At 60.9% G+C, this 194,595-nt stretch carries 145 protein-coding genes, 4 tRNA genes, 2 pseudogenes and 1 riboswitch (1 of these 152 cut by a window edge); of the genes and pseudogenes, 45 read left to right on the forward strand and 106 right to left on the reverse strand.

Annotated features, from left to right (window positions below; all coding sequences use genetic code 11):
* The 3 genes from G1C98_RS06110 to G1C98_RS06120 form a co-directional block, all read right to left on the reverse strand.
* Positions 1 to 95, reverse strand: the start of a protein-coding gene (locus G1C98_RS06110) for an HAD family hydrolase (RefSeq protein WP_169080493.1). 571 nt of this gene lie to the left of the window's left edge; only the first 95 of its 666 coding nucleotides appear in the window; its start codon is at positions 93 to 95; its stop codon lies off the left edge, out of view.
* 185 nt (positions 96 to 280) lie between these two features.
* Positions 281 to 2,059 carry a DNA repair protein RecN gene (gene recN / locus G1C98_RS06115; RefSeq protein WP_169080259.1) on the reverse strand — a complete coding sequence of 593 codons (1,779 nt, stop codon included), beginning with the start codon at positions 2,057 to 2,059 and terminating at the stop codon, positions 281 to 283.
* Entirely contained in the window at positions 2,059 to 3,012 is a 954-nt protein-coding gene (locus tag G1C98_RS06120; RefSeq protein ID WP_169080261.1) for an NAD kinase, read from the reverse strand. The genes recN and G1C98_RS06120 overlap by 1 nt, the downstream gene beginning before the upstream one ends.
* A 252-nt stretch (positions 3,013 to 3,264) precedes the next feature.
* On the opposite strand from G1C98_RS06120, the gene G1C98_RS06125 reads away from it, so the two are divergent.
* Complete coding sequence (locus G1C98_RS06125) at positions 3,265 to 4,668, forward strand: TrkH family potassium uptake protein (RefSeq protein WP_205831927.1); 1,404 nt, start codon at positions 3,265 to 3,267, stop codon at positions 4,666 to 4,668.
* Between the two features lie 112 nt (positions 4,669 to 4,780).
* Positions 4,781 to 5,440 carry a potassium channel family protein gene (locus G1C98_RS06130; protein WP_169080266.1) on the forward strand — a complete coding sequence of 220 codons (660 nt, stop codon included), beginning with the start codon at positions 4,781 to 4,783 and terminating at the stop codon, positions 5,438 to 5,440.
* A gap of 163 nt (positions 5,441 to 5,603) precedes the next feature.
* Here the strand turns inward: G1C98_RS06130 and G1C98_RS06135 are convergent, their stop codons facing one another.
* From G1C98_RS06135 to tyrS, 4 genes are all read right to left on the reverse strand, one after another.
* The gene (locus G1C98_RS06135; RefSeq protein WP_169080494.1) at positions 5,604 to 6,356 is read right to left on the reverse strand and encodes a TlyA family RNA methyltransferase; all 753 of its coding nucleotides are present in this window, start codon (positions 6,354 to 6,356) and stop codon (positions 5,604 to 5,606) included.
* A gap of 193 nt (positions 6,357 to 6,549) precedes the next feature.
* Positions 6,550 to 7,596, reverse strand: a complete 1,047-nt coding sequence (locus G1C98_RS06140) for an HAD-IIA family hydrolase (protein WP_169080268.1) — start codon at positions 7,594 to 7,596, stop codon at positions 6,550 to 6,552.
* Positions 7,593 to 9,434 (reverse strand): hypothetical protein, encoded by a 1,842-nt coding sequence (locus G1C98_RS06145; protein WP_169080270.1) that lies wholly within the window; start codon positions 9,432 to 9,434, stop codon positions 7,593 to 7,595. The genes G1C98_RS06140 and G1C98_RS06145 overlap by 4 nt, the downstream gene beginning before the upstream one ends.
* Positions 9,435 to 9,529: 95 nt before the next feature.
* Positions 9,530 to 10,852 carry a tyrosine--tRNA ligase gene (tyrS, locus tag G1C98_RS06150; RefSeq protein ID WP_169080272.1) on the reverse strand — a complete coding sequence of 441 codons (1,323 nt, stop codon included), beginning with the start codon at positions 10,850 to 10,852 and terminating at the stop codon, positions 9,530 to 9,532.
* Between the two features lie 211 nt (positions 10,853 to 11,063).
* Here tyrS and G1C98_RS06155 point away from each other — a divergent pair, with 211 nt between their 5' ends.
* Positions 11,064 to 12,917 carry a DUF975 family protein gene (locus G1C98_RS06155; RefSeq protein ID WP_205831917.1) on the forward strand — a complete coding sequence of 618 codons (1,854 nt, stop codon included), beginning with the start codon at positions 11,064 to 11,066 and terminating at the stop codon, positions 12,915 to 12,917.
* Between the two features lie 102 nt (positions 12,918 to 13,019).
* Here G1C98_RS06155 and G1C98_RS06160 read toward each other — a convergent pair whose 3' ends face one another.
* From G1C98_RS06160 to G1C98_RS06275, 24 genes and pseudogenes are all read right to left on the reverse strand, one after another.
* On the reverse strand, positions 13,020 to 13,802 hold the full coding sequence (locus tag G1C98_RS06160) for a putative ABC transporter permease (RefSeq protein ID WP_169080274.1): 783 nt from the start codon (positions 13,800 to 13,802) through the stop codon (positions 13,020 to 13,022).
* Positions 13,803 to 13,820: 18 nt separating this feature from the next.
* A complete protein-coding gene (locus tag G1C98_RS06165) occupies positions 13,821 to 14,312 on the reverse strand; it encodes an HD domain-containing protein (protein WP_169080276.1) in 492 nt (163 codons plus the stop codon).
* A gap of 237 nt (positions 14,313 to 14,549) precedes the next feature.
* A complete protein-coding gene (gene argH, locus G1C98_RS06170) occupies positions 14,550 to 16,028 on the reverse strand; it encodes an argininosuccinate lyase (protein WP_169080278.1) in 1,479 nt (492 codons plus the stop codon).
* A 170-nt stretch (positions 16,029 to 16,198) separates the two neighbouring features.
* Positions 16,199 to 17,437: an argininosuccinate synthase gene (locus G1C98_RS06175; RefSeq protein ID WP_169080280.1), complete on the reverse strand. Its 1,239-nt coding sequence runs from the start codon at positions 17,435 to 17,437 to the stop codon at positions 16,199 to 16,201.
* 212 nt (positions 17,438 to 17,649) lie between these two features.
* On the reverse strand, positions 17,650 to 18,153 hold the full coding sequence (gene argR, locus G1C98_RS06180) for an arginine repressor (RefSeq protein WP_169080282.1): 504 nt from the start codon (positions 18,151 to 18,153) through the stop codon (positions 17,650 to 17,652).
* Positions 18,150 to 19,118, reverse strand: coding sequence for an ornithine carbamoyltransferase (argF, locus tag G1C98_RS06185; RefSeq protein WP_169080284.1), 969 nt, complete (start codon positions 19,116 to 19,118; stop codon positions 18,150 to 18,152). The genes argR and argF overlap by 4 nt, the downstream gene beginning before the upstream one ends.
* A 100-nt stretch (positions 19,119 to 19,218) precedes the next feature.
* Positions 19,219 to 20,499, reverse strand: a complete 1,281-nt coding sequence (locus tag G1C98_RS06190) for an acetylornithine transaminase (protein WP_169080286.1) — start codon at positions 20,497 to 20,499, stop codon at positions 19,219 to 19,221.
* The gene (argB, locus tag G1C98_RS06195) at positions 20,489 to 21,442 is read right to left on the reverse strand and encodes an acetylglutamate kinase (RefSeq protein WP_169080288.1); all 954 of its coding nucleotides are present in this window, start codon (positions 21,440 to 21,442) and stop codon (positions 20,489 to 20,491) included. The genes G1C98_RS06190 and argB overlap by 11 nt, the downstream gene beginning before the upstream one ends.
* Positions 21,443 to 21,624: 182 nt before the next feature.
* Entirely contained in the window at positions 21,625 to 22,797 is a 1,173-nt protein-coding gene (gene argJ / locus G1C98_RS06200; RefSeq protein WP_169080290.1) for a bifunctional glutamate N-acetyltransferase/amino-acid acetyltransferase ArgJ, read from the reverse strand.
* Positions 22,794 to 23,888 (reverse strand): N-acetyl-gamma-glutamyl-phosphate reductase, encoded by a 1,095-nt coding sequence (gene argC / locus G1C98_RS06205; protein WP_169080292.1) that lies wholly within the window; start codon positions 23,886 to 23,888, stop codon positions 22,794 to 22,796. Before argC ends, argJ begins: the two co-directional genes overlap by 4 nt.
* Before the next feature lie 238 nt (positions 23,889 to 24,126).
* On the reverse strand, positions 24,127 to 24,804 hold the full coding sequence (locus G1C98_RS06210; RefSeq protein ID WP_169080294.1) for a DUF4190 domain-containing protein: 678 nt from the start codon (positions 24,802 to 24,804) through the stop codon (positions 24,127 to 24,129).
* Between the two features lie 95 nt (positions 24,805 to 24,899).
* Entirely contained in the window at positions 24,900 to 27,509 is a 2,610-nt protein-coding gene (gene pheT / locus G1C98_RS06215) for a phenylalanine--tRNA ligase subunit beta (protein WP_169080296.1), read from the reverse strand.
* Between the two features lie 6 nt (positions 27,510 to 27,515).
* The gene (gene pheS / locus G1C98_RS06220) at positions 27,516 to 28,571 is read right to left on the reverse strand and encodes a phenylalanine--tRNA ligase subunit alpha (protein ID WP_205831929.1); all 1,056 of its coding nucleotides are present in this window, start codon (positions 28,569 to 28,571) and stop codon (positions 27,516 to 27,518) included.
* A gap of 231 nt (positions 28,572 to 28,802) precedes the next feature.
* Entirely contained in the window at positions 28,803 to 29,675 is an 873-nt protein-coding gene (locus G1C98_RS06225; protein ID WP_169080300.1) for a TrmH family RNA methyltransferase, read from the reverse strand.
* Positions 29,676 to 29,778: 103 nt separating this feature from the next.
* On the reverse strand, positions 29,779 to 32,391 hold the full coding sequence (locus tag G1C98_RS06230) for an ATP-binding cassette domain-containing protein (protein ID WP_417852299.1): 2,613 nt from the start codon (positions 32,389 to 32,391) through the stop codon (positions 29,779 to 29,781).
* Between the two features lie 84 nt (positions 32,392 to 32,475).
* The gene (locus G1C98_RS06235) at positions 32,476 to 33,090 is read right to left on the reverse strand and encodes an ECF transporter S component (RefSeq protein ID WP_169080304.1); all 615 of its coding nucleotides are present in this window, start codon (positions 33,088 to 33,090) and stop codon (positions 32,476 to 32,478) included.
* 252 nt (positions 33,091 to 33,342) lie between these two features.
* Positions 33,343 to 34,479 (reverse strand): hypothetical protein, encoded by a 1,137-nt coding sequence (locus tag G1C98_RS06240; RefSeq protein ID WP_169080306.1) that lies wholly within the window; start codon positions 34,477 to 34,479, stop codon positions 33,343 to 33,345.
* 2 nt (positions 34,480 to 34,481) lie between these two features.
* A pseudogene (locus G1C98_RS06245) lies at positions 34,482 to 35,201 on the reverse strand (ABC transporter ATP-binding protein); the annotation flags it as partial.
* Positions 35,192 to 36,193: a hypothetical protein gene (locus tag G1C98_RS06250; protein WP_240944936.1), complete on the reverse strand. Its 1,002-nt coding sequence runs from the start codon at positions 36,191 to 36,193 to the stop codon at positions 35,192 to 35,194. The pseudogene G1C98_RS06245 and the gene G1C98_RS06250, both read right to left, overlap by 10 nt.
* A 158-nt stretch (positions 36,194 to 36,351) precedes the next feature.
* On the reverse strand, positions 36,352 to 37,119 hold the full coding sequence (locus G1C98_RS06255; protein ID WP_169080312.1) for a hypothetical protein: 768 nt from the start codon (positions 37,117 to 37,119) through the stop codon (positions 36,352 to 36,354).
* A 617-nt stretch (positions 37,120 to 37,736) separates the two neighbouring features.
* Positions 37,737 to 38,108, reverse strand: a complete 372-nt coding sequence (locus G1C98_RS06260; RefSeq protein WP_169080314.1) for a hypothetical protein — start codon at positions 38,106 to 38,108, stop codon at positions 37,737 to 37,739.
* A 617-nt stretch (positions 38,109 to 38,725) separates the two neighbouring features.
* Positions 38,726 to 39,067, reverse strand: a complete 342-nt coding sequence (locus tag G1C98_RS06265) for a hypothetical protein (protein ID WP_169080316.1) — start codon at positions 39,065 to 39,067, stop codon at positions 38,726 to 38,728.
* A 51-nt stretch (positions 39,068 to 39,118) separates the two neighbouring features.
* Positions 39,119 to 40,486 (reverse strand): dipeptidase, encoded by a 1,368-nt coding sequence (locus G1C98_RS06270; protein WP_169080495.1) that lies wholly within the window; start codon positions 40,484 to 40,486, stop codon positions 39,119 to 39,121.
* A complete protein-coding gene (locus G1C98_RS06275) occupies positions 40,473 to 40,700 on the reverse strand; it encodes a hypothetical protein (protein WP_169080318.1) in 228 nt (75 codons plus the stop codon). The genes G1C98_RS06270 and G1C98_RS06275 overlap by 14 nt, the downstream gene beginning before the upstream one ends.
* Between G1C98_RS06275 and G1C98_RS06280 the strand changes: the two genes are divergently transcribed.
* From G1C98_RS06280 to glnA, 4 genes are all read left to right on the forward strand, one after another.
* Positions 40,699 to 41,331 carry a DUF3043 domain-containing protein gene (locus G1C98_RS06280; protein ID WP_169080320.1) on the forward strand — a complete coding sequence of 211 codons (633 nt, stop codon included), beginning with the start codon at positions 40,699 to 40,701 and terminating at the stop codon, positions 41,329 to 41,331. The two genes, G1C98_RS06275 and G1C98_RS06280, sit on opposite strands and share 2 nt — an antisense overlap.
* A 253-nt stretch (positions 41,332 to 41,584) precedes the next feature.
* Positions 41,585 to 43,093 carry an FAD-dependent oxidoreductase gene (locus tag G1C98_RS06285; protein WP_169080322.1) on the forward strand — a complete coding sequence of 503 codons (1,509 nt, stop codon included), beginning with the start codon at positions 41,585 to 41,587 and terminating at the stop codon, positions 43,091 to 43,093.
* A 175-nt stretch (positions 43,094 to 43,268) separates the two neighbouring features.
* Complete coding sequence (locus G1C98_RS06290) at positions 43,269 to 44,057, forward strand: DUF4191 domain-containing protein (protein WP_169080324.1); 789 nt, start codon at positions 43,269 to 43,271, stop codon at positions 44,055 to 44,057.
* 320 nt (positions 44,058 to 44,377) lie between these two features.
* Positions 44,378 to 45,817, forward strand: a complete 1,440-nt coding sequence (gene glnA, locus G1C98_RS06295) for a type I glutamate--ammonia ligase (protein ID WP_169080326.1) — start codon at positions 44,378 to 44,380, stop codon at positions 45,815 to 45,817.
* 355 nt (positions 45,818 to 46,172) lie between these two features.
* Here the strand turns inward: glnA and G1C98_RS06300 are convergent, their stop codons facing one another.
* The 3 genes from G1C98_RS06300 to G1C98_RS06310 form a co-directional block, all read right to left on the reverse strand.
* Positions 46,173 to 47,009 carry an energy-coupling factor transporter transmembrane component T family protein gene (locus G1C98_RS06300; RefSeq protein WP_169080328.1) on the reverse strand — a complete coding sequence of 279 codons (837 nt, stop codon included), beginning with the start codon at positions 47,007 to 47,009 and terminating at the stop codon, positions 46,173 to 46,175.
* On the reverse strand, positions 47,002 to 48,468 hold the full coding sequence (locus G1C98_RS06305) for an ABC transporter ATP-binding protein (protein WP_169080496.1): 1,467 nt from the start codon (positions 48,466 to 48,468) through the stop codon (positions 47,002 to 47,004). The genes G1C98_RS06300 and G1C98_RS06305 overlap by 8 nt, the downstream gene beginning before the upstream one ends.
* A gap of 248 nt (positions 48,469 to 48,716) precedes the next feature.
* Positions 48,717 to 49,349 carry an ECF transporter S component gene (locus G1C98_RS06310; RefSeq protein WP_169080330.1) on the reverse strand — a complete coding sequence of 211 codons (633 nt, stop codon included), beginning with the start codon at positions 49,347 to 49,349 and terminating at the stop codon, positions 48,717 to 48,719.
* Between the two features lie 306 nt (positions 49,350 to 49,655).
* Between G1C98_RS06310 and G1C98_RS06315 the strand changes: the two genes are divergently transcribed.
* From G1C98_RS06315 to G1C98_RS06325, 3 genes are all read left to right on the forward strand, one after another.
* On the forward strand, positions 49,656 to 50,726 hold the full coding sequence (locus G1C98_RS06315) for a cation diffusion facilitator family transporter (protein ID WP_169080332.1): 1,071 nt from the start codon (positions 49,656 to 49,658) through the stop codon (positions 50,724 to 50,726).
* Positions 50,727 to 50,959: 233 nt separating this feature from the next.
* The gene (locus tag G1C98_RS06320; RefSeq protein ID WP_169080334.1) at positions 50,960 to 52,105 is read left to right on the forward strand and encodes an Mrp/NBP35 family ATP-binding protein; all 1,146 of its coding nucleotides are present in this window, start codon (positions 50,960 to 50,962) and stop codon (positions 52,103 to 52,105) included.
* Positions 52,106 to 52,397: 292 nt separating this feature from the next.
* On the forward strand, positions 52,398 to 53,207 hold the full coding sequence (locus G1C98_RS06325) for a carbon-nitrogen hydrolase family protein (protein WP_417852300.1): 810 nt from the start codon (positions 52,398 to 52,400) through the stop codon (positions 53,205 to 53,207).
* Between the two features lie 140 nt (positions 53,208 to 53,347).
* On the opposite strand, the gene ligA is transcribed toward G1C98_RS06325, so the two are convergent.
* The 3 genes from ligA to G1C98_RS06340 all read right to left on the reverse strand — a co-directional run bounded on the left by ligA (position 53,348) and on the right by G1C98_RS06340 (position 61,804).
* Positions 53,348 to 56,164 (reverse strand): NAD-dependent DNA ligase LigA, encoded by a 2,817-nt coding sequence (ligA, locus tag G1C98_RS06330; protein ID WP_169080338.1) that lies wholly within the window; start codon positions 56,162 to 56,164, stop codon positions 53,348 to 53,350.
* Between the two features lie 39 nt (positions 56,165 to 56,203).
* A complete protein-coding gene (locus G1C98_RS06335) occupies positions 56,204 to 59,398 on the reverse strand; it encodes a tetratricopeptide repeat protein (RefSeq protein ID WP_417852301.1) in 3,195 nt (1,064 codons plus the stop codon).
* A 228-nt stretch (positions 59,399 to 59,626) separates the two neighbouring features.
* On the reverse strand, positions 59,627 to 61,804 hold the full coding sequence (locus tag G1C98_RS06340) for a glycosyltransferase (RefSeq protein ID WP_169080342.1): 2,178 nt from the start codon (positions 61,802 to 61,804) through the stop codon (positions 59,627 to 59,629).
* Between the two features lie 131 nt (positions 61,805 to 61,935).
* Here G1C98_RS06340 and G1C98_RS06345 point away from each other — a divergent pair, with 131 nt between their 5' ends.
* Positions 61,936 to 62,715 carry an ATP-binding cassette domain-containing protein gene (locus G1C98_RS06345; RefSeq protein ID WP_240944937.1) on the forward strand — a complete coding sequence of 260 codons (780 nt, stop codon included), beginning with the start codon at positions 61,936 to 61,938 and terminating at the stop codon, positions 62,713 to 62,715.
* A 74-nt stretch (positions 62,716 to 62,789) separates the two neighbouring features.
* Here the strand turns inward: G1C98_RS06345 and G1C98_RS06350 are convergent, their stop codons facing one another.
* Complete coding sequence (locus G1C98_RS06350) at positions 62,790 to 63,962, reverse strand: pyridoxal phosphate-dependent aminotransferase (RefSeq protein ID WP_169080346.1); 1,173 nt, start codon at positions 63,960 to 63,962, stop codon at positions 62,790 to 62,792.
* A 172-nt stretch (positions 63,963 to 64,134) separates the two neighbouring features.
* A complete protein-coding gene (gene ppgK, locus G1C98_RS06355; RefSeq protein WP_169080348.1) occupies positions 64,135 to 64,905 on the reverse strand; it encodes a polyphosphate--glucose phosphotransferase in 771 nt (256 codons plus the stop codon).
* A 222-nt stretch (positions 64,906 to 65,127) separates the two neighbouring features.
* Positions 65,128 to 65,280: riboswitch (FMN riboswitch) on the forward strand.
* A gap of 6 nt (positions 65,281 to 65,286) precedes the next feature.
* Here ppgK and G1C98_RS06360 point away from each other — a divergent pair.
* From G1C98_RS06360 to G1C98_RS06370, 3 genes are all read left to right on the forward strand, one after another.
* A complete protein-coding gene (locus tag G1C98_RS06360) occupies positions 65,287 to 65,916 on the forward strand; it encodes an ECF transporter S component (protein WP_169080350.1) in 630 nt (209 codons plus the stop codon).
* 67 nt (positions 65,917 to 65,983) lie between these two features.
* The gene (locus G1C98_RS06365) at positions 65,984 to 68,296 is read left to right on the forward strand and encodes an energy-coupling factor transporter ATPase (RefSeq protein WP_169080352.1); all 2,313 of its coding nucleotides are present in this window, start codon (positions 65,984 to 65,986) and stop codon (positions 68,294 to 68,296) included.
* 148 nt (positions 68,297 to 68,444) lie between these two features.
* Positions 68,445 to 68,750, forward strand: coding sequence for a YhbY family RNA-binding protein (locus tag G1C98_RS06370; RefSeq protein WP_169080354.1), 306 nt, complete (start codon positions 68,445 to 68,447; stop codon positions 68,748 to 68,750).
* A gap of 185 nt (positions 68,751 to 68,935) precedes the next feature.
* Here the strand turns inward: G1C98_RS06370 and G1C98_RS06375 are convergent, their stop codons facing one another.
* Positions 68,936 to 70,528, reverse strand: coding sequence for an MFS transporter (locus G1C98_RS06375; protein ID WP_240944938.1), 1,593 nt, complete (start codon positions 70,526 to 70,528; stop codon positions 68,936 to 68,938).
* Between the two features lie 294 nt (positions 70,529 to 70,822).
* Complete coding sequence (locus G1C98_RS06380) at positions 70,823 to 72,202, reverse strand: replication-associated recombination protein A (protein WP_169080356.1); 1,380 nt, start codon at positions 72,200 to 72,202, stop codon at positions 70,823 to 70,825.
* 238 nt (positions 72,203 to 72,440) lie between these two features.
* Here G1C98_RS06380 and G1C98_RS06385 point away from each other — a divergent pair, with 238 nt between their 5' ends.
* A complete protein-coding gene (locus tag G1C98_RS06385) occupies positions 72,441 to 73,436 on the forward strand; it encodes a PPK2 family polyphosphate kinase (protein WP_169080358.1) in 996 nt (331 codons plus the stop codon).
* Between the two features lie 174 nt (positions 73,437 to 73,610).
* On the opposite strand, the gene G1C98_RS06390 is transcribed toward G1C98_RS06385, so the two are convergent.
* The 3 genes from G1C98_RS06390 to G1C98_RS06400 all read right to left on the reverse strand — a co-directional run bounded on the left by G1C98_RS06390 (position 73,611) and on the right by G1C98_RS06400 (position 77,223).
* Positions 73,611 to 76,187 (reverse strand): DEAD/DEAH box helicase, encoded by a 2,577-nt coding sequence (locus G1C98_RS06390; protein ID WP_169080360.1) that lies wholly within the window; start codon positions 76,185 to 76,187, stop codon positions 73,611 to 73,613.
* 92 nt (positions 76,188 to 76,279) lie between these two features.
* Entirely contained in the window at positions 76,280 to 76,732 is a 453-nt protein-coding gene (gene nrdR, locus G1C98_RS06395) for a transcriptional regulator NrdR (protein ID WP_169080362.1), read from the reverse strand.
* A gap of 65 nt (positions 76,733 to 76,797) precedes the next feature.
* Positions 76,798 to 77,223, reverse strand: a complete 426-nt coding sequence (locus tag G1C98_RS06400) for a LysM peptidoglycan-binding domain-containing protein (RefSeq protein ID WP_240944939.1) — start codon at positions 77,221 to 77,223, stop codon at positions 76,798 to 76,800.
* Positions 77,224 to 77,351: 128 nt separating this feature from the next.
* Here G1C98_RS06400 and lexA point away from each other — a divergent pair, with 128 nt between their 5' ends.
* Together lexA and G1C98_RS06410 are read left to right on the forward strand one after the other, a co-directional pair.
* Positions 77,352 to 78,083, forward strand: a complete 732-nt coding sequence (gene lexA / locus G1C98_RS06405) for a transcriptional repressor LexA (RefSeq protein WP_169080364.1) — start codon at positions 77,352 to 77,354, stop codon at positions 78,081 to 78,083.
* Positions 78,084 to 78,200: 117 nt separating this feature from the next.
* Positions 78,201 to 79,124, forward strand: coding sequence for a cation diffusion facilitator family transporter (locus tag G1C98_RS06410; protein WP_169080366.1), 924 nt, complete (start codon positions 78,201 to 78,203; stop codon positions 79,122 to 79,124).
* Positions 79,125 to 79,329: 205 nt separating this feature from the next.
* Here G1C98_RS06410 and G1C98_RS06415 read toward each other — a convergent pair whose 3' ends face one another.
* Both G1C98_RS06415 and hflX read right to left on the reverse strand, forming a co-directional pair.
* Positions 79,330 to 80,292, reverse strand: a complete 963-nt coding sequence (locus tag G1C98_RS06415; RefSeq protein ID WP_169080368.1) for an L-lactate dehydrogenase — start codon at positions 80,290 to 80,292, stop codon at positions 79,330 to 79,332.
* Positions 80,293 to 80,447: 155 nt separating this feature from the next.
* The gene (gene hflX, locus G1C98_RS06420; RefSeq protein WP_205831931.1) at positions 80,448 to 82,022 is read right to left on the reverse strand and encodes a GTPase HflX; all 1,575 of its coding nucleotides are present in this window, start codon (positions 82,020 to 82,022) and stop codon (positions 80,448 to 80,450) included.
* 261 nt (positions 82,023 to 82,283) lie between these two features.
* Here hflX and G1C98_RS06425 point away from each other — a divergent pair, with 261 nt between their 5' ends.
* From G1C98_RS06425 to G1C98_RS06445, 5 genes are all read left to right on the forward strand, one after another.
* A complete protein-coding gene (locus G1C98_RS06425) occupies positions 82,284 to 82,919 on the forward strand; it encodes a class I SAM-dependent methyltransferase (RefSeq protein WP_169080370.1) in 636 nt (211 codons plus the stop codon).
* Positions 82,920 to 83,111: 192 nt separating this feature from the next.
* Entirely contained in the window at positions 83,112 to 87,146 is a 4,035-nt protein-coding gene (gene hrpA / locus G1C98_RS06430; RefSeq protein ID WP_169080372.1) for an ATP-dependent RNA helicase HrpA, read from the forward strand.
* 206 nt (positions 87,147 to 87,352) lie between these two features.
* Complete coding sequence (gene purT, locus G1C98_RS06435; RefSeq protein ID WP_169080374.1) at positions 87,353 to 88,642, forward strand: formate-dependent phosphoribosylglycinamide formyltransferase; 1,290 nt, start codon at positions 87,353 to 87,355, stop codon at positions 88,640 to 88,642.
* Between the two features lie 136 nt (positions 88,643 to 88,778).
* Positions 88,779 to 89,531 carry a phosphoribosylaminoimidazolesuccinocarboxamide synthase gene (purC, locus tag G1C98_RS06440; protein WP_169080376.1) on the forward strand — a complete coding sequence of 251 codons (753 nt, stop codon included), beginning with the start codon at positions 88,779 to 88,781 and terminating at the stop codon, positions 89,529 to 89,531.
* Positions 89,532 to 89,667: 136 nt separating this feature from the next.
* Positions 89,668 to 93,402 carry a phosphoribosylformylglycinamidine synthase gene (locus tag G1C98_RS06445; protein ID WP_169080378.1) on the forward strand — a complete coding sequence of 1,245 codons (3,735 nt, stop codon included), beginning with the start codon at positions 89,668 to 89,670 and terminating at the stop codon, positions 93,400 to 93,402.
* 139 nt (positions 93,403 to 93,541) lie between these two features.
* On the opposite strand, the gene G1C98_RS06450 is transcribed toward G1C98_RS06445, so the two are convergent.
* Positions 93,542 to 94,690, reverse strand: a complete 1,149-nt coding sequence (locus G1C98_RS06450; RefSeq protein WP_169080380.1) for a sensor histidine kinase — start codon at positions 94,688 to 94,690, stop codon at positions 93,542 to 93,544.
* Positions 94,691 to 94,791: 101 nt separating this feature from the next.
* On the reverse strand, positions 94,792 to 95,448 hold the full coding sequence (locus G1C98_RS06455) for a response regulator transcription factor (RefSeq protein ID WP_169080382.1): 657 nt from the start codon (positions 95,446 to 95,448) through the stop codon (positions 94,792 to 94,794).
* A gap of 155 nt (positions 95,449 to 95,603) precedes the next feature.
* Here G1C98_RS06455 and G1C98_RS06460 point away from each other — a divergent pair, with 155 nt between their 5' ends.
* From G1C98_RS06460 to G1C98_RS06480, 5 genes are all read left to right on the forward strand, one after another.
* The gene (locus tag G1C98_RS06460; RefSeq protein ID WP_240944940.1) at positions 95,604 to 96,257 is read left to right on the forward strand and encodes a hypothetical protein; all 654 of its coding nucleotides are present in this window, start codon (positions 95,604 to 95,606) and stop codon (positions 96,255 to 96,257) included.
* Between the two features lie 329 nt (positions 96,258 to 96,586).
* Positions 96,587 to 97,336 carry a peptidoglycan-binding domain-containing protein gene (locus tag G1C98_RS06465; RefSeq protein WP_240944941.1) on the forward strand — a complete coding sequence of 250 codons (750 nt, stop codon included), beginning with the start codon at positions 96,587 to 96,589 and terminating at the stop codon, positions 97,334 to 97,336.
* Positions 97,326 to 97,928 carry an ABC transporter ATP-binding protein gene (locus G1C98_RS06470; RefSeq protein ID WP_169080384.1) on the forward strand — a complete coding sequence of 201 codons (603 nt, stop codon included), beginning with the start codon at positions 97,326 to 97,328 and terminating at the stop codon, positions 97,926 to 97,928. Before G1C98_RS06465 ends, G1C98_RS06470 begins: the two co-directional genes overlap by 11 nt.
* Positions 97,925 to 99,007: a hypothetical protein gene (locus tag G1C98_RS06475; RefSeq protein WP_169080386.1), complete on the forward strand. Its 1,083-nt coding sequence runs from the start codon at positions 97,925 to 97,927 to the stop codon at positions 99,005 to 99,007. Before G1C98_RS06470 ends, G1C98_RS06475 begins: the two co-directional genes overlap by 4 nt.
* Positions 99,008 to 99,135: 128 nt before the next feature.
* Positions 99,136 to 100,557 (forward strand): ATP-binding protein, encoded by a 1,422-nt coding sequence (locus G1C98_RS06480; protein ID WP_169080388.1) that lies wholly within the window; start codon positions 99,136 to 99,138, stop codon positions 100,555 to 100,557.
* Between the two features lie 471 nt (positions 100,558 to 101,028).
* Here the strand turns inward: G1C98_RS06480 and G1C98_RS06485 are convergent, their stop codons facing one another.
* From G1C98_RS06485 to G1C98_RS06510, 6 genes are all read right to left on the reverse strand, one after another.
* Positions 101,029 to 101,643 carry a DUF4230 domain-containing protein gene (locus tag G1C98_RS06485; RefSeq protein ID WP_240944942.1) on the reverse strand — a complete coding sequence of 205 codons (615 nt, stop codon included), beginning with the start codon at positions 101,641 to 101,643 and terminating at the stop codon, positions 101,029 to 101,031.
* Between the two features lie 159 nt (positions 101,644 to 101,802).
* Positions 101,803 to 102,597, reverse strand: coding sequence for an FxLYD domain-containing protein (locus G1C98_RS06490; protein WP_169080392.1), 795 nt, complete (start codon positions 102,595 to 102,597; stop codon positions 101,803 to 101,805).
* Positions 102,598 to 102,606: 9 nt separating this feature from the next.
* Positions 102,607 to 103,776, reverse strand: a complete 1,170-nt coding sequence (locus G1C98_RS06495) for an SPFH domain-containing protein (RefSeq protein WP_169080394.1) — start codon at positions 103,774 to 103,776, stop codon at positions 102,607 to 102,609.
* 49 nt (positions 103,777 to 103,825) lie between these two features.
* Positions 103,826 to 104,434, reverse strand: coding sequence for a hypothetical protein (locus G1C98_RS06500; protein WP_169080396.1), 609 nt, complete (start codon positions 104,432 to 104,434; stop codon positions 103,826 to 103,828).
* Positions 104,435 to 104,442: 8 nt separating this feature from the next.
* Positions 104,443 to 105,720 (reverse strand): DUF4839 domain-containing protein, encoded by a 1,278-nt coding sequence (locus G1C98_RS06505; protein WP_169080398.1) that lies wholly within the window; start codon positions 105,718 to 105,720, stop codon positions 104,443 to 104,445.
* Between the two features lie 166 nt (positions 105,721 to 105,886).
* Positions 105,887 to 106,060, reverse strand: coding sequence for a hypothetical protein (locus tag G1C98_RS06510; protein ID WP_169080400.1), 174 nt, complete (start codon positions 106,058 to 106,060; stop codon positions 105,887 to 105,889).
* A 274-nt stretch (positions 106,061 to 106,334) separates the two neighbouring features.
* On the opposite strand from G1C98_RS06510, the gene G1C98_RS06515 reads away from it, so the two are divergent.
* Complete coding sequence (locus G1C98_RS06515) at positions 106,335 to 107,114, forward strand: helix-turn-helix domain-containing protein (protein ID WP_240944943.1); 780 nt, start codon at positions 106,335 to 106,337, stop codon at positions 107,112 to 107,114.
* A gap of 52 nt (positions 107,115 to 107,166) precedes the next feature.
* On the opposite strand, the gene G1C98_RS06520 is transcribed toward G1C98_RS06515, so the two are convergent.
* Positions 107,167 to 107,394: a hypothetical protein gene (locus tag G1C98_RS06520; protein ID WP_169080402.1), complete on the reverse strand. Its 228-nt coding sequence runs from the start codon at positions 107,392 to 107,394 to the stop codon at positions 107,167 to 107,169.
* 62 nt (positions 107,395 to 107,456) lie between these two features.
* Complete coding sequence (locus G1C98_RS06525) at positions 107,457 to 109,106, reverse strand: Y-family DNA polymerase (protein WP_169080404.1); 1,650 nt, start codon at positions 109,104 to 109,106, stop codon at positions 107,457 to 107,459.
* Between the two features lie 210 nt (positions 109,107 to 109,316).
* Here G1C98_RS06525 and purF point away from each other — a divergent pair, with 210 nt between their 5' ends.
* The 3 genes from purF (at position 109,317) to purD (ending at position 113,363) form a co-directional block, all read left to right on the forward strand.
* Positions 109,317 to 110,822, forward strand: coding sequence for an amidophosphoribosyltransferase (purF, locus tag G1C98_RS06530; protein WP_169080406.1), 1,506 nt, complete (start codon positions 109,317 to 109,319; stop codon positions 110,820 to 110,822).
* 77 nt (positions 110,823 to 110,899) lie between these two features.
* On the forward strand, positions 110,900 to 111,934 hold the full coding sequence (gene purM, locus G1C98_RS06535) for a phosphoribosylformylglycinamidine cyclo-ligase (RefSeq protein WP_169080408.1): 1,035 nt from the start codon (positions 110,900 to 110,902) through the stop codon (positions 111,932 to 111,934).
* A gap of 160 nt (positions 111,935 to 112,094) precedes the next feature.
* A complete protein-coding gene (purD, locus tag G1C98_RS06540; protein WP_169080410.1) occupies positions 112,095 to 113,363 on the forward strand; it encodes a phosphoribosylamine--glycine ligase in 1,269 nt (422 codons plus the stop codon).
* 259 nt (positions 113,364 to 113,622) lie between these two features.
* Here the strand turns inward: purD and uriT are convergent, their stop codons facing one another.
* The 14 genes from uriT to purE form a co-directional block, all read right to left on the reverse strand.
* A complete protein-coding gene (gene uriT / locus G1C98_RS06545; RefSeq protein ID WP_169080413.1) occupies positions 113,623 to 115,038 on the reverse strand; it encodes a uridine transporter UriT in 1,416 nt (471 codons plus the stop codon).
* A 28-nt stretch (positions 115,039 to 115,066) separates the two neighbouring features.
* Entirely contained in the window at positions 115,067 to 116,008 is a 942-nt protein-coding gene (uriH, locus tag G1C98_RS06550) for a uridine-preferring nucleoside hydrolase UriH (protein ID WP_169080415.1), read from the reverse strand.
* 25 nt (positions 116,009 to 116,033) lie between these two features.
* Positions 116,034 to 117,194, reverse strand: a complete 1,161-nt coding sequence (locus tag G1C98_RS06555; RefSeq protein WP_205831920.1) for an iron-containing alcohol dehydrogenase — start codon at positions 117,192 to 117,194, stop codon at positions 116,034 to 116,036.
* A 1-nt stretch (position 117,195) separates the two neighbouring features.
* On the reverse strand, positions 117,196 to 117,891 hold the full coding sequence (locus tag G1C98_RS06560) for a phosphoribosylanthranilate isomerase (RefSeq protein WP_169080417.1): 696 nt from the start codon (positions 117,889 to 117,891) through the stop codon (positions 117,196 to 117,198).
* 48 nt (positions 117,892 to 117,939) lie between these two features.
* A complete protein-coding gene (locus G1C98_RS06565; protein WP_240944944.1) occupies positions 117,940 to 118,911 on the reverse strand; it encodes a carbohydrate kinase family protein in 972 nt (323 codons plus the stop codon).
* Between the two features lie 209 nt (positions 118,912 to 119,120).
* Positions 119,121 to 120,221 carry a PfkB family carbohydrate kinase gene (locus tag G1C98_RS06570; protein ID WP_169080419.1) on the reverse strand — a complete coding sequence of 367 codons (1,101 nt, stop codon included), beginning with the start codon at positions 120,219 to 120,221 and terminating at the stop codon, positions 119,121 to 119,123.
* A 125-nt stretch (positions 120,222 to 120,346) separates the two neighbouring features.
* Positions 120,347 to 121,327, reverse strand: a complete 981-nt coding sequence (locus tag G1C98_RS06575; RefSeq protein ID WP_169080421.1) for a ribokinase — start codon at positions 121,325 to 121,327, stop codon at positions 120,347 to 120,349.
* Positions 121,328 to 121,463: 136 nt separating this feature from the next.
* Entirely contained in the window at positions 121,464 to 122,909 is a 1,446-nt protein-coding gene (locus G1C98_RS06580) for an MFS transporter (RefSeq protein WP_169080423.1), read from the reverse strand.
* A gap of 48 nt (positions 122,910 to 122,957) precedes the next feature.
* The gene (locus G1C98_RS06585; RefSeq protein ID WP_169080425.1) at positions 122,958 to 123,914 is read right to left on the reverse strand and encodes a nucleoside hydrolase; all 957 of its coding nucleotides are present in this window, start codon (positions 123,912 to 123,914) and stop codon (positions 122,958 to 122,960) included.
* Between the two features lie 199 nt (positions 123,915 to 124,113).
* Positions 124,114 to 125,151 (reverse strand): LacI family DNA-binding transcriptional regulator, encoded by a 1,038-nt coding sequence (locus G1C98_RS06590; RefSeq protein WP_169080427.1) that lies wholly within the window; start codon positions 125,149 to 125,151, stop codon positions 124,114 to 124,116.
* A 281-nt stretch (positions 125,152 to 125,432) separates the two neighbouring features.
* The gene (locus tag G1C98_RS06595; RefSeq protein WP_169080429.1) at positions 125,433 to 127,469 is read right to left on the reverse strand and encodes an LTA synthase family protein; all 2,037 of its coding nucleotides are present in this window, start codon (positions 127,467 to 127,469) and stop codon (positions 125,433 to 125,435) included.
* Between the two features lie 183 nt (positions 127,470 to 127,652).
* A complete protein-coding gene (locus G1C98_RS06600; protein WP_169080431.1) occupies positions 127,653 to 128,060 on the reverse strand; it encodes a Fur family transcriptional regulator in 408 nt (135 codons plus the stop codon).
* An 8-nt stretch (positions 128,061 to 128,068) separates the two neighbouring features.
* A complete protein-coding gene (purK, locus tag G1C98_RS06605) occupies positions 128,069 to 129,256 on the reverse strand; it encodes a 5-(carboxyamino)imidazole ribonucleotide synthase (RefSeq protein ID WP_169080433.1) in 1,188 nt (395 codons plus the stop codon).
* Positions 129,240 to 129,737 (reverse strand): 5-(carboxyamino)imidazole ribonucleotide mutase, encoded by a 498-nt coding sequence (purE, locus tag G1C98_RS06610; protein WP_169080435.1) that lies wholly within the window; start codon positions 129,735 to 129,737, stop codon positions 129,240 to 129,242. Before purE ends, purK begins: the two co-directional genes overlap by 17 nt.
* 270 nt (positions 129,738 to 130,007) lie before the next feature.
* On the opposite strand from purE, the gene G1C98_RS06615 reads away from it, so the two are divergent.
* Together G1C98_RS06615 and G1C98_RS06620 are read left to right on the forward strand one after the other, a co-directional pair.
* Complete coding sequence (locus tag G1C98_RS06615; RefSeq protein WP_169080436.1) at positions 130,008 to 131,909, forward strand: 1-deoxy-D-xylulose-5-phosphate synthase; 1,902 nt, start codon at positions 130,008 to 130,010, stop codon at positions 131,907 to 131,909.
* 94 nt (positions 131,910 to 132,003) lie between these two features.
* Positions 132,004 to 132,369, forward strand: a complete 366-nt coding sequence (locus G1C98_RS06620) for a phage holin family protein (protein WP_169080505.1) — start codon at positions 132,004 to 132,006, stop codon at positions 132,367 to 132,369.
* Between the two features lie 150 nt (positions 132,370 to 132,519).
* Here G1C98_RS06620 and G1C98_RS09480 read toward each other — a convergent pair.
* The 11 genes and pseudogenes from G1C98_RS09480 to alr all read right to left on the reverse strand — a co-directional run.
* A pseudogene (locus G1C98_RS09480) lies at positions 132,520 to 133,125 on the reverse strand (DUF805 domain-containing protein); the annotation flags it as partial.
* A 53-nt stretch (positions 133,126 to 133,178) separates the two neighbouring features.
* A tRNA-Arg gene (locus tag G1C98_RS06625) sits at positions 133,179 to 133,252 on the reverse strand.
* 101 nt (positions 133,253 to 133,353) lie between these two features.
* The gene (locus tag G1C98_RS06630; protein WP_169080438.1) at positions 133,354 to 134,532 is read right to left on the reverse strand and encodes an anion transporter; all 1,179 of its coding nucleotides are present in this window, start codon (positions 134,530 to 134,532) and stop codon (positions 133,354 to 133,356) included.
* A gap of 552 nt (positions 134,533 to 135,084) precedes the next feature.
* The gene (gene dnaG, locus G1C98_RS06635; protein WP_169080440.1) at positions 135,085 to 137,148 is read right to left on the reverse strand and encodes a DNA primase; all 2,064 of its coding nucleotides are present in this window, start codon (positions 137,146 to 137,148) and stop codon (positions 135,085 to 135,087) included.
* A gap of 140 nt (positions 137,149 to 137,288) precedes the next feature.
* Positions 137,289 to 137,918, reverse strand: a complete 630-nt coding sequence (locus G1C98_RS06640) for an ABC transporter ATP-binding protein (protein WP_169080442.1) — start codon at positions 137,916 to 137,918, stop codon at positions 137,289 to 137,291.
* A 21-nt stretch (positions 137,919 to 137,939) separates the two neighbouring features.
* Positions 137,940 to 138,398: a hypothetical protein gene (locus tag G1C98_RS06645; RefSeq protein WP_169080444.1), complete on the reverse strand. Its 459-nt coding sequence runs from the start codon at positions 138,396 to 138,398 to the stop codon at positions 137,940 to 137,942.
* Between the two features lie 185 nt (positions 138,399 to 138,583).
* Positions 138,584 to 139,309 carry a hypothetical protein gene (locus tag G1C98_RS06650; RefSeq protein WP_169080446.1) on the reverse strand — a complete coding sequence of 242 codons (726 nt, stop codon included), beginning with the start codon at positions 139,307 to 139,309 and terminating at the stop codon, positions 138,584 to 138,586.
* Positions 139,278 to 140,126, reverse strand: coding sequence for an ABC-2 transporter permease (locus G1C98_RS06655; RefSeq protein ID WP_169080448.1), 849 nt, complete (start codon positions 140,124 to 140,126; stop codon positions 139,278 to 139,280). Before G1C98_RS06655 ends, G1C98_RS06650 begins: the two co-directional genes overlap by 32 nt.
* 56 nt (positions 140,127 to 140,182) lie before the next feature.
* Positions 140,183 to 141,271, reverse strand: a complete 1,089-nt coding sequence (locus G1C98_RS06660) for a sensor histidine kinase (protein WP_169080450.1) — start codon at positions 141,269 to 141,271, stop codon at positions 140,183 to 140,185.
* A 118-nt stretch (positions 141,272 to 141,389) separates the two neighbouring features.
* The gene (locus tag G1C98_RS06665; RefSeq protein ID WP_169080452.1) at positions 141,390 to 141,992 is read right to left on the reverse strand and encodes a response regulator transcription factor; all 603 of its coding nucleotides are present in this window, start codon (positions 141,990 to 141,992) and stop codon (positions 141,390 to 141,392) included.
* Between the two features lie 20 nt (positions 141,993 to 142,012).
* Positions 142,013 to 143,371: an alanine racemase gene (alr, locus tag G1C98_RS06670; RefSeq protein ID WP_169080454.1), complete on the reverse strand. Its 1,359-nt coding sequence runs from the start codon at positions 143,369 to 143,371 to the stop codon at positions 142,013 to 142,015.
* A 331-nt stretch (positions 143,372 to 143,702) separates the two neighbouring features.
* On the opposite strand from alr, the gene G1C98_RS06675 reads away from it, so the two are divergent.
* The gene (locus G1C98_RS06675; RefSeq protein WP_169080456.1) at positions 143,703 to 145,130 is read left to right on the forward strand and encodes an amino acid permease; all 1,428 of its coding nucleotides are present in this window, start codon (positions 143,703 to 143,705) and stop codon (positions 145,128 to 145,130) included.
* A gap of 651 nt (positions 145,131 to 145,781) precedes the next feature.
* Here the strand turns inward: G1C98_RS06675 and G1C98_RS06680 are convergent.
* From G1C98_RS06680 to G1C98_RS06700, 5 genes are all read right to left on the reverse strand, one after another.
* Complete coding sequence (locus tag G1C98_RS06680; RefSeq protein WP_169080458.1) at positions 145,782 to 146,309, reverse strand: GNAT family N-acetyltransferase; 528 nt, start codon at positions 146,307 to 146,309, stop codon at positions 145,782 to 145,784.
* A 258-nt stretch (positions 146,310 to 146,567) separates the two neighbouring features.
* On the reverse strand, positions 146,568 to 147,053 hold the full coding sequence (locus G1C98_RS06685) for an S-ribosylhomocysteine lyase (protein WP_169080506.1): 486 nt from the start codon (positions 147,051 to 147,053) through the stop codon (positions 146,568 to 146,570).
* Positions 147,054 to 147,234: 181 nt separating this feature from the next.
* Complete coding sequence (locus G1C98_RS06690) at positions 147,235 to 149,214, reverse strand: RecQ family ATP-dependent DNA helicase (RefSeq protein WP_169080459.1); 1,980 nt, start codon at positions 149,212 to 149,214, stop codon at positions 147,235 to 147,237.
* Between the two features lie 198 nt (positions 149,215 to 149,412).
* Positions 149,413 to 149,874 carry a hypothetical protein gene (locus tag G1C98_RS06695; protein ID WP_169080460.1) on the reverse strand — a complete coding sequence of 154 codons (462 nt, stop codon included), beginning with the start codon at positions 149,872 to 149,874 and terminating at the stop codon, positions 149,413 to 149,415.
* Between the two features lie 716 nt (positions 149,875 to 150,590).
* Positions 150,591 to 150,917: a hypothetical protein gene (locus G1C98_RS06700; protein ID WP_240944946.1), complete on the reverse strand. Its 327-nt coding sequence runs from the start codon at positions 150,915 to 150,917 to the stop codon at positions 150,591 to 150,593.
* Between the two features lie 212 nt (positions 150,918 to 151,129).
* Here G1C98_RS06700 and G1C98_RS06705 point away from each other — a divergent pair, with 212 nt between their 5' ends.
* Complete coding sequence (locus G1C98_RS06705; RefSeq protein WP_169080461.1) at positions 151,130 to 151,855, forward strand: restriction endonuclease subunit S domain-containing protein; 726 nt, start codon at positions 151,130 to 151,132, stop codon at positions 151,853 to 151,855.
* Here G1C98_RS06705 and G1C98_RS06710 read toward each other — a convergent pair.
* The 4 genes from G1C98_RS06710 to G1C98_RS06725 form a co-directional block, all read right to left on the reverse strand.
* A complete protein-coding gene (locus G1C98_RS06710; protein ID WP_169080462.1) occupies positions 151,815 to 152,378 on the reverse strand; it encodes a restriction endonuclease subunit S in 564 nt (187 codons plus the stop codon). The two genes, G1C98_RS06705 and G1C98_RS06710, sit on opposite strands and share 41 nt — an antisense overlap.
* On the reverse strand, positions 152,368 to 153,882 hold the full coding sequence (locus G1C98_RS06715) for a type I restriction-modification system subunit M (RefSeq protein WP_169080463.1): 1,515 nt from the start codon (positions 153,880 to 153,882) through the stop codon (positions 152,368 to 152,370). Before G1C98_RS06715 ends, G1C98_RS06710 begins: the two co-directional genes overlap by 11 nt.
* A 9-nt stretch (positions 153,883 to 153,891) precedes the next feature.
* The gene (locus G1C98_RS06720; RefSeq protein ID WP_169080464.1) at positions 153,892 to 156,990 is read right to left on the reverse strand and encodes a type I restriction endonuclease subunit R; all 3,099 of its coding nucleotides are present in this window, start codon (positions 156,988 to 156,990) and stop codon (positions 153,892 to 153,894) included.
* 143 nt (positions 156,991 to 157,133) lie between these two features.
* Positions 157,134 to 158,045, reverse strand: a complete 912-nt coding sequence (locus tag G1C98_RS06725) for a GIY-YIG nuclease family protein (RefSeq protein ID WP_169080465.1) — start codon at positions 158,043 to 158,045, stop codon at positions 157,134 to 157,136.
* A 133-nt stretch (positions 158,046 to 158,178) separates the two neighbouring features.
* Here G1C98_RS06725 and G1C98_RS06730 point away from each other — a divergent pair, with 133 nt between their 5' ends.
* On the forward strand, positions 158,179 to 158,919 hold the full coding sequence (locus tag G1C98_RS06730) for an alpha/beta hydrolase (protein WP_169080466.1): 741 nt from the start codon (positions 158,179 to 158,181) through the stop codon (positions 158,917 to 158,919).
* Between the two features lie 27 nt (positions 158,920 to 158,946).
* Here the strand turns inward: G1C98_RS06730 and G1C98_RS06735 are convergent, their stop codons facing one another.
* The gene (locus tag G1C98_RS06735; protein ID WP_169080467.1) at positions 158,947 to 160,116 is read right to left on the reverse strand and encodes an ATP-binding protein; all 1,170 of its coding nucleotides are present in this window, start codon (positions 160,114 to 160,116) and stop codon (positions 158,947 to 158,949) included.
* Positions 160,117 to 160,645: 529 nt separating this feature from the next.
* Positions 160,646 to 163,960 carry a mupirocin-resistant isoleucine--tRNA ligase gene (ileS, locus tag G1C98_RS06740; RefSeq protein WP_169080468.1) on the reverse strand — a complete coding sequence of 1,105 codons (3,315 nt, stop codon included), beginning with the start codon at positions 163,958 to 163,960 and terminating at the stop codon, positions 160,646 to 160,648.
* Between the two features lie 456 nt (positions 163,961 to 164,416).
* On the opposite strand from ileS, the gene G1C98_RS06745 reads away from it, so the two are divergent.
* The 4 genes from G1C98_RS06745 (at position 164,417) to G1C98_RS06760 (ending at position 165,970) form a co-directional block, all read left to right on the forward strand.
* A tRNA-Val gene (locus G1C98_RS06745) sits at positions 164,417 to 164,488 on the forward strand.
* 45 nt (positions 164,489 to 164,533) lie between these two features.
* A tRNA-Val gene (locus G1C98_RS06750) sits at positions 164,534 to 164,606 on the forward strand.
* A gap of 33 nt (positions 164,607 to 164,639) precedes the next feature.
* Positions 164,640 to 164,715, forward strand: a tRNA-Gly gene (locus G1C98_RS06755).
* A gap of 217 nt (positions 164,716 to 164,932) precedes the next feature.
* Positions 164,933 to 165,970, forward strand: coding sequence for an alpha/beta hydrolase (locus G1C98_RS06760; protein WP_169080469.1), 1,038 nt, complete (start codon positions 164,933 to 164,935; stop codon positions 165,968 to 165,970).
* A 336-nt stretch (positions 165,971 to 166,306) separates the two neighbouring features.
* Here G1C98_RS06760 and G1C98_RS06765 read toward each other — a convergent pair whose 3' ends face one another.
* The 4 genes from G1C98_RS06765 to G1C98_RS06780 form a co-directional block, all read right to left on the reverse strand.
* Entirely contained in the window at positions 166,307 to 168,337 is a 2,031-nt protein-coding gene (locus G1C98_RS06765; protein WP_205831932.1) for an ABC transporter ATP-binding protein, read from the reverse strand.
* A 41-nt stretch (positions 168,338 to 168,378) separates the two neighbouring features.
* Entirely contained in the window at positions 168,379 to 170,136 is a 1,758-nt protein-coding gene (locus tag G1C98_RS06770) for an ABC transporter ATP-binding protein (protein WP_417852303.1), read from the reverse strand.
* A 65-nt stretch (positions 170,137 to 170,201) separates the two neighbouring features.
* Positions 170,202 to 170,819, reverse strand: a complete 618-nt coding sequence (locus G1C98_RS06775) for a MarR family winged helix-turn-helix transcriptional regulator (protein WP_335341295.1) — start codon at positions 170,817 to 170,819, stop codon at positions 170,202 to 170,204.
* Positions 170,820 to 171,051: 232 nt separating this feature from the next.
* Positions 171,052 to 173,298 (reverse strand): exo-alpha-(1->6)-L-arabinopyranosidase, encoded by a 2,247-nt coding sequence (locus G1C98_RS06780; protein ID WP_169080472.1) that lies wholly within the window; start codon positions 173,296 to 173,298, stop codon positions 171,052 to 171,054.
* Positions 173,299 to 173,483: 185 nt separating this feature from the next.
* On the opposite strand from G1C98_RS06780, the gene G1C98_RS06785 reads away from it, so the two are divergent.
* Positions 173,484 to 174,062, forward strand: coding sequence for a TetR/AcrR family transcriptional regulator (locus G1C98_RS06785; protein WP_169080473.1), 579 nt, complete (start codon positions 173,484 to 173,486; stop codon positions 174,060 to 174,062).
* 901 nt (positions 174,063 to 174,963) lie between these two features.
* Here the strand turns inward: G1C98_RS06785 and hdhA are convergent.
* Complete coding sequence (gene hdhA / locus G1C98_RS06790) at positions 174,964 to 175,785, reverse strand: 7alpha-hydroxysteroid dehydrogenase (protein WP_169080474.1); 822 nt, start codon at positions 175,783 to 175,785, stop codon at positions 174,964 to 174,966.
* Positions 175,786 to 175,943: 158 nt separating this feature from the next.
* On the opposite strand from hdhA, the gene G1C98_RS06795 reads away from it, so the two are divergent.
* Positions 175,944 to 177,170: a glycerate kinase family protein gene (locus tag G1C98_RS06795; protein WP_169080475.1), complete on the forward strand. Its 1,227-nt coding sequence runs from the start codon at positions 175,944 to 175,946 to the stop codon at positions 177,168 to 177,170.
* A 114-nt stretch (positions 177,171 to 177,284) separates the two neighbouring features.
* On the opposite strand, the gene G1C98_RS06800 is transcribed toward G1C98_RS06795, so the two are convergent.
* The 4 genes from G1C98_RS06800 to G1C98_RS06815 all read right to left on the reverse strand — a co-directional run bounded on the left by G1C98_RS06800 (position 177,285) and on the right by G1C98_RS06815 (position 181,333).
* Positions 177,285 to 178,403: an ATP-binding protein gene (locus G1C98_RS06800; protein ID WP_169080476.1), complete on the reverse strand. Its 1,119-nt coding sequence runs from the start codon at positions 178,401 to 178,403 to the stop codon at positions 177,285 to 177,287.
* Between the two features lie 191 nt (positions 178,404 to 178,594).
* Complete coding sequence (locus tag G1C98_RS06805) at positions 178,595 to 179,062, reverse strand: PH domain-containing protein (RefSeq protein ID WP_169080477.1); 468 nt, start codon at positions 179,060 to 179,062, stop codon at positions 178,595 to 178,597.
* A 129-nt stretch (positions 179,063 to 179,191) separates the two neighbouring features.
* The gene (locus tag G1C98_RS06810; protein ID WP_240944947.1) at positions 179,192 to 180,661 is read right to left on the reverse strand and encodes a DHA2 family efflux MFS transporter permease subunit; all 1,470 of its coding nucleotides are present in this window, start codon (positions 180,659 to 180,661) and stop codon (positions 179,192 to 179,194) included.
* A 93-nt stretch (positions 180,662 to 180,754) separates the two neighbouring features.
* Complete coding sequence (locus G1C98_RS06815; protein ID WP_169080478.1) at positions 180,755 to 181,333, reverse strand: MarR family winged helix-turn-helix transcriptional regulator; 579 nt, start codon at positions 181,331 to 181,333, stop codon at positions 180,755 to 180,757.
* 206 nt (positions 181,334 to 181,539) lie between these two features.
* On the opposite strand from G1C98_RS06815, the gene G1C98_RS06820 reads away from it, so the two are divergent.
* Together G1C98_RS06820 and G1C98_RS06825 are read left to right on the forward strand one after the other, a co-directional pair.
* Positions 181,540 to 183,147, forward strand: a complete 1,608-nt coding sequence (locus G1C98_RS06820) for a phosphatase PAP2 family protein (protein ID WP_169080479.1) — start codon at positions 181,540 to 181,542, stop codon at positions 183,145 to 183,147.
* A 156-nt stretch (positions 183,148 to 183,303) separates the two neighbouring features.
* On the forward strand, positions 183,304 to 185,634 hold the full coding sequence (locus tag G1C98_RS06825; RefSeq protein WP_169080480.1) for a glycoside hydrolase family 3 N-terminal domain-containing protein: 2,331 nt from the start codon (positions 183,304 to 183,306) through the stop codon (positions 185,632 to 185,634).
* Positions 185,635 to 185,725: 91 nt separating this feature from the next.
* On the opposite strand, the gene G1C98_RS06830 is transcribed toward G1C98_RS06825, so the two are convergent.
* The 5 genes from G1C98_RS06830 to G1C98_RS06850 all read right to left on the reverse strand — a co-directional run bounded on the left by G1C98_RS06830 (position 185,726) and on the right by G1C98_RS06850 (position 192,762).
* Positions 185,726 to 186,355, reverse strand: coding sequence for a TetR/AcrR family transcriptional regulator (locus G1C98_RS06830; protein ID WP_205831923.1), 630 nt, complete (start codon positions 186,353 to 186,355; stop codon positions 185,726 to 185,728).
* A 153-nt stretch (positions 186,356 to 186,508) separates the two neighbouring features.
* A complete protein-coding gene (locus G1C98_RS06835) occupies positions 186,509 to 188,155 on the reverse strand; it encodes a glycoside hydrolase family 43 protein (RefSeq protein ID WP_039775569.1) in 1,647 nt (548 codons plus the stop codon).
* Positions 188,156 to 188,217: 62 nt separating this feature from the next.
* A complete protein-coding gene (locus tag G1C98_RS06840; protein WP_169080481.1) occupies positions 188,218 to 189,426 on the reverse strand; it encodes a glycoside hydrolase family 5 protein in 1,209 nt (402 codons plus the stop codon).
* 396 nt (positions 189,427 to 189,822) lie between these two features.
* Positions 189,823 to 191,373: an alpha-N-arabinofuranosidase gene (locus G1C98_RS06845; protein WP_169080482.1), complete on the reverse strand. Its 1,551-nt coding sequence runs from the start codon at positions 191,371 to 191,373 to the stop codon at positions 189,823 to 189,825.
* A gap of 132 nt (positions 191,374 to 191,505) precedes the next feature.
* Positions 191,506 to 192,762, reverse strand: coding sequence for an MFS transporter (locus tag G1C98_RS06850; protein WP_169080483.1), 1,257 nt, complete (start codon positions 192,760 to 192,762; stop codon positions 191,506 to 191,508).
* Between the two features lie 286 nt (positions 192,763 to 193,048).
* On the opposite strand from G1C98_RS06850, the gene G1C98_RS06855 reads away from it, so the two are divergent.
* Positions 193,049 to 193,798: a TetR/AcrR family transcriptional regulator gene (locus G1C98_RS06855; RefSeq protein ID WP_169080484.1), complete on the forward strand. Its 750-nt coding sequence runs from the start codon at positions 193,049 to 193,051 to the stop codon at positions 193,796 to 193,798.
* Positions 193,799 to 194,595 lie beyond the last annotated feature (797 nt).

A 194,595-nucleotide genomic window follows, 5' to 3' on the forward strand; every position in this document is an offset into this window, starting at 1 on the left:
CCGCGTTTGGCGAGGAAATCCATGTCGATCTGGTCCCATACGCCCATGGAGTCGAGCAGCGTGCCGTCGAGGTCGAAGATCGCGGCTTTCGGCATGGGGCCGCAATCGTCGGCAGGGGCGGGATCTGCCGCAGGGGCGTTGGCTCGGGTGATGCTGTTCATGTGGCTCGATTTCCGTGTGATGTGGTGGTATTTGGTTTGGGGAATCAACAGGCCGATGATTCCGGCGGTCAGCGGCGGGCTTTGGCGGCCATGGCGCGGTCAGCGCGCGCCTGGCGGGTTCATAGTGTGGATTCGTCCAGCAGTTCCCGCGCGTGGTCGAGGGATGTTTCGGTGGCGTTGCCGGAGAGCATGCGGGCGATCTCGCCGGTTCTGGCCTCGCCGGTCACTTCGGTGACGGTGGTTTCGGTCAGACCGCTATCCGGCTGTGCGGCTTTGGCGACCACGAACTGCTTGTCGGCCCAGGAGGCGACCTGGGCCAGATGGGTCACGACGATCACCTGCGAGTCCTTGGCGAGGCGCGCCAGTCGGCGTCCGAGCTCCACAGCGGCCTTGCCGCCCACACCGGCGTCGACCTCGTCGAAGATGAACGTCATGCCTTCGGCGCCGCCGCGCTGTTCGGCGGCGACCAGTTCAAGGGCGAGCATCAGTCGGCTCAGCTCGCCGCCGGACGCGCTTTTGCCCATCGGCAGTTCGGGGGAACCGGGGAACGGGGTGAACAGGAATTCGATGTCGTCGCCGCCATGCGGTCCAAGCGACCCCGTGGGACTGTCGCCGCCGTCATGCTCCGTCACGCGGATGCGCAGCGATGCGCCGCTCATCGCCAGCGAATCCAGTTCCTCGCTGACGTGTTCGCCCAATTGGCCGGCGGCCTGCACGCGGATATTATGCAATGCCTCGGCGGCCTGAAGCGCCTTTTGATACAGCTGTTCGCGTTCCTCTTCCAGCTGCGCCACTTTCTCGGGCGAGGCGTCCAGGTCCTCCACCTCGAACACGGCCTTGTCGCGCCATGCGATCACGTCGGAAAGCTCGGGCCCCCATCTGCGCATCAGCTCGTTCAGCTCGTGGATGCGCCCGTTGATCCGGTCCAGATCCTCCACACTGCCTTCGCCGTCCAGCTCCTGGACAAGCGCGAACACCACGTCCGAAAGGTCGGCGGCTATGGATTCCAGCCGCGCGGCCTGTTCGGCGAACACGCCTCCCACGCGGATGCCCTGCAACGCCTGCACCGCCCGGTTCACCAGGTCGACTGCCGAGGCGGCGTCCGACGACCCCTCGCCCATCTGCGAGGCGTCCAGCACCGACAATGCGGACGACACGCCCTGTGCGATCGCCGCGGCGTTCTCGATGCGATCCCTGCGCTCCTTGAGTTCGGCGTCCTCGCCGGCCTGCGGGTCGACCTGGTTGATGCGTGCGATGGATTCGCGCAGATAATCGGCCTGCTGGCGTGCGGCCGCTTCCTGGGAGCGCAGCTTCGCCAGGCGCTCGTCCATGGCGGCGAGCGCCTCCCATACGCGATGGTATGCGTCGAGCTGCGTGTCGTCGCCGGCGGCCATGTCGAGGAATTCGCGCTGCCTGGCGGCGGACGCGATGCGCAGCTGGTCGGTCTGCCCGTGCACGGTAATCAGTTCGCCGGCTACCGATTCGAGTACGGAACGCGGCACGGTCTTGCCGCCGAGTATGGCGCGGGAGCGGCCGGATGCCGGTACGACACGGGAGAGGAACAGTTCGCCGTCCTCGGGTTCGATGCCCGCGTCCTCGGCGTATTGCACGGCCTTGCCTGCGGCGATGCCGTTTGCGCCGCCTGCATCGTCTTTGCCGTCGGCAGAAGAATCGGCGGAGGAATCGGCAACGCAGAACACGCCCTGTGCCCAAGCCTCGCCGGCCCCGGAGGATACGCGCGAGCCGGAGGCGGCGGCACCGGAGATCAGCCGTATGGCGGACAACAGCATGGACTTGCCCGCGCCGGTTTCGCCGGTGATGGCCGTGAGCCCTGCCGCCGGGGCGATCCGTGCTTCATGGATGGGCCCCAGATTACGAACGGAGAGTTCTTCCAGCATCAGCGGGCGTTCCTCCCCTCGTCGGTTCCGCCATGGCTATCGGGCGCATGCGGGCTTTCGTGCGCCGATTTGCTGCGGTTGGCGTGCTCGCGCCAGCCGACCACAGGAAGGTCGAATTTGCTGACCAGACGGCTGGTGAAGGGGACGCCGGAAAGTCGGGCCAGCCGCAACGTGCTGCGGGAGACCCTGACCTCGATGCGGGTGCCCTTGGGCAGCGAGCGCTGCCGGCGGCCGTCGCAGCAGATCCAGCCGTCGGAGACGGAACTGTCGAGAATATCAAGGGTGAAGGTGGAGTCCGCGCCGATGATTAGCGGACGGGCGAACAGCGCGTGGGCGGCCAGCGGCGTCAGTTGCAGAGCCTGCACGTTGGGCCAGATGATCGGCCCGCCCGCCGAGAACGCGTATGCGGTGGAACCCGTCGGCGTGGATACGATCACGCCGTCCGCGCCGAAGGAGCTCATCTCCACGTCATCCACGCGGATGGACAGTTCCACCATCTTGCCGCGTGTCTCGCGTTCCAGAGTGATGTCGTTGAGCGCCCAGTCCTCGATGGGTTTCGTGGCGCCCGGCAGCCATACGTCCACGTGGGCGATCATGCGCTCGTCGATCGAATAGTCATGATCCGCGACCCGTCGGATCGCCTCGCTCATCTGGAAGCTTTCGAATTCCGCCAGGAATCCCACGTGACCGAGGTTCACGCCGAGAATCGGCACTTCGGTGCAGTGCACGAGCTCGGCCGCACGCAGGATCGTGCCGTCGCCGCCGAGCACGACCACGATCTCGGTGTCGTCGCGTACGCGCGGGGACGGGGTGCCGAATGCGGGAGGATCCACGTTGTCGATGATCGTGACCTCGAAGCCCGCCGACCGCAGCTGCTCCACGGCCTCGCTGATCACCGTGCCGCTTTGGCGCAGCCGACTATGCGTCACGACCACAGCATTGCGTCTCGTCATACGATGCTCCCCATCCGTCCGGTATCCTTCGCTGTCCTTTTCGACCATTCGTCGCATTCGGTCACACTATGCACTATCCTAATCGTTTGTTCAAACCGCCACGGCCTGCCTACTCACCGGGTGAACGACCGAACGTCGCCACGGGACTAGAATGGCATACGGCGGAAGATCATGCATGCGAAACGTTAGGAGGGTTCTGTGGCACGTGACCTTGATGAACCCGTTGAGGCAGAGCATCGTTTCAAGATCACCATGTCCAGGCTCCGCAAGGGCGGCTCCAGGAACAGCACGCCGGTCAAGCGCATTCGCCGCGTCAGCCTTACCGACCGCCTGTTCAGCCACCCCGGTCGTCTATCCATCATGTACTTCATGGCGCTCATCGCCATCGTCACCATACTGCTGCTGATGCCGTTCTCCACGCAGACCGGCGAGATCACCAGCTTCCCCGTGGCGTTCTTCACCGCGGTCTCGGCGCTGTCGACCTGCGGCATCCAGGTGGTGAACACCAATTCCTACTGGTCGTTCTTCGGGCAGATCGTCATCCTGTTCTCCATCCAGCTGGGCGGTCTCGGCGTCATGACCTTCGCCTCGATCGTAGCGCTCGGCATCAGCCGACGTCTGAGGGTGTCGCAGCGCATGCTCACCGCGAACGAGCTGGGTACGAACAAGCTGTCCGAAGTCAAAAGCGTGATCACCGTGGTGCTCACCATCACGGCCATCACCGAGGCGATCACCTTCACCCTGCTGCTGCCGGAGCTGTTGCGCGTCAACAAGAACGACGCCGGGAAAACCCTGTGGCAGGCGATCTTCTACGCGGTGTCCGCCTACAACAACACCGGCTTCACCCCGGACACCTCGGGCCTGCACGTGACCAATTGGGGCGTGGGCCTGCCGATTCTGCTCAGCGCATTCATCGGCACGCTGGGCTTCCCGGTGGTGCTGAACGTGGTGCAGTGCGCGCGCAAACGCCAGAGCCCCAAGCACTGGTCGCTGCATACCAAGCTCACGCTGGTCACCACGGCGATTCTGGTGGCCACCTCGCTGGTCTGGTTCCTCGTCGTCGAATGGCATAACACCGACCTGTTCCCCGACGACGACCTGTCGATGAAGTTCCGCAGGGCCATGGTGGCGGCCGTGATGCCCCGGTCCGCGGGCTTCGACATCTCCTGGGTGCCGGGCGTCGGCTCCGAAAGCAAGTTCTTCATGAGCATCATCATGTTCATCGGCGCCGGCTCCTCGTCGACCGGCGGCGGCATCCGCGTGACCACGTTCGCGGTGATCATGCTGATCTGCGGCGCGGCGTTCACCGGGCATCGCGACGTCACCGCGTTCCGCAGGCGCATTCCCCGCAGGATCCAGATGACCGCCATCTCCGTGACCACGTCCTGTCTGTCGCTGGTCGCCGTCGCGTCGATGGCGCTCATGTTCGTCACCGACTGCTCGCTGGGCGACGCGGTGTTCGAAACCTGCTCGGCCTTCAGCCTCGGCGGCTACTCCGTGGGCGTGGTCAGCGCCGGCAATCCCGCCTCGCAGTTCATTCTTGCCGCCACGATGATCATCGGCAGGCTCGGCCCCATGACCATCGCCTATTCCATCAGCCGTCCGCTGGCGCCGGAACCGATTCGCTACCCGCAGGAGAACGTGATCGTCGGCTGATCGCATCATCATCCATCCGGCAAGCGCCGATGCGGGGCGGCAGACCACTGACCGCCGACCGCCCGCACCGCTTCGGCGTACACTTGGGCATGAACATATTCAAGGAGCACATATGGCACGTAAGAAGGGCACCAAAAGCGTACTGGTCGTGGGACTGGGCCGATTCGGCAGTTCCGTGGCGGCCACGCTCAACGAGATGGAACAGGATGTGCTCGCCGTGGACAAGGACCCGGAGATCGTGGCCCGCTGGTCCTCGCAGATCCCGGTGGTGCAGGCGGACATGACCGATGTGATGGCGATCGAACGCATCGATGCCTCGCAGTTCGACACCGCCGTGGTGGCGATCGGCGACAGCATCGAGGCCTCCGTGATCGCGGCAGGTAACCTGCTGGACGCCGGCATCACGGATCTATGGGCGAAGTCCGTGTCCATCCAGCACGCGCGTATTCTGCGCCGTATCGGCGCACGCCATGTGATCAACGCCGAGAGCGACGCCGGCAAGCGCATCGGGCATCTGGTGTCCGGCAACTACCTGGATTACATCGAGATCGAGGGCATGCACACCGTGGTGAAGGTGCATACGCCGCAGCACCTGGCCGGCAAGACGATCGCGGAGGCGGAGATCCACGACAAGTACGGCATCGTCGTGGTCGGCGTGAAATCGCCCGGACGCGAGTTCCAGTACGGCGAGAACGACACCGTGATGCGCCGCAACGACGAGCTCATCATCGCCGGCAGGCAAAGCCAGATCGACAAGTTCCTGGCTTCCTGACGGCCCGGGTTCCCACCGTATTCGGCGTTGTGTTGGATATGACCGACTGATATGACGAAGGCCGGTCCCGTGCGAACGACCATTCGCACGGGACCGGCCTTTGCCGTTGTTCGGCACGTCGGGCTCTATGTTGTCCTGTTTCGCCGCCAGGCGGATACCGGCATCATGCGCGCGGCATGCGGGCGTACAGCAGCCATTCGGCGTTGCCGTGGGTGCCTTCGATCGGCGAGGGCGCGGTGGCCATCACGGCAAGCCCTTCGCGTTCGGCGCACGCCACCACGTCATCCAACGCCTTGCGCCGCAATTCCTCGCTTGCCACGATGCCGTTCCTGCCAAGCCCTTCGCGCCCGACCTCGAACTGGGGCTTGACCAGCAGCACCACGGCCGCGCCCGGAGCCGCGATGCGGGCGATGACGGGAATCACGTAGGTCAGGGAGATGAACGACACGTCCGAAACGACCATCTGCGGCCTGTACGGCAGGTCGCTCGCCGTCACGTCGCGGATGTTCACGCCGCTCATCTCGATGATGCGCGGGTCGGCTGCGATGCGCGGGTCGAGCTGTCCGTGGCCCACGTCCAGGGCGATGACGTTCCTCGCTCCCCTGCGCAGCAGCACGTCGCAGAATCCGCCGGTGGACGCGCCGATATCGAGGCATTGCAGACCGTTCGGCTCGGCAAGTCCATGCTCGCGGAACACGTCGAACGCGCCGACCAGCTTGTATGCGCCACGCGACACGTAGTCCTCGCCCTTGTCCACGCGAATGCGCGCATGGCCCAGCGCGCCGACCGCGTATGCGGGTTTGGTCACCGTCTGGCCGTTCACCGTGACCTTGCCCGCCTTGATGAGCTTCTGCGCCCTGGTGCGCGTGCCCACCACGCCGGTCTCCACCAGCAGGAGATCCAGTCGATCGGGCATCTCGACGATATCGTCTTCCGTGATGTCGATGCCGTTGCCATCGATACGTTCGCTCATAGTCCTTCCCGCCTCGTACATCAGTCTCATGCATAACAGGACGCCGTCGCGCGAACCATGGAAACCGGTTCGCACGACGGCGTTTCATTGTGCCGTAGGCGGATCCGCCCGCCCACGGCCGCCGCGGCTCATAGGCTCACAGCGTGAACTCCGGCAGGGACACCGTATCCATGTCGGTGCCGTTGTCCTGCAGTTGCCAGGCAAGGCAGATCGCCGCGCGCAACGCGTCGATGGATGTGGGATCGCCCACGCGGATCGCATTGTCCACCTTGTCGTAGGCGGCGCGGGCGTTGCCGCACACCCAGCATCCGTTGCCGATGCTGGTCGGCAGCGGCATGGCCTCGTTCAGTCCGCGCAGATCCTTCGCCACATAGGTCGGGCGCAGGTGCGCCGGGGCGAGCATCAGCTCGTGCGGGTTCGTCACACCGGTCAGCACGGCCAGCGAATCGTAGCCGCCACGGTTGCCGGCCTCGATATCGGTATCGAGCCGGTCGCCCACGGCGATGGACTCGTCCTTGGACACCATGCTGTTGCCTTCCGAGGCGTTGAGTTCGCGCGCCTCGTCGTACATGTACGATTCCGGCTTGCCCGCCGAGGCAACCGGCTCCACGCCGGTGGCGGTGATCACGGCCTGGATCATGGAACCGCAGCCCGGCGCGATGCCCAGCTCGCGCGGAATCGTCAGATCACGGTTGGTCACGAAATACGTGGCACCGGCTTCGACCGCGAACGCGATGTTCGCCATCATCTGCCAGGTCATCTGCGGGTACCAGCCCTGGATGACGGCCACGGGCTTGTCGGCCGGGTCATCGGTGATGACGAGACCGGCGCGTTCTACCTCCTCGCGCAGATGCTCGGCACCCAGCACCAGCACGCGCGAACCGGCCGGAACGGCCTTGGCGACCATGCGGGCGGCCACCACGGACGAGGTGATGACCTGCCAGGGCTCGACCTTCAGACCGAAGCCGACCAGCTGATCGGCCACGATGCGCTGGAACCTGGACGAGTTGTTCGTTGTGTATTCGATCATCATGCCCGACTGTTCGGCCTGACGGATGGAGTCGGCGGCATGGTCCACGGCGTTCTTACCGCGGTAGACGACGCCGTCGAGGTCGAGCAGCGCCAGATGGTACCGCTCGGCCAGGGTGCGTTCTGTTCCCTTGAGAAAACGGGTCTTGCTCACTCTTCGGTCGGCTCCTCGTCGGATTCAGCCTCAGCGTCGGCATCGGCCTTGTCGGATTCGGATTCCTCGGCCTTGGTATCGTCTGCGTCTGCATCCTTGGCCTCGGCCTTGCCGGTGTCCTCGGACTTGTCGCCTTCCGCCTCGGCCGCCTGTGCGGGCTCCTCGTCGGATTCCGCGCCGTCCTTGGCCTCTTCGGCGGGCAGCTCGGTCTCGTCCTCCTCGGGTTCCGGCTCGGGTGCGAACTGCGCTTCGGACGGATCGATGCCGAGCTTGTCGAGCACCTCCTCGTCGTCGCCATTGGTGATGTAGGCCAGATCGTGGTCGATCACCACATCGTCGGAATCCTCGTCGATGTCGAAATCGGCGTACTGATCCTCAAGCTTCTCGATCGTGCCTTCAAGGGCATCGGCCTTGTCCTTCTGGCCGGTCTCCTCAAGGAAGAGCTGTTCGGCCTGCAGCGCGCGCATGCGGTACGCGCCGGACAGACCCTTGGAACGCGCCAGCGTATGCACGACGGCAATGGCCTTGTCCCACTGCTCCAGGTCGCCCAGGGCACCCGCGTACACCAGGAACATCTCGGCCTTGGCCTCGCCGCGCAGCAGCTTGGCGTCATCGCTCAGCGCCAGCTCGATGGCCTTCTTCGGATTGCCCAAGCCACGCTCGCAGTCGGCCATGAACGGCAGGTAGTCGGCGTAGCCGTTCATACGGTAGGCGGTGCGGAACTCGCGCAGGGCGAGCTTGTAGTCACCGGTACGATAGGCGGCGAAGGCCAGGGTCTCACGCGCGAAATCGATGCGGGACGCCTGACGGGCGACCCACTTGGCGTGCTCCATGGCCGCCTTGGGGTCATCGTCGATCAGCGCGTAGGCCGCGAGAATGTGCAGGCCGGTGTTCTCCGCGTGTTCCTTCGACAGGCCACGCAGACGTTCCTTCTCATCGGAGGACAGCATGGACCATTCGAGACCCTTCGGCATCACCGGCTCGTCGGGGCGACGGGCGGTGTACGGGTTCTGGGAGGGGAAGCTCATCGTGCCGTCGGAGTTGCGGCGCGGACGGCTCATGTATTCGGTGCGCTTGTGCTCGCGATATTCGCGCTTCTCCGCATCGGAGAGCTGACGGCGTTCGCCGTGCTGGTCGTTGCGACGATTATCGCGACGATCGTCATCGCGGCGGTAGCGAGGATTGCCGCCATGCTCACCATCGCGGCGCGGTCCCTTGCCATAGCCGCCCTTGCCGCCACGGTTGCCGCGGTAGCCGTCGCGACGCTCGCCGTCCTTGTGGAAGTCACGGTCCTTGCGGAAGCCGTCGTCATGACGGGATTCGCGGTTCTCACCCTCGCCGTCACGACGATTGTCGCGATCCTTGCGGAAATCACGATCCTTATGGAAATCGCGATCCTTGCGGTAACCGCCCTTGTGGAAGTCGTTGCGGTCCTTGCGATAGCCGCCACGGCGATCGCCGTCACGACGGTTGTCGCCGTCCTTATGGAAGTCCTTGCGATAACCGCGGTTCTCGCCGTCGCCATCGCGACGGAAGTCACGGTCCTTGCGGAAATCACGATCCTTATGGAAATCGCGATCCTTGCGGTAACCGTCGCGACGCTCGCCGTCACGCTGGAAATCGCGATCCTTGCGGTAGCCGCCGTGCCCATAGGACTTACGGCCGCCGAAACCGCCCTTGCCGCCTTCCCTGTCACCATCGCGACGGCCGTAGCCGCCCTTGTTGCCGCGCGGCTTGAATCCCTTGCCGCCGCGATTGCCCGGACGTCCGGATCCGCCGTGTCCGTAGGACTTACGGCCACCGAAAGACTTGCCGGAATGTTCGTTACCTTCTGCCATATGCTGTTCCTTGCTTCAATCAGATATCTTGCGACTATTCGAAAACCATTCGCGTGGCGGCCCGGCTGTTCCGGTCCGCCACGACCGTATGCGGGTCAGTGGCGCTCGACCACGCCGAGAGCCTTCTTGCCGCGGCGAATCAGCGCGAAGCGACCGGCAAGGAAGTCCTTGTCGTCCAGCACCGCCTCGTCGCTCTCCACGCGCACGTTGTTGAGATACACGCCGCCGGACTTGATCGCACGGCGCGCCTCGGAACCGGACTTGAACAGACCTGCTGCCTGCGCCGCGTCGATCACGCGCGCACCGGCCTCGGACTGCGGGAACACATGCTCGCCGTTCTCGTCGGCGACCTTGAATCCCTCAAGCACGGATTCCAGCGTCTCCTCGTCGATGGCGGCAAGATCGCCGCCACGGCCGAACAGCGCGGCGGAGGCGTCGATGGCGGCCTGGGTCGCCTTCTCGCCATGCACGAAGCTGGTGACCTCCCACGCCAGGGCCTTCTGCGCCTCGCGAGCGCCGGGGTTCGTCCTGCTCTCCTCGATCAGATGCTCGATCTCGCTCTTCGGCAGGAAGGTGAACGCCTTGAGCAGGCTCTCCATCTCCGCGTCCGGGCGGTTGATCCAGAACTGGTAGAACTTGTAGGGGCTCAGCATCGTGGGGTCGAGCCACACCGCATTGCCTTCGGACTTGCCGAACTTCTTGCCCTGCGCATCGGTGATGATCGGGCTGGTGAACACGTTCACGTCCACGCCGCGCACCTTGTGGATCAGGTCCAGACCGGAGGTGAGGTTGCCCCACTGGTCGGAGCCGCCGAGCTCAAGCGTGCAGTGGTATTCATCAAACAGGTGCAGGAAGTCGTTGCCCTGCAGCACCTGGTAGCTGAACTCGGTGAAGGAGATGCCCTCCTCGGACTTCAGGCGTCGAGCCACGGTGTCCTTGGCGAGCATGGTGCCCAGACGGAAGTTCTTGCCGACATCGCGCAGGAAGTCGATGACGCTCATCTGCGCGGTCCAATCGTAGTTGGAGACGAAACGCACCGGATTGCTGCCCTCGGTGTCGAGGATGCCGCCGATCTGCCTCTTCAGGCGCTCGGCCCATCCGGCCACGACGTCCTTGGGGTTCAGGGTGCGTTCGCCCGACTGGCGCGGGTCGCCAATCAGACCGGTCGCACCGCCGACCAGGGCGATGGGGTGATGGCCCGCAAGCTGCAGGTGACGCATGTTGATGAGCTGAACGAGGTTGCCGATGTGCAGGGAGGCCGCGGTGGGATCGAAGCCGCAATAATAGGTGATCGGCTCGCCGTCAAGTGCCTGGGCAAGGCGTTCACGATCGGTGGACTGGGATACCAGACCACGCCACTGAAGTTCCTCGAGCAGAGATGAAAAACCTGCTTCCCTGAAGTCAGTGATACGAGCCATATCTTGTTAATCTCCCTATCAAATTCTTGGGTTCCGAATGCGCATAGCGCACCATTCAGTCTCGCAGAACATCACGACAGCATCACGTCGGCGCAACAGGTCGCCCGGACGGCACCGCCGAGCGTTGGAAACGATTGCAAAAACTATACTGGGGGAACACTTGGGCATGTGTGTGTCCAAGTGACGCATATCCAAGGAAGACAGGGGAACAATGAATCGAAAAGCCTTGAAATCACAGGCTAAAGTCACATTGAAGCGCCATTACTGGCTCATTCTTGTGCTGTGCCTGTTCGCGGCGTTCCTCGGCGTCGAATACGGTTCGACGCTGTGGGCCACCGACTATCAGAATCCAACCGCCGTCAGCTCGGCAGCCGGCGAGGCCACGGCCACCAGCAGCGCTGCGAGCGACCAGCTGTCGTCAGACGGCATCTCCGAACTGCTGGGAAAGATCGTCTCCGGCGATGACGCCGGCGCGAAACAGCAGGTGGAACAGTCCCAGAAGAATATCCAGGCCAACGACACCAACGCGACGCTCGGCCGTTCGCGCGGCGTGTTCGCCATGGTGCTGAACTCCTTCTCCACCGGCAGCGTCATGCTTTCCATCACCGACGCGGCAAGCTCCATCCTGCATTCGCGCGGAGGGGCGACCATCCTGCTGGTGCTGATCAGCCTGGCGGTGTATCTGTTCGTATGGCTGTTCATCCGTGAGACCTACCTGGTGGTATCCCGCCGCATGGTGCTCGAATCGCGTGTCTACGAGCAGGTGCCGATCCACCATATGCTCTTCCCGCTGCGCACCCGCAAGTGGCCGCGCATCGCATGGACGATGTTCGTGAAAAGCGTGTTCCTGGGGCTCTGGTGGCTGACCATCATCGGCGGCATCATCAAGAGCTTCTCCTACCTGCTGGTACCGTTCATCGTCGCCGAGAACCCCTCCATCAAGGCATGCGACGCGATCACACTGTCCCGCCGCATGATGAAAGGCCACAAGTGGGAGTGCTTCGTGGCCGTACTGACGTTCCTCGGCTGGGACATCCTGTCCATCTGCACGCTCGGCCTGACCGGCATCTTCTACTCCAACGGATACAAGGCGTCGTTCTGGGCCGAGTACTACACCTACCTGCGCGGTCTCGCCAAGCAGGCGAACATCCAAGGTGCCGATCAGCTCAACGACACGTTCCTGTTCGAGAAGGCACCGGCCGACCTGCTGGAACGCACCTACGCCGACGCGCGCACCGCCATCAACGAGGTGGACGCGCAGGGCGAGACCGTCAGCAAGCCGAAGGGCCTCGCCGGCTGGCTGGCCGACTGGTTCGGCATCCGCATCATGCAGTCCAGGAAGGTCGCGGCATGGGAGGACTACCAGGCGAAGACGCATGCGCTGAAGACCGGCAGGGCCCTGCTGGGCGCGCAGATGTACCCGGTGCGCCTCTCCCCCATCCCCATGAAGGACAAGAACGTCAACGTGGGCGGCATGAGTGCCACGCGCAGCTACTCGCTGCTGAACCTGGTGATGATGTTCTTCATCTTCTGCATCATCGGCTGGGTGTGGGAAGTCGCGCTGTGCTTCATCGACGAGGGCGTGTTCGTCAACCGCGGCACCCTGCACGGCCCCTGGCTGCCGATCTACGGCACCGGTGGCATCTTCATCCTGATCGTGCTCAAGAAGCTGCGCGAGCACCCGGTTGCGGAATTCGTCTCCGCTGTCGTGCTCTGCGGCACGTTGGAGTACATCTCGTCGTGGCACCTGGAAATGACCAAGGGGCAGCGCTGGTGGGATTACACCGGCTACTTCCTGAACATCAACGGCCGCGTCTGCGCCGAGGGACTGCTGGTGTTCGGCCTGGGAGGCCTGGCGATCGTGTATCTGGTGGCGCCGACGCTCAACCAGCTGCTCGATCGCATCAACCGCAAGGCGCTGCTGTGCGTGGCGCTGGTGCTGCTGGTCTCCTACATCGGCGACCAGATCTATTCGTCACAGCACCCGAACTCCGGCCACGGCATCACCGATACCGGCGCATCGGCGGTGCAGGTGGTGGAACCGTCTGCCCTGGGCTCGCGGTGAACGCCGCATACGGTAAGTGACGTCTAGCGGAAGGGCCGCCGACGATTCCACGAGAATCGCCGACGGCCCTTCCGTACGCCCTACTGGTTGTGCTGTTGTCTGCTATTTTCTGCGCAACAGTTCGCGTACGGTTTCCATGATCTTGCTGTCATTGGCCGATTCGGTCGACTTCAGATGCGGGAACGACTGGATCATGCGGCGCTGCTGACGGTTCAGCGTCGCCACCGCGCTGCCACGCATATTGGAGACGATTTCCTGCGACGACGATGACCATTCGTGGATCTTCTGCAGCAGCACATCCTTGCCCCACTGGTACGATTCGCCCGCATGCTCGGCGGCGGACTGGATAATCTCGCTGAAATCCCTCAGGCTCTTGCTCAGATTCACCATGCCCCTGACCGTGACAACCGTATCCGCCACAATCGCCACCGCGAAGACCGCACATATCGCATGCACCGCGTTCATCGGGATCAGCATGATCCACTGCGCCACCCACGGCTGGGCGAATTCGATGAGACCGACGCCAGCAGCCCCGAACACCAATGCGCCCAGCAGACTCACACGCCCCTGGATGTTGAACCGGTAGTCGCTGTAATCCCACCAGCGGGCGTGGAACATCTTCTCCATCGCCCACGAGGTGACGTATTCGAGTACGCTAGCGCCGAGCGCGCTGATGAGGAACACGAGCACGGGATGAGCGCGCAGACCGCTCAGCAGCACGATGGCCAGCACCGCGCCGGCACCGTAGATCGGGCATATCGGCCCGTTGAGGAATCCACGGTTCACCCAGCGCCGTTCCACAGCGGACACCAGAATCGACTCATAGACCCAGCCGGCGCAGCTGTACAGCAGAAACCACAGAAACAGATATTCGATATTCGTCATAAGTGCTCCCCTGCGTTCTCATTTGTGCAGCATCGGCTTATGGAAACGGCTGCGGGAGAAGGTCTCCCTGGTGGCGCTGATCTTGTCCGCCATGGTGACCAAGTAGCCTTCGATGTACTTCGGCGGCACCGGCGTCATCGGGAACATGTGCTTGGCGATGGCGTCGCGCTCGATATGGTTGAGGTCGAAATCGCGCGCCGCATTGCGCAACGCGGTATGGCCATGGGTGAAGCCGTGCAGGCGATGCGTGCCGTTGTCCCAATCGTGCCAGTCATACAGGAAGTAGTCGTGCAGCAGCGCGGACCTGATCAGGGCGTGCAGGTCGACGCGGTACCACAGATGCAGACGGTCGGCCAGCCAGACCGCCAGGCAGGCGACGCGAATCGAATGCGCGAACGTGGTCACCGCACCATGCTGGTAGCAGCGTTTCTCGACCTCCATATGGTCGTGTTCGAACACCTCACGACCATGCTTATAGACCAATCGTTGAATCTGAACCCTTGTCAGCACCGTGTATTCCTTTTTGCATCCGTTGATCGCCGCGCGTTTGCCCGCGGCTCCCGCCGCATCCGAGTGTATTGCGAATCGACCCCGGGCACCCTCATTCGATGGGATGAACCATACGGGAGCAAACATACGCAGACCCACCGAACGATCGCTCGAACGGCGGGTCTGTCAGTCATCATCCGATAGCCGCTCCCCCATACGGGGCTTCAACGGCTTGACCGCCCGGAAAGCGGGCACGGTTCAGCGCAGCGTTTCCGGAGCCTTGTAGGCCGGGCCGTCGCTGGTGGAGTCGGCGAACACCTTGAGCTCCTCGGTCTCACGCTTGGCGTCGGCGATCTGCTCGCGCACACGATTGTACGAAGTGCCGCCCTTGCCGTTACGGGAGGCGACGGAACCGTCGCTGGAGAGCACCTCGCGCACCTTCGGCGCGGTTTCGGCCGGCAGGAACGCGGCGAACGTATCGATGAAGTCCTCATCGGTCAAATCCCACAGCTCCACGCCACGGCCTTCGGCGATCTTGACGCATGCGCCGGAAAGCTCATGCGCATGGCGGAACGGCACGCTGTTCTTGACCAGCCATTCGGCGATATCGGTGGCCAGGGCAAAGCCGGTGGGAGCCTCGGCGGCCAGACGCTCGGTGTCGAAGCGCATGGTGGCGACCATGCCGGTGAAGGCGGGCAGCAGCACTTCGAGGGTGTCCACCTGGTCGAACACGGCCTCCTTGTCTTCCTGCAGATCACGCGCATAGGCGGTGGGCAGGCCCTTCAGCGTGGCCATGAGACCGGTGAGATCGCCGATGAGACGGCCGGACTTGCCGCGTGCGAGCTCGGCGATATCGGGGTTCTTCTTCTGCGGCATGATCGAGGAACCGGTGGAGTAGGCGTCGTCGAGCTTGACGAAGGCGAATTCCTGCGTGTTCCAGATGATGATCTCCTCGGACAGGCGGGAGATGTCGACGCCGGTCATGGCGGCGATGAACGCGAATTCGGCGACGAGGTCGCGGGCTGCGGTGCCGTCGATGGAGTTGCTGGTCACCTTACCGAAGCCGAGCTCGCGGGCGACGGCTTCCGGATCCAAGCCGAGGGTGTTGCCGGCGAGCGCGCCGGAACCGTACGGGGAGGCGTTGATGCGCTTATCCCAATCGATCAGGCGCTGGATGTCGCGGATCAGCGGCCATACGTGGGCCATGAGCTGATGCGCGAGCAGCACCGGCTGGGCGTGCTGCATGTGGGTGCGACCCGGCATGACGGCCTTGCCGGCCTTCACGCTCTGGTCGATCAGCGCGTTGATGAGGTCGATGAGCTGGCCGGCGATCACGCGGGAATGGCGGCGCAGCCACATGCGGATGAGGCAGGCGATCTGATCGTTGCGGGAACGCCCGGCGCGCAGTTTGCCGCCGAGTTCGTCGCCGGCGATATCGATGAGGCCGCGTTCGAGCGCGGTCGCCTCGTCCTCGTCGTCCTCGATGGGGGCGAACGTGCCGTCGTCGACGTTGCGCTGCAGCTCGTCGAGCGCGGCTTCCATGCGGTTGAGCTCGTCATCGGTGAGCAGGCCGGCGCGGCCGAGTGCGCGGGCGTGGGCGCGGGAGCCGGCGATGTCGTCGTCGGCAAGACGCCAGTCGAACTGGGTGGACTTGGAGAGCCTGGCCAGGGCGGCGGAGGGGCCCGAAGTGAAGCGGCCGCCCCACAGGGCCAGATGTTCGTTGTTGCTTTCAGTCATGGTTCTTACCTTAGCTTGGGAAGGGGAAATTCTAGCGGATGCGTCCCGCCGCACGATGCCGGCGGGTTTTATTGCGGGCCGCTTCGAGAAAACCCCGCGACCCGACCCGTATGGGGTGGGCGGCGGGGCTTTCCTTCAGTGTTGCGATGCCGTCAATGAACGGCGCAGGCTCACTCGACGGTGTTGCTCGGCACCTCGATGCCATTGCCGAACTTGACGTCGCGGGCCGCGGCCACACGGCTCGGCAGACCGTAGATGTCGATGAAGCCGTTGGAGGACTTCTGATCGAAGCTGTCGCCGGAATCGTAGGTGGCCAGGTTGTAGTCGTACAGGGAGCTGTCGGAGCGACGGCCGGTGACCACTGCGCGGCCGCCGTGCAGCGTCATGCGGATCTCGCCGTTGACGTACTTCTGGGTGTCTTCGATGAAGGCGTTCAGGGACTGGGTCGCCGGGCTGAACCACTGCGCATCGTAGACCAGTTCGGCCCAACGCTTGTCGATGTCGCGCTTGATGCGGTGCTGTTCGCGTTCGAGGCAGCAGTTCTCGAGCTCCTGGTGGGCGGTGATGAGCGCCACGGCACCCGGGGCTTCGTACAGCTCGCGGGACTTGATGCCGACCAGACGATCCTCGATGAGGTCGATACGGCCGATACCCTGTGCGCCGGCGCGGCGGTTCATCTCTTCGATGGCCTGCAGCGGGGTGACGTCGCGGCCGTCGATCTTGACCGGCACGCCCTGCTTGAACTCGATGACAACCTCGTCCTCGACCGGCGGGAACGCCGGATCGTCGGTGTAGGAGTAGCAGTCCTTGGTCGGGGCGTTCCACGGATCCTCCAGGAAGCCGGTCTCGATGGCGCGGCCCCACACGTTCTGGTCGATGGAGAACGGGCTCTTCTCGGTCTGCACGATCGGCAGCTCGTGTTCCTTGGCGAACGCGATTTCCACGTCACGGGTCAGGGACAGATCGCGGATCGGGCTGATGGCCTTCAGCGTGGGGTCAATGGAGGCGATGGAGACCTCGAAGCGGACCTGATCGTTGCCCTTGCCGGTGCAGCCGTGGGAGATGGTGTCCGCACCGAACTGGTGGGCGGCGCGCACCAGATGCTTGGAGATGAGCGGGCGGGAGATGGCGGAGACCAGCGGGTACACGCCTTCGTACATGGCGTTGGCCTTCAGGGCCTTCATGCAGTATTCGTTGGCGAATTCGTCGCGGGCGTCGACGACGTATGCCTCGACGGCGCCGCATGCCAGTGCGCGTTCCTTGATGGTCTCAAGGCTTTCGCCGCCCTGACCGACATCAAGGGAGACCGCCACGACATCCTTGCCGGTACGTTCCTTCAGATACGAGATGGCGACGGAGGTATCCAGACCACCGGAGTACGCCAGAACAAGACGATTCTTATCTGCCATGAGCTGCCTTTCTTCAAACAAAGCTTATGCAAGTATATACAGAGCTACGTATATTTATGCACGGCGTGTCATATTCCATGCGATATTACGCATAACACCCGGAAAACCGCGCAGCCAGCATACGGCATATACGGCAAAACCCGGCGCGGCAGGTGAACAATCACTCGCCACACCGGGCCAAATACATGCAGGAGCACCGGGAATGCAACGGCCTACTTGGAGGCCAAGGTCAGCAGCCAATCGGCACGCTGCCCCGCGCTTTCGTCGTCGGAGCAGATCATCATCACCGTATCGTCGCCGGCGATGGTGCCCAGCACGCCCTCAATGCTCTGTCTGTCCAGCACGGAGGCCACATACTGTGCAGCGCCCGAAGGGGTGTGCACCACGATGAGGTTCTTCGCCGTGGCCACCGATGTGACCAGTCCGTTGAGGGCGCGCGACATCTGCTGTTCCGCCTTGCCGTCCAACGGGCGGTCGTCCTCGTCCGCATGCCCCACGGCATACGCCATGGTGCCGTCCGGCATGCGCCGCTTGAACGCGTTCATCTCATCGAGGTCACGGCTCAGCGTCGCCTGCGTGACCTCGATGCCTTCGCTGGCCAGCACCGAGGAGAGCTGCGCCTGCGAGGTGATGATATGGGTCAGCAACGCCTGCTCGATGGCGCTCAATCGAGCGGCACGACTGGCTGGACGCTGCATCGGTGTGGGCTCGCTCATGCCAGCAGGCTTTCGTCGCCACGGGCCTTGCCGGCGAGCCAGGTAAGCAATGCCTTCTGCGCGTGCAGACGGTTGCCGGCCTCGTCCCAGACCACGGACTGCGGCCCGTCGATGACCTCGGCGGTGACCTCCTTGCCGCGGTATGCCGGCAGGCAGTGCTGGAAGATGGCGTCGTCCTTGGCCTGGGCCATGAGCTCGGCGTTCACCTGGTAATCCCAGAACGGCTTCGAACGGATGGCGTATTCCGCCTCCTCGCCCATGGAGACCCACGTGTCGGTGAACACGCAGTCGGCACCGGCCACGGCCTCCTTCGGATCGGTGGTGACCAGAATGGAGCCACCGTTCTCGGCTGCGATGGCCTCGGCATCGGCCACAATCTGCGGATCCGGCAGGTAGCCATTGGGACCGGCCACACGCACGTTCATGCCGGCGACGGCACCGCCCAGCAGGTACGAGTTCGCCATGTTGTTGGCTGCATCGCCCAGATAGGCGATGGTCTGGTTCTTCAGATTGTCCACGCCGCCGCGATGCTCGGCGATGGTCTGGAAGTCGGCGAGGATCTGGCAGGGATGGAACTCGTCGGTCAGCGCGTTGACCACGGGGTGCGAGCTGTACTTGGCCATCTCCTCCACACGGTCCTGGCCGAAGGTGCGCCACACCACGCCGTACGCCATACGGTCGAGCACGCGGGCGGTGTCCGCCACCGGCTCGCCACGGCCCAGCTGGGAGCCGGACTTGTCGATCACCAGCGGGTAGCCGCCGAGTTCGGCCACGCCGATGGAGAAGCTGGAGCGGGTGCGGGTGCTCGGCTTGTCGAAGATCACCGCGATGCCCTGCGGCCCCTCGAAGGGACGATGGTAGAAGCGGTCCTTGTGGAATTTGATGGCCAGCTCCAGAACCTGCTTCTGTTCCTCATGGTTCAGGTCATCATCGCGCAGCATGTGGCGCAGTTCGGGTGTTGCCATGTTGTCTCCTTACGTTGTGTTGTGTCGTATGGCGCACGATTCAACGGTGATTCGTGCGACTGCCGCCCCGCTCGACCGGAACGGGGCGGCGGTATGCCCGTCAGTCGTCGGGCAGGTCGGCGGGAACGGCCTTGAGGATGGCCAGCGCCTCCTCGACATCGGATTCGCTGACGATCAGCGGCGGGGCGAAACGCAACGCGTCGGCACGCACCGCATTGACGATGAGCCCATGCTCCAGGCACCAGTTCATCACGGCGTGGGCGCACGGATGACTCAGCTGCACGGCGTCGAGCAGACCGCAGCCACGCACGGATTCGTACAGCGGGTTGCCGCTCGCCATGATGCCGTCGCGCAGCTGGGCGCCGCGGGCCTCGACGTTGGCGAACAGGTGCTCCTGCTCGATCGTGGACAGCGTGGCAAGACCTGCTGCGGCACCCAGCGGATTGCCGGCGAAGGTGGAGCCGTGCGAACCCGGGGTGAACAGATCGGCGACCTTGGAGCCGAACGCGATCATGCCGCCCATCGGGAAGCCGCCGGCCACGCCCTTGGCGAACGTGACCACATCCGGCTTGACACCACCGGACAGTTCCTTGCGCTGGAAGGCGAACCAGGAACCAGTACGGCCGATGCCGGTCTGCACCTCGTCGATGATCAGCAGGGCGTTGTTCTCGGTGCACAGCTCACGTGCATATGCGACGAAATCGGCACCGACCGGACGCACGCCGGCCTCGCCCTGGATCAGCTCCATCATGACGGCAGCGACCGGGCCCTTGCCGTCCTTGCCGGTAGCGGCGAAGGCGTTCTTCAGCGCCTCGGTATCCCTCGCCTCCACGAACTCGATGTTCGGCACCAGCGGCTGGAACGGTTCGCGGATCGCGGGCTTCCACGTTGCGGACAGCGCGCCCAGGGTACGGCCGTGGAACCCGTTCACCAGCGCGATGATGCGGGAGGAGCCGTCATCGGCCAGAGTGCGACCGTGCAGCTTGGCGATCTTGATGGCCGCCTCGTTGCCTTCGGCACCGGAGTTGCCGAAATACACGCGGGAGCCTTCCGGGGCGCCGGCCAGCTCGATCAGCTTGGCCGCCAGCTCGATCTGCGGTTCGGAGGCGAAGTAGTTGCTCACATGGGCGACCTTCGCGGCCTGCTCGCTGACCGCCTTGACCCATGCGGGGTGCGCGTAGCCGAGCGAGTTGACGGCGATGCCCGCCAGGAAGTCGAGGTAGCGGTTGCCATCCACATCCCACACATGGGTGCCTTCGCCGTGGTCCATCACGCGCAGCGGCGTGCCGAACACGTTCATATGCACCTGGGAGTACTCCCCCAGCCACTTGTCGTCGTTGGGACCCAGCACATCCAAGTTCTTGGTGTTGTCAGCGTTCATAGGAACTCCTCATTTCGATGCCGTCATCGGGCACGACCATGGTGCCGATGCCGGCGGAGGTGAATATCTCGTTCAGGATGGAATGCGGCTTGCGTCCATCGATGATATGGGCCTTGGGCACGCCGCCGTCGATGGCGCGCACGCAGGCCTCCATCTTCGGCCTCATGCCGCTTTCCAAGTCGGGAAGCATGTCGCGCAGCGTCTCCACGCCGATCCGGCCGATCAGGGAGCCGCGATCTGGCCAGTCGGCATACAGGCCGTCGACGTCGGTAAGGATGACCAGCTTGCTTGCGCCGACCGCAGCGGCCAGTGCGGCGGCAGCGGAATCGGCGTTCACATTAAGCACTTCGGTGGCGTCGTCCTCGTTCGGCGCGACGGAGGACACGACCGGGATACGCCCGGCGTTCACCAGATCCTCCACGGCGGACGCGTCCACGCTCACCACATCGCCGACCAGGCCGATGTCGGTGGGCTTGCCGTCGATGACGGGATGACGCTGCATGGCGGAGAACAGGCCGCCGTCCTCGCCGGACAGGCCGACTGCGAACGGGCCGTGCGCGTTGATCAGACCCACCAGTTCGCGCGACACCTTGCCGGTAAGCACCATACGCACCACGTCCATGGCGTCCGGCGTGGTCACGCGCAGGCCGCCCTTGAACTCCGACTTGATGCCCAAGGCCTTGAGCATCTGGGAGATCTGCGGGCCACCGCCATGCACCACGATCGGATGCAGGCCCACCTGGCGCAGGAACACCATGTCTTCGGCGAAGCACGCCTTGAGATGCTCGTCGATCATGGCATTGCCGCCATACTTGACGACAATGCGCTGGCCCGCGAACTCCTCAAGCCACGGCAGCGCCTCGATGAGCACCTCCGCCTTCTGATCGGCGCGCAGATCGGTGTGCACGTCGAAGTGGAATCCGGGTCCCTTTAGTTCACTCATATTCTTCCTAGTTTCGATTCTTCGCTTCATCATGCCGGTGGGGCGGTCCGATGGGCGTTATTCGACATCCTTCAGGCCGATAGGCCAAGCTTCATGTCTCATAACACCCATCGGACCGCCTGTCGCCCACAAGGCGAACGCCTCCCGGTATCCCGTCCCATCCAGAGATCAGGAGTTGCGGTTCAGCTCTCGTAGTCGGCGTTGATGTGCACGTAGTCGTTGGTCAGATCGTCGGTCCAGACGGTCGCCTCGGCGTCGCCCGCATGCAGGTCGATGTCGATATGGACCTCGCGCGGGGTCATGTCGACCTCGCTGCGGTCACGGCCGGCTCCGCCGTTCTCGCAGATACGCACGCCGTTGACGTCGACGGTCACTGCGGTCGAATTGTACGGGGCGACTTCGGCGGGAACAGTGCCCAGGGAGGACACGATACGACCCCAGTTCGGGTCGTTGCCGCTGATGGCGCACTTGAGCAGGTTCGACGCGGCGACGGCACGGCCGCAGGCAAGCGCCGCGTCCTCGCTGGTGGCACCGGTGACGGTGATGCGGATGTCGTGGCTTGCGCCTTCGCCGTCGCCCACGATCTGACGTGCGAGGGATGCGCAGGCCTCCTGCACGAGCTTGTTGAACTCGTCCGGGTCGGGCTCCACGCCGGAGGCACCGGAGGCGAGCAGCAGCACGGTGTCGTTGGTGGACATGCAGCCATCCACGTCGATGCGATTGAAGGAGTGGTCGGTGGCCACGGCGAGCGCGGCCTGCATCTGGCCTGCGGACACCACGGCGTCGGTGGTGATGACGCACAGCATGGTGGCCAGCTGCGGGGCGATCATGCCGGATCCCTTGACCATGCCGCCGATCTTCCAGCCGGTGGAACCGGTCAGCTCGACGGTCTTCGGCTTGGTGTCGGTGGTCATGATGGCGTGCGCCGCATCCGACCCCGCCTCGGCGGTATCCGCAAGAGCGGCGTAGGCGTTCTTCGCGCCGTCCAGCACGTTGTCGAGCGGCAGCAGTTCGCCGATCAGGCCCGTGGAGCACACCGCCACGTCGTGGCTGTCGCAGCCGACCAGTTCGGCCACGGTTTCGGCGGTCTTCTTGGACTGGGCGAAGCCGGGTTCGCCGGTGCAGGCGTTCGCGCCGCCGGAGTTCAGGATGACGGCCTTGAGCTTGCCGTCCGCCACGATGCCTCGCGACCACTGCACCGGTGCGGCGCAGAAGCGGTTCGAGGTGAACACGCCTGCGGCAGCATTAAGCGGACCGTTGTTGACGACGAGGGCGAGATCCTTCTTGCCCTTAACGGAGGAAATACCGGCTTCCACGCCTGCGGCGGAAAAGCCCTGTGCAAAAGTAACGCTCACGGTGCCACTCCAATCTTGGTAAGGCCTTGATCCTCAGGAAGACCCAAGGCGATGTTCAGGGACTGCACCGCCTGGCCGGCGGTGCCTCTGTTCAGGTTGTCGATCGCGGCGAACGCGATGATGCGCCCTGCGTTGCGGTCGGTGACGACCTGCAGGTGCGCGGCGTTCGAGCCGATGATGTTGCCGGTGGACGGCAGTGCGCCCTCGGGCAGCACGACCATGAAGTCCTGGCCTTCATAGGCCTTCGTCCACACCTCGCGGATCTCCGCGTCGGTCATGGACTTGGCCTTGTCGCTCATGGTCGCGCTCACCGTGGCGAGGATGCCACGGGACATCGGTGCGAGCACGGGTGTGAAGCTCAGTGTGAAGTCCTTCGCGTCCGCGGCGCTTTTGCCTGCGGCATGCGCGAAGTTCTGCAGGATCTCGGGAATATGACGATGCGTGCCGCCCACGCCATAGGGCAAGGCCGCCTGCAGCGCCTCGGCGGCGAGCAGGTTGGTGCGCTTGAGGTTCTTGCCCGCACCGGAGTAGCCGACCACCAGATCGGCCACGACGCTCTTGGGCTCGATGAGCCCCTGGGCGATGCCCGGCTGCATGGCCAGCGTGGTGGCGGTGACGTTGCACCCCGGACCGGCGATGCGCTTGGCTCCCGGAAGCGCGCTGCGCTGGCGCAGGTATGCGCCGGATTCGTCGGTGCCGACGATCAGCTCGGGCATGCCATAGGTCCAATGCTCGTAGAAGTCGCCACCGTAGAAGGCGTCCCACGCGCTGCGTTCCTCAAGGCGGTGATCCGCGCCGAGATCCACGACGACGGATTCGGGATCGAGCTGTGCGGCGAGCTTGCCGGATGCGCCGTGCGGCAGGGCGAGGATGATGACATCATGCCCGTTGAGCACTTCCGCGGTGGTGTCTTCCACCACCAGATCCGCCAGCTGGGGAATGTGCGGCATATGCTTCGCCATGGACTCGCCCACGGACGAGTGCCCAGCCACACAGGTCACCTCAAAATCCGGATGGGCCGCGAGAATGCGTAGCGCCTCGCCACCCGCATAGCCCGTGGCACCCGCCACGGCAACCGTGTATTTCGCCATATTCATATCCTTTTGACTTGGTAACTTCCCCGAGCATACAGCGATATACAGACTAATGCATAATTATGCATTTCAGCGTTTCGCGCCGCCAACACTGTTCTTCGCGCGACCCCGACCGCGCCAAAAGGCCTCGGCATATAGGCGAAACGCATAGAAAAGGGCCGCATGACGGTACACCGCCATACGACCCGAGAAGGAAAACGAAGCGTGTCAGCACATGCAGCAGAGCACGCGCACGCTACGCGGAGATGGACCCGTCGCCGGCACCGCCGCCGTTGCCGCCGCCCGAATACATATTGAACATCTGCGCATACAGATCGTTGACGCTGATGCCTCTGATCAGCAGATATGCCTGCAGCAGCGTGGTCAGCACGTTGATGACGATGGCCGCGATGGCCAGCCCGCGCCCCTTCATATGCAGTCTTTTGGTGCGTACCAGCGACAATCCGCCGATGACCGCGGGAAGCACCGGAACGGAGAAGACCAACGAGCAGACGAACGCCACGATCGCATACGAATCCCAATGCCCGTAGAACGGGTTCTGCGCAGGATCGTCGGGGTTCAGGTACTGAATACGCGGCATGTTCGGCTGCGGCGGCTGACCGCCATACGGATTGTATTGGTTCTGCTGCTGCGCGTACGGGTTCGGCTGCGCATACGGATTATACGGCTGGCCTTGCTGGCCGGCATATTGCTGGCCGTTCTGCGTATTCTGACCGTTCTGACCAAAGTAGGGCTGGGCTCCGGGCTGCTGGCCGTTCGCCGGATTCTGCTGCGCCGCGTTGGCGCCGTCCGCCGGCTGCGCCGGTTCCGGCTTGCCGTACAGGTACGGGTCGTAGCCCGGATACTGCCCGGACATGGCCCCGTATTGCGGTTGCTTGGTCTGCCCGTATTCAGGCTGCTTATGGTCGTCCATACCGATTACCTACTTCTTCGATCGTGCCGGCATTGCGCCGAACGGCAATGGGGTGCACGCCGTAGCCGACGCACACCCCATAATCATATCCGCGCTTAGGCGCGCAGTTGCGCTCCGAGCTGAGCGGCGGCCTCGACGATGCGGGCGCGAATGGCCTCGCTGTCCTCGGCGCTCAGCGTCTTGTTCGGCGAGCGGAACACCACGGCGAAGGCGAGCGACTTCTTGCCTTCGCCCACCTGGTCGCCGGTGAACACGTCGAACAGCTCGATGGATTCCAGATCCTCGCCGGCGGCCTCGCGCACCACCTGCTCAAGCTGGGCGGCGGTCACGGAACCGTCCACGGTGAACGCAAGATCCTGCTTGACCGGCGGGAACGTGGAGATCGGCTTGGCCTGCACCGGCTTGCCGTCGAGCGTGGCGAACAGGTCGGTCATATTCAGCTCGAACGCGCTGGAATGCGCCGGGAAGCCCAAGGCCTCGTTCACATGCGGGTGCAGCTCGCCGACCAGGCCGATGTGCTTGCCATCGGCATCCACGTAGGCGAAACGGCCCGGATGCCACTGCGCGGGAACATCCTCGGCGGCCGGCTGGTTCAGTTCGATCGTGGCGCCAAGACGGCTGGCGATGCGGCGCACCGCCTCAACGGCGTCGGACCAATCGACCGGTCGCTTGCCGCCCATCCAGCCGGTGTTCTCCGCAAGGCCGGTGAAGATGCCGGCAACATGGTCGGGCTGGTCCGGCAGGCCGGCGTCGAGGGCCTTGAGCTGCTCCTCGGTGGGCTTGACACCGCCAGGCAGGGCCGGAATGGCCGGCGCGTCCGGATTCCACAGGTAGACATGCCCGAGTTCATACAGGCTTACGTTCTCGATGCCACGGCGAATATTGCGCTGCACGGTGGCGGCAAGCGTAGGCAGCACATGACGACGCAGGTAGGGGCGGTCACCGTACAGCGGGTTGGCGATTTCGACGCTGACCTTCTTGGTGGCCTCCGGATCATAGCCGAACGCCTTGTAGTCCTCATCGCCGACGAACGGGTAGCTCAGCGCCTCGACCATGCCGTATTCGGCCAGCTCGTCCGCCACACGACGGCGACGCAGCTGATCGGCGGTCAGTCCGACCTCGCCCTTGACCGGGGCCGCGGGCACACGTACCGGAATCTCGTCGTATCCGACCAGTCGAGCCACTTCCTCGACCAGATCGCACGGCTCATTGAGGTCCGGGCGCCAGGTCGGCGCGGTGACGGAGAACTCGCCGTTGCCGCCGCCGGCGACGGTGCAGCCGATATCGGTCAGAATCTTGGAGATGGTGTTCACATCGGTGTCGAGTCCGGCCACGCGAGCGACCTCGGAAGTCGGGAACTGGATGGATCTGCGATGCTTGGTGTTGTTCACGTCGTTCGGGGTGTCGCTGGGGGTGCCACCGCCGTATTCGGCCAGCAGATCGGCGCACATCTGCGCCGCAGCGGGCTGCAGGGCGTAATCGACGCCGCGTTCGAAGCGACGGGACGCCTCGGAAGGAATCTTGTGGCGGCGAGCGGAACGGGCGATCGACACCTGGTCGAAGTGCGCTGCTTCCAGCAGCACGTTCTTGGTTTCGGCGGTCACCTCGCCGTACAGGCCACCCATCACGCCGGCAATGCCGAGAATGCGGGACGAACGGTTGCCGTTCGGCGAATCGGTGATCAGCAGGTCCTCGGTGCTCAGCTCATGTTCCTTGCCGTCGAGCGTGACGAGCTTCTCGCCTTCGTTCGCACGACGAACCACGATCGGGCCTTCGATCTTGTCCAGATCGTAAGCGTGCATCGGCTGGCCCAGGTCCATCATCACATAGTTCGTCACATCCACGGCCAGCGAAATGGAACGCATGCCGCAACGGGTCAGACGGCGGCGCATCCAGTTCGGAGTGCGTGCGGCGGGGTCGAAGCCGCGCACGATGCGTGCGTAGTAGCGATCGCAGCCGGGCACGCCGTGAATCGGATTGTTGTCGTCGATCTGCACTTCGATGTCGGGCTTGACGTCGGGCAGGGCGGATGCCGGGGTAGGCACCTTCTTGTTCAGCGCGATCACCGGGTCGGTGAACTTGGCGCCCGTGGAATGATGGTATTCACGCGCCACGCCACGGTACGACAGCGTATAGCCGCGGTCCGGGGTGATGTTGATCTCCAGCAGCGGCTGATCGAGATGCAGCAGATGCATGGCGTCGTCGCCCGGCTTCAAAGCCTCGTATTCCTCTTCGGTGAAGCCGTAGTTGCGCAGCAGGATGATGCCGTCGTGGTTGTCGCCCAAGCCGAGTTCACGCTCGGAGGCACACATGCCGTTGGAGATGTGGCCATAGGTCTTGCGCGGCTCAATCTTGAAATCACCGGGCAGCACGGCACCCGGCAGAGTCACTACGACCTTCTCGCCGGCGGCCATGTTCGGCGCGCCGCAGATGATGCCGCGCGGCACCTTGTTGCCGTTCTCGTCGACCTCGTTGTACTTGTCGCCGACGTCCACATGGCACCAGTTGATGATCTTGCCGTTCTTCTGCGGTTCGGGCGTGGCATCCACCACGTAGCCGACCACGATCGGGCCGGTGACCTGGCTGGAGTGGATCTCCTCCTCTTCCAGACCGACCTTCACCAGATCCTTGGCGAGCTGCTCGTATGTCAGATCGTCCGGGACTTCGACATGGCTCTTGAGCCAATCAATATCAACCATAGGCATGGGCAATCACTCCCCCATCACAAACTGTTCGGCGAAACGCACGTCACCCTCCACGAGGTCGTGCATATCGTTGATGTCGCTGCGCAGCAGCAGCGTTCGTTCCATTCCGACACCGAACGCGAAGCCGGTGTACTCGTTCGGGTCAAGGCCCGCGGACTTCAGCACGTTCGGGTTCACCATGCCGCAGCCGCCCCATTCGAGCCAGCCCGGGCCGCCCTTCTTATCGGGGAACCACAGGTCGAGCTCGGCGCTCGGCTCGGTGAACGGGAAGTAGCTCGGGCGCAGACGGGTCTTGGCTTCCGGGCCGAACATGGCCACGGCGAGCTTGTCGAGCACGCCCTTGAGATCGGCCATGGTCAGGCCCTTGTCCACGGCGAGCGCCTCGCACTGGTGGAACACCGGGGTATGGGTGGCGTCGAGCTCGTCGGTGCGGAACACGCGGCCCGGGCTGGCGATGTACAGCGGCACGCCGCGGTCGATCAATGCACGGACCTGATCGGAGGAGGTCTGGGTGCGCACGACCATGTTGCTGCCCACGAAGCCGGCGGCATCCTTGGCCTGGTTGCCCTTCACGTAGAAGGTGTCCTGCATCTGGCGTGCAGGATGGTCGGGGCCGAAGTTCAGCGCGTCGAAGTTGTACCACTCGCTTTCCACTTCGGGGCCGGAGGAGATCTGCCAGCCCATGGAGATGAAGAAGTCCTCGACGTCTTCCATCAGCTTGGCGAGCGGATGACGCGCGCCGAGCGGCTTGCGATTGACCGGCAGTGTCATGTCGACGGTTTCGGCCGCGAGCGCCGCGGCTTCCTCTGCGGCCTTCAGTTCCTTTTCGCGCGGCCCGTATGCGCGTCCGAAGTCGGCGCGGAGCTTGCCCATGAGCTGGCCGGCTTCCTTCTTCTGGTCCTTGGGCAGCGAACCGATGGCCTTGCTGGCCTTGGTCATCGCCGATTCCGCACCGGCGTACTGCGTTTTGATGGCTTTCAGTTCCTCCAGACTGGAGGCGTTCTGGATTTTGGCGATGCCTTCAGCGACCGCATCGCTTACCGCTTGGGCGTCAAACACCATACCCTCTGCCACGGTCTCCCTTTCTAATATTCCTTGGAACGATAGTGTTTCCAAGCACTTTACCGACACACATTCTTTCACGCCTACTCGACCGCTTAAGCTCCCGGCTTCACTTCTTGGACACCGGCGGCGCATGCTTGCCGACGTGCCTGCGGGACCGCCTGCGAAGACTCGGCGGCCGGGCATGTGTATCGTTCTACCGATGCCCGGCGCGAATAGGCGTGATGGACGCTAGCGTGTGAACGCGAGGCTCATCAGGATGATGGCAGCGGAGGTGCCCAGATTGAGCGATTCCGCCTTGCCATACATCGGGATGGACACGATGCGCTGGCACTGTTCGAGCGTCTTGCCGTTGAGCCCACGGGCCTCGTTGCCGAACAGGACGGCGTACCCGTCCTTGCGGTGGTCCTCGCCGCGCATATGGTCGAGCACGTCCGGCAGGGATTCCGGCTTGCGCTTGCGCGTACCGTACACGTCCGCCGCCCACACGTCGAGCCCCTGTTCCTTCATCCAGTCGAAGAAGTCGTTGGTGCCCATGGCGATGACGGGGATGTGGAACAGCGAGCCGGTGGTGGAGCGGATCACCTTGGGGTTGAGCATGTCGACGCAGTCGTCGACGAAGACGACCACGTCGCATCCGGCGGCGTCCGCGGCACGGATCACGGTGCCCGCGTTGCCCGGGTCGCGCACCTGCCAGAACGCGGCGACGCGCATGCCCCTGGAATACGAGGAGGCCTTCTCCACTTCGGCCTTCATGCCGGCGCGAAGCTTGTCGATGTCGCCCACGGCGACGACGCCCTGGGCGTCGGGGCTGATGTGGTCGATCACCTCGCGGGTGGCGGTGTGGATGTACAGGTCGGCGGATTTGTCGAGCGCGCGCTGCGCGATGTCGGCGAGCACGTCGGAGTCGATGCCGTCCTCGTCACCGGCCACGTAGATGTCGGTGATGACGTCGGACGAGTAGCGTACGGCCTCGCGCACGGCCTGGGGCCCTTCGATGAGGAACCGGCCGTTCTTGCGACGGGCCTTGGTACGGCTGAGGTCCGCGATTCTGCGGACACGATCGGATCTTGGATTGTCAAGCAGTTGAGCGTTGATTGGCATGCTCTCCACCCTACCGCCCAAGCAGACATTCGCGGCGTTCCCGCGCCATATGCGTCGTACGCGTCGTATGCGATGCTCCGTCCGGCTGCGCCGATCGGTGCCGTCAGTTGCCGAAGAAGGAGAACGTGCCGAAGGCCAGCGCCAGGCTCAGCGAGATCAGCGGCAATGCCAGGCATGCCACCAGGAACACCTTGTCGCGCGTGTGCACCGTGCTCACGCGGGCGTGGCTGCGCGGCCCGGTTCCGCCGAATCCTCGCGCCTCCATGGCCGTGGCCAGCGTGGTGGAGCGCCGGATGGACAATACCAGCAGCGCGAAAGTCTGCGGGAAGAACGCGCGAATCTTGCTGTCGTCGCCCAAACCGCGCGAACGGCGGGATGCAGTCAACGCGGCCCAATCGTCCTGCAGGACGGAGAACAGGCGCATGCCCGCCAAGCCGCCGTACACGAAACGGTCGGGCAAGTGCAGGATCTGGCTGAACGAATCCGCCAGATCAGTGGAGTCGATGCCGAGCACGGCGATGATCGCGGGAATGCCGATGGCGAGAATACGCAACGCCGTTGCCAAGGCGAGTTCCGCGGAACGGTCGGTAACATGCATCAACCCCCACTGCCACCACAGGTTGCCGCCTGACTTGCCGTACAGCAGTACGGCCAGCGCGGAGCAGGGCGCACCGATGAACACCGGCCAGGTCGATTTCACCGTTTGCCATGGCATGATGCCGATGGCCATGAGAATGATGAATTCCATTACGAGCATGCTTCCCGAGGAAAGCCAGTCGAGGCTCAGCAGCATGGGCAGCGCCGCGAGGAAACCGCCGATCAGACGGTACGCGGGGTTGAGCGAAGCCAGGAACGGCGAACGGCTGGATTGGCGTTCCCGCTCGTCACGCGTGTTCACTTGGCTTACCGGAATCACGCCGTCGCCGCAAGGCGAAGCATCGCCCGTCTTCTCCCCGGGGACGTTCCATTCCAATGCGGCGTTTTCAGGCAGCAGTTCGACCACGCGCGCGTCCAAAGCCGTGACCAGTTCCCTATCGTGCGTGACGACGATGATGCTCACACCGTCCGACCGCAGGCTTTGGATGAGTTCCACCATCTGCATCCAAGTGTTGCGATCCTGCCCGAAGGTCGGTTCGTCGAGGATCAGCACGCGCGGCGCGGCGGCCAGAGCCGAAGCCACGGTAAGTCGGCGTTTCTCGCCGCCGGACAGCGTATACGGGTTGGCGTTCGCATAACGCAGCAGGTTGAATCGTTCCAGCAAACCGAGCGCACGCTCCTTGGCCTGTTGTTCATCAACGCCGGTGCGCAGCGGCCCGAGCATCACTTCCTCAAGCACGCTGCCTTTGACGAACTGGTGTTCGGGGTTTTGGAACACGTAGGAAATGCGGGATGCAAGTTCGGTGGACTTCCATGAGCTGGGGTGTGTGCCGCGAGCGCCTTCCGCCAGCGAGCGCGATGCTTCCACGTCGCCGCTTACCGGTTCGAGCAGGCCGGCGAGGGTGAGCGAGAGTGTGGATTTGCCGGCGCCGTTCGCGCCGACCACCGCGGTGATCTGGCCTTGTTTGAAGGCGAGGTCGATGCCGGTCGCCACCGCTGTGCCGTTGCGTCCGATGGCGAGATCATGGGTGTGGAGTACCGGTTCGCCGGTGCCTTCGCGGGCCGGGTAGTCGGGTTCGCCGTCGACGTGGATGGGGGCGATGCGGTATTCGTCGCGCATGTATCGTTCCGGCACCCAGATGCCGAGCTGCGCGAAATCGAGGTTCGGATCGTTGAATACTTCGTCCGGGGTGCCGTCCGCGACGATGACGGTACGGCGTTCACCGTTCTCGCCGTTGTTCTCGCTGCCTTCACCACGGTTCTCGCCGTTGTTCTCACTGCCGCCCTTACCACCGGTTTCCCCGTCGTCTTCGGCGGATCCCAGCACGACCACGCGGTCGATCAGGTCGATCCACGGCTCGGCGCGATGCTCCACCAGCACCATGGTCGAATGGAATTCGTCAAGCACGTCACGCACCGCGCCCACCACTTGTGTGACGCCGTCGGGGTCAAGATTCGCGGTGGGTTCGTCCAGCAGCAGCACGCCGGGCCTCATCGCCAATGCGCCGGCCAAGGCGAGCCGTTGCATTTGCCCGCCGCTCAGATGGGTGATGGAACGGTGCAGTTGCAGACCTTTCAACCCGACTGCGGCGAGACTGCTGTCCACACGCTTCCAGATCTCATCGCGTTCCACATTGAGGTTCTCCGGGCCGAAGGCGACATTGTCGCCGAGCCGTTGGAACACGGCTTGCGCGTCCGGGTCCTGCAATACCAGGCCCACGCGCCCTCTCGCTTCACGTACGGGAACGTCATCCACCAGCACGCGCCCTTCGGTCGCACCGCCTTCGGCGTCGACCACGGCTACCGTACCGTCATCCGCGGTTTCCGTGCCTTGAACGTATTCGCCGGACCCGAGCAGCCCAGCCCCGCCTTCGAGAATGGTGGATTTGCCAATGCCGGACGCGCCCAACAGCAGCACGCGCTGCCCGGCTTCGATGTTGAGGTCGAGCCCGCGCACGCTGAAATGCTTGCGCGACGCGTGACGGTACCCCCAATGTTCGAAACGCAATGCGGCGTTCTGAAACGGTGTGATGGCAGGTGTTGCTGAAGATTCAGGCACTGTGACGATCCTTGCTGTACTTGCTGTGGTTCTCATGATGAGGTTCGCCGTTTCCGGCATGGGTGTTCGGAACGTATCGATACGGCCCGCATCGGTTCGTCGCGGACCGTTGCGGGCCGTATCGGCGGGTGTTGCGGGAACGGGTCAGTTCAAGCCGCGCACCTCGCGGCCGGACGCGAACTTGTCGAGCGCACCCGTTTTGGCGATGCCGAGGTACAGGAACCACATGAGCAGACCGGCGACCAGCGTGCCGGAAACGACGGTGGTGATGAGGTAGACGACGCCGTAGGAGCCGGCGATGTCGATGGCCTGCAGGTGAGTGAAGAAGCTGTAGGCCCAGCAGCCGACGCCGGACAGTGCTCCGGAAAGCAGCATGGTGCCGATGTTCCACTTTCGGTAGGCGAAGATGAGGAAGGCGATTTCGGCGGTCACGCCCTGCGCGAGGGCGATGGAGAAGGTGTCGAGGCCGCCCCACTGGTTGCCGAGCAGCGCTTCGAGCACGCCGCCGACCACTTCGGCGTAGATCGCGGCGCCGGGCTTACGCACGATGACCGCCGCAAGCGGTGCGGCGAACAGCCACAGGCCGTTGAACAGGCCAGCAAGGCCGGGGACCACGGCTTCGAGCACGCTCCACGGTGCGGCGGTGACGATGGAGACCAGCCAGTAGATCAGAGCCGATGCGACGCCGATCACGGATGCGACGGCGATGTCGACGACGCGCCATTTGAAATTGGGTTTGCTGATGGTTGTTGCAGACATGGCAAGTGCCTTTCTTCTCAGGTCGACGCAATGCGCCGGCGGGGTTTCAAGGCACGGGAAATAAGAGCGACAATATCCGTGCCCGGCATTGCCCGCGCACGTTCCATCGGTCGAGATCCTCACGATCTCCTCTCAGCCGCCATATGGGGCAGCTCCCGTGTCGCTCTCCACCATAAAGCCCCGCCATGACTATCGCAATACCGTGTCCGTCCCGCCCATGGCATTCGCCACCGCAGACTATCCGCTTTTGAACTATCTGCTTTTGAAGAAGCGCAGGAGCTGGGATTCTCTCACGCATATCCCGGCAAGGAACGTCGCGACGGTGACACCGGCGAAGGTCATGGCCGGCACCCGGCAGGCGGCGAGGAATATCTCCAGCCACCCATCCACGGACATTCGCCAACAGTATGCGCATAGCAACGCCACGCATGCCAAGCTTGCAAGCCCCGACCAGATAAGCGTTTCGATATGCATGCCGAGCATCTGCGCGGCTTTGGACTGGCCGATATGCAACGCTCCGGCGTATTCGAGCCGCCGACGTCGCACGGAGATCACGCCGACGATGATGCCGACGCCTAAGGCCACATACGGCAGCCATGCGGACATGCGATGCGCGTAACTGGATGCCGCGTCATAACGGCTGTCGAAGGACTTGTTGACTTGGGCGACGGCCGTATTGCCATCCGACGCGGTGACGATGGCCGTGGAACGCAACAGTTCGTCGGTCTGCTCGGTGACCGGCCATTGCTTGGCCCAGCATTCGGTGAAGGTGCCCGACGACGCGGATACCGGCACGATCGCCGCGTAGGCGAATCTGGAATCACGCCCGTCATTGGGCCAGGAGTACACACCCGCGACCGTCATATCACCATGGTTAGTTTGCATGACGCTGCCTTTGACGAGGCCGAAATCGCGGGACACGTCCGTGGAAACCCATATGCCGGACGTATCGACGGTTCCGTTCGTTCCCGACGTTGAAGACGCCTGCGATCCGGAATCGTTGGCGGAAGACGCCGCGTCCTCGCCGCCCGAAACGAGCAACGGTATGAATCCCGGCGTCACTTCGTATGCGGGCAGTTCCATGCCCGGTGTGGATGCCGCAGTGATGCTGTCCGTGGCCCGTGCCGCTCCGGACAAGGTTGGCCCGTTATCGACTTGGGTGAGCGCATCGCAGGCCACGCCATCTACGCCGGCTCCGACCAGCGCCTTGGTGTCCGCGTCGGCTGCGATGCGTGTGACGGCCTCCTGTTCAAGCCGCACGATGGATGTGGCTTCATACCCGCCCAGCAGCAGTCCGGTGATGAGAACGATGAGAAAGAACCATGCGGCACGCGCGGTTCCCGCGCTGATGTTGCGTACGGCTTCGGAAACAATCGATCGCAATCTCATTGTTCGCCCTTCCCACCCGCTGCCGGTATGGAAACGGTAGGCTCGTCCGTTTGAGAGCGCGACGGTTGAGACTTTGCGTCGGAGCCCGGCAAGGCTGCCTGTTCCTCCATGCTGCCGGCGGGCGCGTAATGCGCAAGATCGATGATTCGCCCACATGCGTCCCGCGCACGCGGATCATGCGTGGCCACCACGACGATCATGCCTTGCCCGGCGAGATTGCCCAACACTTCGCTGACGGAACCCGCGGTTCGCGTGTCCAACTGGGCGGTCGGCTCATCCACCAGCAGCACGTCGGGATGCGAGCACACCGCACGCGCGAGCATGAGCCGCTGCGCTTCACCTCCGGACAGTTCGGAGAATCTACGATCCGCCGCATAGTCCAGATCGAACAATCCCATGGCATCCTTAGCCTCCGGGATCGCCTCGCGTCGGCTCATGCCATGGCAGAGCAGCGGAAAGACCACATGGTCGAGCGCGGTTCGTTCGGGTACGCCGTATGGGTTCTGGAATACCCATCCGATGCGGTGAATGCCTTCGCGTTCCACATGCCCGGCCCACGGTTTGACCCATCCCGCAAGAATGGACAGCAATGTGGATTTGCCGCATCCCGATGGCCCGCAAAGCGCGACGGTCTGCCCGGGGGCGATGGTGAAATCAAGGTGTTCGAAAAGCACGTCCGTTCCCGGGAAACGGTGTGCCAATCCTACTGCTTTCAGGAGCATGTCGCGCCCGCGATCTTCGACCCCACGGCCACCGAAGTGATGGAGGCGGCATCATCGGAACCGAGTTGCACAAGGCTCACGCCGAGCGACGACCCTACGATGCTGACGGTATGCGACGTTCCATCCGGCGTCATGATGCAACCTTTATTGCCGTTGATGCCGTAGACCGCTCCAGCAGGTACACGCAGCGCGTTGATGGCTTGCGGCAGCGCAAGCGTGGCGCTGATGCCAGCGGCAAGCGTTTCCTTGGTCTGGGACTGGTATTCCTCGGTAGCCGACACCTGTTTGAGATAGTCGGCATTGTCTATGGCTGTTTGACCTGCGGGCAGGGTGGTCGACTGCCCGTACACCGTGATGATGCGGTCTTGGTCCGACGGTGTGGCGTTCTTGATGCTGAGTTTGACGAGCGCTCCCGGGATTTCGCCGATCTGTGTGCCTTGCGTGACGTTCGCGCCGGCAGTGCCCTGCCAATCGCCGACGCTGATGCTCTGTTCGGGAATCCACAGGATATCGGCAAGCTGCAGAGTGCCGTCACTATCGGAACCGTTGTCCACCATCAGTTGCTTCCACCCTTGCTGCGTGTTCCACGAGTAGCGGTCACTGTCCGGATCGGACAGATATCCGAGTCGATTGAGCTCGTTGTTGAGCGCCCGAACATCCTGACCACGATCCTCCACATGCAGGTCGCGGTAAAGCGGTATGGCGGTGTTGAGTGCGATGACGGCACGATCGTTCACACGCATGCACGCGCGGCCGGATGCCAGCCCGCCGCTCGAATAGTCTGCGGTTACGGTGCCGTTGCTGTTGCCGAGCAATGCGCGGCTGTTCGAAATGCTGGGGATGAGGGTAACGGTCTGCGACCCGTTGTATTGCTGCGTGGATACTTTAGCTTCGGTGATTTCCCCCGAAGCGCCCAATAGTGCCGGTGGCCGGTCGGGCAGGAATACCGCGCACGCCCCCACGCTGACCGCTGCCGCCACGATGATGGACATCACGATCCATACGGCGACATTGACGTGCCGACGCCGTTTACCGGTATCTCTTCCCTTGACTCCTCGTTCACGACGGAACAACATTGCTCTCATCCCCCTCGATGATCCGCATCGGATTTCATATCATGCCTGGCGTCATGCTTGACGTGCAGGCCGCATCATCCCAACGGTTTCCAATACGAATCCGCATCCTGCGCATTGGCGACCCCATACTGGTAGAGCGTGAAGCATTCCTGCGCCTCCGCACTGGAGAAGAACGCCGGCGCCGAATCACTGCTCCAATCCTTCGAGAACTGCTCTTTGGTGTACGAAGTCGGCGCGACCTTCTTCTGGATGAGGCAGTTCACGAGCAACTGGTCACTGTCGGTCGACAGCTCCGGATTGCTTTCCTGCGTACGATACAGCTGATCGGTGTTCGTGTTCTCCGAAATCGAGCAGAAGTTCAGATCGCTGACGAGTTTCTCGTCCTGCGTCTTGCTCATGCCTTCTTCGTTCATGCTGGGAACCGCATAGAATCCGCCATATGCGGTCGGTTTGGGGTCGGTCCACCCACGGTTCATGATGCACGAGCGGAAATTCATCCAGGACTGTTCATAATCAGCGCGGGACACTTTCCCCTCATTAGCGATTGCGCGGTTGATGATGTCCCGCTGCGCATCGCTCATCGGAATCTGCGTGCTGTTGGAATCCTTGCGGATGTCGTCATCGCTTTTCAACATCCACTCCGCGTATGCCTTCAACGACGACGCATAATGCTGCCGATCGCTTCCTTCAGCCGACTGCGGCGCGGATGCGGAGGAGGAGGAAGAGGACGATGCGTTGGAATCAGCGCCCTTGTTCTTCGCGGCCCCCGGAGTGGAGCATCCGGAAAGACAAACCCCCACGCATACCGCAATCGCCACGGCGGTAAAAACTTTATGCCACATAATTTTCATCACAACATCCCCCATAGGGCCTGTTTGCGCCGCTGAGTTATCCTGTTATCCTCGCGGCGGCGCAAACAGGCATTTACTCATATCTACTGATATGAGTATTCCACCCAATCTTCATGCGCAGCTTGGGTACCATTCGCGATGGTATGGCATTGTGTATATTTGGAGGCCGATTGGTAGCGTACAATCGTTCGGTCTTGCACAGATCGGCAATAATGGCTTCGCGAAGAGGAATAACCTGTTACCTCAGACTTGGTGGGTGTAACATCCCAGCTAGCCTGATAGTATCCTATGTTAGTGCTCCCCTTGCTGACAGGATATTGTATATACGCGTTAGCAGTAGCAGCCACCCCAGTGCACATTCCGAGAGCGGCAATAGCAGATACTATCGCTGTTATCATTCTTTTTCTCATATTAATCCCCTTTGATAAACATGAATTATCAATTACCCTTCGAGCTCAACCCCCTTAGAAATTCAGCTCATTTTTATTGTATATCAAATCGCTACATCATGTCATCTGACACGCCGTCCATATCGCATTCTCCGTTATCGCATCTATAGCCGTCCATGCGGCATAAATAACAACAACCAGCAAACAACACAGCAAACGCTAGGGGCGGAATACACTGCCCGGCACTGGGACATCCGAATCATTCCCCAATTCGCCGAAATCCATCGCCACAGTTTGCACACCAGTCACATGGGAATTGCTTGAATACCGATTATCCGCGGAACGAGGAACCTGCATTTCCAGCCCACTCGCGGGGAGTTCCGAATACACGTTGTCTATCGGCCCAACGGCATAACAGGCAAATCCCAGAACCGCAATCACCATATACATGCCGGCGAGAACCAAGCATCCGGCATTGATAAGATCAACACCGCCGGAGACTGGCGAGAATTGGTAATTGAATCGGTAGCGTGTCAGTAGCTCAAGCATGGCCGGTCGGACACACACCATCAACTGGGCATATTCCAACATTACATACCCTAGACAGTATGCAAGAGTCCGCCCTGCTTTCTGTTCTCCAACAACGGTCAACCCCAATGGAGCGAATAGCCTGCTCTGCCGACTTCTGCAGCACAGCCCGCGCAGCCACCATATCAGGCACAAATCGGTTATCGGCCAAGGCGATATCTTCAACGTCGACAACGATGTCGAACCTGAAAACGGATGCCCGTCGGCAGTGAAGTTGAAGAACGGCCACCACATCACGAATTCAACATAACTGCACACTACGGCATAGATAAGGCAAGCGGATATCTCGATACGATTGCATGTCCTCTCCCGTCTCACCCCCGACTGCACCATACGAACCAATCGCGAGGACTTACGGTCTTCGATGGAACCGACACTTCCGGGACGGTACGAGTTGAGGCATTGAGGGCATACGACTTCACATTCCTGAATCCAGTTGTCACAGGAATCGCAATGCCAGTATGTTCCGGAATATTGGGGCAGAAACCGGTAGGCGGCCAATAACAGCATCCACAATGGCGGCCACGCATAATCGCGGATAATCTCACCGATCACCGCTTGTCAGACTCCCCAATAACGCATCAATCTGCCGCTCACCCTGCCAGAAAGCGATGCCTGCATCAGCGATTCGCAGCATTCTCATAATCGGTTTCGGTAAGCACGGCAGACGTTGCTTCATCATCGGTGACTGCATGCGCCGGAATCGCGATACATCCCAGAATCGCCACCGAGACCACTGCGGAAATAAGGATTACCGATCGTTTCATCATTGATTTCATCAAGTTTCTCACCCCACCGCTAATACTACCAGCGTCGGCTATGCGAGGCACGCCCGTTACAACGATTGTCGAGGAAACCCTCTTTGGAAAACGATTACAAAGCGCGAATAACGGCGGCGATTCATGCATGGTAATGACGATGGCCGTGACCGCGGCGGCATATGCCATTGCGGTCACGGCCATCGTCGTAACGTTACGCCCTGAATCACGGCCAGCATGTTGGCCGGCGCGGGCTCACTTGGCGAGCTTGTTGAGCAGCAGAGCCTCGGTGATCACGTTGTTCTTCAGACCCGGCAGCGAGATGGACTCGTTCGGGCTGTGCGCGTTGGCCTTCGGGTCCTCCGGGCCGGTGACCAGCACCTGGGCCTTGGGGAAGATGCGCTGCAGTTCGGGAATGAACGGGATGGAGCCGCCCTCGCCCTTGTTGATGGGGGCCGTGCCGAACGCCTCCTCCATCGCCTCAAGCGCGTCCTTGGTGGCCACGGCAGTCGGGTCCATGGCCCAGCCCATGCCGTTCTCGCCGAGCTTCACGCTCACTTCGGCGCCGAACGGCGCATGGTCCTTCAGGAACGTGGCCAGCGCCTCCTGTGCCTCTTCCGGGCGCTGGTTCGGTGCCGTGCGCAGGCTCAGACGGAACGTGGTCTCGGGGCTGATCACGTTGAACGAGCCCTCGACCGGGTGCGCGTCGAAGCCGATCACCGTCACCGACGGCTTGGTCCACATGCGCGAGGCGAGCGAACCGGTGCCGGCGAGACGATAGCCGGGCACCGTGCCGGAATCCTCACGCACGGTTGTCTCATCCAGGTCGCGCTGCAGACCGCCGATCGGCTCCTCGGCCGCCACGCCCGGCACCGCTAGATCGCCGTTCTCGTTGTACATGGATGTGATCAGCATCGCGGCGAGCGTGTTCGCATCGAGGATCGGGCCGCCGTACTGGCCGGAATGCACCGGGTGCTCCAGCACCTTGACGGTCACGTCCATGTCGGTGTTGCCGCGCAGGGACGTGGTCAGGCTGGGGATGTCGGCGGACCAGTTGCCCGAATCGGCCACGATGATCACGTCGGCGTCGAACTCGTCGCGGTGATCCTCGATGAACGGGATGAAGCTCGGCGAGCCCATCTCCTCCTCGCCTTCGATGAAGATCTTGACGTTCACGCCAAGATCGTCGCCCAGCGCCTTCAATGCGCCAGAGTGGATGGCGATGCCGCCGCCGTCGTCCGCGGCGCCGCGGCCGTACAGCCTGCCGTCGATCTCGGTGCCGACGAACGGGTCGGTGTGCCATGCGGCGGCATCCGGCACGGGCTGCACGTCATGATGCGCGTACAGCAGCACGGTGGGCGCGTCCGCGTCGACGATCCTGGAACCGATGACCTCCCATGCACCGGGGGTGCCATCGGGATTGTGCGACTGCACGACCTTGGCGTCCACGCCGACCTCGCGCATCTGCTCCGCCACGAATTCTGCGGAGCGCTTCATGTGATCCGCCGTTATGCCGTGGGCGGAAATGGATCGCAAAGCGATCTTGCGGTTGAGCACATCGACGATGCGCTGCCAATCCTGTTCGACACGGGCGCGGATGACGCCCGACTCAAGCTGTGCCATATTCATACCTTTTCCTTATGCCGCCGATCACGGCGGAACATGCGCTGGCTCGTACCGTACGTGCGACGATGCGAATTCGATATGCAATCGTATATTCCTCGCGCGCCCATGCAAAACGCACCATCGCGCCGCTATGCCGGGCAGCCCGCAAAGCTTGCAGTTCCAAGCATTCGCGCAAGCGCAGCGTCGAGACGTCACCGTAATCTGCAAGCATGACATGGAATAAGAAGAAGGACGAGGCGCACAAGCCGGCCGATGACGCGGCCCAATCCTCCGACACCAAGCACACAGGCACCGCCCAGACCACCGGCAAGGGCCATCCCACCCCCAAGCGCAAGGACGCCCAGGCACAGAACCTGCACCCGCTGGTCCCCGTCGACCGCAAGGCCAGCGCCAAGGCCGCCAAGGCCCGCATCCGCGCCAAGGAAGACGCCCAGTACGAGGCCATGCGCACCGGAGACATCAACAACATGCCGAAGTCGGAACGTCTGCCGTGGCGCGTGTACATCCGCGACTACGTCGACGCCCGCTTCAACATCGGCGAGTTCTTCGTCCCCGTCGCCGTCATCATCCTGATCGCCTCCATGGTGATGAGCGTGACCGTCCGCAACGTGTGGACCACCATCGTCCCGATGGTCCTGCTGTACGCCTACCTGGCCGCGGTGATCATCGACGTGGCGGTGATGTGGCACAAGCTCAAGAAGAAGCTGATCGAGAAGTACGGCGAGGCATCCGTGGCGAAGGGCACCCGTTCCGCGTCCTACGCGTGGAGCCGTGCGATCCAGCTGCGCCGTTGGCGTCTGCCGAAGCCGCGCTACGACAAGCGTGGCCACTGGCCGGAGTGATCCGCACCGCGCGTACATGCATACGATCCAACGCCCTGGGCGCAGTTCAGCCGCCTGGGGCGTTTCGCATATTCGCAGCACGCGAGGCCGCATCATGTGCTATGCAGCCGCAGCCGCACGCTAAGGTGGTTGCATAGCGCCGCGAACACGGCCGGCAGGCATATCGGTACGTGTCGAGCGCACCTATCAGCATCACATATCAATCGGTACGTGCCGGGCAACGGTACGCCAACAAACAGACGGGCAGGTTTCCATGACCGAACAATTCGACATCGTCATCATCGGCGCTGGCCCCGGCGGCTACTCCACCGCGTTGCGCGCGGCCCAGCTCGGCAAGCAGGTCGCCCTCGTCGAACGCGACGCCACGCCGGGCGGCACCTGCCTGAATCGCGGGTGCATCCCCACCAAGGCGCTGCTTGACGCCACAGCCACATTCGATGCCATCCGCCATACCAACGGCATCGGTATCCATGCGCACGCCGATTCCATCGACTTCCCCGCCCTGCACCATTGGCGCGAAGGCATCGTCTCCACCATGGTCCAGGGACTCTCATCCCTGCTCGCGCAACGGGGCGTCACCGTCTTCCAGGCCAATGCGGAACTCATGCCGGCTGGCGAAACCAATACGGCCGATGCCGACGGCCAGCGCCGCCGTTCCGTCTTGCTCACCCCCTCGACCGGGCAGACCGACGTGCTGCGCCACAAGGGCAAGACCACCGACGCGCAGGGAACGCGACTCGTCATCGAGGCCACGGACGTGGTGCTCGCCATGGGCTCGCGCCCGCGTGAACTGCCCGGCACCACGTTCCATGACGCGATCATCGACTCGACGCAGGCCCTGCAACGCGACTTCCCCGCTTCGGCCACCATCATCGGAGCCGGGGCCGTCGCCGTCGAATTCGCCTCGATCTGGAATTCGGCCGGCTGTACCGTCACACTCGTCATCCGCAAGGACCGCGTGCTTTCCGCGTGGGATCGCCGTGCAGGCACCACCCTCACCAGGGAGCTGAAGAAGCGCGGCATCACCGTCGTCTCCAACGCCGCGGCGACCCGTATCGAATCGAATGCGCCGAACGAAGCGACCGTATATTACCGCGTCAAGGACGGCGAGGAACAGTCCGTCACATCCGAAGTCGTGCTCGGCGCCATCGGACGCGACCCCAACACCCAGGCCGACTGGATCGCCGGCAACGGCATCGACCTTGACGAACGTGGGCATATCGTCACGGACGAATACGGCCATACGCGGGCCGCGCATGTCTGGGCCGTCGGGGATATCGTGGCCGGGCATGCGCTGGCGCACCGCGCGTTCGAACAGGGCATCACGGCGGCCGAGCGCATCGCCGGACTGGATCCGAAACCCGTAGACGAGAACACCGTTCCGCAAGTCGTATTCTCCCGCCCGCAAGCCGCAAGCGTGGGATACACCGGCGCACAGGCCAAGGCGGACGAACGGTTCGGCAACGTCACCGAAACCGCATACCCGATGATGGGCAACGCGCGCATGGCGATGAGCGGTTCGACCGGCTCGATGACCATCGTAAGCGGCGAGACCGCGGACAATCCGGGAACGCGCGTGGTGCTGGGCGTGCACATGGTGAGCCCCGAGGCGACCGAGCTCATCGCCGAGGCCGAGCAGCTGGTCGGCAATCGTGTGCCGCTCAGCGAGGCGGCCCGGCTCATCCACCCGCATCCCACCTTCTCCGAAACACTCGGCGAGGCGCTGCTGAAGGCGGACGGACGCCCATTGCACACCCGGTAACCGGTCTTTCCGCCCCGATCAGGCCGCACGGCTCTCCCCTATTCCGGGACTCATTATGTTTCGGCTCCACGTTGCCTGTTCGGGGCATGACCGGCAGCAATGCTTTCAATATTCCTTAATACTGGTAGACTATTGGCCAGTATGCCAACAGCGTCGAGTAGCAAGTGAGGGAGTTATGGCGGAAAAGCCTGCAAAGAAAAAGCCAGCAAAGAGGAGCCTGTTCAAGCAGATCGCACAGGTCTACAAGTTCACGCATGAAGAGGACAAGCAGCTTCCTGCGCTGATGGCTCTGGTCTTCGTCGCGCCGATCGTCGTGATGATTGTTCTCGGCATCGTGTTCAAGTGGATGTGGCTGACCTGGATCCTGATGATGATCCTGGCCATCCTGCTCGGCTTCCTGTTCGCCACCATGGTGCTGACCCGCCGCGCGGACGCCGTCGGCTTCCGCAAGATGGAAGGACGCCCGGGCGCCGCCATCGCCGTTCTGGGCAACATGAACAAGGCCGGCTTCAGCTTCCCGCAGGAACCGGTGTGGATCGACCCGCGCACCAAGGACGCCGTCTGGCGCGGCACCGGCTACAACGGCATCTACCTGATCGGCGAAGGCAACGCCGAACGACTCAAGCATGCGATGGACCGTCAGGAGCACGCCATCAAGGGCGTGACCGCCGGATCCTCCATCCCCGTCTACCGCGTGTACGTCGGCAAGGGCGAAGGGCAGACCCAGATCAAGGATCTGCGCAAGGTCATCCTCAAGATGAAGACCAAGCTGCCGAACACCACCACCAACAAGTTCATGAAGGCGATCCACCCGCACCAGCGCTTCATGCTCACCAAGACCGAGCTCACCACGCTGAACGATCGTCTGCGCACGCTGCAGGCCAAGAACGGCTACAGCATTCCGAAGGGAATGGATCCGATGCATCCCCAGAAGATCAGCCGCCGCGCCATGCGTGGTCGCTGAGCCGATCAACCGATACGGCAATTTTCGAAGATCCCGGCCAATCACCGGGATCTTCGCATATCCAGGCAACGAACGCGAGCCCCATCGGCTCACATGGCCGCGTCCTTGTTCGCGCTTCCCGCTCCCCTTCCCATCCAGCATGCGACCCTGGCACCCGTCCACTGTATGGACATGCATCATCGCATATTTCCCCGCAATACCGCGATTCGCACCCCAAAGCACCCGGCACGAAACATTCTCGTAACCGAAAGTACGAGTGCGCGAAACGCACGGTTCTATGCTTATCTCACGTAACTTCTGATTTTGAAAGGAGCGGTCCCGTGACCGACGAACTGAAAACCAAGGCTGATGCCGAGGCCCTTATCAATAAGGAAGGCGTGGAGTACGTCTCCGTCCGTTTCACCGACCTTATCGGCGTGCAGCAGCACTTCACCGTGCCGGCAAGCGAATTCCTGAAGGATGCCTTCACGGACGGCATGCCGTTCGATGGTTCTTCGGTGCAGGGCTTCCAGGCCATCAACGAGTCCGATATGAAGCTGGTCCCGGATGTGTCCACCGCCTTCATCGACCCGTTCCGCAAGCACAAGACCCTCGACGTGGCCTTCTCCATCGTGGACCCGCTCACCGATGAGCCGTACTCCCGCGATCCGCGTCAGGTCGCCGGCAAGGCCGAGGCCTACCTGAAGTCCACCGGCATCGCCGATACCGCTTCCTTCGCTCCGGAAGCCGAGTTCTTCATTTTCGACAAGGTTCGTTTCGAGAACTCCATGCAGCGTTCCTTCTACGAGGTCGACTCCATCGAGGCTCCGTGGAACTCCGGCATCGACACCGAAGACGACGGCACCCCGAACATCGGCTTCAAGAACCGCGTCAAGAAGGGCTACTTCCCGGTTCCCCCGATCGACCACACTCAGGATCTGCGCGACGACATGGTCGCCAACCTGCAGAAGGTCGGCCTGATCCTTGAGCGCTCCCACCACGAGGTGGCCGGCGCCGGTCAGCAGGAGATCAACTACCGCTTCAACTCCCTGCAGCACGCAGGCGATGACCTGATGAAGTACAAGTACGTCGTGCACGAGACCGCCGCTCTGGCAGGCAAGGCCGCGACCTTCATGCCGAAGCCGATCGCAGGCGACAACGGCACCGGCATGCACTGCCACCAGTCCCTGTGGAAGGACGGCAAGCCGCTGTTCTACGACGAGAAGGGCTACGCTGGCCTGTCCGACATGGCTCGCTGGTACATCGGCGGCCTGATCAAGCACTCCTCCTCCGTGCTGGCCTTCACCAACCCGTCCCTCAACTCCTACCACCGTCTGGTTCCGGGCTACGAAGCTCCGGTCAACCTGGTGTACTCCGCCCGCAACCGTTCCGCCGCCATCCGTATTCCGCTGGCCGGCACCTCCCCGGCTGCCAAGCGCATCGAGTTCCGCGCTCCGGATCCGTCCTGCAACCCGTTCCTCGCCTTCTCCGCTCAGCTGATGGCAGGCCTGGACGGTGTGCTGAACCACATCGAGCCCCCGGCACCGGTCGACAAGGATCTCTACGAGCTGCCGCCGGAAGAGCACGCAGGCATCAAGCAGGTGCCGAGCTCCCTGGCTGAAGCTATGGACGCCCTGGAAGAGGATCACGACTTCCTGACCGCCGGCGACGTGTTCACCGACGATCTGATCGAGACCTGGCTGGACCTCAAGCGCGGCGAGATCGACGAAGCCCGTCTGGCTCCGACCCCGCTGGAGTACGAGCTGTACTTCCACATCTGATAGCCACAGTGTTTCATATAGGAGGACCCCGCCGCTCTTTGGACTGGCGGGGTCCTCCCGTTTCTGCTCCCGGCTACGAAAACATTCGGGCGCGTCTTGCAAGACTGCTTTGTGGCCGCCCTTCAGAATACCGGCGATGTTCCCTAACGGCCGCCCACATGGTTCCGTAGGTGGTTGGCCGCAATACGTGGATACGGCAATGGCTTATTTCACGCCATTGTTCGCGTGGGTTTCTTACCTGAACCACCTACGGAAGCACGCATATCCCCATCCACGCATATGTTCTCATGCATACTTCAGCTTTTGCCTGGTTTTATAACACAACCATGCCAAATACCAAGAGCCAGAGCGGCAGTCAGTTGCTCACGCCGCTGAAAGCCCAATGCCAGTAGCCGGTGCAATACGCCGTGATGAGCGCAATCGCCGGCACCGCGGCGCATATCAGGTAGAATCCCCAGTCAACCGCATGCAATCGCGATTCACGGGCCTGGCTGCGCGGCAGTTCGGAACCGAATCCACGCGCCTCCATGGCGGTGGCCAGCTTCGTGCCGCGCCTGATCGACACGACCAGCAGATTGAACGCCTGGGAGATCACACGTCTGATGGCGTTGCCGTCGCCAAGGCCACGCGAGCGGCGGGCCTGCCCGAGCATGCGCCAGTCATCCTGCAGCAGGGTGAACATGCGCAGCCCGGCTAAACCGCCGTATACGAATTTCGACGGCAGGTGCAGGATCTGCACGAGGCCGTCGGCCAGATCGGTCGGGTCAAGCCCGAGCGCCAGCATCACGCCGGGCACCGCGATCGCGGCGACGCGCAGGAACGTGGCCGCCGCCAGATACAGCGATCCCTGCGAGATCACCACGAACCCGCCCAGATCCACCAGCACATCGCCCGACGCCTTGCCGTACAGGGCCACGGATACGAAGCTTCCCGTGGCTGCGATCCACACCGGCCAGGTCTTGCGCAGCACCGTCCACGGCGCGATGCCGCCGATCCACAGCAGAACCATCTCCAGCCCGAACGCCACCGATGCGGACATGATGTCGAGCGTGAAGAACATCGGGATGCACAGGAGCAACGCGCCGATGAACCGGCTGACCGGGTTGATCCGTGCAATGAACCATGATGGCGATGCGGGGCGGGATACGTCGAGACGTTCCGCATGTGGTACGACCGTAATGCGCTCAGTCATGCTGTTCCTCCTCGCTGACTATGATGCGGCGCGCGTCCAACGCCTCGATCAACGCCTCATCGTGCGTGACCATGATCACCGCGGAGCCGGCGTCGCGCACGTCCGCGATCAGGCGCACCATTTCCGTCCATGTGGTGAAGTCCTGGCCGAAGGTCGGCTCGTCCATCACCAGCACCTTCGGCGCGGCGGCCAGCATGGATGCGACCGACAAGCGTCTTTTCTCACCGCCCGATAGCGTGAACGGATTGGCTGGTCCGAAGCGTTTGAGGTTCACGCGTTCCAGCATCTCGTCCGCGATCCGATACGCCTCCTCATCCGACTTCCCCATGGACTTGGGGCCCACGGCGATCTCATCGCGCACGCTGGATGTGACGAACTGATGCTCCGGCTCCTGGAACACCATGCCCACGCGCCCCAGCAGATCACGGCTTTTCCATGTGCCGACATCATTGGCCCTATGCGCAGGCACCAGGTGCTCCGCCATGCGCACATGGCCGGCGAGCGGTTTGAGCAGCCCGGCCAGCGTGAGCGCGAGCGTGGATTTGCCCACGCCGTTCCGTCCCGTGAGCGCGGTGACCTCGCCGGCATGGAATTCAATGTTGACATGCTCGCCGAGCGGGAAACCGCGGCCGAAGCTCAGATCGTCGGCGTGCAGCACCGTTTCGCCAGGCTGCCCGGCCGGAGGGCAGTGCGTGATGGTACGCCCCGGAACCCATGCGCCGCCTGCGGCGAGCACATCGCCCATAGCGCCGAACACCTTGCTCGGAGCGCCGTCCGCGATCACCCCGCCGACCAGCGAATCCCCGTCGGGCTTGCCCAGCACAATCACACGGTCGACCGTGTCAAGCCACACGTCGATATGATGCTCGACCACGATCAGCGTCTCCCCGGTGCGTTCGACCACACGCTTCACGGCATCGTGGACCTCCTTGACGCCTTCGGGGTCGAGATTCGCGGTCGGCTCGTCAAGCAGCAGCAGACCGGGATGCATGGCCAGCACGCCGGCCAGGGCGAGACGCTGACGCTGGCCACCGGAAAGCTTGCGGGTGGAATGGTCGAAACGCATGTAGTCGAGGCCGACCATATCCAGGGATTCGCGAGCGCGCTGCCAGATCTCGTCCTTCGGCAGCCCCAGGTTCTCGCATCCGAACGCGGCATCGTCGCCCACGCGTTCCAGAATCGTCTGCGCATCAGGGTCCTGCAGCATCAGGCCGGAGATTCCGCGCGCCGTGCGCGCCTCCGCACCACCGATCAGCAGATGCCCCTCCTGCTCGCCGTCGTCATCGCCGCCGAGCACGCCGGCAAGTCCCGCCATCAGCGTGGATTTGCCTGCTCCCGAGGCACCGAGCAGCAGCACGCGCTCCCCCGGCTCGATATCGAAGCTCACATGGCGCAGGGCGAAGTCCTTGCGCGAGGCATGTCTCCATCCCCAATCACGCGCCTGGACGCTCACGCCCATCGAACCTTCCGTGGTGTTTTCGGCAGCGGCACTTTCCAAGGCACCCGCTCCGGTCCCAGCACCAGCGTTTTTGGCAGTATCAGCCATCGATCTTTCTTCCCCACTCAAGCAACACATAGCAGCACATAGCCATCACATCAATCACATAGCCGGGCACGCATCACAGCCGGCCGGCAAGCGATCAACGGGCAAACGGCGAGGCCCCGCGCCATATCACAAGACGCGAGGCCTTACCAGCCCAAATCCGATCAGACCAGGGTCTGTACGCGACCGGATTCGAAGCGGTCAAGCACGCCGGTCTTCGCGATGGCACGCTGCAGCAGGCACATCACCACGCCGGCCAGCAGTGCGCCGGAGATGACGGACGTGCCCAGGTAGATGCTGGAACGAAGCACGCCCCATGCCGGGTTCATGACCCAGTAGTAGAGGCCGCAACCCACGCCGGCCAATGCGCCGGACACCGCGGTGCTCAGCATGTTCCAGCCCTTGTAGGCGAACAGCGCGAAGCCGATCTCCGCGCCGATGCCCTGCATGATGCCGACGATCAGCGATCCGCCGACGCCCCACTGATTGCCCATGGTGAGTTCCAGTGCGGCGGCGAGGGTTTCGGCGAACAGCGCGGCACCAGGCTTGCGCACGATGATGGCGGCAAGCGGGCCGGCGAACAGCCAGAACGCGTTGAGCAGGCCTTCGAAGCCCGGCGTCACCGCGCCGAAGATGGCCAGCGGGGCCGCGCAGACGATGTCCCAGCCCCAGAAGATCACGCCGGATGCCACGGCGATGATGGCGGCCACCACAATGTCGACCACGCGCCATGTATTGCTGTGCTTGCGGACCACGGAAGACTCGTGCTCCGTGTTCTTGGTCGTCGATTCAGTCATTACTTGTGCCTTTCTCTCATTCAAGGCACGGGAAGAGAGACTCCGTGCGCCGGCATTACCCGGTAAACGTTCATACGGTCGAAGCTTGCGCTTGCTCTCAGCCTGGTAGGCCCCCGTGTCAGTGCCGATAGTACGCAAGGCACCCGATTTTCCCGTGTTCGTTTCTCATATGCGAAGACGGGACGCGCACCCGCAATGCTCGCAATAGGATTATGCGTACGCGGCGTGCGAGCCGACAACGGGACAGTGCCCGTACGATTCCCCGGAAATGCTCTAGGATGGCGTAGGAAGAGCGAAAGGAATGTTATGACCGACGAAACGAATATCAGCGTCGCATCGGATATATCGGCTTCCAGCCAATCGAAGAAGACGGAGACGGAAGGAACGAAGGAAAGGAACGGCAAACCCGCCAACGCCAACGCGGGCGCCGCGGTCAAGGCCGCCCTCGCCGCGAACATCGGCGTGGCCTGCGCGAAGTTCGCCGCCGCCGCATTCACCGGCTCGTCCTCCATGTTCTCCGAATCGGTGCATTCCGTGGCCGATTGCGCGAACGAGATCGTGCTCATGTTCGGCGACCGCGCCTCCGACCGCAAGTCCAAGGGCGATCACCCCTTCGGCATGCATCGTGCGAAATATCTGGCCAGCTTTATCGTCGCCACGCTGCTGTTCTTCGTCGGCGGCGTGTTCGCCGTCAGCCAGGCAGCCAAGAAGCTCATCGGCCTGGCGGACGGCTCCATTCCCAGAAGCGTCGACTCGCTCGAACTGCTCGCCGCACTGGCCGTGGTCGTGATCTCCGCTTGCCTTGAAGGCTACGGCCTGCACACCTCCATCAGGGAGGCACGCGAACGCATGGCGCGGGTGAAGGTCGAGGAGGATTCGCTGATCGGATTCTGGCGTCGCACCAAGTCGGCGGAGCTGGCGTCGGTGATGATGGAGGATACGCTCGCGCTGATCGGTCTGCTGTTCGCAGGTCTTGGCATCGGCTGCTCGATGCTGACGGGTGACGAGCTGTACGATACGATCGGCGGTCTGCTGGTCGGTCTGGTGCTGGTGGTCGGCTCCGCCGCACTGGCGTTCAAATCCGGATCGCTGCTGCTTGGCGAGGACGTGGACCCGCGTACGCACAAGCTGCTTTCGCAGGCGGTGGCGGACACGCCGGGCGTGGAACGGCTCATCAACATGCAGGCGATTCATATGGATGAGGATGCCGTACTGCTGTGTCTGAAGGTGCAGACGTCCAAGCTGGACCGTGATTACGATGTGGAGACGGTCGACAAGATCGAGAAGAACATCCGTGCCGCGCTGCCGTGGTATGAGTGGGAGATCTATGTGGAGCCGGATATCTGGCGCGCGAATCACGTTTCCGCGGACGAGTGATCGGCTGATCGGCGCGGGGCCTAACGCCTTATTCTGCGCCCCCGTTCCGTGTTCCTCCATATTGCAATCGGCATGATACGTTCGGCCGCCTTCCTGCCACTTGCCTGCTTGTCTGCTTGCTCCGTCAAGCGAATCGGCTGAATCGGCAAGTGCGGTAGCGGGAGGGCGGCCGAACACGCTTCTGGCGTGGCACGGGGCCACCCGCTAAGGTGGTAGGCGCACACAGGAGGATCATGAACGACATTCACACCATCGAAGCGAGTATTTTCGAACGACTGAGCCACGTCATCGACCCGGAGCTGGGTCGTTCCGTCACCGATCTGGGCATGATCACGTCGATCGAGGCTGTGCCTTCCGACAATACCGACGCGGACGGCAACGGAATCGTCGATGTGACCGTGCACGTGGAGCTTACCGTCAAGGATTGCCCGTTGAGCGAGACCATCACCAATCAGATCAACGGCGCTGTCCGCTCCTATACCAGTCCCGACTCCCCCGATATCACGCTTGTTCCCCATATCGAGGTCAGTTCCATGCCACAGAGCAAGCTGACCGATCTCGTGCAGACGCTCAAGGCCGAGCGTCGACAGAACCCGTTCAGCAAACCGGGCATCAAGACCCGCGTGTTCGCCATCGCGTCCGGCAAGGGTGGTGTGGGTAAGTCCTCCGTGACCGCGAATCTTGCGGCCACGTTCGCGGCGCTCGGCTACGATACCGCCGCCATCGACGCGGATATCTACGGTTTTTCCTTGCCGCGCCTGTTCGGTGTGCATACGCAGCCGACGAATCTGAACGGCATGCTCATGCCTGTGACCGCGTGGGGTGTGAAGCTGATTTCGATCGGCATGTTCGCGGGGGCGGACCGTGCGATTCTGTGGCGTGGACCGCGACTGCAGCGTTCGTTGGAGCAGTTCCTGTCCGATGTGTGGTGGGGCGAGCCGGACGTGCTGCTGCTCGATCTTGCGCCCGGCACCGGCGATATGGCGATTTCCGTGGCGCAGGCGTTGCCGAACGCCGAACTGGTGGTGGTGACCACGCCGCAGCCGTCCGCGTCGGATATTGCGGTGCGTTCCGGGCTGGTGTCATTGCAGGTGCCGATGAAGGTGCGCGGCGTGGTGGAGAATATGAGCTACTACGAGCATAAGGGCGAGAAGCTGCGGATTTTCGGCGAGGGAGGCGGCAAGCGCGTGTCCGAGCAGCTGACGGCGGCGTTGGGGCATGACGTGCCGTTGATGGCGCAGTTGCCGTTGCTGCCCGAGCTGCGCGAGACCGGCGAGGCGGGGCGTCCGGCGGTGCTGACACCGGAGGGCGCGCTGGACTCCACTCCCCTGGCGGCCGAGTTCACCTCGCTGGCACGTCAGCTTATGGAATCGCGCTGAGCCGCCATGGCAGCTGCCGTGTCAGCTGCCATACCTCCGGGCAGCCGGCATATCATGCGGCATTACCCCGAATGGAACACGGCAAATGGCTGTCCATTCGACCGTTATCCGCACTTTGATGGTCCATTCGGTCGTTTTCAGGCTCGAAAACGACCGAATGGACAGCCATGTGACCGGTTCCGACCGAACCGACCGCCATGTGCCCGACTCATCCGACCTCGTCCGACTTTGTCAGGACGGACGCCGCCCCACGCGCGCTTGCCGGTAACGCGACCGTGCAAGAATGCGGGGTATGAGAGTCGCCATAGCACAGTTCGCAGTCGCACGTGAGCCTGACCGCAATATCGAGACCATCCGCACCTATGCCATGCAGGCCGCAGCCAACGGCGCCCGCGTCCTGCTGCTACCCGAGGGCATCATCGCACGCGACGCAACCGACCCGTATTATCCGGCACATCATGCGCAGCCGATCGACGGCCCGTTCGTCACGGCGCTTCGTGCCATCAGCACGCAGACGGGCATTGCGATCATGGGAACCGTGCACATATCCGATTCGGAATCTGCCAAGCCAGGCAACGTGTTTCTGATCATCGACGGCGGCGAGATCCGGCTTGCCTATCGCAAGATCCATCTGTACGACGCGTTCGGCGAACGCGAGTCCGACGTGATCGAACCGGGTAATGAGATTCCGCCGCTTATCGGCATCGACGGCTGGCGGTTCGGCGTGATGACCTGTTATGACCTGCGTTTCCCCGAGTTGGCGCGGGCGCATGCCATTGCCGGCGCGGATGTGTTGGTGGTATCGGCGGCGTGGGCGCGCGGCACGGACAAGGTGGATCATTGGACAACGCTGTGCAAGGCCCGCGCGTTGGAGAATACGTGCTACCTGATGGCGTGCAGCGAGCATAGCGCACACAACATCGGGCACAGCATAGCCGTCGACCCGATGGCGCATGTGGTCGCGCAGGCCGGGGACGATGACGATATCGTGTTCGCCGATTTCGACCGGGACGTGTTGGATAAGGCCCGTCAGACACTGCCGGTGCTGCGCAACAGGCGCTTTGCAGCACCGGTGCTGCGAAGCGCACCATCGGCCGACTGACCTGCACTTGGCGGCCAATTCGGTCGATTCCGCTGACTTGGCTGTCGGTCCGGTCGTTTTCAGGCTTGAAAACGACCGAATGGACTACCATTTGCCGGATTCCGTCCGAATGGACTACCATCCGCCCGGTTTCGACCGGATCAGTCGAGTTCCTCTTCTTCCGCGTCTTCGCCCGCATTCTCGACTTCGACCGCATCATCGGCCGCATCCGCACCGTATTCGCCGGCGAGCAGCAGCTCGAACTGGGCCTCGTCCAGCATGGGGATGCCGAGCGCCTCGGCCTTGGCGGCCTTGGAACCGGCGTTCGCTCCGACCACCACGTAATCGGTCTTCTTGCTCACCGATCCGGCGGCCTTGCCGCCACGCTCCACGATCGCCTCCTTGGCGGAGTCGCGCGAGAAGCCTTCCAGAGAGCCGGTCACCACCACGGTCTTGCCGGACAGGGTCTGCGGCAGCTCGCTCGTGGCCGCCTCGCCCACGCCAACGCCGGCGGCACGCCATGCGGCCAGGGTCTGGCCTCGCCAATCCCCCGGTTCGCGCGCGGCGGCGAACCAGTGCACCACCGATTCGGCGATTTCCGGCCCCACGCCGTCGATCTGTGTCAGATCGTCCACACTCGCCTTGCTGATTGCGTCCAGCGACCCCATGGCGGAGGCGATCATGCGCGCGGTGGGCGGTCCCAGGCGTCGGATCGACAATGCCACGAGCACACGCCACAGGTCGGCCTGCTTGGCCTTGCCGATCTCGTCAAGCATCTTGCGCGTGTTCTCGGCGGGTTTGATGATGATCGGCGTGACCGTGGTCTCGCCGGAGCGTGAGGTCTTCGTCTCCTCGCGCACCACCACGGCGTCGGCGGGCACGTTGAAGCCCGGATAGCGTGCGTCGGAGGTCGTATCGGAAGACGCGCCGGCCGCCTGCTCACCGGCCTTCCTGCGCACCTTGGGCGCTGGCGCGGCGGTCGTCCAGAACGCCGGCACCTGATGCCACAGACCGGATCCGCCGATCCGCTTGCGCACCTTGCGTTTGCGGCCGTTGTCGCCCACGACCTCGCGCACCTCGATGATCGGTGCCTCGCGCCATACGCGCACGTCCTTCAAATCGGCGGCGGTCAGGTCGAAGATCCCCGCCTCGGAGCTCAGCACCGGGGTCTGCACGGGCGGCAGTTCCAGTCCTTCGACCGGCTCGTATTCCTCCGGTTCCTCGCCCGGCGCGACCAGGATCTCCGTGATGTTCGGCGCGAACGTCGCCACGGAATCGGGCCGGTTCTCCTCTGGGTTCGTCAGGGCGATGGCCGACTGGTCGCCCAGATGTTCGATGTCGAAGGCCTTGCGCATGCCCAGCGAAATCACGCGTTCGGTCAGCTGCGCGGGGCAGCTTTCCACATTCGGGCAGCGGATGTCCTTGTCGCCCTCCTTGGCGGGGGCGAGTTTGGCCCCGCAGCTCGGGCAATGCTCGGGCATCACGAATTCGCGCAGCTCGTCCTCGCGCCCCTTGCGGCGTTCCAATACCGGTCCCACAAGTTCGGGGATCACATCGCCGGCCTTGCGCACCACCACGGTGTCGCCGATCAGGATGCCCTTGCGTTTCACCTCGAACGGGTTGTGCAGCGTGGTGCGCGCCACGGTGGAACCGGCCACATGCACGGGCTTCAGCACGGCCACGGGCGTCACGCGCCCGGTGCGCCCCACCTGCACGGTGATGTCGAGCAGTTCGGTGTTCACTTCCTCAGGCGGGTACTTGTAGGCGATGGCCCAACGCGGCGCACGCGAAGTGGCACCCAGGGAACGCTGCAGGGCCAGATCGTCCACCTTGACCACGATGCCGTCGAGCGCGTGCTCGATGTCGCCGCGATGCTCGCCGTAGTAGTCGATCATGTCGAGCACTTCGCCAAACGAGGTGACGGTGCGGTTGTGCGGCGAGACCGGCACGCCCCACTTGGTGTACAGCGCGTAGGCCTCGGACTGGTCGTTGATCTCATCGTGCCCGGTGTGCCCGGCACCCCATTCGAGCCTGCCGATGCCGTGCGCGTAGAAGCTCAGACGGCGGGTGGCGGTGATGCGCGGGTCCTTCTGGCGCAGCGATCCGGCGGCAGCGTTGCGTGGATTGGCGAACGGCTCGCGGCCGGCGTCCTCCTGCTCGTCGTTGAGTGTGCGGAAGTCGTCCCACCGCATGAACACCTCGCCGCGGATCTCCACGAAGTCGGGGATGTCTTCGGCGGAGCCTGCAAGATTGGCGGGGATGGTGCCGATGGTGCGCACGTTGAGCGTGATGTCCTCGCCGGTCACGCCGTCGCCGCGCGTCAGCCCCTGCTCTAGCACGCCGTGGCGGTAGATGAGGTTCAGCGCAAGTCCGTCGATCTTGACCTCGCAGCTCATGGGCAGCGGCTTGCCTTCGGGCCAGTCGAGGCCACGCAGCACGCCGTCGTACCAGTCGTGCAGCTCCTCGATGGAGAATACGTCGTCGAGGCTCATCATGCGCGAGGGGTGACGCACGGACACGAAGTCGTTGGAGAAGGTGCCGCCGACGCGATGCGTGGGCGACTGCGGGTTGTCGAGCGTGGGGAATGCGGCCTCGAGCCGCTGCAGGCAGCGCAGACGCGCATCGTAGGCGGCGTCGGAGCTGACCGGGGCGTCGTCGATGTAGTAGGCGATCTGATCGGATTCCACCCATGCCGCGATCTTCGCCCACAGCCGGGCGGCGGTGTCCGCTTCCATGGCGGAGACATCGAGGCGGTTGAGCCGCAGCGCGTCCTCGTCGTTGGCCTGCAATGCGGCGACCCACTGGTCCGATCCGATGGGGAACCGTGCGATCCCCTCGTTCGCCACGATGGCGACCTCCGGTTCCGCGGCCGCCGAGACATCCGCACTCCCCTGCGTCTCACCGTTCGGTTCCGCGTTTGCCGTCTGGTCCGTCAGACCGTCGAAATCCCATGCCAGCTGTTCGCTCTCGTTGCTCATAATCCCCGATTCTATCGCCTGACCGGGCGATTCCCCGCGCTATTCGCTCAACGAGCGGATGAACTGTGCCTGCACCACGTCGATGCCGTTCGATTCCGTGTCGTTCATGCGGGCCGCCGCCACCGCGAGCGTGCGGGCGGGCACGAACAGTCCCTCGTCCACGGTGATGCGCACGGCCTGGCGCACGATGCCGGCGGCCTCGGTGTCCGGCCAGACGGGCAGTCCGTGGTGGCGCAGCACCATGGCGGCCTCCTGGACGTTCTCCGGCACGGGGATGCACTGCGAGTCGGCGCGCGAGACGAGTTCGCGCAATTCGTCCTCCAATGTCATGATCTGGCCGGGCGCGATGTGGTTGCTCATGATGTATGCGGCGGCGGCCGTGTCGAAACGGTCCTGCATCCATTCGGCGTATGCCAGGCGGTAGTAGGCGAATGCGGCGTCGTCGCGGTCGAGCGCGACGAGCAGCGCGTTCAGGCATGCGGCGCGCGCGGAGTCCCAGTCCTCGTCGCGTGCCAGCTGCACGGCGAGCTTGAGGTGCGCCAGCGGGTAGGACGGCGCGTACGCCACCATCGCGTTCAGATGCGGCAGCGCCTCCTTGCTTCCCTTGAGCTGCGCGTACATGTCGGCCATTTCCATGTGCATGTAGAACAGGTTGTCGGGAATGAGCACGGTTCGCTCGTCTGGCGTGGCAAACAGGCGGTTGTACACCACGCGTTCCGCATAGGAGTTGAAGTATCTCGGCACGCCGTCGCCCTGCGCGTACAGCGCGTCCAGACTGGTAAGCAGTTCCTCCGCCGATTCGCACGCCTGGTCGGCCTGACCGGAGAACAGCAGGTCGTGCATGCGCCCGCGTTCGGCGTCGATCCGGGCCGCAAGGTTCAGTTCGATCGCCGGGGTGTCGCGTCCGTCGATCAATGCGCCCGCGATGGCGGCGGATTGTTCGCTCAGTTCGGGGTCGGCGATGCCGTCGATGATGCGCGTGGCCTCCTGCGCCTTGGCGACGGACGGCATGGTCGTGTCGGAGGCGAGACGGTGGAATTCGCTGTCCGCGCGCTGCATCACGTCGACACGTTGGATGGACAGGCCCAGCGCGTTGCGAGCGCCCAGGGCCTGCGCCGCCTGAGGTGCGAACTCGTGGTCGGCCATTTCCGGCTCCTCCTGGGAGCCTGCCGGCGCGAATCCACGGTCGCGCAGATCGAAGTCGGGGACGATCTGCTTGAGTCCTCCGTTCTCGTCGACGTCGATCGTCGCATCGAACATACGGTACGTGTCCTGCGGATGTTCGAGACCGTCACGCCTGATGCGCGCAAGGAACTCATCGCGGGTGAACCGGACGGTGGCGAGCGTGCGCACCGTGGGGTTGCGCCTGAGCACGTTCATCGGATCGTCCTGATCGCCGTCGTCGTTCTTGAATCCGGCGGGCTGTTCGCCGGGGTCGGCGAAGGTGGTCTCGTCGATGTCGATGCCCTTGACCAGATCCTCGAAGCGCTGGTCCACGGAGGCGTCGGCGTCCGAACTGCTGGCGTCGGCATCGTCGTGGGGTGCGCCGGCGGTCGGCATGAAGGTGTCGCCGCCCATCTCCGCGAGGGAACGGGCCGCGGTGCGCGAGGGATCGCCGTGCATGTCGCCGTCCTTGGGCTCGGCCTTGCTGCGGCTCGGCCCAACGTCACCGGTGTGCATGCGCTCGAACGCGCTCAGCGCCTCGCTCATCAGCGCTTCGATGGCGGTGTCCTGCTCGGCCACGGCTTCTTCCAGACCGAGCGAGTCGACGTGCAGCGACACTTCCCGCACCTTGTCGCACGCGCCGAAGCTCATCAGCGCCAGCATGAGGCCGACGCGCAGATTGTAGTCGGCGCTCATCGCCGCACGTTCCTTATCGCTCAGCGTGACCCACTGCCCGGTCTTCTCGTCGTAGCAGGTCGCGGGCATCATCGAGACGCCGGCCGTGGTGAAACCGACCGCCACGCGCCCTTCCGCCAGATTGGACCGCAACGCCACGTCGAAACGGTACGGCAGGCGCAGGCGGCGGATCAGCAGCGACATCGTCTGCCGGTACACCCATTCGGAGTCCGCCGGTTCGCCCACGCTGCCCGCCGTCTTGCCGGCCGCGTCGAACAGCGCCTGCATGGAGCTGTGGCCCGGTTCGGGGGCATGGTCGACGCCCAACGCCAGCAGTGCCGGGTTCTTCAGCAGGTTCATGTCGATGGCGGCGGCCTGCTCGCGCGTCACGGTTTCCTCGGTGGGTTCCAGTCCGAGCCGCGAATTGTGTTCCAGCCACGAGCTGACCATGGCGAAGCGGTTGAGGTTGCCTTCGATGGCGAGCGCCCGCAGGGCCGGCGCGAGCGCCAGCGAGGAATCCCAGGTGAAGAAGTACGCGCCGGAGTAGCTGGAGGTGTACAGGTGCAGCGGTTCGGCGCCGTGATTGGCTTCGAGCCCCGGCACCTCGTCGAGGGCGCCGGCTTCGCGCATGAGTTCCGCGAAGTGGTCTTCCAGGCCGGATACGCGCATGTCTCGCGCGCGTGCCTCCAGCATGTCGCGTACGGAACGACGGATCGCGCCGATCGGCGCTTCCCTGTTGAGTCTGCGGAAGATGTTGCCGGCGCCGAAGCCGATCAGGGCTCCGCTCATCTGCGGCAGCATGTATGCGGCGAAGAACGCGATGGCGATGGCGTCGCGGTATTCGAGTCCTTCGCGCATGGTTGCGGGCAGTTTGCGGCGCATCTGTTCGAGCCGGTATGCGCCGTCCTTGCGGGACCATGCGGCCAGCCAGGTCATGCGTCCGGTCATGTCGCGTCCCACGATGCCGCCGTAGTCGGGGCGTTCCTTGGAGAAGATGAAGCGCGGTTCGATCCCCTGCGTGTCCATGCCGATCTCGTTGCCGACGAAGACGCGGCCCTTGCTGTCGGCCACGGCGATCTGCGCGAAGCGGTCGCGCCCGGCGAACAGACCGAGCGAGAATACGTTGCCCTGGTAGTTCGTGCTGGGCAGCTGCGCCCAGCCGAGGGTGAGTCTGCCCGGCACCTCGTCGAAGTCGAACATGTGGCGTTTGACCAGCGGGCCGAGTCGGACGGTGTGGCCGGCGAACTGCTCGATGATGGCCTGTTCGGCCTGGCTGCGCTGCCCCGCGCCCTGGGCGTCGTGGGAGCCGGTGGCTGGTGCGGCGTCGGTGCCGTGGGTCTTGCCTTTGCCCGGATGCTGGTCGAGCGTCGCACCGAACGGATCGACCATGCGCATGGCCGCCTTGCCTTGGCGTGACAGGCGCGACGCCCAGTGTCGCGCGCGCCCCAAGGCATCCCCGAAGGGGTCTGAGTGTGATTTGCGTGCTGACATATCCCACATTCTTTCAATTCATTCAGACATGCCCGCCGATTATTGCCCTCGGAGAAACCGTGAGCACTGGGTGGCCGTCGTATCCGTTGCGTTGCCGGTCCCGTTCATGGTCGCGGTTTGCGGCGCGACCTGTCATAGGAACCAGGCGAATACATTGTAGAACAGGTTCGGTGCGGCGGAGATCAGCGCATCGTGGCGTCCGATGGTGAACAGCGAGAGCACGCCCACCGCGATGGAGCACATCATGACGGCCGCGACCGCCAGTCGTGCCAAGCGTATCCGCATCGGTATGGCACCGGTCCGGCGAGACCCGTCGCATGATCCGGCGCCGGGCTCCCCCAGCAGCCGCAGCAGTACCGGCATCGCCGCCAAAGCGAACAGCCAGCCGAAGTCGGCCATGTACCGCCAGCCGAGGCCGGCGTTCACCGCGTCGAATACGACCAGTCCCATGGCCAGCGCCAACGCGGTCAGCGTGGTGCGCGTGCGGCCGGGTCTGCCGTCCCGGGCGCGTAGGAACGGCAGTACGAACGAAAGCGCGGCCAGCGGGCACATGGCGAACAGGCCGCCGATCATCGGTTCCGTGTAGGACCATTCGGGCAGGGCCGCGGCGGAGAGCGCGATCCAGGGGAAAGTGTCGGTGAATCGCAGCGGCAGCAGTAGGTAGTCGCCGGCGATCGGCAGGATGTTCGCCGCGGCGACCCGGTATGCGGTCATGTCGGTGACGGTGAGCTGGTATTCGTTGCCGAAGTTCATTGGCGAGCCGAATCGTGCCGCGTTGTATGCCATGAGCGGCACCACCGGAATGAGCGCGGCGATAACAACCACAGCGGGCGCGCGCAGCGTCGCCGGCACGGGTGCGGTCCTGCTCCGCAGCGTGATTGCAATGGCTTTCAGTTGCGGCCAGAAGATGGCGATGCCCAGCAGGGCCGTCAGGCAGAAGGTGGGGCGGCATCCGAAATTCGCCGCGATGCACAGCGAGCCGAGTCCGATGCGGGTCAGCGAAAGCGCCGGCGCGTTCCCCGCCTGCCAGCGGTCGGCGGCACGTAGAGCCCGCCATGCGCGGCCAAGGTGCCCGCCGCCCGTCGAAGTGCGCTCATGCTTCCCGTCATCGTATGCCGCCCCCAGCCACAGCCATAGTCCGAGCGCGCTCAAAGCGAGGGACGCGGCGAACGGCACCGAGTAGAAGTTCCGGCGGAACAGCAGGTAGCCGGCGTTCGATCCGAGCAGCATGGTCGTAAGCGCGATGGAGACGGCGGCCAGCGATGTCTTCGGCGCAATGCGGTCGATGACGCGCAGCACGAGCAATGCCAGGAACAGCATGGCGAGGAACATGAGCAGCAGCACCGCCGCCCCGCTGGAGAGCATGTGGCCGGTGATCATCCGGTAGGGCATGAACAGCAGCACGGCCGGCAGCACGCCGAAATACGAGTACCAGTGGCCGTTGTAGTAGGCGTAGTCCCAGTAGATCGGGTTCACGCCGTCGGCGAGCAGCTTCGCGCGGGTGGCGGTGCTGTACGGGTTGCCTGCGGCGGCGAGCGCGTCCGGCACGCCCAGGTCCAGCGAGGTGCGTCCTTGCAGCAGCGCGTCGGCGATGTGCCCGTATTGGTCGAAGTCGTAGGTGTAGCCGCCGGCTTCGTGGAAGACCAGTGGGCTGGAGGTCAGTTGGGTGCCGATGCCGTAGACCGTGGCGAGCGCGATGGGAACGGCGATGCACCAGGCGACGGCCCGCTGCCTGCCGCTGGCCGTGTTGAGCGGGATGCGCCAGAGTCTCGATCCGGGCCTCCAGCATGCCGCGATGAGCACTATGGCAGCCATGATCGCCACGCGTGCCGGGTTGAAGTCGAAGGGGACCTTGGCGTTGGCGCGTACGGCCTGGATGGGGATGAGCGAGCCTTTGGGCTCTTCGACGCTCACGCGCAGGGTGCCTTTGCCCGGCGCGTGGATATAGCAGGATCGTGCGGATTGCGGGCTGAACGAGGTTTCGCGCGCGATGCCGTGATCGACCGATGCTCTGAGGTGCACTGCGGTGAGCGCCTTGCCGGTGACGAATGACGGGTCGATGCGCGCATAGTCGGAGGTGCCGTCCGTCTTCACTTCGAGCCATGCCTCGGTGGGGTCGGCGACGCGCAGCATGCCTTCCTTGGTGCGTTCGAGGCCGGATCCCATGGCGTTGGTGTACGAGACGGTGTCGGTGCTTGCACCAAGCGTATGCCAGAACGGCATGTTGAAGCCCACGCATTCGATGAGCAGTATTGCCAGTATTGCGATCAGCGCCGCACACAACGTCCGTCGGCGCATACGCCGGCTCATATGGGCATGCTGAGGGTTCTCGGGCACTGGGTGGTGGAGAAGGTGAAGCACCCCATCATTCTATATGGTGTGCCCATGGCGTGCGATCGCACGCGTAAGATGGCGGTATGCCATTTTTTGCCAAACGGGCCATGCAGCCGAAGCCGGCGCAGCTCACGTTCGCCCTTGCCGATGCCGGGCTCGTCTACGATGACGGCGCGGTCGGGCTGAATCCTACCTCATTGACCATCGCCGAACGTCGTGTCGCCGTCATCGGTTTGAACGGCAGCGGCAAGTCCACGCTGCTGGGACTATTGGACGGCACGTTGAAGGCCACCACGGGATCAGTGTCGATCAGCGGAAACGTACCAGGCGGCGACGCAGAGACACTTGATCCGGCATCCAAACGCGACAGGAAACGCATCGACGAGCTGATCGGCCGCGTGCGCCGCGAGGAGATCCCCGAATCGTTCTATCGCGCCGATTCCATCGCCAGCGCAATCGACGCCATGCTGAAGAAGCGGCGCGTACCCGAGTCGGAACGCCAGGCGACCATCGGCAATCTGTTCGCGCATTTCTCCCTGGCCAATGCGGCAAAGGAGCCCGCGTCGGCGTTGAACAGCGAACAGCGGCATCTGCTGGCGATCGCCGCGGCACTGTGCCTGCGGCCGAGCTGCGTGGTGGCGGACGAACCGTCCAAGGGACTGGACGAGATCGGCACCGCGCATGTGGCGAAGGCGTTGTTCTCGTATAACAGCCAGGTGATCTTCGCCACGCATGACACGGATATGATCGTGCGCCCCGAGTATGCGATCGAGCGCACGCTGGTCCTGGACGGCCAGTCGATCGTGTTCGACGGCACGCCTACGGATGCGGTCGCGTTCTACACCGATCTGATCCGCCAGCACTACGAGGCGGCACGGCGCGGCTGAACCGCACGCGATCGAATCGTATTCGACTGAATCGGCTCAGCCTGTCGGCCGATTCGGCCAGTCGTCCGATTTGGTCAGCCCAGCATCGCGCGCACAGTGTCGAGCACTGCGGCGATGCCCCGTGCGAACTCATCCGGCTCCGGCAGAAGCGACACGGCCAGGTACCCGTTCGAGGTCATGTCGAAGAAGTACCCCGGCTGGCCGGTAAGCCTGTGATCCGTGATCAGCTTCAGCACCAGCTCGTTCTCATCCAGCACCGACGGCACACGCAGCAGCACGTTCCACCCGCCTTCGGGGCGCAGCACATCCGTCACGCCGAGTTCGTCGGATTCCAGCATGCCATGCAACGCGGCAAGATTGCCACGCACCCGTGCACGCACACGGTCGGTCTGCGCATCCGCGGCGTCCAGCAACGCTGGAATGCGCCCGGCGATGATATCGCTCATCGGCAGATAGTCGTCGGCGATCACATCCAGCCGGCGCTGCGCCTCGGCCACGTCATGCTCCGGCCCGGACACCTGGATCCAGCCGACCTTGGCATGCGGCGCGGCCAGCATCTTCGAGAACCCGTCGAGCGCGAAGGTGAGCGCGCCTTCCTCGCCGGCCAGCCTGCGGTTTGCGGCAAGGGGCTCCAGATCGTAGTCGAAGAACACCTCGTCGGCGATGATGGCGATGCCACGCTCACGGCACAGGGCGACCAAGGCCTCACGCTCGTTCTCCTTGACGTAGGAGCCGGTGGGATTGTTGGGGTTGATGAGCACCAGCGCCCGCACTCGCTCGCCTTCGGGCGAGTCCAGGATCGCGGCGATGTCGGCGGGCTCGATGTACCACGCGCCGTCGTATCGCAGTTGGTATTCGATCGCGTGCACGCATTCGAGTCCGGCGATCGACTCGATGAGCGGATAGCCCGGCTTGGGCGCGAGCACCGCGTCGCCCGCGTCGCACAGCAGCTTGATGAGCCAGGAATACGCTTCGGAGGTGGAGGACAGCAGGTAGAGACGTTCCGGGTCGACCGCCTGCCCGTTCCGGCTCCCCAGAAACGCCGCCAGCGCCTTGCGTGCGGCCTTGGGGCCACGCGGGTTCGCCTCGTAGATACTGGGGATCTCCTTCGGCGCCAGGCCATGACGGGTGGGGTTGGAATCGTTGAGTTTGCCGAGTGCGATGCCATCGGCGGCGGCCTTGGCCTGGGCGGCGGCGATCGGGTTCGGCTCGCTGATGTCCACGCGGGACGAGAAATGCACAGTCATGCGTTCCAGACTACTCCGTGCCGTCCGCCCGCCGTCTTGCCGCCCCGCTCCCCCGCCTATACGTAACCGGTCGGGAAGACGGGCATACAACAAGCGGGGAAGACCGGAACGAACCGATCCTCCCCGCTTGAAACCCCTTACGCGGAGCGGTAAGTCAGCAGGCTGGCAGCGCTCAGTGCTGCTGCTTGACGCTGGCGTAGTAGGCGGCACCGATGATGCCGGCCTCGTTGCGCAGCGTTGCCGGCACGACCTTCGTCTTGATGTCGATGCGCGGGATGAACTTGTCGGCCTGACGGGACACGCCGCCGCCGATCACGATCAGATCCGGGTTGAAGTACTTCTCCAGCAGGCCGTAGTACTTGGTGAGGCGCTTGGCCCACTTCTTGTAGCTGATGCCTTCGATGTCCTTGATGGAGGATGCGGCGTACTTCTCGGCGTCCAGATGCTTGGAGTTGAGGATGATGTGGCCGAGCTCGGTGTTCGGGACCAGCACGCCGTCCATGATCAGGGCGGTGCCAATGCCGGTGCCCAGCGTGGTGGCGATGACCAGGCCCTTCTGGCCCTTGGCCGCACCGAACTGCTGCTCGGCGAGACCGGCGGCGTCGGCGTCGTTCACCACGGTGATCGGACGACCGCAAGCCTTGGAGAACACCTCGGTCACGTCGGTGCCGATCCAGGACTGGTCCAGGTTGGCCATGAAGTCCAGCGGCTGGCCGGGCTTGATCGGGGCCGGGAAGGCGACGCCGACCGGCACGTCGGCCGGAACGTCGAAGTGTTCGAGCTGCTGCTTGACGATGGCAGCCACCGCATCCGGGGTGGAGACCTCGGGGGTAAGGATCTTCAGACGGGGTTCAGCAAACTCGCCCTTCTCAAGATTGACGGGCGCGGCCTTGATTCCGGACCCACCGATATCAACGCCAAAAGCCTGAGCAGTTTCAATCATCTTTGACCTCTCTTCGCAGAAGGTGAATAGTTTAATGAACCGGTATTGTTATGGTATCGCCCGAATGCACTGTGGCACGCAGGAAACCCCATAACACCAAGCATCTTATGCAAACGTATGCGATATTCTCGCCGCCCCGGCGTGGTGCAAACGTTACCATGCAACGTCTCGCCAAATGGACGTCATACGGCCCCGGTCGCACGCTCCGTGTAGAAACGAAACCGTAAGTTTCAGGGAAGGTGAAATTCCTTACTGGCGGTAAGCCTGCGCCCGGCATTCATAACGGCCCGCACGGCAAGCCCGCGACCCGCGCAAGCGGCTGATTCGGTGCAAATCCGAAGCCAACGGTTACAGTCCGGATGGAAGAAACGAGGAGCTCATATGAGCCAGTCTTCTGCTATGCAATCCCATACCGACGCCGACCACGGCACCACCGCCCCGTCGAACCACGCCACCGGCACGCACTCCACCGGAGTCGCCGACCACGGCCGCTGGTCCACCCGACGCATCGCCATGTACGCGCTGTTCGTCGCGCTCGCCATGGCCGCCAGCCTCATCGAACTGCCGATCTTCCCCGCGGCTCCGTGGCTCAAATACGACCCGTCCGGCATCGTCTGCCTTATCGCCGGATTCGCCTTCGGCCCCTACGCCGCTGCAATCGTTTCCGTTCTCGGCTTCCTGCCGCATATGTTCACCAGCCCGTGGGGCGCGTTGATGGGCGTGCTCGTGGCCTTGGCGATCTCGGTGCCCGCATCGCTCGTATACCGCCGCAAGCGCACCCGCGGCGGCGCGATGGCCGGCATGGCGCTGGGCATGGCGATCGCGCTGGTGGTCGCGCTGGTCTCGAACCTGCTGGTCACGCCGCTGTACGCGCATATGACGGTGGCTCAGGTGGCCGCGATGATCGTGCCGATCCTGCTGCCGTTCAACCTGCTGAAGTTCGCGATCCACGCCGTGGTGACCTTCCTGATCTACAAGCCGGTCACCGCGCTGATCGACCGCGCTGCCTGACATGCCATCAGCGATGTCTTTCGATATGCCTGCCGCAGCGTCTTCCGCAGGGGGCAGCGCAGCGGATATGACGGACGACGCGCCTGCCACGCCATTGGCCGAACTGCATGACGTGCGATTCAGCTACGACGCCGGTGCCCATTGGACGCTCGACGGCGTGGATCTGACCATCATGCCCGGCGAGCGCATCTGCCTGACCGGTGCGAACGGTTCGGGAAAGTCCACGCTCGCCCGTCTCATCTGCGGCCTAACCGCCCCCGATTCCGGCACCATACGGCTTCTGAACCTGCCGGTCTACACCACGGAAAGCGGCCCGGACGCCGAGGCCTATCGCAAGGCCCGTCGCGGCATCGGCGCGGTGTTCCAGAAACCCGAAGACCAGATCGTCACCACCATATTGGAGGACGATGTGGCCTTCGGGCCGGAAAACCTCGCCGTGCCGCACAAGAGGCTCGGCGAACGCATAGCCGATGCCCTGCACGCCGTCGGCCTGCAGCACCAGCGGCACAGCAACCCGACCCGCATGAGCGGCGGCCAGCAGCAGCGCGCCGCCATCGCCGGCATGCTCGCCATGAAACCGCGGCTGCTGGTGCTCGACGAGCCGACCGCGATGCTGGACGAAACCGCACGCGACGACATCATGCAGGTGCTCGACGAGCTGCAACGCCAAGGCTCCACCATCGTCCACGTGACGCACCGCCCCGAAGAAACCGCCCATGCGACGCGCATTCTCAGGCTGGAGCGCGGAAGGCTCATCGACGCTACCGGCATGGCAACCGACTCGGAGACCTTCGCGGCTCCCGAAACCGGCAGTCGTGAAAAACCCTCGGCAGATGCCATGCCACCGGCAGCCTTACACGCCGAGAACAGCACGAACAGCCCACTGGTCTCTATCGAACACCTCTCCTACACCTACCCCGGCGCATCCGCACCGGCGATTACCGACCTCTCGCTCACCATCGGCCACGGCGAGACCGTCGCCATCATGGGACCCAACGGCGCCGGCAAATCCACGCTCGCGAAGATCCTGTGCGCGCTCGCCAAGCCGAATGCCGGCACGGTCGTGGTGGACGGCATTCCCGTGCAGCGCGCCAAACGCAAGCAGCGTGCGCAGGTGCACGCCACGGTCGGCTACATCATGCAGCACCCCGAACGCCAGCTGTTCGCCGCGACCGTTGCCGAAGACATCGCCTACGGCCCGCGCAACCAGGGATTGGGCGAGCAGGAGGCCATGCAGCGTGCCGAGCAGACCATGCGTCTGCTGCATATCGAGCATCTTGCAGATCGCTCGCCGTTCGCCCTGTCCGGCGGGCAGCAGCGGCTCGTCGCCATCGCCGGTGTGCTGGCATGCCGGCCGAAGCTCATCATCATGGACGAGCCCGCGGCGGGACTGGATGACGCGGCGCGGCACCGTTTGCACGGCGTGATCCGGCATCTGCACAATCTGGGCGTTGCCGTCATGCTCATCACGCATGACGCCGACGAGGCGCGTGCCCTTGCCGACCGTATCGTGCGTATCTCCTCGCCTGCCGTTGCGGACGCGGATACGGATACGGATGACGCGAGTGGCGATAATCGGTCCGCCGATTCCGCACGATCGGCGGACCGCGTCTCCGACTCTTTGATTGGACGTCTCGATCCGCGTGCGAAGCTGCCGGTCTTCCTGCTGGTCATGATGTGCGCGTTCGCCATCTCGAACGGCCTCCAGCTTGCCGTGGGCGCGTGCGCGGTGGCCGGCGTGCTGGCGGCGTCGCATATCGGCGTGCGGAGACTGTGGCGTTCGATTCGCGTGTTCCTGGTGCTGTTCGTGCTTATGGGCCTGGCGAACGTGCTGTTCGTCCGCACCGGCACCGTGCTTGCGACCATCGGATCCATACCCATCACCGATGACGGATTGGCCATATCGGCGCTGTATATCTGCCGATTCGCAATGGTCATCGTGCTGGGTGCGGTGTTCCTCGCCACCACCACGCCCACGGCCATCACCGACGCGGTCGATTCCCTGTTCTCGCCGTTGCGCAGATTCGGCGTGCACACGCAGGAGGTCGCGCTGGTGTTCAGCCTGGCGCTGCGGTTCATGCCGACATTGGCCGACGAGACGCATGCGATCATGGATGCGCAGTCGGCGCGTGGCGGTTCCATCGAGACCGGTTCCCCGCTGAATCGTGCACGCGCCCTGGCGGCGATCATCGTGCCGGTGTTCGCCGGGGCGCTGCGGCATGCGGATAATCTCAGTCTCGCGCTCGATGCGCGCTGCTATGAGGAGGGCATCCGGCGCACGCACTGGAGGGTGCTGCGCATCACCTCGAATGACATCGTATTCATAGCCGCTGCGGGGCTGACCGTTCTCGACATCGCGCTGTTCGCGTTCCTGCCATAGCCGCATAAGGCGGATCGGCCACACGCCAACCGCGTGCCGACCCCAATCCCCGGCTTCCCCGCGACACCTTGCGCAACCCCTTGCGGTATGCTGGCGGATGGTATGACGCGCATGACCGCATGCGCGCATTGATTCGAAGGACGTATCCATGGCATTGACCAAGAAGCAGACCAAGCAGCTGCGTGCGCTGGCGAATTCGCTCAAGCCGCTGTTCTACGTGGGCAAGAACGATCTGACCGAGGCCGCGATCAAGCAGGCCGACGAGACGATCGAAAAGCACGAGCTCATCAAGTGCGCCGTGCAGGACGGTTCCGGCCTGACCGCCAAGGAAGCCGCCGAGCAGCTGGCGGAGCAGCTGGGTGCCGACGTCGTGCAGACCATCGGCAACCGTTTCGTGATCTACCGTCGTTCCAAGCGCGACGATGTGGAGCATATCCGACTGGTGCGCGAGTAGTTCCGTACGCTTCGATGCGTCTGCCATCTCGATGACACGGCAGACGGCACATCGCATGCATAACAACAATTGGGGCGGCTTCCTTCATAGCGAAGGAAGCCGCCCCAATGCATTACAGGCGATCACCGGCATCCGTGCGGCGAGATTCCAGGCACCGCACGGATGATCTCAGCCACCAATCTCAATCACTGGTCTCGGCCACGTCGCGACGCGGCGGCATGGCGACGCACGCGGATGCGCATGGCCATGGCAAGGCAGCTCCAGCCGATCAGGCAGATCAGAATCATCGTGGCGAAGATCCACGCACCGCCCACCGCCGTGGCATGGGCGAACGAAGCGGTCCCCTCGGCACCGGCACCAGCCTGCGCCACCGACAGGATCGTGGCGAACAGCGCGGTTCCGGCCGCGCCGCCGAACTGCAGGCAGGTGTTGAAGATGGCATTGCCGTCCGGCTTGAACGCGCCGGGCACTTCGGACAGCGCGCTGGTCATCACGTTCGCGTTGCCGATGGCGTAGAAGAATCCGAAGATGAAGTAGAAGCCGGCCAGCATGGTCGCCGTCAGACGCATGGAGAACACCAGCATCAGCGTCGGGCCGAGAATGGCGATGCCCATGGGGATGAGGATCGGCTTGACCGCGCCGAAACGGTCGTAGAACCAGCCGCCGAGCGGAGCGCATACCGCGCCGACCAGAGCGCCGGGCAGCACCAGCGCACCGGCCACGAACGTGGACGTGCCGAGCGAAAGCTGCGCAACATTGGTGATCACATAGCCGTAGCCGATGGCGACAAGCGGCATCAGCGTATACGCCACGGCGTGCAGCAGCACCACCGGGTCGCGCAGGATGCCCAGGCGCAGCAGCGGCGAGAACGCCCTGCTGGACATGTACGCGAACAGCACCAGCGATCCCAGGCCGACCACCAGGCACACCACGGTCACGACGATCGGGAACGTGGCGTCCCCTCCGGACACCAGCTTGCCCACGGCCACGCCGTCCTGGTTCAGCGCGAGCACCAGGCCGACCAGCGCGAACACGATGGCGGTCAGCTGCAGCGGATCCAGGTAGGCGTCCTCGTTCGGCACCTTCTGCTCGATGCAACGGCAGCCGATCACCGCGGCCAGCAGAATGATCGGAATCGCGATGACGAAGATCGCACGCCACGGCAGCACACTGGTCACCGCGCCGCCGACGGTCGGGCCGATCGCGGGGGCCACGGTGATCACCAGCGAGCCGACACCCATCAGACGACCAATCTTGGAACGCGGCGACTGCTCAAGGATGATGTTCATCATCAACGGCGTGGCGATGCCCGAGCCGATGCCCTGGATGACACGGGCCAGCAGCAGCAGCGGGAAGGCGTGCGCGACGATCATGATCAGCGAGCCGATGATGGCGAGCGCCACCGCGGCGAGGAACAGGGCCTTGATCTTGAAGCGTCGCTTCAGGAAGGAGCTGACCGGCATGGTGGCCGCGACGGACAGCAGGTAGATGGTGGTGATCCATTGGACCGTGGAGGTGGAGACGCTGAATTCTCGCATGAGCGAGGGGAACAGCACCGTCATCACGGTTTCCGTGAGAATGCCGATGAAGGCGAGCGATCCGACCGCGATGATGGACCCGATGAGCTTGCCGCTGATCTTCTCGTCGTCGCTCTGCTGTGCCTGCGGCTGCTGCGGCGGCTGTGGTGATTGTACCGACTGCTGTGATTGCACTGCGCTTGCCGCCTGTGCCGTATTTATGGTGTTGTCTGCGTTCGTTGTTTCCGTCGGTGCGCCCATTCGCACGTTCCGACCAGTGTTGCGTTCCATCGTGAACTCGACCCCGTTAGATTTCGTTGTTTCTTCTGTGCACTTGGAATGTAAGGTTTGCCAACCGGCATATATGAGCAATACGTGATGTTCGTGTGCATCCGAATGCCGCGCGTACGGCGGCCGATGCGGTATCAGTATCGAATAGCCAAGGGCACAGTCTAGTCGGGTCAACTGGACAAATCTTCAGGGCAAAACCTGCAGAGCGATGGATCGCTTCGGCGGAGCTTCGAGGATCGCCGGGCTTGTGCCGGCCGACGGGGGTCAGGACGCGGTGCCGTCCTCGCTGTGCAGGATGGCGCGAATCTTGGCAAGGCGCGCGCCGACCTCGTGCTCGTACCCGCGGTCGTTGGGATGGTAGTATTCGCGTCCCTTGAGCTCGTCGGGCATGTACTGCTGCGGGGCCACCGCGCCGGGCCAGTCGTGCGCGTAACGGTAGCCTTCGTGGTTGCCCCATTCCTTCATGAGTTTGGTGGGCGCGTTGCGCAGGTGCAGCGGGACCGCGCCGATATGCCCGGCATCCACATCGGCCAGGGCTTCGTTGATGGCGTTGTAGCTGGCGTTCGACTTGGGGGCCGTGGCCACCGCAAGCGTCGCCTCCGCAAGGATGATCCGCGCCTCCGGCATGCCGACCAATGCCACGGCCTGCGCTGCGGCCACCGTGACCTGGAGGATCTGCGGAGCCGCCATGCCGACTTCCTCTGCGGCGGCGATCATGATGCGGCGGGCGATGAAACGCGGATCCTCGCCAGCACGGATCATACGGGCCAGGTAATGGATGGCCGCGTCCGGGTCGGAGCCGCGCATGGACTTGATGAACGCGGAGATCACGTCGTAATGGTCGTCGCCGTCCTTGTCGTACCGGACGGTGGCCGTATCCATGACGGTCGAGACGACATCCGGCGTGATGATGGGCTTGCGCGCACCCTTTTTCCGTGCCTTGTCCCCCGTCACCGCGCCCGCCGCGGCTTCGAGGATCGTCAGGCTCTTGCGGGCGTCGCCGCCGGCCATGCGCACGATCTCGTCGATGGCGTCGTCACTTGCCTTGACCTCGCCCTTCAGCCCGTTCGGGCTTGCCAGTGCGCGGACGATGAGTTCCCGGAGCTGATCGGGCTCCAGCGATTCGAGCTTGACCACCACGGAACGCGACAGCAGCGGTTTGATGACGGAGAAGCTGGGGTTTTCGGTGGTGGCGCCGATGAACGTGACATCGCGGTTCTCCACGGCCGGCAGCAGCGCGTCCTGCTGGGATTTGGAGAAACGGTGCACCTCGTCGATGAACAGCACCGTCTCCTTGCCCTGCGATACCAGGCGTTCGTGCGCCCGGTTCAGCACGTCGCGCACGTCCTTGACGCCGGATGTCACGGCGGAAAGCTCTTCGAATTCGCGGCCGGACTGCTTGGCGACGATGGTGGCGAGCGTGGTCTTGCCCACGCCGGGAGGGCCGAACAGGATGATGGAGCTGGGCGCGGTGAGCGACCCTTTGGAGGCGGGGTTGGCGAGACGGCGCAGCGGGGAGCCCTGCCCGAGCACATGCCTCTGGCCCACCACCTCGTCGAGGGTGTGCGGGCGCATGCGCACCGCCAATGGTCTCGTCATGTCTTCAGGCGCGTCGGAAGCGCCGAACAAATCCTGCTCGCTCATGGTTCTCACTCTACCGCGCGGTCTGCGAAGCGGTCGGAAGATCGGTCGGCAGACTGGCCATCGAATTGGCCGTCGGATTGGCCGGCAATACGATTGCACCCCGCCCTCGCATCCGCGCATCGCCATCTCGCCCGGCAGCATTGTTTTGCGACAATCCGCCGGAAAACCGCCGATCGCAAGAATTCGCCACTACGATGGAATCGACCGCAATATCGGCAGCATCGGCAAGGAGGCTGACATGGCTGACAAGGATGTGAAGAAGGGAACCGTCAAGGACTCGAACGTGGAGAGGACCCTGAAGAAGGTGGAGGATCATCTCGACACCATCAGAAGGGCGAAAACCGTATCGGTGCGTCTGGCGCATGTGGCGAAGGTGAGCGAGCTGCTGAGCTCCGTGTGGGAGCTGCCGCCGGCGCAACTGCTGCGCTTCCATTCCGACATGGACGTGCGCGAGGTCGACCCGCATTCGCTGCCGGGCTGGGGCGGCGACCGCAGCGACGCCGAGCATTTCATGCAGATCAGCTCGCTGAGCATCGCCCGCTACCAGCGGCTGCTGTATGCGAACGGCACGCAGAAGTCGCGCAAGCGCTTGCTGATCGTGCTGCAGGGCATGGACGCCTCCGGCAAGGGCGGCATCGTGCGCCACGTGTTCAGCCAGGGCGACCCGATGGGCATCCACTACCACGGGTTCGGCGCCCCCACCGAGGAGGAGAAGCAGCATGATTACCTGTGGCGTGTGAAGCGGCAGCTGCCCCCGAACGGCTGGATCGGCATTTTCGACCGTTCCCACTACGAGGACATCGTAATGCCGCACATCTACGGCACGGTTCCGGAGGACGAGTGGCGTGCACGCTACGACGAGATCAACCAGTTCGAGCATGATCTGGTGGCCGACGGATGCGCCGTGCTGAAGATCTTCCTGGTCTCCAGCCGTGAGGAGCAGAAGAAGCACTTCCTTGACCGTCTGGACGATCCGACGAAATACTGGAAGTTCGATCCGAGCGACCTGGAGGCCCGCGAACGCTGGGACGAATACATGGATGCCTGGCAGGAGGTCTTCGAGAAGACCAGCACCGACGATGCGCCCTGGTACATCGTTCCCGCGGATAACCGCTGGTATTCCAGGGCCGTGGTGTCGGAACTGCTGCGCATCAGCATGCGCAACATGAACCTGATGTGGCCGCCGCTCAAGGTGGATGCCGATGAGATGAGACGCCGTTTGGAGAACGACTGAGCAGGTACGCCTGTTGCGTTGTGCGGTATCGGGCGGTCGTCTGTTGCGGCGATGCTCGCCCGATACCGCAGCAATACCGCAGCACATTATGCCGCTACGCAGAGGGGGCCGAGCGTAATGTCACCGAGCGGGGGTGCCACAGGCAAGCACCCCCGCCAAGGCCAGCCAGCCGCCCTACCGCAGGTCGGTGCCTACCGCGTAGTCGAGGAACACGACCTCGCCGCCGTTCTGCGTGGCGTCGAGATCGACCACGCCGGTGATGGCCCAGTCGTGATCGCCGTCGGAATCGTCGATGATCTGGCGCACCTTCCACGTGTGCTCGTCGTGCTCATGGGCATCGTCCAGCATGAAGAGCTTGGGGGAACGGGCTTCGGCGTCGACGTTCACGTATTCGTGCTCGTCATAGTAATCGTCGAGCGTGTCCTCCCACTCGTGCACGCCATAGCCCCAGTCCTTGTCAAGAGTGCCGAGCTCTTCGGGCCTGTCGAGATCCATGAGCTGCACACGGCGGAACATGGCGTTGCGCACCAATACGGTGAGCCCGCGCCGATCCTCGACCACCTCGTTGCCGGAGCCGGGGGCGGCGAGGGATGCCGCGGCCTGCGACGCCTCATCCGAGGTGCCGGCGTTCTCCCATTCGTCCACCAGGCTGGAGTCGATGGAGCGTACGAGCACGCGCAGCCAGGCGATGATGTCCTTCAGCCGTTCGTCGCGCTTTTCGACCGGTACGGTGCGTGCCAGCGACCGGTAGGCGTCGGACAGGTAGCGCAGCAGCGTGCCTTCGGAGCGCGCGATGTTGTATCGGGCGATGTAACCGGTGAAATCCGACGCCGTCTCGACCATGTCGCGCACCACGGATTTGGGGCTCAGCCAGTAGTCGTTCGCCCATGGCACATCGTGGCGGTACTTGGTGAAGGCCGCGTCCAGCAGATCCTCCAACGGCTTCGGGTAGGTGATCTCGGCAAGCCTGTCCATACGTTCGTCGTAGTCCAGACCGTCAGCCTTCATGTCGGCCATGGCCTTGTCTTTCGCCGCGCGTTCCTGAGCACGCAGCACCTGACGCGGATCCTCAAGCGTGGCCTCGACCATGGAGATCACATCGAGCGCGTAGGTCTCCGATTCGGGGTCGAGCAGTTCGAGCGCAGCCAGTAGGAACGGGGACAACGGCTGGTCAAGCGCGAAATCATCCGGCATATCGAGCGTCATCAGGTAGTCCAGGCTGCCGTCGGGGCGACGCTCGGTCTCGATGACCTGCGTGTCGAAAAGCGTCTGGAAGATCTCGTCGGCACGCTGGTGCAGCCGTTCCTTCTGGTCGGGGGTCTGCGCCGAATCGTCGATGAGCTGGTCGATGCGCGCCCGGGCGTCGCCGCCCTGCTCCACTTCGTTCAGCACCATGGAATGCGTGATCTTCAGATGCGGCACCAGTGTTTCCGGCTCGGCGTCGATGAGCTTGTCGAAAGTGCTCTGGTTCCAGTTCACGAAGCCTTCGGGGGCCTTCTTGCGCTTGATCTTCTTCAGCTTCTTCGGATCGCCGCCGGCCTTGGCTATGGCCTTCTGGTTCTCGATCTCGAATTCCGGGGCCTCCGCGATCACCAGCCCTTCGGTGTCGAAACCCATACGCCCCGCACGCCCGGCGATCTGGTGGAATTCGCGGGCCTTGAGCCTGCGCATCTTGTTGCCGTCGTATTTGGTCAGGGCGGTGAGCACCACGGAATGGATGGGCACGTTGATGCCGACGCCCAGCGTATCGGTGCCGCAGATCACGGACAGCAGGCCCTGTTGGGCCAGCTGTTCGACCAGCCTGCGGTAGCGGGGCAGCATGCCGGCATGGTGGACGCCGATGCCGGTGCGTAGCAGGCGCTGCAGGATCTTGCCGAATGCCGTGGTGAACTTCACACCTTTGATGGCTTCGGCGATGGCGTTGCGCTGCTCCTTGCTGGACACGCCGGCGGATGCCAGCGCCTGAGCGGTCTCAAGCGCCGCGTCCTGGGAGAAATGCACGACGTAGATCGGCGTGGAGCCGTCCTTGTATGCCAGTTCGACGGTACGCTCAAGCGGATCGAGCGTGTATTCGTAGCTCAGCGGGACCGGACGCGGCGCATTCGCGATGACATCCACGTCGGGGGTGTCGTTCAGATCGGCAAGCTTATCCGCGATGGCGTCCACGTTGCCCAGCGTGGCACTCATCAGCAGGAACTGCGTCTGCGGCAAGGTAAGCAGTGGCACCTGCCACGCCCAGCCGCGTTCCGAATCGCCGAAATAATGGAACTCGTCCATGGCGACCAGACCGATGTCGGCATGGACGCCTTCGCGCAGCGCCTGATTGGCCAGGATCTCGGCCGTGCAGCAGATGATCGGCGCATCGGCGTTGATATGGCTGTCGCCCGTGATCATGCCGACGTTCTCGCGGCCGAACACCTCAATCAGGTCGAAGAACTTCTCGCTGACCAGCGCCTTGATCGGCGCGGTGTAGTAGGAGCGGCGGCCGGTGCACAGGGCCGCGAAATGCATGCCCAGCGCCACCAGCGACTTGCCCGATCCCGTAGGGGTGTTCAGAATGACGTGGTCGCCGGCGAGAATGTCCATGATGGCCTCCTCCTGATGCGGCCATGGCTCGATGCCCTTCACATCGATGGCCCAATCGAAGAACCGTTCATAGATATCGTCCGCCGTCAGATTGCGGACGCCTTCGCCGCCGTCCCAGTCCGGGGCGAGACGCCCCAGGGATCCATACATCGTCTCATCGCTCATCGTTTGCCCACCTTATAACCATGCCGCCAAGCGGGGCATGCAGTATATTGCCCAAATATCCCATGTCGGGAAGCCGCATCGCTTCCGTTTCGTCAGTCCTCGCCGCCATTGCGCAATTCGTTGATCGCCGCCTGGAAGTCCTCAAGGTTCTCGAAGTTCTGGTACACGCTCGCGAACCGCATGTACGCCACCTCGTCCAGATCGCGCAACGGCTTGAGAATCGCCTTGCCGACCTCCGCCGACGTGACCTGCGCCTGACCGGCCGAACGCAGATCCTCCTCGACCCGCTGCCCGAGCTTCTTCAGATCGGCCTCCTGCACCGGCCTGCCCTGGCATGCCTTGCGCACCCCGGAGATCACCTTGTCGCGGTTGAACGGCTCCAGGCTTCCGGAGCGCTTCTCCACCAGCAGCGTGGTGGTCTCCAATGTGGTGAAGCGACGGTTGCAGTGCAGGCACAGACGCCGACGCCGAATGGAGTATCCGTCCTCGCTCACACGCGTCTCGATGACCTTGGTTTCGGAATGATGACAATAAGGGCAATGCATGACCCCCACCATACCCGAAACCGCAGGAATTCGCGTGTTGCAACGCGATTTTACATATGAGGCGGCTAATCGGCGGGCACGATGATCCGCTGCCCGGGAACAAGCACCGCCGAATCGAGCTCGTTCAACGACATGAGCTCGTTCACCGTCTGCGCAATATCACCCCCTTTTGGAGTCACCGAGGACGCGTACGCCCATAGGGTGTCTCCCGGACGCACCGTATAGCTCACCACCCGTGTCGGCAGCGTTGCCGAATCGGCTTGCGGCAGCTTCACCACATCCGCCACGGACCATACGGCGGCCACGGCCAGCAACGAGACGAGCACGCAGACCCATCGCCTCCTTCCTGCCGCACCAAGCAAACCCATCGCCCTGGAACGGTGCGAATGGGCCGCAGTGCCCGCATCCCCGAATTCACCGGCCGTATCGTTAACGCCAGTCTGCACATCGACCATGCCGTCCATCATCGCGACCACCAGCCTTTCGAACATCTGTTCTATCGAACGTTTGTTCTAAGTGTTGCACAGATGTTCGAATAGCGCAACCCGCCACATCGAACAAATGTTTGATTTCAGCGGGGATTCACGTTAAGCTGAGTGGAACGACGAAAGGAGCGCCCATGAGCACTGCCCCCCGCACAACCCAATCAGACGCCGCGGTGGCCGATCTTACCGACCGCCAGCTCCAGGTGCTCAAGGCGATCACCACATACCAGAACGAGCGCGGCTTCGTCCCCTCGTTCCGCGAGATAGGCGCGGCGGCAGGCCTGAAAAGCCCCTCGTCGGTCAAGCACCAGCTGCAGATGCTGGAAGACAAAGGCTATATCCGTCTCAACGCCAACAAGGGTCGCGCCGTCGAGATCCTGCGCGATCCGTTCTGCCAGGAACCCGACGAAGTCGATGCCCCCGGCGGCCGTGAAGGCGTCGCGACCATCATCCCCTTTCCGGCGGCAAAGGCCAGCGAAGCCGTTCTGGAGTCCCGCGATATTCCGTTGGTGGGTCGCATCGCCGCAGGAGCGCCGATCACCGCGGAGCAGCATATCGATGATGTGATGCGCCTGCCCGAGCGTCTTACCGGCACCGGCGGCAACATGTTCATGCTGGAGGTGCATGGCGATTCCATGATCGACGCCGCGATCTGCAACGGCGACTTCGTGGTGGTGCGCGAACAGCATACGGCGGTGAACGGCGATATCGTCGCGGCACTGCTTGACGGCGAGGCAACGGTGAAGACGTTCCGCAAGGAGAACGGACACGTATGGCTCATGCCGCACAATCCCGCCTACTCCCCCATCGACGGCACACACGCCACCATTATGGGGAAGGTGGTCACCGTCCTTCGAAAGCTGTAGAGTCAATCCCGGAAATACCGCGAGACCCCGGCCATGCGCCGGGGTCTCGTCGTATCTGAGGCTAAACGCAAATGGTATTGAGAAGCAGTCTCAACTGCACGAGGGAAAGGAACCGACATGGCACACACGCATACCGCGCCCCAAGGCAAGGGGCATCAGCAACGTCTGATGGCCACATTGGCGGTCACCGTCACCGTATTCGTCGTCGAAGTCGTGGCGGCGTTCATCACCGATTCGCTGGCGCTGCTCACCGATGCCGGCCATATGCTCACCGATGTCTCCGTGCTGATCGCCTCCACCATCACCGCCATACTGATGCGGCGCAAGCCCAACAGCACCCGCACCTGGGGCTGGGCCCGGCTTGAGGTCATCACCGCGGCATGCGGCGCGCTGGTACTGCTGTTCGTCGGCATCTACGCGCTGTTCGAGGCCTGCATGCGGCTGTTCGGCAATTCCGAGGCCGAGATCAACGATGTCCGGCTGCTGCTGTTCGTCGGCATACTGGGCCTCGTGGCCAATATCGTCTCCATCACCATTCTCTCTGCGCAACGCGGCGACAATATGAACATGAAGGCGGCCTTCCTTGAAGTGATGAACGACGCCCTGGGATCGGTGGCCGTGGTCGCGTCCGCCCTAGTCATGCTGACGACCGGCTGGGATAAGTTCGACGCGATCGCCGGCGGCATCATCGCCCTGATGATGATCCCCCGCGCCATCAAGCTGCTGCACAACGCCGTACGCGTGCTGTTGGAGGAGACCCCTCAGGGATTGGATCTCGACGAGGTGCGCAAGCACCTGGAATCGGTGCCGCGCGTGGTCGCCGTGCATGACCTGCACGCCAGCACCGTTTCGACCGGCATGCCGATTCTGATGGCGCATGTGGTGGTGGAGAACGGCCTGACCATGGAGGAAGGCGCGGATATCCTCAAGCAACTGCAGGATTGCCTGCGCGAGCATTTCCCCGTATCGGTGCCGCACACCACCTTCCAGCTCGAACCGGAAGGCTACGACTCCCCCTCCGCCGACAAGATGCATCGCTGATCGGTCTCCCTAACAAACCAGTGTGCCTTGCACAAGCCCCATGCAAGGCGCGCCTGCCAATATCATCCCGTCCACGTCGCGAAAGCGCATGAAACCACACGTCGACTGATAGTTCACGACAGAAAAGTCCGCAGAAATACAAGAACGGGACGCCGCACTAGGCAGCGTCCCGTTCCTATTCGGTCTATGACCGTCGGCGAATGAATCAGAAGCCGAACTGGGCTGCGGTCTGCTTCAGGGTCTCGGCGGAGCGGTTCAGGGCCGCGAGCTCACGGTCGGACACCGGGGTGTTGATGGCGGTGTTGACGCCGGAGCGGTTGAGCAGGGTCGGCACGGACATGCACACGTCGGAGATGCCGTGGAAGTCGTGCAGCATGGAGCTCACCGGCAGGATGCGGTTGGAGTCCTTGAGCACGGCCTCGATGATATCGACGCCGGACATGCCGATGGCGTAGTTGGTAGCGCCCTTGCCGTTGATGATCTTGTAGGCGGCGTTCTTGACGTCCTGGTGGATCTGCTCGCGAACCTCGGCGTCGAGCGGCTTGTGGCCGGGCAGCGGGGTCCAGTCGCACATCGGGACGCCACCGATGGTGGCGGAAGCCCACAGCGGGACCTCGGAGTCACCGTGCTCGCCGGCGATGTAGGCGTGGACGTTCTTGACGTTGACGCCGGTCTGCTGCGCGATCAGGAAGCGCAGACGGGCGGAATCCAGGTTGGTGCCGGAGCCGAAGACCTGGTTTGCCGGCAGGCCGGAGATCTTCTGGGCCACGTGGGTCGCGATATCAACCGGGTTGGTGATGAGCATGTAGATGGCGTTCGGAGCGACCTTGACCAGGTTCGGGATGATCGACTGCAGGATCTTGATGGTGGCACCCACCAGCTCAAGACGGGACTGGCCGGGCTTCTGGCGCGGGCCGGCGGTGATGACGATCATATCGGCGTCGCGGCAGATCTCCGGATCGTCGGAGCCGTCGATGGACACGGTCGGGTAGAAGCTGGAGCCGTGCTGCATATCGAGCACCTCGGCCTCCACGCGTTCCTTGGCGATGTCCTCGAGCACGATCTCGCGGGCGACACCGCGCTGGGCGGCGGCGAATGCGAGGGTGGAGCCGACTGCGCCGGCACCGATAACAGCAAGCTTCGTGGGCTTGATAAGCGATTCTGCCATGTTTATACCTCTCTTAGAGAGATGCGCCGGTTGGGCGCATCATTCCTCACAACATCCCTTTCACCCTACTCACACAACCTGACACTGTCAGCGCTCACATCCATCGCATGCCGCAGCGGCGCACGACGAAACGCCCACGGATATAGGCAAATCGTCTAATCAATCGCCGCCGCAACGATTTGCGCCGACAGCCTGTCGTCCACATCGGCCGACACGTGCACGCCGTTGTCCAGCCACTGCACGTCCTGAACATGCCCGTATTCCCTGATCTGAGACAACAGCGCGCCCGCCGAATACGGCAGCAGCGCCTCCACATGCACGCCCGGCGTGGGCAGCAGCGCCTCGACCGCGGCACGCAGTTCAGCGACGCCACCACCGGAATATGCGGAGACGATGTGCGCGTCGGGTTCGAGCGCGGCCAGACGCCCCAGCGTGGCCTCGTCGCACAGGTCGGCCTTGTTGAAGGCCAGAATACGCGGGATGGCGGCGGTGCCCTCGATATCCGCAAGAATCTCGTTGACCGCTTCGATCTGCGAGAACGGATCGGGGTGCGAGGCATCCACCACATGCAGGATCACGTCGGCCTCGGCGACCTCCTCCAACGTGGACTTGAACGCCTCGACCAGCTGCGTGGGCAGTCTGCGCACGAATCCGACCGTGTCCACATACGCGTACAGGCGGCCGTCCCTGGCCTTGGTACGGCGCACCGCGGTATCGAGCGTGGCGAACAGCGCGTTCTCCACCAGCTCGCCCGATCCGGTCAGACGGTTCGTCAACGACGATTTGCCGGCGTTCGTATAGCCGACCACGGCGATGGTGGGCAGACCGTAGCGGCGGCGCGAGCCGCGCTTGACCTCGCGGGCCGGGGCCATCTGCGCGATCTGCTTCTTCAACCGCGCGATGCGCGTACGAATCACGCGGCGGTCCATTTCGATCTGCGTCTCGCCCGGGCCACGCGATCCGATGCCGCCGTTCTGCCCGGCGGCCTGGCCACCGGCCTGACGCGACAGGGACCCGCCCCAGCCACGTAGACGCGGAAGCATGTATTCGAGCTGCGCCAGCTCCACCTGGGCCTTGCCCTCACGGGAAGTGGCGTGCTGGGCGAAGATGTCGAGGATCACGGCGGTGCGGTCCACCACCTTCACCTTGGCGGCGTCCTCCAGGCCACGGCGTTGGCTCGGCGGCAGGTCGTCGTCGACCACGATCGTATCGGCCTCCTCGCGCGCCACGATGTCGGCGATCTCCTTCGCCTTGCCGGAGCCCACGTATGTGGCGGCGTCCGGCCTCGAACGGTGCTGCAGCAGACCGTCGCACACCTCGGCGCCGGCGGTCTCGGCCAGCGCGGCCAGCTCTCGCAGCGATTCCTCGGCCTTGGCCTGCGTGGTCACGGCGCTCGACCATACGCCCACCAGCACCACACGCTCCAGACGCACCTTGCGGTATTCGACTTCGGTGACGTCCTGCAGCTCGCCAAGGCCCGCAACATGCTTGAGCTGATTACGCGACTCTCGTTCGGCCCATTCCTCGTTGCCGGAGGAGTCGAAATTCACACCATGCGTGTTGTCACCGAGCAGCACCTCAGATGATTCGGCGAGCACGTTCGCGTCGGATCGCGCCGGCTCACCGCCTGCCTTACGGATCGTCTCGTCGGCCTCGCCGATATCGTCGGTCTTGTCGCTCAGGGTCAATGCCACCTCGTTCTCGTTTCGTCGCCGCCCACGCCCCGTCATAGCCGGCGGGTACGGCGAACCGTTCTCCATGCTCGCCGGCCGGGCGCGACCACGCGGGGCATCATGGCGGGCATGATTCATTATTATCATCTTGTGAGGTGACAGACCGGCCTTCGTCCACTTCGCCGCGAGCGAACCGCGCAACGGACGCGGAGCCTGCGGCCGAAACCACACGACGGCACAGGCGAACAGCCGGCGACAGACGACAACCCAAGTACGGCAAGTACGGACAGACCAGACGCAGAAAGGCGCGGACCAATCATGGCGGAACAGTATTTCTCGGCCGACCCCTCATCGAAGGACGTACGGCGTACCCTGCACGTGCAGCTGCGCGGGGCCGATGTCGAGGTCGAGGTATCGAACGGCGTGTTCTCCGGATCGCGTCTTGACCTGGGCACGTCCGTGCTGCTCAAGCAGGTTCCGGAACCGCCCGAGCAGGGCAATCTGCTTGATCTGGGCTGCGGCTGGGGGCCGATCGCATTGTCGCTGGCCATGGCCTCGCCGCAGGCGAACGTGTGGGCGCTGGACGTGAACGAGCGCGCCTTGGAGCTGACGGCGATCAACGCCAAACGCAATGGCTGCGCGAATGTCAGGACCGTGCGCACCGATGCCGACGCCCTGCCGGTCGATCCGAAGGCGGTCGACCCGGACATGACCTTCGACGTGATCTGGTCGAACCCGCCGATCCGCATCGGCAAGGAGGCCCTGCACACGCTGCTGATGAACTGGCTGCCGCGTCTTTCGGACAATGGCAGGGCCTATCTGGTGGTGCAGAAGAATCTGGGCGCCGACTCGCTGATCAACTGGCTTGCGGACGAGCTGGGCGAAGGGTACAAGGTGTCGAAGTACCATAGCGCCAAGGGATTCCGCGTGATCGAGGTCTCGCGCGCGGCATAACGGTAAGCAATATAGACATGGTCTAAAGGAAGGTTACGAGCCGAGCGCACCATGGTCACATGACCATATGACCGCGCCCGCGAAACCGCAGAACACCTGAAACGCACACCGAACCGCATCATCCAGGATCCCGCACGGGAACCCGCACAAACCACATCGTCCACGTCATACCCATTCAAGCTAAGGATGCTGATGAAATTCGTTTACCCACCTGAACTGCCGGTGTCGGCCGCACGCGACGACATCGCCCAAGCCGTTCGTTCGAGCCAGGTGGTCATCGTCTCCGGCCAGACGGGTTCCGGCAAGACCACTCAGCTGCCGAAGATCCTGCTGGAGCTCGGCCGCGGCTCGCATGGCCATCAGATCGTGCACACGCAGCCCCGCCGCATCGCCGCACGCACCGTGGCGGAACGCATCGCCGCCGAAATGGGCGTGCGTCTGGGCGACGAGATCGGCTACCAGGTGCGTTTCACCGACGACACGTCCAAGTCCACGCGGCTCAAGGTCGTCACCGACGGCATCCTGCTGGCGCAGATCCAGCGCGACCCGAAGCTCAGCGCCTACGACACCATCGTGATCGACGAGGCGCACGAACGCAGCCTGAACATCGACTTCCTGCTCGGCTACCTGACCGCCCTGCTGCCCAAACGCCGCGACCTGAAGCTCATCATCACGTCCGCGACCATCGATTCGGTGAAGTTCCAGCAGCATTTCGAGCATGCCCTGCACACCAAGGTGCCGGTGATCGAGGTGTCCGGGCGCACCTACCCCGTGCAGATCGTGTACGAGCCGTTGGGCGCGGCACCGGCGCTGATGCATGACGTGCCGGGCTTCGCGCGCGGCGTGGACCCCGGCAGCGACGAATACGGCACCGAGGACAGCGCCGGCGAGACCGACATGCCCACCGCCGTGGCACGCGCCTGCAGCGAGCTCATCATCCATTCGAGCCATGAGCGCGGCGCGCGCGACATTCTCGTCTTCGCCTCCGGCGAGCGCGACATCCATGAGTTCGAGTCCGCGTTGCGGCATCATCTCGGCCCGCGCGCGGAGGATATGCGCCGCCCGGACGCCATCGAGATCATGCCCCTGTTCGCCAGGCTTTCCGCGGCCGACCAGCATAAGGTGTTCGAGTCGCATACGCATCAGCGCATCGTGATCGCCACGAACGTGGCCGAGACGTCGCTTACGGTTCCGGGCATCCGCTATGTGGTCGACCCGGGCACGGCGCGTATCTCCCGGTATTCCAAGACGGCGAAGGTGCAGCGTCTGCCGATCGAGCCGATCAGTCAGGCCAGCGCCGACCAGCGTTCGGGCCGATGCGGCCGTGTGGCGGACGGCATTGCGATCCGCCTGTACAGTCGTGAGGATTATGAGACGCGCCCGCGGTTCACCGACCCCGAGATCCTACGTACCTCGCTGGGCGCGGTGGTGCTGCACATGCTCAGCGTGGGCGTGGCGCGCACCGCCAAGGATGTGACCGAGTTCGGCTTCATCGACCCGCCGGACATGAAGGCCGTGTCCGATGGTTTCAACGAGCTGACCGAGCTGAAGGCCGTGGCACGCAGGCATGGCGAGGTGACGCTGACGCATATCGGCCGCCAGCTGGCGCGTATTCCGATCGACGTGCGCCTGGGGCGCATGGTGATCGAGGCCGCGCGTTCCACCTCCCCCAATACGCTGGCCGCGGTGTTGGTCGTGGTGGCGTTCCTGAGCCTGCAGGATCCGCGCGAGCGCCCGGAGGAGCATCGCGAGGAGGCGGACCGCATCCACAACCGGTACGCCGATCCGACCAGTGATTTCCTGACCGCGTTGAATATCTGGGACCGTGTGTTCCAGGCCGACGGCGAGCCGAGCAACAATGCGCTGCGCCGTATCTGCAAGACCGAGTATTTCAGCTGGCTGCGCATGCGCCAATGGAAGGATCTGGTCGCGCAGTTGCGCCAGATGTGCCGTGAAATGAAGTTCAAGGTGGGCGATCCGCTGCCGAGTTCTCGCGCTGGGCTGGAGATCCGCCAGCTGCCGTTGAACCAGCAGGCGGCGCATAGCCTGTGCTGTTCGTGGGACGCCGAGGGCATTCACAAGTCCATGCTTTCCGGCTTGCTGTCCATGATGGGCATGCAGGTGGTGCGCGAACCGAAGGCCTCGGATTTCGCGGGGCTCAAGGGTGCGGCCAAGGCGAAGGCGATCAAGCGCGCGCAGAAGATGGCGAAGAACGACTATCAGGGTGCCCGCGGCACGCATTTCGCCCTGTTCCCCGCGTCCGCGGTGGCCAAGTCGACGCCGAGCTGGGTGATGAGCACCGAACTGGTGGAGACCTCTCGCCTGTGGGCGCGGTATTGCGCCGCGATCGACCCGGCGTGGGCCGAGCCGCTGGCCGGTTCGCTCACCCGAGTCACCTATGCCGAACCGCATTGGTCCGGTTCGCGTGGCTCGGCGGTGGCGAGCGCGAAGGTGCTGCTGTATGGCCTGCCGATCGTGCAGGACCGCAAGGTGCTGTGGGGCCGTATCAATCCGCCTGAGGCGCGTGATTTCCTGATCCGTCAGGGTCTGGTCGAGGGCGATATCCAGCAGCGGTTCAGCTATGACGATTTCGTGCGCAGGAATCTGCGCATTCTTGAGGATGCCGCGGATGATGCGAATCGTACGCGTCAGATCGCGCAGACCATTACGGATGAGGATCTGTTCGACTTCTACAATCGTGTGATTCCGCAGGATGTGACGTCGCTGGCGTCGTTGGCGAAATGGTGGAAGACGAACCATGATGCCGATCCGACGCTGCTTGATTTCGATCCGTCCAAGGTGGAGCGTCTGGGCGAGGCCGATTCGGTGAGTCTGGACGATTATCCGGATCATTGGCATACGCGCGGCACGGATGGCCAGCCCATCGACCTGCGTCTGTCGTATATCTACGATCCGACCGACCCGGATGATGGCGTCACCGTGCATGTGCCGTTGAAGGCGTTGGGACGTATCACGCCGGAGCAGTTCACCTGGAATGTGCCCGGCCTGATGGATGAGCTGCTGCTTGCCATGATCAAGGCGTTGCCCAAGCAGCTGCGCGTGCAGTTCGTGCCGGCGCCCGATGCCGCGCGTAAGATCCGCGCGTGGATCGACGAACGGTACCCGGATCTGCCGGGCACGGCGGCGGATGTGGACTGCCCGGATCTGGCGCACGCGTTCACGCAGGCCGCCATCGCCACGATCGGCGCGCAGATCCACCCCGAAGTGCTGGGCAAGGATCTGACCGATCGTCTTTCGCCGTACCTGCGCATGACGTTCGCGGTGGAGCAGCCGCTCGGCGGGCACGGCTCGGGGCATGGACGGCGTGGTCCTCGCCGGCAGGTGAAGGTGCTGGGCAAGTCCAAGGATCTCAAGGCGTTGCAGGTCAGGTTCGCGCAGGAGGCCGAGGAGTCGGCGCGTCGCATGGTCAAGAAGCAGGCGGACAAGGCCGCCGATCAGGGCAAGATCGTGCGCCAGGCCGATCTGCTGCATCGTTCCGGCGCCACCACCGAATCGCGCGCGTCGATGCTGTGGCATGGGGCGCTCGACGCGCTGCGCCTGCCGGACGAGCGCATCTCCTCGCGTTGGCTGGGCACTGAGGCGCTGATGCTCGCGTCCGCGCCGTACAAGTCCACGAAGGAGCTGGCGCAGGATCTGCAGCTGGCCGCCGTCAAGCGCCTGCTGCCGCAGGTGGACAGGCTCAAGGACGACGAGGCGCTGGCGAATGCGGTGCTCGACGTGCGCGAGGTCTACGAGGACACGGTGTACGACGTGTCACACGATGTGATCGCGATTCTGAAACGGTATGCCCAGGTCGACAAGGCGGTGAGCGGCAAGGCCGACCTGCCGATGCTGTCGGTACTGCAATCGATCCGAGAGCACATCGCCACGCTCGTGTTCCCCGGATTCATCGGCCAGACGCCGCCCGATGCGCTCAAATCCGTGGAACGCTACCTGCATGCCGACCTGATGCGGCTCGCCAAGGCGAAGAACGACAAGAACCGCGACGTGCGCTGGGCCTGGCAGGCCGACGAAGCCAAGCAGCTCGTGGACAAGGCCATGGCCAAGGCGAAGGCCGAACCGGCAGGCCCCAAGCATGAGGAGCTCATGCGCAAGGCCACCGACGCACGCTGGATGCTCGAAGAGTTCTACGTAAGCCTATGGGCGCAGGAACTCGGCACCCCCAGGCCCGCAAGTCTCAACCGCATCAAGAAGGCGCTCGCCTGAACGCCACACGCCACGCACCAGCCCCCGGAGACCGGCCGACATACAACCGATATGGACCGGCCGGCCTCCGGGCCTCCGGCTTTCCAGACATCCCTCCGGGAACCCCGGCAAACCCCGCATACGCCGCCACTCCCCCACCATGGCCCACCCGCCGCCACGCACACACCGGCAAACGCCTATCTAGCGCGAGTGACAGAATATGAGCCATGACTGATTCCACCTCCGTACAACGCAGTATCAACCGCTCCCTGGGCACGCCACTGGGCAAGCAGCCCACCCGCGTGCTCTTCCTCGGCGCAGGCGAACTCGGCAAGGAAGTCACCATCGAACTCATGCGCCTGGGCGCATGGGTATGCGCCGCCGACTCCTACGCCGGAGCCCCCGCACAACAGGTGGCCCACGAAGCCCGCGTGCTCGACATGGCCGACCCCAAACAGCTCAAAGCCCTCTTCGACGACATCAAACCCGACATCATCGTCCCGGAAGTGGAAGCCATCGCCACCCAGGTACTCGCCGAAGCCGCCGCAAACGGCGCACAGGTCGTGCCCAGCGCCGAAATCGCAGCCATCTGCATGGACCGCGAACGCCTCCGCGTCCTCGCCCACGAAGAGCTCGGCCTGCCCACCACCCCCTACCGCTTCGCCGGAACCCTCGAAGAACTCCGCGCAGGCGCCGAAGAAGTCGGCTACCCCTGCGTCGTCAAACCCATCATGAGCTCCTCTGGCCACGGCCAATCCATCGTCCGCTCCGCCGACGCCATCGACGCCGCATGGACCGAAGCGCAGGAAGGCCGCCGCGCACACGACGAAGGAGACATCTCCCGCGTCATCGTCGAAGCGCTCGCACCCCTGGAACGCGAACTGACCGTACTCACCGTCAGCTCCAGCGCCGGCATCGTCACCTGCACCCCCATCGGCCAACGCCAGGAATCCGGCGACTACCGCGAATCCTGGCAGACCAACGAACCGGCCGGCACCACCGACAGGAACGACGAAACCGCACGCGCCCAGCACATCGCCAAAACCGCCGTCGAAGGCCTCGTCGCCAAGGCACGCACCTCCGGCGAAACCGGCTGGGGCGTCTTCGGCGTCGAACTCTTCGTCCTCACCGACGGCTCCATCCTGTTCAACGAGGTCTCCCCGCGCCCGCACGACACCGGCATGGTCACCATGATCTCCCAGCGCCTGAGCGAATTCGCCCTGCACGCCCGTGCCATCCTCGGCCTGCCCGTCACCCCCGAACACGTCGCGCTCTCCATCCCCGAAGGCACCACCGCCGCAAGCCACGCCATCGTGGTCGAAGGAGACGGCCAAGCCGCATTCGGCAACGTCGCACAGGCGCTCGCCGAGCCCAACACCGACCTGCGCATCTTCGCCAAGCCCGAGGTGCACGGCCATCGCCGCATGGCCGCCGCGCTGGCCATCGGCACCGACGAGACCGACGCCCGCGCCAAGGCCGCACGCGTAGCCGATTCGCTCGACATCCGGGTCATCTGACGTCTCATTCGCGCGCACGTTCGCGCACCCGTCCATAAACACCACGGGAGGCCACGCAATGTAGCCTCCCGTTGGTATCTTGTAACCGTCAAGTTCACCAAACTATCTACCTCCCAAACACCAGGAAAGGCGAGTAATGGAGAAGTTGGAAAAGCTCTACGAGGGCAAAGCCAAGCAACTGTACGCAACTGACGATCCGGAGGTCCTCTGGGTCGAATACAAGAACTCCGCTACCGCAGGTGACGGCGAGAAGAAAGAAGATTTCGCCGGCAAGGGCAGGCTGAACAACCTCATCACCACGCTGATCTTCGATCTGCTGAAGAAGCGCGGCATCGACAGCCATCTGGTGGCCCGCGTGGGCGAGACCTCCCAGCTGGTCAAGAAGGTCACCATGTTCCCGCTCGAAATCGTGCTGCGCAACACCGCGGCCGGCCACTTCTGCTCCCGCCTGGGCGTCGAAGAGGGCATCGAGCTCAAGGAACCGGTGCTCGAATACTTCCTGAAGAACGACGAACTGCACGATCCGTTCGTCAACGACGACGATCTGGTGGCACTCGGCGTGTGCACCCGCGAGGATCTGGCCGAGATCGCCCCGCTCGCCCGCCGCATCAACGAGGCTCTGATCGAGATCTTCGCCAAGATCGACGTCAAGCTCGTGGACTTCAAGATCGAAATGGGCCGCACCTCCGACGGCACGCTGCTGCTCGCCGACGAGATCACCCCGGATTCCTGCCGCCTGTGGGATCAGCGCGACCACTCCGGCAAGGTCGAGCACCTCGACAAGGACCTGTTCCGCCGCGATCTGGGCGACATCATCCCCGCCTACGAGGAGATCGAAAGCCGCCTGGCCGAGCTCGCCAAGTCCGAAGGCATCGAAGTCGCCGAATGACGCACGCACAGCCCGCATCCGCAGTATCCGCTCGGATGCGGGCTTCGTTGTTTCGCCTTCGTTTTCAAATTCCAACGTTTCCAAACGTTTCCCATCAACCCGCTAATTTTCAAAGCCCCTTTCAAGGAGTTGACCCATGGTTTTTCGCGTATACGTGGAAAAGAAGCCGGGCTTCGACGTCGAGGCACAGCAGCTCGCCAATGAGCTCAAGACCATCCTCGGCATCACTGCCCTGAAGAACGTTCGTCTCGTCAACCGCTACGACGTGGAAGGCATCAGCGAGGAGCTGTTCGCCAAGGCCACGCCGACCGTGTTCAGCGAGCCGCAGGTGGACAACGTGTCCGCTGACCTGCCTGATTTCGGCGGCGCGACCGTGTTCGCCGTGGAATACCTGCCCGGCCAGTTCGACCAGCGCGCGGATTCCGCCAGCGAGTGCATCCAGCTGATCTCCCAGGGCGAACGCCCGACCGTGCGCTCCGCCAAGGTGTACGCGCTGGAAGGCGAGCTGTCCGAAGCCGACGTCGAGGCCATCAAGCATTACGTGATCAACCCGGTGGAGGCCCGCGAGGCCTCGCTGGACGTGAAGACCACGCTCAAGACCCAGGTGCCGGTGCCCGGCAAGGTGGAGGTCATCGACGGCTTCCGCACGATGAGCGACGCCGAACTCGAACAGTTCATCGAGGATCGTGGTCTGGCCATGGATCTGGCCGACCTGCAGTTCTGCCGCGAGCATTTCACCGAGGAGCAGCGCGACCCGACGATCACCGAGATCAAGGTGATCGATACGTATTGGTCCGACCACTGCCGTCACACCACGTTCGGCACGCAGCTCGACGAGGTCCAGATCGACGACGCCACCGTCAAGGCCGCATTCGACAAGTACCTTGAGATGCGCCATGAGCTGGGACGCGACGCCAAGCCGGTGTGCCTGATGGATATGGGCACGATCGGCGCGAAGTGGCTCAAGAAGAACGGCATTCTGAAGAACCTTGACGAATCCGAGGAGATCAACGCCTGCACCGTCAAGGTGAAGGTGGATGTGAACGGCCACGACGAGGATTGGCTGTTCCTGTTCAAGAACGAGACCCACAACCACCCCACCGAGATCGAACCGTTCGGCGGCGCGGCCACCTGCATCGGCGGCTGCATCCGCGATCCGCTGTCCGGCCGCTCCTACGTGTACCAGGCCATGCGCGTGACCGGCGCCGCCGACCCGACCGTGCCGGTGTCCGAGACGCTTGAGGGCAAGCTCCCCCAGCGCAAGCTCGTCACCACCGCCGCGGCCGGCTACTCCTCCTACGGCAACCAGATCGGTCTGGCCACCGGTCAGGTGGACGAGATCTACCACCCCGGCTATGTGGCCAAGCGCATGGAGGTAGGCGCGGTCGTGGCCGCGACTCCGGCCGACCACGTGCGCCGCGAGACCCCGGCTCCGGGAGACAAGGTCATCCTGCTCGGCGGTCGTACCGGCCGTGACGGCATCGGCGGTGCCACCGGCGCGTCCAAGGCGCATAACGTCGAATCGCTGGAACTCGACGGCGCCGAGGTGCAGAAGGGCAACGCCCCCGTCGAACGCAAGCTGCAGCGTCTGTTCCGCCGTGGCGACGCGTGCCGTCTGATCAAGCGCTGCAACGATTTCGGCGCCGGCGGCGTGTCCGTGGCGGTCGGCGAGCTGGCCGACGGCCTGTACGTGGACCTCAACAAGGTGTCGAAGAAGTACGAAGGCCTGGACGGCACCGAGCTGGCGATCTCCGAATCGCAGGAGCGTATGGCCGTCGACGTGGCCGCGGAGGACGTGGACGAGTTCCTGGGCTATGCCAAGGAGGAGAACCTCGAGGCCGAGGTCATCGCGACCGTGACCGAGGAGCCGCGCATGACGATGGTGTGGAACGGCGACACGATCGTGGATCTGTCCCGTGAATTCCTTGCCTCCAACGGTGCTCCGAAGCATCAGGTGGTGCATGTCGAGGCGCAGCACGACTACGCCACCCCGTGGAAGACCGGCACTCTTGCCGAGCGCATGCACACCATGCTCACCGACCTGAACGTGGCTTCCAACAAGGGCCTTTCCGAACGTTTCGACTCCACCATCGGCGCGGGCACCGTGCTCATGCCGTTCGGCGGCAGGAAGCAGCTGACCCCGAACATGGCCATGGTCGCCAAGCTGCCGGTGTTCGGCGAGACTACCACCGCCTCCGCGATGGCTTGGGGCTTCAACCCGTACATCATGGAGAAGAACCAGTTCACGGGCGCGTACCTGTCCGTGGTCGAATCGCTCTCCAAGCTGGTCGCGGCCGGCTTCGAGCATGAGAAGGCGTACCTGAGCTTCCAGGAGTACTTCGAGAAGCTGCGCGACGAGCCGGAACGCTGGGGCAAGCCGACGGCGGCCGTGCTGGGCGCGTTGATGGCCCAGGTGGATCTTGGCGCGGGCGCGATCGGCGGCAAGGACTCCATGTCCGGCACATTCGAACAGCTTGACGTTCCGCCGACCCTGATCTCCTTCGCCGTGGCGGTGGGCAATATGAAGCGCGCCACCTCCCCCGAGTTCAAGGGCGCTGGCCACCGTGTGGTCCGCATCGCGCCGCGGTACAAGGCCGATGGCCTCACCCCGGACAAGGACGGCCTGCTGGAGGTGTTCTCCGCGGTCGAGCAGCTCACCGAGTTCGGCGACGCGCTGGCCGTGTCCACGCCGGGCTACGGTGCGAGCGCCGAGGCGATCTTCAAGATGACGGTCGGTAACCAGATCGGCGTGAAGCTGGCCGACGGCATCACCGTGGACGACCTGTTCGCCCCGGCCTACGGCTCCTTCATCATCGAGCTTGCGGACAACGCGAAGGTTCCGGCCGTGTCCAACCTGGTCGAGGTCGGCGAAGTCGGCGAGACCACCGAGGAGTACTCGTTCGTGGCCGCCGGAGAGACGCTGGATCTTGCCGAGCTGCAGGACGCTTGGGAGGGCGGCATCGAATCCGTGTTCCCGTACCGTTCCAAGGACGAGGAGAAGGGCAAGACCGTCGAGACCGTGTCCTTCGAGGCTCCGAAGAAGACCGTGTACACCGGCACCGGCGTCGCCAAGCCGCACGTGATCATCCCCGTGTTCCCGGGCAACAACTGCGAATACGATTCCGCCGCCGCCTTCGAGCGTGCGGGTGCCGACGTGAGCACGCTCATCGTGAACAACCTCACCCCCGCCGCCGTGGCCGAATCCACCAACGCGCTGGTCGAGGAGATCAGGAAGAGCCAGATCATCATGATCCCCGGCGGCTTCTCCGGTGGCGACGAGCCGGACGGCTCCGCCAAGTTCATCACCGCGTTCTTCCGCGCCCCGGCAGTGACCGAGGCCGTGCGCGACCTGCTGAACAACCGCGATGGCCTGATGCTCGGCATCTGCAACGGCTTCCAGGCGCTCATCAAGCTTGGCCTGGTGCCGTACGGCGACATCGTGCCGATGACCGCCGAATGCCCGACGCTGACGTTCAACACCATCGGCCGCCACCAGAGCCGTCTGGTGCGCACCCGCGTGGCATCGAACCTCTCCCCGTGGCTGGCCAAGACCGAGGTGGGCGACATGCACACCATCGCCATCTCCCACGGCGAGGGCCGTTTCGTGGCTTCCGACGACGTGCTCGCCCAGCTCAAGGCCAACGGCCAGATCGCCACGCAGTACGTGGACGAGAACGGCGTGCCCGGCATGGACCTGGACGTGAACCCGAACGGCTCGCTGCTGGCCATCGAAGGCATCACCAGCCCGGACGGCCGCGTGTTCGGCAAGATGGGCCACTCCGAGCGCTACAGCAACGGCACGTTCGTGAACGTGCCCGGCGAGAAGGACCAGCCGCTGTTCGCAGCCGGCGTGGAGTACTTCGCCGCCTGATGTTCAATCCGTTTGAATCATGTGGGAACGACCCAGATGATTCAAACGGATTCCAAACAAAAACCGAGGGGGATGCGTTTTCAGGATAGGTCCTTGAACGCATCCTCCTCGGTTTTTGTTTGCCCTGTCATCTCCGGTTTTACCGCGATATTGGAATATTCACGGAAACAAGCAATCCTCCTCCACCCCTGGCCTGGAGCCGTATCGAGCCACCATGCAATGCGACGATCTCTTTGGCGATGGATAAGCCCAGACCATGATTCGCCACCGACTGAGACGAACCGTCATGTTCCATGATTCTGCTGTTTTGTCCTTTGTTGAACGGGGTGAACAGGTCGTCAAGATCCATCTCGCGTAAATCCGTTCCTGTATTTTCGATATTCAGCGATGCCGTCTTTGACCCGTCCTCATCGGAACTCTCCTCTAGGGACACCCATATCTGCCCATCCGCTCTATTGTGTTGTACCGCATTGAGCGTCAGATTCCTCACAAGCTGTGTGAGCAGAAGCCCATCTCCCATTACGGATACGTTCTTCTCTATCCGTTTATGCAGCGTCAATCCTTCAAAGGCGGCATCATCGGAGAAAGACGTGAGTACGTCATCGACAACGGCTCCCATATCCACCGATGTCAGTTGGGCATGTTCAAGCTGCTGGACATGAGCAAGATCCAGCAGATGCCGGGTCAGCGCAATGCATGACGCATTGGATGCCCTGGCCTTTTCGATGAATGGAAGCGCCCTCCCATCAATCAAACCGTTATGCATCGATATTTCCAAAGCGGTAGCCGTGGCCGCAAGCGGATTCTTGAGCTCATGGGACGCGTCGGCGATAAACCGTTTCTCCCGCACAATGGAGGCGGCAACATCACCAATCGCATCGTTATAGGCATCGGCTATTACCGTTGCCGCATCGTTCTCCCGAGGAATATGAATGACTTGTTTCGTTAGTTCCCCGTTTGAAGCCCGTATCTGTCTCGCTACCTCATCTATCCTGTGTTGAGAACGCGTGCATATACTCCAAGTTGCAATGGCCGAAAGCGCTCCGAATATCAGAATCGGCGCCACACTGGTAAGGAGCAACAAATTGCGCGCCTTCTCGTTACCGCGGGAAGCGGTAACAGCAAACCCGTCCGGAGATGCGTTCTTCCCCACCGCGATATATGAATCGTCCTGTGATGGTTCAGCGGATTCCTGTTGTGCATATTGTGCATCCGAAGACCGCCCCGTCGTAAAACGGCCAATGGATACCGTATCGATTTGCTGATCGACGATGATGAAAGTCGCCATGGAAATAATCGCCGTCAAAGAGATAAATACGGCCAGAATGACTGCGATAAGCCGCTTTCTTGTCGACCATAGAATACATGGGGCCGTTGGTTCTCTACTCTTCATGGGATCCGATACCCCTGCCCTGGAATCGTCTCGATGAAGTCGGGGATGCCGATTTTCGTTCTCAACGCATATATGGTGGTCTTGACGATGCCACGTGTATGTGCGTGGTCATCATGCCATATCCTTTGATACAGCTCCTCCGTGCTCACCACGCCGCCATTCGCCTCGATCAACGTCTGTAACACGGCAAGTTCTCTGGCGCCGAATCTCAAACGACGTCCTGAGACAGTGACAATGCCAGTATGGAAATCCGCTTCAAAGTTTCCCCTATGGAATGTGCTGACGCGACTTCGCTCTTTTCTACGCCGAACCGCGTTGACCCGTGCCAGAAGAACCGCATATTCGAACGGTTTGGTCAGATAATCGTCCGCGCCGAGATTCAATCCCTGAACGATATCCTCGGTCTGGGAAGCCGCAGTAAGCATGAGCACATAGGTGGAGGCATGCCGTTCACTGAGCATACGGGCTATATCGTCTCCATGCACCCCTGGAAGATCACGATCCAAAATGACCATGTCGTACTCGCCATTGTCCAATTCCTCGACGGCATCCCGGCCATCGTACACGGCTTTGGCCTGCATGCCTTCCATATTCAGTCCCATGCCAATCACATCGGCCAAATTCGTGTTGTCTTCCACAATCAGAACTTTCACCGCCACCATCCTTGTCCGTTCCGTCTCACACCTTAGCAGTCATAATCACGAAGGTCAGGAACAGGTCAAGTCAGGTCAGTTCCCAGGCAAAAAGCATTCCAACAGACCATGGATTCTTACGCTTGCAACCGATATCGCACCATCGGAAACAAATAATGAAGGAAGAAAATCTGATGTCCAAATCATTTCGAATGTTGCTGGCCACTGGTCTTGCGGTTTCATTACTGACGCTGAATGCCTGCTCACCAAACCTGAACAGCAGCCATTCAAAAGCGCAATCCTCGTCAGGTACCGACACCTCCCAATCAACCGCATCCTATGAGACGCAATTGCGTCAGGCACTGCAATCCGCCACCAGCGATTTCGAAAAGCAGGTGCTCACCAAAGCAATCAAAGCCGGGAAAATCAGCGAATCCGATTACCGTGAGGCCAACGAAAAATACCAACAGTGCATGATTTCCAAAGGAGATCAGATAACGTTCAGCACGGATCAATCCACAGGCCTGATGCAGGAAAGCATGGATGTTGACGGTCAGGATTACGACTCCGATAAGGTGAATTCCGACAGCATCGCATGCGCGAAGGGAACGAATCTGCTTATTCGCGATCTATACGAACGCATGACCACCAATCCCTCGAATGCCGATGACATCGAACTGATTGTGAGCTGCCTGAAACGTAAAAAACTGGTTCCGAACTCGTTTACCAAGCAGGATTACCTGAACGAATCCTCCAAAACGGATGGCAGCTCGAAGCTGGACACCGATTCCGAACCATTTTCCCAATGTCTGGCAAATCCGAATAAGTGAGGACTGATATCACCATGTTTTTGCCACCAGTATTTCACGGCAAAATCCATGGCGCCGGATTCATAGCTTTGTGTATGGTCGCTTGCCTGTGTTCCGGTGCCGGTCTTGCCATTGGCCTTACCCAATCCAAGACGCCATCATCGCTCAGACCGTCATCGGACAGTGGAAATCTGCCACTGCAAACCGAGCAATTCGATGACACCCGCACCATATCATTGAATGTCACGGCATCGCATGCGCAGAATATATCTTTCGGCAGAACAGGACAGGTCACTTACGCTTCCTGCCCAGACAATGGCGTAATAGTCTCGGGGTCCCATGAATACGATATGGATGGCGCACCGCTGGTGACTCTATATGCTCAAACGCCGCTATATCGCGACCTTTCTTACGGAGATAAAGGAACCGATGTCAAGGCGCTGCAGGCCGAATTGACACGTTTGGGATATTCCTCATCGCAGTCAGGCACTTTTGATTGGAGTACGTGGAATGCTTGGAAACAGCTTTACGCGGCTTACGGCGGAACAGCCCAGAATGGGACATTCGATAAGGCACTGGTGATCTGGATTCCTACCGAAAGCCTGATTACCACCGGTTGCGCCACCGAGTTGGGATCGTCCGTATCCGATGACGATTCCGCAGCCGCATTCACGACAGCTGAGGGAATACAGTCAATCAAGGCCACAAATCTGCCGACAGACAGGGTGGCCGGAGAACGCACCGTCGAAATCAACGGCCAGACATATTCCATTGGCGAGGACGGCACAGTGAACGATCCACAGGCCCTCACCGCAATGTCCTCTTGGGAAGGATATACGGGGAACCGTAAGGACGGCGAGCAGACCACCGACGTTTCCGTAAGCTACCGTCTGAAACAACCGATTGACGTCTATTCGATTCCAGCGAAAGCACTTGTCAATCTCAATAAATCGGATGGCTGCATTGTCAGCGCCAGCGGGGCCGCTCTGAAAGCTCATATCGTCGGCAGTTCATTAGGGCGAACCCTTGTCACGCTGGAAGGCAAAGCACCCGGCAGCATTCAGACGAATCCCGGAAAGTCAACATGTAATGCGCATTGAACTGAACAACATAGGACATCGATATGTCGACGGCCCGCTACTGTTCCATGGCTTGAGCGTGACGCTTCTCCCCAACCATGTCTATGCGCTTACCGGCCCAAGCGGATCCGGTAAATCCACGCTGCTCGGCATTATCGCCGGTTGGATACGGCCGTCAAATGGCGAAGTATCGAAGCAAAACGTGGATTCCATGCGTTGGGTGTTTCAGAATCCTCATGGCATCGCGCAAAGAACGGTACTCGATCATGTCTCCCTTCCTTTGCTCGCCAAAGGGTTGACACGGAAACAGGCAGAGTATGAGGCTGTTCCCGCTTTGAAGCGGTTCGGTTTGAATCATGTGGCCGATCACCGGTTCTCCGATCTTTCCGGAGGAGAGGCGCAACGGCTCATGCTCGCGCGCGCGTTCGTGGCACATCCCTCGCTCATGTTGGTCGACGAGCCCACCGCCCAGCTTGACATGCATACAGCGGCCACAATCAGTGATGCATTGACTCGAATCGCACAATCCGACACCATCGTCGTCGTTTCTACCCATGACCCCCGAACACGCGACGCATGCACCGATGTCATTGACCTGAAGGATTTCCAATGAGACTATTCTCCATCTGCTCCGAAGCCTGGCGCAGTATATCCAGCGGGTCATCCCGCTGTGTTCTCGCGATACTATCCATCACCATTCTCGTTACCGGATCTTCGCTCTTTGAAATATCGACATCCTCAAGCATTCTTCGACAAGCCCGACAATACCGTAACGCCGGCGGCAACATCATGGTGCTCAATGCCACTGGCGGAGTGGATGGGCAGGCTTGTGAACGGCTGTCCAAACTCAATGGCGTACAGGCCTCCGGAGCGATCAGGGAGAGCGATCAGTTGACGGCATCGGCGTTGCCCGACACCAAAATCCCAAGCTATGCCGTCACACCAGGCTTTGCCCGCGTATTACACGCAACGCAGAACGACAAAGTCCAAGGCATATTCGTTTCCAAGGAACTGGCCAAGACCTTCGGACTGCATGAGGGAGACAATCTCGCATTACGCGATGGTAGCCAGACCCGCATCCGAGGAATCTACAGATACCCCGATGATGGAAGAACCCCCGGATACTCGTATGCGGTTCTTTCCTCCACGCCTTCAGCCGGAACTTTTGACGCTTGCTGGGTCAGTATCTGGCCACAAACAAGCCAAACGGAAGATATGATCTGGTCTGCACTCACCCCAGCGGCCAAATCAGACAAGGACAACTCAATCACTTTGGGACAGCTCAACTCATCACTAGGAAGCTCCTTCGACGGACAGGCCATGTATCGGCATCGTTCCACGGCTTTCCTGCCCATTGCGGTTGCATGTGCGGGAGCGATCCTAGGATACGCATTAGTTCATGTCAGACGTTTGGAAATCGCATCCGCGTTGCACTGCGGAGTATCGAAACCGGCATTGATGCTGCAAATATGCATCGAGTCGCTGATCATCATCAGCGTTTCTTCAGCGATTTCCGTGCCCATATCCTATCTGATGGCCACGGAATACGTCGGCAAAACTGACAGACTGCAAGTATTATTCAACGCTTCACTCCCAATACTCACCGCATATTCAGCATATGTGTTAGGCACCCTAGGATGCGTTCTCGCAATAAAGGAAAAACACCTGTTCGCTTATTTCAAAGAACGCTAGCAATGTTCTAAGTGGCGTCTTTCTCTTGTGCCTCTGCTCTTTGGCAAAAATACAATTCCATTTTATGCTTACGAGTATAATACTCATGAGTATTATACTCGTAAGCATAAAACAGCAGAGAGGCAGCCATGTTCGTTGGAAGACTCAAGGAGCTCGAAGTACTCAACACCATGTGGGAACAGACCACGTTTCAGATGATGGTGCTACTCGGCCGCAGGCGTGTGGGCAAAACCGCCTTGTTGGACGAATTCTCAAAAGACAAGAACACGCTGTACTTCACCGCACGTCAGCAAACCACGCAGAACAATCTGCGCGATTTCTCACGCGTCATCCAACGATTCTTCCATCTGCCAGAAGGTATGTTCACCTTCGGCACATGGCAGGACGCATTCGATTTCATCATCGAACAAGTCAAGAACCGGACGGAACGTTTTCTCCTGGTATTTGATGAATTCCCCTACGCGGCCATGGCCGACCCCTCGTTGCCATCCGTGTTGCAAGTCGCCATAGACCATGGCTTCGCGGACACGAACACCATGATGGCGCTGTGCGGCAGCAACGAAGGATTCATGGAAAGCGAAGTACTGGGCTACAAAAGCCCCCTATACGGGCGCAGAACAGGACAGCTGCGACTCAAGCCCTTCGACGTGTTCGACACCGCGAAAATGCTCGACTTCGCAGGGGTGGAGGATGTCATCAAGTATTACGCCACGTTCGGTGGCACCCCATACTACCTGCAGCAGATACGGCCAGACCTGTCTTATGAGCAGAATGTAATCAATCTTCTGTTCTCTCCCAACGGTCTGCTCTATGAGGAGCCGCTTATGCTGCTGCGGCAGGAATTGCGCGATCCGACGGTTTACAACTCGGTGATGGACGCGATAGGCAGCGGCACGACAAGGCAGAATAAGATCGCCGACCAAGCCGGCATACAACCGGTCACGAACCTCAGCAAGTACCTTCGCGTGCTTGAGGACCTGGGATTGGCCGAACGCGAAGTCCCCTTCGGAGAGGACCCCTCCCGTTCAAGAAAAGGACTATGGAAACCCGCCGACCCATTCTTCGCGTTCTGGTACCGTTTCGTCAGCCCCAATATCGTGAACGTGGAAAACGGCCAAGGTGAGTTGACCGCCCAACATATGGTATTCGGCCCGGCGCTCGACACGTATGTCGGGCAGCAGTTCGAAAGCGTCTGCATGCAGTGGCTCTGGCACGTCAACGGCAGCGATCAGCTTCCATTTGTCGCCTTGCGATTCGGGAAATGGTGGGGCGGAAATCCCACAACCAAGCAGCAGACCGATATCGACGTAATCGCGGCGAACGAAACCGAAAAACGCATCCTGCTTGGCGAATGCAAGTGGAAGAACGATCTGAACGTCGCGGACACCATCGCCACACTTCGTTCCCGCGCAGACCTCATACCCGGATATTCCGAACGGCATTACGCATTGTTCGTCAAGACGGATGAGCTGGCATCAGCCGCACGCGAGCGCCATGAGCCCGATCTGACCGTCGTTTCCGCGAACAGCATGTTCGAGAATGCACGATGATCGGGCGTCTTCATCAGGATGCCTGCACAACCACCTCGACGTGAACCATCTCGCTTACGTGTGGCACCTCTCCCCTGATATTCCCAAACAGAACGTTGCAATTCCGCGGTTTGTTTCCGTCGTATCGCGCTTCGGGTGCCACACGTAAGCGAGATAGCACGCCTGGAACGCGAAAATCTGCCACACGTAAGCGAGATAGCGCCCCGGATAGGACTTATTTGAGCTCACCAGCTAAGGAAAGCAAAAATGCCAATATGAAGCCAACAAACAGCGGTCAAAACTGCCAAGTGGCTTGTTTGTGGCATCCAAAACGCGTTAGCCCGAGTACGAGGCGCATAATTGCAACGCTCATACTCGGGCTAATGCGGAAAAGGTGCCATAAATAAGCAGACAAGCGAAACCGAACCGTTGAAATCCGCCACAAACAAGCGTATTAGTACGCTGTTCCTCTCTTAGCGGCGGCAACGCCCACTAGTTGCTCGCAAGCTGAACCTTGACCTTGTATCCATCCGTTTTGGCGATCTGCGAATACGCCTTCTCCACAATCTGCTTGGCCTGCTTGTCTGCCTCCTGCAGGAGCTTACTCTTGGATGCCTTGTCAGCCGCCGACTTCTTGGCATGCTTCAACGCTTCGGCAGTATCCGTTACCTCATTGCCATTGAACAACGAGCTCTCCGAGTCAAAGAAGCGCAGCGAGTCAGGATCCACCGACACGGATTGCAGGTCCGCCTTGGGCAAGGTAATCGAAATTATACGATTCGTGTCATCCACCGCGATTTTCGCCTTAGCCAGATCGACACCGGCACGAATCTCATAGCTGTAGAACATCGTGAACTTCTTCTTGTTCACATGGGCGATGTTTCCTTCGGAGAATTCCTCAAAACCATAGTCGTTCTCCTTGGCGGTGGTCAGATCCTGCATTGTCTGCAGCTGACGGGAGACGATGGTGGTGGTGATTTCCGGCTCGGCTTTCTTCGGATTGAAAATCCCGTCTACCTTACGGTATCCAGCAATCACGATTCCTATAAACACCGCAACGGCAACGACGATTGCAATCGCCTTCGTCTTGGCGCTCATGCCTCCCATTGAATTCCTCATAGAACTCTTTCTGGAACTCCTAGGCATAATCTTCTCTTTCCCTCGATATTCCCTATGTTGGCATGGAAATACTAGCAGATTGTTGGTTGGTACAAGCCCAATAACTTGATTTCATATCAACCGACACATCGGCAAAGCGAAGCATTTCTATTTTGCAACTTCATAGCCGCTGACAGACACCTTGACCTGTGCGGCATTCACATCGCTACCGGCCTCGAACCGGACCTTCTCGCCCGCTGCCCATGAGCTGGTGCTGGCATAGGCCTCTTCCACTTTCACGCCATCGGCATCATAGAGCGCCAGCAGCAGCGAGACATTGCTGAAATTGATCTTGCTGGTGTTCTCGATGACTGCGGAATACGTATAGTAGCCGACATATTCCGCTTCCGTCTTATCGAATTTAGCCGAAGCGATCAGGCTATTGATTGTCTGATCCGTTTCGTTCTTCTCCTGGACGGAATTGCCGTTGCGAACCAGATCGTCAAGAGTGTCCTGATATTTCGAATCGACTTTAAGCCCGTACTTATCCACGAATGTCTTCAAAATCGTAGATCGCTTGTCATATGCTTTGCTCCGCGCCTCAGCAGATCCGGCACTGGTGCTTGAATATTTCTTAACCACAGCCAACTGATCATCCAATGAATTCAAATAGGCAATAACCTGCTCTTGGAGCTTCGAATCCTTGAACTGGCGCGCCTTCAACGGCTTATCATTATCGATCTCAGTCTGAATGATCTGCTGGAAATACTTTGATTCGCTCGTATCCTTGCCCTGACCTTTAAGCTTGTCAATCAGAGCCGAACGCTTATTGAATCCATCCGCAATAATGGACATCGCCTCGTCATCGGCATAATCCGGCCCTTCGTTCTTTTTCTCGCCACAGGCGGATACGCCGGCGATCAAGACAATGCTCAATATCGCGGTAAAAATCTTCTTCATCATTTTTTCTCCTTACAACCCGAGAATCTGCTTCTTTTTGGAATCGAACTCGTCCTGGGTCAGCACCCCGGCATCAAGCAGCTCCTTAAGCTTCTTGACCGCATCCAGCTGCTCGCTAACCGACATGGACGACACCGACGCGACCGCCGGATGCTGAGTCGCAGGCCGCTCCGCAACCGCAGCATTGGACTGCGCGCCGGTCACGGGATTCACACCCTGCGCAAAAGCCGCGCCGAACATCATCGCACCTGCATCACCAAAGCCATGCTCTTCCACACCGTGTGCGATCTTCTGTTGCGCCGCCACATTCGACGCATGCTGCGACACATCCTCATACGCCTTCAAATCCATCTTGTTGGCGGAGAACTTCTGCACAAGCTCACGCGAAGCATCCGAAAACTCGATGTTCTCAATACCGATCTTGACGATATTGAATCCAAACCGGGCCGGCCACGTACCCGCATTCTGTCTGTCGTTCGCAACCTTGATCGCAATATCGTTCGCCTGAGCCGGCAACTGCGAAATCCTATACTGCGTCGACAACGCATTCAACGCCACCGTAAACGACTGCAGGAACTCCGACAGAATCTGCGAGCGCGCCCGCTGATCATCAAACGAATAATACGCGACATTCGCCGGAACGAAATTACGAATGAATCGCACCGGGTCGCCAATCTGAATACTGAACGAACCATACGCGAAAATCTCAAGATCCGTCCCATAGAACAGGTCGTTATACATGAGCGGACCACGCGTACCGAACTTGATGTCACGAATCTCACGCAGATTCACAAACGCGATCTGCTTGTAATCGGACGTGATGCCGCCGTAGCCAATGCGTTCGCCAATCTGCTTGAAAATCGATTTCTTTACTCCGTCGCCGTTGAAGATGCTGTCCTGCCCGTCATGATATTCATAACCGCCCGGCTGGGAAATGATGTTCTCTATGCCGGACTGATTGAAGATGAATGCCGCTGTGTTCTCCGGCACATAGATCTTCGACCCGTTGGTGATGACACCCTCCGAGCCACGACCATTGGAGCCGCGGCCATTGTCCTCATCTCTTAAGACGCCGGGCACGACAGCGGAATGCTCATCAAAGCGACTCGCAGTGACGACGTCTTTCCATTGGTCGGCCAGAGTTCCGCCTATAGCTCCTCCGATTGCACGTAACATGCCCATGTCTATTTCCTCGTTTTCCTGTTCCTGTCTGGCCTGTTACCTGTTTCCGTCACAGCGTCTGCACCGTATCGCAGTATTTGCATTGCACGGTCATGCCAGTACGTCCCGAAAGCGGGGCTCTGCACCCAATGCATTTTGCGGTGACGACTGTTCTAACAGGCGCATTCCGTTGACTTGTATTCGGTCCGGTGAAAGTCGTTTTGACCACATCGAACGTGTCCTTCAAGGCACCGGCCAGCATTTCGACTCCTGGTACGCTCCTGCGCAAAGCCGTGGCTTCGGAGGATTTCGTTCCCGTCACTGCCATACTGATTGCATCCAGCCATGCGGCAGTCAGCTTACGGCTCACGTTTTTCTCCGGGCTGCGGAAAACGAAGGATACTTCTTCATCAGCCGGGTAAAGCTTGAAGCTGGTTTCATAATCGGAAGGTTGGCAATCCACTCGAATCTCATCTTTCTGCGTTGCCAGCTCATTCAACGGGTATGACAGGCATGAAAGGTCTTCTCCCGTCCGTCTTCTGCTGCTCCATTCGTATACCAAGCGCATATTGGTGAGCATCAGTCTCGTTTTGTTCTGCTCACCATCAACGTTCTTGCAGAATGCGCAATGGCTGGTGAGCGTTACTGTCTCATTGGGAAATGGGATATATCCGGGCATGGTTTTTCTCACCTCATCGTGATGGAGACAGGGCTCAGTTCAAGCAGACAGGATGCGGAGTCATAGCTTTCGATTTCAGCGACGACATGAATGTTGAGCCCTTCGGTAAGCGAACTCGGGACATTATCGCCAGTCAGGTGAAGATCGTAATAATTCACATCGCTGAAATGGAAGTTCGGCCCACGTGTACTTCCCGTGTTCCCGGCAAGAATCAGGTAATCGAACCTCGTCTTATACGAGCCGTGCGGCAATACCGATGCCGTATAGCCGTCGAATTCAATATTGCGTCCCTGATACTTACCGGCAAAATTCTCGATGGCCTGGCCGGAATCACCGCCTGCAAGTATCTGGGCGAATTCCTGGTTGTTCTGCGTCGTGATATTTTCCTCAGCGACTTGCGACGCATTGTCCTTACTACCGGACGAGTTGGATGGTTCGGAAGAGTCATCCTCCGTATCGTCTGTTTCCGCCTTCGCCTTCTCTTGAGTTGCGGAATCACTGTCGTCCGAATCACTGTCGTCCGATGACGATTCGCCGCTTGTTGAGTACGAATGGTATCTGATAACGATTCGTGCGTCCGGACTGAATTTCTGGCGGGAACTATAGCTTGTGCTTCCATTGACCGACACCGTCTTGACATCCCCATCCTTATGAAGGAATCCGGTAATCAAGTCGCCAAGGCCTTCGGTCTCTATATTGGTGAATCCCGCGGATTCCAGTCTTGTGACCACATCCTTATAGTTTTCGCCTTCGAATCCGGACGAGGACTCCGGAATCGCCACTTTTCCATCGTTGACCGTTTTAGATGAAGCACCGCACGAGGTGATGCCACAGATAAGGCCTATGACGATGAAGAACGCAATAACGCCCACGAGAATTTTCGTGGTAAGAGACGCTTCGGAGACGCGCTGCGCCAGCTCGGAGACAACGGGCACAGACCCACTTCCATGCTTCGCCTCTTTCCTTACGTCCGCTCTTCGCGATGCCGTTTGGCGCTCATGGTCTATTTGCACCGAGGTCATGCCGATCTGCGCCTGGTAATCCCGAAGAAAATCGCCAAGACGTCGTACAGCACGATTCGCATCCCGACAATCCGACGTTACCTTGACCTCACATTCGGATTCGGTTTTCTCGTGGATCACCGCAACAAGATCGACGTCGTCGAAGGAGCTGAACGAAATCGAGCGTTCTTCGTCATTCCAACGGCGCATCATGAACATCGCGCTGCAGGAAAGCATGTTTTTCAGCACGTCATAGGCCTGATTAGCCGACAGAGTCAGCTGCATTGTCTGATTGATATTCGACGGCCGCGACTCGTTTCCCCCAGTCATGTTCTTCTCCCTCTCTTAGATGAAACATTGGAAAATAAACAGCTACGCCGTTGTTTCGCAAAACGTGTTCTTGGTGTTCATCGAATCGGCATGAAACCTGCAAATCATTGCCTTCGGTTCGTCATCGAACGTCATTGTCGTTTCCTTTCTTGTGGGAGTTCTCGCCGCGGCGATGTCCGCTCTGTGCCTCGTTGCATTCATCGGGGCGATTCGTCTCGGCCGGTGTGGTGTTCTTTGCCACCTCGTCGAATATGCGCACGCCATGCAGAATCGTGTTTGCCAATTGCGCGAACATGATGGTGCTTCCTTTCTGACGGCGCTCCATATAAGAAACGACTGACTTTCAGCCATTCCAAGACCGTGAATCGGTCTCGTTGCGGAACCCGTCATCAGGGGGCGTGATTTTTTCGCGTGCGGCTTCTCCCTTCTTTCACAAGACGCGAAAACACGGTGTCGAACCCCACAGCAGATGAGTTCTCTCCTTTGGTGTCTATCCTCTTTCATCCCTGCTATGGCGTCAATGACGTAACATGTTATAATTCACTCGTATTTTGAAGGGGGTTTATACCATGAGTGGTATATCTGCACGAAGCAGCGCTTGCTGGAGAACACGGCTGAAACAGTGCATGGACGAGCGAGGGCTTACACAGTTGGATTTCGTACGCGCACTCAATCGGCAGTACTTCACGAAATTCCATCAGAAGGATGTCAGCAGATGGCTGAACACTGGTAACCGCACCTCATCGGGCGAAATCGGATTTCCCAAATACGAAACCATGGCGACCATCGCCGACTTCTTCGGCGTGGACGTTGGCTATCTGACCGGAGAAACGGATGAGAAAACCTATGCCATGAGCCATGCCTGCGCATTCACCGGGCTAAGCAGCAGCTCCATCGCCGCCATTCAGTCCTGGATCGATACACCAGTAGAACAATCCCCTGGCACCGAGCCGGCAGACAACAATTCCCAGCAAGACGATGGCGCTTCCAAGCAATCCCAAACAAATAGCAACATCAGTAGCGCCAGCAACGCGCCAACGGATAGCTCAGCGACAAATGACGCGGAACACGGCAACGACCCGATGCACGAATACCGCGCCGCCACCATCAATCGTCTTCTATCATCGCCGAAATTCCCCGAACTCGCGTCCAAGCTGCTGACCTTGCAGGAGATGTCATCGATATGGAACAGTAATCCACAGAAATTCGAAGGCATCCTTGGCTCCCTCGCCAACGACAACGACCTGCCGGACGATCTGGCTTTGCAACTATTGCTCGGGGCTTTCTACGGTATGGCGAGTGAAAGCTTCTCCTCACTGTTGCACGACGCATACCCCATGCCGGAATAGCCACGACCAGACGCTCACATTCTTCGCCGCTTCACCCCTCGCCCACCTCACATCAGGCGGGCATGTAGCCGTCCGCCACATCGATGGGGGCGTTGGCCTTGGCCACGGCTTCTTCGTTGGCACGGGCCGTCTGCTCGATTACGGCGTCGTAGCCCGTCAGCGCCGCGAATGGCATGAACTGCGCGGCTCTGGACTGCAACGGCATGCGGGCATGACGGCGGGATTGATGATGCGGCAGGTCGATGATGTCGTCGTAATCATGCGTTTCCGTAAGTGCCATAGGTCATGCCTCCCGATTCCGGCCGTTGTTCCCCGATACTGTCGCCTTCCGAACAGAACCGCTCATGCGGCATGCCCTCCGATCTGATGATTGCGCTGCTGACCGGTGGCTCCGTCGAACATATCCATGGCCTTGATCACCGCGTTCTTGCCGAATTTCCGCTTGATATCCAGCAACGCCCGTTGCACGTTCTGCTCAGCCTGTTCGCTCACGCCGCCCGAGTCGCCGGAGTCATCCGAACCAGCCGAACCACCCGAACCGTCCAAGTCAACCGAACCAGACGAGCCAGCCACGCCATCACGCTCATCCTCAACAGCCGCGAACAGATCAGGCTGCTCATAGCGCGCAACGGCGGCCAGGTCCTTTGGCGTCGCCAAATCGACCGCCACCACATTGAGACTGCGCACCAGCAAACGCGGATCGACCAACCGGGCGAACAGCCCATCCACCGCAGCACGGATTCTGGAAGCCAATGACGTGAAACCACCCAAATCAGCCGACCCGGAAACAGGTTTGGGCACGCGACGCCCATACCTGTCCAAGCTGACCGGCCCCGCATACGACGCCGACGCATTGGCCGCCGCACGCTTCAACTCATCAGGTGCGCACGCATCCACACGCCCCGGATCCAGGCTCCCCGCGTCGTAGCCGACCATCAACGCCACCTTGTCGGTCACCAATCCCTTATCGACCAGGTCCAACGCAAGCTCGTCCGCCATCTCCTTCACGATCAGACGAGCCGTGCCGAACGTGGCGGCGCTGGTCATCACCTGACCGACGCTCGTACTGTGCCCGGCGGGCTTATACGCCTTGATATCGGCGATGGTGCACGGCTCCCACCCCCACGCGTGGTCGATGAGCAGTTCCGCGTTCACACCGAACAGCCGGTACAGCAGCTCCTCGTTGTAATAATCGGAGGCCCGCCCGAGCGAGCACCGTGCGATATCGCCCATGGTCATGAGCCCGTGGGCCTCCAGCTTGTTCGCATATCCGCGCCCGACCCGCCAGAAATCGGTCAAGGGCCTGTGCCCCCACAGCAACCTCCGATACGACATCTCGTCAAGCTGCGCGATACGCACTCCCTCGGCATCGGCGGGAATATGCTTGGCCACAATATCCATGGCAACCTTCGCCAAATACATATTGGTACCGATGCCCGCAGTCGCGGTAATACCCGTCTCGCTATAGATCGCACGCACAATGTCCCGCGCAAGATCATGCGGCGTCTTGCCATATGCACGCAAATAACGCGTGGCATCCATGAACACCTCGTCAATGGAATACACATGGATGTCCTCGGCAGAGGCATATCGCAAGTAAATGCCATATATCTTCCCGCTCACGCTCAGATAATGCGACATCCTCGGCTTGGCGATATACACATCTACAGCCAGACCGGGATCGGCCTCGACCTCATCGGCGTAATACGATTTGCCATGGAACCGACGCCCCGGGGCCCGCAACTGCCGCTCGGCATTGATCTGCCTCAGCTTTTCCTTGACCTCGAACAAACGCGCGCGACCAGGCAACCCATAGGCCTTCAACGACGGAGACACCGCAAGACAGATGGTCTTGTCGGTACGCGATTCATCGGCAACGACCAGATGCGTGCGCAGCGGGTCGAATCCCAATTCCACGCATTCGGACGACGCATAGAAGGATTTCAGATCAATGGCGATATACGTACGTTCCGCACCGACGCCAACGCCCATATACCACCCCCTTTGCGGCATCGCGATCAGTGCCGCAAACACACAGCACCCGCACTCCAACAGGTCTTCGATTCGAACATCCGTTCGATTGCCCTCTATCATACACGCCCTGTCGGCTCAACGAGACGCGATATGCGAATGTAGCCGCCGCTTGATAGGGTTAACGCGGTAGAAATCCCCTGTCTCCACAGTTTCGGAAGGAGCTTTGGCGTGTCAGCAGAACTCGAAGACATCCACGAGGAATGCGGTATTTTCGGCGTCTGGGGGCATCCCGACGCCGCCAGACTCACTTATTTCGGCTTACACGCTTTGCAGCATCGCGGGCAGGAAGGTGCCGGCATCGTCTCGAATGACGACGGCCACCTGCTCGGTCATCGCGGCAAAGGACTGCTCACCCAGGTGTTCAGCGACGAACGCGAGATCCAGCGTCTCAAGGGAAGCCACGCCATCGGCCACGTGCGTTACGCCACCGCAGGTTCCGGCGGCAGCGACAACATCCAGCCGTTCATCTTCCGTTTCCATGACGGCGACATGGCCCTGTGTCACAACGGCAATCTGACCAACTGCATCTCTCTGCGCCGCAAGCTCGAAGACGAGGGCGCGATCTTCCATTCGAATTCCGATACCGAAGTGCTGATGCACCTCATCCGCCGCTCCAGCAAGCCCACGTTCATGGACAAGCTCAAGGAAGCGCTCAATACCGTGCACGGCGGCTTCGCCTACCTGATCATGACCGAACATGCCATGATCGGCGCGCTTGACCCGAACGGTTTCCGCCCGCTGTCCCTTGGCAAGATGACCAACGGCGCCTACGTGCTCGCTTCCGAGACCTGCGCGCTCGACACCGTCGGCGCCGAACTGGTGCGCGACATCCGCCCGGGCGAGATCGTGGTCGTGGACGACAGCGGCTACCACATCGACCGCTACACCGACCAGACCCAGCTGGCCATCTGCTCGATGGAATTCATCTACTTCGCACGCCCCGACTCCAATATCTACGGTGTGAACGTGCATTCCGCCCGCAAGCGCATGGGCGCACGGCTGGCCCAGGAATCCCCCGTCGACGCCGATATGGTCATCGCCGTGCCGAACTCCTCCCTGTCCGCGGCATCCGGCTACTCCGAAGAGGCCGGCCTGCCGAACGAAATGGGTCTGATCAAGAACCAGTACGTGGCACGTACCTTCATCCAACCCACGCAGGAGCTGCGAGAACAAGGCGTGCGCATGAAGCTGTCCGCTGTGCGCGGTGTGGTCAAGGGCAAGCGCGTGGTCGTCATCGACGATTCCATCGTGCGCGGCACCACCTCGAAGCGCATCGTGCAGATGCTCAAGGAGGCCGGAGCGGCCGAAGTGCATATGCGCATCAGCTCCCCGCCGCTGAAGTACCCGTGCTTCTACGGCATCGACATCTCCACCACCAAGGAGCTGATCGCGGCCGAGAAGTCCGTCGACGAGATCCGCGACTACATCGGTGCGGATTCGCTCGCGTTCCTGTCGCTCGACGGCTTGGTCGAGTCGATCGGCCTTGGTGCCGACGCCCCTTACGGCGGTCTGTGCGTCGCGTACTTCAACGGCGACTACCCCACGGCCCTGGACGACTACGAAGCGGACTTCCTCAAGTCCCTCGCCCCCGAGGATCGTGTGCGTCTGCCCGAATTCGCGCTCTACAAGAGCAAGTACGAGGGCAACGAATACCAGGCCCTTCCCCAGGCCTAGCAAGACCACCCCGAACACTTCATTCCCAACAATCCCCAACAACCCAGCAATCCCACCTAAGCAATAGGAAGGCCAAAATGCCAGAAGCATACGCAAACGCCGGCGTCAGCGTCGAAGCAGGTTACGAAGTCGTCAAGCGAATCAAATCCCATGTGGCACGCACCAACCGACCGGGCGTGGTCGGCGGCATCGGCGGTTTCGGCGGCCTGTTCGACCTCGCCTCCCTGGGCTACAAGGAGCCGGTGCTGATCTCCGGCACCGACGGCGTGGGCACCAAGCTGGTCGTCGCCAAGATGGCGAACAAGCACAACACCATCGGCATCGACTGCGTGGCCATGTGCGTCAACGACATCGCGGCACAGGGCGCCGAACCGCTGTTCTTCCTGGATTACATCGCCTGCGGCAAGAACGATCCGGCCCTGCTTGAGCAGGTCGTGTCCGGTGTGGCGGACGGCTGCGTGCAGGCCGATTGCGGTCTGATCGGCGGCGAGACCGCGGAAATGCCCGGCATGTACGACGAGGACGAATACGATCTGGCTGGCTTCACCGTGGGCGTGGCCGAGAAGTCCGCCATCGTCGACGGCTCTACGATCGTCGACGGCGATGTGCTGATCGGCCTTCCCTCCACCGGCGTGCACTCCAACGGCTTCTCCCTGGTGCGCAAGGCCCTGTTCGAGCAGGCCGGCTACACCGTCGACACCCAGCTGGACGAGCTCGGCGGCGAAAAGCTCGGCGACGTGCTGCTCACCCCCACCAAGATCTATGTCAAGACGCTGTCCCCGCTGTTCAAGGCCGGCGTGGTCAAGGGCGTCGCGCACATCACCGGCGGCGGCTTCATCGAGAACATCCCGCGCATGATCCCCGACGGTCTGGCAGCGCACATCAACCTCGGCTCCTGGCCGATTCTGCCGATCTTCGACGTGCTGGAGAAGGCCGGCAAGATCGACCATATGGAGATGTTCAACATCTTCAACATGGGCATCGGCATGGTGCTGGCCGTCAGCGCCGAGAACGCCGACAAGACCATGAAGCTGCTCGAAGCCAACGGCGAGACCGCCTACGTGCTCGGCAACATCGTGAAGAACACCGGCACCGACGTGGAACTCGTGTGATACGCAAGTTAAGGCCTCCCCCTTGTGAGGAGGCCTTAACTTATGCCGCTCATGCTGCTTATGTTGCCTGTGCCATGCGGGCACGGCAACGCAGCATTCCAATCGCAAAAGCTCATTTCAATAATTTAAGATTTCACAGCAATTTCGAGGAGACAAGATTATGGGTCAGAAGGTTCTGGTTATCGGTTCCGGCGCGCGCGAGCACGCCATCGCCCACGCGCTCATGCGTGGCGGCAGCGTCGATGAGGTGACCGTTGCCCCCGGCAATCCGGGCATGGAGCTCGACGGCATCCGCACCACGCAGATCAGCCTGTCCAACCACGCCGCGCTCATCAACTTCGTGCAAAGCAACGATTACGACTGGGTGTTCGTCGGTCCGGAAGTGCCGCTGATCGAAGGCATCGTCGATGATTTCGAAGCGGCCGGCATCAAGGCGTTCGGCCCGAACAAGGCCGCGGCCCAGATCGAAGGTTCCAAGGACTTCGCCAAGCAGCTCATGGAACGTCACTCCATCCCGACCGCCAAGTACCGTACCTTCGAGGAGCTTGAGCCGGCCAAGGCATACGTGCAGGAGCATGGCGCCCCGATCGTGATCAAGGCCGATGGCCTTGCCGCGGGCAAGGGCGTCACCGTCGCCATGGACGTCAAGACCGCCATCGACGCGCTTGACGACATCTTCATCGACCATCGTTTCGGCGCGGCCGGCGCCAAGGTCGTCATCGAGGACTTCCTCGAAGGCCAGGAATTCTCGCTCATGAGCTTCGTGCGCGGCACTGAATTCTGGCCCATGCCCATCTCCCAGGATCACAAGCGCGCCTACGATGGCGACAAGGGCCCCAACACCGGCGGCATGGGTGCCTACAGCCCCGTCCCGCAGATTTCGCAGAGCGTTGTCGACGAGGCCATCGAAACCATCGTGCGCCCGACCGTCGAGGCCATGGCCGCCGAAGGCACCCCCTTCACCGGCATCCTCTACGCAGGTCTCATCGCCACCGCCGACGGCCCCAAGGTCATCGAGTTCAACGCCCGCTTCGGCGATCCCGAAACCGAAGTCGTACTCCCCCAGCTCACCAGCGACCTCGCCGCAGGTATCTGGGCCATTCTCAACGGCGGCACCCCCACGTTCACCTGGGATGAGCACAACACCACCCTCGGCGTCGTGCTCGCCTCCAACGGCTATCCTGTCGACGTGATCAAGGGCGCGCACATCCCCGAAATCCCCGTCGGCTCCGATTCCCACGTCTACTACGCCGGTGTCTCCAACTCCGACGAAGGCCTCGTCGCCTCCTCCGGACGCGTTCTGCTCGTCGAAACCTCCGCACCAGACATCAAGGCCGCGCAGGATAAGATCTACGCGATCATCGACAACCTCGATACGACGGGAATGTTCTACCGCCACGACATCGGCTCCAAAGCCTTGAATGCGTGACGATGGCGCGCTGACTGCGTTGCGGGAACCTCGATGTACCGTCGTACACCTTCAGTTCCCACGCCTCGCCACCGCGCGCATCTCACGCACGCAACCGCGGTAGCCGACATATGATGTCTCATTGACCGGCGCACCATCAGAATAATTGAAGACAGCAAACGAACAGGCCCCTGGGCTCAATGGAAAAGAGAGTTAAGAAACCATTGAAACCCAAGGGCCTGTTCGTTTCCTCCCGTCCGAAGCCAGACGGGAAGGATCGTTACCTCTGCTCCCCCTGCTTCGGGATGAGCAACGAGGCACCGAACGCCAGGGCCAGCAGCACGACCCCGCCGATCATTGCGCCGACATAGCCGTTGGTGGCGTCGCCGGAAGCGCCGAAGGCGTTCTGCATGGCGTACAGCACCGCGTAGCTCAGGCCGGCGCCCAGGTTGAACGCACCGGAGTTCAGACCAGGCAGATAGCCCGGGTTGTCTTCAGGCGAGAGCACGATGCCCAGGCCGTTCAGCATGATGTTGGCAGTGCCCGCGTAAGAGACGCCAAGCGCCACAGACATGACCACCAGAGCCCAGATGCTCGGCACATGGCACACGTAGATGCCGAAGAGCACGCCGATGACGGACACGATCAGACCGGTACGGAGCACCGCGCGATAGCCGAACTTGGAGGCGAGCACACCCGCAACCGGGCCGAACGCCAGACCGACCAGCGCATACGGGGTCAGCGTCGCGAGGGAGACCACCGAGGCGCTCATGCCGGCACCGACCTTGGTGTCCTGCGCCAGCGCCGGGACGATGCCGTTCATGATGGCGAACACACCGGTCATAGTCAGCAGGGTGGTCAGCAGCAGGCCCCAGGTGCGACGCTGCTTGAGATAGTGGGTGGTGACCATAGGCGCCTTCTGACGCTTCTCGATGTTCCAGAAGACCACGAACAGCACGGCGGCGACAACCAGCTCGACGGCGACCAGAGCCCAGTTCGCGGCGGCGAGCTTCTGGATCTCGTTGATGGCCAGGTAGGCGGCAAGGAAGGCCGCGGCGAGCGAAACCACGCCGGCCCAATCCATCTTCGGCGTCTCGGCTGCGGTGGATTCCTCGGCATAGACGAACACGAGCACGATGGCCAGAACGGCGACGCCGACCATGACCCAGAACACGGAACGGAAGCCGAAGGTGCCGGCGAGCCAACCGCCGAGGATGGCGTCGACACCGCCGATACCACCGTTGACGGAGGTCAGGATGGCCATGAGCTTGGCGTACTTCTTGTCTTCGGTGACCTTGGCGTGCAACATGATCAGCGTCATCGGCACGATCGGGCCGGCAACGCCCTGGATCACACGGCCGGCCATCAGCATCGGCACGTTGACCGCGAGCGCGGAGACCACACATCCGATGGCGGTCAGACCGAGGATGCCGAGCAGTACCTTCTTACGTCCGATCAGATCGCCGAGTCGCGGCAGGAACAGCGAGAACACGGCGCAGGATGTGAAGAACACGGTCTGGGTGAGGCCGATCTGGGCGTCCGTGGTGTTGAGTTCCACGCGCATGGTGGTCAATGCCGGTGACAGCATCGAGGCGTTCAGCTGGAAGGCGAAGATCGCGGCCATCAGGGCGGCCATCAGGGCGACGACGGACTTGCCTCCCGCGTCGAGCATCTTATCGCTCTTGGTTTCAGTCATGATTGTTCTCCTTGCTTCTTTCCCTCATTCAGCCGATGGCTCTAATGGCCTCGGTCACCAGATCCCAGAACTTGTCGAAATCGAGCTTCGTGGCGACCTGGGTGTGGCATTCCTCGGCGCTGGGCTCGGGACCGCGCAGGTCGGCGACGGTCATGCCGAGCGTCAGTTCGCCGTGGATCTCGATGTCGACCGGGCAACGACGGGTCTTGACCACGCTCGGGTCGATGAGGTAGGCCACGGTGCACGGGTCGTGCACCGGCGGGTCGATGAAGTCCTGGTTATCCTGGTAGGTCTTGCGGAAGAAGTCCATGAGCCCCGAGACGAACATGGCAAGGTCGGTGCCCACGCCTTCGATACGCTTCTGCACTGCGGGCGTGCACATCGCCTGGTGGGTCAGGTCGAGTCCGACCATGGTGATCGGCCAGGCCTCGTTGAATACGATGTGCGCCGCTTCCGGGTCGACCTTGATGTTGAATTCGGCCACGGCGCTCCAGTTGCCCACGTGGTAGCCGCCGCCCATCAGCACAACTTCCTTGACGCGTTCGACGATGCGCGGTTCCATGCGCACGGCCATGGCGATGTTGGTCAGCGGACCGGTCGGCACGAGGGTGATGGTGCCGGGCTCGTTGTTCATGATGGTGTCGATGATCCAGTTGACCGCATGTCCCTGTTCCAGTGGGCGGGTCGGTTCCGGCAACTCAACGCCGTCGAGGCCGGTCTCGCCGTGGATGGAGGCTGCGACCTCCTGCTTGCGCACGATGGGCCTGTCACAGCCGGCATGCACCGGGATGTCGGTGGCGTGCGCCTTTTCCAGCACGGCGCGCGCGTTGTAGGTGACCTTGTCAAGGCTCTGATTGCCGCCGACGGTGGTGACGCCGATCAGGTCGATGTTAGGATTGCCGACTGCCAGCAGGATGGCGACGGCATCGTCGTGACCAGGATCGCAGTCCAGAATGATCTTCTTTGCCATGAGATTCCTCCTATTGTGTTGCTTTTCAGCGTTTGCCGAATTCTCGCAGCAGCTGCTGCGCTGCCGCCAGATCGATGGTCCGTGGCGTATTGCCCGCAAAGCGTTCATCCACGACCGCCTGCGCGTTGCTGACCACGTCATCTTCACTGATGCCGTAGTCCTCAAACGGATGTAATCCAATCATACGGTCGCGGAAGTCCTTGAACGCGCGGCTGGCGATAATCGCCACCTGCTCGCAAGGGGCGTTCTGCGGGAAGACGGCTCCGAGAATCTGCCCGATTTCACGGACTTTCTTCTCACGTACGGGGGCTACGAATTCCATAACCGCCGGCAGCGCGTATCCGACCGCCTCGCCGTGCACGATGTGGTATTTCGCGCCCAGCACATGCGCTATCGAATGGCCCGCGATGGTGCCCGCGTTGTTTAGCATCCATCCGGCGAGGGTGGATGCGACCATCACGCGTTCGCGCGCCTCGCGGTCCTGTCCATCCGCCACCGCTCGCGGCAGGTAGTTATAGAGCAGGAACATCACTTTCTCGCAGATGGCGTCGGTGACCGGGCTGGCCAGATTCGACAGGTATCCTTCGGCCGCATGGCAGAAGGCGTCGAGTCCGCAGGCGATGGTCATCTTCGGCGGAAGCGTGAGCATCAGGTCCGCGTTAAGCACCGCGTATTCGCTGACCGCCGGGTCGGCGAGCACCGCGAGCTTGCGATTGGTCTGTTCATCGGTGATCACCAACGCGTTGGACATTTCGCTGCCGGTGCCGGCCGTGGTCGGTACCGCGATCATGCCGCCGCAATGTGCGATGGGCTTCGCCGGGTCCGTGTAGTCGATGATGGATCCGCCGTTGACGCGTACGATGTTGATGCCGCGTGCCACGTCCATGGAACTGCCGCCGCCGATGGCGATGATCGAATCGGCGTCATGCTCTGCGAACGCTGCCACACCGTCGGTCACGGTTCCGCTCAGTGGATCGGGCTTGACCTCATCGAATACCGCGACGGAGATGCCGACCGATTCCAGCATGGCGATCGCTCCGGTCACGAGTGCCATCGATCCCACGAAGGAATCGGTGACGACCAAAGGGCGGCGGTAGTGTTCCGTCTGACAGATTTCCGTAAGTGTCTGCCCCAGATTGTCGGTGCAGACAACCTTAACGGGCTGCAGGAGTTTGACGTTCAGCATGTCACAATCCGATCTTCGCGGCTGCCGCATCGGCGTTGATGCAGAACTGACGGACCTTGTCGATGTCCTTCTCCATACGGCCGCCATCATATTTGATGCTGGTCTTGGTCAGCGAATCGACGCCGTAAGGCTTGCACTGTTCGATGGCGTCGGCGACGTTATCCGGGCCGAGACCGCCGGCCATGATCACCGGCTTGCCGCATTCGGCGACGATGCGCGCGTCGATGCTCCAATCATGGGTCAGGCCGCTGGCACCGATGCCGGTGTCCGGCGCGAGACCGGAATCGGTGAGGATGAAGTCGCAGTACTTGGCGTATTTCTTGGCGCGGTCGACGGCTGATTCGTTGTCGACGAGCACGGCCTGCATGAGCTTGGTGTGCGGCGCGACTTCCTTCAGACGTGCGGCGAAGGCCTCGTCGGCGGCATATCCGTCTCCGGCGATGTGCAGGATGTCCGGCTGGACTTCCTTGGCCAGTTCGATCATCTCGTCCGGATCGTTGGTCAGCATGATGGCGACGGAGGTCACGCCGCGACGCTTGCATTCGTCGAAGATGCGGTGCACGCGTTCGATTGGCACGCGGTGCGCGGGCACACCGCCGTTCTGCATCGGGACCAGACCGATATTGTCGGCACCGGCTTCCATCGTCTTGACAGCCTCGTCGTATTCGATCAGGGAATAAATCTGCTTGACGACCATAAGTGGGTTCTCCTTTGTGCTGTTGGTTTGTTGGTTTGGTATTGGGGTTCAGCCGACGAGCGGCTCAGTCTCGCCGTTCATCTTCTCGTAGATGCGCTCGACGGTGATGTCCGGTACGGCCTTGGTGCATTCCAGTGCGATACTGGATGCGGCCTGGGCGATGCGCCCAACCTCCTTGATGTCCCGGTCGGGGTCGTCGAAGTAGCTCCAGGTGATGGCGGCCATGCCGGAATCGCCTGCGCCGTTGGCCGTGGCGATGTTGGTGCGGTACGGCGGCACGTGTTCGAAGCGGTATTGGCCGTTGTTGTGGCTGGCACACAGGATGCCGTTGGCGCCCAGGGAGATGAAGACGTTCTTCACACCCTTGTCGAGCAGCGTCTTGGCGGCAGCTCCGGCGGAGTACTGGTCGGCGATGCCGATGCCCGTCAGTACGGAGGCCTCAAGGTCGTTGGGCTTGAGCACCGTCATCTTGTCCAAGATGGGATCGAAGCGGTGTGCCTTGATGGTGGAGACGGTATCTCCGAACAGCGGGGCGGTCACATGCTCGCCGATCCAGGCCATGGTCTCTTCTTCGAGGTTGGCGTCGAGCAGGCAGATGGCGGCGTTGTTGATGAAATCGAGACGCTGCTCAAGGAATTCGGGATTGATCTCCTTGCAGATGTCCATGTCGTTGACCGCCACCAGCAGATCGCCGGTCTCGTCGGTGATGAACATGTATGTGGAGGAGCGACGCCCCTTCATCTGTTCGGCGTAATCGAGATGGATGTTGTTCTTGCGGCAGCATTCGGCGAGCGTTTTGCCGTTCTCATCGTCACCGTACACGGTGATGAGATAAGTAGGCATGCCCAGATGCGCCATATTCTGTGCGATGTTCTGACCAACGCCGCCTGCGGACAGGCTCACGACCCCAGGATTGGAGTCGCGGTTGACCACGGTGTCGTTCGGACGCCCGCAGATGTCCATGTTCATGCCGCCGATGACCACGACGTAGCGGTCGCTCGGCATTGTGGTAGAAGACATATCCGCCATGGATATTTTCCTCCTGTGTTCTGAGTGCATCAACTTCGATGCACTGCTGAAACGTTTTATCTTGAATTCAAGATACAACATATGTTTATAACCGTCAACTTATGTTTAGTGCGTGTTGCGTCGATGCCCTGCAAAATACAAGAAAAACGCCGTGTGCCATCAGGCACACGGCGCCATCAACTTCCTGTGGAATAGCCTTCTTACGCACCTAATCCTGCATGTTCAAGCAACACACGCGCATTAATCTCGGGGAACACCGAGGTCACCTGTCTCATGCTCAACGCCGCTGCTGCCGCCGCCAGATGCGCGCTCTGCGAATCGTCACGTCCCTCCATGCGAGCCCACAGCAATGCGCTCATCGCGCCGGATGCGGCACCGTTCTCATACCTCATCGCATGCGATGCGCTTTCCGGCAACGGCACCGTCACCGTCTCATCATCACCCCGATATATCAGACCAACGCCCTGCACGAACATCAGCGTATGCTTCACACCGGTTTTGGCAAGCGCTTCCATGCACACATGCGCCGTCTGCTCATCATGCACCGCGATTCCAGAGACCAGGCGTGATTCCGCCTCGCTCAGCACCAGCGTATCGACATGGTCAAGCACCGGCAGCAGCCGCGTCGCCTTGTTGACGGACACCACACGCGCGAAAATAGGCCTACTCACCTTGGAACACACCCATGCGATCGTCTGCGGCGGCAGGCTCGAATCAATCACCACCGCCTCGGCGTTGATGATTATCTGTTCACGTTGTTCCAGAAACTCTGGGGTAATGTTCTCGCTGATCTTCATATCGTCGAGGGCAACGATCTGCTTCCCATTCGCATCCACCACCGATAGGTATCGTGACGTGGACGAGTTCGAGAACTGCTTGCAGTACGTGATGTCAATGCCGTTGGCGAAGGAGTCGCTGCGCACGTTCTCACCCTCCTCATCGTCGCCGTAGACGGAAATGAGATAGTTGCGCACGCCGAGATGCCCCAGGTTGTAGCAAACGTTGCGGGCAATACCGCCTACCGCCGAGACGATGCTGCCCACGTTGGAGCTCTCCCCCACCACGTCGTTGTCGGCGATGCCGTACACGTCCATGTTGATCGCCCCGATAACGGCCACATACCGTGGCGGAGTAAGCACATAGCCCTTGCCCTGAATATACCCCTTCTTCATCAGGTTGGAGATGTGCGCGGCCACGCCGGAGCGGGTGATGCCGCACAGCTGCGCCAGGTCGTTCTGACTGATCATTGGATTCTGCTCGATCTTCTCCAGAATCTGCCGTTCGCGTTCGGTAAGTGCCATACCCTTCTCCCTTCCGTTTCCTTAGTGTATGGCATCTGGGATATAGCCGGGCCTTGCATATGGAAAAGCCCGCCGTCCACGGCTTCTTGCCACGGACGACGGGCTTACGCGAATCGGGGCCTAAATCAGGCGAACTTCGCCTTGATCTGTGCCGCGGTGCCGTACGACGCCTGCGCGCCGTAACCGGTGGCGGCGTAGGCGGACACGTACGAGGCGAGCCTTGCGGCGTCCTGCAGGCTGAAGCCGGAGGCCAGGCCCGCAAGCACGGTTCCCATGAAGGAGTCGCCGCAGCCGGTGGTGTCGACGGCATCGATCTTCACCGGCGCGATGCGCACGACGCGCTGCCCCGGCTGTGCCGCGGTGTCGAGCACCACGGAACCGTCGCCGCCCAGGGTGACGATCGCCTCCTTGAAGCCGTATTCGGCCATGCGGTCAGCCGCGTTCTCCCAGTCGAACCCGTCCCAATCGTCGTTGTCGGGCTCGTCGATGCCCAGCAGCTGCGCCATCTCATGCTCGTTGACGAGCAGCACGTCGGAGGCCTCGATGAGTTCGGCCGGGATCGTGGGGGTGAACGGGGAATCGTTCAGCAGCACCTTCACCCCGGCTTCGTGGCACATGCGCGCAGCCGCGGTGACGGTTTCGATGGGACTTTCCAAGCACAGTCCCAGCACGCTGGACGAGACGAGCTCGTCCTTCATGGACTGCACGTAGTCGACGGTGACCTGTGCGTTGGAGCCGGGCGAGTACACGATGATGTTCTCGCCGTCGGCGTCCACCACGATGACGGTGGTTCCGCTCGGTCCCAGCACGCGGCGAACGTTCGACACGTCGACGCCGGCGTTTTCGAGCTGTTCCAGCAGGAAGTCGGCGTTGGAGTCAGAACCGACCGCACCGAACATACGCACGGTGGCGCCTATCTTGGCCGCCGCGGCCGCCTGATTGCCTGATTTTCCGCCGGGCAGCAGCTGCAGCGGCCCGCCGGTGATGGTCTCCCCCGGCCCGGGCAGGCGCTGCGCGGTGACGGTGTAGTCGGCGTTCATGGATCCGATCACGGACACGGTGCCGTGGATGCGGTCCAACGCGGAGAGGATTTCGGTTGCGCTCATGATTGCCTTCCTTCGATGACTGTGTCTGTAGGTTGTCGCGTATTACAGGGTTCGGGAGAGATGCGAGCCCCGGGCCGGGCCATGGCTCCGGTACCGGCCCGGGAATTCGCCAGTGAGTCCGTATGGGCTTATGGGCTTACTCGGCCTTCGCCTTGTCGTTCTCCAACGCGTGGTTGCCTTCGTAGATCTTCTTCTTGAAGACGAAGAACACGATCAGGCCGAGCAGCGCGGTGCCGGCCGCGATCAGCATCAGGTTGGAGTAGTTGGCCGCCACGCCGGTGGCGCCGGTGACGGAGTGGCCGGCGAGCGCGTTGGAGCCGAGCAGGCTGCCGATGATGGCGATGCCGATGGACGGCGAGACGTTCATGGCCAGATCGTTCATGCCCACGCCTCGGCCGGATTCGTCCTTCTCGATGGTGCCCAGCACGGTGGAGACGATCGGCGAGTACATCATGCCGCAGCCGGCGTAGAACACGCAGGCCCACACGGTCAGGACCACGAATCCGCTGTTCACGCTGAACGCGGCGCCGGTCCAGCCGATGAACATGAGGGTTCCGGCGGTCACCAGGCCGGCCTTGATGCCGATCTTGCCGACGATCATGCCGGAGCAGGTGCCCACGATGGCGGCGACCACGAAGGCCCACACGATGTGCAGGGAGACCTGGGTGGTGGTCATGTGGTAGATGTTCGTGCCGATGGCGTTGAAGATCGGGCTCAGCGCGTAGTTCACGAAGTAGAACACGAGGATGAGGCTGATGGCGCGCAGCCAGCGGGTGTTCCTGAAGAACGCGGGGGTGATGAACGGGTTGGAGGCCTTGTTGATGTAGAAGCCGAACGCCACGTACAGGATCACGGACACCGCAAGCATCCACCATGCCATGTAGGAGAAGAACAGGGTGAGGAACGCGGTGGCGAAGCCGAAGATCACGAAGCCGAAGCCATCGACCTTCTGACCGTTGCCGCTCTTGGACGGCAGGGTCTTGAGCAGGATCGGCAAGAACAGGATGGTGACGGACGGGATCAGGAACAGGTACTGCCAGGCGATGGAGCTGAGCATGCCGGCGGCGAAGACGCCGATGGATGCGGACAGCTGGTAGGCGGCGGTGAACAGGCCGAAGAAGATCACCTTAAGATCGTTGCGCAGGTATTTGGTCGCCACCACGAGGAAGGCGGAGCCGGCCACCTGCTCGCCTGCGGTCTGCAGCACGCGCGCGATGATGACGGTCCACAGGTTCGCGGTGAAGAAGAAGTTGGCGACGAAGCCGAACAGGGAACCGACGAACAGGGTCACCAGGCCGACAGTGACGAGTTTGCGCAGCGATACGAAGTCGCCCAGCGAGCCGTAGATGAAGCACACGATGCCGAGCACGATGCTCGGGAACGCGGTGATGAGGGACGCCTGGTTCGGGGAGCCGACGTCGGCGCCGACCTGCTGGAACACCAGATTGAATCCTTGCAGGCACAGGGTGCCGAGTACGAAGGTGATGAGCAGCGGGATCAGCGCGCGCACGGCCATCTTGTTGCTGGTGACCGGATCATCGAACGGATCCTTTGCCGCGACTGCCGTAGTCTCAGTGGTCATGATTGTTCTCTCTTTTCGTTGATGATTGCCGTTATCTACCGCGGTGCGTCACTTGGCGTTCTTCGCCAGGTTGGTGATGCGGGTCATGAATTCGTCGAGGAACCTCGGCACGTCGACGCCGACGGCGACCTTCATGGTCTTGACGGGGTCGTTGAGCCTGTCCACGTCGCCGATGGTGCGGCCGCGGGTGGGTCCTTCCAGGTCGACCTTCATGTTGATCGGCAGGGTGGTGACGAGCGTCGGGTCGACGGCCACACCCACGGCGAGCGGGTCGTGCAGGCCGCATCCGCCCAGGTTCGGGGAAGTGGTCTCGTAGGCCTTGATGTAGAAGTCGGTCATGTCGGCGAGGAATGTGCCGGCCTTGGTGCCCAAGTCGCGCCAGCGCTTGGTCTCCTTGTAGGTGAGCAGCGTCTGGAGCGTCACGTCGAGGCCGATCATGGTGGTCGGGGCTCCGGAGCGGAACAGGTAGTCGGCCGCCTCCGGGTCCTGGGAGATGTTGGCCTCCATGCAGGCGTTGCAGTTGCCGGGCACGGTGAGCGCGCCGCCCATGAGCACGATGCCGCCGATCTCGTCCTTGATTTCCGGCGCTTTCTTCAGGGCGGCCTGGATGTTGGTCATCGGGCCGGTCGGCACGTAGATGAGGTCCTTGCCGTAGGTCTTCACCGCGTCGATGATGAAGTCGACCGCGGGTTCGCTTTCCACGGATCGGTTGGAGTCGGGGATGTCCACGTCGCCGATGCCGTTCTCGCCGTGGATGAAGGCCGATACCGGCAGAACGGAGAAGGAGTCGGTGGTGCTGGAGTGCGGCAGGCCTTGGTAGACCTTGACTTCCGGGTGTCCGAGCAGGTCGGTGACGGCGAGCGCGTTGCGCACGCCCTGTTCCACGAGCACGTTGCCGTAGGTCCCGGTGATGCCGATGAGTTCGACTTCGGGGCTGCCAAGCGCGTATGAGATCGCCAGGGCGTCGTCAACACCGGTGTCGAGATCAAGGATGAGTTTCTTCATGCGTTCCGCCTTTCAACATTGATGGCTTCAAGTCACTTACGCTTTCGGAAAAACGCCGTGACATACCAAGTATGATAAAACGTTTTATCAATGTTTCAAAATATGCCGCGTGTCGCTTCGTGAAATCAAAGAAGAAACAACGGCGGCATCGGCGAATCCGCCAGCCCCCATCGGCGCTCTACCGCCCTGTCATACGCCCCTACAGCCCGCGTACGGTCGCCCGAGAGACCAGATGAGGGCGGATCCTGCTCATCCGCGCCGCCGCCTTCGGGTGCGCGAACCGTTCCTTCAGCACGGACCAGCATTCCGCAGCCAGCGCGTCCACGTTCTGCGAGACGGTGGTCAGGTCGTTGAGCAGGCCGAAGCGGGGCAGCACGTCGTCATATCCCACGATCGAGATGTCCTCGGGCACGCGAAGCCCACGTTCCTCCACGCGCCTGCGCAATCCCATGGCCATAAGATCGTTCGCGCAGAACACGGCCCGCACCCCGGCGTCCAGCAGACGGTCGGCGGCATCGTATCCGCTTGAATACCGGTAATCCCCCATCACGATACAGTCGTCGTCAAGCGGCACACCGGCCTTCGCCAATGCGTCGGCGAACCCCTGGAGGCGCTGGTCGGACATGCCATCCGGTCTCTTCACGCACACGCAACCTATGCGCCCGCGCTCCTCCGGCGCCACGCCTTTCAGCGAGGCGAGCAGCGCTTCGGCGGCCAGCCTGCCGCCTTCCTCGTTGTCCACGCCCACACCGTCGCAATAGCCGGAATCGACCAGACGATCCACGAACACCACCGGGCACGGGCATTCCTCCACGTCGCGGCGCAATGCGCCCTCCTGCGCGCAGGATTCCAGGGCCGGCACCAGAAACAGGCCGTCGATGCCACGGGTCGCCACGCCGGAGATCAGCGAATGCTCACGATCGCGCGAATCGTCGCTGTTGGCCACGATCACCGAATACCCGTCGCGTATGGCCACATCCTCCAAGGCCTTGAACAGCGATGAGAAGAACATGTTCTCGATGTCCGGGACCACCAGCCCCACCATGTTCGAACGTTTGGTAACTAAGGCCCTGGCCGTCTGATTAGGCTGATAGTGCATGGATGCGGCGACCTTCACTATCTGCTCGCGCCGCTCGTCGGAAATACGCACCGGCCTGCCGTTGAGCACCAACGAGACCGTCGCCGGCGATACGCCGACGGCCGCCGCGACGTCCTTCAGCGTGATCCGTGCCCCCATGGGCTCTCCCCTCTTTCCAATCGTCATTCCGCGCGCCAAGATGCCCGTGACCCTCGTCGCCCACGAGCGTGTTGACACAATGCTTCGTTCCGTCACCAGCATACCGCTGATAAAACGATTGACTTGTCGGCGTGCCTTACATTTGTATCGTCTCGTCCCACTCTCCGCAAAGGCACACGGCATACGACAAGGGGCGACCGGAAGTCCGTGCTCCCAATCGCCCCTTGTCATCACGGCAGGCGCGGCATCGCCGTCGGCACAGCCGAATGCCGCAGAACCCGTCAGTTCTTCGGTAGGTCCATGAACCCGAGATCCTTCAGATAGTTATGGCCCGTGGTGATGTCGTACTGGATCAGCTTGTAGTCCTCGACCAGCTGCTTGGTCTCCTTGTCGAAGTCGCTTGCGGCCATCGGCTTGCCCGAGGCATCCAGATACAGGCTCTGACCTTCGGGGATGCGCTGCCAGCCTTGGATCTGGTTGACCACCGGCGGCTCCATGGCGGAGATCTTCTGATGCATCCGCGTCAGGAAGGCGATGAACGGCGAGACCTTAGCGTCCATATGCTCGGCGGCCTGGGCCATGAAGAAGTTCGGCGAGGTGTACTTGCTATTCGCGATCTTCGTGCCCTGGGACGCGGAGGCCTTGTTCGACCAGATGAAGTAGTCGGTCAAGTGCAGGGCGAGCGAGTTGTTCGAATCCTCGCTGGCGGTCGAATAGATGCCGGGCAGGTGGTCGCCGTAGAAGACTACGGTGATGGGCTTGTCGATCTTGTCCAGCTGCTTGAGGAACTTCAGGGTCTCCTCGTCGGTGATGGACGCGCCCTTCTGGTAGGTCTGGATCGATTCCTGCTCGTTCTTGCCCAACGCGGTGCCGGTGGTGGACTGGGCGGTGAACTCGTTGTTCGGATACCAGTCGTGGTACGGCATGTGGTTCTGCATGGTGATGAGCTGGATGAACTGGCTGGACTTGGTCTTGCGCAGCTGTTCCAGGGTGCTCGTGTAGGCGGCCTTGTCGGAGACGTACGGGCTGGTGCCCAGCTTGTCCTGGTGGGAGATGATGTCCGGCCCGGTCAGCGTGTAGAAGTGGGCGAACCCGAACTTCTTGTAGTTGGTGGCGCGCGAGTACATCGAGGACTCGTACGGGTGCACGCCGATCGAGTTCTTCGGCGCTCCCCACAGCTGGTTGATCGTCGGCGTCCAATGCTGGTTGGGCACCAGCTGCTGGTAGGGGCTCGACAGCGAGGAGTCGAAGTTGGCCATGCTCATGCCCGTCAGACCCATGTATTCGAGGTTGGCGGTGCCGCCGCCGTAGCCGGACGACAGCATGTAGCCGGAAGTGGTGTTCTCCTTGATCTTGCGGATGTTCGGCATGGAGTCCTTGTTCACCTTCAGACCGGGCACACGGCTCGGGTCGGAGAAGGATTCGGACAGCACGTACACCACGCTCGAATCGTTCAGGTTGGCGTCGCGCTTGGCGTTGATGCTCGCCGCGGCCTTCTCGTAGCGCTTGGCGACCTGCTTCATCGTCGCCTCCGAGTAGTCGCTTGGCTTGTCCATCACCTTGGGGTTGAGCTGGCGAAGGAAGGAGACGACCGGGCCATTGCGCTGCGCGTCGTATACGGAATCCCACATGGAGGACTGGTCGCCCATGGCGAGGTTCAGGTTGTTCGCCCACGATCCCACGGTGCCGGCCTGCATGGCGTACATGCCGAAGAAGCCGGCCGGGACGATGACCAGCAGCAGTCGCGCCGCGGCGTTCGCCAGGCGTGTGCGGCTGTCGGCGGCGCGGAACATGCGCCCGTGGCGTGCGTCGATGCGGTTCAGGTAGATGCACAGGCCGAGCAGCACCAGGAATCCCGCCGCGGCGCCGAGGATGATCCATTGCGCGCCGGCGGGCATGAAGCTCATGAGATTGCCCGCATCCGCCTTGAGGAAGTTCAGGTCGGAGGGAATCACCGCCTCATAGCGGATGGTGATCTTGAAATGCTCGATGACCGCGATGATGATCGCGAGCGCCAGGTATATCGGCGTCGCGACCCAGAAGCGGTTGGAGATCATCAGCACGAGCAGGTAGACGATGCCGCAGATCAGCAGGTTCAGCACGGCGACGAAGTTGCCGTCGGTCCACATCTTCGATACGAATCCCCAGCCAATGGTAGGGCTGGAGAGCTTGACCCTCGAAGTGGCGGTGACGCCCAGTTCGAGCACGCCCACGCCTATGGCGTCGAACAGGACGAACAGCACCCCGTACAGCCAGCCGGGGAACGGCCTGCGTGTTGTTCCTTGCGCTTTGTCTACTTCGTGTTCCTGGTTATCCATACGCTCCATACGCTTCTTTTCGTTCGATTCGGACTTTCGGTTACCCGGCGCATCATCTCGTCTTTGCCGCGGGCTGTGGCGGCCGCGACTCTCTCTACTTCTTCTGCTCTTGTCTCTTTTGCGCTCTCTCAGCGTAGTGCATGGGCGGGGCGAGGGGCTCCGCCCATGCGATTCGGCCACAGTTCATTCACTGTGGGCGTGGTTCTTCTGGCAGTCCGAGCACAGGCCGAACACCTCTATGGTGTGGCTTTTGATGGCGAACCCGTGCTTCTCCGCTATGCCGCGCAGCCAGCTCTCCCCCGGCGATTCGATCTCCACCGTGCGGCCGCAATCGGTGCACACCATGTGGTGATGGTGCGCGTCGTCTCCGCACAGGCGGAACAGCTGCTGTCCGTCCAGGCGGATTGTGTCCACCGCCCCGGATTCGGCCAGGGAGTTCAGCTGGCGGTAGACCGTGGCCAGGCCGATGCGCATGCCGGAGTCCTGCAGGCTGCGGTGCAGGTCCTGCGCGGAGATGAATTCGTCGCAGCTTGCCAGTTGGGCGCGGATCGCGTCCTTCTGTTTGGTCTGCCGTTCGATGTGTTCCACCATCGCGGGCATCACGCCTTGGCGTCGCGCGGGCGCAGGTCGTCCCAGCAGCCGGTGGATTCAAGCGCCTCGACGGTGGCGGCCGTGTCGTCGGTCAGCACCGTGATATGTCCCATCTTGCGGTCGTGTCGCACTTCGGCCTTGCCGTAGTCGTGCACGTTCCATTCCGGGTGTTCGGCGATCAGGGCCCTGGTGGGTTCCACGTGCTGGCCGAGCACGTTGACCATGACCGCGGGGCTCAGCAGCTTCGGCTGTTCCAGCGGCCAGCCGGCGATACCGCGGATATGCGCGTCGAACTGGTCGAAGGAGCAGGCCTCGATGGTGTAGTGGCCGGAATTGTGCGGGCGCGGTGCCAGCTCGTTGACGATCACGTCGTCATCCTTGGTGATGAACAGTTCGATGGCGAGCGTGCCTGCCAGCTCGAAGCCCTTGGCCAGGCGCAGGGCGAGTTCGTGCGCCTTGCGGGCCACGCTCTCGCTCACCTCGGCGGGGGCGATGGTCATGTGGAGGATGTTGTTGCGATGCTCGTTGCGCACGATGGGGAACGTGACGAATTCCTTGCCGTTGCCGGACACGAGGATGCTCGCCTCGAAGGCGAAGTCCACGAATCCCTCAAGGATGCTCGGAGGGAAGCCGCCGCCACGATCGCCGCGCGCGCGGACCTGTTCGAGGTCGGCGTCGGACCTGAGCACGGTCTGCCCGTGGCCGTCGTACCCGCCGGACCTGGTCTTGAGCACTGCCGGGTAGTGGATCTCGTCCAATGCGGCGTCGAGCTCGTCGAAGTTGTTGACGGCGCGCCATGGTGCGGTCGCGGTGCCGTGGTCGTTGATGAACTGCTTCTCGTTCACGCGGTCCTGCGTGACGCGCAGCAGGTCGGTGCCCTGCGGGGCTGCCGCTATGCCGCGCACCTCGTCGATGGCGTCGGCGTCCACGTTCTCGAACTCGTAGGTGAGCACGTCGGATTTGACGGCGAGGTCATGGATGGCGGTCTTGTCGTCGTATTCCGCGGTGATCTGGAAATCGGCCACCTGCGCGGTCGGGCAGTCGGGGGTCGGGTCGAGCACGCCGACGCGGAAGCCCATGTAGCGGGCGGAAAGCGCCATCATGCGGCCGAGCTGGCCGCCGCCGATGATGCCGATGGTCGAGCCGGGCATCAGGCGTTCGACGCGGCCGTTGGTTTCTTCAGACAAGCTGGGCATTGGATTCGGCCACCTTTTCCTTCAGCGATTCACGGTAGTCCTGCAGCGCCTTGGCCAGGCGCTCGTCGGTAGTGGACAGGATGGAAACGGCGAGCAGGCCGGCGTTCGTGGCGCCGGAGTTGCCCACGGCGGTGGTGGCGACGGGGATGCCGCCCGGCATCTGCACGATGGAAAGCAGCGAATCCCAGCCGGACAGGGCGTGGGAGCGCACCGGCACGCCGATGACGGGGAGGGTGGTCTGTGCGGCGATCATGCCCGGAAGGTGGGCCGCGCCGCCGGCGCCGGCGATGATGACCTTGAAGCCGTTGCCGCGTGCGCTGTGGGCGAACTCGCCCATCAGTTCCGGCGTGCGGTGGGCGGAGATGACCTGCTTGTGGTACGGGACATCGAACTGGTCGAGAATCTCGCAGGCGTGCTTCATCGTCTCCCAATCGCTGGAAGAGCCCATGACCACGGCAACTTCGGGCGTGCTTTCGCTCATTATCATTTACCTCCGTTTATTGAGAATACGCATTCACTCTACCCTCGCCGTCTGTCATTGTGAACTCCTCGTTCGTACTTTCCGACGCGGCACTTTCCGAACCGCGCTCCTCGCCCGTTCCGGAGCCGTTCGCGCACCGTTTGCGCACTGCTCGCATGCCGTTCGCACGTCGCTTCGACACGGGTATGTGGGGGAAGTTGGGAGCATTTACGGAATACACGGACAGTGCGAGCCGCACGGCTGTATGATGTCCCCTTTGGAGCGAGGAACATGCCGAAACGCATCAAGAGAAGGAGAGGACAGATGCACGAGGGGCTGCTGAGAACCATCACGGGACCGGCCGATGTGAAGGCGCTCGATCCCGGCCTGCTCGCCGACCTGTGCGCCGAGATCCGCACCGTCCTGCTTGAGTACGGCCATCGTCATGGCGGTCATATCGGTTCCAATCTCGGCTTGGTGGAGGCCACCGTCGCCCTGCACCGCGTCTTCGATTCCCCGCATGACCGCATCGTCTTCGATGTGTCGCATCAAAGCTATGTGCACAAGATGCTCACCGGGCGCACCGGTGCCTATCTCGATCCCGCCCGTGCCGGGGAGACCACTGGATTCACCAATCCCGAGGAAAGCGAGCACGACCAGTTCGTGCTCGGCCACACCGGCACCTCCATCTCGCTGGCGTGCGGCCTGGCCAAGGCCCGCGATGCGGCCGGCGAGAGCGGCAACGTCATTGCGGTGATCGGCGACGGCTCGCTCAGTTCCGGCGTGGCGTTCGAGGGACTGAACAACGCCGCCGAGCAGGGCGGCAACCTCATCATCGTGTTCAACGACAACGAGATGTCGATCGCTGAGGACTTCGGCGGCATGTACGGCCCGCTGGCCCGTCTGCGCGCATCGGGCGGCACCGCGCAGCCCAATATCTTCAACGCGTTCGGCCTTGACTACCGGTATGTGGAGCAGGGCAATGACGTGAACGCGCTCGTCGCCGCCTTGCGCGAGGTGAAGGACATCGACCACCCGGTCGTGGTGCATATCCATACGTTGAAAGGGCTGGGCCTGCCGGCCAACGACGACCGCCATGAGGTCGATCATTGCGACCTGTCCGGCAGCGAGCCGCATGCCGGCCGCTGCGAGGCGTCGCACTGGCAGACGCCGGACGCCGCGCTGGGCAAGCCGGACGATCCGCGCAAGCATTACGGCAAGCTCGCCATGGCGGCGCTGGAACGCCGGTTCGCCGCCGAACCGGGTCTGACCGTCATCTCCCCCGCCACTCCGGGCTCCAACGGCATCACCCGCGCCTTCCGCGAGCGTGCAGGCGCGCATTATGTGGACACCGGCATCACCGAGTCGCATGCGGTGGCGTTCGCCGCCGGCATCGCCCGCGCAGGCGGCACCCCGGTCGTGGCGACCACGGCATCGTTCTTCCAGCGCGCCTACGACCAGTTCTTCCAGGAGATGGCGCTGAACCGCCAGCCGGTGACGCTGCTGTCGTTCCTCAGCGGCCTGTCCGGTTCGGACAACACGCATTCGGGCGCTTACGACATCACCATGTTCGGCAATATCCCCGGGCTGATCTGCCTGGCCCCCACGAACGGCCATGATCTTCTCGGCATGCTCGACTGGGCCACCAGTCCGAGCCGCCGCGATTCCGCGCATCCGGGCCCGGTCATGATTCGCATTCCCGGCGAGACGGTGCTTGCCGCGGATGCGGACGCCGCATACCGTGCGCTGAGCGAAAGCCCCACGGCGCAAGGCACGGATTGGCTGCGCTGGCATACGGTGAAGTCGGGCCGCAGGGTGGCGATCCTGGGCCTGGGCAATACGCTGCCGCTGGCATTGCAGGTCGCCGACTCGCTGCCGTTCGACGCCACCGTGGTCGATCCGAGGCAGTTCGGTTCGCTGGACGAGGACGCGCTGCATGCACTGATCGATCAGGATCATCGTCTTATCGTCACGCTTGAGGACGGCCAGCTCGAAGGCGGTTGGGGTGAGAAGGTGGCGGCCTATTGCGGCAATCTGCCCATGCCCGCCGACGCACTCCCCCATGTGCTGACCTTCGGTGCCGCCAAGGAGTTCACCGATCGTGTGCCGCTGGCCGAGCTGAACCGTCGCTACGGCCTTACCGTCGAATCGGTGAGCCGCGCGATCAGCCGGCATCTCGGCATCGCCGATTGACCGCCGCACCAGTCGCGACTCTGCCGGTCATCGGGCACGGTTCCTCCCCATTTCACAGCGTCGCCGCGCCGGCAGCCGGTTTACCATGGTGCCCATGGGACATTTCATCAGCCGTTGGTTCATCATGACCGTCGCGGTGGCCGTTACGGTGCTGCTGCTTCCGGGCATGCAGGTCGTCGGGCACCCGCCGGTGCTGGGCATCGCCGCATTCGCCCTGTTCATGGCGTTGATCAACGCCTCCATCAAACCCGTGGCGCATGCGATCGCGCTGCCGTTCTCCGTATTGAGCTTCGGCATCGGCGCGCTCATCATCAACTGGCTGTTCATGCGGCTTGCCTCGTGGCTGGCGATCAGCCTGTTCGACGTGGGCGTGACCGTCAACGGATTCTGGTGGTCGGTGATCGCCTCCGTCATCATCTCGATAGTGTCGGGTATCGTCTCCGCCGTCATCGGGGACTGAATGCCGGAACAACACGACGGCAACAATCACCAGCAGTATGCCCGCCAGCACCATCAGCGGCGAGCCCCCATTGAGCTGCTGCGCGATGGCCTTGGACGAGACGCTCGCGAACTGCACCGGATCGGTGATGCCGAGCGCGATGATCACCTTGATGAACGGGGCAAGCATGAGCCCTATTCCGGCGAAACCGCACACATACGGCGCCACCATCCACCAGCCCGACAGATTGGCGTCGTGCAGGCGCCTGGCGGATATGGCGAGCATCGGGATAAGCATGACCACCCCCCAGCCGTAGACGGCGAAGGCGAAGCTTTCGAAGAACTGGCTCAGCACCAGGAACAGCACCTCCATGAGCCAGACGTACAGCACCGACCACCAGAATTCACTGCGGCTGGCGCGGCCGTAGAACCTACGCCATTTCTTGAACAACCGGTTGCTCGCCTCGATGAATCCGATGCCGACGACCGGATCGTCAAGCGGCGACGCGACCTTCCTGACCTTGCTTGGTTTCGTGGTATTCGCAGTCATGATTTCCCCCTTACAGGCTCTGCGCAGATGCTTCCTTGCGCAACCACTATATCCAGAAACCTTTACGGAAGGCCGTAATATCCACGCATTGACGAGCCGATTTTCCAAAAAACAACACGGCATGGCATGGCCAATCGCATCGAGCGAGACCGGCCCTCCTGCCCAGACTCCCGCAGTCAACGTACACGAAACGTACCTGGGACGCACCCGCGCATGGTTCGCGCACATAGGAAAAACCCTTGGAATCGTTGCAATTCCAAGGGTTTTCGTCTTCTCGTTCGTGACCCCGGGGAGACTCGAACTCCCGACCCTGAGATTAGAAGTCACATGCTCTATCCAGCTGAGCTACGGGGCCAAACCACACCCATCATAATGGGTGGTGCATAAATAGACACGCGCTCCACGCGGCTGATTTCCGGATTCCGGACCATCCGCGCGCGCAGGGCCGCGCCCAAGCTATTCGATGATCCAGCTCAGACCGACGAGCACGATGAGGAACAGCACGTTCACCGCGCTGTACACGGCCAGGTAGCGGCCCTTGCGATCGGGGTACTGGCGCACCACGTTCTTATAGGAGATCAGCGACGCCATGGAGGCGATCAGGGTACCCATGCCGCCGAGGTTCGTACCGATGATCAGCGGACGCCACTGGTCGCAGAAGCCGGACAGCAGCAGCGTGGTAGGCACGTTGCTGATCACCTGGCTGGACACCACGGCCACTTCCAGCGGGTGGCCTCCCACCAGCGACTGCGCCAGCTGGTAAAACTCCGGCACACGCTTCATATTGCCGATGAAGATGAAGAACATGCAGAAGGTGAGCGGCAGACCCCAATCCACGTAGCGGAACACGCGGCGGTCGGTGAACAGGAACGTGGCCACGACGATCACGCACATCACCCACAGCGGGATGAAATCGGATACCGCGAGCAGGCAGACGATGAACAGGAGCGCGTACACCACGGTACGCCAGCCGCCGTAGCCGGCACCGTAACCGGTGATGCGGATCTCGTCGGGCTGATGCTTGCTACGTTCCGGGGCGAGCACGCCGGTCTCCAGATTGTTCAGTTCGGAGACGGGCAGCTTCGGGAACGCGAAATAGATGACGATCAGCAGCAGGATGACGGCGGCCAGCGAATACGGTGCCATGATGCCCATCATCTCACCCGCCGGCATACCGGTGAGCGCCTTGAGATACAGATTGTGCGCGTTGCCGATCGGGGTGAGCATACTGCCCACGTTCGCGCCGATGGTCATCAGCGTGACCACCAGAATGGTCCGCTCCCCCATGTCCGCCATCAGCAGCACGGCCACCGCGAACGGGACGAACGTGACCAGCGCCACATCATTGGTGATGAGCATCGCCGAAAAGTACGTCAGTGCCACCAGCGTGACCACCAGCCCTCTCAGGCTGCCCACATGCTCCAGCAAACGCGAGCCGATGATACGGAATACGCCTATGCGCTGGAAACCACACACCACGATCATGAGGCAGATCAGCTGCGAAATGGTGCTGGCGTGAATATAGCCAAGGTATTCCTTGTCCGGCGGGACGATAAAACAGGAAATCAGCGCAAGTATCGAAGCTACAACGAGAATGGTCTCATTCTTCAGGACTTTGACCACCAAACGTCGCATCCATGTCCTCCATGCATCCCGCCCGCGCACAGCGCTTAGGGCGGGTTCTTCATTTAATGCCGTAACCACTTTACCCGAAACCCCGACTACCGCATGCCTGCGGCGTGCTGTTATCCGACCGATCGGCACCTGGAATTCGGGCGGCCGGCGGACTGTTCGAAAACGGCGCCGGGAATATATTGCAAAACCAATTGGGGTGCCCGATTATACGGGGGCGAAAACGATTATTCGCCGTTTTCGTGTTTTCAACCATGCCAAATTTCGCTTCCGTAGGCGGATCGGACGTTCCGTAGGCGGTCGGCTCCGGAAAGCTCTCAAAGCAACGGCCATATTCCGCCGTTTGCCCAAGCGTGTTCCAATGGCAACCATCTACGGAAGCGCAAAACCACCTACGGAATGCGATGCACGGTGGAAGTACAAGGCGATGCCAGGCAGCCGGTACTCAAATGTCTAAAAACAATGAGGTGGCTGCAATCGCCGAACCGAATCGACGATCACAACCACCTCTTCACGGTCTCCACGGCCGCTCCAACACACGCCTAGCCCACATGCCTAGTTGACGGTATTGCCATGCACCTGATTCTGCAGGCTCTTGCGCGACGCCTCCATATTGGTGATGGTGCCCAGCAACGCGATCTTCTCCTCGCCATCCGGCAAACGCGACATACGCGCCCTGGCAGAAGCGATGCTGCGCACAAAACTCATATCCAACAAGCGCGCAAGCAGCTCCGAAGCATACTGCTGCTCCGCCTTCGACGCCGAAGCCGGTGCCTGAGCCCCATTCGCCGCACCCTGCCCCTGAGCACCATCGCCATTCGCCGCACGCTCAGCCAACGGCAACGGCATAACAGCCAACTCGTTCACCACCGACTCAAGCATCGGCCCACCGGCCTTGATGAGATTATGCATCCACAACCCCTGCGGAGTAGTCACCTCCGGCAACCCACCGGCAGCCACCACCGCCTGGAACAACGCACGAAACACCGGCGTCTCAAAACTCGCCGGAGTCAACGACTCGAACCAATCCGCACGAATCGCATTAGGAATCTGAATAAGCACCGCCATGAACTGCTCCTCGGCAATGAACACAGCATCATCCACATGATAAAACGTCTGCTTACGCGCATTCTCACGCTCGATCTGACGCACACGCTCAGGCGTCATACCACCATCATTACGCTGCGGCTGCGCAAAACGACGCTTCGGCGCATACGCATCCTCATCACGCACATGCAACTGACGCCTGCACCGCTCCACCTCACGACGCATCATGTCAAGATCAACACCACCAATACGCCGCGCCGCCTGACGAGTATACAAATCAACCTGCGAACGATCACGAATCTGCGCAATCAACGGCGCCGTAGCCTTCACCGCGCCCAAACGACCCGTACTATAACTCGTATCAAACCGATTGATCGCCGCATCAATCACAAAGTCATACAACGGCTTCGCCCTGGCAACCAACGAACGAACAGCCTCATCACCCTGCTCAATACGCAAATCACACGGATCAAGATTATTCTCGGCCACCGCCACAAACGTCTGCGACAAAAACGCCGGATCAAGCCCAAACGCATGCAACGCCGCCTTCTGACCAGCCGCATCGCCATCAAACGTAAACACAATACGCGAACTGACCGGCTGCCCATCAACCTTCAACGGCCCCACCAACTGAACCGCACCCAACGAATCATCCTTCACCAAACGACGAACGATCTTCGCATGCTCCTCACCAAACGCAGTACCACACGTGGCAATAGCCGTATCCACCCCGGCCAAATGCATGGCCATCACATCGGTATACCCCTCGACAATCACCGCCTGACGCTTCTTCACAATCGCCTGCTTGGCCAAATCAATGCCATACAACACCTGATTCTTGTGATACAGCTGCGTATCAGGCGTATTAATATACTTCGCCGCAATCTGATCATCGTCATACAGCTTGCGAGCGCCAAACCCCAACGTGCGACCCGTCGAATCACGAATCGGCCACGTCACACGCCCACGGAAATAGTCATAGACGCCACGCTGACCCTGCCGCGCCAAACCGGCATCCAGCATCTCCTGCTGCGTGAACCCCTGCGACGCAAGATGACGCACCAGATTATCCCACCCCTGCGGCGCATACCCGCAGCCGAAACGCTCGCAGTCGGCCTGGGTGAAGGTGCGACCGCCGAGCAGCTTGCGCGCGGCGAGCGCCTCCTTGGTCATGATCTGGCTGACGAAGAAGCGCTGTGCGGCCTCGTTCGCTTCGAGCAGACGGGCGCGTTTGGACCCGGAATGCTCGGCGCGCGCGTTGCCGTTCTGCTCGTAATGCAGTTCGATATGGTATTTGTCGGCGAGCAGTTCCACCGCCTCGCGGAAGTCGATGTTCTCCTGTTCCTCGACGAATTTGAACACGTCGCCGCCCAGACCGCAGCCAAAACAATGCCATACGCCGAGCGCCGGCCGCACGTTGAAGCTGCCGGTCTTCTCGTCGTGGAACGGGCACAGGCCCACGAAGGTACCGGTTCCCGACGGCTTCAGCGACACTGAGGCGGATACGATGTCATACAGGTCCGCGGCGGCGCGCACCTTTTCGATGTCTTCCTTCTTGATCATTCCCGGCATAGTCCACCACCCTAGCAGCCGTGCCGCCCGACGCCATGCACGCCGCCCGACATGTCCAAGACCGTTCGGCCCGCCCTATGGTCGGGCGACGTCGTCCGGGTCCTATGTCGGGCTGTGGCAGGCATTCGCATCTTCGATAATCAGCTCATGATCCGGCCATTTTCCACATGCAGAACACGATCAGCGATTTCCTGCAGCTCCGCCCCTTGATGGGATGCAATGATCACTGCGTTTCCGCGCTCCCTCTGGCGTCTCATCTCTTGCTGGAACGCCATCACGGATTCACGGTCCAATCCATTCATCGGTTCATCAAGCAGGATCAGGCGCTGATGTTCCATAAGCGCCTGCACAATCGCCAACTTTTGACGCATGCCCAGTGAGAAGGATTTCACTTTGTCGCCACGATGCTGCCACAGGCCGAACACCTTCATAAGCCGTTCCGTCTCTTTTTCGTCGAATCCGCCGTCAAGCCCGGCGAGATATTCCAGATTTCCCCAAGCCGTATCCGCGCCGATGAACCCGGGATGCTCGATGAGCACACCGATCTTCTCCGGCAATGCCTCATTGAACACCACCGGCTTGCCTCCGATGAGAACCCGCCCATCCGTAGGCCGAATGAAACCGCATATCGCCCGCAGCAGCATGGTCTTGCCGGAACCGTTTGGCCCCACCAATCCGCAGATCTCGCCGCGTTCGAATCCGCAATTCACATGGTCGAGCACGGTTTTGCGCTTGATTATCTTGGTGTAATCGTGAATCTCAACATACATGGTTTTTCTCCTTCGATAATTTCAAATGATTTCCATCCGCCTGCATAACGGTATGAGGGAAACGATGACCATCATTGAGACAAGACTCAGGACGGTCAGCCAATGCGGCAATCCGCAATGCGAATCAGCCATCAACCATGATTCAACCGGCTTCGCCGACTCCAGAATCATGCAAAGCATCAAAGCGGCGACATACCCTACCGCACGATTACCGAGCAGTGTTCCCGCATCACGGATCGCGATGACAAGCAACAATTGCAATGCCGCACAGACGGCAGTACATATCAAAGAACCGCCTTCACCCCATCCTCCGACGACGCCCACGGTCAATAGCAATGGAACGCCCGTGAAAGCCAGGCAGTATGCAGGCAGGCGAATCAGATAACGCCGGACTTTCCCGCACACGCCACGCCTGCGTACACATGCCATCGCGTTATTCGACAAAAGAACCGAGCAGGGCCATTCCAGGATGATCAGCATGCCGAATACCAGGAACGCAAGAGGCACTCTATTAGCGACTAACGGCCAATCACCCGTATCGTCCGGACTGCCGAAACATCCGAGGAAAACCGATTGCGATGGCTCCCGAATCAAATATTCGAATATCACAGCGGCATAAGGGACGCAGAGCAGACCGCGGCATATGGCTCGTTGCACGGTTCCATTCATCGCCAGTCGCCTTTCATATGGTCTTTTCTTGCGTACACCGCCCTGTTCAATATCGAAAGCAACGGAAACACCGCAATGAAGACCAGACATTTGATGCCGATCGTCACACGCATATCCCCTGGCACGGGGTAGGAGAAGAAAAACACCGACTCCAGCCAAATATCGGGCAAACCGGTCAAAGCCCATGGAAGCAGCACCACGGCGGCGAGCATCACGGGCATCACCCGTCCCCATGCAACGCCACAGGCAACCATGAGATGCATCACCGAGCCAAGCACAACCAAGGCGAGCAACGTCTGCACGAACAGCGACACCGGCCAAAAGCCACTCACGGACGGTAATGCTCCCCCACTCATCGCCCGACACAGCACCGCATACAGCGCACTGTAATAACCGGAAACCGCCGCTGCCGCACACCATAGCCACATATCGTTGACACGTAATTGCGAGGAAGCGGAGCGTCTGGCCACTTCCATCGGAGAGCGGTCCACCGTCCCCATCCACAACAGGAATATGAAAGTCGGCGCAATCCACACACCCCAAAACATGGGGCTGAGGAATCCTACAACAACATTCCCCGTTGCCAGCGATTGCGGAACATACGCCGCCATGCGCAACGATGACAATGCGACGACCATGCCGCACAGCGCTTTCTCCCACAGCGGAGAGAATCGCCACAAGTGACGCCATTCATAGAGTGTCTCTGTGAAGTTCAATCCCATACAGCACCTCGGCAAGAACAAGAGACAGCATTACATTGGCCACAGCACCCCATGCGCCATATGGTCCGGCATCGGCGCTGAAATTCAGGAAAACCACCTGACTGAATTCGTTGGCGACCAACTGGGCATGTATCGGCAGAATCGCGGGCAGCAGCCAGATCAGCAACGACACCGCAAAAGGAACCAGTATCTCCACATATCGTTTCCCGATAAACGCCGATGCGCCGATCGCAAGGCACGCATACGCTCCGGAAAGCACGAATATCAGCGCAAAAACAACCACCAGCATCAACGGCTGACTGGCCTTATACAAGGGGTACAGCCACGAGTCCGCCCGGATGACCGGATAGTACGCAAAATACGGATTCGTCGCAATATGGTCGACACCATCGATGAATGACATATGCGGCTGACGAATGACCGCAACCACCAGATTGAGCAGCAGGGGAAGAACCCCTCCGCATCCGCCCAGCACGAATCCGGCGCAGAATGATGAACGCAGCACATCACGTCGCCCGGTACGGACAAGCATCATACGTAAACGGCCACTATTCTTCTCATCCGAATACAGTCCGCCACCGGCCAAAGCAGCGATGCACGGCAGCAGCATACAGTATATGGATCCGCCGGCACCCACATCACTGAACAGCATCATGTAACGGAAGAACGTGGGATCGGATTTCGGTAATACGAATGTGGCATGAAAAGTCGTCCAATAATTCAAAGCCACCAGCACTATTCCGATGCCGGCGATGGCAGAGAACCTCCAGCTTCGGAGCGTTCTGGACAACTGTTGGCGCAATAACGAAACACTCATACCGCAAAGATAAAAAAGGCGCGACTATGCCGCGCCTACAAAAATCATACGAATAGTCAGACTTTGGCCCACGGCAGTTCCATCGCGATGGACCATTCGCCACCTTCCACGCACCGTTCAACAATGCCTCCTGCATTGCGAACGATAGCCGACACATCCCGCAGTCCAAAACCCGAGGAAAGCGCTTCCGCGTATTCCCTCCTCGCTTGGCGTCCATCGCCACAGCCATTGGACGACATGATCGTCGTTCGATTCGCGTCGGTCACCACGGTCATGGCATAGTCACCGGGAACGGCATGCTTCGCGATATTCGACCCCAACTCGCCTACGATGGCGCATACCAATTGGGCCCATTGCCGATCGGGAACACCACCGCGGTCAATCAATATGGCCTCGCCTGTGAAACCGAGCGCGGCCAGCCGTTCGTCCGTCTCATGCAATGCCGCTCTTACGTCGTCCATGCAAGAGCGATCATCGCCATGGACCGTATCCGACAGACTCGCCTGTGACGACGTGCCCATGGTTCGCCCATCATCGTCGATCCGACTGGCAACCGGAACAATCACATCCGAACGCAATGCTTTCAGCGCCTGCTCCACAAGTCGTTCGACCCGCTCATCATGCCCGCCCTGCTCGCTACGGCACAGCAGCACCGCATAACTCAACGTATTCGCCACGGAATCATGCAACGTGTGCATCATACGCAGCTGTTCCCTCCGATAGGAAATCTCGCGATCAGCCAACCGTTGGCGCACCAGCAGACTCTGCCATTCGCGCACCACTGATCCGCAAAGCAGCGCAATGCAATATGGGGCCAGAATGCCAAGCAACGCAACCGGGGTAGGAAGGTAACCGTCACTCCTCACCAGAAGCACGGCAACGGTTCCCGCCAGAACCACAGCCAAGCATGCACAGGCTTTCCTCCGGTTTCCCCGCCAAGCCAGCAACGCCAACGCATAGCACGTTCCGATATACTCCAACCCATTGCCTGGAATCGGGGCGGCAAAAGCAACCACATTGAACACGCTTATCGCATAGGCGGCGGCAATAGGAGCACATGGCAGAACCACATACAGGGCCACGCGCATCGCCATCACTAACCACGGCACAAGCGTGGACATGGCACCGGAATCCTCATGCAGCATCCAAGCGGAATACACGGCGTATACGATGCCCACGCAGGAGACGAGAATATCGACGAGATTGACGCCGTTCCCCATCTTCCGGGAAAACAGGCGAATACCATGAGAGCTTTTGCCCACGTCAGATGATTCCTTTTTTGACGCACAACCCGATCGCCTGCGAGCGATTATGAACACCCAACTTCTTATAGGCACTATTCATGTGCGTTTTCACGGTCCCCTCGCTCATGTGCAGCTGACGCGCCACCGCCAGAACCGTTCGGCCTTTGAGAAAAAGCGTTAACACCTGCCGCTCGGTTTCGGTAAGCACAAGGTTGGCGGCCGATACGCCGCCATCAACCCATGTGGCCGCATCCTCATCATGCGCCGCGGCACCGATACGATGCACCAATCGTTCGGTAGGCACGTCTTTATGCACGATAAGGCTCATCCCGACATCGCGCATTCGTGCAGTGTCGACGGCGAAAGCAGTCATACCGACAATAACGAGATCCAACCAACGTCGATGCAGTGCTTCGGATAACGCGAAGCCGCCCATTCCCGGCATCTCCATATCCGTCAAGACGACATTCGGGCGGCATGAATCGCGGCTGCACAGGTCAATGGCGTCGGCGGCACCGGTGACCGACCACAGTACCTTCAGAGGCGCTTGACGCTGAATGAGAACATGTTCAATGGCCTGTGCAGCCAAAGGGTCATTATCGACAATGCCCAGCGTAAGCATTCTGCCAGCGCACCTTGCGTTTACAGGATGCTTGCCGGATCGAGCTTGGCGAGATCCTCCGGAGCCAGCACTTCGGGCGCATGCTCGTACAGGCGCGGGATGCGATTGCGCAGGCAGGTGAAAATCTCATAGCTGATGGTGTCGGCGGCGCGTGCCCAATCGTCGGCGGTGGGCTCGCCGTATTCCTCGCCACGGCCGGGGCCGAACAGTTCGACAGTGTCGCCTTCCGCGATGCCGAGTTCGGCGGCGGAGCCGTGCAGGTCGAGGATGAACTGGTCCATGCACACGCGACCGGACACGTGGTAGACGCGCGGGCCCTGCTTGGTCATCACACGCACCGGGCCGCCCGGCTTCTCCACATGCTTGGCGCCTTCCATATCGAAACCGGAGGCGGAACGGTGGATGCCGTCCGCGTAGCCCAGCGGCACGATGGCGGTCGACGTGTCCTGCGGGGTCAGGTAGGTGCGGCCATACGAAATGCCGTGACCGGCCTCGACGTCCTTGACCGTGCCCAGCTGCGCCTGCAACCTCATGGCGGGCTTGAGCTCGTATGTACTCGGCGTGCCCATCGCCGGATCGGGTTCGTAGCCGTACAGGCCGATGCCGGGGCGGGTGAGTTCGAAATGGATTTCCGGGCGGTCCAGCGTGGCCGCGGTATTGGCGAGGTGGCGGATGCTCGGCGCGATGCCGGCCTGCTTCATGCGCTCGGTGAACGCGTTGAAGTTCGCGACCTGGCGGTCGGTGGATTCCACGAATTCGGGAACGTCGGGGCTGTCCGCCACGGCGAGGTGGCTCCACTGGCCGATGACCTTGATGACGCCTTCCTTGGCCAGCGGCACGAGCTTGCTGAGCGCCGCGTCGAATCCTTCCGGGGTGAAGCCGTTGCGGCCGAAACCGGAATCGACCTTCACATGCACGCGTGCGGGCTTGCCCAGCTTGCGGGCGGCTGCGGCGATGGCGTCGATGCCGGCCAGAGAACCGACCGATACGTCGATGTCGTTGTCGATGAGTTCGTCAAAGGGAACGGCCGTGCCGTTGTATACCCAGGTGAGAATGTGGCAGCGGTCGGGGCCGATTCCCAGCTGACGCAGCAGCAGCGCCTCATGGGATTGCGCGGTGCCGAGCCACGTGGCACCACCGGCCAGTGCGGCGAGCGCCGACGGCAGCAGACCATGCCCGTAGGCGTCCGCCTTGACCACGCCCATCACGGCGGTGCCGGACTGCGGGCCGCCCACCGTGGTGACGAGGTGACGCATATTGTCACGCATCGCCTTCAAATCGACAATTGCCTGCGCCGGGTATTGACGGCGGGCTGCTTCGTAATTGGCCTTGCCCTGTTCGGATGAAAACGCGATCTCGGGTGCTGCATTCATACTCATGGTTCACTATTGTCGCGCGCCCTTGTAACAAAATCCACGAATGAATCGCCGCAACCGTATATTCCGTGGCATGCATGCGGGCAGAACATACGAGAGCAGATGTCGGGACATGTGTTGGAATAGGTGCGGAGACAGGCGGAAAGCATATGCCGGAACATATGCCGAGACGTATCGCCTGTTTTTCCGTCCCGGCACGTACACTACTGAACCACGTTGTGATTTGCCCCGCATGGGAGACCACACCATTGATTTCTGGCGTTGAGGCGTGCCAGAGTCCCGGAGCACCGTCCGGTTTTTGCCCAATTTCGCATATTGCATTTGAGAGAGACCAATGGATTTATTCCGCAAAAAGTCGGTGGACCAGCTTGTTTCCGAAGCGACTCCGCTGAAAAGAACCCTCCGAACCTTCGACCTGACCATGCTTGGCATCGGTGCAATCATCGGTACCGGCATCTTCGTACTCACCGGTAAAGGCGCACTCACCGCAGGCCCGGCCCTATCCGTATCCTTCCTGATCGCGGCGGTATGCTGCGGTTTCGCAGGCCTGTGCTATGCCGAGTTCGCTTCCATGGCACCCGTATCCGGTTCCGCATACTCCTACGCCTACCTGGCCTTCGGCGAACTCATCGCCTTCATCATTGGCTGGGATCTGATCTTGGAATACGCGTTGCAGGCGGCCACCGTTTCGGCCGGCTGGTCGGGCTATTTCAACAAGCTGCTGGAAGGGTTCGGCCTGCATCTGCCCGTCGAACTCACCGCGGCATACGGCACCACGCCGGGCGTGACCACATACTTCAACCTGCCCGGTTTCGTCATCGTGCTGCTCATCACCTGGCTGCTGTCCATCGGCATCAACCAGACCAAGAAGGCCAACGACATCATGGTGATGATCAAGCTGGTCATCATCGTGCTGTTCATCATCTGCACGGTCTGGTACGTGAACCCGGCGAACTGGAAGCCCTTCTCCCCCTACGGCATCTACACGTTCCAGCCCGGTTCCACCCAGCCCTACGGCATCGTTCCCGCCGCTTCGATCGTGTTCTTCAGCTTCATCGGATTCGACGCGGTCTCGTCCTCCGCCGAAGAGACCATCAACCCGAACAAGACGCTGCCTCGCGGCATTCTGCTTTCGCTGGTCATCTCCACCGTGCTGTATATCGCCATGACCTTCATCATGACCGGCATCGTGCCCTACAAGGAGTTCGCCAAGTTCGTCGATGCTCCTGTCGCCGGCGTGATCCTGGCCACCGGCCTGAACTGGCTGGCCGTGATCGTGAATCTCGGCGCGCTCATCGGCATGACCACGGTGATGCTCGTGCAGCTGTACGGCCAGTCCCGCATCTGCTACGCCATGAGCCGTGACGGCCTGTTCCCGAAGTTCTTCGGCGAAGTGCACCCGAAGTACCACACCCCGTTCAAAGGCACCTGGTTCTTCGGCATCCTCACCGCCATCGCCGGTGGCTTCATCAACATCAACGTGCTGTTCGAGCTGGTGAACATCGGTACGCTTTCCGCGTTCATCATCGTGTCCGCCGGCGTGCTGTGGATGCGCAAGACCCAGCCTGACGCCCGCCGTGGCTTCCGCGCCCCTGGCGTGCCGTTCACGCCGATCTGCTCGATCGTGTTCTGCCTGATTCTGATCGGCGGACTCAACTGGGAGACCTGGCTGCGGTTCGCCGTGTGGTTCGCACTTGGACTGGTGGTGTATTTCGCCTACAGCCGCAAGCGGTCCAAGCTCAATGAGCCGGGACTGTTCTAGCCGGTAGCTAGCGTTCCCGCGCATTATTCGCGCGAAATCCCCTGGATAGGTTGAATGGTTCAGCCGATCCAGGGGATTTTTGCTATGTGCTCCATATTTTGCTAGGGCGCTAGCGTTTTGCATGACTCTCATAGTCACGTTATGGCGTTGCAGTTACGGTCGGGATGACCGGGGCGTTCGCACGATGCGCACGACACACTCAAGGCCGTTCGGCCAAGCTTACGGTCGTGCGCATCGTGCGGACGCCCCTGCTTTTTCCTAAGAGTTTTGGCGATATCCGTGATATGTCGATGAAAGCACGGCTCTGGCGTAGCTATACGTGGATAGCGGCCCTATTTGGCGATAGGCATGTTTTGCCAGCGTGACCAAACATGGACGGTATCCTGGAGAAACGCCAGTGACGGTTGCTCAGCGTAGCCGAACTAAGAGCGCATACGAGAAAGGCAACAGTATCGCCAACCCAACGTAGCCAAATCGGGACAGCCTCCAGCTGAAGTCACAACAGAGATCGCTCAACGTAGCCGGATACGGGTGCGTTCCAGAGGAAGCCATGACGAGGATTGCTCAGCGTAGCCAGATAAGGGTGATGTTCAGGAGACGCCACGAAAAGCACCGCGCTAATCGCGGCGCAGTCGGATCAGCGAAAATGCACTACCATTCGTGGCGCTGGTAGGCGATACGGGTGGTGTCGGTGGGACGGTCGATGAGCTGGATCAGACCGCAACGGGCAAAACCGCTCGACTCCAGAATATGCTGCATGGCCTTGTTATTCGGATGCGTATCCGCACGCACATTGCCGTAATGCGTCAACGCCCAACGAATGCAGTCGCGGGCCGCATGCCGCGCCAGACCGGAGGACGCGATGCGATGAATCGTCACATAGCTGTCGTTATCCAGCCAGGCGCCATCGATATGCGCATACGTCGGATCCTCGCCAGGACACACCGCGAACTGCGCCAGAATACGCTCATGCCCGCCCTTGGAATCGACCAGCAGCATCATGCGCTGACTATTGATATCGTCGATCACCACCGATTCACGGGGAAACGTATTCCCCCACTGCGTCGGATTGCCATTGGCGGCCATCAACTCACGTGCACGCTGATAGATCGCCCTCATACGAGGCAGATCCCCCATCGTGGCATGACGAAAACGTCTCATCACCGTATCCTCAGCCATGTCTCACCTCACGTTCTCGTCGTATACGATTCCGAGCGTTAAAGCTAGCACGCTCGGTGCACAGAGCCCACTCGTATTCCAACCGGCACCCGGCCAGCACCCAATCAGCACCCGGCCGGCATCCAACCATCAGCATCCAACCATCAAACGAATACGGCCCGCCTGCACACAACACAGACGAGCCGTACACACACACCAACGCGCACAACATGGGCTTGCAAACCTACGAAACCCCAAGCCCACAGAATCAGTCAGACCTCAGACCACCTTGCGCTCAAACGGATCGGAGCTGATGCCCTTGGCAAGAATATCCTTGCACCACTCCTTCGCCGTGAACAGACTATGGTCACGGTAATTGCCGCAGCTCTCAATCGTGGTGGCGGGAACATCATCCCACGTCGCCTCATACGCGATGAACTCCAACGACTCCTTCAACGCCTTGGCAACATCCTCAGTGGAATGCGTACCCCAAGTCAGCAGATGGAAGCCCGTACGGCAACCAAACGGCGAACAATCGATATACCCCGGAATACGCTCGCGCAACAACACCGCAATCGTATGCTCGATGGTATGCAGACCACCGGTCGGAATGGCATTCTCATTCGGCTGCACCAAACGCAGATCATAATTGGAGATCACATCACCATTGGGACCGGTCTCCGTATCGATATACCGCACATACGGCGCCTTCACCTTGGTATGGTCCAGCTGAAAACTCTCAACTACCGGCTTCTCATCCGCCATGACTACGCATCCTTTCTGCTCGTTCCATTCGTCCACGCGCGAAACCCACGCATGCAACCTGCATACCACTGTGGCCGTTCAACGCGCACAAGTCAATCCAAGCGTTATGCGTTTCTTCAATTGCGCATTATCAAACACCGAAACGACGCGACACAACACACCCACAGCCGCTACTCGGCCGCTACTCGGCCACAGCCCGAATCACCTCCAGGAAGCGCTCGCCGTATCGTTTCATCTTGACCTCGCCCACACCGCTGATGGCGAGCATCTGGGAATTGGTCGTCGGCTGTGCTCGGGCCATGTCGCGCAAGGTCTTGTCGCTGAACACGATGTACGGCGGTTTGCCGATTTCGCGCGCGATGGCCATGCGCAGATCGCGCAGCTTCTGGAACAGCCGTTCTTCCGGACCGTCCAGTTCCTGGATTCCCGAGTCCTGACCGCCCAGCACCGAGCCGTCGCCTTCCTCCGAGGTCCGACCGAACGCAGAACGACTAGAGGGCTTGCGGTTGATGCGTTTCATCTCGTAGTGGAATCCAGGCTGCGCGGTTTCGGCCGCCCTGGCGCCGAACATGACGATTGGCATGTTGCCTTCGGTGATGTGAAGGAATCCATCCGCCACCATCTGGTTGAACACGTCCCGTATCTGCGCTTCCGAAATGTTGCGTAGCATGCCGTACGTGCTCAGGGTTTCCGGGTTCCACACCGCAAGGTCCTTCGCTTTCGAACCGCGCAGGATCTTGACGATCTTGCCCATGCCGACCATCTGCCGCACGTCGTGCACGCACATGCTGATGGCGCGGGCTATGTCGCTCACGTCCACGGTTTCGAAGGTCTGCCCGCAGTTGGCGCATCCGCCTTGGCAGGTGCCGGCGTTCGGTGCGACCTGTTCACCGAAATACCGTGTCATGTAGGTGTGCAGGCATTCGGTGGTGCGGCAGTAGCCGACCATGGCATCAAGCAGACGCCGCTTCGAGATACGCACCGCCTCCTGTTCTTCGGGGGTGAGCCTGCTGTTCTCATAATCGGAGTCCATCAGACGGCGGCGCGTGACCACGTCGGATTCGTTCCACAGCAGCGTGCATCGGCTCGGTTCGCCGTCGCGCCCCGCACGCCCGGCCTCCTGGTAGTAGGCCTCGATGCTTTCGGGCATGTTGTGATGGATCACATAGCGCACGTTCGACTTGTCGATGCCCATGCCGAACGCGTTGGTCGCGACGACCACGGGCACACGGTCGGTGACGAAATCACGCTGCGCCTGGCCGCGCGCTTCCGGCAGCATGCCACCGTGGTAGGCGACGGCAACGCGCCCCAGCTTAGTTTCGTTCCCACTGGCTTCGTTCCCTCCGGCTTCGGCCCCTCCGGCTTCGGCCCCGCGCAATACGGGAACGGTGCGGTTGAGCGAGGCGGCGAGCACTTCGGTTTCCTTGCGCGTGGCGCAGTAGACGATGCCGGATTCGCTGGGGTGACTGGCCACGTAACGTGCGATCCAGGGCGTTTTGTTTTTGGTGCTGAGTTTGAGGATGTCGAAGTAGAGGTTCGGACGGTCGAAGCCGGTGACGGTGATGCTTGGATCGGCAAGTCCGAGGATGGAGATGATGTCTCGGCGGACGCGTTCGGTCGCGGTTGCGGTGAAGGCGGCGACGGTGGGGCGCGTGGGCAGGTGGGCGATGAAGTCGCCGATGCCGAGATACGAGGAGCGGAAGTCCTGGCCCCATTGGGATACGCAGTGCGCCTCGTCCACGGCCACCATGGAGATGGGCGTGCGTGTGGCGAAGTTCAGGAACTGCTGTGTTTCCAAGCGTTCGGGGGCGACGTACAGGAGTTTGGCCTGACCGTTGGCGGCCATGGCCAGGGCGAGTTCCTGCTGGTCGGGCGTTTGCATGCCGTTGACGAATACGGCGGGGATGCCCACGTCATTCAATGCGTCGACCTGATCCTGCATGAGGGAGATGAGCGGTGAGATGACGATGGATACGCCGGGGAGAATGGTGGCTGGGATCTGGTAGCAGATGGATTTGCCTGCGCCGGTGGGCATGACGCCGAGCACATCGCGACCGCTGAGCAGGGCGTTGACTATTCCCGCCTGCCCCGGGCGGAACGATTCGTAGCCGAAATACCGTTGAAGCGCGTCCAGTGCGCGTGGGTCCCCTTGTTCGTTCATACGGCTCAGTGTAACAACAGGCGCTATCTTTGCGGGATGGGCGGGTAGATGGTCTGTGCAGGAGGGGTGGGGATGGCGGGCTTGAGTGTGCGAGGTATGACGAACCGTACGCATTTTCCTAAATCGTCCCGCAGAAAACGGGATCGATGTGATGCTTGCTCCAAAACTGGACTCCAGCTTTCAAGACGTGGGTCGCCCTCACTTCCTCTGCCCGCGCTTCCTGCGTTCCCTTCTGTCGATTCTACGGGATTCGATGACGCTCCCCACTAGCTCCCAAGAAGACATGAGGAACATGAGGATGGCGGCAATCGCCATGACGGGCGAGTTGTCGAGGAACACATACATGAGGACCGGGATTAACGCGGAGGCGATGATGTCGATGGGGATATCGATGATGCTGTCGGTCTGCCATTCAAGCAGTAAGCCGACGATGTAGCATTGCGCGGGGATGAGGACCCCGAGGACGAAGAACACGAGCAGGATGTAGAAGCCGGTGATGAACGTCCCGCCCACAAGGTCGCCTATGAACTTGCTGGTGAACCAGTTGATTGCCGCAGCTATCGAGTGGCCCAGCGGGGACATGTCCAGCAGCACCAGCCCCGTGAGTACCGCGAGGAAGATGCCTATGATGATGCCACCTAGGATTACCAGAAACGTCATTTTGCTTTCTCCTTTTGCGTCCAAGTCAAACTGCCCGCATCCTGCATATGCGGATGCACTTGGATAAACCGGACAAAAACGCAAATGGATTGGTACGGATCTTCGGGAACTGCGAGCGGGGAAAAGATGGCGGAGATGCCAAAGACAGTCCCGCCGAATAAGCCATGCCACATAATCTGCTTGGGGTCTTCGACGACTGTTCCTGATATAAAAAAATCCCCGCATGCGCGGGGAACACTACAGGCAAGTGTGCGCGGCAGACAGCGCTTTGGGATCATCCCCACATGTGCGGGGAGCACGCTGCAGGCTCGTTCACTTCAATCTACACGCTTATCGATGCGCCGCCTGGAGCTGTTTCACATGCTGTCTGCGAATTTTCTTATCGGTGATATTGAGCGCTTGGAGCTTCTGCGTGATGCTTTCAATGTCAAGGCCGCAGGAAACAGCCTTCTCGGAGCTAATCGTCTCGAATAAGTGTTGCTTAATTTTCCGTTAGCTACACTTATCGCGATAAGTGTAGCTTAAGTCACTCGTTAGCTACACTTATTCGGATAAATGTAGCTAAGCAGTATGTATAAGCTACAGATATTGATGCTTGTTCATCAGCAGAAAGACTGATTCAGGAAAGTATCATCAGCAACGACTGCTCTCAGAAGTAATTCTGCGCATTGTATCAAAGCCGTGAAGTCCGCCTTTGGCAAATCCTGTCTAATCTGTCATTGCCGACCATTTCGCCCTCGTCCAAACAAATGCTCGAAAAGCATGTCACCCGCTTCTTCCTCATCGAGCACGCCCATTTCGTATTCTTCGAGAATCAGATTTGTCTTGGCCATTCGTTCACGAGCATCGGGTGGAATAACAAATGCGCCTTCTGCACTTGCATCACAGGCAATAGCGGCAGGCATCTCAATTATCTCCAAATCTCCAATACCTTCTGGCATAGTGCCGTCAGAATACGACACGACAATTTGCTCACCACCCCCATTCAAATCGGGAATATGGCACAAGCCGGTACCATCATTCAACTGAACATACTCACCCATTTCTGGTTCACCATTGCGCGTAAAACGGCACATACGCAAATGTTCCAATATTTAGTCATCCTCTCCGATGGCTCAACCGCATACCCGCAGTCCAATCCTGCCGTATGCGTACCGCAATTTATTTCCTGACAAAATCAGGCTACCTCAAATAGTCACTACATAGAAGCATTCTGACGTTTCGCTTAGAAACAATGCAGTAAGCAAATAGTACGATGCTTCATCGTTGCACTGCACTAAATGGCTATTTACTCGAATATCTGAAGACCTATGCCAAAAATCTTTATTGCGAGTACGAGAATGACAAAAATTCAATTTTGCCTCGTAAGTGGCGTTGGGTGAAGATTGACGAGATTGCTGATATGGTTTGTCGCGGAATTGCTCCCAAATACAGCAACGCATCTGATGAAGTTGTCCTCGGACAGACCTGCGTTCGAAACAATCTGGTTCTTGTGGAGAACGGTAGAACACATATCCCTGGCAAAATAACAGAAAAATGGCTGGAAAAATATGATTTGCTTATTAACTCCACTGGCGTCGGTTCGCTTGGAAGAACAGCACAAGTATGGTTTGAACCTAAAAAATTAGTGGCTGATTCTCATGTAACAATTGTTCGCGCCACCGACCCTCGGTATGCCCTATATCTAGGTTTTTGGGCGTTCAAGCACGAAAAATACATTGAGTCTTTGCACACAGGCAGTACGGGACAGACAGAGCTGCCTCGCGATTATGTTAAAACAATGAGACTGGTGCTTCCGGACGATGAAACATTAGATAGATTCAACAAAATTGCCGCTCCTATTGTTGAGCACATTGTTGCGAATCAGAGGGAAAACAAATGGCTGAAAGAAATCCGTGATAGGTTGCTTCCCAAACTCATGTCAGGAGAAATTGACGTATCTAAGATTGATCTCGCTCGGCTAAATAGCCATTTAGCTTAGCGTTTATGGCTATCTTTTGAAAAATGACCTCGAAGAATTCTTCAACCTTTGACCGAGATTCTGAATCAAGAACAGGAACTCGAAGAGCCTTAAGACGATCCGTTGACAATTTGCCAGCACCTATCCCTGTCGTTTCCAGCATAGCGGTAATATCAGGCTCAAGGGAGCGTAGCGCAAAGAAAAGATAACGGTTACTAATACCAGCCTGTTTCGAGACTAGGCACTTGATATCTTGATTATATGCAACATCCCTAGCCGCAATTACCAATGGAATACGCTTGAATAAACCACTACCTCTCGTAAGCAATAAGAGACTCCCTTTTCTTGCGAGCCGGCTACCTGCTTTAAGGCCTTCAGTAGTAATACATAAATCACTTGTGCTGACCGCATCACCCACGAGAGTTTTTGCACTAATCCATGGAATATTACCGTTCCAATATATTTGAGTTTTCTTACTTGGAGTGCCTCCTGATTCAAAAGTAGCCAAATCGCCAAGAGGAATCCACTTGACCTCACATCCCATACCCAATTGCCTCCAGATTCTTCTTGATTTGCTCTTGCAGACGGTTGGATTCCTCAAAGCACTTGGAAATCTCGCCAGTAAGGCGCTTCATTTTCTCATCAAATGGTTCACCGTCATCTTCGGTTTCGGCTATGCCGACATATCGACCTGGCGTAAGAATGTAATCCTGTTTGGCTATATCCTCAATCGTGGCAATGGCAGAAAAGCCCTTTTCCTCTTTCAAAGTCCCATCACGGAACGCGTCAAAAGCTCCTGACACCTTAGCGATGTCTTCATCGGTGAACTCACGCAGTTTACGAGAAACCATGGTTCCCATGTCCCTCGCGTCGATGAATAGCGTCTTGCCCGGCTGAGCTTTTTTATTCGTGATTATCCACAAACTAACCGGAATACCCGTGCTATAGAAAAGCTTATCCGGCATAGCAATAATGCCTTCAACCAGATCCTTTTCGACAATCTTGGCACGGATATCGCCTTCACCATTCGTCTGACTGGATAAAGCACCATTAGCCAGTACCAAACCGATGCGGCCTCCGGTCGGCTGCAAGTGGTGAATCATATGCTGTATCCACGCGAAGTTGGCATTGCCCTCCGGTGGAATACCGTATTCCCATCTCGGGTCTTCTTTAAGCTTATCCCCTCCCCAATCTTTCAGATTAAACGGCGGATTAGCGAGGATGAAATCGAACCTTTCATTCTTATGCAAATCATTAAAGAACGTATCCGCATTCTGTCTACCCAAATCAGCGTCAATGCCACGAATAGCGAGATTCATGGTCGCCATTTTCCAAGTAGTGGGATTGCTTTCCTGCCCGTACACAGACAGATCGGAAATCTTACCTTGATGCTGCTCGACAAACTTGGCCGACTGCACAAACATGCCACCAGAACCACAGCAGGGATCGTAAACCCGCCCATGGTAAGGCTCAATAATCTCGACCAATGTTTTCACAATGCAGGCCGGCGTATAGAACTCTCCAGCATTCTTGCCTTCGGCTTCCGCGAACTTGGCCAAGCAATACTCATAGGTACGGCCGAGAATATCTCTGCTGTCACCTTTATCCGCCATCTTCACATTGGTGAACAGGTCTACAACTTCGCCCAAGCGCCGCTTATCAAGCTCCTGACGGGCAAAATTCTTGGGGAGAATATTCTTCAGCTTATCGTTCTCCGCTTCAATCGAACGCATCGCCTCATCGATTACCTTGCCAATCTCCGGAGTATGCGCTGCCGCGGCAATCACATCCCATCGAGCGTTCTCCGGCACGAAGAAGATATTCTCAGCCGTGTACTCGTCACGGTCCTCTTCAAAGCCCTCCCCTTCTTCAACCAGCGCTTGGTGCTTCTGATCGAACTTATCGGAGATGTACTTCAAAAAAATCAGGCCAAGAACAACGTTCTTGTATTCCGAAGCATCGATGTTGCCGCGCAGCTTATCCGCGGCTTTCCAAATCTGCTCCTCGAAGCCGATTTCCGCCGTATTATCGCTTTTCTTCTTCGCCATATCCTGTTCCTACTCTTCGATCTTGGTATCAGCCCACAGTTCGCATTGCTTCATGACAGTATCCATGGCATCATCGACGCCTTCAGGCGGATACTTGTATTTCCGCAATAAACGCTTGATCGCACGCCGCATTCCGGCACGAGCGCTTTCCTTCTTCTGCCAGTCAATTGTGGCGCTTCTCTGCATGGTTTCAGTCAACTCACGCGCAATAGCGACCAACTGATCATTGCTATAGAAATCCTTGACCGCTTGAGGCTTGGTAATGGCATCATAGAATGCCATTTCCTCATCATTCAGCCCAAGTTTCTGAGCATCATCGCGATCTTTCATAATGTCACGAGCCATTTGAAGAAGCTCTTCAATGACCTGCGCATTAGTCAGCATGCCATTGAGATAGGAGTTCAACGTACTTTGCAGCATCTCACTGAACTTCTGCGCTTTGACCACGCTGGTCCGCTGATAAGCACGAACCTTTTCCTTGATAAGTCGCTTCAGACTCTCGACGGCGATGTTCTTTTCCTTCATGCCAGCGATTTCCTGAAGGAACGCTTCATCGAACAGAGAAATCTCAACGCTGTTCTTGTCGAAAAGGTTAATCACGCCATCGGCGTGAACGGTCTGCTCAAGGATGTCGCTTACGCGCTTGTTGAATTCGGCGTAGGTCATGCCTCCGCCACCATTGCCCTTACGCCCGGTAAGGCGAAGTACCTGAACACGCAAAACCGACAAATAAGCCGCTTCGTGCTGGTCCTTTTCGGAAACCATGCTCTTGCATAGGCTCAATGCCTGGTTCATCAGCTGGCATTGCTTGAGGAAGTTTTCGGTATCTTCATGGCGCTTCGGCTCAAGCAACCAGTCAGCACCCTCGGCAATCGCGTCAGCTAAAGCTTCACGACTATTCGTAAAAATCAACTTTTTATAGTCGAAGCCATACATAAGGTCACGACATACGTCGAGCTTTTCAACGAATTTCGGGTAAGCCGTCGCGGCAATATCCATATTGCCGTAATTATGCTGATCTCGATTCGTGTAGTCCTTCATCGCTCGCTTAAGAGCACCGGCGATGCCTATATAGTCGACTACCAGACCGCCTTCCTTGCCCTTGCAAACGCGATTCACTCGGGCAATGGCCTGCATGAGGTTATGTCCCTTCATCGGCTTGAAGACGTACATGGTTGACAGGCTTGGCACATCAAAGCCTGTAAGCCACATATCTACGACAATGGCGATCTTCAATGGATCGTTATCATCTTTGAACTTCCGTTCCATCTCCTTCTTATGCGTGCTGCCTCCACACACATCGAACCATTCCTCGGGATCCTGATTCGACATGGTCATTACCACGCCGATTTTCTCTTTCCATTCAGGGCGCAATTCCAAAATCTTGTAATAGATTTTCATTGCAATCGGACGACTATACGCAACAATAAGAGCCTTGCCCGCAAGCACATCAGCGCGGTTGTTCTCATAATGGTCAACAATGTCACGGCAGAGCGCATCGATGGTTTCCGGTGTATCGAAGATCGCATCAAGCCCGCCCAAATCGTGTTTTGACTTCTCGATGCTTGCTTCATCTGCCTGATCGGCGAATTCCCTGTAAGCGGCGTCAATTCGTCCAAGGGCTCCCTCATCCAGGTGCAGCGCAACGACTCGGCTCTCATAATAGACCGGTTTGGTTGACTCATCTTCAACTGATTGAGTCATGTCGTACACATCGATGTAGTCACCGAAAATCTCACGGGTATTACGATCATCCGTCGAAATAGGGGTACCCGTAAAACCGATATAGGAGGCATTCGGCAAGGCCTTACGGACCATACGAGCCGCGCCAATACTCACTTTGCCATTCTCATCAATGGTTTCTGTGAGTCCATATTGGCCTCGGTGGGCCTCATCCACCATGACAATAACGTTGCTCCGGTCACATAGCGGTTCATCTCCATCAGAGAATTTCTGCATGGTGGTGAAGACAATACCGTTAGCTTCCCGCCCCTCCAGTAATTCCTTCAGATTCTGCCGACTTTCGGCTTGCACCGCCTGCTGACGCAGGAAATTCGCGCATCTGGTGAATTGTCCAAACAACTGGTCATCCAGATCATTGCGATCCGTGATGACCACAATTGTTGGACTCTCCAAATATTTTTGAATCAAATGTGCGAAAAACACCATCGACAGGGACTTGCCACTCCCCTGGGTATGCCAGAACACTCCGATTTTGCCATCTCCAGCAACCGCATCCTGAGTACGAACAATAGCCTTTTTCACAGCAAAATACTGATGATATGCGCCAAGAATTTTGATTATTTTTTCAGAAGTATCGTTAAAGCACACGAAATTCTGAATAATATCCAACAACCTTGCTTTTGGCAGCATCCCATCAAGCATGGTCTTCCACGAAGCGTTTTTTGTTTCGGAATAGTCACCATCGACAGACTTCCACGCCACATAACGATCCTCATCTGCGGTAATGGTGCCAACTCTGGTTTCAGCCATATCGCTCATTACACAAAACACATTCGGTACAAACATGCTCGGAATCTGTTTCATATACTGGCGTAATTGCAAATACGCGTCAGACGCATTGGTCTCTTCACGAGACGGTGATTTAAGTTCGAAAATGACCAGCGGCATACCATTCACGAAAATGATCACATCAGGACGTTTCTCCGAATATTCAATAAAAGTCCACTGATTCACAACATGAAAAGTATTATTTTCAGGATTATCGAAATCCAATAGACGAACTATATCGTCTTTCTCCTGTTTGCCGTCGTAGAAATGTACTTCAATTCCAGACTGCAGGTACTCAGTAAAAATCTCATTACGCTGTTCAAGACTGCCACCTTCAACATTGCTGATCTTAAGAATCGCCTCATCAATGGCAGCCTGCGGGAGCCCTTTATTAATGCGCCTCAGAGATTCCGAAAGGATGCCCGGAAGAAACACATCCCGGTAATCATCAGAAGTACGAAGAATATTGGGGCCATAAAGATGCTCATACCCTAATTTCTCTTCCAGATGTTCAATAATCGTCTGCTCATACCAATCTTCGTTGAGGGGAGGCTTGGAAAACGAAAACTCCTCGACGTTTGACAATGACGCACTCATTAGCTCCCCCTAATCTATTTACGAGGCTCTGCCGATATAACAACACCGTTATGCATGGATTCTAGCATTAGCTCGGCAGTCAAAAGCTTCCATTCCTAGCGCCACGCCCAAATAATTCTTTTACTATATTTCGCGATTCAACATTATCGTTCCTTGTTCTCCCAATCAGCATAGGTGCCGCCGTCTTCAGTCTTCCATTCGATTCGACCATTTGCACTTGCTCGTCCTCGAACAAAGGCAGCAGCATCAGAAGGAGACGTGAATTGCACATCTCTAGTCAGAACCAATAATCCTTCATCATCAGCAGCTATCACGCCACTGTTAAAAAGCTGCTCACGCCGCCGCTTCCTGGATTCGAACTGTTTAAGTGTGCCCTCAGTGACATCCTTCTTCTGCGTAGTTTTCGGCGCAATCTTAGAACCTTTCAATACTGTAAATTCGCCATCGATAATCTGCGCATAGGCAGTACAATCATATTTTTTTATATACAGATGAAATACCGGAAGATCGGTCTGACTCTCAGAAGCCACAGGACCGTTATTCTCAGCTGAACGGCCACGAAACACTTCCACCCCAAGCACCGGAAGAATCGTCAAAAATTCCTTGATGAAATGATGCATGTCCGAAGCATCCGCCTCCGGCAAGTCTGCTCCGCCCGTCGGCTCATTACCGTTTTCAAGAGGAATACGCCCAATTTCTTTAGCACGCTGAATAAGCTGCGCTTCAATGTAACGGGCATGCGCACTGGTCAGATTGCCGTCTTTCGAAGTAACAAACACCACATCGTTCCAAAAAGCTTTCTTCTTCTCATGCTGCCTAAGCCGGTTCGCAATATTGTCAGTTTCGCCGATGTATGCAAGCGGATTCCCGGCTTTATCGGCACCAAGAAGGATATAAACACCGGTCCGCTGCGCTTCTTCACGCTGACAAATTCGACTGAGCTCGCTGCGACTGCCCTTAAGCACATGACCGGTCCAGTTCAGAATCTCTGCCGTCACTAGACCACCGAAAGTTCCATCAATCAAGAACAGACTGATGTGCTTGCCCTCCGCCATAGAACCTTCCTTTCTTCGCGGCAATTGTATAGATTTGATCAATTCAAAACGCGCAGCGCCGTAGCAAAAATGAAAATTATACGAATCCCGCCCACAAGCGATAATGGCGTATACAGGATCAAAGGAGCGCACCATGCAACTGGGTATAACGGGAAACATCGATTCCGAAGAGGGCGTTTCCTCGCCCAACAATCTGCTGTTCCTCGGCTTCCATGGCTATGGCAACGACGAATCCGAGATGGTTCGCATCATCAATGCGATTTGCGGCACCAACGACGCCGACAGTGCCAACGGTACCAACAGCTACGGCACCTCTGCTCCCGACGACAACACCGCAACCGCCAGCAGCACCGGCAACACCGCAACCACTCCCGTCCACTCCCCCATCACCCGCCGAACCAACTATCTTTCGTTCCGCGCACCGCATGCGCGCCCGTATATCGGCGGTCATTACTGGTACCCGGACGGCTGCTCGGTCAGCGAGCGCCGCCGTGCGTGCACCGAGATTGGCGATAGCGTCGTGAAGCTGTTGGACACTCCGGCGTTCGGGCGGTTTCGCAAGGTGCTGATTGGCTTTTCGCAGGGTGGCTATCTGTCGTATCGCATGGTTGCGGAGCATCCTGACGTGTTTGATGCCGCGATTCTGCTCAGCCCGTCGTTTAAGGGCGAGGCGGCCAGTGAACCGCCTGCAACCCGTACTCGGTTCGCATTGTGTTATGGCACTGCCGATCATACGATTCCCGCCGCCGATCAGCAGTGTGCGCGGGCGAAGCTCACGGCGACAGGCAACTGCACGGTTTTCGAATATCCTGGTATGGCTCATGCCGTCTGCGATCAGGAAATCGCCGATTTGCGCGCTTGGCTGGAACTGTAGCCGCTGCTTCTTAGCGTATGCGTGATGTCAATCAACGAGTTCGGCGAGATCCTGTAGTCGCAGTATTCGCCCGTGCCGGGTTTCGAAATGTTCGTCACCGCCATATACCAGGATTCTGTGATCCGTATCCACGCCCATGCCGTCGGCTAATTTGTCGATGTTCGCCCACGCGTGCACGTCATATGTGCTGGATGCCTTCACTTCAATCACGTACTGGGGCTTTCCGCCTTTTTCAAGAATGAAATCGATCTCCAGACCTTTGTTATCACGCCAATAGTACAGTTTCGGTTCCTTGCCACGCATGTAGTACTGCTTGATGATCTCCACCACCACTGCGTTTTCGAACAGTCCTCCCCACATATCGCCGTCTCGCAATTCGTCGGCTGATTCATATCCGTTCAGGTAGGACGCAAGCCCGGTGTCGTAGAAATATGTCTTTGGTGATTTCACGAGCTGTTTGCCGTAGTTCTTGTAGTACGGCATCATTCGGAACGCGATGAAGCTTGATTCAAGCACCGACATCCAGTCGGAAGCCGTCTGACGGCTAATGTTACATGCTTCCGCGAAACTTGATGGATTGAACATTTTGCCGCACTGGTGGGAGGCGAAATGCACGAATCGATCAAAGGCTGCGATTTTGCGTACGCCAAGCTCATTGCGGATATCACGTTCCACATAAGTGGAGAAGTAATCGCGATAGAAATTCGAAACGCGAATATTACCGTCGTAGAGACGCGGGTATCCGCCCCGGAATACCCAATGCGCATTGTCCGATTTGTCGTTTTCCGTGGTCAATTCGGAATAGGCGAACGGAAGCAGGTAGCGCACCGCGACACGACCCGCTAAAGTCTGCGAAATGGTCTTCATCAACAGAAAATTCTGCGATCCGGTCAGCACGAATTGCCCTGGCTCGTTGCTTGTGTCAACGACTTCCTGCAGATAGGAAAAAAGTTCCGGAGTGTTCTGCGCTTCATCGAAAATCACATGATTGCCATGCCGTTTCAAAAAGAAACGTGGATCGTCCGCGAACTCGCTGCGGATATCGGGATTTTCCAGCGTCACATATTCATAATCCGGAAAACAGACGCGTGCAAGTGTTATTTTGCCACTCTGCCGAGGGCCGGTAATAGTGACTACAGGCATCTCTTTCGAGGAGCGCATGATTTCCTGTTCCAGACCACGTGAAATTACCGTCATTGCAAGCTTTCTCCCATAGCTACTTTACATTTCCTACCAATGCTACTTTACATTTCTTACCATCCCTACTTTACATTTCTTACCAATCCTACTTGACACTTTTTACCATTCCTACTTTACATTTCCTACCGTCGCTACTTTACATTTTCTACCTAGCCAACAGTGGAAATCAGGCAAGGATTCATAGCGCACACGGCCAGAAAAAGACAATGCACCCACGCATAATCCACACCCAGCAACCGCCACCAGAAAAAAGGAAAAAGCCGGGAGCCGGACCCTGCGGGCATAATCCCACAGAAGTCCGCCTCCCGGCAACGCGACTGCTTCTCAATTACTACTGTTTCTGTGTGCTTGACTCACATGAACGTCATGAGAACCACTCGCTCGACGATTCGCATCATACGCATGCCCCGCAACAGCAGGCCGTCATGCGTATGCGCGAATCAAGTCCGGATTGAGCCCGCGTGAGCTTGCACGGACTTATGCCCATGCAAGCTCATGGTCTTCAGGCTACAATGCAGGCCGTGCTTCAGGCCTTGGCGACCTCCACGCTCAGCTCGGAGCCTTCGGCACCGGCTTCCACGCTCACGCTGTCGGCGGAGGTGTCGTGCGCCACCAGATCCTTGAACTGTTCGATCTTCGCCACGTCACCGGCCGGAACGGTCAGCTTCAGCGTGATGCGGTCGGAGATCTCCAGGCCGGCGGCCTTGCGGGCTTCCTGCACGGCGCGGATCGCGTCGCGGGCGTAGCCTTCGGCCAGCAGGTCGTCGTTCAGTTCGGTGTCGAGGATCACGAAGCCACCGGTCGGCAGTGCGGCGGACACGGAGTTCGCAGCCTCCTGCGCGTCCTTCTCCTCCACGCGGTTGATCAGCTCGTATTCGCCTTCCTCAAGCGCGATCTCGCCGTTTGGGGTCTCGCACACCGGCACGCCGGCGGCGTCCACATGCCAGGCGCCGCTCTTGGACGCCTTGATGGCGAACTGCACGTCCTTACGCAGGCGCTTGCCGGCCACACGCGCGTTCACGCGCAGCTCGTTCACGATCTTCAGACCCTGGGAGCCGGCGTCCTCCAGCGTGCAGAATTCGATGTCCTTCACGTTGAGCTCGCCCTTCAGCACGTCGCTGTATGCGGCGACGGCATCCGGGTTCTCGACCACCACGGTCAGCTTGGCGAGCGGCTGGCGCACGCGGATCTGCTTGGCCTTACGCATCGACAGCGTGCCGGACACGACCTCGCGCACCTTCTCCATCGCGTCCACCAGCTTGGCATCGTCCTGCAGCACGGCACCCAGCTCGGTGGTCTCGCCGGTCTTCTCGTCGGCAAGGAACGGCCAGTCGGCCAGATGCACGGATTCGCCACCGGTCAGGCCGCGCCACACGGCTTCGGCCTCCATCGGAGCCAACGGAGCCAGCACGCGCATGAAGGTTTCCAGCACGGTGTACAGCGTGTTGAACGCGTTCTCGTCGCCGGCGCCGAAACGCTCACGGTTGTTGCGGATGTACCAGTTGGTCAGCACGTCGATGAAGTCGCTCGCCGCATCGCACGCGTCGGAGATGTAGAAGTTGTCCAGCGCATGCTGGGTCTTCTCCACCAGGCGGCGCAGACGGGCCAGCAGGTAGCGGTCCATTTCCGGCAGACCGGCCACTTCGTCGGCGCGAAGCTTGCGCGCGTCATACCCGGTAGCGTTCGCGTACAGGGTGAAGAAGTAGTAGGAGCTCCACACCGGCAGCATCACCTGGCGCACGGTGTCGCGGATGCCGTCGGCGGTCACGATCAGGTTGCCGCCGCGCAGAATCGGCGAGCTCATGAGGAACCAGCGCATGGCGTCGGAACCGAAGTCGTTGAACACGCCGTTCACGTCCGGGTAGTTGCGCAGGTGCTTACTCATCTTCTGGCCGTCGGAGCCGAGCACGATGCCGTGGCAGATCACGTTCTTGAACGCCGGCCTGTCGAACAGGGCGGTGGCCATGATGTGCAGTACGTAGAACCAGCCACGGGTCTGGCCGATGTACTCCACGATGTAGTCGCACGGGAAGTGCTGTTCGAAGGTTTCCTTGTTCTCGAACGGGTAATGGTACTGGGCGAAGCTCATGGAGCCGGATTCGAACCAGCAGTCCATCACGTCGCTGATGCGGTGCATGTGGCTCTTGCCGGTCGGATCGTCCGGGTTGACGCGGGTCAGCTCGTCGATGTACGGACGGTGCATGTTGATGTTGCCGTCCTTGTCGCGCGGATAGTCGCCGAAATCGGCCTTGAGCTCGTCCAGCGAACCGTACACGTCCACGCGCGGGTACTTCGGATCGTCCGAAACCCACACCGGGATCGGGGAGCCCCAGAAGCGGTTGCGGGAGATGGACCAGTCGCGCGCGTTCTCCAGCCACTTGCCGAACTGGCCGTTCTTCACGTTGCCCGGGATCCAGTTGATCTGCTGGTTGAGTTCGAGCAGACGATCCTTGATCTTGGTCACGGACACGAACCAGGAGCTGACCGGCTTGTAGATCAGCGGGGTGGCGCAACGCCAGCAGTGCGGGTAGGAGTGCACGTAGCTCTTCTCCTGGAAGAGGATGGCGCGCTGCTCTTCGGGGATGCGGGCCAGCGGGCCGTCGCCGGCACGCAGGTTGCGCAGGATCGGCTTATTCGCGTCGAACACGTACATGCCCTCATAATCCGGGCACAGCGACGTGAACTTGCAGCCCGCGTCGAGCACGTCCACGCTCTTGATGCCCTTGGCGTTGAGCGTGTTCATATCGTCCTCGCCGTAGGGAGCCTGATGCACCAGGCCGGTACCCTCAACGGTGTCGACGTAATCGGCGGTGAAGATCTGATAGCCTTCCGGACCCGGTACCTTGCCTTCCACGGCGTTCTCGTCACCGGCGAAGTACGGGAAGACCGGGTAGTAGCGCCAGCCTTCCATCTCGGAGCCCTTGAGCTCGCGCACGATCTCGTAGTTCTCGCCGAGTTCCTTCTCGTAGGAGCCAAGCAGCGGCTTGCCGAGGTAGAACTTCTTGCCGGCGAACTTGCCTTCGGTCGGGCGTACCTCGACGTAATCAATGTCGGCACCGACCACAATGGCGAAGTTGGTCGGGACGGTCCACGGCGTAGTGGTCCAGAAGACGGCGTAGGCGTCCTCCTCGTCGCGCAGCTTCACAGCCACGGACACGGTGGTGTCCTGACGATCCTGGTACACGTCCGCATCCATGCGCAGCTCGTGCGCGCTCAGCGGGGTCTGGTCCTTCGGGCAGTACGGCAGCACACGGTAGCCCTGGTATGCCAGGCCCTTGTCGTACAGCTGCTTGAACGCCCACATCACGGATTCCATGTACGGAATGTTCAGGGTCTTGTAGCCATGCTCGAAATCGACCCAACGGGCCTGACGGTGGACGTAATCCTTCCACTCGTTGGTGTACTTGAGCACGGAGGCACGGCAGGCGTCGTTGAACTTGTCGATGCCCATTTCCTTGACCTGGTCGACGGAATCGATGCCCAGCTCCTTCTGAGCCTCAAGCTCAGCCGGCAGACCGTGGGTATCCCAACCGAACACGCGGTTGACCTTATGACCCTTCATGGTCTGGTAGCGCGGGATGACGTCCTTGGCGTAGCCGGTCAGCAGGTGGCCATAGTGCGGCAGGCCGTTGGCGAACGGCGGGCCGTCGAAGAACACGAATTCGTTCTGGCTGTGATCGCCGGACGGACGGCGGTCGATGGACTTCTGGAAAGTGTTGTCCTTATCCCAGTAGTCGAGCACGGACTCCTCCAGCTTGGGGAAGCTGGGGTTCGGCGCGACGTTGGCGCTCTGCTCGCCGGCAGCAGCCTTCGGATACACATGATTGGTGGATTCGCTCACCGTATGCTCCTCGTCACTTATCACTTCGTTGGCATATGTACGAGGACGATCTGCCGGATTCCCGGCCTACCGCGGTACCACCTCGCTTGCCACAGCCGGCCGTTGCTTACCGCAACACCGCGTGACCGCTTGATGCTCGGCTGTGTCGGGCCGATCCCGTCGGTTCTACTAGGCCGGACCGCTTGCCTCATCGGTTCGCAATCCACGCCGTTCTTCCGAAAGCTCCCCGCTGATAACGGATCGATGCTTTGTAGCGTGTTGTCGCTTTCGCGTTTCAGCGCTTTACTGTACCACGCCGTGCGAACCGAACAGATCGCGCTTGCAAGGATTGGACACCCGTGCCGCACACCGCTCCCCCATGCATGCCGCATCGTCTTGAACTCGAGACAACAAACCGTTGCGACACGCCGGTAATTGACATTCCGCCCGAAGCGGGCTTAATCTAACACTCGCTTCGGGCGGTTGGCGCAGAGGTAGCGCACTTCCCTGACACGGAAGGGGTCACAAGTTCGAATCTTGTATCGCCCACGCGAAGCGGATGAGAAGCTCACGAGAGTGAGCGGAACATCCCGCGGGTGATTGGCGCAGCGGCTAGCGCACTTCCTTCACACGGAAGGGGTCGTAGGTTCGATTCCTACATCACCCACTGAATTTCTGCTTCTCACGGCAGAAATTCGTTGCGGACATAGCTTAGTTGGTAAAGCGCAACCTTGCCAAGGTTGAGACCGCGGGTTCGAGTCCCGTTGTCCGCTCCACTACGAAAGGCTCCCATCTGGGAGTCTTTTCTGTTACTTGGGAACCTCGTGAGACTACACTGCTAGTAAATGCGATGCGCATAGCACCGCTCATGCAACAGTACAACACCCAAGGATGGCAATGATGGCAGACTCAGCACACACTCATTCCCAAGCAAACCAAACCAATGAAAGCGCCACTGGCACACCCGCGCCATTTCCTGAAATCACACCGGCCATGCTGCGGAACGCCGAAGCCTGGACGGAAACCGACGGCGACTTGGAAGGCCTCTCCCCCGAACAAACCATCGGGATAAAAGGCATGCGCTACGGCTCCATCCTGTGCGACACCCCGCGTTCCGAACTCTGGCACACGCCGGAAGGCATCGACACCATCGCCGACATCCCCTACCTGCCAGACGGCGGCTACGACAAGGCATCAGGCCAATGCCGCGGCCATCTGCTCGACCTCTACCTGCCGCACGACGCCGTGGTACGCGGCGGCAAGACGCTGCCCGTATACATCGACATCCACGGCGGCGGATTCACCTACGGATACAAGGAACTGAACCGCAACTTCAACGTGCATCTGGCCGATCAGGGATTCGCCGTGTTCTCGTTGAGCTACCGCCCCGCACCCCAGACCGATCTGCGCGGGCAATTGGCCGACGTGCAGTCGGCGTTGCGTTGGATCACAGCGCATCTGGCCGATTACCCGGTCGATCCGAACGCGATATTCCTGACCGGAGACTCGGCAGGCGGCGCGTTGACCATGCTGACGCTCGCCATCGAAAACAATGCCGAAGCCGCAGCCGCATTCGGCGTGGACGAACCGAGCGGCATCGGATTCGCCGGCGCCGCCCCGGTGTGCGGCACATACAGTCTCGCCTCAGCTGCAACGGTCGCCGCGACCTACGGCAAGGCAGGCTCCATGTACGACCCCTCCGACCGCGAGCGCCTTGAGCACATGCTGGGCGCGGACTTCTTCGCCGGTCTTGACGCCGCAGATCCGAAGTTCCTGACGGTTGAGGGACTGGTGGAAAACGTTGATTTTCCACCGTTGTTCATCACCACGTGCAGTGATGATTTTCTGGAGGCGGATAATCTTGCGCTGGCTTGCGCATTGTCTCGCAAGGGTGCGGATTTCGAATTGTACGATCCGAAGCCGAAGCGGCATGAGTCGTTGGGGCACGTGTTTGTGACCGGCATGCCGTGGCTGCCGGAAAGCGTCGAGTGCTTGAAGCGCATTCGTCGTTTCTCGTATGACCGCTGCTGAGCGGTTCCCGGCTTGCGCCGGCCAATACGCTCTCCCTATAACACATTTTTCACATTGGCACAGGCACGGGAGGCAGCGGCAAGAAAGCATCTCGAATGCCGTCAGACTCTGGCAAAGATTCAATCTCGCTCATTGGTGCCTCTATATATCAGCCATGGCACGGCTCTCGAATTATTCGGCATGACCGCCACCATGAACTATCTCCCTACCTACAATCCCAATCAGGTACGGTGATGGCCGTGTCGGGAGTCACGCATGCGTGGCTTCCGACACGGCCATCACCGTATTCGCCTAAAGCATCGGCTCTTCATGTACAACGAGCTGAACGGCTCCCGTTTACTCCAGTTCCACGGCTCCCGTGTACAGCTGGTAGTATTCGCCCTTCTGTGCGATGAGCTCGTCGTGCGAGCCGCGTTCGATGATACGGCCATGGTCGAGCACCATGATCACATCGGAGTTGCGCACGGTGGACAGGCGGTGTGCGATCACGAACACGGTGCGCCCCTTCATGAGGTTGTCCATGCCGGCCTGTACCACTTCCTCGGTGCGGGTGTCGATGGAGGACGTCGCCTCGTCCAGAATCATGGCGGGCGGGTCGGCCACGGCGGCGCGCGCGATGGAGATCAGCTGGCGCTGGCCTTGGGACAGGCCTGAACCGTCGCCCTCAAGCACGGTCTGGTAGCCGTTGGGCAGCATGCGGATGAAGCTGTCCGCGTTGGTGAGCTTGGCGGCGGCGATGCATTCCTCGTCGGTGGCGTCGAGCCTGCCGTAGCGGATGTTGTCCATTACGGTGCCGGTGAACAGGTTCACGTCCTGCAGCACGATGCCGAGCGACTTGCGCAGGTCGGGCTTGCGGATGCCCTTGACGGAGATGCCGTCGTACAGGATCATGCCTTCCTGGATGTCGTAGAAACGGTTAATCAGGTTGGTCACCGTGGTCTTGCCGGCACCGGTGGCGCCGACGAGCGCGACCTTCTGGCCGGGCTTGGCGAACCAGGTGATGTCGTGCAGCACGGGCTTGTCCGGGTTGTAGCCGAAGGTCACGTCGGTGAATCGCACGTCGCCCTGCAGCAGGGTCAGGCGACCGTCCGGCGAGGTGATCGCGTTCTCGCGGGCCTTCCTCGCCACTTCCGCGGCCTTCGGGCTCAGTGACTGCGCGGCCTTCAGCGAGCGCGTGCCGTCGTCGCCTTCCTCACGCTTCCAGGCCCAGTGGCCGGTTTCGTGGTCCACTTCGGTCATGGTGCGGCCGTCCTCGCCGAGCTCGACGTTGACGAGCGTCACGGAACCGCCGTCGTCCTCGGGCTTCTCGTCCATCAACTGGAAGATGCGGGAAGCGCCGGCGAGCGCCATCATCACCATGTTGAACTGCATGGAGACCTGGCCGAGCGGGTTGACGAAGGAGCGCGACAGGGTCAGCAGGGAGACCAGGGTGCCGAGGGTGAGCTTTCCTGCGCCGGACAGGCCGAAGTTGCCCATGCCGGACAGTGCCATGGCACCGCCGACGATGGCGAGCAGGATGTAGAGGATGTAGCCCATGTTGCCCACGACCGGCATGGTCACGTTGCCCCAGGTGTTCGCTTCGGCGGAGGCGTGGAACAGTTCCTCGTTCTTCTCGTCGAAGGTCTTCTGCGTGGCGTCCTCGTGGTTGAAGACCTTGATGACCTTCTGGCCGTTGACGGATTCCTCGACGAAGGCGTTCACGTCGCCGATCCACATCTGCTGCTTGACGAAGTAGCGGCCGGATCGGGAGACGATGGCGCGCACGACCACGAACAGGATCACGGCGAACACGAGCACGAACACGGTGACCGGCACGGACAGCCACAGCATGGAGACCAGGGCGGCCAGCGCGGAGATCGCGGACGAGAACATCTGCGGGAAGGACTGGCTGATGGCCTGGCGCAGGGTGTCGGTGTCGTTGGTGTAGCGGCTCATGATGTCGCCGTGCTCGTTGGTGTCGAAGTAGCGGATTGGCAGGGTCTGCTGGTGGGCGAACATGTCGTCGCGGATCTTCTTCAGCGTGCCTTGTTCGACGGTGACGATGAGCCACTGCCACAGCCAGCTGCAGAAGGTGCCGGCCGCGTAGAGGCATGCCATCAGCGTCAGGGCACGCAGCAGCGGGTTCCAGTCGGGGTTCTTCACGCCGACCAGCGGCAGGATGTAGCTGTCGATCAGGGACTGCAGGAACAGTGCGGATCCGGCTTGTGCGGCCGCGCCGATCAGGATGCACAGCACGATCGCCACGACGTGCCACTTGTATTGGAAGATGTAGCCGAAGATGCGCTTGGTGGTTCCGGGTGCGGCTTTCTGCATCGGCGGCTTTGCGCCCGACTTGCCATCCGGCTTATTGCCCAGCTTGGCCTGCATGGTTTTCTCAGCGTTGTTCTTAGTCATTTCCGTTCCTCCTTTCACTTCAGTTCCTCAGGCTGGGCCTGGTTCTTGGTCTGCGACTCGTAGATGGAACGATATTCGTCGCAGGTCTTCAGCAGTTCCTCGTGGGTGCCGGATGCGGTGATGCGGCCCTCCTCCATGACGAGGATCATGTCGGATTCCTGCACGGATGCGATGCGCTGGGCGATGATGATCTTCGTGGTGTCGGGGATCTCGTCGTGGAACGCGGTGCGGATCAGCTTGTCGGTCTTGGTGTCGACGGCCGAAGTGGAGTCGTCGAGGATCAGGATCTTTGGCTTCTTCAGCAGGGCGCGGGCGATGCACAGACGCTGGCGCTGGCCGCCGGAGACGTTGGTGCCGCCCTGTTCGATGTACGTGTCGTACTTGTCCGGGAACTCCTGGATGAACCCGTCGGCCTGCGCGAGCTGGCAGGCGTGGCGGATCTCCTCGTCGGTGGCGTTCGGGTTGCCCCAGCGCAGGTTCTCGGCGATGGTGCCGGAGAACAGCACGTTCTTCTGCAGTACCATGGCGACCTGGTCGCGCAGGACCTCCATGTCGTAGTCGCGCACGTCGACGCCGCCGACCTTGAGCGAGCCGGAGGTCACGTCGTACAGACGCGGCACGAGCTGCACCAGGCTGGATTTCGCCGAACCGGTGCCGCCGACGATGCCGACGGTCATGCCGGAGCGGATCTTCAAATTGATGTCGTCGAGCACCGGCTTCTCGGAATTGTCGGAGTAGCGGAAGTCGACGTCGTCGAATTCGATGGATCCGTCGGCCACTTCCTTGACGGGGTTGGCCGGGTTGGTCACCGTGCTTTCCTCGGTGAGCACCTGGCAGATACGTTCCGCGGATGCCTGGGAGATGATGCACATGACGAAGATCATGGACAGCATCATCATGGCCATGAGGATCTGCATGGCGTAGGTGACCAGTGCGGTCAGGTCGCCGGTGGTCAGGCCAAGGGCGGCGTTGTTGCCGGATGCCACGATCTGCTTGGCGCCCATCCACGCGATGAGGATCATCGAGACGTACACGCAGACCATCATGAGCGGGTTGTTGAAGCTCATCACGCGGTCGGCCTTGCTGAAGTCCTTGTAGATGCGCTGGGAGATGCGGCCGAACTTGCGGATCTCATGGGATTCGCGGGTGTAGGACTTGACCACGCGGATGCCCTGCAGGTTCTCGTCGACCACGTTGTTGAGCTTGTCGTAGGTATGGAACACGCGCTCGAACACCGGGTGCACGTACACCGCCAGGCCACACAGGCCGATGGCGAGGATCGGGATGCAGGCCAGGAACACGAAGGAAATCGACGGGCTGATGCGGAACGAGAAGATCCATGCCACGATCATCATGATCGGGGCGCGTACGCCCATGCGGATGATCATGGAGTAGGCGTTCTGCAGGTTGGTCACGTCGGTGGTGAGCCTGGTGATGATCGAACCGGTGGAGAAGCGGTCGATGTTGGTGAAGCTGAAGCCCTGCACCTTCTCGAACTCGTCGTGGCGCAGGTTCTTGGCGAAGCCGGCGCCGGCGATCGCGGCGAACTTTCCCGCGAGGAAGCCTGCGGCGAGCGAGCACAGCGAGCACAGCAGCAGGATCAGGCCGAATTTGATGATGGCCGGCATGCTGCCGCCGCTGATGCCCTCGTCGATGAGCGATGCCATCACCGTGGGGATGAGGATCTCGAGAATGCCCTCGATGGCCACGGCCACCGGGGTGAGGATGCTGACTTTCTTGTATTCGCGCAGCGATTTGCCCAGCGTGCGTATGAGATGCTGTTTGGTTTTTGGCTGCGACGTCGTTTGCGATTGCGACGCGGCCGCGTTTGTTCCGCTCACTTGCTCTTCCTTCCTTTTTCGTCTTCCTGCGATTCGTCTCGCGATGGCATCCGAGGCTCGTCCGCTTCCTCACGCAACGCCAAACTGGAATAGCGACTTTCGTCGCCAAGCATTCCGGTCCGGACAAGATTCGTCTGCATCACGTCGAGCACGCGCATGAATCCACGGATATCATCCTCGTTCAACCCTTGCAGAAGCAATCTTTCCATGTCGGTCGCATTGCTGCGCAGCGCGTCGTTGATATTCCGCGCCTTATCGGTGAGGACGATCTTCTTCAGCCTCGCGTCTTTCGGCACTGGTTTGCGTACGATCAGACCCTTGCGTTCCATCAGCCCCAGAACCCTGCACGACGTCGACCGTGTGATTCCGAAATGCCGTTCCACATCCTGCGGGAAAACGTCGCGGTCCGAGTTGCATACGAGATAGCAGATGATGTCAATATTGGCACCGCTCAGTTCCTCTGCTTCATATGGTCTGGTGACCGCGAGATACCTGTTGATGATGTTGTGCAGCGATCGGATGGCGACGCTTGGCGGTTTGCCTGCGCCCTGTTCCCAAGCTTGGACGAACGCGGGACTGATCGAATCCGCCCCGATGTTCGATTCTTCTGTCACGGTGCGTCAGTATAAACCGTTGCATATACAACAGTTGCATATACAACAATCAGCGTGTCGCGGAAAGCGCTCTCCCCCGAAAACGCGGAAAACCGGGGGATTCGCCCGCGCCGTCTCATTCGCGGACCAATCCCCCGATCATATTCCTAGCGAATCACCTCTAGACAGACGATTCGCCGATGTGCGGTTATCGACTGACCGAGCATCACCATAACGGCGATGCCATGCCTGCCTACTTAGTGAGCCTGTCGTATTCGGCAAGCATGAAGGCGGTGATCTTCTTGCCACCCTCGCTCATGAGCATGGGCATGGAATTGATCGGCATGGAGCTGAGGAACATGCGCATCATGTCGTTGTCCGGCAGCTTCGGCAGTTCGCCGCGCTCACCCGCCGCACGCACGGCGTCAACGACCTTGGAACCGACCGGATCGCAGGACCACTCGCCGAACGTGGACCATTCGGTCAGCGGTTCGGCCTTGCCGTCGCCATCGAGCGTGACCGATGCGACGCCGGCGATGTCGCGGCTGGACGCGCCGACCTCGATGCCGTATTCGCCGGCCTCCACATGCCAGTCATCGAACTTCTCGGACCAGTAAGCGAAGGCGCGCTCGTCCAGATCGAAGGAGACCTCCGCCGACTCGCCGCCCTTGAGGAACACCTTCCGGAATCCCCTGAGCTCATGCCTCGGTCGTGCCACCGCGGCCTTGCCCGGCGCCACATAGACCTGCACAGTCTCGGCGGCGTCCACATCGGAGGTATTGGTGACGGTCGCGGTGACGCGTGCGGTGTTGGCGCCGGTCTTCTCCGCCTTGACGCCGGAGACCTCGAAGGTGGCATAGCTCAGGCCGTAGCCGAACGGGTAGTCGACGGTCTTGCCGTAAGTGTCGTAGTAGCGGTAGCCGACGAACACGCCTTCGCCGTAGTCGACATGCCCCTCCTCGCCTGGCCAGTTGATCATGCTCGGATCGTCGTTGATGTCCATCGGAACGGTCTGTGCCAGCTTGCCGGAAGGACTCACCTTGCCGAAGATCACGTCGGCGAGCGCCGGCCCGCCCGCCTGGCCGAGCAGCCAGGATTCGAGGATGCCCTTGGCGTTGGCCGCCCATGGGGCCACGGAGACGACGGAGCCGTTGGAGAGCACGACCACGATGTTCTTGTTTTCGGCCGCGATGGCTTCGAGCAGTTCGACCTGCTTGGCGGGGATGTCGAGGGTTTCGCGGTCGAAGCCTTCGGATTCGGCGGCTTCCGGAAGTCCCAGGAACATGAGCACCACGTCGGCGTTCTTGGCGGTTTCCACGGCTTCGGCTTCGAGCGTCTTGTTTGCCGGTTCGAGATCGAGGGTGAATCCCGGTGCGAACGTTGCCTCCACGCCGCGGGCGGCGAGAGTGTCGAGGAAGCTGGTCATCTTGGTCGGGGTGATGTGGGATGAGCCGCCGCCTTGGTAGCGCGGGGTGCGGGCGAATTCGCCGATGACCGCGATCCTGGCGTTCGGGGAGACCGGCAGGATGGCGTCGCTGTTCTTGAGCAGCACCATGGATTCGACGGCGGCCTGGTGGGCGACCTCGTCGTGGGCGTCCACGTCGAAGCGGTAGTCTTCGATGCTCATGGCGGCCCGCGTCTTGTTCACGAGATCGATCATGCCTTGGGCCATGCGGTCGAGTTGTTCCGGCTGGATGCGGCCATCGCGTGCGGCGTACACGATCTGGTCGTCCGTGTAGCTCGGCGGCATTTCGAGGTTGAGGCCGGCGTTGAGGGAGGCGACGCGGTCGTGGTCGGCGCCCCAGTCGCTCATGACGATGCCTTTGAAGCCCCATTCGTTACGCAGCACATCGGTGAGCAGCCAGCGGTTCTGCGCGGAGTGCACGCCGTTGATGCGATTGTAGGAGCACATGATGGTCCATGGCTGGGCGGTCTTGACGATGTGCTCGAAGGCCGGGAGATAGATTTCACGCAGTGCGCGCTGGGAGATGTTGGCGGATACGCGCAGGCGGTCGGTTTCCTGGTTGTTGGCAGCGAAGTGCTTGAGCGAGGTGCCCACGCCTCTGGATTGCACGCCGGCGACGATGCCGACGGCCTCATGGCCGGCCAGGTACGGGTCTTCGGACCAGTATTCGAAGCAGCGGCCGCCGAGCGGGTTGCGTTTGATGTTGACGCCGGGGCCGAGGATGACGGCCACCTTCTCCTGGATGCATTCCTCGGCCATGGCCTCGCCCACCTTGTGAATGAGTTCCGGGTTCCAGGAGCTGGACAGGCCGGCGGCGGGCGGGAAGCAGGTGGCCGGCACGGAATCGTTCAGATCCGTTTCGCCGGTGCTGGAGGCCAGGGACTTGCGCAGGCCGTGGGGACCGTCGGTGATCATGTAGCCGGGGATGCCTTTGGACTCGATGCCCTGCAGATGCCAGGCGTCGGCGCCGGATGTCAGGGATGCCTTTTCCTCAAGGGTCAGGTCGCTGACGGAGGGATACGTGTTGCTGCTCATGCTGCCTCTTTCATGGGGTTTCGTTGCGTTTGGCGCGGGAGTCGTCGGCGAATCCACTACCAACCGATTGGTAGGTACTTTATCAAAGCCGACGCAAAGACACGCCAATCATCTTTGGAAAACCAATCGACCGACCGTAAAGTGACATTCGACATACCAGCGGGAGAAGCAGGAGATACGGCACCATGGGCAACAACGACACGGATCGCAGAGGCGATATCCTCGACGCGGCGGTCGAATGCTTCGGCACACTTGGCTATTACGGAACGTCACTGCAGAAGATAGCCACCAAGGTCGGGCTTACCAAGGCGGGGGTGCTGCATTACGTAGGCAGCAAGGAAGGGCTGCTCACCACGGTGCTCGACGAGATGTACGACCGCGAGACCGAGGACGCGACCGCCGACATGGTGCGCGAAAACGACCCGCTCATCGCCGACCTGTGGCGCAGGATCGTGGCCGTCAACGCCAAGCGCCCGAAGCTGGTGCACATGTTCTCCACATTGAGCGCCGAGGCCCTGGACCCCAACCACCCCGCGCACGACTACTTCGCCGCACGCGAGGAGCATGTGGTGGATGTGGCGCGCAACATCCGCTGGCATGTGCCCGACGGCGTCGATGCCGAACGGATGCTGCGCGCCGGATTCGCCATGATGGACGGCGTGCAGCTGCGCTGGCTGCGCAAGCCCGGCCAGGATCTCAACGCCATGTGGGCCGAATGCGAGAACGTGCTCTTCCCCCTGCCGCTGTGGGACGGCTGCCGGTAGCAAGCCCTATCCCACCCCGTGGCCTATCCCTCTCCAGCGACCCATTCCTCCGGTGGTCTACCTCTCCCCTGATGCCCCATTTCTCCCCCGACGTCCTATTCCTCCAGTGGCTGGATAAATCCGGACACTAAGAGACCTCCCAGCGGGATAAATCCCCCAGTGACTGGATAAAACAGGACGCTGAGAACTCCCTCAGCGGAAAGAAACATCCAACCACTGGGAAATCAGGACGCTGAGCCCCCCCCCGAAGGAAGAAACATCCAGTCACTGGAGGAATCCGAACGCCAGAAAACCCCTCAGAGGTAAAATCCACCCATTCACTGGAGGAATACGGGCTCTAAGAGGCCGCTCAGCGGGAACAAACCTCCACTCACTGGGAAATCCGGACACTAAGAGGCCCTTCCGCGGAACAAATTCCCAGTGACTGGATAAAACCGGACTGCAGGAAACCCCTTAGAAGGAAATCCATCCACCCACTGGAGGAATCCGGACACTAGGAGACCGCTCAGCGGGAACAAACCTCCACTCACTGGGAAATCTGGACGCTAAGTAAAGCCTAAGGGGAAAGAAACATCCAGCCACTGGGAAATCGGGATGCTAAAGGGCCGCTCAGCGGAACGAAATCCCAGCCACTGGATAAAACGGGACGATGAGAGGCCTCTCAGGGGGAGATATATCCAGCCACTGGATGAATCAGGACTCTAAGAGGCCGTTCAGCGAGAAAAATATCCATTCACTGGATAAAACGGGACGATGAAAGGCCTCCCAGAGGACAGAAACATCCAGCCACTGGATAAAACCGGACGCTAAGGGCTCCCTCAGAGGGAAGAAACACCCAGCCACTGGGAAATCAGGACTCTAAGAGGCCGTTCAGCAAGAAAAATATCCAGCCACTGGGAAATCAGGACGCAGCGCGGGACTTGTCCTGCAAGTCGCCGAACACAGGCGTGGCCAGGCCGAAGCCGCCGCACACCTCAAGAATCTGGCCGGTGGTGAACCGCGACTCGTCCGAGGCGAAATACAGCACCGCGTTCGCGATCTCCTCAGGCGTGGCCATACGACGGATAGGCGTGTGATGCAGGAACATTTCGCGGAATTCATCGTTCAGCGAATTGCGCACGGCATCGGTGGCGGTCATGCCCGGCAGCACCGCGTTGCAGCGGATGTTCTTGCGCGCCTCGTGCACGGCGATGAGCTTGGTCAGATAGTTGATGGCCGCCTTGGACGTGCCGTAGCCGATCTGCGAGATGTCCGGCACGGCACCGCCGATCGACGAAATGTTGATGATGCTGCCGGACTTGCGTTCCGCCATATGCTTCAGTGCCGCCTGGGACGCGATGAATACGGACTTGAGATTGACATCCACCGTGTCGATGAACTCCTGCGGGTCGGTGCGCTCGATGTCGAGATCCTTGGCGGGATTGGACGTGCCGAAATTATTGACAAGCACATCGATGCGGCCCTCGTTCGCCACGACCTCGTCCACGGCGGACGTATACGTCTCGTCCTTGGAGGCGTCGTTGTAGACGAACTTCACCGTTCCGGGCACGCCCGCCTTGGCGATCTCGTCGATTTTCGCCTGCGCGCGCTGCGCGTTGCGGGCCGCCATGTAGACCGTCGCGCCTTCCTCGGCGAAACGCTTCACGATCGCGTATCCGATACCCCTTGTGGAAGCGGTGACCATGGCCACCTTGCCGTTCAGACGTCCTGCGCTATCAGTCATATGATTCTCCTTTGCATCCGATGCATCGTTCCTCGCATCAACGCCCATCCTAATCCGCTCAAAGCACTGAATACAGATAGATGCACGACATTCGTGGACATCCAGCCGCCGGAGGACACTGGAACAGCGGAAACACCATACGGAAAGGACGGCATCAGATGAGATACCTGCTGGCACCGGATTCGTTCAAGGAGGCCGCTTCGGCGCAGGCCGTGGCGGAGGCGATGCGTCGAGGCATACGGGCGGCCGATCCTGATGCCGAATACCGCGTGATGCCGTTGTCCGACGGCGGCGAGGGACTGACCGCCGCACTGGTGGGCGCGACCGGAGGCAAGTTGCGCTCGGCGCACGTGCATGATGCGCTGGGGCGGCCTATTGTTGCGCAATACGGTTTTCTGGAAGTGGTTCCGGAAAGCGACGATTCCGTACATTCCGACGGTGAGACGCACGTTCGCACCGCGGTGGTCGAACTGGCTGCGGCAAGCGGGCTCGAACGCATCCGCCCCGCCGACCGCGACCCGTTGGCGGCAAGCACCTTCGGCACCGGCGAGCTGATCCGAGCCGCAATCGACGAAGGTGCGGACCGTATCGTGCTCGGCCTGGGCGGCAGCGCCACCACCGATGGAGGCACCGGCCTGGCACGCGCACTCGGCTACCGTTTTCTTGACTGCGACGACTGTGAACTGCCGTTCGGCGGCAGTGCGCTCCCCCGGCTCGCCCGCATCGACGACACCGATGTTCCCAGTGCCATACGCAGCATGCCGATCGTCCTGGCCTGCGATGTGACCAATCCGCTGACCGGCCCGAGGGGCGCGGCGGCCGTATTCGCTCCACAGAAAGGTGCAGACGCACGGCAGGTGGCGTTGCTCGACGCGGGGCTTGGCAAGCTTGCCGATGCCATCGAAACATTGAACGGCCGCGCTATCGGGAATCTGCCCGGATCGGGTGCGGCTGGCGGCACCGGCGGCGGCATGCTCGGCCTGTTCAACGCAACCATGCGACCCGGTATCGAGCTGGTGCTGGATCTGCTGCACGCGCGCGAAGCCTGCGCGTGGGCCGATGTCGTGATCACCGGCGAGGGATCGATCGACTCCCAGACTCCCTACGGCAAAGTGCCGAGCGGTATCGCACGACTGGCGAAATCGCAAGGCAAACCGGCCATCGCCATCGGCGGCAAGGTAACACGCGACCCGCAGACCCTGGCAGCACTGCGTGAAGCCGGCATCGTAGCGACGTTCGGCACCGCCCCAGGACCGGCCGATCTGCCGGAATTGCTCGCCGACACGGAACGCAATGTGGAATCCACCTGCGCCGCGATAGCCGGTCTGCTGCGCGCCTCAACGCAGCAGACACCAACGTCCGCAGTCGGACCAGTACAGTCATAGAATCGTGATTTATCAAATTACGATTTGACAAATCACGATTTGATGCAGGCAGTGACACATACGACGATTTAGATAGACACCAGTACCCACAGCAGTCCTATCCGAACCGTCTTCCTAGAGTCGCCTGCGCAGGTATTCACGCAGGAACGGGACGGCAAAATCGACCTCGCCGCGATCGGTCTGCTGAATAACATACGCATCCAGCAACCGCTTGCGATATGTGGCCGCATATTTAGCGCTGCGCCCCATCCTTTTAGCAATCTCACTGGTTTCGCTCGGTCCGTCGGAAACAGCCATTGCTTCCAGATACGCCCTATCGTTCTTTGATAGTCCATGCAATTCGGGAATGCAGACCGCATTGTCCAAATCGACATGAGCCTCACGAATGCCTTCAGAGACATCTTCCTCGCAGATCATGGTGGAGTCCCGCGAATCGGCGGCATCCCAAATGTAATAGCCGACCAGCTGAATCATATACGGGTACCCGGCAGTGGAGACCGCCGCCTTGTCCAGCAGCTCGTTATCAATAGACATGCCCGAGTCTTCAAATGTCTGCGCAAAGGCTTTTTTGACATCACTGATTGGTACATCCGCAAGCACATTCGTGCGGGCACGCCTCAGGAACGTGATCACCTCATCATCGAACAGGTCGGAAATCATCTGTGGAAGACCGGCGAATACGATCGCCACGTTGCGCCTTTCCCTAATCTGATGCTGAATCGCGGTCGCAATCGCAATCAGATCGGCACGGCTTGCGGCCTGCGTCTCGTCAATGGAAATCATGAGCCCGGCATCATGTTTCTCCAAAACGTCCAATCGCGCGGACATCGCCTTTCGAAGCGTTTCCGGCATACGCTTCGGAGACAGTTCGGCCTCTCCAAGCGATACGCCCGTCCCGGCGAAACTGATGGACGGGGCAATCGTCAATTTGTCGATCAGACCTTCCTTCGAACGCAGCTCGTTTACCAATCGTTCGCATAAGCCATCGGATGCGGTTTCCTCAATCACATCCCATTTGTGCGCACGTGCCTTGTCCCCAAGAACCGTCAACATCACCGTTTTGCCAGTTCCTCGTGCACCGGTAATCAGCATGATTCGCCCAGGAGCGCCCACGCCGTTGTCGAGCCCCTTATCGAAATCACGAATGACTCGTTCACGCCCAATCAGTAACGGAGGCTCCCCGCCAGCAGTGGGCTTAAAAGGATTCATCCTGCGATTACACGCATGTAGCATATTCTCTTTCTCCCCTCCGTTTTCGCAATATGAATCACAGTTGATATCAAAAATATCAAAAGAATCAAAAATATCAAAAGAATCAAAAACAACGACTGAGAGACATACGAAAAGACGGCCCGCACCTGCGTGCAGACCGCCTTCGCTGTTTTTGCCATGCCAGCGCTAGGCCAGCCGTTTATGCCAGTCGTTCACTGGGCACCCGCAAAACCTTCCGCGTCGGAATCGTAGGAATCATCGAAACCACCGAAACCGCCATCGAAGCCCTGATCCTGCGGGCCGGGGCCGTCAGGTCCGCCGATGAATTCGCGGGCCGTCATGCCGTTCTCCCTGCGGGAGGCGTCCACGGCATCCTGCAGCGTCTGGCGCACCTCGAACCCGTGCACGATGTTCTTCAGCACCACCACGCCATTGCCCGATGACTGGTCGCGTGTATCCAGGACCAGCGTGCTCATGCCGAACAGGCGCTGCAGGAACGAGCGTTCGACGCTGATGTCGACGATGCGGAACAGTTTGATCAGATTGAACCGCTCATTCAGTACGCCGGTCTTGACGCTCATCTCCCTATCGGTGAGCGTATAGACGGTGAAGGTGAACGGGGTGCGGCACCAGTTGCGCTTGCGCTGCTTCCACAGCACATTGCCACTTGCGACTTTCATGGGGCTCCCTTGTCTCGGCGGAACGGCCGCCACACAGCGGCGCTTCCGCCATCTTACCGGGAATGCCCCACCACCCCGCAATCCACCCGCAATCACCTGCCAGGCCCGTGCGGCACGGAGCGAGGCGAACTATGCGGCGCGCTTCGAGAAGCGGAACATGAGCAATGCCATGATCTCGCCGACCACAGCCATGCCGAAGAACACCCAGATGCTGCCGGAGAACCCGGAGACGTACGCGGCGGCGGAGCTCATGCCCGCGGCACGGTTCGCGGCGGAGAATTCGGCGATCAGCGTGGAGGCGACCGCGGTGCCGATGGCGCCGGCGAGCTGCTGGACGGTGTTCATCACGGCGGAACCGTCGGCGTTCATCTCGGCCGGCAGCTGGTTGAGCGCGTGCGTCTGATCAGGCACCAGCACGAAGCCGGATGCGGCCATGTACAGTGCGTAGGCGATGGCGACCAGCCATTCGTTCGCGCTGTTGAGCAGCATCACGATGTCCATAATCGCCACGGCGACGAAGCCACAGGCGATGAATTTCGGCGGGAAGTGCGATTTCAGGGCGCTGCCGACGAGCGGGGCGAAGATGGCGCCGACAACAGCTCCGGGCAGCAGGATCAGGGCCGCGATCATGCTGGTGTGGCCAAGGCCGCGCTGCAGCAGGATCGGCAGCAGGAAGTTGACGCCGAGCACGCCGCCGGACGACATGAGCAGGATCAGCATGCCCAGGGTGAAGCCGGGGAACGTGAAGGTGCGCACTTCGATCAGCGGATGCTCCATCTTGAGCTGCACCGCGGCGAACACGGCCAGCACCACGACCGAACCGACGAGCACCGCCCAGAACCGCCAGTCGCCGTTCCACTGCGCGAAGAAGCTCGCCGCGACGATGATGCCGGCCAGGCCGATCGCCACCAGAATCAGGGACGGCACCGACAGGTAGCCCTTCTCGCCGTGGCGGATGTCGGGAACCGTGGCGCAGCCGAGCACGAAGGAGATGATGAGGAACGGGATCATGGCGTAGAAGATCCAATGCCAGTTGAGGAATTCCATGACCACGCCGCCGAACACCGGGCCGATGGCCGGCGCAGCGCAGGTCACCAGGCTGACCAGGCCGAGCATCATGCCGCGCTTATGGAACGGCGCCTTCTCCAGAATGATGTTGGTCAGCAGCGGCAGCGAGACGCCCGTGCCCAGCGACATGATGAGTCGCGCGGCGAGCAGCATCGGGAAGTTCACCGCAAGCGCACCGACCACCGTACCGATCGAGAACAGCACCACCGCGGTGACGAACAGTCCCTTGGTGGGGAACTTGCGTACCATGAACGGCGATGTCGGGATAGCGATGGACAGCAGCAGCAGATACCCTGTGGTGAGCCACTGCACCACGTCCGCGGAGATGGAGAACTCCCCCATCAGCGTGGAGTAGGCGATGTTGAGGGACGTTTCGGACAGGATGCCGAGGAAGGTGAGGATGGCGAGCGCCACCACCACGATGGTGAGCTTGCCTTCGCTCATGTATTTGCTGGATTGCGGCTCGGTCCGCTTCGTTGCCGTCTGTTTCGTTGCCGTTGGCGACTGGTGCCGCTGTTCGCTTTCCGTCATATTGTGATGTTTCCTCTCTTTGTCGATTCATGCGATGGCACACGCCCGTCTTGCGATTGCGTGCGTCTCGCATACGATTCCGTTGCCGTCGGTCTACTGTTTCGGCGTCGCATCCGGCTGGGAGCAGTGGGCCACCATCAGGGCTTCGATGTGCGCCGGCCAGGTGTCGGCCACCTGCATGGTCCATTCGCCGCCTCGGTCCGCGCCCATCAGCCGGTGCATGGTCCGCAGTGTGGCGACGGTGGCGTCGACGTCCTGCTGGCTGATGCCGGCCAGCACGCCGCGCAGGTGCTCGTGGAACTGATGGACGTACAGTTCGCGGATCTCCTCGGCGGGACCGGTCAGGCTCAGCGTCACCGCACGGCCGTCGGTTTCGGATTGGTGCTTGACCACCAGGCCCTTGCCGACCAGTTCGTTGACGAGTTTCGTGATGCTCGGCGCGGTCACTCCCAGGAAGGCAGCGATGCTGCTGACGCGTGCCGCCGGTGCCGCCGATCCGCTTTGGTGGTTGATGCTCCAGATGGCGTCGATGACGTGGATGTGCCGCGGCTTCATGTTCTTCGGCAGTTCCGGCAGCGCTTCGGTGATGCGTTTCGCCAGCCAGCATGCCTCGATCAGGTCGTGCACGTCATCCAGCGAAAGTTCCTGCCGGGCGTCTTGCGATTGGGTCATACCGTCTCCCGCATATCGTTACCAATAGTCATTACCAAAGGTAAGTATATGAGCGCTCTAGAGAAGATGGCAGCAGCCCCACGCGCAGCCCTGGACATCACGTCGCAAGGGCGAAACTGCAAACGATATCACGCTGCTCCTATGATGAGTCGGAAGCGCTATTCGAACGGAATACGCGCCACCACACAACCATAAGGAGAGACTTGATGCGAAAGACACCGTTGCCTGCTTTGCGCGGCGGCATCGCGGCAGCAGCCGCGGTCATCATGGCGCTGGGCGTCACCTTGCAGGCGCAAGCTGCAGAATCATACCCGTCCGACGCGCAGCAGCCGGACTACACGGCATTGCTCAGCGATTTCACCAACTACTACAAGCCGGACCTCACCAAGCCTTCCACGGAACTGCATGGCCACGTGGTCAATGCGGATGTCCTCAGGACCAACAGCAACGCCACGGTATCGGTGAATCATAAGGCCAACGAGGGCCGGACCAGCGACAGCGATCCGCTTAACCCGCAGCAGCAGCGCGCGCTGAAGGACAGCGATCAGGCGTTCGAGACCACATTCCCCGATGCGCTCGGACCGACCCTGGGAGCCTTCCTGAGCGAAGGACTCGAACAGGGCGACCTGCCGCTGTCCTCGGCTCTGCTGGTCAAGCAGCCCACGGACAGCGACGACGCTCCTATCTGGCAGCGCACCGCACTACTGACGAACTACGTGAACGATTCCGCGGCGAAGAAGCAGTACGTCCACCCGCGTCCGTACACGGACCGCACGAACGGCGGCTATGTGGAAGCCGGACTGCCCAAGACCGAGGACATCATCCACCTGCCGGTGTGGACGGACGAGGACGGCAACAAGCACGACCCGATCTACGACACCCTCTCCACCACCGGCTCCTTCCCCTCCGGCCACACCACCACCGCCTATGCCGGCGGCATCGGCCTGGCCACGCTGCTGCCCCAGCTCGCGCCGGAGATCATGGCGCGCGCCTCTGAAGCGGCCAACAACCGCCTGATCGTGGGCGTGCACTACCCGCTCGACCTGATGGGCGGACGCATCATCAGCGAGGCCGGCATCGCGACGCGCTGGTCCGACGAGCAGTTCCGCAACGACAAGCTGATGCCGGCATACCAGGAGCTGCAGGCCTATATGGCAAAGCGCTGCGTGGGCGCCAACATCGTGCCCAGCGCATCGGACGACACCACGACGGTGCAGAACTGCGTGACCGCACTGAACGCGAATTCCGCCGATTCCTCCAAGGCGAGCGGCGGATACACCAACGATTTCACCGATGATTTCAGCACGCAGCCGGTGACCGACCGCAAGTCGGCGCTGGCAGCCTACCAGGCGCGCATGAGCTACGGATTCGCGCCGACCTCGGCCACCGGCAAGGCCGCCGTCGTACCGGATGGCGCGGAAAACCTGCTGCTCACTGCCTTCCCGACGCTGAACGCCGAACAGCGCCGCGCGGTGCTGGCGGCCACGGAGATCGATTCCGGCGAACCGCTGGATGCAAGCTCGGACGGCTACCAGCGGCTTAATCTCGCCGCCGCATACAGTTCCAAGGTGACGCTGAACGCCGACGGTTCCGTCGTCAAGGTGGAGCCCGGCCAGGCGGTCGCCTCCGTGGTGCGCGAGGGCACCCCGGCCGACACCGACCCCACCAACGGCGAGGGCGACGAGAAGACCAACGCGGCCGGCAGCACCAAGACCATCGCCGACACCGGCGCGGACGCGCTGGCCCCGGCCGGCGTGATGGTCGCCTGCCTCATGCTCGGCATCGGCCTGACGCTGACCCGCCGACGCGTGTGACGCATACAACGCACGCAACGCATGTAGCCGCACGATGCCACTGATATCGGGCCGCCCGTCAAACGGGCGGCCCGATTTGCATATTCGCCCGAAATACGCTAAATTACCAATTGGTAATTAAAGGTATTTCGCTTCAATGAGGAAAGTGAGCAACCCATGGCCGAAACCAACGACCTTCCCTACAAGAACCCCGACCTGCCCGCCGAGGAACGCATCGCCGATCTGCTCGGACGCATGACCCTCGAAGAGAAGGTCGGCCAGATGATGCAGCTCGACGCAGGCCACAACGACCTGGACGACCTCATCATCAACAAGCACGTCGGTTCGATCCTGCACACCAGGCCGGCCGACCTGCCGAAAGCGGTCGAGACCGTCAACACCAAGACCCGCCTGGGCATTCCGCTGATCATCGGCGACGACTGCATCCACGGCTACTCCTTCTGGCCCGGCTCCACCATCTTCCCCTCGCAGCTGGGCATGGCCACGAGCTTCGACCCGACCAAGGTCCAGGCCGCCGGCCGCGCCACCGCCGAAGAGGTCTCCAGCACCGGCCTGCATTGGACCTTCTCCCCCGTGCTGTGCATCGCACGCGACACCCGCTGGGGCCGTGTGGACGAGACCTTCGGCGAGGATCCGTACCTGATCGGCGAGATGGCATCGGCCATCGTCAAGGGCTATCAGGGCGGCGCCAAGGCCGGCGAACCGCTCGCCAAGGACGCCATCCTGGCCTGCGCCAAGCATTTCGCCGGCTACTCCGAGACGCAGGGCGGCCGCGACGCCTCCGAAGCCGACCTTTCGCACCGCAAGCTGGAATCCTGGTTCCTGCCGCCGTTCGAACGTGTGGCGAAGGAAGGCTGCGGCACCTTCATGCTCGGCTACGAGTCCATCGACGGCGTGCCGGTCACGTTCAACAAGTGGCTGCTTTCGGACAAGCTGCGCGGTGATTGGAAGTACCAGGGCACGCTTATCACCGACTGGGACAACGTCGGCCGTGCCGTGTGGGAGCAGAAGGTCAAGGCCGATTACGTGCACGCCGCCGCGGATGCGGTCAAGGCCGGCAACGATCTGATCATGACCACGCCGAAGTTCTACGAGGGTGCCATCGAAGCCGTCAAGCGCGGTCTGCTGGACGAATCGCTGATCGATGAGGCCGTGTCCCGCATTCTCGCGCTCAAGTTCCGTCTGGGCTTGTTCGAGGATCCGCGCCTGCCGGACGAGAAGCGCATGAAGGAGGTCATCGGCTCCGACGAACATCAGGAGCTCAACCTGCAGATCGCCCGCGAATCCGTCGCATTGCTGAAGAACAACGGCTCCCTGCCGTTCACCGCAACCGCCGGCAAACGCATCGCAGTCGTCGGCCCGCTGGCTGATGACGCCCAGGAACAGCTCGGCGATTGGGCCGGCAGCTCCGGCCAGGTCGTGTGGATGGCCGACGGTCAGCCGCGCAACATGATCACCACCGTGCTCGACGGGTTCAAGCAGCTCGCACCCGAAGGCTGCGAGGTCGTGTACTCGCGCGGCGCGAACATCCTCGACCTGGTGGACGATCCGGAAGGCAAGTTCTACCCGGATGGTCAGCCCCGCCCGAAGCTCGGCGTCTCCGCCAAGGTCGACCAGCAGCTGCTGGACGAGGCCGTGGAGAACGCACGCCAGTCCGATCTCGTCATCGCCGTCGTGGGCGATGTGGTGCAGCTCGTCGGCGAGACCTGCTCCACCGCCACCCTGGAACTGCTCGGCGGCCAGAACGCCCTGCTCGAAGCGCTTGCCAACGTGGCACGCGAAACCGGCAAGCCGCTGGTCGTGGTGCTCATGAGCTCCAAGCCGCAGGTGATGCCGGCATGCGTGATCGGCACCAACGGCGTGATCGTGGACGAATCCGCAGCCGACGGCACCTCCGCGTTCATGTGGGCGCCGAACCCCGGCATGAAGGGCGGCCAGGCCATCGCCGAAATCATCCTCGGCAAGACCAACCCGAGCGGCAGGCTCCCGATCACCTTCCCGCGCCACGCCGGCCAGCTGCCCGTCTACTACAACCAGATCCGCGGCCAGCACGGCAACCGCTACGCCGATCTCACCCAGGACCCGGCATTCGCCTTCGGCGAGGGACTGAGCTACACGACCTTCGCATACGGCGAGCCGACCATCACCAACGTCCCCCCCTCCGGCACGTTCACCACCAACGACACCGTGCACGCTGAAATCACGCTCACCAACACCGGCGAGCGCAAGGGCACCGAGGTGGCGCAGCTCTACATCGGCGACATCGTGACCTCGTACAGCTGGACGGACCGCGAACTCAAGGCATTCCAGCGCGTGGAGCTCGAACCGGGCGAGACCAAGACCGTCGCGTTCGACATTCCGGTCGCGGATTGCACCATCGTCGACCCGGACGCCAACCGCATCGTGGAACCCGGCGAATTCGAAGTGCTGATCGGCCATTCGAGCCGTCGCACGGACCTCAAGCGCACCACGTTCACCGTCGCCTGAGCCGTCGACCACCAGCACCCCCCAATAACCATGCGGGCGTGGCATCATCACAACCGATGACGCCACGCCCGCTTGGTCTATCCGCATCGAATCAGCGACACCCTTCCCACAACGGCAGCGGGAACAGCATGTCCTCGATGGCGTCCCACTCCTCGCACAGATCGATGGCCGGCTCACGCAACCAACGCAACTGCACGCCATCCATGATCTCCAACGCGCGGCGCACCAACGGGCGCATCCGATCCCAAGGCCCCAATTGTGCGGGAATCTTCCAATTGAACTCGCAATAGTACCGCCAGATCGCATCCTGCCTGTGCGCGAACTCCCCATGCAACGGATGCTGCGGATTGAACGACTCGACCTGCAGCATGGAGAACAACTGCACCAGCATGCGCCGTTGCGCATTGTAGCGAACCAGAAACCGCAGATACGCGGGGAACAGCATCGCCTCCGGATCACTGCCAGGCAGGCCGCTCGCACGGAACTCCTCGGGATTGCCCGTGGCATTGTAGTATTCGCGATACACCATGGCCAGCATATTGTCCTTGCTGCCCACATACCGCAGCACGCCCTGCTTGGAAATACCGACCCTATCGGCCACATCCTGTATGGAGATGCCGTTGAACCCGCGCTCGCTGATCAGCTCGACCGCAGCGTCGAGCACCTCCTTGCGGCGCTCCTCCGGTGCCTTGCGGATGCGTTTCGTTCGCTCTTCTTCCATAATCTCCGAGTCTATCGGCGAATGACGAAAAACATCACGCTCGTCCGGCATATGCGAATGTGCGGATGATCCGCAGGAGATCATCCGCACATTCCGCGGCTATGGCATGGGGTCACGTCAGCCCATGCCGGTCGATGCGATCAATCGAGGCGATCAATCGACGGGCTTCGTCTCGTCCGCCTCGTAGTCGAAGAAGTCGAAGTCGGCGGTCTTTTCATGCAACGCGGCGTCGGTAACGGCGATGCCGACCATGGTGCCAGTGAATTCGCCGTACTTGCAGTATTCGTCAGAGAAGGTGGTAGTGTCGAAATCCGGGCCAATCTTGGTCCAGTTCTCGCCATCATAACCCCACTCGAACCAAGTACGACGACCTTCGATATTCAAACGGAAATAGATCGGCTTGTCTTCCACAGCAACGCGAGTGTCAAGCATTTCCATCTTTTCACCGTTTTCGAGACGCACAATCGAAATCGCGCTGCCGCCAAGCGTCTGTGAATAATACTTGCGCAGGAAAATATTATTCATGTTGTCGTAGTAGATGGTCAAGCCAGCGCTGTGCTGGTAGACTTCCGGCTCGAACTCCATCTTGGTGGTTACCGTGGCATACACGCTCGTCAGCTTGCGAGCAAGCAGGCTCGTACGATTCAGCGAGGCAAGCGATTCCTCACCACGAACACGCAACCAGCCCGGGCGTTCCGTAGCATTTGCAAACGTGCTCGGCATCTGACGCGGCGAGTAATACCAGTTACCCAGTTCCTCACCATCGAAATCGTCAAGGCTTGGAATTTCCGGCATCGGCACATCTGGCAGATTCGGCTCCTCGACTTCGATCTTTGCCAGATTAGAACCATCAGCCATACGCAACCAACCATCAGGCGTCCACTGCATCTTCTGAATGGCGGTCTCACGGCCAAGCGTACAACGCAATTCCGGCACAAACGGACGGCTGGTCAGGTGCACAAGATATGTCTCGCCGTTCGGCAGATCCACGTAGGAGCCGTGGCCGGACTTCTGCAATACGGAATCCGGGTTGAAATAGCGCGGCTTCAAATGATCGTCATCAGCACGCTCGTTTGACTCCTTCGGCTGCGAAGTGACGAGCGGACCATTCGGATCCGGCTCATACGGGCCCCACACATTGCGGGAACGGCCCATGGTCACAGAATGGTTGTAGCCGGTGCCGCCCTCGGCGCACATAATGTAATACCAGCCGTCACGCTTGGTCAGATGCGGAGCCTCAATGCAGCCACGATCAGTAGCGCCACGCCATATACGCTTCGGATAGCCAACCACATGCTTGGTTTCCGGATCATATTCCACACAGCAGATCACACCCGGCTTCTCATAGCCTTCACGGGTCTCCCATTCCAAGCTGACGATGTACTTCTTGCCATTGTCATCATGCAAAATGGACGCGTCGAAACCGGAAGATGTCAGATATACCGGCTCACTCCACGGACCTTCAATGCTCTTCGACTTAATCAGATAATTATTCACGTCGAAATAGCGTGCATTCATGGAATTCATAACGCCGTAAATCACGTAGAACATGTCCTCTTCCTCACAATACGTGAGGCATGGAGCCCAAATGCCCTTAGCGCTTGGCAGCTTGGTGAGGTTCGGATTCGTATCATCAGTAAGCACGTGGGTGAGCAGCTCCCAATGCTTCATATCCTTCGAATGGTAAATCGGAATGCCCGGAAACCATTCGAAGGTGGAGACGGCCACGTAGTAGTCGTCGCCTTTGCGGCAGATGGCCGGATCGGGATTGAAGCCTTTGAAGATCGGATTATGCAGCATTGTCGTTCCTTAATGTTCTTGATATCACGCGTTGCTTTGTACGATTCTTGCGTCCGACGGAATCACTTTTGGACGGGGAACCAATCTTGGGCGATGCAGCGCCCGAGGTCCCATGCGTCCCAGCCGATCCAGCCAGGGGTGTTGACGGTGTCGGTGAGCAGCTTGTAGTTCCAGTAGTAGAAGCCGCTGCCCTTGCTCCATGCGGCGAGCTGGGATTCGGCTACGCCCTGGTACAGCGAGCGCTTCTGTTCGGCGGTCAGGGTTTCGACCTGAGCCCCTTCCTCGCCGTTGAGCACGCTTTGTCCGCCGTGGGTGTCCACACCGCAGCCGACGGAGTTGAACAGGCACCACTCCCCCACAATCACCGGGAAGTATTCGCTCATCTCGGCGATCATCGGCGCATAGGTATTCCTCACGAAGTCGTCGTAGCCCTCCGCCGTCTGCGGGCAACCCATCGTTTCGGCGGTCATGAGGTATTGGTGGGTATCAAGGACCACGTTCTTAAACTCGGGCGCGAGCTTGCCGTCGGGGCCGCGCATGAAGTCCTTCCACTGTTCGATGTCGAAACCGTCGTGGAACACCACCGCCTTGTCTGCCGGCAATGCGCCCTTGTCGGCATCGCGCAGACGGTGGTAGGCGGTGATGTAGAAGTTCTTGAGCCAGTCGAATGCGATCGGGCCGGTGCCTTCGGCGAGTTCCGGATCGACCGCCTTGTAGCGTTCGGTCACGTTCGCCATCGGCCAGCAGGTGGTGGTGTTCGGCTCGTTGATGATTTCGATGCCCATCAGCGCCCGACGATGGCCGTACCGCCTGGCGAGGCGTTCGAGCACGGACAGCACGAATTCGACCTCGTCGGGCAGCTGCGCCCACTTGCACACGCCGGAGATGCCGCCGTTGTCGAAGCCGTTCTGGCTCATCGGCGCGGTGTGCAGGTCGATGAGGATGGTCAGACCGTATTTCTCGGCCCAGTTGAAGGCCTTGTCGAGTTCGTCGATGCAGCCGATGAACGGCGCGCGGTCGCCGAAGATGAAGTACGGCACGGGGATGCGCACGGAGTTCAGTCCCCACGATTTGATGGTGGCAAAGTCGCGCTCGTTGATGTATTCGGCGCGGTGGGTCCTGATGCGGGCCTCGTAGACGGCCGGGTCAAGCTGCGTGGGCAGGTAGTATTCGTCGTCCGCGGTGGTGCCGTCAAACAGCGCCGGGTTCATCCATTTCTCCAGAACGAGCCAGTTGCCGAGGTTGACGCCCTTGATGTAATCGATTTCCATATGCACTCCCTTGTACGCGTTCACCATAGTTCCTATTACTTAGTAACTACTTAGTTAGATGATAATATATTGCTCCGCTTTTCGCAACTCGCGCCATGCCGTGTCACATCACCCCACTCCCCACAACTCGCACCATGCCGTATCATTCCCCTCCTCTCTACGCCCCGCTCCCCTATGTCCCTCCCCTTGCGCTACCAGCCCCACCCCTTATCTCCCATCCCCAAAATCAGACAAGAATGGGGCAAAATTGTCCGAAAACGGGGAAGCGAGGCGAAATCCATCCCGTGTCAAGACAAGAAAACGAGACAAATGAGACAAGAAAACGAGACAAAGCAAAACCTCTCAAGTGGCGGCACAGCCACTTGAGAGGACAGAATGCAATCAGCAGGAGCCAGTTCAGCGAAGCGTCACGTGAAGCGTGTTCACCGACGCAGCCGGCAACTGAACACGAAGTTGAGTACCACCGCCAGCAGTCGTCGCGTACACGGCACCATTCACGTCAATATCGCGAGCGCGAACCACGTCCGGATGCTCGACGGTGTTGCAATCGTGCGGATCGGAGGAGGCAAGCGTCTCCATCGATTCGACATCCGCTTCGCATGGCAACTGCAAAATCACTTCCGCGCCATCACTCATGTGCGCGTTGGTGAGATCCACCAGCAGCCGCTTTCCTTCTTCGTCAATGGACGCGAATGCGTACACGTCGGAATCCTCCGAATCGTTGCGAGCCACGTCCACGGCCGTCATGCCTCGATGCGCCTTGTACATCATGAACACGTCGAAGTTCGGCGTGAGTACGGTGCGGCCACCCTCAGTCAGAATCAGCGAGTTCAGCACATTAATGGTCTGCGCGTTACACGCCATGGTCACCTTGTCGCAGTTACGCTGCAGCAGATCCAAGGTGAGAGCGGTGGTGATGGCGTCGCGCATGGTCACCTGCTGCTTCAACGCCGGACGGGCAAAGAACGCGGTCTTATGCCAGTTGCCCCATTCGCCGATGATCAGATCGACGTGCGTAAGCTTGGAATCCATGGCCACTTCCGACTCCTGGATCAGCGCCAGACCATTGTTCATCAATCGCCACTGGTCCTGCAGGATATCCTCAAGCTCCAGGCACCCTCTAATCACCGTATTCCAGCCATTCTCATCGAACTCGGTGGGCGTGTCCGCATCATTATCGACGTTCCAGTTGTAGAAGTGCAAATCATAACCATTGATGGGTGGCTGACGGTATTGGGCGAGGCCGCGGAAGAAGTCCTCGGTCCATTTCACACGCTCGCGTGGCTTATTGCCGTCCGGCCCGCTGGCGATGGCGTACATCTGAGTCGAAGCGAACACGTCGGTGGTGAAACTTGGCATGGCGGAAGCGAACCTGCGGTATTCGTCCAAATAGGTTTGCGGGGTCATGGTACCGCCGCCCGCCCACACTTCGTTGCCGATACCCCAGTATTTCACGCCGTAGGGTGCTTTATGGCCGTTGGCTTCACGCTCCTTGGCCAGATCGGTGGGCTGTTCGCGATTGCAGTACTCCATCCAATCCTTCATTTCGGCCACGGTTCCGGAAAGCATGTTGATATTGATCCAAGGTTCCGCGCCGAGCAGTTCGCACAATCTCAGGAATTCGTCGGTGCCGAAGCTGTGGTCGTCCAGCTCGTACGTGGCGAAATTCTCATTGAATGTGGTCTTGCGTTCCTCTTTCGGACCGATGCCGTCGCGCCAATGATAGGTGTCGGCGTAACATCCGCCCGGCCAGCGAATGACCGGCGGTTCCAACGCACGCAGGGCGTCGAGTGTGGCTTTGCGATAGCCATGCTCGTTCTCGATCGGGGAATCCTCCCCCACCCAGAGGCCTCCGTCGATGCATTCGCCGAGGAATTCGATGAACTGCCCATGCAGCTTCGGATCAATGCGGCCAATTGTTCTGTTCGGGTCAATGCTCACAACCATGGTTCGCTCCTTTTGCCGTAATCTCACGGTACGTATGTATGTCAATCATGACGCACGGTATGTGCGGAGTGGCCGGAAACCCAGGAGAGATACAGGATGGGTCTCCGGCCAAGTTTCACTGGATCGTCGCCGTCACTTCACCTTCTTGATCATCATGATGAAGATGCAGGCAAGCGCCACCATGACGATCGCTGTCGGGAACACCAGACCGTACGAGCCGGTGGCCACCACGATGGCGGAGGTGACGATCGGGCCGACCATCTGGCCGAGAGTGGTGGCGATGTTCAGGATGCCCAAATCCTTGCCGGCTTCCTCTTCGTTCGGCAGCACGTCGACGTTGAGGGCCTGATCGACGGAACCGTACATGCCATAGCCGAAACCACCGATGGCGGAGAAGAGGATCATGCCCAATGCGTTGTGCATCAGCCACGGCAATGCGTAGCCGATGGCCAGCAGTATGCTCGCTGCCACAACGGGGATCTTTCTGCGGCCGATCTTATCGGAGATGGGGCCTGCGGAGAGTGCGGAGATCAGGGAGACGACCATGAGCACCAGGCTCATGGTGGAGATGGTGGCGGCCGAGTCTTCAACGCTTTGACCGATGTAGTCCTGCAGAATGTACAGCTGGTAGTTGAGAATCATGTAGTAGCTGAACAGCAGCAGCGAACGGCCGACGAAAGCCAGCCAAAAGTCGCGGGCTCCCCTGATCGGCGGGCGGAAACTCATGATGATGCCCTTGATGTCGACTTTCTCCTTGGGCATGTCCTTGCTTGACTGTTCCTTCGGCCAGAAGATGACGGCAAGCACGCCGGAAAGCGCCATGGCGATGCCGGCCACCACGAATCCGGGGAGTTGCATGGTGATGAACTTCGCGCCGACGATCTGGCCGAGCGCGGAGCCGAACAACGTGCCGGCGGAGATGAAGGCCGACATGGTGCCGCGCATATCTTCGGGAATACGGTCGGACAGGGACGCGATGATCGGCGCGATCATCATGTTCAGGCCGATCATGGAAACGCAGTAGCTGATACCGATGCTCACGCCATCGGGCAGAACGCCAATGAGGAACAGCGAAACACCTGCGACGATACCGCCTGATGCGATCCACGGGGTGCGACGACCGAAGATGGAACGCGTACGGTCGGACATGTTGCCGACTACCAGATTGGAAATCAGCGAAGCCAACGCCGTGGCTGAGTTGAGTACGCCGAAGATGGCGTCCTTGCTGTCGGGAGCGATATCGGCCAGTCGCTGTGGAAGCAGTACCGCGGCAACGATTTGCAATGCCAGCATCCATGCGAACGAGAACACGAAGAACGCTATGCAGAAGCGCGTTTTGCCGATTTTGGAAAGCGTGTGTGCGTTTTCCGTGGACTGTGCGTCAGTCATGCTTGTCTCCTTATTTTCTTCTTCGAAACATGCTTCATGCGCGTCTTCCGCCTAGGTCCTCGGTGACACGGCCGACACGTGAAGCGTTGTTGATGAGGTCGGCTTTCGCCTGCCTTCGTCAGTTATCTTATATCTTAAAGATATAAGATAACAAGTCGGCGTGTCAGCCCCTTTCACGCAAAGACGCCCTCCGACACGACGCTCTCATCGGAACATAGGTGAGCATAAGCAAACAGCAGGCATAAGGCACATACATGTGGACGGCGAATAGTATTCTCGAAGCAGTATGAAAGCACAGGAAAACAAGCCGAACAACGGCATCAAGGCACGCCCCATCAACCAACGCAGGCGGCTCTCCCCCGCAAAGCGCCGAGAGCAGATCGCACGCGAGGCGGCGACGCTGATCACCCAGTACGGATCATACGGATTCCCCATGCAGGCTCTGGCAGATGCGGTCGGCATGACCCTGCCCGGACTCAATCATTACGTAAAGAACCGCGAGGAAATGCTCGCGCTCGTCATCGAATCGTTCTACGACATCGAGGATAACGACACACCTATCGACCCCGCCGGCATCCCCGCTACGATCACCCCGAGTGGAACATCGTCATCCGAACCGGATGGAAACAAGACATCATCCGCGAAACACCACGAGAGCACAACACCAGCGACGAGCAACGGTCCTCATCTGCCCAGTGCCCTGCGCAAAACCGTGGAACGCAACGCGCAACGTCCGGAGCTTGTCGCGCTCTTCATGCGTCTGGCCATTGAAGCGGCCGATCAGGATCACCCGGCGCACGAATTCTACCGGAACCGACATCACGCGGTGCTTGGCAATATGACGAGCGTGCATTGGGATTTACCTGAGGCATATCGGGATCAGGAACAACTGCACGACCTTATCGTCACCGCGTTCTTTGCCATGGATGGCGTGCAAATCCAGTCATTGACCAATCCCGACGAATCCATGCTGCAACTTTGGGAACGAGCGGAACGCATCCTTTTCCCTTCTCCAACCTGGGATGGGTATCGCTGATTGATATTGACAGTTCCAGCCACTTCCCCATTCCCGTTCCTATCCCCGTTTTCAGACAGAATCCGACCAAATCTGTCTGAAAACGGGGACGGGGAAGAACACCTTCCAACTCTCGGACACCCCATCCCCGAAATCGGACAAAATGCCCCCATTCCTGTCCGGAAACGGGGAGAGACGCCCACACACCACGCGCTACTTGGCTTATGTATGGCAGATTCAGGCAGTTGCGAAATGATAGGTGGCTTATATATGGCACCCAAATCGTGATATCGGGAGTATGGGGCGCGGAATTACAACGCTTGTACTTGGAACATTCGGGTTTCGGTGCCATATATAAGCCACTTAGCGAAACGCAGACCCCCGAATCTGCCATATATAAGCGAGATAGCCCTCAAAAACGTCCCATTCGTTCCCGGCACCGCTTCAGCAGCCGCCCCGCAGCGCCCTGCAATCCTATTCCCGATCTGTTCCCTCCGCCCGACGCCAGACACCCCGCAGAACCCTGCACCCCGCATACCGCATCATGGTTGCCTGTCACAAACACCATCACGTCGGGAATCCATGGGCCCTTGCCGTTTCCAGCCGTTGCACTTGAAATGAAAATTCAGGGGACAAAATCCGGGCGAAAATGTCCGAAAACGAGGATGGTACGACAACAGATTCCATGCCCATCCCACCCCTGCCTCCGCCCCATCCCCATCCTCACAATCAGACAAAATCCGGCCAAATCTGTCCGAAAATGGGGATGCATAACGGCAGAGTCCACTCCATCCTTGTCTCCGCCCCATCCCCTCCCC

Origin of the sequence: Bifidobacterium erythrocebi (genome assembly GCF_012932675.1) — a bacterium.
GTDB lineage: Bacteria > Actinomycetota > Actinomycetes > Actinomycetales > Bifidobacteriaceae > Bifidobacterium > Bifidobacterium erythrocebi.

Coding starts and splice junctions, on each gene's coding strand:
- purD (WP_169080410.1), top strand. CDS start 112,095: ATGGGTCAGAAGGTTCTGGTTATCGGTTCCGGCGCGCGCGAGCACGCC.
- G1C98_RS06570 (WP_169080419.1), bottom strand. CDS start 120,221: ATGGCACTTACCGAACGCGAACGGCAGATTCTGGAGAAGATCGAGCAG.
- G1C98_RS06855 (WP_169080484.1), top strand. CDS start 193,049: ATGAAAGCACAGGAAAACAAGCCGAACAACGGCATCAAGGCACGCCCC.
- G1C98_RS06265 (WP_169080316.1), bottom strand. CDS start 39,067: ATGGCCGTGACCGCAATGGCATATGCCGCCGCGGTCACGGCCATCGTC.
- ppgK (WP_169080348.1), bottom strand. CDS start 64,905: ATGATTGAAACTGCTCAGGCTTTTGGCGTTGATATCGGTGGGTCCGGA.
- G1C98_RS06125 (WP_205831927.1), top strand. CDS start 3,265: ATGTCCAGGCTCCGCAAGGGCGGCTCCAGGAACAGCACGCCGGTCAAG.
- G1C98_RS06505 (WP_169080398.1), bottom strand. CDS start 105,720: ATGCAGCTGACTCTGTCGGCTAATCAGGCCTATGACGTGCTGAAAAAC.
- G1C98_RS06255 (WP_169080312.1), bottom strand. CDS start 37,119: ATGTGGCATAAAGTTTTTACCGCCGTGGCGATTGCGGTATGCGTGGGG.
- uriH (WP_169080415.1), bottom strand. CDS start 116,008: ATGGCAAAGAAGATCATTCTGGACTGCGATCCTGGTCACGACGATGCC.
- G1C98_RS06360 (WP_169080350.1), top strand. CDS start 65,287: ATGAGCCAGTCTTCTGCTATGCAATCCCATACCGACGCCGACCACGGC.
- G1C98_RS06375 (WP_240944938.1), bottom strand. CDS start 70,528: ATGGGCGCACCGACGGAAACAACGAACGCAGACAACACCATAAATACG.
- G1C98_RS06830 (WP_205831923.1), bottom strand. CDS start 186,355: ATGGAAGAAGAGCGAACGAAACGCATCCGCAAGGCACCGGAGGAGCGC.
- G1C98_RS06765 (WP_205831932.1), bottom strand. CDS start 168,337: ATGCAGGCCAAGCTGGGCAATAAGCCGGATGGCAAGTCGGGCGCAAAG.
- G1C98_RS06450 (WP_169080380.1), bottom strand. CDS start 94,690: ATGGCGACTTTCATCATCGTCGATCAGCAAATCGATACGGTATCCATT.
- G1C98_RS06580 (WP_169080423.1), bottom strand. CDS start 122,909: ATGACCACTGAGACTACGGCAGTCGCGGCAAAGGATCCGTTCGATGAT.
- recN (WP_169080259.1), bottom strand. CDS start 2,059: ATGCTGGAAGAACTCTCCGTTCGTAATCTGGGGCCCATCCATGAAGCA.
- G1C98_RS06475 (WP_169080386.1), top strand. CDS start 97,925: ATGAGACTATTCTCCATCTGCTCCGAAGCCTGGCGCAGTATATCCAGC.
- G1C98_RS06485 (WP_240944942.1), bottom strand. CDS start 101,643: ATGGGAGGCATGAGCGCCAAGACGAAGGCGATTGCAATCGTCGTTGCC.
- G1C98_RS06145 (WP_169080270.1), bottom strand. CDS start 9,434: ATGGCAGAAGGTAACGAACATTCCGGCAAGTCTTTCGGTGGCCGTAAG.
- G1C98_RS06520 (WP_169080402.1), bottom strand. CDS start 107,394: ATGGCACTTACGGAAACGCATGATTACGACGACATCATCGACCTGCCG.
- G1C98_RS06280 (WP_169080320.1), top strand. CDS start 40,699: ATGACATGGAATAAGAAGAAGGACGAGGCGCACAAGCCGGCCGATGAC.
- purT (WP_169080374.1), top strand. CDS start 87,353: ATGACTGATTCCACCTCCGTACAACGCAGTATCAACCGCTCCCTGGGC.
- G1C98_RS06715 (WP_169080463.1), bottom strand. CDS start 153,882: ATGGCGAAGAAGAAAAGCGATAATACGGCGGAAATCGGCTTCGAGGAG.
- G1C98_RS06335 (WP_417852301.1), bottom strand. CDS start 59,398: ATGCGCATGGTCGATCCGTTCGGTGCGACGCTCGACCAGCATCCGGGC.
- G1C98_RS06230 (WP_417852299.1), bottom strand. CDS start 32,391: ATGCCGGAAACGGCGAACCTCATCATGAGAACCACAGCAAGTACAGCA.
- G1C98_RS06365 (WP_169080352.1), top strand. CDS start 65,984: ATGACGGACGACGCGCCTGCCACGCCATTGGCCGAACTGCATGACGTG.
- G1C98_RS06175 (WP_169080280.1), bottom strand. CDS start 17,437: ATGGCAGATAAGAATCGTCTTGTTCTGGCGTACTCCGGTGGTCTGGAT.
- G1C98_RS06120 (WP_169080261.1), bottom strand. CDS start 3,012: ATGACGAGACGCAATGCTGTGGTCGTGACGCATAGTCGGCTGCGCCAA.
- G1C98_RS06640 (WP_169080442.1), bottom strand. CDS start 137,918: ATGTATGTTGAGATTCACGATTACACCAAGATAATCAAGCGCAAAACC.
- G1C98_RS06370 (WP_169080354.1), top strand. CDS start 68,445: ATGGCATTGACCAAGAAGCAGACCAAGCAGCTGCGTGCGCTGGCGAAT.
- G1C98_RS06470 (WP_169080384.1), top strand. CDS start 97,326: ATGCGCATTGAACTGAACAACATAGGACATCGATATGTCGACGGCCCG.
- G1C98_RS06415 (WP_169080368.1), bottom strand. CDS start 80,292: ATGGCAGAATCGCTTATCAAGCCCACGAAGCTTGCTGTTATCGGTGCC.
- G1C98_RS06495 (WP_169080394.1), bottom strand. CDS start 103,776: ATGGGCATGTTACGTGCAATCGGAGGAGCTATAGGCGGAACTCTGGCC.
- G1C98_RS06650 (WP_169080446.1), bottom strand. CDS start 139,309: ATGGGATTGAACTTCACAGAGACACTCTATGAATGGCGTCACTTGTGG.
- purC (WP_169080376.1), top strand. CDS start 88,779: ATGGAGAAGTTGGAAAAGCTCTACGAGGGCAAAGCCAAGCAACTGTAC.
- G1C98_RS06305 (WP_169080496.1), bottom strand. CDS start 48,468: ATGGGCGTGAGCGTCCAGGCGCGTGATTGGGGATGGAGACATGCCTCG.
- G1C98_RS06275 (WP_169080318.1), bottom strand. CDS start 40,700: ATGCTTGCAGATTACGGTGACGTCTCGACGCTGCGCTTGCGCGAATGC.
- G1C98_RS06260 (WP_169080314.1), bottom strand. CDS start 38,108: ATGTTGGAATATGCCCAGTTGATGGTGTGTGTCCGACCGGCCATGCTT.
- G1C98_RS06805 (WP_169080477.1), bottom strand. CDS start 179,062: ATGAAAGTCGCAAGTGGCAATGTGCTGTGGAAGCAGCGCAAGCGCAAC.
- uriT (WP_169080413.1), bottom strand. CDS start 115,038: ATGACTGAAACCAAGAGCGATAAGATGCTCGACGCGGGAGGCAAGTCC.
- G1C98_RS06710 (WP_169080462.1), bottom strand. CDS start 152,378: ATGGGATGTGAGGTCAAGTGGATTCCTCTTGGCGATTTGGCTACTTTT.
- G1C98_RS06845 (WP_169080482.1), bottom strand. CDS start 191,373: ATGGTTGTGAGCATTGACCCGAACAGAACAATTGGCCGCATTGATCCG.
- G1C98_RS06660 (WP_169080450.1), bottom strand. CDS start 141,271: ATGCTGCATGAGGATTCCGGTGCCATGTCCACGCTTGTGCCGTGGTTA.
- G1C98_RS06385 (WP_169080358.1), top strand. CDS start 72,441: ATGGCTGACAAGGATGTGAAGAAGGGAACCGTCAAGGACTCGAACGTG.
- G1C98_RS06725 (WP_169080465.1), bottom strand. CDS start 158,045: ATGGCGGAGGGCAAGCACATCAGTCTGTTCTTGATTGATGGAACTTTC.
- G1C98_RS06730 (WP_169080466.1), top strand. CDS start 158,179: ATGCAACTGGGTATAACGGGAAACATCGATTCCGAAGAGGGCGTTTCC.
- G1C98_RS06135 (WP_169080494.1), bottom strand. CDS start 6,356: ATGCCCGATCGACTGGATCTCCTGCTGGTGGAGACCGGCGTGGTGGGC.
- G1C98_RS06380 (WP_169080356.1), bottom strand. CDS start 72,202: ATGAGCGAGCAGGATTTGTTCGGCGCTTCCGACGCGCCTGAAGACATG.
- dnaG (WP_169080440.1), bottom strand. CDS start 137,148: ATGCCGGGAATGATCAAGAAGGAAGACATCGAAAAGGTGCGCGCCGCC.
- pheS (WP_205831929.1), bottom strand. CDS start 28,571: ATGGTGTTTGACGCCCAAGCGGTAAGCGATGCGGTCGCTGAAGGCATC.
- G1C98_RS06190 (WP_169080286.1), bottom strand. CDS start 20,499: ATGAACGCTGACAACACCAAGAACTTGGATGTGCTGGGTCCCAACGAC.
- G1C98_RS06155 (WP_205831917.1), top strand. CDS start 11,064: ATGAATCGAAAAGCCTTGAAATCACAGGCTAAAGTCACATTGAAGCGC.
- G1C98_RS06680 (WP_169080458.1), bottom strand. CDS start 146,309: ATGGCTGAGGATACGGTGATGAGACGTTTTCGTCATGCCACGATGGGG.
- G1C98_RS06490 (WP_169080392.1), bottom strand. CDS start 102,597: ATGATGAAGAAGATTTTTACCGCGATATTGAGCATTGTCTTGATCGCC.
- argB (WP_169080288.1), bottom strand. CDS start 21,442: ATGAGTGAACTAAAGGGACCCGGATTCCACTTCGACGTGCACACCGAT.
- G1C98_RS06700 (WP_240944946.1), bottom strand. CDS start 150,917: ATGGGTGAGTATGTTCAGTTGAATGATGGTACCGGCTTGTGCCATATT.
- G1C98_RS06160 (WP_169080274.1), bottom strand. CDS start 13,802: ATGACGAATATCGAATATCTGTTTCTGTGGTTTCTGCTGTACAGCTGC.
- G1C98_RS06615 (WP_169080436.1), top strand. CDS start 130,008: ATGCCGAAACGCATCAAGAGAAGGAGAGGACAGATGCACGAGGGGCTG.
- G1C98_RS06345 (WP_240944937.1), top strand. CDS start 61,936: ATGCAGCCGAAGCCGGCGCAGCTCACGTTCGCCCTTGCCGATGCCGGG.
- G1C98_RS06595 (WP_169080429.1), bottom strand. CDS start 127,469: ATGGATAACCAGGAACACGAAGTAGACAAAGCGCAAGGAACAACACGC.
- pheT (WP_169080296.1), bottom strand. CDS start 27,509: ATGCCTATGGTTGATATTGATTGGCTCAAGAGCCATGTCGAAGTCCCG.
- G1C98_RS06655 (WP_169080448.1), bottom strand. CDS start 140,126: ATGAGTGTTTCGTTATTGCGCCAACAGTTGTCCAGAACGCTCCGAAGC.
- hdhA (WP_169080474.1), bottom strand. CDS start 175,785: ATGACTGATAGCGCAGGACGTCTGAACGGCAAGGTGGCCATGGTCACC.
- G1C98_RS06410 (WP_169080366.1), top strand. CDS start 78,201: ATGGCACACACGCATACCGCGCCCCAAGGCAAGGGGCATCAGCAACGT.
- G1C98_RS06300 (WP_169080328.1), bottom strand. CDS start 47,009: ATGACTGAGCGCATTACGGTCGTACCACATGCGGAACGTCTCGACGTA.
- G1C98_RS06785 (WP_169080473.1), top strand. CDS start 173,484: ATGGGCAACAACGACACGGATCGCAGAGGCGATATCCTCGACGCGGCG.
- G1C98_RS06795 (WP_169080475.1), top strand. CDS start 175,944: ATGAGATACCTGCTGGCACCGGATTCGTTCAAGGAGGCCGCTTCGGCG.
- G1C98_RS06760 (WP_169080469.1), top strand. CDS start 164,933: ATGCTGCGGAACGCCGAAGCCTGGACGGAAACCGACGGCGACTTGGAA.
- G1C98_RS06815 (WP_169080478.1), bottom strand. CDS start 181,333: ATGACCCAATCGCAAGACGCCCGGCAGGAACTTTCGCTGGATGACGTG.
- argF (WP_169080284.1), bottom strand. CDS start 19,118: ATGGCAACACCCGAACTGCGCCACATGCTGCGCGATGATGACCTGAAC.
- G1C98_RS06645 (WP_169080444.1), bottom strand. CDS start 138,398: ATGCTGATCATCCTGGAATGGCCCTGCTCGGTTCTTTTGTCGAATAAC.
- G1C98_RS06835 (WP_039775569.1), bottom strand. CDS start 188,155: ATGCTGCATAATCCGATCTTCAAAGGCTTCAATCCCGATCCGGCCATC.
- lexA (WP_169080364.1), top strand. CDS start 77,352: ATGAGCACTGCCCCCCGCACAACCCAATCAGACGCCGCGGTGGCCGAT.
- hrpA (WP_169080372.1), top strand. CDS start 83,112: ATGAAATTCGTTTACCCACCTGAACTGCCGGTGTCGGCCGCACGCGAC.
- G1C98_RS06685 (WP_169080506.1), bottom strand. CDS start 147,053: ATGGCGGATGAGAAGCCGGTAGTTGAGAGTTTTCAGCTGGACCATACC.
- alr (WP_169080454.1), bottom strand. CDS start 143,371: ATGAGTATGAATGCAGCACCCGAGATCGCGTTTTCATCCGAACAGGGC.
- argC (WP_169080292.1), bottom strand. CDS start 23,888: ATGGCGAAATACACGGTTGCCGTGGCGGGTGCCACGGGCTATGCGGGT.
- nrdR (WP_169080362.1), bottom strand. CDS start 76,732: ATGCATTGCCCTTATTGTCATCATTCCGAAACCAAGGTCATCGAGACG.
- G1C98_RS06720 (WP_169080464.1), bottom strand. CDS start 156,990: ATGAGTGCGTCATTGTCAAACGTCGAGGAGTTTTCGTTTTCCAAGCCT.
- G1C98_RS06690 (WP_169080459.1), bottom strand. CDS start 149,214: ATGAACGAACAAGGGGACCCACGCGCACTGGACGCGCTTCAACGGTAT.
- tyrS (WP_169080272.1), bottom strand. CDS start 10,852: ATGGCTCGTATCACTGACTTCAGGGAAGCAGGTTTTTCATCTCTGCTC.
- G1C98_RS06695 (WP_169080460.1), bottom strand. CDS start 149,874: ATGACGTTTCTGGTAATCCTAGGTGGCATCATCATAGGCATCTTCCTC.
- G1C98_RS06400 (WP_240944939.1), bottom strand. CDS start 77,223: ATGTTCGAAAGGCTGGTGGTCGCGATGATGGACGGCATGGTCGATGTG.
- G1C98_RS06500 (WP_169080396.1), bottom strand. CDS start 104,434: ATGCCCGGATATATCCCATTTCCCAATGAGACAGTAACGCTCACCAGC.
- G1C98_RS06565 (WP_240944944.1), bottom strand. CDS start 118,911: ATGTCTTCTACCACAATGCCGAGCGACCGCTACGTCGTGGTCATCGGC.
- G1C98_RS06600 (WP_169080431.1), bottom strand. CDS start 128,060: ATGGTGGAACACATCGAACGGCAGACCAAACAGAAGGACGCGATCCGC.
- G1C98_RS06560 (WP_169080417.1), bottom strand. CDS start 117,891: ATGGTCGTCAAGCAGATTTATTCCCTGATCGAATACGACGAGGCTGTC.
- G1C98_RS06350 (WP_169080346.1), bottom strand. CDS start 63,962: ATGACTGTGCATTTCTCGTCCCGCGTGGACATCAGCGAGCCGAACCCG.
- G1C98_RS06315 (WP_169080332.1), top strand. CDS start 49,656: ATGACCGACGAAACGAATATCAGCGTCGCATCGGATATATCGGCTTCC.
- ligA (WP_169080338.1), bottom strand. CDS start 56,164: ATGAGCAACGAGAGCGAACAGCTGGCATGGGATTTCGACGGTCTGACG.
- G1C98_RS06630 (WP_169080438.1), bottom strand. CDS start 134,532: ATGCGACGTTTGGTGGTCAAAGTCCTGAAGAATGAGACCATTCTCGTT.
- G1C98_RS06780 (WP_169080472.1), bottom strand. CDS start 173,298: ATGAGCAGCAACACGTATCCCTCCGTCAGCGACCTGACCCTTGAGGAA.
- G1C98_RS06850 (WP_169080483.1), bottom strand. CDS start 192,762: ATGACTGACGCACAGTCCACGGAAAACGCACACACGCTTTCCAAAATC.
- G1C98_RS06515 (WP_240944943.1), top strand. CDS start 106,335: ATGAGTGGTATATCTGCACGAAGCAGCGCTTGCTGGAGAACACGGCTG.
- G1C98_RS06250 (WP_240944936.1), bottom strand. CDS start 36,193: ATGTCCATCATCGTGGCGGCAGCGGTCAGCGTGGGGGCGTGCGCGGTA.
- argR (WP_169080282.1), bottom strand. CDS start 18,153: ATGAGCGAGCCCACACCGATGCAGCGTCCAGCCAGTCGTGCCGCTCGA.
- G1C98_RS06480 (WP_169080388.1), top strand. CDS start 99,136: ATGTTCGTTGGAAGACTCAAGGAGCTCGAAGTACTCAACACCATGTGG.
- G1C98_RS06705 (WP_169080461.1), top strand. CDS start 151,130: ATGCTTCATCGTTGCACTGCACTAAATGGCTATTTACTCGAATATCTG.
- G1C98_RS06555 (WP_205831920.1), bottom strand. CDS start 117,194: ATGCTGAACGTCAAACTCCTGCAGCCCGTTAAGGTTGTCTGCACCGAC.
- G1C98_RS06735 (WP_169080467.1), bottom strand. CDS start 160,116: ATGACGGTAATTTCACGTGGTCTGGAACAGGAAATCATGCGCTCCTCG.
- G1C98_RS06575 (WP_169080421.1), bottom strand. CDS start 121,327: ATGAGCGCAACCGAAATCCTCTCCGCGTTGGACCGCATCCACGGCACC.
- G1C98_RS06130 (WP_169080266.1), top strand. CDS start 4,781: ATGGCACGTAAGAAGGGCACCAAAAGCGTACTGGTCGTGGGACTGGGC.
- G1C98_RS06210 (WP_169080294.1), bottom strand. CDS start 24,804: ATGGACGACCATAAGCAGCCTGAATACGGGCAGACCAAGCAACCGCAA.
- G1C98_RS06525 (WP_169080404.1), bottom strand. CDS start 109,106: ATGGGCGTTGGCGTCGGTGCGGAACGTACGTATATCGCCATTGATCTG.
- G1C98_RS06320 (WP_169080334.1), top strand. CDS start 50,960: ATGAACGACATTCACACCATCGAAGCGAGTATTTTCGAACGACTGAGC.
- G1C98_RS06425 (WP_169080370.1), top strand. CDS start 82,284: ATGGCGGAACAGTATTTCTCGGCCGACCCCTCATCGAAGGACGTACGG.
- G1C98_RS06510 (WP_169080400.1), bottom strand. CDS start 106,060: ATGTTCGCGCAATTGGCAAACACGATTCTGCATGGCGTGCGCATATTC.
- G1C98_RS06340 (WP_169080342.1), bottom strand. CDS start 61,804: ATGAGCCGGCGTATGCGCCGACGGACGTTGTGTGCGGCGCTGATCGCA.
- G1C98_RS06840 (WP_169080481.1), bottom strand. CDS start 189,426: ATGGAAATCGATTACATCAAGGGCGTCAACCTCGGCAACTGGCTCGTT.
- G1C98_RS06225 (WP_169080300.1), bottom strand. CDS start 29,675: ATGCCAATCAACGCTCAACTGCTTGACAATCCAAGATCCGATCGTGTC.
- G1C98_RS06285 (WP_169080322.1), top strand. CDS start 41,585: ATGACCGAACAATTCGACATCGTCATCATCGGCGCTGGCCCCGGCGGC.
- G1C98_RS06810 (WP_240944947.1), bottom strand. CDS start 180,661: ATGACGGAAAGCGAACAGCGGCACCAGTCGCCAACGGCAACGAAACAG.
- G1C98_RS06235 (WP_169080304.1), bottom strand. CDS start 33,090: ATGTCTGCAACAACCATCAGCAAACCCAATTTCAAATGGCGCGTCGTC.
- argH (WP_169080278.1), bottom strand. CDS start 16,028: ATGACTGAAAGCAACAACGAACATCTGGCCCTGTGGGGCGGCCGCTTC.
- G1C98_RS06590 (WP_169080427.1), bottom strand. CDS start 125,151: ATGGGGGCACGGATCACGCTGAAGGACGTCGCGGCGGCCGTCGGCGTA.
- G1C98_RS06675 (WP_169080456.1), top strand. CDS start 143,703: ATGGATTTATTCCGCAAAAAGTCGGTGGACCAGCTTGTTTCCGAAGCG.
- G1C98_RS06460 (WP_240944940.1), top strand. CDS start 95,604: ATGAAGGAAGAAAATCTGATGTCCAAATCATTTCGAATGTTGCTGGCC.
- G1C98_RS06820 (WP_169080479.1), top strand. CDS start 181,540: ATGCGAAAGACACCGTTGCCTGCTTTGCGCGGCGGCATCGCGGCAGCA.
- purE (WP_169080435.1), bottom strand. CDS start 129,737: ATGAGCGAAAGCACGCCCGAAGTTGCCGTGGTCATGGGCTCTTCCAGC.
- G1C98_RS06665 (WP_169080452.1), bottom strand. CDS start 141,992: ATGCTTACGCTGGGCATTGTCGATAATGACCCTTTGGCTGCACAGGCC.
- G1C98_RS06240 (WP_169080306.1), bottom strand. CDS start 34,479: ATGAGATTGCGATCGATTGTTTCCGAAGCCGTACGCAACATCAGCGCG.
- G1C98_RS06585 (WP_169080425.1), bottom strand. CDS start 123,914: ATGAAGAAACTCATCCTTGATCTCGACACCGGTGTTGACGACGCCCTG.
- purK (WP_169080433.1), bottom strand. CDS start 129,256: ATGCCCAGCTTGTCTGAAGAAACCAACGGCCGCGTCGAACGCCTGATG.
- G1C98_RS06325 (WP_417852300.1), top strand. CDS start 52,398: ATGAGAGTCGCCATAGCACAGTTCGCAGTCGCACGTGAGCCTGACCGC.
- G1C98_RS06825 (WP_169080480.1), top strand. CDS start 183,304: ATGGCCGAAACCAACGACCTTCCCTACAAGAACCCCGACCTGCCCGCC.
- G1C98_RS06310 (WP_169080330.1), bottom strand. CDS start 49,349: ATGACTGAATCGACGACCAAGAACACGGAGCACGAGTCTTCCGTGGTC.
- G1C98_RS06465 (WP_240944941.1), top strand. CDS start 96,587: ATGGATGGCGCACCGCTGGTGACTCTATATGCTCAAACGCCGCTATAT.
- hflX (WP_205831931.1), bottom strand. CDS start 82,022: ATGACGGGGCGTGGGCGGCGACGAAACGAGAACGAGGTGGCATTGACC.
- G1C98_RS06620 (WP_169080505.1), top strand. CDS start 132,004: ATGGGACATTTCATCAGCCGTTGGTTCATCATGACCGTCGCGGTGGCC.
- G1C98_RS06390 (WP_169080360.1), bottom strand. CDS start 76,187: ATGAGCGATGAGACGATGTATGGATCCCTGGGGCGTCTCGCCCCGGAC.
- G1C98_RS06445 (WP_169080378.1), top strand. CDS start 89,668: ATGGTTTTTCGCGTATACGTGGAAAAGAAGCCGGGCTTCGACGTCGAG.
- purM (WP_169080408.1), top strand. CDS start 110,900: ATGCCAGAAGCATACGCAAACGCCGGCGTCAGCGTCGAAGCAGGTTAC.
- G1C98_RS06800 (WP_169080476.1), bottom strand. CDS start 178,403: ATGCTACATGCGTGTAATCGCAGGATGAATCCTTTTAAGCCCACTGCT.
- G1C98_RS06270 (WP_169080495.1), bottom strand. CDS start 40,486: ATGGCACAGCTTGAGTCGGGCGTCATCCGCGCCCGTGTCGAACAGGAT.
- G1C98_RS06290 (WP_169080324.1), top strand. CDS start 43,269: ATGGCGGAAAAGCCTGCAAAGAAAAAGCCAGCAAAGAGGAGCCTGTTC.